At 70.2% G+C, this 192,299-nt stretch carries 172 protein-coding genes and 3 pseudogenes; 76 read left to right on the top strand and 99 right to left on the bottom strand.

Going from position 1 to position 192,299, the window contains the following annotated elements:
• Positions 1–126: 126 nt before the first annotated feature.
• Positions 127–588, bottom strand: coding sequence for a hypothetical protein (locus AB0F72_RS19665; protein WP_360432938.1), 462 nt, complete (start codon positions 586–588; stop codon positions 127–129).
• A gap of 369 nt (positions 589–957) precedes the next feature.
• Between AB0F72_RS19665 and AB0F72_RS19660 the strand changes: the two genes are divergently transcribed.
• Positions 958–1,425, top strand: a complete 468-nt coding sequence (locus tag AB0F72_RS19660) for a hypothetical protein (RefSeq protein WP_360432935.1) — start codon at positions 958–960, stop codon at positions 1,423–1,425.
• 414 nt (positions 1,426–1,839) lie between these two features.
• Here AB0F72_RS19660 and AB0F72_RS19655 read toward each other — a convergent pair whose 3' ends face one another.
• On the bottom strand, positions 1,840–2,298 hold the full coding sequence (locus AB0F72_RS19655) for an SUKH-3 domain-containing protein (protein ID WP_360432932.1): 459 nt from the start codon (positions 2,296–2,298) through the stop codon (positions 1,840–1,842).
• A 225-nt stretch (positions 2,299–2,523) separates the two neighbouring features.
• Between AB0F72_RS19655 and AB0F72_RS19650 the strand changes: the two genes are divergently transcribed.
• Positions 2,524–2,934, top strand: coding sequence for a DUF6226 family protein (locus AB0F72_RS19650; RefSeq protein ID WP_360432929.1), 411 nt, complete (start codon positions 2,524–2,526; stop codon positions 2,932–2,934).
• A gap of 82 nt (positions 2,935–3,016) precedes the next feature.
• Here AB0F72_RS19650 and AB0F72_RS19645 read toward each other — a convergent pair whose 3' ends face one another.
• A complete protein-coding gene (locus AB0F72_RS19645; protein WP_360432926.1) occupies positions 3,017–3,409 on the bottom strand; it encodes a DUF5713 family protein in 393 nt (130 codons plus the stop codon).
• 99 nt (positions 3,410–3,508) lie between these two features.
• Between AB0F72_RS19645 and AB0F72_RS19640 the strand changes: the two genes are divergently transcribed.
• Entirely contained in the window at positions 3,509–3,754 is a 246-nt protein-coding gene (locus AB0F72_RS19640) for an e9imm peptide (protein WP_360432923.1), read from the top strand.
• Positions 3,755–3,866: 112 nt separating this feature from the next.
• Here the strand turns inward: AB0F72_RS19640 and AB0F72_RS19635 are convergent, their stop codons facing one another.
• The 6 genes from AB0F72_RS19635 to AB0F72_RS19610 all read right to left on the bottom strand — a co-directional run bounded on the left by AB0F72_RS19635 (position 3,867) and on the right by AB0F72_RS19610 (position 7,970).
• Positions 3,867–4,133: a hypothetical protein gene (locus AB0F72_RS19635; RefSeq protein ID WP_360432920.1), complete on the bottom strand. Its 267-nt coding sequence runs from the start codon at positions 4,131–4,133 to the stop codon at positions 3,867–3,869.
• Positions 4,130–5,095, bottom strand: a complete 966-nt coding sequence (locus tag AB0F72_RS19630) for a hypothetical protein (RefSeq protein WP_360432917.1) — start codon at positions 5,093–5,095, stop codon at positions 4,130–4,132. The genes AB0F72_RS19635 and AB0F72_RS19630 overlap by 4 nt, the downstream gene beginning before the upstream one ends.
• Before the next feature lie 410 nt (positions 5,096–5,505).
• Positions 5,506–6,123: an SMI1/KNR4 family protein gene (locus tag AB0F72_RS19625; RefSeq protein ID WP_360432914.1), complete on the bottom strand. Its 618-nt coding sequence runs from the start codon at positions 6,121–6,123 to the stop codon at positions 5,506–5,508.
• A 220-nt stretch (positions 6,124–6,343) separates the two neighbouring features.
• Positions 6,344–7,318, bottom strand: a complete 975-nt coding sequence (locus tag AB0F72_RS19620) for an NAD(P)-dependent alcohol dehydrogenase (RefSeq protein WP_360432911.1) — start codon at positions 7,316–7,318, stop codon at positions 6,344–6,346.
• Positions 7,315–7,548 carry a helix-turn-helix transcriptional regulator gene (locus tag AB0F72_RS19615; protein WP_360432908.1) on the bottom strand — a complete coding sequence of 78 codons (234 nt, stop codon included), beginning with the start codon at positions 7,546–7,548 and terminating at the stop codon, positions 7,315–7,317. The genes AB0F72_RS19620 and AB0F72_RS19615 overlap by 4 nt, the downstream gene beginning before the upstream one ends.
• The gene (locus AB0F72_RS19610) at positions 7,542–7,970 is read right to left on the bottom strand and encodes a hypothetical protein (protein WP_360432905.1); all 429 of its coding nucleotides are present in this window, start codon (positions 7,968–7,970) and stop codon (positions 7,542–7,544) included. Before AB0F72_RS19610 ends, AB0F72_RS19615 begins: the two co-directional genes overlap by 7 nt.
• 222 nt (positions 7,971–8,192) lie before the next feature.
• Between AB0F72_RS19610 and AB0F72_RS19605 the strand changes: the two genes are divergently transcribed.
• A complete protein-coding gene (locus tag AB0F72_RS19605) occupies positions 8,193–9,758 on the top strand; it encodes a restriction endonuclease (protein ID WP_360432902.1) in 1,566 nt (521 codons plus the stop codon).
• 233 nt (positions 9,759–9,991) lie between these two features.
• Here AB0F72_RS19605 and AB0F72_RS19600 read toward each other — a convergent pair whose 3' ends face one another.
• The 3 genes from AB0F72_RS19600 to AB0F72_RS19590 are packed head-to-tail and all read right to left on the bottom strand — an operon-like array spanning position 9,992 to position 11,370.
• The gene (locus AB0F72_RS19600) at positions 9,992–10,387 is read right to left on the bottom strand and encodes a hypothetical protein (protein ID WP_360432899.1); all 396 of its coding nucleotides are present in this window, start codon (positions 10,385–10,387) and stop codon (positions 9,992–9,994) included.
• Positions 10,388–10,447: 60 nt separating this feature from the next.
• A complete protein-coding gene (locus tag AB0F72_RS19595) occupies positions 10,448–10,912 on the bottom strand; it encodes a GNAT family N-acetyltransferase (protein ID WP_360432897.1) in 465 nt (154 codons plus the stop codon).
• Positions 10,913–10,947: 35 nt separating this feature from the next.
• Positions 10,948–11,370, bottom strand: a complete 423-nt coding sequence (locus AB0F72_RS19590) for a MarR family transcriptional regulator (protein WP_360432894.1) — start codon at positions 11,368–11,370, stop codon at positions 10,948–10,950.
• A gap of 37 nt (positions 11,371–11,407) precedes the next feature.
• Here AB0F72_RS19590 and AB0F72_RS19585 point away from each other — a divergent pair, with 37 nt between their 5' ends.
• The 4 genes from AB0F72_RS19585 (at position 11,408) to AB0F72_RS19570 (ending at position 15,811) form a co-directional block, all read left to right on the top strand.
• Positions 11,408–12,034, top strand: a complete 627-nt coding sequence (locus AB0F72_RS19585; protein WP_360432891.1) for an MBL fold metallo-hydrolase — start codon at positions 11,408–11,410, stop codon at positions 12,032–12,034.
• A gap of 86 nt (positions 12,035–12,120) precedes the next feature.
• A complete protein-coding gene (locus AB0F72_RS19580; RefSeq protein ID WP_360432888.1) occupies positions 12,121–13,368 on the top strand; it encodes a histidine kinase in 1,248 nt (415 codons plus the stop codon).
• Positions 13,365–14,033 carry a response regulator transcription factor gene (locus AB0F72_RS19575; RefSeq protein ID WP_360432885.1) on the top strand — a complete coding sequence of 223 codons (669 nt, stop codon included), beginning with the start codon at positions 13,365–13,367 and terminating at the stop codon, positions 14,031–14,033. The genes AB0F72_RS19580 and AB0F72_RS19575 overlap by 4 nt, the downstream gene beginning before the upstream one ends.
• Positions 14,034–14,182: 149 nt before the next feature.
• Positions 14,183–15,811 carry a subtype B tannase gene (locus tag AB0F72_RS19570; RefSeq protein ID WP_360432882.1) on the top strand — a complete coding sequence of 543 codons (1,629 nt, stop codon included), beginning with the start codon at positions 14,183–14,185 and terminating at the stop codon, positions 15,809–15,811.
• 73 nt (positions 15,812–15,884) lie between these two features.
• Here the strand turns inward: AB0F72_RS19570 and AB0F72_RS19565 are convergent, their stop codons facing one another.
• Entirely contained in the window at positions 15,885–17,198 is a 1,314-nt protein-coding gene (locus AB0F72_RS19565; protein WP_360432880.1) for a radical SAM protein, read from the bottom strand.
• Between the two features lie 210 nt (positions 17,199–17,408).
• Here AB0F72_RS19565 and AB0F72_RS19560 point away from each other — a divergent pair, with 210 nt between their 5' ends.
• A complete protein-coding gene (locus AB0F72_RS19560; RefSeq protein WP_360432877.1) occupies positions 17,409–18,206 on the top strand; it encodes an RNA polymerase sigma factor SigF in 798 nt (265 codons plus the stop codon).
• 57 nt (positions 18,207–18,263) lie between these two features.
• Here the strand turns inward: AB0F72_RS19560 and AB0F72_RS19555 are convergent, their stop codons facing one another.
• Positions 18,264–18,695 (bottom strand): universal stress protein, encoded by a 432-nt coding sequence (locus tag AB0F72_RS19555; protein ID WP_360432874.1) that lies wholly within the window; start codon positions 18,693–18,695, stop codon positions 18,264–18,266.
• A gap of 148 nt (positions 18,696–18,843) precedes the next feature.
• Here AB0F72_RS19555 and AB0F72_RS19550 point away from each other — a divergent pair, with 148 nt between their 5' ends.
• Positions 18,844–20,712 carry an MFS transporter gene (locus AB0F72_RS19550; protein WP_360432871.1) on the top strand — a complete coding sequence of 623 codons (1,869 nt, stop codon included), beginning with the start codon at positions 18,844–18,846 and terminating at the stop codon, positions 20,710–20,712.
• A 269-nt stretch (positions 20,713–20,981) separates the two neighbouring features.
• Here AB0F72_RS19550 and AB0F72_RS19545 read toward each other — a convergent pair whose 3' ends face one another.
• Positions 20,982–21,206 carry a hypothetical protein gene (locus tag AB0F72_RS19545; RefSeq protein WP_360432868.1) on the bottom strand — a complete coding sequence of 75 codons (225 nt, stop codon included), beginning with the start codon at positions 21,204–21,206 and terminating at the stop codon, positions 20,982–20,984.
• 1,067 nt (positions 21,207–22,273) lie between these two features.
• Between AB0F72_RS19545 and AB0F72_RS19540 the strand changes: the two genes are divergently transcribed.
• Positions 22,274–23,155, top strand: a complete 882-nt coding sequence (locus AB0F72_RS19540) for a hypothetical protein (RefSeq protein WP_360432865.1) — start codon at positions 22,274–22,276, stop codon at positions 23,153–23,155.
• On the opposite strand, the gene AB0F72_RS19535 is transcribed toward AB0F72_RS19540, so the two are convergent.
• The gene (locus AB0F72_RS19535) at positions 23,136–23,795 is read right to left on the bottom strand and encodes an HAD family hydrolase (RefSeq protein ID WP_360432862.1); all 660 of its coding nucleotides are present in this window, start codon (positions 23,793–23,795) and stop codon (positions 23,136–23,138) included. The two genes, AB0F72_RS19540 and AB0F72_RS19535, sit on opposite strands and share 20 nt — an antisense overlap.
• On the opposite strand from AB0F72_RS19535, the gene AB0F72_RS19530 reads away from it, so the two are divergent.
• The 3 genes from AB0F72_RS19530 to AB0F72_RS19520 all read left to right on the top strand — a co-directional run bounded on the left by AB0F72_RS19530 (position 23,794) and on the right by AB0F72_RS19520 (position 27,875).
• On the top strand, positions 23,794–24,003 hold the full coding sequence (locus tag AB0F72_RS19530; protein ID WP_360432860.1) for a hypothetical protein: 210 nt from the start codon (positions 23,794–23,796) through the stop codon (positions 24,001–24,003). The genes AB0F72_RS19535 and AB0F72_RS19530 overlap by 2 nt on opposite strands.
• Positions 24,004–24,035: 32 nt before the next feature.
• On the top strand, positions 24,036–26,804 hold the full coding sequence (locus tag AB0F72_RS19525; RefSeq protein ID WP_360432857.1) for a S8 family serine peptidase: 2,769 nt from the start codon (positions 24,036–24,038) through the stop codon (positions 26,802–26,804).
• 177 nt (positions 26,805–26,981) lie between these two features.
• A complete protein-coding gene (locus AB0F72_RS19520; RefSeq protein ID WP_360432854.1) occupies positions 26,982–27,875 on the top strand; it encodes an IS982 family transposase in 894 nt (297 codons plus the stop codon).
• Between the two features lie 292 nt (positions 27,876–28,167).
• Here the strand turns inward: AB0F72_RS19520 and AB0F72_RS19515 are convergent.
• The 7 genes and pseudogenes from AB0F72_RS19515 to AB0F72_RS19485 form a co-directional block, all read right to left on the bottom strand.
• Positions 28,168–28,776 (bottom strand): annotated as a pseudogene (locus AB0F72_RS19515) (cation transporter); the annotation flags it as partial.
• On the bottom strand, positions 28,773–28,919 hold the full coding sequence (locus AB0F72_RS19510; RefSeq protein WP_360432851.1) for a hypothetical protein: 147 nt from the start codon (positions 28,917–28,919) through the stop codon (positions 28,773–28,775). The gene AB0F72_RS19510 and the pseudogene AB0F72_RS19515, both read right to left, overlap by 4 nt.
• Before the next feature lie 177 nt (positions 28,920–29,096).
• Positions 29,097–29,405, bottom strand: coding sequence for a hypothetical protein (locus AB0F72_RS19505; protein ID WP_360432848.1), 309 nt, complete (start codon positions 29,403–29,405; stop codon positions 29,097–29,099).
• A 182-nt stretch (positions 29,406–29,587) separates the two neighbouring features.
• Entirely contained in the window at positions 29,588–30,547 is a 960-nt protein-coding gene (locus tag AB0F72_RS19500) for a hypothetical protein (RefSeq protein ID WP_360432845.1), read from the bottom strand.
• A gap of 56 nt (positions 30,548–30,603) precedes the next feature.
• Positions 30,604–30,954 (bottom strand): helix-turn-helix transcriptional regulator, encoded by a 351-nt coding sequence (locus AB0F72_RS19495; protein WP_360432842.1) that lies wholly within the window; start codon positions 30,952–30,954, stop codon positions 30,604–30,606.
• Between the two features lie 457 nt (positions 30,955–31,411).
• Positions 31,412–31,531, bottom strand: a pseudogene (locus tag AB0F72_RS19490) (IS3 family transposase); the annotation flags it as partial.
• 42 nt (positions 31,532–31,573) lie between these two features.
• Positions 31,574–34,003, bottom strand: a complete 2,430-nt coding sequence (locus AB0F72_RS19485) for a GDSL-type esterase/lipase family protein (RefSeq protein ID WP_360432839.1) — start codon at positions 34,001–34,003, stop codon at positions 31,574–31,576.
• A 219-nt stretch (positions 34,004–34,222) separates the two neighbouring features.
• On the opposite strand from AB0F72_RS19485, the gene AB0F72_RS19480 reads away from it, so the two are divergent.
• Positions 34,223–34,513 carry an EAL domain-containing protein gene (locus tag AB0F72_RS19480; RefSeq protein ID WP_360432950.1) on the top strand — a complete coding sequence of 97 codons (291 nt, stop codon included), beginning with the start codon at positions 34,223–34,225 and terminating at the stop codon, positions 34,511–34,513.
• A 42-nt stretch (positions 34,514–34,555) separates the two neighbouring features.
• On the top strand, positions 34,556–35,845 hold the full coding sequence (locus AB0F72_RS19475) for a hypothetical protein (RefSeq protein ID WP_360432836.1): 1,290 nt from the start codon (positions 34,556–34,558) through the stop codon (positions 35,843–35,845).
• Between the two features lie 127 nt (positions 35,846–35,972).
• On the opposite strand, the gene AB0F72_RS19470 is transcribed toward AB0F72_RS19475, so the two are convergent.
• A complete protein-coding gene (locus tag AB0F72_RS19470; RefSeq protein WP_360432834.1) occupies positions 35,973–37,265 on the bottom strand; it encodes a sodium:proton antiporter in 1,293 nt (430 codons plus the stop codon).
• Between the two features lie 548 nt (positions 37,266–37,813).
• On the opposite strand from AB0F72_RS19470, the gene AB0F72_RS19465 reads away from it, so the two are divergent.
• The 3 genes from AB0F72_RS19465 (at position 37,814) to AB0F72_RS19455 (ending at position 43,572) form a co-directional block, all read left to right on the top strand.
• Positions 37,814–38,878: a ThuA domain-containing protein gene (locus AB0F72_RS19465; protein WP_360432831.1), complete on the top strand. Its 1,065-nt coding sequence runs from the start codon at positions 37,814–37,816 to the stop codon at positions 38,876–38,878.
• A gap of 19 nt (positions 38,879–38,897) precedes the next feature.
• On the top strand, positions 38,898–41,576 hold the full coding sequence (locus tag AB0F72_RS19460; protein WP_360432828.1) for a PQQ-binding-like beta-propeller repeat protein: 2,679 nt from the start codon (positions 38,898–38,900) through the stop codon (positions 41,574–41,576).
• A 91-nt stretch (positions 41,577–41,667) separates the two neighbouring features.
• Positions 41,668–43,572: a hypothetical protein gene (locus tag AB0F72_RS19455; RefSeq protein ID WP_360432825.1), complete on the top strand. Its 1,905-nt coding sequence runs from the start codon at positions 41,668–41,670 to the stop codon at positions 43,570–43,572.
• Between the two features lie 28 nt (positions 43,573–43,600).
• Here AB0F72_RS19455 and AB0F72_RS19450 read toward each other — a convergent pair whose 3' ends face one another.
• From AB0F72_RS19450 to AB0F72_RS19435, 4 genes are read right to left on the bottom strand one after another with little or no spacing between them, the layout of a single operon-like run.
• A complete protein-coding gene (locus AB0F72_RS19450) occupies positions 43,601–44,476 on the bottom strand; it encodes a shikimate dehydrogenase (RefSeq protein WP_360432822.1) in 876 nt (291 codons plus the stop codon).
• Between the two features lie 59 nt (positions 44,477–44,535).
• On the bottom strand, positions 44,536–45,570 hold the full coding sequence (gene dctP, locus AB0F72_RS19445; protein ID WP_360432819.1) for a TRAP transporter substrate-binding protein DctP: 1,035 nt from the start codon (positions 45,568–45,570) through the stop codon (positions 44,536–44,538).
• Positions 45,571–45,609: 39 nt separating this feature from the next.
• A complete protein-coding gene (locus AB0F72_RS19440; protein ID WP_360432816.1) occupies positions 45,610–46,890 on the bottom strand; it encodes a TRAP transporter large permease in 1,281 nt (426 codons plus the stop codon).
• Positions 46,887–47,447 (bottom strand): TRAP transporter small permease subunit, encoded by a 561-nt coding sequence (locus AB0F72_RS19435; RefSeq protein WP_360432813.1) that lies wholly within the window; start codon positions 47,445–47,447, stop codon positions 46,887–46,889. Before AB0F72_RS19435 ends, AB0F72_RS19440 begins: the two co-directional genes overlap by 4 nt.
• Positions 47,448–47,873: 426 nt before the next feature.
• Between AB0F72_RS19435 and AB0F72_RS19430 the strand changes: the two genes are divergently transcribed.
• Positions 47,874–48,683 (top strand): IclR family transcriptional regulator, encoded by an 810-nt coding sequence (locus AB0F72_RS19430; protein ID WP_360432810.1) that lies wholly within the window; start codon positions 47,874–47,876, stop codon positions 48,681–48,683.
• A 14-nt stretch (positions 48,684–48,697) separates the two neighbouring features.
• On the opposite strand, the gene AB0F72_RS19425 is transcribed toward AB0F72_RS19430, so the two are convergent.
• From AB0F72_RS19425 to AB0F72_RS19410, 4 genes are read right to left on the bottom strand one after another with little or no spacing between them, the layout of a single operon-like run.
• Entirely contained in the window at positions 48,698–49,747 is a 1,050-nt protein-coding gene (locus AB0F72_RS19425) for a Gfo/Idh/MocA family oxidoreductase (RefSeq protein ID WP_360432807.1), read from the bottom strand.
• Positions 49,738–50,247 (bottom strand): type II 3-dehydroquinate dehydratase, encoded by a 510-nt coding sequence (locus AB0F72_RS19420; RefSeq protein WP_360432804.1) that lies wholly within the window; start codon positions 50,245–50,247, stop codon positions 49,738–49,740. The genes AB0F72_RS19425 and AB0F72_RS19420 overlap by 10 nt, the downstream gene beginning before the upstream one ends.
• A complete protein-coding gene (locus tag AB0F72_RS19415) occupies positions 50,244–52,001 on the bottom strand; it encodes a thiamine pyrophosphate-binding protein (RefSeq protein ID WP_360432801.1) in 1,758 nt (585 codons plus the stop codon). The genes AB0F72_RS19420 and AB0F72_RS19415 overlap by 4 nt, the downstream gene beginning before the upstream one ends.
• Positions 51,998–53,488, bottom strand: coding sequence for an aldehyde dehydrogenase family protein (locus AB0F72_RS19410; protein ID WP_360432798.1), 1,491 nt, complete (start codon positions 53,486–53,488; stop codon positions 51,998–52,000). Before AB0F72_RS19410 ends, AB0F72_RS19415 begins: the two co-directional genes overlap by 4 nt.
• A 193-nt stretch (positions 53,489–53,681) precedes the next feature.
• Between AB0F72_RS19410 and AB0F72_RS19405 the strand changes: the two genes are divergently transcribed.
• Positions 53,682–54,860, top strand: a complete 1,179-nt coding sequence (locus AB0F72_RS19405) for a CoA transferase (protein ID WP_360432795.1) — start codon at positions 53,682–53,684, stop codon at positions 54,858–54,860.
• Entirely contained in the window at positions 54,857–55,669 is an 813-nt protein-coding gene (locus AB0F72_RS19400) for a citryl-CoA lyase (RefSeq protein ID WP_360432792.1), read from the top strand. The genes AB0F72_RS19405 and AB0F72_RS19400 overlap by 4 nt, the downstream gene beginning before the upstream one ends.
• 121 nt (positions 55,670–55,790) lie before the next feature.
• Here AB0F72_RS19400 and AB0F72_RS19395 read toward each other — a convergent pair whose 3' ends face one another.
• Complete coding sequence (locus AB0F72_RS19395) at positions 55,791–58,571, bottom strand: TIM barrel protein (protein WP_360432790.1); 2,781 nt, start codon at positions 58,569–58,571, stop codon at positions 55,791–55,793.
• Positions 58,572–58,790: 219 nt separating this feature from the next.
• Between AB0F72_RS19395 and AB0F72_RS19390 the strand changes: the two genes are divergently transcribed.
• Complete coding sequence (locus AB0F72_RS19390) at positions 58,791–59,450, top strand: TetR/AcrR family transcriptional regulator (RefSeq protein WP_360432787.1); 660 nt, start codon at positions 58,791–58,793, stop codon at positions 59,448–59,450.
• Between the two features lie 433 nt (positions 59,451–59,883).
• Here the strand turns inward: AB0F72_RS19390 and AB0F72_RS19385 are convergent, their stop codons facing one another.
• Positions 59,884–60,810 carry an NADP-dependent oxidoreductase gene (locus tag AB0F72_RS19385; RefSeq protein ID WP_360432784.1) on the bottom strand — a complete coding sequence of 309 codons (927 nt, stop codon included), beginning with the start codon at positions 60,808–60,810 and terminating at the stop codon, positions 59,884–59,886.
• A gap of 247 nt (positions 60,811–61,057) precedes the next feature.
• On the opposite strand from AB0F72_RS19385, the gene AB0F72_RS19380 reads away from it, so the two are divergent.
• The 7 genes from AB0F72_RS19380 to AB0F72_RS19350 all read left to right on the top strand — a co-directional run bounded on the left by AB0F72_RS19380 (position 61,058) and on the right by AB0F72_RS19350 (position 67,967).
• Positions 61,058–62,416 carry a hypothetical protein gene (locus AB0F72_RS19380; protein ID WP_360432781.1) on the top strand — a complete coding sequence of 453 codons (1,359 nt, stop codon included), beginning with the start codon at positions 61,058–61,060 and terminating at the stop codon, positions 62,414–62,416.
• 505 nt (positions 62,417–62,921) lie between these two features.
• The gene (locus AB0F72_RS19375) at positions 62,922–63,476 is read left to right on the top strand and encodes a hypothetical protein (RefSeq protein WP_360432778.1); all 555 of its coding nucleotides are present in this window, start codon (positions 62,922–62,924) and stop codon (positions 63,474–63,476) included.
• Positions 63,477–63,761: 285 nt separating this feature from the next.
• Positions 63,762–65,027, top strand: a complete 1,266-nt coding sequence (locus AB0F72_RS19370; protein WP_360432774.1) for a PP2C family protein-serine/threonine phosphatase — start codon at positions 63,762–63,764, stop codon at positions 65,025–65,027.
• Positions 65,024–65,410, top strand: coding sequence for an STAS domain-containing protein (locus AB0F72_RS19365; RefSeq protein WP_360432771.1), 387 nt, complete (start codon positions 65,024–65,026; stop codon positions 65,408–65,410). Before AB0F72_RS19370 ends, AB0F72_RS19365 begins: the two co-directional genes overlap by 4 nt.
• 63 nt (positions 65,411–65,473) lie before the next feature.
• Entirely contained in the window at positions 65,474–65,680 is a 207-nt protein-coding gene (locus tag AB0F72_RS19360; RefSeq protein ID WP_360432768.1) for a hypothetical protein, read from the top strand.
• A gap of 176 nt (positions 65,681–65,856) precedes the next feature.
• A complete protein-coding gene (locus AB0F72_RS19355) occupies positions 65,857–67,464 on the top strand; it encodes an ATP-binding protein (protein ID WP_360432765.1) in 1,608 nt (535 codons plus the stop codon).
• A gap of 284 nt (positions 67,465–67,748) precedes the next feature.
• Complete coding sequence (locus tag AB0F72_RS19350) at positions 67,749–67,967, top strand: hypothetical protein (RefSeq protein WP_360432762.1); 219 nt, start codon at positions 67,749–67,751, stop codon at positions 67,965–67,967.
• 126 nt (positions 67,968–68,093) lie between these two features.
• Here the strand turns inward: AB0F72_RS19350 and AB0F72_RS19345 are convergent, their stop codons facing one another.
• Together AB0F72_RS19345 and AB0F72_RS19340 are read right to left on the bottom strand one after the other, a co-directional pair.
• A complete protein-coding gene (locus AB0F72_RS19345) occupies positions 68,094–68,360 on the bottom strand; it encodes a SpoIIE family protein phosphatase (protein ID WP_360432759.1) in 267 nt (88 codons plus the stop codon).
• Between the two features lie 153 nt (positions 68,361–68,513).
• Positions 68,514–69,515, bottom strand: a complete 1,002-nt coding sequence (locus AB0F72_RS19340; RefSeq protein ID WP_360432756.1) for an ATP-binding protein — start codon at positions 69,513–69,515, stop codon at positions 68,514–68,516.
• Positions 69,516–69,960: 445 nt separating this feature from the next.
• Here AB0F72_RS19340 and corA point away from each other — a divergent pair, with 445 nt between their 5' ends.
• Positions 69,961–71,010: a magnesium/cobalt transporter CorA gene (gene corA / locus AB0F72_RS19335; RefSeq protein WP_360432753.1), complete on the top strand. Its 1,050-nt coding sequence runs from the start codon at positions 69,961–69,963 to the stop codon at positions 71,008–71,010.
• 181 nt (positions 71,011–71,191) lie between these two features.
• On the opposite strand, the pseudogene AB0F72_RS19330 reads toward corA, so the two are convergent.
• Positions 71,192–71,577, bottom strand: a pseudogene (locus tag AB0F72_RS19330) (sigma-70 family RNA polymerase sigma factor); the annotation flags it as partial.
• Positions 71,578–71,907: 330 nt separating this feature from the next.
• Between AB0F72_RS19330 and AB0F72_RS19325 the strand changes: the two are divergent.
• Positions 71,908–72,225 (top strand): hypothetical protein, encoded by a 318-nt coding sequence (locus AB0F72_RS19325; protein ID WP_360432947.1) that lies wholly within the window; start codon positions 71,908–71,910, stop codon positions 72,223–72,225.
• 243 nt (positions 72,226–72,468) lie between these two features.
• Here the strand turns inward: AB0F72_RS19325 and AB0F72_RS19320 are convergent, their stop codons facing one another.
• The 6 genes from AB0F72_RS19320 to AB0F72_RS19295 form a co-directional block, all read right to left on the bottom strand.
• Positions 72,469–72,888: a DNA-binding protein gene (locus AB0F72_RS19320; RefSeq protein ID WP_360432750.1), complete on the bottom strand. Its 420-nt coding sequence runs from the start codon at positions 72,886–72,888 to the stop codon at positions 72,469–72,471.
• 67 nt (positions 72,889–72,955) lie between these two features.
• On the bottom strand, positions 72,956–74,653 hold the full coding sequence (locus AB0F72_RS19315; RefSeq protein WP_360432747.1) for a carbohydrate-binding domain-containing protein: 1,698 nt from the start codon (positions 74,651–74,653) through the stop codon (positions 72,956–72,958).
• An 848-nt stretch (positions 74,654–75,501) separates the two neighbouring features.
• Positions 75,502–77,862 (bottom strand): trypsin-like serine protease, encoded by a 2,361-nt coding sequence (locus tag AB0F72_RS19310; protein ID WP_360432744.1) that lies wholly within the window; start codon positions 77,860–77,862, stop codon positions 75,502–75,504.
• Positions 77,863–77,898: 36 nt separating this feature from the next.
• Positions 77,899–78,444, bottom strand: a complete 546-nt coding sequence (locus AB0F72_RS19305) for a hypothetical protein (RefSeq protein ID WP_360432741.1) — start codon at positions 78,442–78,444, stop codon at positions 77,899–77,901.
• The gene (locus tag AB0F72_RS19300) at positions 78,444–82,397 is read right to left on the bottom strand and encodes an ALF repeat-containing protein (RefSeq protein ID WP_360432738.1); all 3,954 of its coding nucleotides are present in this window, start codon (positions 82,395–82,397) and stop codon (positions 78,444–78,446) included. Before AB0F72_RS19300 ends, AB0F72_RS19305 begins: the two co-directional genes overlap by 1 nt.
• A 374-nt stretch (positions 82,398–82,771) precedes the next feature.
• Positions 82,772–83,284: a hypothetical protein gene (locus AB0F72_RS19295; RefSeq protein ID WP_360432735.1), complete on the bottom strand. Its 513-nt coding sequence runs from the start codon at positions 83,282–83,284 to the stop codon at positions 82,772–82,774.
• A gap of 1,532 nt (positions 83,285–84,816) precedes the next feature.
• Here AB0F72_RS19295 and AB0F72_RS19290 point away from each other — a divergent pair.
• Positions 84,817–86,274 (top strand): PepSY-associated TM helix domain-containing protein, encoded by a 1,458-nt coding sequence (locus AB0F72_RS19290; protein ID WP_360432732.1) that lies wholly within the window; start codon positions 84,817–84,819, stop codon positions 86,272–86,274.
• A 164-nt stretch (positions 86,275–86,438) separates the two neighbouring features.
• Here the strand turns inward: AB0F72_RS19290 and AB0F72_RS19285 are convergent, their stop codons facing one another.
• Together AB0F72_RS19285 and AB0F72_RS19280 are read right to left on the bottom strand one after the other, a co-directional pair.
• The gene (locus AB0F72_RS19285; protein WP_360432729.1) at positions 86,439–88,631 is read right to left on the bottom strand and encodes an ATP-binding protein; all 2,193 of its coding nucleotides are present in this window, start codon (positions 88,629–88,631) and stop codon (positions 86,439–86,441) included.
• Between the two features lie 244 nt (positions 88,632–88,875).
• Positions 88,876–89,274 carry a response regulator transcription factor gene (locus AB0F72_RS19280; RefSeq protein WP_360432727.1) on the bottom strand — a complete coding sequence of 133 codons (399 nt, stop codon included), beginning with the start codon at positions 89,272–89,274 and terminating at the stop codon, positions 88,876–88,878.
• A gap of 246 nt (positions 89,275–89,520) precedes the next feature.
• Between AB0F72_RS19280 and AB0F72_RS19275 the strand changes: the two genes are divergently transcribed.
• Positions 89,521–89,727 (top strand): hypothetical protein, encoded by a 207-nt coding sequence (locus AB0F72_RS19275; protein ID WP_360432724.1) that lies wholly within the window; start codon positions 89,521–89,523, stop codon positions 89,725–89,727.
• A 251-nt stretch (positions 89,728–89,978) separates the two neighbouring features.
• On the opposite strand, the gene AB0F72_RS19270 is transcribed toward AB0F72_RS19275, so the two are convergent.
• From AB0F72_RS19270 to AB0F72_RS19250, 5 genes are all read right to left on the bottom strand, one after another.
• A complete protein-coding gene (locus AB0F72_RS19270) occupies positions 89,979–90,443 on the bottom strand; it encodes an ester cyclase (protein WP_360432721.1) in 465 nt (154 codons plus the stop codon).
• 122 nt (positions 90,444–90,565) lie between these two features.
• Entirely contained in the window at positions 90,566–91,039 is a 474-nt protein-coding gene (locus tag AB0F72_RS19265) for a MerR family transcriptional regulator (protein WP_360432718.1), read from the bottom strand.
• 412 nt (positions 91,040–91,451) lie between these two features.
• On the bottom strand, positions 91,452–92,000 hold the full coding sequence (locus AB0F72_RS19260) for a TetR/AcrR family transcriptional regulator (protein ID WP_360432715.1): 549 nt from the start codon (positions 91,998–92,000) through the stop codon (positions 91,452–91,454).
• 62 nt (positions 92,001–92,062) lie between these two features.
• Entirely contained in the window at positions 92,063–92,530 is a 468-nt protein-coding gene (locus AB0F72_RS19255; protein ID WP_360432712.1) for a nuclear transport factor 2 family protein, read from the bottom strand.
• 497 nt (positions 92,531–93,027) lie between these two features.
• Positions 93,028–93,666 (bottom strand): helix-turn-helix domain-containing protein, encoded by a 639-nt coding sequence (locus tag AB0F72_RS19250; RefSeq protein ID WP_360432709.1) that lies wholly within the window; start codon positions 93,664–93,666, stop codon positions 93,028–93,030.
• Between the two features lie 60 nt (positions 93,667–93,726).
• Between AB0F72_RS19250 and AB0F72_RS19245 the strand changes: the two genes are divergently transcribed.
• Complete coding sequence (locus AB0F72_RS19245; protein WP_360432706.1) at positions 93,727–94,278, top strand: ester cyclase; 552 nt, start codon at positions 93,727–93,729, stop codon at positions 94,276–94,278.
• Here the strand turns inward: AB0F72_RS19245 and AB0F72_RS19240 are convergent.
• Together AB0F72_RS19240 and AB0F72_RS19235 are read right to left on the bottom strand one after the other, a co-directional pair.
• The gene (locus AB0F72_RS19240; RefSeq protein WP_360432704.1) at positions 94,251–94,601 is read right to left on the bottom strand and encodes a hypothetical protein; all 351 of its coding nucleotides are present in this window, start codon (positions 94,599–94,601) and stop codon (positions 94,251–94,253) included. The two genes, AB0F72_RS19245 and AB0F72_RS19240, sit on opposite strands and share 28 nt — an antisense overlap.
• A 163-nt stretch (positions 94,602–94,764) precedes the next feature.
• The gene (locus tag AB0F72_RS19235) at positions 94,765–94,968 is read right to left on the bottom strand and encodes a hypothetical protein (RefSeq protein WP_360432701.1); all 204 of its coding nucleotides are present in this window, start codon (positions 94,966–94,968) and stop codon (positions 94,765–94,767) included.
• 6 nt (positions 94,969–94,974) lie between these two features.
• On the opposite strand from AB0F72_RS19235, the gene AB0F72_RS19230 reads away from it, so the two are divergent.
• Complete coding sequence (locus tag AB0F72_RS19230) at positions 94,975–95,376, top strand: hypothetical protein (RefSeq protein WP_360432697.1); 402 nt, start codon at positions 94,975–94,977, stop codon at positions 95,374–95,376.
• A 21-nt stretch (positions 95,377–95,397) separates the two neighbouring features.
• On the opposite strand, the gene AB0F72_RS19225 is transcribed toward AB0F72_RS19230, so the two are convergent.
• Entirely contained in the window at positions 95,398–95,529 is a 132-nt protein-coding gene (locus tag AB0F72_RS19225; RefSeq protein WP_360432694.1) for a hypothetical protein, read from the bottom strand.
• Between AB0F72_RS19225 and AB0F72_RS19220 the strand changes: the two genes are divergently transcribed.
• Together AB0F72_RS19220 and AB0F72_RS19215 are read left to right on the top strand one after the other, a co-directional pair.
• Positions 95,518–95,805, top strand: a complete 288-nt coding sequence (locus AB0F72_RS19220; protein ID WP_360432691.1) for a hypothetical protein — start codon at positions 95,518–95,520, stop codon at positions 95,803–95,805. The genes AB0F72_RS19225 and AB0F72_RS19220 overlap by 12 nt on opposite strands.
• A 38-nt stretch (positions 95,806–95,843) precedes the next feature.
• The gene (locus AB0F72_RS19215) at positions 95,844–96,746 is read left to right on the top strand and encodes a S41 family peptidase (protein ID WP_360432688.1); all 903 of its coding nucleotides are present in this window, start codon (positions 95,844–95,846) and stop codon (positions 96,744–96,746) included.
• Here AB0F72_RS19215 and AB0F72_RS19210 read toward each other — a convergent pair.
• From AB0F72_RS19210 to AB0F72_RS19200, 3 genes are all read right to left on the bottom strand, one after another.
• Positions 96,728–97,309 carry a dihydrofolate reductase family protein gene (locus AB0F72_RS19210; protein WP_360432685.1) on the bottom strand — a complete coding sequence of 194 codons (582 nt, stop codon included), beginning with the start codon at positions 97,307–97,309 and terminating at the stop codon, positions 96,728–96,730. The genes AB0F72_RS19215 and AB0F72_RS19210 overlap by 19 nt on opposite strands.
• A 67-nt stretch (positions 97,310–97,376) precedes the next feature.
• The gene (locus AB0F72_RS19205; RefSeq protein WP_360432682.1) at positions 97,377–98,219 is read right to left on the bottom strand and encodes a helix-turn-helix domain-containing protein; all 843 of its coding nucleotides are present in this window, start codon (positions 98,217–98,219) and stop codon (positions 97,377–97,379) included.
• 361 nt (positions 98,220–98,580) lie between these two features.
• A complete protein-coding gene (locus AB0F72_RS19200; protein ID WP_360432679.1) occupies positions 98,581–98,964 on the bottom strand; it encodes a hypothetical protein in 384 nt (127 codons plus the stop codon).
• A gap of 775 nt (positions 98,965–99,739) precedes the next feature.
• Here AB0F72_RS19200 and AB0F72_RS19195 point away from each other — a divergent pair.
• The gene (locus tag AB0F72_RS19195; RefSeq protein WP_360432676.1) at positions 99,740–100,723 is read left to right on the top strand and encodes a TerC family protein; all 984 of its coding nucleotides are present in this window, start codon (positions 99,740–99,742) and stop codon (positions 100,721–100,723) included.
• Positions 100,724–100,762: 39 nt separating this feature from the next.
• On the opposite strand, the gene AB0F72_RS19190 is transcribed toward AB0F72_RS19195, so the two are convergent.
• Positions 100,763–101,305 carry a helix-turn-helix domain-containing protein gene (locus AB0F72_RS19190; protein WP_360432673.1) on the bottom strand — a complete coding sequence of 181 codons (543 nt, stop codon included), beginning with the start codon at positions 101,303–101,305 and terminating at the stop codon, positions 100,763–100,765.
• A 91-nt stretch (positions 101,306–101,396) separates the two neighbouring features.
• On the opposite strand from AB0F72_RS19190, the gene AB0F72_RS19185 reads away from it, so the two are divergent.
• Entirely contained in the window at positions 101,397–102,599 is a 1,203-nt protein-coding gene (locus AB0F72_RS19185) for an FAD-dependent monooxygenase (RefSeq protein WP_360432670.1), read from the top strand.
• A 119-nt stretch (positions 102,600–102,718) separates the two neighbouring features.
• On the opposite strand, the gene AB0F72_RS19180 is transcribed toward AB0F72_RS19185, so the two are convergent.
• Positions 102,719–102,961: a hypothetical protein gene (locus tag AB0F72_RS19180; protein WP_360432667.1), complete on the bottom strand. Its 243-nt coding sequence runs from the start codon at positions 102,959–102,961 to the stop codon at positions 102,719–102,721.
• Positions 102,962–102,963: 2 nt separating this feature from the next.
• Positions 102,964–109,098 (bottom strand): polymorphic toxin-type HINT domain-containing protein, encoded by a 6,135-nt coding sequence (locus AB0F72_RS19175; RefSeq protein WP_360432664.1) that lies wholly within the window; start codon positions 109,096–109,098, stop codon positions 102,964–102,966.
• 232 nt (positions 109,099–109,330) lie between these two features.
• On the opposite strand from AB0F72_RS19175, the gene AB0F72_RS19170 reads away from it, so the two are divergent.
• Complete coding sequence (locus AB0F72_RS19170; RefSeq protein ID WP_360432662.1) at positions 109,331–110,236, top strand: thermonuclease family protein; 906 nt, start codon at positions 109,331–109,333, stop codon at positions 110,234–110,236.
• A gap of 10 nt (positions 110,237–110,246) precedes the next feature.
• Here AB0F72_RS19170 and AB0F72_RS19165 read toward each other — a convergent pair whose 3' ends face one another.
• Positions 110,247–111,290: an NAD(P)-dependent alcohol dehydrogenase gene (locus AB0F72_RS19165; RefSeq protein ID WP_360432944.1), complete on the bottom strand. Its 1,044-nt coding sequence runs from the start codon at positions 111,288–111,290 to the stop codon at positions 110,247–110,249.
• A gap of 119 nt (positions 111,291–111,409) precedes the next feature.
• On the opposite strand from AB0F72_RS19165, the gene AB0F72_RS19160 reads away from it, so the two are divergent.
• A complete protein-coding gene (locus AB0F72_RS19160; protein WP_360432659.1) occupies positions 111,410–112,273 on the top strand; it encodes a helix-turn-helix transcriptional regulator in 864 nt (287 codons plus the stop codon).
• Positions 112,274–112,361: 88 nt separating this feature from the next.
• On the opposite strand, the gene AB0F72_RS19155 is transcribed toward AB0F72_RS19160, so the two are convergent.
• The 5 genes from AB0F72_RS19155 to AB0F72_RS19135 all read right to left on the bottom strand — a co-directional run bounded on the left by AB0F72_RS19155 (position 112,362) and on the right by AB0F72_RS19135 (position 117,894).
• A complete protein-coding gene (locus AB0F72_RS19155; RefSeq protein ID WP_360432656.1) occupies positions 112,362–113,186 on the bottom strand; it encodes a cyclase family protein in 825 nt (274 codons plus the stop codon).
• A gap of 101 nt (positions 113,187–113,287) precedes the next feature.
• Positions 113,288–114,217: a pectate lyase gene (locus AB0F72_RS19150; protein ID WP_360432653.1), complete on the bottom strand. Its 930-nt coding sequence runs from the start codon at positions 114,215–114,217 to the stop codon at positions 113,288–113,290.
• A complete protein-coding gene (locus AB0F72_RS19145) occupies positions 114,217–115,191 on the bottom strand; it encodes a pectate lyase (RefSeq protein ID WP_360432650.1) in 975 nt (324 codons plus the stop codon). The genes AB0F72_RS19150 and AB0F72_RS19145 overlap by 1 nt, the downstream gene beginning before the upstream one ends.
• Positions 115,188–116,726 (bottom strand): family 16 glycoside hydrolase, encoded by a 1,539-nt coding sequence (locus AB0F72_RS19140; protein WP_360432647.1) that lies wholly within the window; start codon positions 116,724–116,726, stop codon positions 115,188–115,190. Before AB0F72_RS19140 ends, AB0F72_RS19145 begins: the two co-directional genes overlap by 4 nt.
• Positions 116,727–116,913: 187 nt before the next feature.
• A complete protein-coding gene (locus tag AB0F72_RS19135) occupies positions 116,914–117,894 on the bottom strand; it encodes a proline racemase family protein (protein WP_360432644.1) in 981 nt (326 codons plus the stop codon).
• 120 nt (positions 117,895–118,014) lie between these two features.
• On the opposite strand from AB0F72_RS19135, the gene AB0F72_RS19130 reads away from it, so the two are divergent.
• Together AB0F72_RS19130 and AB0F72_RS19125 are read left to right on the top strand one after the other, a co-directional pair.
• On the top strand, positions 118,015–118,644 hold the full coding sequence (locus AB0F72_RS19130) for a helix-turn-helix domain-containing protein (RefSeq protein WP_360432641.1): 630 nt from the start codon (positions 118,015–118,017) through the stop codon (positions 118,642–118,644).
• A 96-nt stretch (positions 118,645–118,740) separates the two neighbouring features.
• On the top strand, positions 118,741–120,549 hold the full coding sequence (locus AB0F72_RS19125; protein ID WP_360432638.1) for an NAD(P)/FAD-dependent oxidoreductase: 1,809 nt from the start codon (positions 118,741–118,743) through the stop codon (positions 120,547–120,549).
• Positions 120,550–120,552: 3 nt separating this feature from the next.
• Here AB0F72_RS19125 and AB0F72_RS19120 read toward each other — a convergent pair whose 3' ends face one another.
• Positions 120,553–121,002, bottom strand: coding sequence for a MarR family winged helix-turn-helix transcriptional regulator (locus AB0F72_RS19120; RefSeq protein ID WP_360432635.1), 450 nt, complete (start codon positions 121,000–121,002; stop codon positions 120,553–120,555).
• A gap of 211 nt (positions 121,003–121,213) precedes the next feature.
• On the opposite strand from AB0F72_RS19120, the gene AB0F72_RS19115 reads away from it, so the two are divergent.
• From AB0F72_RS19115 to AB0F72_RS19100, 4 genes are all read left to right on the top strand, one after another.
• A complete protein-coding gene (locus tag AB0F72_RS19115; protein ID WP_360432632.1) occupies positions 121,214–122,827 on the top strand; it encodes an FGGY-family carbohydrate kinase in 1,614 nt (537 codons plus the stop codon).
• A gap of 69 nt (positions 122,828–122,896) precedes the next feature.
• Positions 122,897–124,099: an MFS transporter gene (locus AB0F72_RS19110; RefSeq protein WP_360432629.1), complete on the top strand. Its 1,203-nt coding sequence runs from the start codon at positions 122,897–122,899 to the stop codon at positions 124,097–124,099.
• Positions 124,100–124,945: 846 nt separating this feature from the next.
• Complete coding sequence (locus AB0F72_RS19105; protein ID WP_360432626.1) at positions 124,946–125,134, top strand: hypothetical protein; 189 nt, start codon at positions 124,946–124,948, stop codon at positions 125,132–125,134.
• The gene (locus AB0F72_RS19100) at positions 125,131–126,060 is read left to right on the top strand and encodes an SDR family NAD(P)-dependent oxidoreductase (RefSeq protein WP_360432623.1); all 930 of its coding nucleotides are present in this window, start codon (positions 125,131–125,133) and stop codon (positions 126,058–126,060) included. The genes AB0F72_RS19105 and AB0F72_RS19100 overlap by 4 nt, the downstream gene beginning before the upstream one ends.
• A 110-nt stretch (positions 126,061–126,170) precedes the next feature.
• Here the strand turns inward: AB0F72_RS19100 and AB0F72_RS19095 are convergent, their stop codons facing one another.
• Complete coding sequence (locus AB0F72_RS19095) at positions 126,171–126,380, bottom strand: hypothetical protein (protein WP_360432620.1); 210 nt, start codon at positions 126,378–126,380, stop codon at positions 126,171–126,173.
• A gap of 132 nt (positions 126,381–126,512) precedes the next feature.
• Positions 126,513–126,854: an STAS domain-containing protein gene (locus AB0F72_RS19090; RefSeq protein ID WP_360432617.1), complete on the bottom strand. Its 342-nt coding sequence runs from the start codon at positions 126,852–126,854 to the stop codon at positions 126,513–126,515.
• Between the two features lie 175 nt (positions 126,855–127,029).
• Between AB0F72_RS19090 and AB0F72_RS19085 the strand changes: the two genes are divergently transcribed.
• From AB0F72_RS19085 to AB0F72_RS19070, 4 genes are all read left to right on the top strand, one after another.
• Positions 127,030–128,679, top strand: coding sequence for a methyl-accepting chemotaxis protein (locus AB0F72_RS19085; RefSeq protein WP_360432614.1), 1,650 nt, complete (start codon positions 127,030–127,032; stop codon positions 128,677–128,679).
• An 18-nt stretch (positions 128,680–128,697) separates the two neighbouring features.
• On the top strand, positions 128,698–129,648 hold the full coding sequence (locus tag AB0F72_RS19080) for a LacI family DNA-binding transcriptional regulator (RefSeq protein ID WP_360432611.1): 951 nt from the start codon (positions 128,698–128,700) through the stop codon (positions 129,646–129,648).
• Positions 129,600–130,610, top strand: coding sequence for a pyridoxal-phosphate dependent enzyme (locus tag AB0F72_RS19075; RefSeq protein ID WP_360432608.1), 1,011 nt, complete (start codon positions 129,600–129,602; stop codon positions 130,608–130,610). Before AB0F72_RS19080 ends, AB0F72_RS19075 begins: the two co-directional genes overlap by 49 nt.
• A gap of 74 nt (positions 130,611–130,684) precedes the next feature.
• A complete protein-coding gene (locus AB0F72_RS19070; protein ID WP_360432604.1) occupies positions 130,685–134,233 on the top strand; it encodes a trypsin-like peptidase domain-containing protein in 3,549 nt (1,182 codons plus the stop codon).
• Here the strand turns inward: AB0F72_RS19070 and AB0F72_RS19065 are convergent.
• Genes AB0F72_RS19065 through AB0F72_RS19055 form a run of 3 tightly spaced genes read right to left on the bottom strand, consistent with a single transcriptional unit; the run spans position 134,166 to position 135,607 of the window.
• A complete protein-coding gene (locus AB0F72_RS19065; protein WP_360432601.1) occupies positions 134,166–134,708 on the bottom strand; it encodes a hypothetical protein in 543 nt (180 codons plus the stop codon). The genes AB0F72_RS19070 and AB0F72_RS19065 overlap by 68 nt on opposite strands.
• A gap of 8 nt (positions 134,709–134,716) precedes the next feature.
• Positions 134,717–135,259, bottom strand: a complete 543-nt coding sequence (locus tag AB0F72_RS19060; RefSeq protein ID WP_360432598.1) for a hypothetical protein — start codon at positions 135,257–135,259, stop codon at positions 134,717–134,719.
• Between the two features lie 12 nt (positions 135,260–135,271).
• On the bottom strand, positions 135,272–135,607 hold the full coding sequence (locus AB0F72_RS19055) for a hypothetical protein (RefSeq protein ID WP_360432595.1): 336 nt from the start codon (positions 135,605–135,607) through the stop codon (positions 135,272–135,274).
• 243 nt (positions 135,608–135,850) lie between these two features.
• Here AB0F72_RS19055 and AB0F72_RS19050 point away from each other — a divergent pair, with 243 nt between their 5' ends.
• From AB0F72_RS19050 to AB0F72_RS19035, 4 genes are all read left to right on the top strand, one after another.
• Positions 135,851–136,429: a sigma-70 family RNA polymerase sigma factor gene (locus AB0F72_RS19050; RefSeq protein ID WP_360432592.1), complete on the top strand. Its 579-nt coding sequence runs from the start codon at positions 135,851–135,853 to the stop codon at positions 136,427–136,429.
• Complete coding sequence (locus AB0F72_RS19045) at positions 136,383–137,066, top strand: anti-sigma factor (protein ID WP_360432589.1); 684 nt, start codon at positions 136,383–136,385, stop codon at positions 137,064–137,066. Before AB0F72_RS19050 ends, AB0F72_RS19045 begins: the two co-directional genes overlap by 47 nt.
• 114 nt (positions 137,067–137,180) lie before the next feature.
• Positions 137,181–137,702 carry a SigE family RNA polymerase sigma factor gene (locus tag AB0F72_RS19040; RefSeq protein ID WP_360432586.1) on the top strand — a complete coding sequence of 174 codons (522 nt, stop codon included), beginning with the start codon at positions 137,181–137,183 and terminating at the stop codon, positions 137,700–137,702.
• On the top strand, positions 137,699–138,451 hold the full coding sequence (locus tag AB0F72_RS19035) for a hypothetical protein (protein ID WP_360432583.1): 753 nt from the start codon (positions 137,699–137,701) through the stop codon (positions 138,449–138,451). Before AB0F72_RS19040 ends, AB0F72_RS19035 begins: the two co-directional genes overlap by 4 nt.
• Positions 138,452–139,195: 744 nt before the next feature.
• On the opposite strand, the gene AB0F72_RS19030 is transcribed toward AB0F72_RS19035, so the two are convergent.
• The 10 genes from AB0F72_RS19030 to AB0F72_RS18985 all read right to left on the bottom strand — a co-directional run bounded on the left by AB0F72_RS19030 (position 139,196) and on the right by AB0F72_RS18985 (position 151,022).
• On the bottom strand, positions 139,196–139,672 hold the full coding sequence (locus AB0F72_RS19030) for a hypothetical protein (protein ID WP_360432580.1): 477 nt from the start codon (positions 139,670–139,672) through the stop codon (positions 139,196–139,198).
• A gap of 252 nt (positions 139,673–139,924) precedes the next feature.
• On the bottom strand, positions 139,925–140,794 hold the full coding sequence (locus tag AB0F72_RS19025) for a DUF5996 family protein (RefSeq protein WP_360432577.1): 870 nt from the start codon (positions 140,792–140,794) through the stop codon (positions 139,925–139,927).
• 348 nt (positions 140,795–141,142) lie between these two features.
• Positions 141,143–141,958: an SAM-dependent methyltransferase gene (locus tag AB0F72_RS19020; protein WP_360432574.1), complete on the bottom strand. Its 816-nt coding sequence runs from the start codon at positions 141,956–141,958 to the stop codon at positions 141,143–141,145.
• 59 nt (positions 141,959–142,017) lie between these two features.
• Positions 142,018–143,739, bottom strand: coding sequence for a family 43 glycosylhydrolase (locus tag AB0F72_RS19015; protein WP_360432571.1), 1,722 nt, complete (start codon positions 143,737–143,739; stop codon positions 142,018–142,020).
• Between the two features lie 2 nt (positions 143,740–143,741).
• The gene (locus AB0F72_RS19010) at positions 143,742–144,569 is read right to left on the bottom strand and encodes a carbohydrate ABC transporter permease (protein ID WP_360432568.1); all 828 of its coding nucleotides are present in this window, start codon (positions 144,567–144,569) and stop codon (positions 143,742–143,744) included.
• 4 nt (positions 144,570–144,573) lie between these two features.
• Positions 144,574–145,494, bottom strand: a complete 921-nt coding sequence (locus tag AB0F72_RS19005) for a sugar ABC transporter permease (protein ID WP_360432565.1) — start codon at positions 145,492–145,494, stop codon at positions 144,574–144,576.
• Position 145,495: 1 nt separating this feature from the next.
• A complete protein-coding gene (locus AB0F72_RS19000; protein ID WP_360432562.1) occupies positions 145,496–146,830 on the bottom strand; it encodes an ABC transporter substrate-binding protein in 1,335 nt (444 codons plus the stop codon).
• Entirely contained in the window at positions 146,827–148,314 is a 1,488-nt protein-coding gene (locus AB0F72_RS18995) for an alpha-N-arabinofuranosidase (RefSeq protein ID WP_360432559.1), read from the bottom strand. Before AB0F72_RS18995 ends, AB0F72_RS19000 begins: the two co-directional genes overlap by 4 nt.
• 60 nt (positions 148,315–148,374) lie before the next feature.
• Entirely contained in the window at positions 148,375–149,385 is a 1,011-nt protein-coding gene (locus AB0F72_RS18990; RefSeq protein ID WP_360432556.1) for a LacI family DNA-binding transcriptional regulator, read from the bottom strand.
• A 71-nt stretch (positions 149,386–149,456) separates the two neighbouring features.
• Positions 149,457–151,022: a lysyl oxidase family protein gene (locus AB0F72_RS18985; protein ID WP_360432553.1), complete on the bottom strand. Its 1,566-nt coding sequence runs from the start codon at positions 151,020–151,022 to the stop codon at positions 149,457–149,459.
• Positions 151,023–151,241: 219 nt separating this feature from the next.
• Here AB0F72_RS18985 and AB0F72_RS18980 point away from each other — a divergent pair, with 219 nt between their 5' ends.
• The 4 genes from AB0F72_RS18980 to AB0F72_RS18965 all read left to right on the top strand — a co-directional run bounded on the left by AB0F72_RS18980 (position 151,242) and on the right by AB0F72_RS18965 (position 158,793).
• Positions 151,242–157,250 carry a polymorphic toxin-type HINT domain-containing protein gene (locus AB0F72_RS18980; RefSeq protein ID WP_360432550.1) on the top strand — a complete coding sequence of 2,003 codons (6,009 nt, stop codon included), beginning with the start codon at positions 151,242–151,244 and terminating at the stop codon, positions 157,248–157,250.
• A 2-nt stretch (positions 157,251–157,252) separates the two neighbouring features.
• Complete coding sequence (locus tag AB0F72_RS18975; protein ID WP_360432547.1) at positions 157,253–157,561, top strand: hypothetical protein; 309 nt, start codon at positions 157,253–157,255, stop codon at positions 157,559–157,561.
• Between the two features lie 153 nt (positions 157,562–157,714).
• Positions 157,715–158,245: a hypothetical protein gene (locus tag AB0F72_RS18970; RefSeq protein WP_360432544.1), complete on the top strand. Its 531-nt coding sequence runs from the start codon at positions 157,715–157,717 to the stop codon at positions 158,243–158,245.
• A 134-nt stretch (positions 158,246–158,379) separates the two neighbouring features.
• Entirely contained in the window at positions 158,380–158,793 is a 414-nt protein-coding gene (locus AB0F72_RS18965) for a hypothetical protein (protein WP_360432541.1), read from the top strand.
• Positions 158,794–159,996: 1,203 nt separating this feature from the next.
• Here AB0F72_RS18965 and AB0F72_RS18960 read toward each other — a convergent pair.
• The 6 genes from AB0F72_RS18960 to AB0F72_RS18935 form a co-directional block, all read right to left on the bottom strand.
• Positions 159,997–161,661: a sodium:solute symporter gene (locus AB0F72_RS18960; RefSeq protein WP_360432538.1), complete on the bottom strand. Its 1,665-nt coding sequence runs from the start codon at positions 161,659–161,661 to the stop codon at positions 159,997–159,999.
• Entirely contained in the window at positions 161,654–161,863 is a 210-nt protein-coding gene (locus AB0F72_RS18955) for a DUF3311 domain-containing protein (protein WP_360432535.1), read from the bottom strand. The genes AB0F72_RS18960 and AB0F72_RS18955 overlap by 8 nt, the downstream gene beginning before the upstream one ends.
• A gap of 107 nt (positions 161,864–161,970) precedes the next feature.
• Entirely contained in the window at positions 161,971–162,519 is a 549-nt protein-coding gene (locus tag AB0F72_RS18950; protein WP_360432532.1) for a QsdR family transcriptional regulator, read from the bottom strand.
• Between the two features lie 73 nt (positions 162,520–162,592).
• A complete protein-coding gene (locus tag AB0F72_RS18945; RefSeq protein ID WP_360432529.1) occupies positions 162,593–163,828 on the bottom strand; it encodes a beta-ketoacyl-[acyl-carrier-protein] synthase family protein in 1,236 nt (411 codons plus the stop codon).
• A gap of 10 nt (positions 163,829–163,838) precedes the next feature.
• A complete protein-coding gene (locus tag AB0F72_RS18940) occupies positions 163,839–165,869 on the bottom strand; it encodes a hypothetical protein (RefSeq protein ID WP_360432526.1) in 2,031 nt (676 codons plus the stop codon).
• Entirely contained in the window at positions 165,866–166,195 is a 330-nt protein-coding gene (locus tag AB0F72_RS18935) for a PadR family transcriptional regulator (RefSeq protein WP_360432523.1), read from the bottom strand. The genes AB0F72_RS18940 and AB0F72_RS18935 overlap by 4 nt, the downstream gene beginning before the upstream one ends.
• 104 nt (positions 166,196–166,299) lie before the next feature.
• Between AB0F72_RS18935 and AB0F72_RS18930 the strand changes: the two genes are divergently transcribed.
• The 5 genes from AB0F72_RS18930 (at position 166,300) to AB0F72_RS18910 (ending at position 170,899) form a co-directional block, all read left to right on the top strand.
• Positions 166,300–167,190 carry a M56 family metallopeptidase gene (locus AB0F72_RS18930; RefSeq protein ID WP_360432520.1) on the top strand — a complete coding sequence of 297 codons (891 nt, stop codon included), beginning with the start codon at positions 166,300–166,302 and terminating at the stop codon, positions 167,188–167,190.
• 75 nt (positions 167,191–167,265) lie between these two features.
• The gene (efeU, locus tag AB0F72_RS18925; RefSeq protein ID WP_360432517.1) at positions 167,266–168,102 is read left to right on the top strand and encodes an iron uptake transporter permease EfeU; all 837 of its coding nucleotides are present in this window, start codon (positions 167,266–167,268) and stop codon (positions 168,100–168,102) included.
• A gap of 7 nt (positions 168,103–168,109) precedes the next feature.
• On the top strand, positions 168,110–169,234 hold the full coding sequence (efeO, locus tag AB0F72_RS18920) for an iron uptake system protein EfeO (RefSeq protein ID WP_360432514.1): 1,125 nt from the start codon (positions 168,110–168,112) through the stop codon (positions 169,232–169,234).
• A gap of 43 nt (positions 169,235–169,277) precedes the next feature.
• A complete protein-coding gene (efeB, locus tag AB0F72_RS18915) occupies positions 169,278–170,495 on the top strand; it encodes an iron uptake transporter deferrochelatase/peroxidase subunit (protein ID WP_360432511.1) in 1,218 nt (405 codons plus the stop codon).
• Positions 170,496–170,536: 41 nt separating this feature from the next.
• Positions 170,537–170,899 (top strand): BlaI/MecI/CopY family transcriptional regulator, encoded by a 363-nt coding sequence (locus tag AB0F72_RS18910; protein WP_360432508.1) that lies wholly within the window; start codon positions 170,537–170,539, stop codon positions 170,897–170,899.
• On the opposite strand, the gene AB0F72_RS18905 is transcribed toward AB0F72_RS18910, so the two are convergent.
• Positions 170,847–171,356 (bottom strand): helix-turn-helix domain-containing protein, encoded by a 510-nt coding sequence (locus tag AB0F72_RS18905; RefSeq protein ID WP_360432505.1) that lies wholly within the window; start codon positions 171,354–171,356, stop codon positions 170,847–170,849. The genes AB0F72_RS18910 and AB0F72_RS18905 overlap by 53 nt on opposite strands.
• A gap of 92 nt (positions 171,357–171,448) precedes the next feature.
• On the opposite strand from AB0F72_RS18905, the gene AB0F72_RS18900 reads away from it, so the two are divergent.
• From AB0F72_RS18900 to AB0F72_RS18890, 3 genes are all read left to right on the top strand, one after another.
• A complete protein-coding gene (locus tag AB0F72_RS18900) occupies positions 171,449–172,105 on the top strand; it encodes an SGNH/GDSL hydrolase family protein (protein ID WP_360432502.1) in 657 nt (218 codons plus the stop codon).
• Positions 172,106–172,186: 81 nt separating this feature from the next.
• Entirely contained in the window at positions 172,187–174,643 is a 2,457-nt protein-coding gene (gene fxsT, locus AB0F72_RS18895) for an FxSxx-COOH system tetratricopeptide repeat protein (RefSeq protein ID WP_360432498.1), read from the top strand.
• Positions 174,637–175,086: a hypothetical protein gene (locus tag AB0F72_RS18890; RefSeq protein ID WP_360432495.1), complete on the top strand. Its 450-nt coding sequence runs from the start codon at positions 174,637–174,639 to the stop codon at positions 175,084–175,086. The genes fxsT and AB0F72_RS18890 overlap by 7 nt, the downstream gene beginning before the upstream one ends.
• Here AB0F72_RS18890 and AB0F72_RS18885 read toward each other — a convergent pair whose 3' ends face one another.
• Both AB0F72_RS18885 and AB0F72_RS18880 read right to left on the bottom strand, forming a co-directional pair.
• Complete coding sequence (locus tag AB0F72_RS18885) at positions 175,087–175,953, bottom strand: SIMPL domain-containing protein (RefSeq protein ID WP_360432492.1); 867 nt, start codon at positions 175,951–175,953, stop codon at positions 175,087–175,089.
• A 120-nt stretch (positions 175,954–176,073) separates the two neighbouring features.
• A complete protein-coding gene (locus AB0F72_RS18880) occupies positions 176,074–176,439 on the bottom strand; it encodes a hypothetical protein (RefSeq protein WP_360432489.1) in 366 nt (121 codons plus the stop codon).
• 214 nt (positions 176,440–176,653) lie between these two features.
• Between AB0F72_RS18880 and AB0F72_RS18875 the strand changes: the two genes are divergently transcribed.
• Positions 176,654–178,000: an FUSC family protein gene (locus AB0F72_RS18875; RefSeq protein ID WP_360432486.1), complete on the top strand. Its 1,347-nt coding sequence runs from the start codon at positions 176,654–176,656 to the stop codon at positions 177,998–178,000.
• A 14-nt stretch (positions 178,001–178,014) separates the two neighbouring features.
• Here AB0F72_RS18875 and AB0F72_RS18870 read toward each other — a convergent pair whose 3' ends face one another.
• On the bottom strand, positions 178,015–178,632 hold the full coding sequence (locus AB0F72_RS18870; protein ID WP_360432483.1) for a DUF6518 family protein: 618 nt from the start codon (positions 178,630–178,632) through the stop codon (positions 178,015–178,017).
• A gap of 190 nt (positions 178,633–178,822) precedes the next feature.
• On the opposite strand from AB0F72_RS18870, the gene AB0F72_RS18865 reads away from it, so the two are divergent.
• Positions 178,823–180,424 (top strand): RICIN domain-containing protein, encoded by a 1,602-nt coding sequence (locus tag AB0F72_RS18865; RefSeq protein WP_360432480.1) that lies wholly within the window; start codon positions 178,823–178,825, stop codon positions 180,422–180,424.
• Here the strand turns inward: AB0F72_RS18865 and AB0F72_RS18860 are convergent.
• On the bottom strand, positions 180,411–181,430 hold the full coding sequence (locus tag AB0F72_RS18860) for a chemotaxis protein CheB (protein WP_360432477.1): 1,020 nt from the start codon (positions 181,428–181,430) through the stop codon (positions 180,411–180,413). The genes AB0F72_RS18865 and AB0F72_RS18860 overlap by 14 nt on opposite strands.
• A gap of 243 nt (positions 181,431–181,673) precedes the next feature.
• A complete protein-coding gene (locus AB0F72_RS18855) occupies positions 181,674–181,997 on the bottom strand; it encodes an ATP-binding protein (protein ID WP_360432953.1) in 324 nt (107 codons plus the stop codon).
• 238 nt (positions 181,998–182,235) lie between these two features.
• Between AB0F72_RS18855 and AB0F72_RS18850 the strand changes: the two genes are divergently transcribed.
• Complete coding sequence (locus tag AB0F72_RS18850) at positions 182,236–182,688, top strand: DUF4383 domain-containing protein (RefSeq protein WP_360432941.1); 453 nt, start codon at positions 182,236–182,238, stop codon at positions 182,686–182,688.
• Between the two features lie 230 nt (positions 182,689–182,918).
• On the opposite strand, the gene AB0F72_RS18845 is transcribed toward AB0F72_RS18850, so the two are convergent.
• Positions 182,919–183,740, bottom strand: coding sequence for an ATP-binding protein (locus AB0F72_RS18845; protein WP_360432474.1), 822 nt, complete (start codon positions 183,738–183,740; stop codon positions 182,919–182,921).
• A 151-nt stretch (positions 183,741–183,891) separates the two neighbouring features.
• Complete coding sequence (locus tag AB0F72_RS18840; RefSeq protein WP_360432471.1) at positions 183,892–185,649, bottom strand: FAD-dependent oxidoreductase; 1,758 nt, start codon at positions 185,647–185,649, stop codon at positions 183,892–183,894.
• A gap of 134 nt (positions 185,650–185,783) precedes the next feature.
• On the opposite strand from AB0F72_RS18840, the gene AB0F72_RS18835 reads away from it, so the two are divergent.
• The 3 genes from AB0F72_RS18835 to AB0F72_RS18825 all read left to right on the top strand — a co-directional run bounded on the left by AB0F72_RS18835 (position 185,784) and on the right by AB0F72_RS18825 (position 187,443).
• The gene (locus tag AB0F72_RS18835) at positions 185,784–186,158 is read left to right on the top strand and encodes a metalloregulator ArsR/SmtB family transcription factor (RefSeq protein ID WP_360432468.1); all 375 of its coding nucleotides are present in this window, start codon (positions 185,784–185,786) and stop codon (positions 186,156–186,158) included.
• 101 nt (positions 186,159–186,259) lie between these two features.
• Positions 186,260–186,985, top strand: a complete 726-nt coding sequence (locus tag AB0F72_RS18830; RefSeq protein ID WP_360432465.1) for an MIP/aquaporin family protein — start codon at positions 186,260–186,262, stop codon at positions 186,983–186,985.
• 47 nt (positions 186,986–187,032) lie between these two features.
• Positions 187,033–187,443 carry an arsenate reductase ArsC gene (locus AB0F72_RS18825; RefSeq protein ID WP_360432462.1) on the top strand — a complete coding sequence of 137 codons (411 nt, stop codon included), beginning with the start codon at positions 187,033–187,035 and terminating at the stop codon, positions 187,441–187,443.
• A gap of 53 nt (positions 187,444–187,496) precedes the next feature.
• Here AB0F72_RS18825 and AB0F72_RS18820 read toward each other — a convergent pair whose 3' ends face one another.
• The 3 genes from AB0F72_RS18820 to AB0F72_RS18810 form a co-directional block, all read right to left on the bottom strand.
• Positions 187,497–188,333 carry a DUF4253 domain-containing protein gene (locus AB0F72_RS18820; RefSeq protein ID WP_360432459.1) on the bottom strand — a complete coding sequence of 279 codons (837 nt, stop codon included), beginning with the start codon at positions 188,331–188,333 and terminating at the stop codon, positions 187,497–187,499.
• Positions 188,334–188,543: 210 nt separating this feature from the next.
• Positions 188,544–188,714 carry a hypothetical protein gene (locus AB0F72_RS18815; protein ID WP_360432457.1) on the bottom strand — a complete coding sequence of 57 codons (171 nt, stop codon included), beginning with the start codon at positions 188,712–188,714 and terminating at the stop codon, positions 188,544–188,546.
• Positions 188,711–189,490, bottom strand: coding sequence for a glucose 1-dehydrogenase (locus AB0F72_RS18810; RefSeq protein WP_360432454.1), 780 nt, complete (start codon positions 189,488–189,490; stop codon positions 188,711–188,713). Before AB0F72_RS18810 ends, AB0F72_RS18815 begins: the two co-directional genes overlap by 4 nt.
• Positions 189,491–189,596: 106 nt before the next feature.
• Between AB0F72_RS18810 and AB0F72_RS18805 the strand changes: the two genes are divergently transcribed.
• A complete protein-coding gene (locus tag AB0F72_RS18805) occupies positions 189,597–190,208 on the top strand; it encodes a TetR/AcrR family transcriptional regulator (protein WP_360432451.1) in 612 nt (203 codons plus the stop codon).
• Positions 190,209–190,224: 16 nt separating this feature from the next.
• Here the strand turns inward: AB0F72_RS18805 and AB0F72_RS18800 are convergent, their stop codons facing one another.
• Positions 190,225–191,184 (bottom strand): LysR substrate-binding domain-containing protein, encoded by a 960-nt coding sequence (locus AB0F72_RS18800; RefSeq protein WP_360432448.1) that lies wholly within the window; start codon positions 191,182–191,184, stop codon positions 190,225–190,227.
• A gap of 115 nt (positions 191,185–191,299) precedes the next feature.
• Between AB0F72_RS18800 and AB0F72_RS18795 the strand changes: the two genes are divergently transcribed.
• Positions 191,300–192,181: an NAD(P)H-binding protein gene (locus tag AB0F72_RS18795; RefSeq protein WP_360432445.1), complete on the top strand. Its 882-nt coding sequence runs from the start codon at positions 191,300–191,302 to the stop codon at positions 192,179–192,181.
• Positions 192,182–192,299: the final 118 nt, after the last annotated feature.

Below are 192,299 nucleotides of genomic sequence, written 5' to 3'. Positions count from 1 at the left end.
GTCTGAAGACACTGACCGGGAGCTACGTCTCGGGCATCAAACCCGACCTCCAATCGACGTACTCACTCACTTCGTGCGACCTCGTGTCGCACCTCAACTCGGCAGATGTGCGCATCAGACTGCGTGTTACTCGAAGCCGCGGAAGACGCCGTCGCCGTCTGCATTCTCGACGAAATCCTCCCAGTCCATGTTCGAGATCGTGAGGTTGTTCTGAACCGACCACATCTCTGACAGAACGACGCGGAACGTGGCACCGAACTGCGGCCCCTTGCCCTGGTCCTCCAGACCTTCCACGTAGTCGTACAGATTGACCGCAAGGATCGGGCGGTCCGGGTGAGTCAGCGCCTTCGCGTCGACGAGGAACGCGACGGCATGGTCCACGCCTGAAGGCACCATCTCCACCAGTTGTGACGGCGTGATCCTCTCGTACGCAGGGTTATCGACGAACGCAACTAACGCCGTGAACCCCTCCTCCGTCTGCGGTTCAGCGATCGCCGCCTGAATCTGTTCCCATTCCAGCGGGTGGGCAAAGTCAGTACGGATAACCAGGGAAACGTCGGAGTTCTGGTGCCACATGCGATCATCCATGCCCGCGAGGGTAAGCCAAACCCGACGGCGCGGAACGAACTCTTCTCGGCAAAGCTGCGCGTTTGTCATTCGTTCGTTGTCACGTACTGGAGGCCATGTAGGCGGAGAGACTGTAGTCGGGTGTCGGTCACGGCTCGTGCGAGCTCGGTCGTAGCGCATGGTGGTCAACACTCGGCGTGGCGGGCGGCGATCTGGACGTCGCGGACGACTGGCAGTAACGAACGGGTGGCGCAGCATCTGCGGGCGTATCACCGGCATCCGGATCCCGACGGTGGTGGCGAGGTGCTGGAGCCGGCGGGCCGCGGTGTGCCCGTCCGGACGGCCGCCGTGGCCACGTTGGGTGTCACCGGCCCGGATTAGAGTGCGATCATGACCGACGCATCCGTGCACCTCGCCGCCCAGCCTCGTCTCGACACGCTGGTGACGGAGTTCCGCTCCGACGCTCAGAGGCTGCGCACCGACTTCGCAGGGACGGCCTGGATCGGTGACATCCCGGACCCGGCATCCGGGATGATGGGACCGAACTATCAGCGGCGCGTTGTCGACTCGCAGTTGTTTCTGCCTGACACCCACTGGTACACCGTTCGCGAGCTCGACGACGCCGAGATCCAGATTGCCGTCGGCCTGCTCCAGGTGCCGGGCACCACGCAGGGCACACAAGGGCTGGTCGGCGCGATCGCGGACCCGCGTGCGGACTTCTTCGAGCACCCGGAGCACGAGGATCGGGTCGGCATCTGCCTCACGTTGCGGGGCCAGATCTGGTCCAACGTCGGCCTGTCATATCGAATCACCGTACTGTGCCGGACGGAGGCCTTCATCAGTAGCGCACGCGCGTGATGCGAGGTCCGCACTGATCTCGGCACCAGCGTGCGTGACGGCTCGCCGACTGGCCACCACGAGCGCTCGGCGGTATGAGAGTGAAACTCGCGGGCCGGAGCGCTGTGCCGGACTCGATGAAATAGGCTCGGCCGGCGCGCCGGGCGTCGTCGCGGAGCATCCGGGCACGATGCGGTGGGTGGCCACCGGGCTTGCACGGGGCCGCCCGGCGGGGGTGCGAAGGGCCGGCTCGGAATGGGTGACAGCGGGGCTCGTAAGGTCATCGGGTGAACGTCTACGACATCGCCGGTACCCGATCGCAACGGCGGTCAGCTAGCGCAGTCCGGGCTGAAGGAGCGGATGGTCCGTTCGCGCCGGCCCGGCGCGCCCGGATCGCGGCAGATCCGGATGTTCGGTGACGGCTCCGTGGAAGTGTCAGGTGATGTCGCGGGGCATGTGTCCGAGAACGAGCCGGTCCAGTGCTCTCGGCATGCAGCCGAAGGTAGCGAGCCTATCGATGACGAGGTAGACGTCCCCATGTTCGTCGATGCCAAGATTGGCCCAGGAGCAGGTTCCGCCTGCTAGTTCGCCGATCGGGGCGATGTTGCGGCCGATTTTCTTGCCCCAAGCGGCGAACCTGTCCGCTTCGCCGGAGCAGTCGGTGGGCACCAGCGTCAGCGACTCGCGAGCCCGAGTGACTCCAGCCCCGCCGTGGGGAACGACAAGGCCGCCGAACTCGGAGAGAAAGCGGATGTCCACCGGATGCAGTTGCGGGAAGCCGTCGGCCACCAATTCCGCCTCCCATCGCGCCGTATCGACGGCACGGTCGACGTGCCATCCGGCCGCCTCTAGTATTCGGCGGGTTTCTCCGTGCAAACGTGTCGGGCCGCCCATGGCAGCGACTGTAGGACACAGATCCCGTGAGATCACTGCCTTAAGCGCACCGTGCGATCCGCTACGGCGGCCGGCTTGATCTTGTGCCCTCAACTCGGCACGAGCGTGCACGCGATCATCACTCGGCAAGCACCGAGGGTCACGGCGCCGACGGCCAGCGCACTGACTGCGGCAGAAGAGGACGTTCGATCATGGAGTTGAGCGCACCGCTATAACGTCGACTGCATGCATGATGCGGATCCCGAACCTGAGGCGTACGGCCGGGTGACCAGCCCTGGGCGCTATCAAATTCTGCATGAAGTGGCGGAGCAGCTATTGGCTGACCTCGCGCGGGACTTCGCAGTGAGCCGGCGCGAGGGCGTGGTGAGCGATCCCAGCCGTTCCAGCGGTCCGGCTCGCATGGTGGAACTCGAGCCTGCACGTCCGGGAGTTGGCGTTCTCCGGATCACCTTCACCAGCTTTCCGGGTCTCGTGGTCAAGTTGGGCCAGGAGCGAGAGACAGCTTTACCGGCGTGCGGCTGTGATGCTTGCGATGAAGATCCTCAAGAGCTCATCGAAGAGCTTCACGACAAGATCGAGAGCCTTACCCGAGCAGCCTCGACCCAGTCGACCCGATGGCGTCAACGCCTCGAGTAACGCTGAAGAATCTCGCGACCTGCGGCATGACAGTGCAGCCGCTCAAAGGGCGGTAAGAGGGCGAAGTCGTGGTGACAACGGATCACCAGTCACGCCACTCGCCAGCGGCCTCCTCGACTCCACGTCGCTCAAGCAGCGCTTCGACGTCGATGTCAGCATCGGCAAGCACTTCCTCGATGTACTCGCTCAATTCCTCCCGGGTCATGGTCTCAATGTGATGCACGAAGGCAGCATCAACGTCATTGAGTGCAACAACGACTCGTTCGACCGCCGCCCATACCGCATTGTCCGTGGCGTGATCCAGGTTTGCGATCTCCTCTTCGTATGCCTGCAAGGCAGAATTAACAGCCGTGACAAATGACAGCGGGAAGAAGGTCAGGGCGTACGCATCATCCGCCGACAGCGTCCCGGCGGTGACCGCAGCCTCCTGCTCAGCCAACTTGAGCCGCCACCGCTGAGTCACACGTTCGATCATGGAGGCAGCGTAGACCGAGACCTGGAGCAGCATCGATGCGCAGCGCGGATCGCGGCATGTGAGGGTGCTTTCATCCTCACATGCCGATACCGTGCCGTAATGCCCACCAACCCGCGCGCGACAGCTCGCGCGCTTGACGACGTACAACGACAGCGCGCGCTCCAGCTCATCCGGCGTCTCAGGGACCCGAAATTGCCCGACGAAGCCGGTGCTGAGCTGCTGGACGAATTAGAGAAGGTGCTGGTGTATCCCAGGGTCAGCGATCTCATATTTTGGCGCACGCCTGAACTTGCCGCGGATGAAATCATTGACGTGGCGCTGCGGTACCAACCCTTCGTCGGCTAGCTGGCCGCTGTGTCATTGGGCACCGGAGGAACCTTCTCCGGGGCGACAGGACGTCTGCTGCCTGCTCGGCCTCCGGCACCAGCAACACTCGATCGGCGGCAGATCAGTACGATCAACCACCCCCATTCCGCTCTTTCCAGCCTTCAATCTGCTTGCGCAATTCATGAACAGCCAATTGTGCAGCCTGGATTCGGTCGACGGCATTCCGAGCCACCTCGGATATATCCTCATGACTGCCAGATCCCGAAAGCACCTGAAGGCCAGCGATTGCTGAATCTATGCTTACTTTGGCCTCTTCGAGTAATTCGGCTGGCAAAAGCTCAATCGCTTGGTCCAAAGTCGCAAATATGTCGCCCATGCTAGCCTGTGCCCCTGTCACGACCTTGGTCCTTTCTGCGCCATCTCGAGGTGTACTCTGAGGTACATTGCCAATGGAAGATCGGGAGCATGGGCATCGATTTGGTCACTCACTTCGACGGCAAGGCGTCCCCAAGCTTCCGATATTCCTGACCCGACATGTATGGCAATATCTCGGATATCTCCACCGAGCGTCAAGGAATCGCTGTAGAAGTCATGAGCCGCTCCCGGTCCTTGAAGTATGGAGATCAACACGGCGGCGCCGCTCAGGAACAGGCCGACGCGAGACCGTTTCGATTCTGGTGGTGGCACCGATGCGGCCTTGGCGGCACTGACACTACGTTCGCTCCAGTCTGCGAGGAGTGTCGTGGTTCTGTCGTCAATCAGCTGCAGGGCCGCCCGGAGCGGTGCATCGGGACGAAGGTCGCGTCGTAGCGATCCCAGCGCGGAAAGTCTATACAGGGAGAGTAAATCTCGCGTAACGGCAGGCGGAGGGTACAGGTACGGCGGCGGCCATTCCATTCCCGAATCGCTGACCGCCTCGTTGAGCAGGGTGCCTACTTTGTGGAGGAAATTTGTGGCCTGCGACTCGGCCACTGTGCTACCGCCATAAGACGGCAGCTGTGGATTTAGTTCCAGGATGCGACGAACCCCAACCCGCAGGGCCCTCAGAACAGTGCGGGCGGCCACCTCGTGCCGTTCTTCTGCACTGCTGTCAAGCAATACGGCACACTCCCTTTCCACGGTCGGTAGTTCCGACAATATCCAGGAAAGTAAGTTCGCGCTCGGAGGGTCTGATTGATCCTCCAATATGCCGCCGTTGTGCTCCGATGGATCGTCGACTGGTTCTGACTCGGGGACAATGCCCGGGTCGATGTAGCCGTCACGGGCAGAGTGAGTGCCGTAAAGCGATGGGTAAGACTGCAGATCTTCACCATCACATTCGGGATTCTGCTGGTCGCCCGACTCGTCGATGTGCGCCATCGCGAACCTCCGCTCGTCTGAAGTGACGATAACCGAGTAGAGCGATTGACGGAATCCATGTCGCGGATGGAGGTTAGGGCCTTTCATGAGACTGACCTGAAGGGACGCCGACCTGCGGCGGTCTTCCAGACGCGCTCAACTCGGCAAAAGAGCGAGCGAGCTGGCTGATGGCGGCGTCTTTCCATCTCGCGCTTACTCATCGTGACGGCGTTTCGTGATGACGAGAATCGGGAGCAAGGTTGCCGTGGGCGGCGCTCCGCTCTGTCGCGGGGTGGAACCGGCTGGGGTGGGACCGTCGACGAGCCGCTCGAGCAGTTGGTCGAGGAGGGCGGCCTGACCGTCGTCGACCACGGCGCGGTCGCCGTCGGTGAGCGCCGAGACGCGCGGATCGCGGCTGGATGAGGACGTTGCTATGACCCGTTGGGAGGCGCCGGCCGGAGCAGTTCGCCATTGACTTCTGTTTTCCCGGCCAGGTCCCACCAGAGCGTTTCATCGTCAGTGACGTAGGGATGCCACTCGCCGACGGCGCCGCCTTGCTCGAGAGCGTCCGCGACCGCAGTCAGGTAGGCGGTCAAGGACGGCCAGGCATCTGAGAAGTCGGCAGGATTGCTGGCCGGCGCCATGCCCACTCGCCCGCGCTGCGGTCCGGGCCGCAGGTCGATGACCTGCAGGCCGAAGCCCGCGTCGGCGAACGGTAGCCAGAGGTCGTGCCACCATGGCTCGGCGCCGGGCGCATGCACCGTGAAGCCGTCGACGTCGGGCGCGATGTCCATCCGGATCTCATACTGCTCGATGATGTGCTTGACGCCGAGCGGTGTTGCTTCCGGGAGGAGGTTGGCCCATTCGGTCAGGCCGTCATGGCGGAGTAAGGACTCGACAAGCTCTGCCGGGAAAGCAACGCCTGTTTGATCTTCTGCGGTTCTGATCAGATCAGACGTCGCCGGCCCGGCGAGGAGGGCGCCGCTTCGCGGGGTGTACTGGCGTAGCCAGCGCTCTATCCGGGTCCAGGCTTCGGTCACTGTCGCCACGCAGCGAGTCTATGGCTGGCACCGCGATCGTTGTCCGGTAGTCACAACGCAGGGGCACTGTCGCACGACACCCCTCCTGCCCTGAGCTCGCCCCCGCCGTGCGGCGTTCTGATGGGCGTCACCGTGACGGCCATACGAACGGCAGGGACGGAGCTCAGCCGACCAAAGTTGGCGCTAGCTGCGGAAACAGGTTGAGAGACGGCCGCTGACGAGCCTGGGGCTAGCGAACCGTGATGACGAGTTTGCCGGTGGCGTGGCCCTCCTCCAGGTGCCGGATCGCGTCCGGGGCCTGCGCCAGCGGATACGTCCGCCCCACCACCGGAGTGATCGCGCCGGACTCCAGCAGCGGCGTCAGCTCGTCCAGGTCGTCGTGGTGCTCGCGAGCGGTCACCCCCACCAGCCGCGCCTTGCCGAACGGGGAGATCAGCGGCGCCGCCAGCTGCCGGCCGAAGCCGCCCATCACGGGCCACCGCGCGTGCCCGCCGCCGACCAGGGCGATCGTGCCGTCCGCTGTGACCGCGCGGCGCAGCAGGGACAGCGGGCGGTTCCCGGCGGTGTCGATGATCGCGTCGTAGGCGCCGCCGGACGCGTCGATCTCGTGCCGGGTGTAGTCGATGACGTCCGCCGCGCCGAGGGACCGGACGAGGCTCACCTTGGACGGGCCGCACACCCCGATCGGGGTGGCGCCGCGTTGCTTGATCAGCTGTACGGCGAACGTACCCACTCCCCCGCCCGCGCCGATGACCAGCACGCGCCGGCCCGCCATGATCCGCGCGTCGCGGACGGCCTGCAGGGCCGTGACCGCGGAGATCGGCACCGCCGCCGCCTGCGCGAAGGTCAGGTTCCCCGGCATCCGGGCGAGCCGGCGCTCCCGGGCCACGGTGAATTCGGCGAACGATCCGCTCCGGGCGGTGCCGTAGACGGCGTCGCCCGGACGCAGCCGGGTGACCCGGGCGCCGACCGCGGTGACCACGCCGGCGTGTGAGCGGCCCGGCACCGGGACGCGCGGCCGGCGCAGCCCGCCCGCGAGCCGGGCCGCGAACGGGCGGCCCGTCATCATGATCCAGACGCCGGGGTCGGCGGCCGCGGCGTGCACCTCGACGAGGACCTCGTCGTCGCCGATCGACGGTGTCTCCACGTCCTGGAGGCGGAGCACGTCGGCTGATCCGTACCGGTCCGACACGATGGCTTTCATGACTGCTCCTCGGTGCTGTCGGGGTAGTGGAAGACGTCGTCGATCGGCACGCCGAGCGCCCGAGCGATCTTGAATGCGACCTCCAGGGACGGCGAGTACCGGCCCTGCTCGACGGCGATCAGGGTCTGCCGGGTGACGCCGACCCGGTCGGCGAGCTCGGCCTGGGTCATCTCGTCGCGGGCCGCGCGCAGCGCGCGGATCCGGTTGGTGACGCGGGTCGGCTTCACCACTGCGGCACGCCCGTGCGGTAGACGACCACCTTGGCGACGCCACCGGCGACCGCCGAGAGCACGAAGCCGAGATAGATGACGTTGGCGATCCAGAACTGATCCCATCCGGCCATCGCCATGAGCATCGCGGCGAGCGCACCGATCACCAGGAAGGCCTGCCCGACATGCTCGCCCAGCCGGCCGATCTCCCGGTCCCGCTCGTCGGTGGCCCGGCTCGCCGACGGCGTGATCGCGGCCAGCGCGGTCTCCCCCACCACCCCCGCGGCGATCGCCGCGCCGATCGAGATCAAGAGCATTGTCGCGTACGGGACCTCGGGCAGCGGCTGCCCGCCGGACCGGCCGAGGACGACTGCCAGGTAGGTCCCGTAGCCGAGCACAGCGACCACCAGCCGGACCCAGGCCCGCTTCTCTTCGTGCGTCACGTCCCACCCCGATGTGTAAAGAATCTTTGACACCATCACGGTAGCAGCCATGTACAACATTTTTGACATCACGCGGGATGAACAGCGCTTCGAGGAGTGGCCGCTGTGATGATCCACAAAGGGCGCCTCATGCGGTACCGTCTGCCGACCGCAGCGGCACGGCTGTGTGCAGCCACGCCGTCGCCATGCGCCCATGTGCACACACCCGGGGGAAAGCGATCGATGGCGGCGAAGCGTAATCAGGGCGTCCTCACCCTGCTGGTGGAGGGGCAGCGGCGGCGGCAGCGGGAGCAGCAGGCGCAGCAGCGCGCGTGGGAGCTCGCCGTCGAGGAGCAGCAGAAGGCGGCCCGGGCCGCGCAGCGTGCCGCCGCGCGGGGGCAAAAGGCCGCGTACGCCGCGTATCAGAGCGCCATGGAGGCCGAGGCGGCCCGGCACACCGCCGACCTCGACCAGCGGATCGGGTCTCTGGGCCGGATCCTCGCGGACGCGGCGGCGCTGCCGCCCAGGCACCCGGCGCACCTGAGGACCGTCGCGCCGGCGGTGCCGTTCCAGCCCGGGGCGCTGGCCCAGCCGCTGCCCATGCCGGATCCGGCGCGCTACCAGATCGCGCCGCTGCCCGCGTTGCAGTCACTCAACCCCACGGCGCGGCGGGAGCACGCCGAGCAGGTCGCCCGGGCGCGCGCCCACTTCGAGCACGACTGGCGCACGGCCCAGTCCGCGGAGGCCGATCGCCAGCGGGCGCTCGAGGAGGCGTACCGTCAGCATCAGGCCTGGCTGGCCGCCCAGCAGCAGCTTGCCGCCCAGCGCAACGCCTGGGTCGACGCCCTTCCGCAGCGGCTGCAGGCCGGCGAGCCGGAGGCGATCGAGGAGTACTGCACGGCGACGCTGTACGAGAGCGCCGGCTGGCCGGCCTGGTTCCCCCGCAACGCCACGGTCGCCTGGGACGGCGGCAGCCGGCAGCTGATCGTCGACTGGCAGCTGCCCGGCCAGGACGCCGTCCCCGACGCGGTCCGGATCCGGTACGTCAAGAGCAGCGACGAGCACAAGCGGATAGCGATGCCGGCCCGGCAGCGTGCCGACCTGTACCTGAGCGTGCTCTGCCAGAGTTCGCTGCGGGTGATCTCGGACCTGTTCCGCGCCGACCAGTACGGTCACCTGGCCTCGGTCGTCTTCAACGGATTCGTCACCGGCCGACACCCGGCCACCGGCGCGGACACCGAGCAGTGCCTGGTCAGCGCCATGGTCCGCCGGGAGGATCTCAGCGGCGTCCACCTCGCCGAGGTCGACGCGGCGGCGTGCCTGCGGCATCTGCGCGCCCAGATCTCGGCACGGCCGGAGCGGCTGGAGCCGGTGCGACCGGGACGACGGGCCCGCGATCTCGGCGACGCGCCGGCGGGAGCGCCGGACGACATCGGTGATCAGGATCTGCACCGGATGAGCCCGGAGCGGTTCGAGGAGCTGGTGGCGGAGCTGTTCCGGGTGCGCGGGCTCGAGGTGACGAACACCGCCCGCAGCGGTGACGGCGGCGTGGACGTCGAGGCCCGCGACCCCGACCCGATCACCGGTGGGTTGATCGTGATTCAGGTGAAGCGGTATCGGGCGACGGTCGCGCCCACCGTGGTCCGCGATCTCTACGGGGTGGTCCAGCATCGCGGCGCCACGAAGGGCATCCTCGTCACCACGTCGGGGTTCGGTCCCGGCTCGTACGAGTTCGCCCAGGGCAAGCCACTGACGTTGATCACCGGCGCCGAGCTGGCGGATCTGCTGGGCCGTCACGACCTGCCCTGACCGTCACGCTGGCGCCGACGACGCCAACACCAAGCCCGCCTCGGCCACTACAAACGCCGCGGCTATTCACTCAGGTCAAGTGCCGTTGCAGTACTAATTCTGGAACGGCGCGGCGATGCTGTCGACTGCCGGGCTCGGTGCGACCACCGTGGAACCGGCGACCGCAATGGTCACCGACTGCCTCCGCCGTCGCCCGGCGTCGCGCTGCGGCTCGACGTCTCAGGCTGAATTACTCAGCTCAGGCCCTCGTTGAAAAGCGCCCGGGTCAACTCATTCGCGCTACCTTCTGTGACTCTCACATGAAAGGGCGCGTACCCCCCTTCCGGCGCGGCGTGGAAGCCAGCGGAGACGAGGATCCGAATCGCAAGGTCGCACATCTCTCGTACCGTAACCTCATAGATCCTCCGGTTAGGATCCTGAGAGTCTCCTACAAGGTGCACGGCTAGCGCGGCATCCCGAAGTCCTTGCTCTGTTCGCCAATTGACGAGCACGCCGTCATCGTCGATGTCGACTTCGAAACCTGGCAGCTCTGCCAACGTTTCAGCGGAATGGGAGTCGAACCCTGCGAGGCGGAGAACGCCTTCCACATCTTTCGCGAGGCGCTCGTAGTCAGTGTTTGCTGTAGTCATCAGCGGGTCCCCGTGAGGTACTGAGCTCGTTTGATACCGATTCGGAGTGCCGTTGCAGTACTAGGCGTTCGGGGTTTTTTGCGGACCGGCCGCGGGCAGCCGCAGGATGAATCGGCGCCAGTGGTCGCGGGTGTCCTCGTACCCCCGGCTCTCGTAGAAATGGTGTGCGGGCGCTCGATGGCTGCTGCTCGTCACCTCGACGAACAGGCACCCTTCGGCCCGGGCCCGGTCCTCCACCGCGTCCATCAGCATCCGGCCCACGCCGCGCCCCCGGTGCGACTCGTCGACGACCAGCGCCGCGAGCCGGCCGAACTTGCCGGTCACCTCCAGGATCGGGGTGATGTGCAGGGCGGCCACGCCGACCAGCGAGCCGTCGTCGTCCGCGCCGAACAGGGCGCTCGCCCGGTCGCCGAGCCAGTAGTCCAGGCGCTGGCGCACGTCACGGTCGGTCGACGGATAACCGAGCTGGTCGAGCAGGAGCGCGAGGCGAGCCGCGTCGCCCTGGTGGATCGGCCGGATGTGCATGCCGATGACCCTATGACCCGGCGTCACCGGGTTGCTCACGGCCCGGCGGTCAGGCGGTCCAGCAGGTCGGGGACGGTCTGCAGGACGCGGCGCTCCTCGGCGGTGAGGCGGGCGTCGATCGCGCCGGCCACCCAGCGGCGCCGGGCCTCGCGGTCGGCGCCCAGTCGCGCCGCGCCCGCCTCGGTCAGCGTGATCAGCACGGCCCGGCGGTCGTCCGGGTTCGGCGTGCGGGTCACCAGCTGCGACGCTTCCAGCTCCGCGACGGTACGGCTCATGCTCTGGTGTTTCACGCCGCGCTCGGCCGCCAGGCGCGCGATGGTCTGCGGCCCGTCCCGATCCAGGGCGCCGAGCGCGGCAGCCTGCGGCGGCGGGAGCGTGTCGGCCTGCGCGCGGACCACCCGCACGAGGTTGCCGACCGACTGCCGGAGCCGCTCGGCGATGTCTGTGTCCGGCGTCATGCCTCCTTTTATACAGCATGGCTGTACTTTCTGGGGCATGGAACTGATCAAGCACGCGCACGCCTGCGTCACGTTCACCGACGGCGGCCGGCGGCTGCTCGTCGACCCCGGCACGTTCACCCCGGACACGGCGGAGCTGGTCGCCACCGCCGACGCCGTCCTGGTGACGCACGCGCATTTCGACCATTTCGACGCCGATACCCTCGCCGCTGAGCTGGACCGGCGTCCGGACCTGCGGGTCTACGGGCCGGCCGAGGTCGCCGGGAAGCTCGGCGGGCGGGCGACCACGGTCACGGCCGGGGACCGGATCGAGGCGGGCGGGTTCGCGGTGACGGTGCACGGGGAGTCGCACGCGCTGATCCACCCGGACATCCCGCCGGTGGACAACGTGGGTTATCTCGTGGCCGGGCGGGTGTTCCACCCCGGTGACTCGTACGCGGTGCCCGGCGTCGCGGTGGAGACCCTGCTGCTGCCGACCAGCGGTCCGTGGACCACGTTCGGCGAGGCGGCGGATTTCGTCCGCGCGGTGCGGCCGGCCCGGCTCGTCCAGGTCCACGAGCTGATGCTCAGCGAGCTCGGCCAGAACTCGGCGCGCACCCTGATCGGCGGCCTCACCGGCCTGCCCCTGGAGAACCTGCCGTGGGGTACGTCGACCACGCTCTGAGTACTACCGCAGTGGTATGCGGGCCGGCCCGGATTTACCACCGGTGCCGGATGCCAGCCCCTCCGCACGCCCGTAGCGTGATGGCAATGCGGGGCTGGCTGGCGGATGCGGGGGCTGGGCTGCTGGTCGCGGGGCTGTCGGCGCTCGGCGCGCTGACCGGGGCCGGCGAGCAGCACCATGTGCCGCTCAGCGCCGACCTGGTGACCGCGGCCATCGCCGGGCTGGCGGTCGCGCTGGCACGGCGGGCGCCGGTCGCGGTGCTGGTGGTCTCGGCGGCGATCGAGGTGGGCTATCTGATCGCCGGCTGGGCCATCCCGCCGCTGATCTTCGCGGTCGGCTGGGCGCTCTACCAGCTGGCGATCCGCTATGAGCGGCGCGTGTCGTGGAGCGTGGCGCTGGGCTGCGCCGTGCTGTTCTGGGCGGCGTCGGTGGCCGGCAACCGGTCCGCCGGGTGGTGGACGCCGCTCGCGCTGGTCTGCTTCACGCTGACCGGGATGGCGGTGGCCGCGGGCGAGGCGGTCCGCAGCCGCCGGGCCTACGTCGCCGAGGTGGAGGACCGGGCCCGCAGGGCGGAGCAGAGCCGGGAGGAGGAGGTGCGCCGGCGGGTCGCCGAGGAACGGGTCCGGATCGCGCGGGAGCTGCACGACGTGGTCGCCCACCACATCGCGGTGATCAACGTGCAGTCCGGCGCGGCGTCCTACGCGCTGACCCGGCAGCCGGAGGCAGCCGGTCCGCCGCTGAGCCACATCCGGCGGGCGTCCAGCATCGTCCTGCGGGAGCTGACGTCGATCGTCGGCCTGCTGCGGCAGCCGGGTGAGCCCGATCCGGCCCACCATCCGCAACCCGGGCTCGGGCAGCTGACGGAGCTGCTGGGCAGCTTCAGCGCGGCCGGGGTCCGGGTCGAGCACAGCGAGCACGGCACGTCCCGGCCGTTGCCGGCGAGCGCCGACCTGGCGGCCTACCGGATCGTTCAGGAGGCCCTGACCAACGCCCGCAAGCACGGCCACCCGGCCGAGCCCGTGCGGGTCGAGCTGCACTGGCAGCACGACGACCTGATCATCGAGGTCACCAACGCGACAGGGCCGGATCACCCGCCGCCCGCCGCCGGCCGCGCCGCTCAGGACCGCGCCGGACCCGCCCGGGATCGCCGCGGGCCGGCCCGAGCCGGCGCGGGGCCTGATCCGGACCGTGGCGGCACGGGGTTCGGGCTGATCGGGATGCGGGAGCGGGCGGCGGCCGCCGGTGGCATGATCCAGGTCGGCCCGGCGGACGGCGGGCGGTTCCGGGTGCGTGCCACCCTGCCGGCGCCCCGGGGGTATGGAGAACGACTGTGACGATCCGCGTGCTGCTCGCCGACGACCAGACGCTCATCCGCGCCGGGTTCCGGCTGATCATCGACCTGGCCGACGGCCTGGAGGTGGTCGGCGAGGCGTGCGACGGGCGAGAGGCGATCACCCTGGCCGACGGTGCGGACGTGGTGCTGATGGACATCCGGATGCCGGGGATGGACGGGCTGGAAGCCACCCGGCGGATCGCCGCCGACGACCGGCTCGCCGGGGTGCGCGTGATCATCCTGACCACGTTCGAGGCCGACGACAACGTGCTCGCCGCGCTGCGGGCCGGGGCCAGCGGCTTCCTCAGCAAGGACGTCGAGCCGGAAGAGCTGCTGCGGGCGATCCGGGTCGTGCACGCCGGCGAGGCGCTGCTGACGCCGCGGGCCACGCGCGGCTTGATCGACCGGTTCCTCGGCGACGCCGACGCGGCGCGCCCGGTGGTTCCGCCGTCGCTGGAAACGCTGACCGAGCGGGAACGGGAGGTGTTGCGGCTGGTGGCGCTCGGCCGGTCGAACGAGCAGATCGCGGAGCACTTCGTGCTGTCACCGCTGACGGCGAAAACCCATGTGCACCGGGCGATGACCAAGCTGGGGGTGCGCGACCGCGCCCAGCTCGTGGTGATCGGCTACCAGAGCGGGCTGGTCCGGCCCGGGGAGCAGGCCTGATACCACTGCGGTAGTAGTCACGGTTTCTACTCTGAGACGACGCCGGCGCGGGGTCCGGATCGGCACGCTTGTCCTCTTCCACCGGAGAGCTCCCGGGAATTTCACCGGAGGGCTCCCGGCAGTTGCACCGGAAAGGGCAGGCACAACGGATGAAGCGCAGGACACTGCTGGCGGCCGGCGCGGCGGGCATGGTTTCGATGGCGGCGGCGTGTTCGTCGACGGACTCCCCGGCCGCGTCCTCCTCGTCGTCGGCGGACGGCACGTATTCGCTGACGTTCGACAAGGACACGTTCACCGAGAAGACCGCGACGATCAGCACGGCGGCCGGGGACAAGGAGATCACCTACCGGCTGTACTCCACGATTCCCTATGTGGCCAAACCGGTCGACGTCGACTATCAGAGCCTGTCGGTGGCCGTTCCCGTGAGGATCGACGGGACGGAGGTGGACGCGAGCGGCGCGCCGATCCTGTTCGAGATCCCGGTCGGTGGCTACATGTCGGCCAAGACGGCGGAGGACCCGCTCGTGCGGACCGCCGGCTTCCCGGGCGGCGGCATGCCCGGCGGCGGCGCGCCGGGCGGTGCCGGCATGCCCAGCGGCACGCCGGGCGGCGCGGGCATGCCCAGCGGCGCGCCGGGCGGTGGCGCTCCCGGCGGGAACACCGGCAACGGCGGGGCGCTCGCCACCGGGATGGGCAGCACCGGGCAGAACACCCACGAGGCGATCGCGGCCGGCTGGGTCGTGGTCTCGGTGGGCGCCCGCGGAAGGGACAACGTCACCGCGGACGGCACGTACTACGGCAAGGCGCCCGCGGTGATCGTCGACCTGAAGGCGGCCGTGCGGTACCTGCGATCGAACAAGGACGTCTTCCCCGGCGACACCGACAGGATCGTCTCGGACGGCACGAGCGCGGGTGGCGCGGTCTCGACGCTGCTCGGCGCGTCCGGGGACAGCGACCTGTACAGCGCGTATCTGACCGAGCTCGGCGCGGCCGACGCCAGCGACGCGATCTTCGGGGTGGCCGCCTACTGCCCGATCACCGACCTGGAGAACGCCGACCCTGCCTACGAGTTCCTCTACGGCAGCCTGCCGGCGAACGGCCAGGCCGTCGACGCCGCCGTCTCCGCGGAGCTCGCCGCGACGTTCGAGGACTACCAGGACTCGCTCGGGCTGACCGGTCTCGACGGGGTGAAGCTGACCGGCGCGCGGTACCAGACCTACCTGCTGAACCAGTACCTGCAGCCGGCCGCGACGTCCTACCTGGCCGGGCTCTCCAGCTCCGAGCGCAGCACCTACCTGGCGGCCAACCCGTTCATCAAGTGGTCCGGCGGGAAGGCGACGTTCAGCTTCGCCGACTTCCTCACCCACCTGGCCGGCCGCAAGAAGGGCCTGCCGGCGTTCGACGCGTTCGACCTGAGCGCCGGGGAGAACGTGGAGTTCGGCACCGCGAGCACCGACGCGCGGCACTTCACCGAGTACAGCGCGGCGAAGGCGAACGCCACTGTCGACGCGGACATCGCCGGCCTGCTCACCCTGATGAACCCGATGCACTTCATCACGGCGAAGCACGAGGGGCGGGCGAGGAACTGGTTCTTCCGGCTCGGCACCAGTGACACCGACACGTCGCTGACCGTGTCGTCGAACCTGGCGGCCGGGTTCGCGACGCTCGGCGACACCGTCGACTCGATCATGTACTGGGACGCGGGCCACGGCGCCAACAACGACCCGGAGGCGTTCCTGGCCTGGGCCAACAAGATCACCGGTCACCCGACGAAGTAGGCGCGGCGGCGGGAATCCGTGTGTTGACTTCAGGTGCGCAGCGCGCCCGAAGTCAACACACGGATGCTGGCTGTCAGTCCTGCGGTGCCGGCGGGAGGCTGTCCATGAACGAGCTCACCGAGAACACCGCGTTACCGGCGCCCGACGGACCGTACCCGGGCGGGCTGCTCAGGCCGTAGTGCTCCATGGTCGCGCGGTAGGACTCCAGCAGCCGGATGTGGTACTCCAGCGGCGCGCCGTTCGGGTTGGTCTTGCCCAGCGGCGTCGTCGGCTCCGGGCACCACGTGGTGAACCGCGGGGTGATGCCCTTCGACATGAAGTAGTGCAGGCCCTCGGTGGTCGAGTCGATCGCCTCGTTCACCGTGGTGAAGCCGAACGGCTCGGCCATCTCGATGCCGGCCACGAAGTTCGGGATCACGTTGCGCGGCCCGAAGATCTCCGCGGAATCGAGGATGCGGCGGTGCCACTCCTCGCGGCCCACGTAGCGCTCCTTGCCGGGGCAGTAGAGCTCGAACAGCCGCTTGTCCCAGACCTCGTAGTTCGGGTGGTAGATCTGGATGCCGTAGTCCTTGAACCGCTGCACGTCGGCTTTCGGCAGCGCCTGGGCGACGACCTTGCCGATCCAGCGGCCGGGGAAGCGCTCCTCGATCGCCTGGGCGTACTGGCCGTAGAAGTCGGCTTCGGTCTTGCCGCCGACCTGTGAGGTGACGCTGCCGCCGGTCAGCGTGTACGCGGTCGACGTCTTGAGAGCGTCGTGCTTGTCGATGATCGCGAGCGCCTCGAGGACTTCGTCGATCGGCTTCACCCCGGTGTACGGCCGGCCGGCCGCCTTGTGCTGGCGCCAGTTGTGGTTGATGTCGCAGTACTGGCACTCCTCCTTGGCGCCGAAGTACTGGCACACCCGGAAGACCGTGAGATAGACGAGGTAACCCCACTGGATCGTCGGGGCGACCTCCATGACCTGCTTGCCGTTCTCCAGGGTGTGCCGGTAGTAGTCCGGCATCGGCGGCAGGCCCACGTCGGCGATCGCCGTGCCGTCGAGGAACAGCTGGAGGCGGCCGTCGGCGTCCGGCTTGACCCGGTACGGCGACGATGGGTTGATCCGGACGGACACGACCGTGCGCCGCAGGTCGTAGGGCCCGCCGGTCAGCACGATCTCCTCCGGCGGGCGGCGCAGCGCGGCCTCGCCCAGCTCCGGCAGGGTGCGGTGGTCGAACGAGAAGATGAAGTACGACTTCGGCTTGACGTCGCCCTTCTCGTTGTCGGTCAGTGCCGACTCGTCGAAGGCGAGCCCGCCCCGCAGCAGGTCCTCCTTGATCACCGCTTCTCGCGGCACGTGGGGAAAGCGGGCCATCAGATCTTCGACGAGATCCGTACGCGACGGCATGCGTCCTCCTTCAGCTGCTCCGGACCGTTCCGGCACCTCATATCCCATGCCATCACACCGGGGCGGTAACACGCTGGTCGGCAAATGGAGACGTTCGCGACAGCGTACGCGCGACGGGAATGTCTCCGTACGGAGGACGGGTGTTTGGAATCGGTTGCCGAGGGGCAACGAGTGGCGGAGCCGAGCCACGAAACACAGGAGTGTGCACGCATGACCGTCCTCGCTGACACCGCCGCCAGGATCGACACCTCGACGACGAGCACTGACGGAGCCAGTGAGCTGATTGCCATGATGGCGGCCCTGCCGGCGGGTCACCCCGACCGGCCCGCGCTGCGCGACCGTGCGATCGAGGCGTGGCTGCCGCTGGCCCGGCATCTCTCCAGCCGGTACGCGAACCGGGGCGAGCCGCGTGACGACCTCTACCAGGTCGCGGTGGTCGGCCTGATCAAGGCGATCGACCGGTTCGAGCCGGAGCGGGGCATCGACTTCGCCGGATTCGCGGTCCCGACCGTGGTCGGCGAGCTCAAGCGGCACTTCCGGGACCGTACCTGGTCGGTGCGGGTGCCCCGGCGGCTGCAGGAGCTGCGCCTGGCGATCACCGGCGCCAACAACACGCTCAGCCACACCCTCGGCCGCTCCCCCACGGTCGCCGACATCGCCGCGCACCTGGGCATCAGCGAGGACGAGGTGATCGAGGGCCTGGAGGGCGCGCGGGCGTACAACTCGACCAGCCTCTCCACCCCGATCGCCGACAACGGCACCGAGCTCGGCGAGACCCTCGGCGGCGAGGACGACGGCTTCGCGATCGCCGAGATGCGCATCGCGCTCGGCCCGGCGCTGGCCACCCTGGACGAGCGGGAGCAGAAGATCGTGAGCCTGCGCTTCTACGGCAACCTCACCCAGACGCAGATCGCCGAGCAGGTCGGCATCTCCCAGATGCACGTGTCGCGGCTGCTCACCAGGGCCCTCGCGAAGCTGCGCCTGCAGCTCGACGGCGCTTCCGCCTGACGATCAGAGGTTCCGGGCCGGCCGCGTGCGACGCGGCCGGCCCGTTGCCGTGGGCGATCAGCGGACCACGGCGACGGCACATTTCGCGTACGCGGCGACGTGCTGGCTGACCGAGCCGAGCACCAGCCCGGCGAACCCGCCGTGGCCGCGCTCGCCGACCACCAGCAGGTCCGCGCCGGCCGACTCCTCGATCAGCACCTTCGCCGGGCGGCCCTGCTTGACCACCGGCTGCACCAGCACCGATGGCTGCTCCCCCAGCTCCTCCTTGATGACCTGCAGCAGCTCGGCCGCCGTGCGCTGGCTCTGCTCCGGCACGTACCGCTCGGAGACGCTGACGCTGCCGGCCGGGGGTAGCAGGGTGTGCTCCCAGACGTTGAGCACGATCAGTTCGGTGCCGTGCGTCGCGGCTTCGGCGGCGGCCCAGGCCAGCGCCTTGCGGCTGCCGGGCGACCCGTCGACGCCGACCACGATGGTCCGCCATTGCTTCACCGTCGGCTCCTTCCCATCCCTCCAGCGTGGTCGAGATCTTGGCAGCACGCCATCCCCGCGGTTTTTCACGAATTCACGCTTGTCGTCACGACAAGTTGCGAGCGTGTTACAGCGGGTTTAGCTTCCGCTCAATCGAGAGGGGGCTCGCATGGCCACCACGACCAGTGCCTCGACCGTCGCCCCGGACGGCGGACAGATCGAACGCAAGCCGCTGATGACGGGCCCCGCCCTGCTGATGATGAACCTCGGCTTCTTCGGGGTGCAGTTCAGCTTCGGCCTGACCCAGTCCGCGGTGAACCCGCTGTTCCTGCTGATCGGCGCCACGCCCGAGCAGCTGCCGATCCTCAACCTGGCCGGCCCGGTCACCGGGCTGATCATCCAGCCGCTGATCGGAGCGATCAGCGACCGGACCTGGCACCCGCGCTGGGGCCGGCGACGGCCGTTCATCACCGCCGGCGCGCTGCTCTGCGCGGTCATCCTGTTCCTGTTCCCGTTCGTCGGCATCCTGTGGCTCGCGGTGGTCTGCTTCTGGCTGCTCGACGCCGGCAACAACACCTCGATGGAGCCGTACCGGGCGTTCATCTCCGACCGGCTGCCGAAATCCCAGCTGGCCCGGGGCTTCCTGACCCAGAGCATGTTCACCGGCGCCGGCGCGGTGCTGGCGAACCTGTCGCTGTTCGTGCTGGAGAAGGTGGAGCCGCTCCAGCAGACGGCCGGCAACGGCGTGCCGTACTGGATGTACGTGTGCTTCATGATCGGCACGTTCTGCATCCTGCTGACCGTGCTGACGGCGATGGCCCGTACCAAGGAACTCGTCCCCTCCGACGAGGACATCGCCGAGATCCGGTCCGCGCCGAAGGGCCTGCACCACGCGGTACGCGAGATCGCCGACGCGGTCCGGGTCATGCCGGTGGCGATGCACAAGATCGGCGTGGTCTTCCTGTTCCAGTGGTACGCGATGTTCATCTACTGGCAGTTCGTCGCGGTCAGCCTCGGCGAGACCGTCTTCGGGACCACGCCGCAGGAGGGCGGCCCGGCGTGGGAGGAGGCGATCGGCTGGAGCGGCCTGGAGAACGCCGCCTACAACTTCGTCACGATGGTGTCCGCGCTGTTCCTGGTCGGCTTCGCCCGGCGGATCGGCGCGAAGCGGGTGCACGCTGTCGCGCTCGGGCTGGCCGCGGTGTCGCTGGTCTGGCTCTCCAACATCACCAACCAGTACGTCGCGCTGATCCCGATGATCGGCCTGGGCATCTTCTGGGCCAGCGCGGTCGGCATCCCGTACCTGATGGTGGCCAGCATGGTCCCGGCCAAGCGCACCGGCGTCTACATGGGCATCCTGAACATGATGATCGTGGTGCCGATGCTGATCCAGACGATCACGTTCGGCTGGATCTTCGAGCACCTGCTGGACGGCAAGGGCAGCAACGCGATCATGCTGGCCGGGGTGCTCCTGGGCATCGGCGCGATCGCGATGCTCTGGGTGAACCCGCCGGACGAGGCCGACGAGTCGCCGATCGTGCCGCTCGGCGGCAAGCGCAGCATCACCGTCTACGACCGGGTCGTGGTCGGTTCCGACGGCACCCCCACCAGCCTGTACGCGGTGGATCGCGCCGCCGAGGTGGCGCAGGCCGCGCAGGCCCGCCTGGTGGTGGTGACCGCCTACCGCAGCGGCGCGGCGACCGAGCCCGCCGAGGGAGCGCACCGCGACCTGAACGGGATCGCCGCCGCCCGCGACGCGCTGCAGAAGTCGGTCACCGGCCTGACCCGCGAACGCGCCCGCTACATCGACCAGCGGCTGGTCGAGGGCGACCCGGCGCAGGCGCTGCTGGACGCGGTCGGCGCGGACCCGGCGAACCTGATCGTGGTGGGCAACCGGGGCCTGGGCGCCAGCCACGGCCAGCTGCTCGGCTCGGTGCCGGCCGCCGTGGTGAAGAACGCCGTCTGCGACGTCCTCGTGGTGCAGACGTCCGCCCTGGACGAGGACCGGCTGCTGTCCACGGAAGAGGAACCATCCTGATACGCACCCTCATGGGGAGGCCCGGACAGTCGTTGGAATGGGAAACCTGCCGGCCCGCTCCGGCTGAGCCAGATCCGGCCGGCAGGTTTCGATCCATTTCTCCACGTCTTCGGCCAACCAGACTCGGCCGGATTTGATGATGGCGATCGGGGCGGGAAAGTCAGGTCGCAGGGTCAACTGGTGCGTACGCTGGCGAGAGCGCTGGAATCGCGCGCAGATCTCGCTGACGCCCATGAGTTCGAGGGCTGCCGTCGTCGTTCCTTGAGTAATCATTCGTAACGGGCCCATCGCAGGAATCTCTGGAATAGTGCCGCCGGTGCTTGCTGGCTGAGGACGAGGACGGCTTCGTCGAGCTCGACCCACAATCGGATCGCGAGTTGCACCGGGTCCGGCGTGGACTCTTTCAAGTACTCGCGGGCCGTCTCACAGGGCCATTCTTGGTTGCAGCGCACGCAGTCGTAGGTGGCGCGATCCGGGAGATGCGACACGTCCATCACCGCGTCCCCGAGCGCAGGTCGGTGAAGCCGGCCCAGGCCGCTGTCACGGCGTAGGTGGCAGGAATGCCTCCGTTGAGCACGGTTTGCGGTGAGCTCGCCACGATCGTAACCCCCGCCAGTGCAGCCGGCCCCGTCGTGGAACGGGCCAGGACCTTCGGCCCAGGTGTCATGGGATCACACCGTCAGTGGTTGAGAGGCCACAACGGAATCCGACACCGGAAAATAGTTCACGCATGGCGGGATCCCCCTGAGGGATTGTCAGGCGATCAATTGTCCGTCCGAAGAATCAGGACATTGCAAAATTCCCCGAGCCGAACTGCTTCACGTATCCGATGGCGGTCTCCAGCAGCCTCGACGAGGCGGGGCCGGCCAAATCGTCATCGCGTTCGCGTGCCGCCAGCACCGCCAGGAGGAGCCACAACCAAGGCAGTGACCTAGCCCATCACGTTCGTCAGGTGCCGCCCCGGCTGCGCTTGGCAGCCCGACGACCAACCTGTAGTGCGCATTCCCGTCATTACGCATGGCCCGACTATGTCGCAACAGCGGCGTTACTAAAAGGCCCTGCAGAGGACGTTTCGAGGACTTATTTTTCCGCAAGATGCTATTTGATCTTATCGCACGACACTGATGAGTCCTTACGTTCTATGCTGTCGACCTCAGCCGTGATGGGAGAGGTCATGTCAACCCGCTCACGAGGAAACACCGCCCTTAAAGCCGCACGTCAACATGCAGGCTTTTCCTCACAGCAGGCGTTCGCGGATGCCTTGAGCCACGCCGCTCCCAGAATCGGGCTCGGCCAAATCGAGATCAGCGTTCGCCAGGTTCGGCGATGGGAGTCAGATACACCGCCGTGGCCCCGTTCCGAGCATCAGCGGCTCCTTGTTCACCTGCTCCAACTTCCCGTGGAGCAGCTCGGATTCACGCCGCCCTGGGCCCTTTCTGCCTCCGCCTCGGCCCCCGGTAATGCCGCCGTTCAGACAGGGCAAGCCGCTTCAGGGCTACCGATTCCTCAGGATTCGCGATCCACTCAACCGCCGACTGTAGGCGCCGACTACAGCGCGATCATGATCGCTCATCGTCGTATGTATTCGAGTGTGCAACCCGCGAACCTCCACCCCGCCGTCCTTGAGCACACTCGACTCGGCCTGCACCTGCTCACCGAGACAAGCGGGGTGACTCGCCGTGTGGTCGCCTCCGCGTTGGCCGAGTCGCTGCTGTTAGCCGGCCGAATCGAGTTCTTCGACCTGCGACAGCCCGATGACGCGGACGCGACCTACGTTCGCGCGTTGCAAGCGGCAGGAGAGGCAGATGACGCTCTGCTGGGATCGGCGATCCTCGCGCATGCAGCATTCATCCCAGGTTGGACCAACCACCGAGCAGAGGCAGCTGAAAGGCTCCGAGCTGCACGGACCTACGCTCGGCGAGGGCCAGCGTCCGGCGAGTTCGTGGCGTGGATCGATGCGGTCGAAGCCGAGTGTGACACGCTCTGCGGTCACCCTGGCGATGCTCTCAGCGTCATCGACAGGGCTGAGGCCGCGCTCGCGGCCGACAACGAGAACCGATCCCCAGAATGGTTCACGTGGTTCTCCGCTGCACGGCTGGCCGCATTCAAGGGCAACACCCAGCTCGTCGCGGGCCGCCACTCTCAGGCGCGAATTTCTCTCGGCACCGCGCTGAAGGATCTGGATGCCGGCGACAATAAGCAACGAGCAGTGGTGCTGGCCGACCTAGCCGCGGTAGAGGTCGCCAGCGACAAGCCCACAGAAGCCTGCAACCGCCTGCACGAGGCCCTCGACCAGCTCGCGATCACGTGGTATGCGACAGGTATGGAGCGCGTCCGGAAGGTCCGCGAGGACCTCCAGGCCTGGGCCGACACCGAGGAAGTCCAGGCAATCGACGATCGACTCTACGGTTGGCGCACGACGCTCAACGCGCTGCGGCGTTGAACGCGCCGACCTTCTCTGGTAGTTCCGCCAAGCTATCGATGCGCATAGTCGGCACCTGCTCAGCCTGAGGGTCGCGTTGCTGAATGATGCCCCACGGCCCCCGGCGGATCAGCGCGGTTTTGAAGCCCGCAACGTTGGCCGGAACGATGTCGTTGTCGAGGCGGTCGCCCACGTACAACGCCTCTTCCGGCTTGCACGGCATGGCACCTGCCACGGCGGTGAAGAAGGCGATGTCCGGCTTCGACACACCCCAGTCATCGGACGTCGCGATCATGTCGCTGGGTAGGTCGAGCGAACGCAAGATGCCACCTGCCCGAACGGTTTGGTTGCCGGCGATGCCTACCCACAGCCCGGAATTACGGAGGGCGGACAGCGTTGGCCGCACATCGAGGTAAAGGTCCTCTTCGCCGAACCACTCCGGCTTGCCGGCAGCCGCGCGCTTCTCACGCTCCGCCGTCAGATCAAAGCCAGGCCGGAAGACCTGGAAGGTTTCGCGATAGTCCAGGCCGTTAGCGATCACTGCCCCGAACGCGGCCGAGAAGGTGTGCCGAGGCACTCCAAGCCAGTCGGCCCAGGTCCCATATTCGCGCGCCTCGTTGACCAGACACTCACCAACATCGAAAACGACTGCCCGAATCATGCCGGGCAGTTTAACCCTGGGCCTGGCTCAGCGGGCCGGTCTGCATGACGCCGTCGAGGCACGGGTCCGGCTGCCCACCGGCACGGTTGTGGACCCGGCGGGCAAGGTCGCCGCGATCTTCGCCGGGGACGCTCGGCGGTTGTGTCCTGATCGGACTTCCCGATATCGATACGAGCCGATAGCGTCCACTGACATCGAGATTTATTGATGTCAGTGGGGGGCTCGGCATTGAACACATCCATGCTCCGGCACGCCGTCACGATCGTCGCGATCACCGCCACCACCGTGGCGCTCGGATCATCCGCCGCTTCGGCCCAAGCGCCGGATGATCCGGCGGATCGCGCGTACGCGCAGATCGCCGCACTCCAGCAGATCAAGAAATCCCTGACCCCGGCGGAACGCAAACTCGACAGCCGGCTCGTCGTCGAGCTGCGCGAACGGGCCGGTAAGGCCGCCGTCGGCGCGCGTACCGGCGTCGCTGTCACCGCGAAGAGCACCACCGAGGTGGAGATCCGCGCCGACCGGGTCGACGACCGCCTGCTCGACCGGCTGCGGGCGGCCGGCGCCGGCATCCGGCACCCCTCCGCGGCGACCGGCACGGTCCTGGCCGAAGCGCCGCTGGCCGCGCTCACCACGATCGCCGGCTGGTCCGACGTGACCGGCGTGAGCCTGAAACACGGCCTGACCACCGGGCGTCAGACCGATCCGGCCGCCCCGCCGGCGGCGGACACCAAGCAAGCGAAGGCCGAGCGGATCGCGACAGCGCTGCGCGCCCCGGCGATCGCGGCGGCCGGCCAGGGCTCGGTCGTCTCCGAAGGAGATCGGACACACGCGGCCGACACCGCGCGGACCCGGCACCGGGTGACCGGGACCGGCGTGAAGGTGTGCGCGCTCTCCGACGGGGTGGACTCGCTCGCCGCCTCCCAGGCCAGCGGCGACCTGCCGGCCGACCTCGACGTGCTGGCCGGCCAGGAGGGCTCCGGCGACGAGGGCACCGCGATGCTGGAGATCCTGCACGACCTCGTACCCAATGCGCGGCTGGGTTTCGCCACGGCGTTCACCAGCGAGGCCAGCTTCGCCGAGAACATCCGGGCACTGCGGTTCGACGCCGGCTGCGACATCATCGTGGACGACGTCGTCTACTACCACGAGAGCCCGTTCCAGGACGGGCTGCCCGCGCAGGCGGTCAACGCCGTCACCGCCGACGGCGCGTACTACTTCAGCTCGGCCGGCAACGAGGGCAACACCCTCGACGGCACCTCCGGCAACTGGGAGGGCGACTTCGCCGACTCCGGCCGGGGCATCGAGAAGTTCGCCGGCGACGCCCACGACTTCGACCCCGGCACGGGCGTGCAGGAGTTCAACCCGCTCTCGGCGGGCAGCCGCAACCGGGTGGTGACCCTCTGGTGGGCCGACGCCCTGGCCAGCTCCGCCAACGACTACGACCTGTACCTGCTCGACGCGGCCGGCAACGTCACCTCGTTCTCCCAGGACGTGCAGGACGGCGACGACGACCCGTACGAGATCCTCGCCACCGCGAACACCACCGGTCAGCGGCTCGCCGTCGTGAAATACGCCGGCGCGGACCGATACCTGCAGCTCACCGCGTTCCGCGGCCGGTTCGCCGACTCGGCCGACGGACTGACCGGCTTCGCCACGCCCGGCGTGCTGCGCGGGCACAGCGCCGCCGAGCAGGCGTTCGCCGTCGCCGCGACCCCGGCGCACGAACCGCTGCCGTTCGCCCTGGAAGCCGGCGACCCGCCGAACCCGGCCGGGCCCTACCCGGACGTGCACACCCGGCAGTCCCGGGCCGAGCCGTTCACCTCCGACGGTCCGCGCCGGATGTTCTACGCCGCCGACGGCACCCCGTACACCCCCGGGAACTTCACCGCGACCGGCGGTGTGGTCCGCGCGAAACCGCAGATCACCGCCGCCGACGGGGTGGCCACCACGCTCGCCGACTTCGCGCCGTTCTTCGGCACCTCGGCGGCCGCGCCGCACGCCGCCGCGATCGCGGCCCTCGCGCTCTCCGGCAACCCGGGCCTGAGCAACGCCGAGATCCGGGCCGCGCTCACCGAGACCGCGCTCGACCTCACCCCGGCCGGCTACGACAACCGCACCGGCCACGGCGTGATCCGCGCCGACCGGCTGCTGCGCTACACCGGCGCCACCCCGCAGCCCCTCGTCCAGGCGGGCACACCCGTCGTCGAGGACCCCGTTCTGGAGCCCGGCGAGCAGACCACCGTGACACTGCCCGTCACGAACATCGGCGACGGCACCGCGACAGGTGTCACCGTGGTGGTGGAGACCGACGACCCGCGGGCCACCGTGACGCCACGCAGCCGCTCCTACGGCACCCTCGCCGCGGGCGCGGCGAAGAGCCGCGACTACACCCTGCGGCTCGCCGCCGGCTATCCGCTGGGCCGGCCCGTGACCTTGCGGGTACGGGTCACCTTCGCCGGCGCCCTCTCCCCCACCACCAGCACCGTGGTCGTGCCGACCGGCCAGCCGTCGGCCACCGTGCGCGACTTCGCGTACACCGGCCCGCCCGTGCCGATCCCGGACAACGACCCCACCGGCGCGGTCGCCACCGTGGAGGTCAGCGGAGCAGGGTACGCGTCCGCGCTCACCTTCTCCATCGACGGCACCGACTGCACCACCACCGCCGGCGCCACGACGGTCGGCCTGGACCACACGTTCGCCGGCGACCTGATCGGCACACTGACCGCACCGGACGGCCGCAGCGCGACGCTGTTCTCCCGCTCCGGCGGCGGCGGCAACAACCTGTGCCAGGCGGTCTTCGACGACGCGGCGGCCACACCGTTCCGCACGGCGGTGACGGCGGACGCGCCGTACACCGGAAGCTGGCAGCCGGACCAGCCGCTGTCGTCCCTGCGGCTCTCCCCGGCCGACGGAACGTGGCGCTTCCAGGTCGCTGACCGAGCCGGCACCGACACCGGGTCGATCCGGGCGTTCTCGCTGCACATAGCGGGGTTCGAGGCACCCTGACCCAGGCCCATGGTCGCCGCCGGACCTCGCTCCGGCGGCGACCACGGCGCGTCCCTCACCTAGACGAGTAAGTCCTAACTCATCGATCAGGTGTGCTGCTTGGAGGGCTGTACGCGTGACAACTGCCGAGTTGGGTAGTTGGCCCGCGCAAAGGTGAAGGGTGTCGATGATCTGTTTGTGACGACAGACATCAACACCCTTCTCACCGCACTTTACGTGAAGATCGACGACTGGCTCGGGCAACCCCGCCGGGCCGGGCGTCCACCGAAATTCTCCGACGCCGAACTCCTCACCATGGCGGTCGCTCAGGCGCTGCTCGGCATCCGGTCGGAGGCCCGCTGGCTGCGATTCCTGCCCCGACACCTACCCGGGGCGTTCCCGTACCTACCCGGGCAGTCCGGCTACAACAAACGCCTGCGCGGCGCGTTGCCGCTACTCAAGCAGGCTATCCGGCTGATCGCCGCGGACACCGACCTGTGGTTCGACGACGTCTGGGTCACCGACTCCACTCCGGTCGAATGCGGCCGGTCGAGGCCCACGGCGAAGCGCTCCGACCTGGCCGGCTGGGCCGGCTATGGCTACTGCGCCTCACACTCACGGTTCTTCTGGGGCCTGCGACTGCATCTGATCTGCACCCCGTCCGGCCTGCCGATCGCCTGGTCCCTGGCCACCGCGAAGACCGACGACCGGCAGGTCCTGGCCGCAGCCCTGGAAGAAGACCCCAGTCTGCTCGCCACACGACCCGGCCAGCTGATCATCGCGGACAAGGGCTACGTCTCCGCCGAACTCGACCGCTGGCTGGCCGAACGCGGAGCCCGACTGCTACGACCGTCATACCGCAACCGGACCCCGCACCCCGGCGAGCACCTGCTCAAACCCGTACGCCAGCTCATAGAATCGGTCAACGACACGCTGAAAGGTCAACTCGACCTCGAACTCCATGGCGGCCGCAGCATCGAAGGCGTCGGCACCCGTATCGCCCAACGCCTACTCGCCATGACCGCCGCGATCTGGCACAACCGCGCCACCGGACAACCCGTGACCAGGTCATTGATCGCGTACGACCACTGACCTCAGTTAGGACTTACTCGTCTAGGGGGTGTGCCATTGCTGGGAAGGCTGGTCAGCATGAGACTTCTCGCCTGGATGTCAGTGGATTTCTCACTTCCTGCCAGTAGGTCTTCTCGTCTGATGTCAGCGCGTGCGGCATGTCGCACTGGTCGTGGGGAGCAGTGCGACGACTGCGCCCTGCCCACCGCTGGCAGCGAGGGTGAAGTCGACGGCTGCGGGTGCGGCCCGGGCTGCACCGACGCCTGCTGCGCCGGCGACGACCAGGCCCAGGCTACGAGTAGCGCCGCGCGGGCCACGCCTCGACGCCTTCGCGGACGGCGACGACGGCGATGACCAGCGCGGCGGCCGGGTCGGCCCACCACCAGCCGAGGGTGGTGTTGGCCAGGAGCCCGACCAGGACGATGGCCGACAGGTAGGTGCACAGCATGGTCTGCATGGAGTCGGCGACCACGGTGGCCGAGCCGAGTTCGCGGCCGGTGCGCCGCTTCGCCCAGACCAGCAGCGGCATCATCACCACCACCACCGAGACGGCGGCGATAACGATGCCGACCAGCGACGTCTCGGCCTGCTCGCCGCCCAGCAGGGAGCGCACCGCGTCGACGGTGACCCAGGCGGCCAGGGCGAAGAACGACACCGCGATCAGTCGCAGCGCGAGCCGCTCGCGGCGCTCCGGCAGCCGGGAGCGGAACTGCCGGATCACCACCAGCGCGCTGGACACCTCGACGAAGGAGTCCAGACCGAACCCGAGCAGCGCCGTCGACGACGCGGCCGCCCCGGCGGTGACCGCCACGACGCCCTCGACCAGGTTGTAGCCGGCGGTCGCATAGGCCAGATGGAGGCTGCGCCGGTTGAGTTCCGCCCGCCGCGCCGGGGTCGGCGCGGTGCCGGCCGGGGCGCTCACCGGGTCACCGCCGCGGTGTCGGGGCCGTAGGTCGGGCACAAGGCGACGGTGCCGCCGGTCGCGGCGAGCACGCCCTCGTCGAACGGCATTTGGCCGTCCGGCTCCCACCAACTGCGGAACACCGTGACCGAATCACGCTGCACCCGGACATCGCTTTCGCCCTACGGCTGACCGACCGACCCGCGTCAGCGGGGCCGCATAACGCCGAACTCTGCGGTGCCCTGCTCAACGGACAGGGTCGGTGAGCGGGGCCACCGGAAAGGCGTGCAGGCGCCGGCACGTCGGAGCCGGCGCCTGCATATCTTGCTGAAGCTGTTGCTCTACCGCCCCGTGGCCTGGTCGGTCTCAGTGACTCGGGCGGTGAAGGCGGCGAGTTCGGTGGTGACGTAGTCGATGTCGTGCTCGGGCACGGCGTAGTCGACGGAGAACCGACGAGGGTCGTCGGCGCGGATCTTGCCGGAGGCGGCGAGGTAGCCGGCCGGCTCCTGGTAGAGGGTGACGTCGGTGCCGTGCGGCCACTGGCGAACCCAGCGGACGTAACGCTTGGTGGCTTTCGTTCCCGGCGCCCGCGGCTCGGGCGGGTACGGGGTCCAGCCGTCCTTGATCAGCAGGTAGTACACCTCCAGCACCCGGCTGGACGCTTCATCCGGCGCCGCTCACGGGGCTGCTCCGAATCTGAGGGCCTGATGGGTACGGCGCGCGAACATGTCGGCTGAGACTTCGCCGCTGGATGTCAGTGGGTTTCTCGCTTCCTGTCAGTAGGTCTTCTCATCTGGTGTCAGCCCGGCTCGCCGGGTGACGCCGAAGCCGATCACGGACTGGTCGTAGCTGACGGCTGGCGCCGTGTGGCGATAGCGAGGACGAGAACGACGAGTGCTGGACCCCCTACGGCTACCAGTACGGATGCAAGGACCATGGAGGGCCATGTCGGGATGATGGGCTGGCCGAAGCCGGTGTCGTCGAGCAGCGCGCCAAGCGGGCTCAACGCGAGCATGCCGATCGGGGTGAGCAGGAGCAGCAAGGCCCAGACGCCGCGGTAGTCGCGCAGGGCGGCCCAGCCCAGGGCGAGGAGCATCACGCTGATCAGCAGTAGCCCTGCAGCGGAAGGCAGCGCTTCTGCGGCGACGGTGTAGTAGTCGCCGAAGAAGTCGGGAACGGTCGCGATGTCCACGGCAAGCGGCACGCTCGCCGCTCCGGCGGCGAGCGGCATCGCCCGGGCCCACCAGGATCGCCAGCCGCTGGCGCCAAACGCGACGACACCGAGCACGAGTTGAGGTAGCAGAACGGACAGCGGAGGGCGGGGCAGTCCGGTCAGCATCGCAGCCGGTACGACGCCCGCAGTTGTCAGCACGGCGACGCCGGTCGCCCAGCGGAAACCTCGGCCTGGTGCGGCGAGGTAGACCACGGCGGCCAGCAGCCACGCCGCCCACGCCGCGGCGCCGAGCGTCACGAAAGGCTGGAGAGGCGAGGGCCGGGGCGGTGTGGGTCGCAGCAGATCAAAGATGGTCCATCCGGCCGCGAACGCGGTCGCTGTCATCAGCGCAAGCAGGCCGGCGATGCCGAAGCCGGGGCGAAGGCCTTTCGTGATGCGCAGGTGCTGTTGTAGTCCGCCCGCGGCGAGATCCGCGACGTCGGCGGCCGACGGACGTTGTCGGCCGGGCGCGGCCAGAGCCAGGTAAGTGCCCACCAGTTCCGTTCCGCGTGCGTGCCGGTAGTGGGCTGGATAGAACAGGGTCGCCCAGCGGGTGTAGCGGCGTTCCAGCTTCGACATGACGTAGCCGTCCTCGGCGTGGTCTGCGGGGCGGGCATGCGGGTGTTCTGCCGGGTTCACGCGAGTCGTCCGTTCAGGCGGGGTGCTGGCTTGGCGGCCCGTAACCGGGCGGTCGCTGCCTCGACATTGCGACGCATTCGTTCGGTCTCGGCGGCGAGCTGCTCGCCGCCGGTCTCGGTGAGCCGGTAATAGCGGCGCAGCCGGCCGTCGACGGTCTCCTCACGCTCGACGGCCACCCAGCCGGCATCGACCAGCCGGTCGAGCGCGCCGTACAGGGTGCCGGGCCGCAGGGAGATGCGGCCTTCGGAGAGCCGGCCTACCTCAGCGATCAAGCCGTATCCATGCACCGGCTCACCGGCCAGGGCGGTCAGGAGCAGGAATGTGGGTTCACGTACCGGAGTTTCCACATGCCCAATATATCGGCTGCGAAGGCATGACAGAAGATCGGCAACTTGCGTACCGACCCGTCAGAGATGAGACCAGCACTGACATGGAGTTGAGAATCCAGCGCTGATATCAGGCCGAGAAGTCTCACCGAGTCTGGTGGGAGGTCGTCACTCTCACGTCGTTGTCAGCCGGTGATTTCACAGGACTGCCGCCGACCACTGACACAACCTGCCGCTCAACAGGTTTCGTGTTGAGCGACAGAAAGCGCTGACAGGTGGTCGTCCGGGTCCTGGTCGGGAGGGTTTCGGTGCGCTGGTGGGTGTGCCGGTCCGCGGGTGTAGGTGCCGAAATCCTCGCCGGACGCGGGCGGGGGTGAGCCGTTGCGGCGGCGTGGGGCGCTCTCGTAGGTGCGGCCCCAGCGTTCGTCGCGGGACACGCATACGCAGGGGGCGAAGTTCCAGGGGATGCCGGTGACAGGGAGTACACGTCGAGGACGAACGCGGTGTACACCCAGCCCACGCTGGTGCGCACGTAGGTCAGGTCCGCGACCCACAACTGGTTCGGGGCGGCCGCGGTGAAGTCACGTTTGACCAGGTCCTGAGGCCGACCGTCTCGGCGGCGGGCCGGGTCGTGGGCAGATTATGCCGGTGCGATCACATAGCCCTCCTGCGGCAACGGGTAAGACATCGACTGGAAGGAGTTGGCCCGCATAGTGAAGTAGGCGTCCCGCGCCGGATCCCACACCTGGTACTGCGGTCCCATTCCGTCCAGGTCGTCGTACTTGTATCCGGTGATCACCAGGTAGTGCGCAGCCACCAGGTCCAGGTACGACGGGTCCGAGGTAGACCAAGGCCGCAGGACGGCCTGCACCAGGATCACGACCGGTCCGGTGCGTGCGTCGATCGCGCTGACGACGGTGCCGAGCAAGCCTGTGTTGGTGACGTTCGCGGTGGCCCGGTATGGATGACCTGGCGTCCATCTCGCTGTGGCGTCCGGCATGTTGTTCGGAAGCGTGCCGAGCACTCCGGTGGACACCTCGAGCGCGATGTCGTCCTGCTGGATCCACGTGTTGTGGAAGGACATCACCGCCTGCATCGCTGTCGGCCCACAGTACGTGTCGGTCCGTTGCTGTTCGGTCCGGGGCAGGCTGATCGTCTTCCACGGCGCCTCCGGCCGGGCCGACGCCTGGTTCGAACACTCGGTCTTGACGTAGTCGAAGGGTACGCAGGGCGCCTCTTGCAGTCCGTTCACCGGTTGCAGCATGAAGTAATAGGTGTGCCCGTTGATCGCGGGCTGGTAGGTCAGCGAGGTGCCGGCGACCGGATATGGCAGACGATCCCACAGCTTGCCGCTCTGCGCATCGAACACCCAGACGTAGTAGCCGGTGGCGTTAGGGGTGGCCGACCAACGGAGGTCGACCTTGGACAGTCCCGCGGTGGCGCGCAGGTCCGTGGGTGGCCGCGGCACCGGGCCCAGTGGTGTCACCGGCGCGGTGGCTGACGCACCGCCCTCGATCAGGCCGTTGACCGACTGCACCTTGAACTCGTACCGCGCGCCGTTGACCAGCCCAGCCGCGGTCCACGGCGACTGCACCGGATAGGGCAGCCGGCGCAGCGACTCGCCGGCGGTGACGTTGCGCATCCACACGAACGCCCCGGTCGAGTTCGGTTTCGCCGTCCACCGCAGGGTCGCGTTGCCGTTGCCCGAGGCCACGGTCAGATCGGTCGGCGCGAGCGGAGCCGGCCCGGTAGGGCGAACCGACCGCACCGGTGACCGGGCGCCGTCCACCAAGCCGCTGACCGACTGCACCTGAAACTCGTAGGTGGCGCCGTTGACCAGCATCGACGCGGTCCACGGCGACTCTACCGGCCACGGCAGGCGGCGCAGCGTCTCGCCGGCGGTGACGTTGCGGGTCCACACGTAGGCCCCGGTTGCATTCGCCGGCGACGCCCAGGACAGCGTCGCCTCGCCGTTGCCGGCCGTCACGGTGAACCCTGATGGGGCGGCGGGCGCCGGGACGGTCGGCGTCACGCGCACCACGTTGGACCGTACGCCGGTGTTGTCGCCCTTCGTCGTCTCCAGTTGGAACTCGTAGGTGGCGCCGTTGACCAGCATCGACGCCGTCCACGGGCTGCTCGGCACCGGCCACGGCAGCCGGTGCATACTCTCCCCCGCCGTCACGTTACGGGTCCAGACGTAGTAGCCGGTCGCCCCCGGCGATGCGGTCCAGCTGAGGACGGCCTGGCCGTTGCCACCCGCGACGGACAGGACCGGTGCGGTGCGCGGCCCGAGCGGCACCGAAGGCAGGGGACGCGGGTAGGCCGCGCCGATGCCGTACGACGCGGCCAGCCGGTCGGCGAAGCCGGCGGCGATCTTCAGCTCGCCGGCCGCGTTGGCGTGTACGCCGTCCCACGTGTCGGCGGCAGGCTGGAAACCGGCGTCGGTGCTGGCCACCACGATCGGTGACGTGGCGGTGGACAGCGCAGCGGCGGTCGCGGTGAGCCGATTGTTGTAGTCGGCCAGCTTGGCCGCGAACGTGGTGTCGGCGGCGGGCAGTCGCTTGGGCAGGACACGGCCGAAGACGAACTTGACGTCGCCCTTGCCGATCCGGGCGTTGGCGATGAACCGGCGCAGGCTCGCCTCGGTGCCCTCCGGCGAAGTCAGGAACGTCAGATCGTTGATGCCGAGCAGGACCAGCATCACGTCAGGCGCAGCCGCGGCGGTGCGGCCGGCGATGGTGTCACCGGAAGCGTCCAGGGTGTTACCCCAGATCGCGTTGTGGTCACGGTCGAAGCTCGGATCCGCGTACGCCTGACTGCCGTGCACACCGGCGACGTTGTCGAACAGGTCGGTGCGCGGACCGACCAGATCGAGCCCCGCGACGCGCGGCTGCAGATGCTTGAAGAGCCGGTGACGCCACGTCCAGTCCCCGGCGCTGCCCTGCGTGATCGAGTCACCGACGATCATCAAGCGGGAGGCAGCGGCCGCGACGGCGGTCCCGGGATTACTCAGCGGCGCGACACCGGCGACCGCGACCAGGACGAGAAGAGCGAGCAGGCGACGAATCATGGCAGCCCCCGGATCTCCATGGATCAGCACGATCGGTGCCCGCACGCTAGGCGCTCACGAGGCGGAGGACGTACGGCAAGAGGTCGAGATGCCTGTCAACTCTCGCAGTAGCCCCCAGAACATCGATCCGTGTCACTGAGGATACGCCAGATCGCCGGCACGCCATACCAAGACTTGGACGGGAAGTGCCCTCGGGCTCGCACTCTCTGATGTCCGACGCTGCTCCACGAGCTCCCGGTCGACCAGGTCAAACTCGACCGTTCCTTCCTCGGGCACGGCCGGGGCCGGACCGGGACCGCGATGCCTGCCGCCGTGCTGGCGCTCGACCGCGCGCTGAACGTGGACATCGTCGCCGAGGGCGTGGAGACCGCCGAGCTGGCCTCCGAACTGGCGGCGTACGGCTATCAGTCTGCGCAGGGTTTCCACTTCGCCCGGCCGATGCCGGCGGGCGAGTTCGGGCGACGTCTGCCCCATACGCTTCCCGCCGAACCGGTGCTCACGTCGACCTGACGGGCCCTTCCACGGTTTGTTACCGCGTGGTAGGCATGGAAGATGGTCGATGGCTTAGCACGTCGCAGGATCATCCAAGCTGCCCTGGTTCCGGTGCTCACGGCCGGCGCGCTCGGCATCGCCGGCGCCTTACCGGCCGCGGCCACTACGGCGGTCCGCGGCGAACTGCTGCCCGCCCCAGCGGCCGGACCGGGCGAACAGATCTCCGTCACGGCAGTCGACGTCTCGCCACTGGGCGTGATCGCGGGCAATGCACAGGTGACCACCACCGCCGGCGACGGTTCCGTCTCCACCGCGGCGTTCCCGCAGCGCTGGGCCGGCATCCCGCGGGTGGGCTGGCTGCGCCAGCAGCTCACCCTGCCCGCCGGAGCGACGTCCGGGCGGATCACCGGTCTCACCGACCTGGGCGAGGCCGGCGGATCGGTGACGCTGGGCACCACCCGGGCGGCCCGCTGGTCGATCGACGGCCGGTCAGCCACGCTGCTCGGCGACGCGAACAGCTCGGTCACCACGGTCGGCGCGAACGGTCCGTGGGCGGTCCTGACCACCGACCCGGCCAATCCCCTGGCCGGCGCGTCAGAGCTGGTGAGTCGCGCGGGCGTGCGCACACCGGTGGGCGGGACACCCGACCTCGACAACGGCGACTACCGCTCGGTCAGCTCCCTGGGCCGCGACGGCACCGCGATGGTGTGGGTGGCCGGCGGCATCGGCCAGGGCCGGCAGTTCTGGCCGGTGCTGTGGAAGGGCGACGCCACCCTACGGCTGCCGATCTCCAGCTCCTCCATCTCGCGCCCGGCCTGCACCTCACAGGTCCAGGCGAACGGCAGCGTCGTCTACAACGGATTCGTGTGGGCCGCGAGCGGGACCGCGTTCGAGCTGGTCCGCCACACCGACGGGATACCCGGCACCGACGCCGTGCTGGCCCGGGCCACCACGCAGCAGCAGCCTCGCGGCGGACTGGAATGCGCGCCGGTGACATCGGTCGGCGCCCTCGCACCCGACGGCGGCGTCGCCGGGCACCTGATCGACAGCAACGGCAAGCAGGCGGCGTACTGGGACGCGGGGGGCACCCTGACCGTCGTTCCGCTGGCGGCCGGTGAGCTCTCCGCCACCGGCGTGGCCGTCGCCAGTGGCGGCCGGATGGCGATCCTCACCCGCCACGACGACGGCATCAGCCGCGTGTCGCTGTGGGACGACGGGGTACGGACCCCGCTGACCACCCCGGCCGGGTGGAAGGTGATCTCGGTGGTCGAGTTGACCGAGGCGGGCCTGCTGGTCGCGAACGCGAGCAACGCCGCCGGAGTGGTCCGGCCGATCGCCTGGAAGCCATAGGTCCCGATTCACGCGACCGGCACCGGGGCGGGGCGACCTTGCGGCCCGTCCGGACCGTACCCGGCGTTGATGTCGCGTGTGGTCAGGAGCGGTCCGCCGGATGTGCGGCCAGCAGGCGGCCGCCTCGTCAGCCGTCCGCCGGTAGGAAGAACAGGAATGTCGTGGCTGCCAGCACCGGCAGCATGATCAGCATCGCGATCATGGCGTAGGCGAAGAAGTGCGGCATCCGCACGCCCCGGTGTTCCGCGACCTCCTTGACCATCAGGTTCGGGCCGTTGCCGATGTAGGTCAGGGATCCCATCATCACCGCACCGCAGGCGATCGCGAACAGCAGATCGTTGCCGGCCGGGACGGTCACCAGGGAGGCGAGATAGGTCGGATCGTCGACGCTGATCCCCAGCTGGCCGGCGGCGACCGACGTGAAGGCGAGGTACGTCGGCGCGTTGTCCAGCATCGATGACAGGGCACCGGACGCCCAGAAGTACTGCCATGGTTCTTCCAGCCCGATCTGGGCCGCCCGGGTGTTCAGGATGAGCAGCGGCTGCGTCATGGTGACGAACACCCCGGCAAAGATCACCGCGACCGACGCGATCGGGCCGAACCCGAAGTGGTTGGCCTCGTGGATCGCGCCGGGCGTGATCCGGTAGGACACGTAGGCGAGCGCCAGCAGTGTCGACTCCGGCACACCGAACGGCAGCACGAGAGCGCCCTTCGCGAGCAGGACCAGGACGACTGCGGCAAGCAGCAGCATGTTTCGGCGGCCGACGATGCGCAAGGGCTGGTGGACGATGAGTTCATCCATCAGGCCGGTGTGGCGGTCGCGCCGTTCCTCGCGGTTGACGAGGAACTGGTCAACGAAGTTGAAGATGACGATGAGGGTGCCGTTGACGAACAGCCACGGCGCCCAGAGACGGAAGGTCCACTCGAACGGCACACCCTTGAGGAAGCCGAGATAGAGCGGGGGGTCACCGATCGGGGTGAGCAGTCCGCCGGCGTTGGCGACGATGAGGATGAAGAAGACGACGAGGTGGGCGCGTGAGCCGCGGCGGGCGTTGGCCCGCAGCAACGGGCGGATGAGCAGCATGGCTGCGCCGGTGGTCCCGACGACGTTGGCCAGCACGGCGCCGACCGCGAGCATGCCGGCGTTCGCGAGCGGTGTGCCGGCGAGCGAGCCGCGCACCTCGATGCCGCCGGAGATGACGAACAGGGCGGTGAGCAGCGCCATGAAAGACATGTACTCGGCAACGGAGTGTGTGAACGCTTCGGCGCTCCCGGAGACCAGCAGCTGAACCGCGGCGGGCACGGCGAGCATGCCGACGACCAGAGCCTTGCTGCCCAGACGGCTCCACCAGTCGGCGGCGAACACTTCGAGCAGAGCGACCGCGGCAAGCAGGATGGGGAACGGTGCGGCGGTCCACATCGGTAATCCGTCGCCGGGCGCTTCCATGCCGGGATCAGACGCCGTTTCGCGGCAGGGCCGGACCGGCCGGGAGACGACCGGCCGCAGAGTCGGGTTCACCGAGGAGCACGGCTCTTCGCCTTCCTGTACGACGTGGGTGACCGTCGATCATGTTGGCCCATCTGGCGGTCCGTTCGATCCGAAATAATGTACTGGATGGTTAGTTATAGCCGACGGAGGCGACACGGGAAAGGGCCGGCGCTGCCACCGCCCGCCGCCCGGCATCCCCGACCCGGCGACGCGGCAGCCGGAGACGGCACGACCTCCGATGGGCGCCGCCAAGGCTGACGCAGCGAATGACTTCGATGCCGAAGGGCTCCCCGCCATGCCTTGTGATACGAACCACTCGCCACTATGGTCTGTCCAGCGGTACATCGAAACCACTAGGCGGACCATCGGTCAGCCTGACGCGACACGACCGTCACCACGCGTATCGATCGGGGTGTGGCATCGATGAGGGGACGGGATCGCATGCAACTGGAATCCACCTCCAGACGGGAACTCCCAGCGTGAACAACAATTGGCTCAAGACGGTGGTGCCCCTAGCGGCGCTCGCGCTCCTCGCGCCCGCCTCGGCTCTCGCGATCGCGGGATCGACGAAAGGGGACCAAGGAAGGCCGGACCGCATCGACCCGGTGTACGGCGTGTGCCGCGGAGTTGACCCGGACTGCTACAGCGACTGGGGTACCGAGCGCGACAACAAGGTGCTGGTGTACTCCCGTACGGCGGGCCCGCGGCACGCGAACCTCGGCCGGGTCCTGGATCCCGACAACCCGAGCGTCCAAGGCGCGGCACTCCCCCGCCCGTACGTGATCACGCGCGACCACAGCAACCCGGCGGCCTGGCCGCGCCCCCTGGACAGCTCCAACGTGGCGCAGGCCGGGCTGGTCAGAATCCTCGAGGCCGACGGCATCGAGGTGCACGTCACCGAGGACGTCCAGGCGATGGAGCGGCTGAACTCCAGCTACAAGGCTGTCATCTTCATGAGCCCCACCCGGGACACCCTGTGGAACCACGCGCGCGGCGCGACCGGCGGCACCCGCCTCGACTGGGCCCGGGAGTCATTGCGCAAGTACATCCAGGGCGGTGGCGGCTTCGTCGGCGTCCACAACGCCTTCGGCACGGAGTACGGCTGGCAGTGGTACGAAGGCCTGCTCGGCAACGCCAACTACTACAACCACGGACGCAGCCAGCCGGGTGACGTCGTGGTCGTCAACAACCGGGACGCCTCGACCAAGGGCCTTCCGCGGCGTTGGGGGTTCTCCGACGAGTGGTACAACCTCGTCCCGTTCCCGACCGACGTGAACTTCCTCGCCACTGTCGACGAGCGGACCCTGGCCGACGGCGCCGGCGGAGAGGGCTCGCACCCCGGACACGGTGACTTCCATCCGGTCACCTGGTGTCAGTACTACGACGGCGGCCGGTCCTGGGTCACCACTCTCGGGCACGAGGGGGCGGCCTTCCAGGAGAACTCCACCTTCCCCGGCGCGGCCGAGTTCCAGGCGCACCTCGAGCACGGCATCAAGTCCGCCATGGGCCTCGAACCGTTCTGCACCCCGGCCAAGCGCAAGTAGCACCAGGGAAGGCACATCGATGAAGCCACGCATACTCGCACCGATCCTGTTCGCCGTCGCTGTCGCCGTCGGGCCGTCGGCCGCCGTCGCTCAGGGCCCCGGTGCCGGCGCCGGCGCCGGGCGAGGGGAACCGCCAGGCCTGGAGCCGACCGGCGCCGACATGCCGACCGTCGGCGGCAACCTCGCGAACCAGCACTACTCGGGGCTGAAGCAGATCTCCCAGCGCAACCTCGACAAGCTCGGCCCGGTCTGGCGCACACACCTCTCGTCGGTCGCGCCGGCCAGCGACGACGTCGGCCAGCAGACCACGCCCATCGTCGTCGACGGCGTCATCTACCTCGACACCCCCGGCGGTGAAGTGATCGCCGTCGACGGCAAGACCGGTGCGCCCAAGTGGAAGTGGGCGCCGGAGGGCTTCGCGACGGCGGACACCCGGCGCGGTGTCTCCATCGGCGAGGGCAAGGTCTACACCCTCGCCGACGGCGACCGCATCGTCGCCCTCGACCAGGAGACCGGTGAGCAGGCCTGGGTCGTGCAACCGGCGGTCCAGGCCGGCGTCGACCTGGGCAACCTCGACCGGGTCGCGACCGTCTACCACGACGGCGTGGTCTACGCCCACGCCGCCAACGGCAACCGCGCCGCGGTCGTCGCGGTCCGCGCCAGCGACGGCGGCTACCTGTGGCACGTCTTCGGCGGACCCGACCGTGGCACCGTCTACACCGACGTCAACGGCAACTCCGTCGACGCCGGCGCCACCTGGGGACCCGTGCTGCCCGACGGCACCGAGTGCAACCTCGAGGGCGGCGCGACACCGTGGATGCACGGCTCGGTCGATCCCGGCCTCGGCTACTACTACATGACCTTCGGCAACCCGCGCAGCTGCCGCAGCTCGCAGGACGGCTCCCTGCGCCCGGGCGACAACCTGTTCTCCACCACCATGGTGGCGGTCGACATGAAGACCGGCGCCTACAAGTGGCACTACCAGTCGATCCGGCACGACGTGTGGGACATGGACAACGTCCACCCGCCGACCCTGGCCGACATCAAGGTCAACGGCCAGAAGCGCAAGGTGGTGTTCTACGGCAGCAAGTCGGGGCACCAGTTCGTGCTCGACCGGACCAACGGCAAGCCGGTGCTCCCGGTCGCCGACAAGCCGATGATCGTGGACTCCCGGCAGCTCAACGCCGAGACCCAGCCCTTCCCGAAGGAACGCCTGCTGCCCGAATGCGTCGTCTGGCAGAAGCTGGACCCGCGCAACGTTCCGGGTGACCCGTGGCGGGCGGTGCCGAACTACAACGGCTACCAGGCCGATGCGGACGGCAACCTGGTCTTCAACCCGGACAGCTACGTCAAGGCGGACCAGCCGTTCCTGACGTACCCGCAGGGCTCCTCGGACCACCGGCGCGGCTGCATGTACGACCCGCAGTGGGACCTGCCGATCCTGTCGACCACCAGCCAGAACGGCGGTGGCGACTGGTCGAACAACTCCTACAGCCACAGCACGAACCTGGTCTACTTCCCCTACGGCGCCAACCCGGTGGCGCACTGGAACGGCGCCGCGGCCAACGGCCAGCGGGCGATCGGCCAGTACCAGACCGGCGGCATCCTCGCCTACGACGCCTCGACCGGCAAGGTGAGGTGGCGCAACCACCTCGGCACCGACATGTCGCACGGCCAGGGTCCGCTGACGACCGCGACCGACCTGCTGTTCGCCGGGCAGATCGACGGACGCCTGCTGGCGATGGACGCCCGCGACGGCGACGTCCTGTGGCAGTTCCAGACCGGGTCGGGCATCGCCGGCGCCCCGATCACCTACACGGTCGACGGCGAGCAGTACGTCGCCGTCCTCGCCGCCGGGTCCACGAACCCGTACGGCGGGTCGGTGACGCAGGGCGACTCGCTGTGGGCGTTCAAGCTTGGTGGCACCTACACCACCGAGTCGGGCAGCCAGGAGGGGCCGGACACCGCTCCGCTGACGATCCGCCGGCCCGTCCAGGGCGGCCCGGTCGAGGGAGCGACGGTGAACAACACCGTCTACCTGGGCCGTCAGGACCGCACGACGGACACCGCCGCGGCGCGGGACAGCACCTCGCAGGCCGGCATGAACCCGACGCATCTGCGAGTGCCGGTCGGTACCACCGTGACCTTCCTCAACCCCGGAGCGGAGACCTTCCCGAACTTCCCCAACCAGCGGCCGCACTGCGCGACCCAGTTCTTCGAGGGGCTCTTCAATCCCCGGCTGAACCCCGGGGAGCGCTCCGAGTTCACGTTCGACCGGGCCGGTGAGTACTACTTCAACGACTGCACCGACCCGCGGCCGACCGGCAAGATCGAGGTGTACGCGGTACCGCAGGAGCTGCCGGGTGCGTCGCGGTTCGTACCCTCGACCATCGACCTCGGCTCCCGGACCGGGATCTTCACCGCGGTCCGCGGCGTGGTCACGGCGACGCTGCGCCTGCCGGCCGGCTACCGGCTCGACGGCGACGTCCAGCTGCGGACGCCGCTGTCGCGGTCACCCGTCAAGGCCAGGCACGCGACGGCGATCGGCCGCACCTTGATCGTGACGTTCGACAAGGCCGACCTCGACAACAACGTGCCGGAAGGTGACGCGGTGCCGCTGACGCTGGTGGCGAACTTCTGGTCCGAGGGGGACCAGAAGCAGCTCACGTCGACGGCGACGGTGCGGGTCCGCAAGTAGGAACCGGCCACCGGGCCCGGCGCGGCAACGCCGCCGCGCCGGGCCCGGTCCCCAAGCCCCACACGCCATCACCGGCGAGAGGACCATCGTCATGAGTACGATCGATCGGCGCCGCCTGCTCCAGGGAACCGCCGCCATCGCGGTGACCGCGACTCTGGCGGGCCAGGCCACCGCCCGGCCGGCCGCCGCCGCGCGCCCGGCCGGGCGGATCCCGGATGAGCTCGGTGAACCGCAACCGCTGGACGGCCGTCCGTTCCCGGCGTACGACTACTCCCGCGCCAGCAAGCTACCTCGGGAGATGACCGGCTACTGGACGAAGTCCTTCGACGTCGCGGGCACGACCCGTACGGCGAAGGTGTACATCTCCCCCGAGACACCCATCCGCTCCTACTACACGGTGATCGCCGTTCCCGGCGGCGTCGAGACGGGCGAGTTCCTCCGGCGAGCAGCCTGGGCCGGCATCGCCGACCGGCGCGAGGAGGGCCTGTTCGTCCTGGAGCCCGGCCCGGGCGGCTGGGGCACCGCCGCGCAGGAGGCCGCCTACGTCGAAGCCGCGATGGCGTTCTTCCAGAACAACCGGTACTTCTCCATCTTCGGTCTGCACTACCTCGTCGGCTACGGGCTTGGCGCCGCGCCCTTGGAGGCCTGGGCGGTCGCGCACCCCTTGCGCGTCATCAGCCAGGTGTACGTGGACTCGCCCGGCCTCGACGAGGCGTACCTGAACTCGTACGCCGGCCGTGAGTTCGGCGGCGAGACCGAGGGCAGCTACACCCCGGTCGAGTTCCCCGACGGCTTCGACCTGATCAGGTACGACGAGACGGTCCTGCCCACCTGGTACATCCACCCCGACCGGACCTCGATCGACGCGAGCCTGTCCTACTGGAAACGGGCCAACGACACCGAACGCCGTGCCCGGCAGGACCGGACCCTCGGCACGGTGTACCCGCAACGCCACGGCTCCCGCCGGTGGATGACGTCCTACGCCGGACCCATCTCCCAGGTGGCCGTGCAGCACCGCCCGGCGGCCACGCACCGCATCGTGGACTTCCTGACCCGGTACACCCGGTACGAGAACTTCTTCGCGTACGGCAACCAGCTCTTCGAGCGCGCCGACTACGCGAAGCTGGGCGTCCAGGTACGCACCATGATGGTCGAGGGCTTCCTTCGCGAATACCTCGTCCACGTTCCCCGCTCCGCCCGCCGGCTGTGGCGTGACCGGGCGCCGGTCGTGTTCGTCTGGCCCGGCAACACCCAGACCGCCAAGGTGTTCTTCGACGCCGCCCAGTGGTGGAAGGTCGCCGAACGCGAGGGGTGCGTCCTGGTCGTCGTCGGCGAGCAGTACAGCGCCAGCTCCGTGTCGGTCAGCCACCGCGACTCGAACACCTTCTACCGGCAGCTGCGCGACCTGATCACCGACGAGTTCGGCGTCGACCCGACGAGGTTCTACTCCAGCGGGCAGTCCGCCGGGAGCGCGGTGACCCAGAACTTCGCGATCGCCTACCCGGAGTACTTCGCCGCGGTGGCCTCGACCTCGTTCACCACCGCCCCGGACGCCGCCGGCACGGTCGGCATCGACGGCGTCCAGGTCCCGGCCAGCGGCCGGCCGATCCCCAACTACCAGATCTACGGGTACGGCGACCTCGGCTTCCTCGCCGGTGACCTCTGGGACGACACGCAGAACTCGCTCGACAGCTGGGCGCGGTACCACCTGGTCACCCACGGGCTCACCCTCGCCGACGTGGACACCGTCGCCGGCAGACGCCACGGCTGGCAGGACCGCTTCCAGACCTGGACCTGGCACGACGACGACACCGCGATCCCCGTCCTGAAACTGACCAAGAACCTCTACCGCTCGCACAACACCATGCCCGAGGAGTCCCCCCTGTTGTGGAACTTCCTCAGGCACTACAGCAGCGAGGTCGACCGCGACGGCAACGTCGTCCGCTACTACAGCCGCTCCGCGTTCCGGCACCCCCGGGACGCGAAGCGGCTCTGATCCGAAACGCCGCACGACAGCGCCGGGGTCAGCGGCCGGACCGCAGCAACTCCTCGGAGTCCGCGAGCATCGCCTCCGCGTCCGCGGGAGCCCCGGTGAAGAGCTCGAACGCGGCAACCGCCTGGTAGACGCTCATCCCGGCGCCGTGCAAGGTCACGGCGCCGGTCGCGCGTGCCGCCTGGAGCAGGGCCGTGTCGGTGGGCCGGTAGACGATGTCGGCCACCCACATGTCCCTGCGCAGGTCACTGTGCGAGACGGGTAAGCCGGGATGGTGCGCCATGCCGACCGGAGTGGTGTTGATGAGTCCGTCGGCACCCGCGAGCAGCCTGGTCAGGTCCGCGTGGGCGCCGACCGCGATGCGGTCGGCGCCGAATTCCCCGGCGAGCAGGCCGGCCAGCCGGTGTGCTCTGGACGCGTCGACGTCAACGAGGGTGAGCCGGCGTGCGCCCAGCGTCAACATGGCATGCGCGACCGCGGATCCGGCTCCCCCGGCGCCCAGTTGCACCACCGCGTTCCTGGGCTCGGCCCGGAAGTTGCGTTCGAAGTTACGGGCGAAGCCCACCGCGTCGGTGTTGTAGCCGCAGGTGGCACCGTCGGCGAAGACCACGGTGTTGACCGCCCCGAGAATCCTCGCCTCCGCAGAGAGCTGGTCGAGATGCCGGACGATCTGCTGCTTGAACGGATAGGTGACGTTGAGTCCCCGGTAGCCCAGTGTGCGGGCCCAGCGGAGCAGACCGGGCAGATCGTCGGCGGTGAGCCGGGACGAGGCCGAGTCGATGATCGTGTAGAGGAGCCGGATTGCCTGTCGGTCCGCCTCCCGCTGGTGCAGCAGCGGCGCGTGCGAGGACCCGATGCCCGCCCCGAGCAGCCCGACCAGGACCTGCGCTTGTTGAGGGCTGGTCACCCGTACCTCTTCCCAGGTTCGGTTGTGGGGCCGGCGGATCGCCGGCCCCAGCCCTGCGGTCAGGCCGATGCCCGGATGCTCTTGTAGAGCTCCAGGTTCTCGCCGGTGAAGTGGGTGTTGAAGAAGGCTTCCGCCTTGCTGATGAACGCCTCCCGGTCGACCTGGTCGATCTCCACCACCGTGCGGGTGGAGTCGCCGCGCCAGCCGTCGAGGACCTTCTCGGTCTCGTCGTCGACGCACTTGCGGTTCTCGGCGCGGATGTCGTGGATGGCCTTGAACAGCGCGTCCTTCTGCGGCTGGCTCATCTTGTCGAGGGTCTTGTCCGACATCACGACGTAGTGGGTGCCGACCTGGTGGTTGGTGAGGCTGGCGACCTTGAGGATCTCGTCGAACTTCTGGGCGTGGGTGGCCACGACCGGGTTCTCCTGGCCCTGGGCGACGCCCTGCTGCAAGGCCAGGTAGAGCTCTTCGACGGCGATCGCCACGGCGTCGGCGCCGAGCGCCTTGGCGTTGGCGAGGAACTGCGGGGTGTTCGGGAAGCGGATCTTCTTGCCGGCGAGATCCGCCGGCTTGCGGATCGGCTCGGTGGCGGTGAACGTGCGCATGCCGAAGTACCACGCGTCGACGATGGTGGTGTCGGTCGCCGTGTTGAAGTCGGTGAAGAATTCCTTGCCGTTCTGGTCGACCCATTTGAAGAAGTGGTCGACGTCGTTGAACGCATAGGCCGCGTCGAGCACACCGATCTGCGGGAAGGCGGTGGACATCGCCGAGCCGCCCTGCAGATCGATGTCGATGTCACCGCTCTGCACCCCGGCGTAGCGTTCGGCGTCCGGGCCGAGCTGGCTGTTGGGGAACATGTCGATGGTCAGGCCGAGTTTCTGGGCCTCGACACGTTCCTTGAGCAGTTTCATGCCGCAGTAGAAGTTCGGCTGGCTCTCCGGCTGAGAGCTGCCGATCTTGATAGTCAGAGTGGGGTTCTCGCCTTCGGCGGCAGGGGGGTTGCCCGAGGTGGAGCACCCGGCGGCGAGAACGAGTGCGATCGGAAGGGTGAGCGCCGCGGTGATGCGGCGCCACCCTGCGGGACGTTGGTACATGGCGTTTCTCCTCCCGGTGTGGGATGGCAAGGCGGTGGATCAGAATCCGAGGAGGCCGGGTAGCCAGAGCACGAGGCCGGGGAGTGCGGTGACCAGGACCAGCACGGCGACCAGGGGGATGAGGAACGGGGCGATGCCGCGGAACACGACGTCGACCGGTTTGCCGATGACGGAGCTGGTGATGTAGAGGACGCTGCCCACGGGTGGGGTCAGCAGACCGATCATCAGGTTGATGATCATGACGACGCCGAAGTAGATGGGATCGACGCCGAGTTCCATGGCGATCGGCAACAGGACCGGCACCGTCACCAGGATGATCGCGGTGGCGTCGATCAGCGCGCCGAGGATCAGCAGGATGATGTTGACCAGGATCATGAAGACCCAGGGGCTCTCCGTGACGGCCGTGAGGTACTCGGCGATGTTGCGGGAGACGTGGGCTCGGGTGAGGAGCAGGCCCAGCAGCGCGGCGGCACCGAGGATCAGGGTGATGCCGGCGGTGATGACCGCGGTCTCACGCAGCGCCTGCAGCAGCAGCCGGGGCGTCGCGGATCGGTATATCAGGCCGAGGACGAGCATGTAGAGGACGGCGACGGCGGCCGCCTCGGTGGGGGTGAACGTGCCGGAGAGGATGCCGCCCAGCAGGATCACCGGGGTCAGCAGCGGGCCGACGGCGTTCACCGAGGCCCGGATGAACCGGCTGCGGTCGAACGGCACCGAGCCGAACTGCGGGCGGCGCATGGTCCACAGCAGGATGTAGACGCACAGCCCGGCTGCCATGGCGAACGCCGGTAGGACGGACGCGGCGAACAGGGCGCCGGTGGAGACGGTCGCGGTCGCCGCGTAGATGACGGCGGGGATGCTCGGCGGCATCACCGGGCTGATGAGCGAGGACGAAGCCGTGAGCCCGGCGGCGAATCCCGCGGGGTAGCCGGCCTTGACCATCGCCGGGATCTGCATCTTGCCGAGACCGGCCACGTCGGCGAGCGCGGAGCCGCTCATCCAGGAGAAGCCGACCGCGGAGCCGACGTTGACGTACGCCAGGTTTCCGCGCAGCCGGCCCAGCGCGGCCAGGCAGAACTCGTAGAGCCGGTCGGCGATGCCGAGCCGGTTGGCCAGCACACCGACCAGGATGAACAGCGGGACGGCGAGCAGCGGGAAGCTGTTGAGCCCGTCGAAGGTGGTCTTCAGGGCGAAGCCGACGGAGCGGCCGTCGGCGATCGCGTACCACAGGCTGGGGCCGATGAAGGCGAGGGCGACGGGGACCCGGATGAACAGCAGCAGGGCGATGATGGCGCCGACCATCCACAGTTCGAGGATCATCTCGCCTCCGCCGCGTCGAAGGGGACGTCCTCGCGGTTGGCGGTGAAGACCCGCACGAAGGCCCGTACGGTGCCGGAGATGAAGCCGATCATCGGGATGGCGTAGAGCGTCCAGATCGGAATGCCCAGTGCGGCGGTCGTCCGGGTCGGGTACGCCTGGATCAGCGCCCAGGCCTCCCAGACGAGCACCGCGCAGATCAGGCCGGTCACCGCGGCGGACACGGCTTTGACCACGACGAAGGCCCGCCCTTTGGCCAGGTAGTCGATGACCTGGATGGTGATGTGGCCGTTGTTGCCGATCAGGTAGCCGACCATGATGAAGGTCAGCACGATCAGCGAGTAGTTGGCGAGCTCGCTGACGCCCGGCCAGTTCAGCGCGGGCACGTAGCGGCTGATCACCTGCCAGAGGACGCTGATGAAGATCGTCGTCAGCGCGAGGCAGGCGATCCACAGCTCCCCCGCCGCCCAGGTGCGCAGGACTCTCGGCTCGCGCGGGTGCTGTTCCGGCTCGGGGCGAGACGGCGGGCCGTCGGGGGTGGCGACGGGTTCAGCTGTCATCGGCCATCGCTCCCGGCACATGGCCCGGCCGCCGGCAGCGCGGGCCGACGACGCGGGACGGGGTGGTCAACAATGCGCCCTCGCTCTCAGGTGTACGTCTGTCGCGACACGAGGTGCCGCGGTTGTGCCGTCACGGCGGTGACCGGAATTGAACTTCGGCCATCCGGCCAGGCCACCATCGGACGTGCGGTCTCGGGATGGCATGTCACAGGGCATTTCATGACGCTCCACCAGCGGACCGCTGCTCGGACCTCATGGACCACTGCGTGGACTACGTGTAAAGTACGGGCGACCCTCGTTCCTGGCAAGGGCTTGAGTCCGGACCGTTACGGATAGGTGAAAGGTGAGCCCCGGAAGCGAGAATGGTGGCGATGCAGGAAGGATGGTCAGTGGACCATTCCGGCGACACAAGGAGAGTGCACAACCGTGGACGCGCCCCCCACCCGCAATCCCGCGGCCAAGCCGTCCGCGGCGGAGTCCGCCGACCAGCAGGGCGTCCGAAGCGTCCAGCGCGCGCTGGGCATCCTCGGCCTGCTGACCGATGACCGGCCCACCGTCTCCGTCCGCACCATCGTGGAGGAGACCGGCCTGGCCAAGACCACCGTGCTGCGGCTGGTGTCGACTCTGGAGCAGAGCGGCCTGCTCTGGGCCACCGGCAGCGGATACATGGCGGGACCCGGACTCTGGCGGTGGGCGCATCTCGCCCGGCGCAGCTGGGAGCTGCCGCCCGAGACCCAACGCGAGATGCGCGAGCTCGCCGCGCGCCGGCGCGAGACCGTGAACATGTATGTGGTCCGTGACATCTACCGGGTGTGCGTCGCTCAGCAGGAGAGCCCGCAGCCGCTGCGGCATGTCGTCCAGGTCGGCGACGAGCTGCCGATGTGGGCGGGCGCCTCCTCGAAAGTGCTGTTGCGCGACGCTTCCGACGGGCTTCTGGAGCGGATCGCCAGGCAGTCGCCGCACGGCCCGCAGCACGCGGCGACGATGCGCGAGTGGATCGACGAGACGGCCACCAAGGGGTACGGCGAGAGTCACGGCGAGCGCGAGGCCGGCCTGTCGGCCGTGGCCGTTCCGATTCTCGGGCAGTCCGGCAGTGTCGTCGCCGCGCTGGCGCTCAGCGGGCCGACCGTCCGCTTCACCCCCGAGCAGGTCACCGCGTTCGCCGCCGACCTGCGGCAGATCGCCTCGCAGATGGCCGACCGGGGTTTCGATCGGCCCTTCGGCAGCGGAGGCTGACCGCTCCCCCGCTGTCACGACGGCAGTTCCACGGCCGAGCCGGTCCGTGACGACTCGTAGACCGCCTCGACGATCGCCAGCGATCGCAGCGCGTCGCGACCGGTCACGGCCGGCTCACGGTCCTCCCGCAGCGCCGCGACGAAGTCGGCGATCTGCTGGGCGTGGTACGGCGCGAGGTGGTCGTGGATCTCGGCCAGAGCGAGGTCGAACGGACGGCCGGCGGCGTACCCGGTGGCGAACGCCTCCTCACCGGGCAGGGTCCGCACGTCGGTGAAGCCGACGCCCTCGGGAAACTCCATCACGCTCGCCGTACGACCCCGGGCGTCGCTGACCCACACCTGCACGCCGAGCCCGGGCTGGAATGTGGTGCCGGCCTGCACCGTGGCGACGGCGCCGGAGGCGAACTCGATGAGCGCGGCGGCGGTGTCCTCGACCTCGATGACGTCCTGGTGAGCGAGGGTCGCGCACCGGCCGGTCACCCGCCTGGCGGGACCCATGAACCACTGGAGCAGGTCGATGTGGTGGATCACCTGGGTCATCAGGACCCCGCCGCCCTCCGTCGCCCGGCGACCGCGCCACGGCTCGGCCCGGTAGTAGTCCGCTCCCCGGTTGAGGCGGGCGACCACGGCGCCGCAGATCGGCAGGCCCATGCGCCCATCGCCGATCGCCGCACGGATGCGCGCTGCCGCCGGCCAGAACCGGCGCTGGAAGAGGACCCCGAACTTCACCCCGGCGGCCGCAGTGGCGGCGATCATCCGCTCACCCTGCTCAACCCGCAGGGCCATGGGTTTCTCGCAGAGCACGTGGGTGCCGTGGCGGGCGGCGGCAAGCACCCCGGCCTCGTGTTCCGCGTGCGGGGTGCAGATGGTGACCGCGTCGAGGCCGGCGGCAAGCATCTGCTCCAGATCGCCGAAGGATCGATCGATGCCGTGTTCCGCGGCGAACGCCCGGGCCCGCCCCGGGTCGATGTCGGCCACCGCGGCCACGTGGACGCCCTCGACACCGCGCAGGGCGTCCACGTGGTTGCGGGCGATCCGGCCGCAGCCGACGATGCCTATCCGCACGCCTCGCCGCCCCCCGACAAGTGGGCGGCGAGGCCGCGCATCGCCATCTCGTAGACTTCCGCGCCGAAACCCGCCAGGAATCCCCACGCGGTGGCCGCGGTCAGCAGGTCCCGGTAGAGCGGCTCCCGGCCGAGCACGTTGGTCAGGTGCACCTCGACGATCGGGCGGTCGAGCATCCGCAGCGCGTCATAGAGGGCGACGGAGCGGGTGGACAGGCCCGCCGGGTTGATGATGACCGGCGCCGCCTGATCGTATGCCTGGTGAACCCAGTCGATGAGCTGTCCTTCGGCGTTGGACTGAGCGAAGAACAGGTCGAAGCCGAGTTCCTCGGCGACCGCCCCGCATCTCTTCTCGATGGCGGGCAACGTCACCCGGCCGTACAGGTGCGGTTCGCGCCGGCCGAGCATGTTGAGATTGGGACCGTTGAGGATGAACAACCGCTCCGCCACTGACGGCCTCGCCTTCTGGTGCCGGCGGCCGGCGCCGACACCTCGGGTCACTCGAAGATGCCCTGGTAGATGTCCTTGATGTTCCAGTGCCCCGGAGTCGGCACCGGTTCATTGACCATCGGCACGTCGATGACCGCCGGTCGGCGAGCGGCCAGGGCGGCACGCAGCGCGTCGCCGAGGTCGCCGGCGCTGGCCAGTGCATAGCCGTCGGCGCCGCAGGCGCGGCCGAGCGCGGCGAAGTCCGGGCTGTACGGCTTGCCGTCCGGTCCGGTGAAATCGCAGCCGTAGCTCTGTCCGAAGTTGGCGGCCTGCAGGTCACTGATGGTGCCGTGGGACTGGTTGTTCATCACGACGAAGATGACCGGGGCGCCCTGTTCCACGGCCATCGGCAGGGCCGGGAGCTGGGCGCTCATGCCGCCGTCACCGATCAGGGCGACCACGGTGCGGTCGGGTTGGGCGATCTGGACGCCGACCGCCGCCGCGGGGCCGAAGCCCATCGTCGAAGCGCCACCCGGCGTGATGAACCGCCCTTCCGCCGGCAGTTCGTAGCACTGGGCGACCCCGTTCTTGTTCCAGCCGACATCGGTGACCAGGACCGCGTCGGCGGGCAGGATCGCCCGCAGGTCGGTGAGGATGCGTTCCGGACGCAGCGGGAAGTTGTCGCTGGTGCCGCGTTCACGGCTGTCGGTGAACAGGGTGCGCCGGGTCGCGGTGATGGTCTCTCGCAGCCCGTCGCGGCGCCGGGGTTGCGGATGGCGGGCGCGCACGGCGGTGTCGATCGCCTGCACGGCGTGGGTGACGTCGGCGACCGCACCGACGGCGACCGGGTAGTTGCGGCCGATCTCGGCGGGGTCGATGTCGATTTGGATCAGCTTGCCGGGCGGGAACTGCCAGGTGTAGCGGGAGTCCCAGGAGCTGGCGTCGGTCTCGGCGAAGCGGGTGGCCAGGGCCAGGACGACGTCGGCCGCCCGGGTGTACTCGTTGGTGATCTCAAGGCCCCAGAAGCCCGGCATGCCGAGCAGCAGCGGGTGGCTGTCGGGCAGGGTCCCCTTGGCCATCAGCGAGTGCACGACCGGGATGTCGAGGTGCTCGATCAGGGAGCGCAGCGCGTCCAGGCCGGGCCCGCGGCGCAGGCCCCCGCCGAGGTAGACGAGAGGTTTGTCGGCGGCGAGCAGCATGTCGGCGATGCGGTCCGCGACATCGGCGGGCAGGCCCGGGCGCTGCGCGACGGCGAGCGGGAAGGCGCCGGCAGTCTCGGCGGGGACGGGCCGGGAGAAGTGGTCCATCGGCACGCTGAGCAGCACCGCGCCCGGGCGTCCGGACGCCGCGGTCCAGAAGGCGCGTTCGGTGAACCGGCCCAGGTCGGCGGCCCGGTGCACCTGCCAGGCGCGCTTGACGAACGGCCGGTAGACGGCGGTCTGGTCAGCGTCGGCGTGCAGGTTCATCTCCTGGTGCGGGTGCCGGCCGTGGTAGTAGGACGGGATGTCACCGGCGATCGCGACCAGGGGCACCGAGTCGAGCGCGGCGGTGAGCACGCCGGTGACGCCGTTGGTCATACCGGGCCCGACGTGCATCAGCACGACGCCGGTGCGGCCGGTGGCCCGGGCGTAGCCGTCCGCGGCGTGCGCGGCGGCCTGCTCGTGGCGGGCGATGACGAACCGGATGCTGCTGCGCCCGATCGCGTCGAGCAGAGCGATGTTGGTGTGCCCGCAGGTGCCGAAGACGTGTTCCACACCGTACGACTCGAGCTGGGTGACCAGCGCCTCGGCGGCGGTCACGGTCTTCTCGTCCGATTCGATGATCATCGGGCGTCCTCCTGGTCGCCGAAGAGGGAGATGCCGCGCAGCATCAGGGTCTTGACGACGGTGTAGTCGTCGATCATCCAGCGCGGTGCCTCGCGGCCGAAGCCGGAGTCCTTGACCCCGCCGAACGGGATGTGATCGAGCCGGTAGTTCGAGGACCCGTTCACGATGAGTCCGCCGACCTCGAGCTCGCGCCACGCGGTGACGATGCGCCGCACGTCGTGGGTGAACAGTCCGGCCTGCAGGCCGTAGCGGCTGTCGTTGCAGGTCGCCAGCACGTCGTCGAAGTCGTCGAACGGCTGGACGGCCACGGCGGCGCCGAACACCTCCTCGCGGATGACGCGGGCATCCGGCGGCGGGGACGCGACGACTGTCGGGATCACCGTCGCTCCGTTTCGGCGGCCGCCGGTGGTGATGGTCGCGCCGGCGGCAGCCGCCTCGTGCGCCCACGAGACGACGCGTTCGGCCGCGTCGTCGTCGACCATCGAGCCGACGTCGGTGGCCGCGTCGAGAGGGTCGCCAACGGTAAGCTTCTCGACCGCGAGGGTGAACGCGTCGAGGAATTCGTCGTACCGGCTGCGGTGCACGTAGACACGCTGCACCGAGATGCAGCTCTGCCCGGAGTTGCTGTACCCGGTGGCCGCGCAGATCCGGGCGGCCGCGGCGATGTCGGCGTCCTCGCAGACGATGGTCGCGGCATTGCCGCCGAGTTCCATGACCAGGCGTTTGGCGCCGGCCGACCGGGCCACCGCGGCACCCGTCTCCGGGCTGCCGGTGAAGCTGATGACCCCGACCTCAGGCGCGGCGCTCAAGGTCGCGCCGACCGGCCCGCCGCCGTGCAGCACCTGGACCGCCTCGGGCGGCATCCCGGCGTCGAGCAACAGCCGCACCACCGCCGCGGACGACGCGGGGGCCTGCGGCGGCGGTTTCACGATCGTGGTGTTGCCGGCGGCGAACGAGGCGGCGAGCTTGTGGGCGAGCAGGTTGGCCGGCGCGTTGAACGGGGTGATCGCGAGGGCGACACCGACCGGGGCGCGGTGGGTCAGCGCAGTGTTGCCCACACCGCGGTCCCAGCCCGCCACCGGCAGGACCTCCCCGCCGATGCGGCGGGCTTCGGCGGCGGAGACGGCGAACGTGTCGGCCACCCGGTCGATCTCGCCGCGGCCGTCCTTGACCGGTTTGCCGAGTTCCCGGGCGAGCAGCGTGGCGATGTCCTCGCGCCGGGCCAGCGCCTCGGCGGCGGCCCGTTCCAGCACACCGGCGCGGGCAGCGGGCGACATCCGGGCGACCGCCTTGGCACCACGACGTGCATACCGAAGAGCGGCCTCGACGTCGTGATCGGTGGCCTGCCGGGTAGTGCTGACGACGGCGCGGGTCCAGGGACCGACGCGGTCCGCCTGCTGTCCGTCGCTCACCCACTCACCGGCGATCAGGCATCCGACCGTGGTCGGCGCGTCCTCCGGGACGGCACGGCCAGGGCTGTCAATCATCGGCACTCCTCCGAGCGAACCGCTTGGTAGTCCATATGGACCACCCTGTGGACTAGGTGTAACGTACGGGCCGCGGAGACCCCTGGCAATGGCTGGCTCCGCGGTTTGTTTCGGGGAAGTGAAAGCCGCACTGCTCCGCCGCCTGACCGCCATGCCGGGCGTCTCGCCCGATGACGACCGAGGGGCACGTCTCATGGATTACGACCGACCGTTGCACGGCGTCCGGGTTCTGGACCTGACGAATGTCCTGGCCGGCCCGTACTGCAGCTACCACCTGATGCTTCTCGGCGCAGAGGTCGTCAAGATCGAGAGGCCCGGCGACGGGGATCTGGCCCGCAAGCTGGGTCCGGAACCCGGGTTGAACCGGGCGGCGATCGGCGCGTCCTTCCTCGCGCAGAACGCGGGAAAGAAGTCCGTCGAACTCGACCTCAAGGACACCGCCGACCGGGCGACCTTCGAGACCCTGCTCACCGGCGCCGACGTCCTGCTGGAGAACTTCCGGGCCGGCGTCCTGAGCCGGATCGGGTACGGCTGGGAGGTGCTGCACCGGATCAACCCGCGCCTGGTGTACTGCGCCATCTCCGGGTTCGGGCAGACCGGGCCGATGCGCCAGGCGCCCGCGTACGACCAGATCATCCAGGGCCTGTCCGGCATGATGAGCGTCACCGGCACACCGGAGACCGCCCCGCTACGGGTCGGCTTCCCGGTCTCGGACACCATCGGTGGCCTCGTCGCCGCCATGACGATCGCCGCCTCGCTGGCCGGGCGGGCCAGAACCGGCAAAGGTGTGTGCCTGGACGTCTCCATGCTGGAGACCTCCCTGTCCGCGATGGGATGGGCCGCGTCGAACTTCCTGGTCAGCGGCATCCCCCCGGAGCCGATGGGCGACCAGAACGCCACCGCCGCGCCCTCGGGCACCTTCCACGCCGCGGACGGGCCGCTCAACATCGCCGCGAATCGGCAGGAGCAGTTCGAGACTCTCTGCCGGCTCATCGAGCGCCCCGACCTGCTCACCGACGAGCGATTCGCCGACCGCGAGGCGCGCAAACACCACCGGTCCGCGCTCAACGATGCGATCGACACAGCGCTGCGCGGACGCCCGGCCATCGAGTGGGAGCGCACGCTGTCGGCGGCCGGCGTGCCGGCGGCCCGCATCCTGACCGTCCCGCAGGCGATGGAACTCGACCAGCTGAAGGCCCGCGGCTTCTTCACCGACCTGGAGTTCCCCGGCGACCCGGACCGGACGTTGCGGGTCACCGGCAACGGGGTGCTCGTCAACGGCGAGGCCCTGCGTCCCCAGGCACCGCCGCCACTGCTCGGTGAGCACAACGACGAGTTCAAGACCACCACGGACGAGGTGACCGCACCATGAGCCGGGACCGGCCCGAACCGACCGTCCGAGACGTGTCCGACTGGTGGGCGACGAGCGTCTCGCGCATCGAACCCAACCGCATCGAACTGCGCGGTCACCCCGTCCAGGACCTGATCGGCTCGATCAGCTTCGCCGGGATCATCTGGCTCATGCTGCGCGGCGAGACCGCCACGCCGGGTCAGGAGCGACTGCTCGAGGCGGCGCTGGTCTCCTCGGTGGACCACGGCCCGCACGCGCCGTCCATCGCGGTGGCCCGGATGGCGGCGACCTGCGGAATCGGCCTCAACAACGCCGTGGCGACCGGCGTCAACCTGCTGGGCGACGTGCACGGCGGCGCCGGCGAACAGTGCATGACCCTGCTGGACGACGTACGGCGCCTGCACCAGGACGGCGCCGAGCTCGCCATCGCCGCCGAGACGACCGTCGGCGCCTGGCGGGCCCGCTCGAAGTACCTGCCGGGCTTCGGGCACAGGTTCCACACCGTCGACCCCCGCCGCGACCCACTGCTCGCTCAGGTGGAGCAGGCCGTCGCCGGTGGCGTCGTCGACGGCTCCTACCTGCGCGCCGCCCACGCCATCGAGCACGTCCTCGCCGAGGGCCGCAGCCGGCCCGTGCCGATCAACATCGACGGCTGCACCGCCGTCGTCTACGCCGAGCTGGGCTTCCCGCCGCCGCTGGCCCGGGGACTGTTCGTCCTGAGCCGCAGTGTCGGCATCCTCGCCCACGCCTGGGAGGAGACCGGCCAGGGCCGCCGCAACAAGGGCCCGATGCCGCCGTGGATCCTGCCGACCTTCACGCAGGACACCTGACAGGGGTGCGGTGCCGTCGAGACGGCCGGTCGCCGCGACGTTCCCACCGCCGCCCGCGGCCCACGACATGGCATCGGCCATCGGCCGCTCTCCCCTCTGGCGTTGACACCGGCCGGTGCGGCTATGCCGCGTCGGCCGGTGTCCGGTTCGCCGGCACGCTGTCGAGGCGGCGGCGCGCCGCGGCGACCGCCAGGCGGGCATGCTCCTTCGCCCCGATCTGCGCCACCAACTGCGCGCGGGGGATCTCCAGGGCGTACGGGATGCCGGACGGCAGAGCCGCCAGAATTCCGTCGACGTCGATGCCGCCCTCGCCGGGATAGAGCCGTTCGAACCGCGCGGTGTGGATGAGTTCCTCCCTGGTGGGCGGCACTCCCGGCGGCGCGTCACAGACGTGCGCGAAGTGGAACCACCCGGCCGGCAGCTCGCGCAGATCGGCCACGCTGGAGCCGGAGCGGGCGAAGTGCAGCAGGTCGATCAGGATGCCGGCGTTCGGCTGATCCGCCGACCGCAGCACCCGGGTCGCTTCGGTGAGATCCGGTGTCTCGGTCCACGAGGGGAACTCCAGATCCATGGTCAGGCCGAGCGGGCGGGCCATCTGGCACAACTGCGCGTACCGGTCGATCTTGCGGTTGCGGTCCGGATCGGGCAGTTGGACGATGACGTGGCGCGCACCGAGTTCCGCGCCGGCCTCCAGGAAGCGCTGGAAATCCCGCGGGTCCTCGTCGGGACCGATCCTGGCCAGTTCGATGTCGAGGACCTCGACCCCGGTGGCCGCGAGGCGCACCTTCGTCGTGCGCATCAGCGCGGGATCGGTGGCCAGCGGATAGTGCGGCTCGACCGGTGTCACCCGGGTCAGGCGCAGGCCCACATACCGGTATCCGGCGTCCGCGGCGGCCTCGACCAGTTCCGGTGGGGACAGGCTCAACGCCGTCAGGTGGGCCAGGGAATAGTCGTGCACACGACCGTACGTCTGCTGTGGTGTCTCCCGGAGTCGCCGCAGGCGACGTTGCCGGTGCGCGGCCATCCGCACCGGAGCGCTGCTCGCGGCGCCGTAGCCGGCGTAGTCACCGATGCGTTGCACTACCTCGAAGAACAGCCGCGAGCCCAGCATCTCGGTGTAGAAGTGCAGGTACTCCCCACCCTCGTCGCAGTCGTAGAGAATCGAGTGCTCGCGCAGAGTCGCGAGCAGCTCCGGCTCCGGGGCGAGGCGGGCGTCGAGGTCGTCGTAATAATTGTGCGGGATGCGCAGCACCGGCGCGCCGAGCTCGCGCATGGCCTTGGCCGCGGCGATCACGTCGTCGCTGGCGAACGCGATGTGCTGAGGGCTCGGCACGGCCGGCGCCCAGGAACCGCGGCGCAGCGGCGCCGTGTTGAGCGTGATCCGGACGGTGCGCCCGGCGTCGGTGGCCGACCGGCTGCGCAGCAGGCCGAAGGGTGCGGTGAGCTCGATCGTCTGGCCCGACTGCAGGCCCAGAACCGTGCAGTAGAAGAGGGTGACCTGGTCGAAGTCGTCCACCGGCTCGGTGAGAGCGATGTGATCGGTCGCGGTCACCAGGCCCCCGGTGCACGTCTCGGCGTCGGTGGCCTCGAAGTCGGCCAGCCAGCCGTTGCCGTCCACGCCCGGCCGGCAGAAGAAGACAGCAGTCCCGTCGGGAGCGGCCACCGAACTGAGGTCGGCCTCCTCCGGTTGACGCACGCGAGGCAGCACCGGAGCGAGCAGCCGGTCCGCACGCTCGGCCGAACCCGCGGGATCGCTGCTTTCCAGCCCGAGGGCGCAGATGGCCGCCGTGCCGGGCGCGACCGTCCGCTGCGACGCGAAGTTGAGCAGGATCCGGGCAGCGCCCTGCTGCCACAACTGCACCGGCTTGGAGCGGTGCGACCCGGTCCGGGCGAAACCCAGAGCGGTCAGGGTACGGGCGACGACCGGGCCGGACACCTCGTCGACGGCGAGTTCGGTGAACATGTGGCCGCCGAGACGCGGCGCGGGGGCCAGGCCGGGTGATCGCAGCCGGCGCCGCGCGACGGGTGGGCCGCCGACGCTGACCGACTCCTGCAGGGCGAGCAACGACCGCATCCCGTCGATGGCGGCGTGCCGGGGATCGGCTTGCCGGTAGACGTCGTTGAACACCTCGAGTGAGAGCGGGCCGTCGTAGCCGGTGGCCAGGACCTGGCTCAGGAACCCGGTCAGGTCGAACGAGCCGAGGCCGGGAAAGAGCCGGTGGTGCCGGCTCCACTCCACCGTGTCCATCTTCAACCGGGGTGCGTCGGCCAGTTGCAGGTGGAACACCTTCGAGCCGGGCACCACCCGGATTCCGGCCGGGTCGTCGCCCCGGGACAGCACGTGGAAGCTGTCCAGGCACAGGCCGAGGGCGGGGTGGTCGGCGCGCCGCACGATCCGCCACGCGTGGGCGTACGTGTTCACGAAACGGCCCCAGGCCAGCGGCTCGTACGCGATGCGCAGCCCGCGGGCCGCGGCCCGCTCGGCGAGCTCCCGCAGATGGTCGGCGGCCAGCTCGTCGTCGTCGACGGCGTCGGCCGACTCCGACGACGCGACCAGCATCGTGGTGGCGCCGAGTTGTTCCAGCACGCCGAGCTTGTGGTCCGCGCGGCGCAGGTTGGCCCGGAAGGTGTCGGGGGCGACCGCCTCGAAGTCACGGAAGGGCTGGTAGAGGTCGATGTTCAGGCCACGGCGGGCGCATTCCTGCCGGACTCTCGCCGGTGACCATGCCGACGCGATGAGGTCGCTCTCGAAGATCTCGATCCCGTGGAAGCCGGCTGCCGCGGCAGCCGCGAGCTTGTCCTCCAGGGTCCCGGACAGGCAGGCGGTGGCGATCGTCAGGCGTGGTTCGGCGCGCGGTGCGGCGGCCGCGCTTCGAGCAGCATCATGATCAGCGATGAGCATGGTGCACTGCCTTCCTCGATGGCTTCGCCCGGCGTCGAGGACGGGCTCAGCGATGCGCCGATGGGACGACAGAGGGTGCGCCGTCGACGGTTCCGGACCACAGGCGTTGCCGTCGATCACAATGTATGTACTAGTTAGTTAGTTATACGCGTCGCGTGGCGGAGGAGGAAGGGCCACGAACCCGTGGCTAAGGTGAATCTTCGATCGAAGGAGGGCCATGTGGCCACGCAGACGCCGGACTCGCCAGCGGCGGCCCCCGCCGGGCGTGACGCTGAGCGGACCCGATCCGAGATCCTCGCCGTCGCGATCCGCGAGTTCGCCGACAAGGGCTTCGCCGGCGCCCGGGTCGACGAGATCGCGGCGAAGACCCGCACCACCAAGCGGATGATCTATTACTACTTCGGCGGCAAGGAGGGGCTGTACATCTCGGCGCTCGAGCAGGCGTACACCGGGATTCGCGCCCTCGAACAGCAGGTCGACGTGGAGCACCTCGACCCGGCTGAGGCGATCCGGCGGCTCACCGCTCTCACGTTCGACCACCACGAGTCGCACCCGGACTTCATCCGGCTGGTGAGCATCGAGAACATTCACTACGCCCGGCACATCGCCCGATCCGAGATCCTGGCGGGCCTGGCCAATCCGGCGCTGGACGCGCTGACCCGGATCCTCGAGCGCGGTCGTGCGGCCCACCGGTTCCGCGACGACGTCGACCCCATCGACGTGCACATGATGATCAGTGCGTTCTGCGTCTTCCGGACCGCCAACCGGTACACCTTCAACGCGATCTTCAAGCGGGACATGCTCGACCCCGCCCGGCGGGACCACTACCGGGCCATGATCGGTGACCTCGTGCTGGAGTACCTGACCGCCGGCCGATGATGGATCGGACCGTCGCGCGTTCGTGGGCGATCAGCGCCGCCTCGTCCTCGGTGTCGACCTGCGCCCGCAGGACCGGCCGGTACTTGTCGAGCCCCGGACAACTCGTCGGCACACGACACCATCGCCCGCCGGGGGGCAAGCCGCATCTCGCGGCCGGCTGTGGCTGCGGGCCCCGGACGCCACGGAGACCCGGCTCGGCCCGGACGGCTGCCGCTACCGATACGACGGCCTGCGCCTGCTCCAGTACTCCGGTGGTCGATATTCCTCATCGGCGCGCATCCCGACGACCAGCATCCGCGCGTGCTGGTCGTCGCCGAGTCCCCGGAGCTGCGCTGGGAGTTCTCCCGCTGACCGACGGCCGCCCGCTACCCGGCCACCGGCGGCCGCGGCCAGGACGTCCGCCAACCTGGACGAAACGGCGCCACCGCTCCCGTCAGCCCACCGTCAGCACGAGCTTTCCGCGAAGCCCACCCGCCAGCACCCGCCGGTGGGCGTTGGCCGCTTCGGTCAACGGCATCGTGGCCGCCACGCGCGTACGCAGCTGCCCGGCCGCCACCTGCCCCACCACGTCGGCCAGCAGCTCGCGATCGAGCCGGATGAGTTGCAGCTCCTGGCGCACACCGCGTGCCGTAGCGATGGCCGGCGTGGGGCGGGTCACGACCACGACTCCACCGTCCGCAACGGCGGCGGCCGCCGCCTCTCCGACCGGGACCGCGTCGAACACCGCGCCCACCGGCCCCACGCCGGCCAGATCGACGGAACGGGAAATCACCTCGTGAGCGCCGAGACCGTGGACCCACTGCTCATCGCCATGGCTTGCCTGAGCCATGACACGGTAACCGCCGCGAAGGGCAAGCTGGGTGGCGAAGCCGCCGACACCGCCGCTGGCGCCGGTGACCAGAATGCTGCTGCCCGTCGGCGGCATGGCCGAGGACACCAATGACAGCCCCTGGTGTGCGGTCTGGGCGTTGAGCGGCACCGTGGCCGCGGACACGAAGTCGAGCTCGTCCGGCAGCCGCACCAGCCAGTCGGCGCCGGCGGCCACGAATTCGGCGTAGCCACCGGGTGCACCCCGGGTCAAGTACCACGGGATCATCCCGACGACACGATCCCCCACCGCGAAATCCGTCGTGCCGGGGCCGACCGAGGCGACCTCGCCGGTGATGTCCCACCCGGGCGAGAACGGCGGCGTCACCGGCCCGCCAGGAATATGCCCGGTGGTGGCGGCGACGTCAGCCGGGTGCACACCGACCGCGCGGACCCGGACCACCACCTGCCCTGGCTTCGCCTCCGGCTCGGGCAGTTCGGTCACCTGTAACACATCAGGACCGCCGAGCGCGGCCGCCACGACTCCCAGCATCTGTCCACTCTAGATGAACGAGCTCGAAATCCGGGCTGGTGGGCGGCGCGGTCGCTCTCCACATGGTTACCGGACATAGCGCGTCCTTCCGCGCTCAGTACGCATCCGCGGGCGGCCATGGAAGACGCTTCGCCGGTGCCACGTTCCGTAGCGGTGCGGGAACGGTCGGGTAGGCGACAGTGGCGAACCGCAGCGGGGCAGCGGTGGACGAACTAGTTGACCGTCCTACCAAGAAGCGGAGTTCCCCATGCATTCAGTAGCACCACAGACCCGCAGCCATGCCGCCACCGCCCATCTCACCGTCGCCCATCTCACCGTCGCCGTAGCGCTGTCCGGGGCGCTGGTCGCCACCGGAACGCCGCCCGCCTGGGCCGGCGCGACGGCCGACCGTCCGGCGCTCGTCTCCACCGACAAGTCCCCTCCGCAGGTGCGCGACGTCAAGTTCTCCCGTGCCTCCGTCGCGGTCCGCGGCCTCGCCGTCGTGCCCGTACGGGTGTCCATGCGGGTCACCGACCCGTCCGGGGTACGGGACCAGCCGCACGACATGAACCCGTCCCCGCAGCTCGTGCTCGGGCCGGTCCCAGGCCATCAGGCGAAGCTGCGGCCGGTGCTGACCCGGACCTCCGGGACCGCCACGGACGGCATCTGGAGCGGCACCGTCAACGTGCCGTCCACCTGGAACGGAACGGTCCGGATCGTCTCGGTCGGCGCGATGGACAAGGCCGGCAACGAACTGTCCACCGCACTCTCCGGCGCGCGATCACCGAAACTGCGGGTCCGGGGCACCCACCGGCCCGCGCTGACGTTCCAGTACTCGATGCTGGCCGGGGGCGGCTTCCGAATCCACGGCCGGGCCTTCTTCACCGACACCGGCCGGCCCCTCTCCCGCCAGAAGCTGGCCACCGCGCTCGACAGCGGCTGCGACTTCGACGGCGGCGCGAGGAACAACATCGTCACCGACGCCCGCGGCAACTATGAGAAGCGGTTCCGCACCGGCGGCGCGGGGGACGCGGGTTGTGTCGCGCTGATCGGGGCGGCCGCGCGCAACCAGCGACCGGCGATCCTCGCCTACCGCATCGCGTCCGCGCCGGCGTCCTCCGTCCCCGCGGCGGCGATGCTGCAGGCCGCGGACCTGAACGGGACCGCCACCACGACGGTCACCGACAACCACTGGGCGGCGCTGCGTCCGCCGCAGCCGTGCGGGCCGTACGCGTCGGCCACGCTGCGCCGCGCGGACCGGGCCGTCTGGGCCATGATCGGCGTGAACGACCGCCCGACGGTCATCGTGAACGACGTGGCCGTCTATGCCTCCGACGGGGCCCAGCGGTATCTGCGTGACGTGCGCCGGGCCGTAGCCACCTGTGGCCACGGCTGGTCCGTGCGCGCCAGTGGCGTGGCCGGCGACGAGTCCGTGCTGCTGCGGCATCGGGAGTACATCGACTACGCCGAGACGAACAAGGACACCTACATCGTGGTCGCCCGGACCGGGCGCGCCGTGGTGGTCGTGGCCGACACCGGCTGGGAGACCGCGGACGGGCACGAGGCCCTGGTCCGCAGCCTGGGCGTGGCGGCAGTGCGACGCGCCGCCGTGGTGAACGGGCGGTAGTGCTCAGGGCGCCGCGACACGTGACGCCTGAACGATCGATCGCGCGATGAGGTCCGTCCCTGATGGGCGGGCCGGTACCTCCGATGAACGTGGCCGCGGCGGTGATCCCTGTCGCGGTCACTGTCACGTCCGGCCCATCCGCCCCGCCCGGCCCGTCCGGCACCAGCCGGCTCGACGCGGAATCCCGCGGTGCTCGCCTGTGCCGCGCTGGGACGGCCCGGCCCAACGTTGACCTGGCGGGCGATGTCGTGCGCTTCGGCGGTGACCGCGTCACCGAGACGGTCCAGCCGTGCAGCGGTGGCGTCGTCCGGGGAGGCGTCGGCGCTGCGGTGCAGGGTCTGCTCGGCGCGTTCCAGCGCCTCGGCGGTGGCATGCATCGTCTCTGCGGTTCTACGGGCGTTACGCACCGATTCGGAGGCCATAAATTATCCCTTTATGTCCACTTCCGGGCGGTCACTGCCGATGGCCACGCCGTGGGCGCTGACCGCCCGGCTTCGGACAGATCGTGACCGGGCGCCGACCGCAGCGCGCTATTTATGATCAGTTAGTGGTTTCCGATGAGTACGGGCATAGCCGCGACCGGCACCCGGGTGACCGGCAACAGGATCCGACGGAACGTGAGCAGCTGCTCGACGCCTGGGAACAGCGGTTGTCGCGCCTGGACGCGGACCTCACGGCACGCCACGACCAGTTGGCCGAACGCGAACGACTGCTCGCCGAGCGGGAGACCGCGGCGGAACGCCGCGAGCAGGTAGCCGACGAGCGGGAGGCGATCGCGGACAGCCGGGAGCAACACGCCACCGCCCGCGAGCGAGTCCTCGATCAGCGAGCCGTCACGGACGATCCCGGCTCACCTGATCCGGTCGGCCGGATCGAGGAAGCGTTCGCCCGGGAGGTGTCGCGCCTGGATCGCAGTGACGCGTTCCTGCACCGCTCACGCGAAGCCGTCGAGCGCGCGCAAGCTCGCCTGGACAGCCTGCGCGCGGCCGCCCGCCGTCGGCGGCCTCACCCGGAAGCAGCCGGCGAAGACGATGACTCCGGGCCGCCGACGGCCAGCTGACAGCGCGGAGACCGTACCGCCGCGGTGGACGCCAAGGGGTGCGGCTCACTCAAGGGCACCCTCACCCCTGAGCAACGGCACCCCTACGCCAGGACAATAATGCCGTATCGCGGCCGCGGCTTCCCCGACACGTCCACTGCTCGTGTCCGGCCACATCGACCTTGCGGATCACGCAGCACAGCCCGTCAAGATCATCGGAAGGCGTCGTCCGTGACAGCGCGATTGCCGGTATGAACCAATCCGATAACGCAGCGGCTCCGGATTACGAGAACGTATGTTGCGGCAATGGATCAGCAGGTGGATCTGCGGCTGCTGCAGGTACTGGGCGAGATGACCGCGTCGTCGCATCTGATGCAGGCCGACCAGGTGGCGCCGAAGGTGGATCAGGCGCTGTCGCGGCTCGGCATGAATGCCATGATCTACCTGATCGATCACGAGCAGTTGCTGCTGAACGTGCTGCCGGTAGCGGGCCGGCAACCGCCGTCGCCGATCCCGGTCGACGACTCCGTGCCAGGCCGCTCGTACATGCTGGTCCGGCCGGAGCCGGACCCTGAGCACCCCGGCGAGTTGTGGGTACCGCTGCTCGACGGCACCGAACGCTTCGGCGTGATCCGGTTCGCTCTGCCCGACAACGCCGACCCACACGACCCCGGCTGGCAGCAGCGGTGCGAGCTGATCGCCGGGCTGACGGCGCACCTCGTGCAATCCAAGCTGTTCGCCGGCGACATCCTGCCCGGCACCCGGCGGACCCAGCCGATGACGGTCGCCGCCGAGCTGATGTGGCAGATGCTGCCACCGTTGACCTCCAGCCACGAACGGCTGGCCCTGACCGCGATCATCGAACCGTGTTACGACATCGGCGGCGACGGCTACGACTACGCCGTCAACGGCGACACCGCCTGGCTGGTCCTGCTCGACGCGATGGGTCGCGGCTTGACCGCCGCGGTCGCCTGCGCGGTGGCCCTGTCCGCGATCCGGGCCACCCGCCGAGCCGGCGGCGGCCTGATCGAGCAGGTACGCGCCGCCGACGAGAACCTCGTCGAGCAGTTCGGGCCCACCGGCCGGGCCCGGTTCGTCACCGGTCTGCTGGCCAAGTTCGACCTGGAAACCGGCCTCGTGCGCTACATCAACGCCGGCAACCCGCTCCCGGTGATCCTGCGCGACGCCGACCTGCTCGGCGTCGTGACCGGCGGCGCACGCGTCCCGTTGGGCCTGCGAACCCCCGCCGACATGTGCGTCGGCGAGCAGCAACTACAACGCGGTGACCGAATGTTGCTGCACACCGATGGCGTCATCGAGGCCCGCGCCACCGACGGCAGCCCGTTCGGCGCCGCACGGCTGACCCAGCTCGCCACTGATTGTGAGAAGGCCCGGCTGCCAGCACCGGAAACGCTGCGCCGACTGTCTCTCGCCGTGGCCGAGCACCGCGGCGGCCCGCCGAGCGACGACGCGGCGATGGTCCTGGTCGAATGGTCACCCACCGCCGCGAAACGCACCCTGGTAGGACCACCGGTCCCCGCAACACCCGGCGAAGGCGAGGACAGGTCATGAACCGGCCGGAACTGACCGTCACCAGCACCGACGCCACCAGCAACACCACCGTGATCAGCATGGTCGGGGAACTCGACCTGCGTACCGAACACCTCGTCCGCGACGAAGTCCGCGCCCTGCTGGACCGCGGCCGCACCCATCTCGTGTTCGACCTGGCCGGCCTGACGTTCTGCGACTCCACCGGCATGGGCACCTTTATCGACCTGGCCCGCGATGCACGCGCACACCACGGCTGGATCCGCCTGGCCGCCCTCGAGCCCTTCGTCCGCGAGTCCTTCCAGCTGCTCAACCTCGACCAGCTGCTCGACCTCTACGCCACCACCGACAACGCCCTCACCGATCACGGACCCAACACCGATGTGCCACTCGGATCAGCCCACTGACATTGACCGCGACGACCTGACGACGCCCGCCGCAGGACGGCCATGTGTAGTTTCCAGGCCAGAATGACTCCAGGCATCGCTAAGCAGCACACCATCGGCATCCTCCGCGCCCACCGCGGCGCGGCCGTCGCGATCAAGGAAGGCCGCGAAGCCTGGCGCGGAGACATCTGCTGCGCATCCCGCTCCGTCGCCGCCACCACAGCCGGCACCGTGCAGAACTGCGACGACGGCTGCTGCACCAACGAGCGGTCACGCCCCGCGGCGAAGTAGGGGTAAGTCGCGGACTTCTGCGGTCGATCGCGCGGCAGGCACTCCCCCGGCGAACCCGCGGCACAGTCCCGGCGACGGCCGAAGGGTCCGCACTGGTCCGCGACGTCTCCGCAGATGTGAATATCGCGGCGGATGCGGCACCGGGGCGAGATCTGTCGTTCCACTACGGTGCGCATGTGACATCGATTGATTCGCGGCGCGCACGGTGGAGCACGCAACGCTGGTTCGGCTCCGTCCTGATCGTGATGGTGGTCCTGGTTCTCGCCGCGACAGTCGTCGGGGCGCAGGCACTGACCCGGACGGGGGCCGTGTCGAACCGGCTCAACGACCGGATCTCGCCGGCCGGGACCGCCGTGGTGGAGCTGGACGCTGCGCTGCGCGAGCAGGAATCCGCAGTGCGCGGTCATCTGCTGAGCGGATCGTCGGACTTCCTCGCCGACTATCAGCGCAGCGTCACCGCCGAACAGAACGTCACGGGCCGGCTCCGAGGTCTCCTCGACGACGACCCCGCGTGGCTGGCCGACCTGACCGCGGTCGAGCGCAGCGCCGCGCAATGGCGCGACAGCGTCGCCGGTCCGCTGCTGGACCAGCGCCGGCAGGGCCGTGACTTCTCGCCGGCGCAGGCGGCCGGCCGCGCCCGCGCCACGTTCTCCACCGTTCGCGCCGGTATCGACGCGCTCGACAGCCGGTTGGTGGCGGCGCGGCAGGCCGGCCGTGCCGACCTCGACGCGTCCCGCCGGGTCCGCGACATCGTCTTCCTCGCCTTGGTGACAGCGTTACTGCTGTTCATCACCGCCATCGCGGTGCTGCTGCGGGTCACGGTGCTGCGCCCGCTCGGCCAGCTGCGCACCGCGGTACGGCAGGTCGCGGGCGGCGACTTCGATCACGAGTTGTCCCCGCGAGGGCCGGATGACGTGGCGGAACTCGGCCGCGACGTGGAGGCCATGCGGCGTCGTCTCGTCGACGCGCTCACCGCCAGCCAGCAGGCCCGCAACGAACTCGAGCAGCGTCAGATCGAGCTGAGCCGCTCCAATGCCGACCTGGAGCAGTTCGCCTATGTCGCCTCCCACGACCTGCAGGAACCGCTGCGCAAGGTCGCGTCGTTCTGCCAGATGTTGCAGCGCCGATACGGCGACTCCCTGGATGACCGGGCACGGCAGTACATCGGCTTCGCCGTCGACGGCGCCACCCGCATGCAGCGGCTGATCAACGACCTTCTCACGTTCTCCCGCATCGGCCGTGTTCACGACAGCAGGCAGCCCGTCGACCTGGCGGCGGTCCTCGACCAGGTCGAGCAGTCCCTCGCCATGACGATCGACGAGTCCGGTGCAGAGATCGTCCGGCCACGGATGCCCACCGTGACCGGCGACGTCACGCTGCTGACCATGCTCTGGCAGAACCTGATCGGCAACGCGATCAAGTTCCGCCACCCGCAGCGCCCGCCACGGGTGGAGATCACCGCCGAAGCGCGGGACGGCATGTGGACGTTCACGGTCGGCGACAACGGCATCGGCATCGATCCCGAATTCGCCGATAAGGTCTTCGTCATCTTCCAGCGCCTGCACACCCGCGACAGCTACACGGGTACGGGCATCGGCCTGGCCGTGTGCAAGAAGGTGGTCGAGCATCACGGCGGCAGCATCGCCGTCGACACCACCTACCGCGACGGCGCCCGGCTGGTCTTCACCCTGGCCGCGGCCACCGCGCCGGAGCCCGGCGGCCCGGCCGCCTCGGCTCCGGTTGCCTCCGCCGGGCATGAGCGGACGGCCGATCGGGTGCGGTGATCGCGCGCCGGTCGTTTCTGATCGCCGGCCGCGAGTAAGACACCCCGGCCCGAGGGCCGCTGGCGGGGGCATGCCGGTGGGTTCACGCACGCGAGACAGCGGCTCATCCCACGCGTGACCTTTCGGCCGACGATGAGTTAGTCGGACGGCCGACCCCGCATGATGGACACTGCCGATCTTCGTCGTCGCTCCATCACGCCCACATTCATGGACGCTCACCCTGCCGTCATGAGCGACGAAACGAGGAGACATCGGTGCCAGCAGGAACCACAATCGCTTGTCTGGTGGACGAGTTCGTCGCGACGATGTACCGCCACGGCGTGGTGGTCGATCGACAGACCGTGGAACAGGAGATCGGCGAGCGCATCGGGGATATCGCCGCCCGGCTTCGCATTCACCCGCAGGCGGTTCTGCAAGATCATGCGAGCGGCGGCTGGGGCCGGCAGATGGCCGCGTCCGTGTTGGAACAGGTGCGATACGAGCGGCTGCTCCATTCCGCATAGATGCGGAGAGCACCTCATCCGGTCTTCCGGTGTTCTCCGGCGCCACGGTCACCGCGCGTACCGCGATGTCTTTCCCTCCCCGCAGGGATCGGCGCGTGAGACGGGCCGTGAGTATCACCAAGGTCGTCAGTGGGTAGACCTTGACGGTAGGAGATCACCTGGTCTGGGATGCGCTCGGCCGGTTGTCGCGGCCCGATCGAAGCGCCGCCGCACGATGAGAAGCGCGACATCGTCATCCGGTTTCTCGACGTCGGCGGCCGTCATGACGGCCTGGCAGATGTGTTCGACGGAGTCCTGCTCCACCGCGGCCAGAATCCGGGTCACGCCGTCGTCGATCAGGTGGCCGCGTCGTTCCACCAGCCCGTCGGTGAAGCAGGGTTTCTCCGACGCCACTCGCTTCAGCCGCCGTTTCCGCAGCGAGTACGGCCTCAGCGCCCGCGAATGGCGCCACCTGCACCGGAAGTGACACGCGACTGCTGACCGTGTCCGCCGGGGCGTCCCCGGTCCCGCCGCGATCCTCGTGAAGGAGGCCGGCTTGCGATGCCGCTATGCCAGGTGGCGGTGCATGACCGCATGCGGGAAGAGCAGCCGCACCGAGGTGCGGCCGGGCACGGAGTCCACGTGGACGACGTCGGCGAGTTGCCGAGCCAGCCAGAGTCCACGGCCGCCGGGCAGCGCGGCGGTGATATCCGGGCGGTGATATCCGGCGGTGGGTGGCACCGGTATGCCGCCGGAGTCGTCGCACTGGACGATCAGGGTGCCCTCCTGGTGCCAGGTTCGGACGCGGACCGGGGTGGCGGCGTGGCGTAGCCCGTTGCTGGCGACCTCCACCACGGCGACCACGAGGTCGTCGGCGGGCTCGTCGGCGAAGTGGTGCGCGGCGGCCCAGGCGCCCAGGCTGCGCCGTAAGCCGCTGAGCTGACGGACCTCGGTCAGGCTCCAGTCGTGATCGACGTGATCGGGCGGCGGGAGCAGAGGCACCCGCCGGGCGAGATAGGTGCCGGGCGGGACGTACGTGGGGCTGGGCTGAAGTCCGGCCGCGGTGAGCAGATGCGAATGCGTGACGCGGACCCCGTCGAGCACACTGGCCGGATGGTGGCGGCTACCCCACACGCAGGTCACCGCAGAGCCGTAGGGCGCGTACGTGTCGTTGCAGGCCGCCTCATACGCCAGGTAGGCCGATGCCCGATCGACGCCGCGCCCGGCACCGAGGCTGTCAGCGAGATCCGGTTCGGCGACCACCAGGACCCGTCGTCCGGCGTCCGCCTGCGCGGCCAGATAGCGGCGGAACCCCTCGTAGGCGAAACCCAGCCGTTGATAGAACGCTGCCGGGTCGGCCCACCGCACCACCTCGTCCAGGTCCGACACCCGCTCGCCGAGCAGTGACCGGATGCGTTCACCGACGACGAGCAGCACTTCGTCGTACTCGGTGACCCCGCGACGAAGTTGCGGTTCCAGGGCGGCGACCATCTCCTCATCCGTCTCGGCGATCACCGCGCTGTGCACGAACGTCTCCGCCCGCCGGCGATCGAGGTGGTCGACGTTCATCGGACGACCATTGCAGATGGGCAGGTCATTACGCCAGTTTTCATGATCAACAGATTTCGTGGGTCTGGTGAGCGGGACGTTCACGACGGCAGGTTCCGGCAACCTGACAGCGAGCCGATACCCGTACCCGCACGCGTTATGCAGATTCGTGCCGTCTGATCGTCGTACCCCTTCCACGATGCCAGGCCGGTGATCGGCACCAGGTGAAGGATCTCCCCGCGATCCGAGAGCCGCCGCGCCGGTGCGCACCGGCTTTGGTGCCGACGTTGGTGGCGGCGTGGAGCACCTTCCTGTCGGTGCTGATCGCCGCGATGCCGCCCGTCGAGTAGATCGGCGCTGGACGGGGCACAGGACCATCCGGCGCGGCGGAGAACAGCTGCGGCCGATCGACAACGATGGACTGAGGAGCGTCATGATCCAACGGCCGGGCCCTGACCTTCCCGTGATGACTCGCGCCGCCGGAACCACTACTACGACCGAGGGACGAGGCAATCACGAGACGGTCGCCGGGTGCGCTCTCTACGTCGACGGGGTACCGGTACAGGCGCCCCTCGACCTGCGAACTCTCTTCACGCGGGCGCGGCAGACCTCCGGCGGATTCGTCTGGCTGGGTCTGCATGACCCCGACGAAGAGGAGCTCTCCCACGTCGCCGACGTCTTCGGCCTGCATCCGCTCGCCGTCGAGGATGTCCTGCACCAGGAGCAGCGCCCGAAGGTGGAACGCTACGAGAACACCGTCTTCGCCGTGCTGCGGGCCGCCCAGTACGTCGAACACGCGCAGCTCACCGAGACCAGCGAGATCGTCAACACCGGTTTCGTACGAATCTTCGTCGGTGAGCATTTCGTCATCACCGTCCGCCAGGGCGACGTCGGGGAACTCGGCACCGTCCGCGACGATCTGGAAGCCAACCCGAGCATGCTCGCCCAGGGCCCGTGGGCGGTCGTACACGCGATCTTCGACCGGGTCGTCGACGTGTACGTCGACATCACCGCGGCGCTGCAAACCGACCTGGACGCCGTCGAGGCCGCCGTGTTCAGCCCCGGCCGCAACGTCGGCATCGACCAGATCTACCAGCTCAAGCGGGAACTGATGGAGTTCAAAGCCGCTGTCGTGCCCCTGCAACGGCCGCTGGCCACCCTGCTCGACCGGCAGATGACCGCCGTGGTGCCCAAGGAGATCCGCCGCTACTTCCGCGACGTCGCCGACCACCACGCCCGCGCCGTCGACGCCGTCACCAGCTACGACGACCTGCTCAACACCATCCTGCAAGCCCGGCTGGCCCAGGTCACCGTCGACCAGAACAACGACATGCGCAAGATCGCCTCCTGGGCGGCGATCGCAGCGCTCCAGACCGCCATCGCCGGCATCTACGGCATGAACTTCGACTACATGCCCGAACTCGAATGGCGCTACGGCTACCCCGGCGTGCTCACCGTCATGCTGGTCAGCGCCGTCCTGCTGTACCGGCGCCTGCGTAAAGCCGAATGGCTCTGAAGGTCAGCGCTCCCTCAGCTGCCGGAAGCCTGGCGCCCCGCGATTGCTCCGGTGATGTTCTCCAGCCCGGTGCCGTCGACCGCCCGGCCGAGTCCGGCAGGCCCGTTTCCGGACGGCCCAGAGTGTCACGGCGATCTGGCAGCTGCACCGGATTCGGCGCGACCGGCAGACTGCTCTGTGGTCAGGCGTCGATGGTGTCGAGCTGCCGGCGCAGCTTGGTGAGGGCCTTGGTCAGCAGCCGGGACACGTGCATCTGGGAGATGCCGACCTGCTCGGCGATCTGCTGCTGGGTGAGGTTGCCGTAGAAGCGCAGGCTGACGATCTTCTGTTCCCGCTCGTCGAGGGTGGCCATCGCGGGACCGAGCGCATCGCCAGGCGCAGCTCCTGCAGGCGCCGCGGCACTCGTACCGACCAGGTCTTGTCCCGGAAGTGGCGCTTGAGCTCGCCGACGATGGTGGGGATCGCGAACCCGGCGAAGTCGACACCGCGGTCGGCCCCGAACCGGTCGGCGGCTTTGATCAGGCCGACGACGGCGACCTGGTAGAGGTCGTCGCGGGGTTGCGCGCGTTAGTGAAGCGGTTGATTTGCCGGTCCTACGAGGCGGCGCGGGAACTGCCTGCTCATGGCCGCCATGAGAGTTCTGATCCTCGAAGCGTGCCGCCATCCGCCCGCTGGAAGCGAACGTTCCTCGTGTCGGAGTGCCTGATGCAGGTGCGTTTCGCCTGCTGGTGGGCGGGGCACAGCACCGGCCATGGCAGCGAGGAGGTATGTGGGTGGCGCTAGGCGATTCATCGCGAACTGGATCGGATCCGGCCCGCCTCCGCTGATCAACAGCTCCCCACCTCCGGCCAGGACTCGAAACGCTCACAAACTTTTACGGAGATGCTCGTGGCACTGATGAAGCTGGTAGCCGGCGTTGCGGTGGGATACGTCCTCGGCAGCCGAGCGGGCCGTGAACGGTATGAGCAGATCGCGGCGACCGCGCGCAGGGTTGCCGCTCACCCCACCGCCGTGCAGGCACAGGAGAAAGCGAAGACGCTGCTCGGCACGGGCGCCGAAGCGGTGAACGCCAAATTCGACGTTGGAGCGCTCGAGGAAGCACCGACCACCACGACTGACAGCGCGGCGAATCCGAGCCCCGCGCGCCGCAAGCCCCGCAAGCCCGGCCCTCGCGGCACGACCGCATCTCCAACCGCCAGGGATTCCTCGCTGTAGAGGTCACATCCCAAGCCGGCGCGGGCAGCCTTCGACCGGACCGGATCGCCGGGGTGACCGATGCCAGGTCAACCGGGCAGGTGCCCACCGCAAGACCTCAACCGGTTCTGGCTGGTCGACGTCAGCGACGAACCCCATGACGGCGGCGCCATGGCACTCCGGCAAGAGCCTGCGCGGCACGCTGACGAACTGACAGGTGTACGGGGTGGCGGTGCCGCTGTCACCCCGTACACCTGGGTGCCGTCAGGCGGGATGGTCCTCGGCCCGCGCCGCCAGGCGCTCGTATCGCTGCTTGGCCGCCTGCGGCGTGTTGAGGCCCAGGCCGAATGCGATGTCCTGCCAGGTCATCCCTCGGCTCCGGGCACGTTTCAGCAGGCCGAGCTCGGTCGCGTCGAGATCGGCGCGGACGCCGGGCAGCAGGGTCAGGGCCGCGACGAGGTCGTTGTCGTCGACGTCCGGCTCGCCCGGTTCCGCGACGATCGAGCCGCCGGCGAGTCCGGCGACGAGCCACACCACCTCGTGCGGTGCTGGCATGGTGGGGTGCGCGTGCCGTGACCGGCGCCCGGGACTGCCGGCGTGCCGCTCGACGAGGTGCGTCAGGGATCGGTAGGTGCGCGAGGCGCGTTGCACCGCGGAGTCGGGGCGGGCGAAGAGATCGGACATGCCCTGAAGCATGTCCGATCAACGCTTCGTTTTCAACTATTTGTTTAACTCGTCGGACCGTTCGTGGTCAGTACGCCCCGGCGTCGATCGTCGCGTCGCGAGCGGTTCCGCCCAGGGACAGCGCGGCGCCGTACGCCGACACGCCCCGGTTGCGGGCCGGGGACCCAGCCTGGAGACGGTAGTCGCCGGGGCCGACGAACAGCGGGTCCGCCGTCACCGAGGTGGGGGCGATGCCCTGGCCGGGGTTGGCGTCGGACCAGATGTCATTGCCCCAGGCACCGGGCTGCCAGACGTTGTGCCCCTCGTCGATTTTTTGCGCACCGCTGTAGCCGGCGTACGCGGCCTGCACGATGTTGTTGTGCAGGAACGCGGTGGCGCCGGCGCCCACGACGACACCCTTGGAGCTGGGGCCGAGCAGCGCGACGGTGTTGTGGAACATCCGGGTGCCGAGCACCGGGCCGAAGGTGCCGGTGCCCTGGGCGTTGAAGCCGACCGCGTCGTCGATGCCGGCGTGCGCGGTGATCAGGTTGTCATGGAACGTCGTGTTCCGGGTCGCCGCGTTACCGAGTTCCGAGAAGGTGTGGTTGTCGACAGACCTGTTGTAGTGCACCACGGTGCCGACCGCCCCGTAGATCTCCACCGCCGAGCCGTCCTGGCCGAAGTCGGCCGAGGGCCCGATGTTGCCCCTCATCGTGTTGTGGTCGATCTCGACGCCGTGCGCCTTGAGCACCACCACGCCGCTCGCGCCGTAGTCGTCCGTCGACCCCTCCGCCTTACCCTTGCCGTCCGGGTTGATCACGGTCCGGTTGTCGACCAGGTTGCTCTCGGTCAGGCGCAGGCGATGCCCGCGGTCGCTCTCCGCCTGCACGCCGATCGCGTTGCCGGAGGCGGTGAGCCGCTGCACGAAGGCGTCCGCGCCGGACACCTGCAGGCCGATCTTGAACTCGCCACCGGCGTTCCGCACGTGCAGATCCTCCACCGCCACGAATGGGGCGTCGATGGTCATCGGGTACCGCAGCCCGGCGCCGTCCAGGATCGGCGGGGCACCCGTGCCGTAGGCGCCGTAGGTTACCCGCGCCGACGTGTCACCCGGCTGGTCGGCGGAGAGGGTGGCGCCGGTGAAGGTCTGCCCGCGGTTGAACAGCACCTTGTCGCCGGGCGCCAGGACGGCTCCGTTGACCTGTGCGATGCTCTCCCACGCCGCGTCGGGCGACGTACCCGGGTTGGCGTCGTCGCCGTCCACCGCGTCGACGTAGTAGGTCGTCCCGGCGACAGCCGTCGCGAAGGCGACGTGATCGACGAACAGCTCCCGGGCACCGCACGTGGAGGCGTCGTAGTAGGGGTGGCCGAACTCGATCTGCACGGTGTGCCGGCCGGCCGCCCAGTTGCCCCGGAACGGGATGGTCACCCAGGTCGTCGAGTCGACGTAGGTGTTCTGCGCGAAGACACCGTCCACCTTGATCCGCATGAAGGCGGACTCGGGGCCGCACAACTCCTGCCGGACGCGGGCCAGCACCGCCGACGCCGGGGCGGTGGTGGTGATGTCGACCTCGAGGCTGCCGCTGTCCCAGATCTCGGCGGAGCGGCCGCCACCGGCCGTGAGGTCATCGACGAAGGCACCGCTGGTGGCCGGGGTGATCCGGCCGGACTCGGCCTCGCCACGCGCTAGGGCGAGCGCCGCCGCAGGCGGGGTCAGGAACACCGCGCCCGCCGTGGCCAGCACGGCGGCGAGCACCGTGAGCCAACGGACCAGGGCGGCAGGCATGGACAACTCTGGTGACAAAGTAAACCCCCGTTGATCGGCCGCTGTGGATGCGGATGGCCGAGTTTCGCATACGGACGCGAATCTCCGGGAGACTCCGGGTAACTCTTCGGAGGGGCCCGCCAGGCCCCGGGCATACCCCTGCCGTCAGTCGGCCGCCAGTGCCGACACCGGGCTGCCCCGGGCCGCCCGGTGTCGGCAGGAGACCGGCCAGCACGGTGATCAGGCCGATCGCCGCCGCGACGGCGGCCAGCCGGCCTGCCGGCCGGGAAGGTCAACGGCAGGTCCAGGCAGAACGCGGACAGGGTGAGCCAGGCCGTCGGCACGCCCAGTGGACATGTGCGGGGGGCTGGGCATGGGCTCCCGGTGTTCTCCGGATGGGTCAGTCAGCCGGAAGATGTGCCCGGCGACGAGAGTGGATGACGAACCGGCGGTTCCTGTCATGCCCCAACCGGCGGTTCGGCGAGCGCGTCAACTGCGGACCTGGCCCGCCGCAGCTGCGCCTCACCGCCGTCCCTCAGACCCGCCAGGGCCTCCACACGGTCAACAGACATCGGCCATCTCCGCCTCGGCACCCCGCACCACTCCGGACTGTCTCAGTCCCGGATACACCGTGCATCCCCGGACGGTTCGAGCGGCCCTGCTGGCGGGCGCCTCGACGCTAGGCAGCCGGGGAGGCGCGGGCGTCCACCGCGATGATGAACCCACGAGTATGACTTGAGTCGTACATCAGCACTCGCGTTGATGACCCGTCGCTGGGCAGCGAACCCGATCTCGTCCGCGCCCAGCAGGTCAGCGCCCTCGCCACACCGGACGACGGGCAGGCTCGCCGATACCAGCTGACCGTGCAGTCATGCTGTCGCAGTCAGTCTCAGCAGCGTGGTCGGGGCGGCTTCCGGGTCGGTGCCGATGCCGACCTGTGTGCTGCCGTCCGGGTCGATCGCGACCGATGACTGCCGGCCCTGATCGTCGGTGAGCTTCGCGGTGACGGCGTGGCCGCTTCCGGTGCGCAGGCCGTCGCCGCGGATCTCGTAGACGTCCGGGACCTGGAGGGTGAGCTGGCCGGGTGCCGCGGACACCCGGAAGCAGACCCGGCCGGACCCGTCGGCGCCGATGTCACTGGTCGAGTACACCTTGAGCAGCCCGATGTCGCCCTGCACCGGCGTGGAGCACGGCACCTGCAGGATGCGCCCGTCACCGGAGATCACGGTGATGTGCTCGGTGGCGAGCACCCGGTCGGCGAACGGGTAGCGGAAGAGTTCGACGAGCGCGCCGCCGTTGCTGTGCGTCGGCGGGTTCTCGATCGGCGCGGTGGTTCCGGTGCCACCGGACGAGACGGCCGGAATCACCCGCTCCGGCGCGTACCAGCCTTGCAGGTCGGCCAGCAGGTGGACGGTGCCGGCGCTGGTGTTCCGGATGCGGATCTTGCCGTCGGCGCCGACTTTCACGACCGCGAGGCCGGGCCGCGCGGTGCTGCCCGGGTCCGGGTAGTTGTTCAGCGAGGTGGTGGTCTCCACGCCGTCGACCGGCCACGCCCGCAGGTAGCCGTCGGCGGTGTTGCCGACCACGGTCAGGTTGAGCACGGCGGCGGACCCGGCCGGATAGCCGGTGACCAGGTCGACCGTGCCGTTGGCCGCGATCGGCGCCTTGGTGCCGGCTTCCCGGGTGTCCAGTAGGCGAGTCGCGGTGACGGTACGCAGGACGGATCCGGTGGTGGCCGTGCCAGTGAAATAACCCTCGGCGGTCATCACCAGGTGCACCGGCGATCCGCTGTTGTTGGTGAAGGTGGCCCGGCCGTCGGAGCCGAGCCGGGCGCTGATGCCGTGCGAGGTGGTGCCGGGCACGTAGTCCATGACGCTGCGGTTGGCGCCGCCGGCGGGGTAGGTGCCGATCCAGCCCTGCGCGGTGGCGCCGGTGACGATCAGGTCGAGGAACACCGCGGAGGCGCCGGCCGGGACGACACCGCCGGTCAGTGTGAAGGTACGGCTGCCGCCGCTCGGGATGGTGCCGGTGGCGCCGCCGATGCCGCTGCGGGTGTCGACCAGCCGGGTGTGGTTCACCGGCACGAATCCGCTGCCGGCGCCGATCGTCGAGGTGTAGTAGCCCTGAATGTCGGCGAGCAGGTGCACGCCACCCTGCTGGGTGAAGATCGAGATGCGGCCGCTCTCCGGCACCGGCACCACGACCGAGTTGGAGATGATCTGGTTGGGGGCCAGGTTCAGCATCGAGATGCTCCCGCCGGTTCCGGCTCCCTCCGGGAAGACCGTCAGGTACGTGCTGGCCGTGCTGGTGATGGCGGTGACGTCCACCAGCACGGCGGTGACGCCGGCTGCCGGTACACTGCCCACCCCGGTGACCGGGAACGTGGTGGTGCTGCCCCCGGCGCGGACACCGGCGGACGCCCCGACGCCGCTACGGGTGTCGAGCGCCCCGGCGCTGGTCGCCAGCCGGAGGAACGTGCCCGTCCGGAGCGTCTGCCGGATCCAGCTCAGCGCGGTGTCGAGGCGTACCTCGGTGGTCTCGGTGCGGGTCTGCGACGACGCCTCCAGGCACCCCTTCTGCCAGGCCGCGCCGTGCAGGGCCACCAGTTCGGGTCCCGAACCGGTCAAGCGCAGAGTGGGACCGCCGGCGTCGCCGAGGCACAGCGCGGCATCCTCGCCGCCCGCCAGGTTGATCGTGGTGTTCCCGATCGCCTGCACGCCGAGGCTCGCGAGATGCAGCCGATCGGGCACCCAGTCGGTCGCGGTCCGGCCGAAGCCGGCGACCTGCAGGGTCTCGCCGGCGCTGGGCGCGGTCGCACTGATCGGTACGGGTGTGACGCCCCGGATCGGCGCGGAGAGCTTGGCCAGCACGAGCGTCTGCGCCGGGTCGGGCACGAGACGGGTGACGGTGCGCTGTTCGCGGCCGGCAGTCGTGGTGAACTCGGTGGAGCCGACGGTGACCGTGGCGGCGACCGGGGGCGGGCCGGCCGTTACCGGGGTGCCCGGTGCGGCGAAACAGGTTGGCGTGGTGATCACCCATTCGACGTCGACGAGGGCTCCGGAGCACCCCCGTCCGGCGTCACCGACCTGGATCGAGGCGACGAATCCGTAGCCGGGCGCCGGCGCCGGCGCGCCGCCGGTGACGGCGAGGGCCGGGGTGGCGAGGCAGGCGACCGTGGTGGTCGCGACGGCGCCGGCGACCAGCCGGCGCAGGACCCTACTGTCCGCCATGTGACGGCCTCCGTGTTCGTGTCGAGGGGGTACGGCTCAGGGCAGCGCCGGATACACGCGCTCCCAGTCCGTCAGGCGCCGTGCTGCCTCGGCGTCGAGCAGAGGCTTGACCGCGAGCAGCGGCTGGAGCAGGTTCTTCACGGCCCGCAGCCGCCGCATGTCGTTCACGGCGAGGGTGCCTGGGGCGTCGGCGAGCCGGTGCGCGTCAGCCGGCGACATCGCCACGGCGTCGAAGAAGATGTGCACCGACGCCGCCGGGTCCAGCAGTCCGACATGCTGGTCAGGCGCGACCGTGTGCAGCAGCGCACTGGTCAGGTTCAGCCGGCGTACGGCGCACTCGTGACGGTCCAAGGCCGCGGCCTGCTGGGCACGGTCGAGGAGCCGCGTGTAGGCATCCGACAGGCGGGGCCAGTCCGGCGGCGGCACCCGTGCGGCCTCCGCGGTCAACTCGGCGGTGAAGACCTCGGTGAGGCCACGCCACTGCTGTGCGTCCAGGGATCCCGGCTCGGCGTCGGCGCTGAGCAGCCAGCCGGCGAGCACCGGAAGCGGTACCCGGATCAGCTCGTCGAATCCAGCGGTCATCAGAACACGATCCCGGCGGCGGCGAAGGCGGCTTTGCCGAGGTCGAGGCTCTCGGCGGACGGCCGGAAGTGCCCACTGTGATTGTTGATGTCGAGGCCGAAGTAGCCGTCGGAGGCCGAGCCGGCGATATCCGCCTCGCCGGCCGCGCGAACCGGACCCCCTCGGCTGAGCACCGAGTGGGAGATCTCCACGCCGTCGACGAACTTCGGCACCACGACCAGGCTACCGTCCTGAAGGATCGCCCACTTCACGGTTCCCGAGCCGATGATCCGGTCGAACGCCGCCGTTCCCGGGCCGGTCACGCGGACGCCGAGCCGCTCGGCGGCGGCCAGCTCCGCGGCGAGGCGGTCCGGCAGCTGGTTGGGGAACGTCACGCAGTCGTTGCCGCCGGCCTGTGCGGCACGCTGGATCGGTACGGCGCCTTCCACCGGTGCGGCGCGCCGGAACGGTGCGGCAGCGGTGAGCGATGCGGCGCCGACGAGGCAGGCCGAGATCCGTAGTTGCCAGACGGACTTGTTGATCGCCTTGATGTCCGCCTCGGCCTGCCGGGTAGCCCGGCTGATCGCGTACAGATGCCTGGTCAGGTTGAAGCCGGCGCCGACGAGCTTGGCCAGACCGAGGAACGCCAGTGATTCCAGGGCGGTGACGCCCAGTTTCAGCAGCGTCTGGGCCAGCGACTGGTCGCCGTTGATCAGCTTGTAGATGTTGAGGCCGACGTCGCCGATGGTGAGCAGGGTGCCGGCGACCGCGCCGCACACGACCGTGACCACGCACCCGATCGCGAGCGCGGCCGCCACCGGGATCAGGATCGCGGTGATGCCTTTGACCAGTTCGGTGAGCAGCACCAGCGTCTGGGTGCCGGTGAAGTCGGGTGCCAGCACCGAGTTGATGCAGTTCTTGTAGAGGTCGCTGCCCTCGGCGTAGACGCCGCAGTGGGAAGCGTTCGTGTACGCCCGGTTGGCCAGCTCGTCGGGGTCCGCGATGACGTTGGCGACACAGTTGCGGAACCATTCGCCCTCGGTACCGGCCAGCAGCTTCTCGACGTCCGGGGCGGCGCCGGACGCGTACTCGTGGTGGCATGCGACGATCTCCCGGCTCCGGGCGATCTCGAACTGGTCGTAGGCCTCCTTCGCCGCCGCGACCGCCGCTTCGGCATCCTTGCCGGCCGCGACGGCGGAGTCGTATGCCCGCTGCGCTGAGTCGTGCGCCTCCTTCGCCGACTGCACCGCGTTGTGGTACGACGCGACCGCCCACGAGGCGGAGCGGATGGCGCTGCGGGCCGACGCGCTGGCCCGGGTCGCCGCCTCTTTCGCGGTCCGCACGGCCGCGGCCGCTTTCTGCACCGACTCGTTCGCCTGGTCGGCGTAACCGGCGGCCTGGGTGGCGTAGCCCGCGGCGGCCTGCGCCGACTGGGCGGCCTGGTTGGCGTACTGGGCGGCCTGCCCGGCGTCGTTGCGGGCCTGCGCCGCAGCGGCCTGGGCCCGCAGCGCGTTCTCCACGGCGGTCTGCGCGACCTGGTTGATGCGCTGTACCAGGCCGGCGACCACGGCCAGGTGGGCAGCGGCGTCGTGGTCGCGTTCAGCGGCGGCGTACTGGCCCTGGGTGAGGAACTCCGGCAGGGCCGGAGCGGGGCCGTCCAGGGCGATCTGCGCTGCCGCCTTCAGTTCGGGGCCGGAGTCGCTGCTGCCCAGGATCTGGTTGACCCGGACCCGCTGGCCGGTCGCCGCAGCCGTGTACTGCCCGGCGGACAGGAAGGCCCGCAGGGTCTGCCCGTCCTCTGCATCCAGGGCGGTCTGGGCGGCCTGGGCCAGCACGACGTCGCCGGCGGTCCGGGCAGCGGCGGCGATGCGGTTCACCGCGACCCGGTCCTGGGTGTAGCGGCCGGGGTAGTTCTGGGTGCGCAGGAACTGCGCGACCTCGGCGTCGCTGCCCTCGAGCGCGGCCAGTGCCGCGTCCCGGAGCTTGGTGTTGTCGCTGATCGCGACGTTGCGCACGGCCGCCCGGTCGTCCTGGCCGTTGGCCTCGGCGATGCCGGTTCGCACGAATGCGAGGACCTGGGCGTCGGTGCCACCGAGCGCCGCCTGCGCGGCCTGCCGGGTCCAGACGCCGGGGGCAGCGGTCAGGTTCATGGCGACCTGGCGGGCGTGCCGGGCCGCGGTCGCCGGGTCGGCGGCCGGGTTCTGCGCTTCGGCGATGAGCCGGGTGGTCTCGGCGTCACGCTGCTCGGCCTGGACCGCGTCCCAGCGGGCGACGCGCTGGGCGGCCTCGTACTGGGTGGTGGCCTGGCGGGCGGTTTCGATGCCCTGGTCCCGGACCACCGCGATGCGTTCCGCATCGGCGGTGCGGGCTGCGTTGTAGACGGCAACCGCCTGGGTGGCAGTTTCCACCGCCGCGTTGGCCGCCACGGTGGCCGCTGTCGCTGCCTCGGAGGAACGGCGGGCGGCCTCGGCCGCCTCCCCCGCGTGCTCGGCCGCGTCGATCGCCGCGTCGGCGGCCGCGTCCGCGTGCTGCGCGGCCCGGTTGGCCGCGTCGCGGGCCTTGAAGGCGGCGTCGGCCGCCACGTTCAGGTAGGCCTGCGCCGCGTTGGCCGCGCGGATCGCCCGGTCCGCGTCGGCCCGCGCCTGCCGGGCAGCCGCGACCGACGCGGCGGCGCTGGCACCGGCCTGGGAGGCGTATCCGGCGGCCTCGTCATTGGCCGCGGCCGCCTGCTTCGCGTTCTCGGCCGCTGACTTGGCCGCGTTCAGCGCGTTCTGGCCGGCCTGCACTGCCTTGCCGGCGAGGTCGACGGTGGTGGCGAAGTCGCGGGCCAGTTTGGCGCTGTCGCGTGCCTGCTGCGCGGCGACCCTGGCGTCGCTGGCTTTGCCGGCGTCGGCGGCGGCCGCTGCCGCCGCGTTGTACGCCTTGGTGGCGGCACGTTCGGCCTGGGTGGCGGCCGATGCGGCGCGCTGTGCGGCGGCCGCCGCCGCCCGCGCGGCGCGGTTGGCCGACGCCGCCGCCTGCACCGCGGCCTTGGCGCAGGCGGCCGCCTTCTGCGCCGCGTCGGCGGCACGTTTGGCCTGGGCGGCGGCTTGCGCGGTGTCGTTGCGGGCGGCCTCGGTGGCCTGCGCGGCGAGTTCGGCCGCGCGCCGGGCGGCCTCGGCTGCCGCGCGCGCCTTGGCGGCCTGGTCCAGCGCGGTCTGGGTCTCCTGCGCGGCGAGTTCGCCCTGTGTCTGCGCCTGGGCCAGCAGCCCGGTCAGGGTTTCGGTCTCCTGGTCCCGGGCCGCGGCCACCTGCCAGCCGGTGTCCAGGAAGTACTCCAGGGCCTCCGGTGTGCCGGTGTCCAGGGCTCTCTGACCGGCCGCTCGCACCTGCGGGCCGCCGGTGGACATCGCTTGGTTGACCCGGAGCCGCTGGTCGACGATCCACCGGGACTGCCAGCCGTCGTCGAGGAACGCGAGCAGCGCCTGCGGGTCCTCGGCGTCGAGCGCCTGCTGCGCGGCCGCCTTCACCTGAGCGCCACCGGCGGCCATCAGCTGGTTGACCGATACCCGGGCGTCGGTGTTGCGGGCCTGCTGCCATCCGGAGTTGAGGAACGTCGTCAGCGCTGCGGCGTTCCCGGCGTCCGCCGCGTTCAGGGCCTGCTGCGCGGCGGCGCGCACGGCCGGGCCGGCGTCGGCGATCACCGCGACCACCGCGTCCCGGGTGTCCGTCTGCTGCGCCGCGGCCCAGCCGGCGGTCAGAAACTGCCGGATCTGCTCGTCGGTGCCGACCAGCGCCTGGGCGGCGCCGAGCCGGACCTGAGCGCCGCCGTTGAGCCAGGCCTGCACCACCCGGGATCGGTCGGCGGGCGCGGGCGACTCCTCGGCGGCCTGCGCGGGCTGCACCCGCAGAAGCGTGGCCAGCAGGGCCAGCACCGTGACCGCGGCGACGGTGAGGCGCCGCCGGCTCGCGGACGTCGTGCCATCGATGATCATGTCGGCTCCCCCGTGACTCGGCCGCGCGATCAACGCATTCGCTCACATCTATACCAACACGACGTGACGCTACGCCCCGCCACTCCGGCGGCGACGCCCTTCGATACGTGGCTTGTGTCACACCGGCCTGCGGCCACCATCCCGCTACCGCCCCTTGGTAGCGTGCGAACCGATCCGGACATCGACGAATGAGCATCCGATTCGTCTGGCGCGCTATGCCGCCGTCGCCCTCCTCAGCGCTGGAACGATGACCGCCGTCGCGGCGGCGGTTCTGCACGGGCATGCTGATCTGGTGTTGGCGCGGTTGGCACATTGGTTCCGCATTTGACCGCCGGCCGGGCCGGGGACGTGGGTTTTCGCGCCTTTGACAGGGCTCAGCCGGGCAAGGACCAGACGTCGCCGCCGAGACCGGAACCGATCACCAGAAAGGTGTTGTCCGGCCACGCCGACCGGCCCTCGGCCTTCGTCGGCGGGCGGATGAAGACGATCTTCACCCGGCGCGGCCACCAGCGGGCCGGTTCGGTCCAAGTGCACCAGACACGCTGCCGATCCGAGTCGAGACAGTCACCGGCCTGCTTCCAGCCGTCGAGTTGGTCGGCCACCGCCGACCGGACCTGGTCCCATGACGTGTCGGGTGGCATCACGTAGGTGCTCACGCCGGCTGCGCCGCGATCGGTGCGCAGATCCTGATGGACCTCGGAGAAGCGCAGGTCCACGACGACCTCGTAGCCACCTTCGGGCAACTTCTCCGAGGCGCCAGCCGGCGCGGTGACGGCGAAACGCTCCCCAGCCGTGAACCAGCGGACGCCGGCGAAAGCCGCCAGACCCAGGATGATGGTCGCCACAGTTCCGGCTACCGCCACGCGTACCCGTCGATCGATCCACACAGCCGCAGTCTAGGAGAGCACCGCACGGGGTCAGCCACAGCGCGTCGCTGGATCAGCGGTAGCGATTGCCCAGGCCGTGGCCGGTGAGGTGCCCAGCGCCGCACTGATCTTTGGACGGTCCCGTCAGCGGCCAGCCGCCCGGCCACCTGATGAGCCAGGGACGGCGTCGGTAGTCATGCCGCTGATGTTCTCGCCGCGGGCGCCCGGTGCAGCCGTCGGCTCCAGGCGTGGTGCGTGATTGCCCCGTCAGCCGCTCATCTCCCTCAGCTCACCGACGCTGCGGTGCGGCGGCACGTCCTTGGCTACCCGCTCCAGCACGTCCCTCCCCCGCGACAACGCCCGAGGCGATCGCAGAGGCTCACATGACAGCGAAGCCGGCCGAGCCCCGATCGAATCGGCTGACCCGCGGGTGGTACTGCTCGACCTGGCCGATAACGAATCCTGTATGACTGGCTCAGCCCCGGAACGGCAGCCCTGAATGCGGGGACGCCCTCAACTCGGCAGTTCAGCACGACGGCCGGGCACGCGGGTCGGCCACTGAGCGTGACGGGCTGGGCCCTTACCAGATCACCGTACTGGCGACGGATTTCGTGAGCTTCGTCCAAGCGTTGCGGCCGGAGAGCGACTACGACTATGACTGAGCGGCCAGCCGGGGGCTGGGAGTGGCGCCCACGGTGCGTGGCGCGCTCCGCGCGACCTGTGCGCGGACTGTGGCAAATCGACTGCGGTCAATCGTCTGCTGTGGAAAGGAGCAGAGGAATCTCCATCTACGTAAGATTTGTGCCAGGATCGGTCTTCCTGGTTTCAGCTGGTCGATATCATGCGCTGGCGGTCATGACGGAACGACCGCCGTATATCGCCTTCTATCGCTGTCGCAGCGATTTCGATGTGGCTCACATCAAGGACCTTGAGGTGGATGAACCATTGTTCGTCATTGCCGTGATGCGGTCTGCCTACTCCGCGGGACGGTGGGGCCGCGCGCTGGACAGGCTCCCGGAGACGGCGATCCCAGCGGTACCTCCGGTTTTCAGGCAAGAGGTCGGGAGCGGGGCGTGCTCGATCATTAAGCCCGGCCAAAGTACTCGATTGCTGGTGCCGAGAGAAGAATGCATCGGCGTGGAACGGGATGCAGTGTGGTCTGCCCACCACATCGAGTCACGATTGTTGGACCACTATGAGGGCCGGACCAATGCATTCGCCGAGTCACTAAAGGTGAAGCTATAGGCCATCAGCCCGCCGGATCCGCGCGGACTCAGCCGACGCACGACTTCGAACTCCCTCTTGTCGGCTACTTATCTGCTGGTGGCCGGTCCGAGCGCGGCCAGCGGCAAGAGTGCGTCTGCCCGGTCGAGCGACGGGCGAGCGGACAAGTCGCTGGGAACTCGGCGGCGCCGGGCGACGACTACCGGACTGGACTCCGCGGTGTGGCGGGGTTCACTCGACGCCTGGGCTGGGAGGCCGGCGCGTCGACTGCCACCACCGGATGCCCGGCGCGAGCTCCGCGCGCCGCCGACACCCCACAAGGACAGCCGATGGCCATCACCCCCGACCTCACGCGACCCGCGACCGAGGCCAGACCCGCGCCACCGCGCCCCGCGACCGGTCGCAGCTTCGGTCCGCTGCTGCTGCGCCTGCACTTCTATGCCGGCATCCTGGTCGCGCCGTTCATTCTGATCGCGGCCACCACCGGCCTGATGTTCACGACGGCCCCGACCCTCGACAAGATCATCTACGGCGATGAGCTCGTCGTCACCGACCCGGGCGAGACCACCCGGCCGGTGGCCGAGCAGATCGCGGCGGCGCGCGCCGCGCACCCGGAGGGCGACCTGATCGGGGTACGCGTCGGCGAGGCCGACGCCACGACCCAGGTCGACTTCACCTCCCCCGCGCTGACCGTCGAGTCGGAGAAGGTGCACACCGTCTACGTCGACCCGTACACCGCCGAGGTGACCGGTCAGCTGACCACCTGGGCGAACGCCACGCCGCTGAACACCTGGCTGGACCAGTTCCACCGCGACCTGCATCTGGGTACGACCGGCGAGCTGTACTCCGAGTTCGCCGCCAGCTGGCTGTGGATCCTCGCCCTCGGCGGTGTCGTCCTGTGGTGGCGCCGGCAGCGCGGCAACCGCACGGCACGCCGGCTGCTCACCCCCGAACTCGCGGCGAAGAGGGGTGTCCGGCGCACCCGCAGCTGGCATGCCTCACTGGGTGTCTGGCTGCTGGCCGGCCTGCTGATCCTGTCCGCGACCGGCCTGACCTGGTCCGGTTACGCCGGCGCCAACTTCGGCGCGGCCGTCGACGCGCTCAAGGGCAGCCGCCCCAACGTCGCCACCGCGCTGAACGGTGAAGGCCCGGCGGCCTCCGGCGGGCACCACGAGAGCTCGTCGGGCCCGGCGCCGGCTGTCGACCCGGCCGCGATCGACACCGTCCTGTCCGGTGCCCGCGACGCCGGGCTGGACGGCCCGGTGCAGATCACCCCGCCCGAGGACGCCGCCACCGCCTGGAAGGTCACCCAGAACGACGTGGTGTGGCCGGTCCGCAACGACAGCATCGCCGTCGACTCCACCGGCACGGTGGTCGACCGGGTGAACTTCGCCGACTGGCCGTTGCCGGCCAAGCTCACGTCCTGGGGCATCAACGCCCACATGGGCCTGCTGTTCGGCCCGGCCAACCAGATCGTTCTGGCCGCGCTCGCGATCGGTCTGATCACCGTGATCGTCTGGGGCTACCGGATGTGGTGGCAGCGCCGCCCCACCCGCGCCGACCGGCGTGCTGCTGCCGGTGCCCCGCCGGCCCGGGGCGCCTGGCAGCAGCTGCCGGCCTGGGGCATCGTCCTCGGTGTCCCGGTCGTGGTCGCCCTCGGCTTCGCCCTGCCGCTGTTCGGTATCCCGTTGCTCGCGTTCCTCGTCTTCGACCTCATCGCCGGCGCGGTGCGTGGACGCCGCGAACAGCCCGAGGTACCCGTCTCGCCCGCTCCCGCCGGGAGTTGACGTTCGCGTGCTCCCGTCCGGGGATCCCGGGCGGGAGCAACGTACCGGTGACCTTGTGGATGATCGGCACCGCCTGCAGCGCGAACGACGTGGCCGCAGCCCGAGACCAAGGCTGAGCAGTGGATCTGAGCCTGCATCGGGGTGGACGGCCGGGTTGGTCACGGTCAGCGCGGTAGCCGGACCAGGATGCGGGTGCCGGGGTGCTGGGTGGGGTCGTGCGTGATGGTGCCGCCGTGGGCTTCGACGAGGGCGCGGACGAGGGCCAGGCCGAGTCCGGTGCCGGTGATGGCGGTGTGTCTGGCGTTGCCGGCGCGGTGGAATCGGGTGAACAGCCGGGCACGGTCGGGGGCGGGGATGCCGATACCGGTGTCGGTGACGGCGAGTTCGGTGACTCCGGTGGCGGTGCTGGTCAGGCGCAGGTGGATGTCGCCGCCGTGCGGGCTGTATTTGATGGCGTTGGACAGCAGGTGATCGATGATCTGCCGGAGCCGGTGGGGGTCGGCGTCGATGATCAGGCTCAGGGGTAGGTCGGTGTGCAGGTGGATGTCGTCGCCGTGCGGGGCGGCGGCGGTGGCCTCGGTGACGACGGTGACCAGGTCGGTGGGGTGTTTGTGCAGGGCGAGGTGTCCGGATTCCACGCCGGCGAGGTCGAGCAGGTCGTCGATGATGCGTTGCACGGCGCCGGTGTTGCGGACGACGACTGCGAGCATCTGCCGGGTGTCCTCGTCGAGGTTCGTGTCTTCGGCGAGCAGGCCGCTGTAGGTGATCACCGAGGTGAGCGGGGTGCGTAGCTCGTGGCCGATCAGGGTGAGAAAGTCGTCTTTGGCTTGTTGTAGTTGCCGGTCGAGTTCGGCGGCGTGCTGGCGGGCCAGGAAGCGGCCGAGCTGGTCGGCGATACCGGTGAGGAGTCCGGTCAGCAGGGGCTCGTCGCGTTCGCCGGTGGCGCTCATCCCGGCCAGTACCGCTGCCACGGAGTCGCTGTCGAGTACGGGTACGGGCACTGCCATCGCGGTGCGTACACCGCGGGCGGCCGCGGCGGCGGCGAGGTGGCGCAGCCGGGCGTCGGTCGGTGCGAAGCGGGTGAAGTCGGGAATCCAGACGGGTTGCCGGGTGGCCCAGGCGGGCCCGATCAGTCCGGCTTGGTCTCGGCTGATCTGGTCGGGGATGAGGTCGGCGAGGTCGGTGCCGGGTGCTTCCCAGTGGGCCGCGGGCCGGGCGACGGCGGCGACCTCGTCGACGAGCCACAGGGCGACGTGCTGCCAGTGCAGGGCGTTTCCGAGCGTCGCGAGCAGGGCGGGGGCGGCCTGTTCCACGGTGTCGCTGCCGTTGAGGATGTGGGCCACCCGCAGTTGACAGTCGCGGAAGCGGTCGGCGCGCCGTCGTGCCGTGATGTCCAGGACCGCGGACACCGCGCCGAGGTTGCGGTCGCCGGCGTCGCGGATCGGCTGGCTGTTGGCCAGCAGGTAGCGCACCGGCGCGCCCGGGGTATGCAGGGCCACCTCCGCGTCGCGGACCGTCGCGCCTCGCAGCGCCTTGGCGATCGCGAGTTCGTGTTCGGCCATGGGTGTGCCGTCGGGATGACGGACACACGCCAGCGCGGCTGCCAGCGCCTCGTCCTCGGAGACGCCTTCGGGAAGCCCGAACAGTTCCCGCATCATCCGGTTCACCAGCACGAGCCGTCCGCGAGGGTCGCAGGCCACCACGCCGACCTGCAGGCTGTCGAGCAGGGCGGTGATGAACGCCCGCTGTACCTGGGCTTGGGCCTGCGTCGAGGTAGCGGCACGGGTGTTCGGCCTGGTGGCCACGCGGTCGTCGGCGGGTTGGCTGAGGGTGGACATCGCGGTGACGGCGGCGTCGGCATCGGCGGGGATGGCGGCGAGCATGCCCGCGATGGACGTCAGCAGGTCGATGTCCCGTTCTGACCAGGTCCGCGGCGTGGTGTCGAGGACGGTGATCGCGCCGATCGGCCGGCCGTGCCCGTCGACACGCAACGGCACTCCGGCGAATGCCCGCACTCCCCACTCCTGCACGGTCTGATGGGTGCGGAGCTGTTCGTCAATGAGCATGTCGGGCACCGCGACCGGGCTATCGGCACTGACCACGTACGCACACACCGAATACTCCAGCGAGCCGCGCCGCTGGCTGGCGAACGGCTCCGGCACCCCGAACAGCCCGAGGAACTCCTCCTCGCCGGCGTAGATGAGGGTCACCACCGCCATCGGCGCGTCGAGCATCCGCGCGGCCATCCGGGCGAGGGCATCCAGCGGCACCGCGGCCAGCGGCAGTTCCCGGCGTGCCCAGGCCACCGCCCGCAGCCGTTCCTGTGAGGCGAGGACTGCTGGGTCGATCTCCGGCACGGCGATCACCCGCCGGACGAGCAGGGTGGCCGGTTCCGGCTGGGGAAGGCAGGTACCACCCGGCCACGTTCCGCGCGCAGGTCGAGGCCCGCGACGTAGGTAGAGGTCGCGCCCCTCGCGGTGTCCGCCGTTCGGATGTGCCGACTCGTGAACATGGGCACCGGCTACCAGGATCCCGACGCGCCTGGGCTGCCGCTGGCCGGCGGACGCAGTGGAGGATCGGTTGACGAACCCCCGGCGGGCGTTATGGGGCGCACGGTTGCCGGCGGGGGCGTTTGCTGGCGAGCACGTCTTGGAGTTCGGCCAGAAGGTGGCGCGGGGAGATCGGTTTGGTGAGGTATCGGTCGGCGCCGGCGTCCATGCCTGCCGTCACCTCGCTGCGCAGGGCGTTGGCAGTGAACATCAAGACTGCGGTGTCGCCGCCGGCGGTACGGCGTATCAGCCGGCACAGGTCGATGCCGTCGATCGCGGGCATGCGGACGTCGGTGATCACCGCTGCCGGGTGCCGGGCCGTCAGGACCTGCGCGGCGGCTTGTCCGTCGCACACAGTAACTGCCTGGTAGCCGGCGGCGCTCACGACGAAGTCCAGCAACTCGCGGACGTCAGCGTCGTCCTCGGCGATCAGGATCAAATCCTCAGCCATCGGGGTCCCCCTCGTCCGCGTGCCCATTGCTGTATCGGCCAGCAGCGGGCGCGGATGAGTGCGTTCGCGGTGCGGTCAGCAGGTGACGGTGGCGATGTCCAGCGGTTCACCCGTTCGGTCGCACGTCGCTGCGGCGCCCGCCCTCCTGGATCACCTCTTCGTCATCATGACCGTAGCTGACGGCCGCAGGGAGAAAGCAGGGAAGCCATGCCATGGCGCCTGCGGGTAGCCGCTTTCTTAGTCGCAGTGAATCTCGCCGGGATCGCGGCGCCCGCGCAGCCGGCGGGCGCGTCGCTGACTTTCGACGAGAAGACCGGTACCGGTTTCGTCGACAAGGCTGACGTGCAGCACGCCTTCGGCTGGACGGCCGCGATGATGCAGGAGAACGCCCGCCACGTGGCGGTCACCAGCATCCGGGAGGAGAGGTACGCGGCCACCTGCTCTTTTGTTTAACCCGTCGGACCGTTCGTGGTCGGTACGCCCCGGCGTCGATGGTCGCGTCGCGGGCGGTTCCGCCCAGGGACAGCGCGGCGCAGCCGTGCACCAGGCCGGGAACCACGTGGAGTTCGGCCTCCACCCCCGCTGTCGATAGCCTCTGCACGTAAGCGGCTGTTTCGCGGAGAGCATCCAAAGATCCAGCTTTGAGGTACGCGGTGGTCATGCTCACGTGAGCCTCCTGGTCGCTGCCGTACGAATGGTGGGCATCACGATCGGGGGGCGAGTTCGACGCCGAGCTGGCGCATGGTCTCGAGGTTGTCGTACTGCACCCACTCCTCGGCGAGCTTGCCGTCATCGTCGTAGCGGAACATGTTGATCAGCGTCAGCGTGAACTTGCCGCCGTGGGGCTGGATCGTGCCGAACGGCGAGGGCTCGAACGGCCCGTCGAAGATGCCGCCCATCTCGGTGCGGCATCCGACGAGGGAACCGGATGAGACGATCTCGTAGCGCTCGCAGTAGAAGCCGCTGAACGCCGCACGCATCTGCGCGAAGAAGACCTCGAGCCCCTGGAAGTCGAGTTCCACGCCGGGGCCGTGGAACCGGAAGTCCTCGCTGAAGTACTCCCGCAGAACGGCAGGATTCTCCTGAGCGATGGCGTCCCGGCCGACCTGCACAAGCGCACGGGAGCGCTCGTCGTAGCGAGTGTCATCGGGCTCGATGAACTGAGACATGTTCTTTCCTTACGTTTGCCGACGATGGCACTTCACCCGAGGCTCACCAGAGCGGCTCGGGGGCCAGGTCTGCAACGTTAGAACCTGGAGTTGACTCCAGGTCAAGCCCGGTTCCGGGCGCGTCAGGAAGCCGGGTCCGGCTTGTGCGCCCCGATCACGCCCCGGGCCGCGAAGTAGGCGTCGTCTTCGTCGTCCCTGACGAAGAGGTCACCTGCGGTCCCGAGTGACACAGCCTCGGAATATGCCGCCACCTTCGTGGAGATCAGGTCGAGCGCGTCTTGCAAGGCGGCCATCTGTGCCCGCACCGCCGCTTCGTGGCGCTGCAACAGCGTCAAGCGCTCACCCTCGTTGCCGGCACCGGCCCGGACCAGCTCGGCGTAACGGGCGATCTCCGGCAAGGGCATCCCGGAGGCGCGCAAGCGCTGACAGATGCCGATCCAGGCGAGGTCATCGGCCGAGAACCCACGGCGGCCACCCGCACTCCGGCGGGGAGGCGGAAACAGGCCCTGGCGCTCGTAGAAGCGAAGAGTATCGATGCTGAGGCCAGTGCGCGCACTGACTTCTCCGATGGAGAAAAGCTCTTGAACGACAGGCATGAGACCAGGCTACGTTCACGCGCGCCCGGCTCCCTCGTCTCAGGAGCCGACTGTTCGCTGGACACGAACCGCGCGCCCACCAGGGCAGGTCGGCTGAGACCACGATTCCGGCTCACCCAGGGCTGACGGCCGTGAGAAGCCCCCACGGCTCGCACTTCCAGGCCGGTGCACCGACCGGGTACGTCGGCTCTCGAACAGAGAGAACAGCACGCCGCCCACAGAGCGCTATCGGCCGACATCAGGCGGGTGGTCCTTGGGCTCTACCGGGACGACGCCCTCAACCATGGTCGCGCACGGTAACGATGCTCCGCCTCGGCCAGTGCTCGCAACGGCAGTGTCTCACGTTCTGAAGCCGGTCCCGCCGGTCAGTCGCGTTGCTGGCGAACGTCAGCCGCGGGTTCGTGTTCGCGGCTCAGCTGCCGTTGAGGATACGTGCCCATGGCTCGTCGATGTCAGCGAGGCCCAGGGCGAGCGTGACGTTCTCGAGCATGCCGGCGGCGAACCACTGCCGGACGGCTTCGTCGGATCCCAGGAGCTTGCTGACGAGCTCGACCTGCTTGGCGTAACACCACCGCACCGCGTCACCGACGAGTGGTTCGTCGGCCGCGCAGTTGGCATGCATGAGGAATCGCAGTACGTCACGGTCCTGAATGAGGGAGCCGTAGGCGGATCGGGCGGCGCGTAGAGCTACCTCGGGCGGCTGAGGCAGCGGGCCGGCCTCGGCGAGGTGGGCGGTCAAGGTGTTCGTCATCAACTCGGACACGTGGAAGACGGCGTTGGCGAACAGCGTCTGTTTGTTGGCGAACAGGCGGTAAAGGTACGGCTGTGAGATGCCGGCGCGTTCGGCGATCTCGGTGGTCGTCGTCCCGTAGAAACCCTTACGCGCGAAGCATGTGACAGCGGCCTCCAGGACGGCTTGGCGGCGCTGGTCGCTCTTCTCGCTGGAGCCGGGGGCGGGCATGACCGACAGTCAATCATGGCGGCGCGGCGCGGGGTCGTCACCCCACGCCGCGCCGGTCGCCGTCAGCTGCCGAACGCGACCTGGTCCGCGCCGGCCTCAGCGGTGCCGGGGTTCAGCGCCTCGATGGCCACGAGCGGGTTCCAGTAGTCGACGTAGCGGGTGATCCGGCCGGCCTCGTCGGTGTGGACCACCGAGATGCAGGTCTGCTCGTAGGGCTTACCCGTGGGCACCGCTCGCCCGGTCGACCGGAATTCGGCGATAGCCGTCGCCGGGTCGGCGGTCTCGTGGAACACCAGGTCCACGAACTGCACATCGAAGGTCTTCGGGAAGTTGTTCATGTGGGCGACCAGCGCGGCATGTCCTTGGACCTGGCTGGGGACGCCGGTCGGGGCGTAAGGGAACTCGAGGGTCGCGTCGGGGGCGAACAGGGCAACCCACTCGTCGATCCGCCCGGAGGACACCAGGCGCAGGTGCTCGGCGAGGGCGTGCTGTGCGGCGGGTCGCTGCTGGGAAACCAGGGTGTCGCTCACGCGAACTCCTTCATTAGTGGTTGACCTATAACGAACGTACTCGCAGGTGTCCTGACGTGGAAGCCCGGAACACCGTGGGGGTACTCACGACCCTTCACCCTTGGCACGTCAAGGATTGGCGGCTCTCCCGATCCGGCACCACGGCACCCGGCAAGCACCTCCCGCACCGGCCCATGAGTGCGCCAGCGGGGATTGCCCCAAGCCGAACAGGGTGACGACGAGGATGAGGGTGGCGCGCTGTTCCGGTGTCATCGCCGGCGCCCTCCGGTGGTGGTGTCCTGCGGTGGGCGGTACTCATGCCGGCGAGCTGACAGGGGAACGCTGATCACGGGAACGCACCCAGCCGGCGAACTGGCCGCCGAGGGGGCGTGAGGCGGCCGCCTCACGCCCCGGCAGTGGTTACCGGGTCGCGGTGGCAACAGTTGCGGCAACGGGCACGCCCGTCGGCCAAACGCTGCCGTGGGCGCGGCGCGGCCCGGCGCTCGTCGCCGCGGGCCTCAGGGCGTGACGAGGGCGTCGGCGAGCGAGCGCGCCAGCCATTGCTCGTATTCGTCGAGCGACCAGCGCCGATCGCCCACGAGCAGGTCGAAGACCTCGGGCGAGATGAGCGTCCAGACGATGTCGCACGCCCGTTCGGGGTCGAGGCCGTCGCGCAAGCCACCGGTGGCGGCGAGGTGGCGCACGATGCCGCCGGCGCCGTTCATCCGCTCCCGGTTGGTGGTCTCCCGGAACCCGATCAGGTCGGGATCGCCGCCGCGGGCGCCGGCGAGCAGTTTGGCGAGCAGCGGGCCCACCCGTTCGCCGACCCGGCGGGCCGCGAACGCGTACCGGGCCAGCTTTTCCCGAGGGTCGGTCGCGGTGAACACGGCCTGGATCTCCGGGCGGTCGATCATCGGGATCGGCTCGTCGTCGCCGGCGAGCGTGACGTCGTAGACGTCTTTGATCAGCTTCGCCTTGGTGCCGAACGTCTTGCGGATCGTCTCGACCGAGATGTCGGCGTGTGTCGCCACCGCGCGCATGGTGACCGCCGCGGGCCCGCGCTCGACGAGCAGCTCCCGGGCGGCGTCCAGGATCCGGCGGCGGGTGAGCCGGGCCTGTTCGGCGCGGCGGGTGTTGTCGTACACGCGACCAGACATTGATTACCGCTCCATGAGATTGAATACTTCGTCAGTGTACCCAATATTTCCGGAGGGATCATGTCCACCATCGATGCGGAGATCTGCGTCCGTTCCATGACCATCATGGGTTCCGGTGACCTCGCCGACCTGGACCGCGTGGTTCATCCGCAGGCCACCAACCGCGAGGCGAAGGATGAGCCGCCCGCCTGCCGCGGCCGGGGACCCGCCGCGTTCGCGGCCACCGCCCAGTGGCTGCGGTCGGCCTTCGCCGACCTCGCGTTCGACATCCACGACGCGGTGACCGACGGCGACCTCACCGTCGTGCACTGCACGATGTCCGGGCGTCAGGTCGGCGCTTTCGTGGCCTACGACGAGCACGGCGCGGTGGCCCAGGCGTTCCCGTCCAAGGGCCGCCCGTTCGCGGTCACCCAGACCCACTGGTTCCGGATGAAGGACGGCCAGGTCGTCGAGCACTGGGCCAACCGCGACGACATGGGCCTGGCCCGCCAGCTCGGCTGGGTTCCACCCACCCCGGCATTCCTGCTGCGGATGGCCCAGGCCACGCGGCAGGCCCGCCGTGCCGCGGCGAACGCGGAACCGGTTCAGACCGCGTCACCACTGACCCGGTAGCGCTCCCCCGAGGAATGGCCGCCCGGATGACCCTCGAACAGCGAGCAGTCCGACTCCTTCTTCGGTTGCTCCCGCCGCACCGGGCACCAGGTGTACGGGTTGATCTCGGATGCGCTGAGCGTCCACTGGGCCCACCACATCGTGGCGCCCACCTGCTGCGCGAGCGCGGCGTGCGATCCGTCGTGGCCCCGCTCGAGTTCGCAGCCCAGCTCCGACTGCACGGCCGGTGCCAGCGCCGGCAGGCCGTCGAGGAACGCCTGCTGCGCGGCGTCGAGCGTGATGCGGGCCGGACAGGTCATCAATTCGGCTTCATCAATCGACATGTATGAGTTATTGCCGGTCGAGCATCGACTTAACCGGTTTACCTCACGGTAACTACCGAGTGGTGCTGACCGTGGGGCCGGGAGACTCCGCCTTCCGCCTCCCCATCGGCACGGCCGCGACAACGAACGCTCCGAACCCCAGCAGCGCTACCCGGGCGCAGCATCACCGCCACTCAGGTCGAGGATCTGGGCGAACGGTGATGACGGCCAGGGTCAGGCCGCCGGCGGGTGCCCCGGCGACAGCGTCATGGACGATGGTCTGGCTGCTCAGCTTCTCGGCGGTCGCATGCGCGGCGCGCAGCAGCGGCCCGGCCGCGGCCGGATTGTACTTCCACTCCTTCGCCACCCAGCTCCTCAGCGGGCTCACAGACAGGTGATCCACTCCGCCGCCGCTGTCCTCGCCTCCGACGGCGTCCTCTTCTACGACACCGTCGCCCGCACCACCCTTGGCCGGATCGTCTACCTGGGCCTTTTCCAAGGGCTGCCGGCCACCCGCATCATGCCCTCCGGACGGTACGCGGCCAAGCGCCTGCGCCCGCCCGAAGAGGTGATCAGCGCGCTGAGCGGACAAGGGTTGACCAGCGAAGACATCCGGGGCTTCAAGCCACGCAACCCCGTCAACCTGGTGAAGGCGGTGTTCGCCCGGCGCAGTGGGCGGATCTCCGACGACGGCGTGGCCCCGATGGCTGACTTCGTGCTGGAAAAGCCCGGTGCCCCTCCGCTGGTGACGTACCTGGGCTGCGCCCGCCGGGCCCCACTCCAGCCCCGGTCATAAAAGCACCGCACCGTCGACCTACTACGCCACCACCCGCCCGGTGAGCACCCGGACGGTGAGCGACGGCGAGCTGACCGAGACGATCAAGCAGACCGTTGCCGTGAGTGTGGTGACGCCGAGGAGCAGTGCGGCTGGGACGAGATGCCCCAGCACTGGCGCGACGTTCTTGTTGCCCGGGACGGCCCGGCCCGCGTGCGCGCCGATCGGCAGAGCAGCCAGTCGGTGAAACTGCTGTTGCTCGCGGTCTTCCGGAGGCAAGGAGCCACGATCACGGAGGCCATCGCGGCATTCGAGGCGCTTGTCGACGACGGCATCGTCGGTTCACCGGCCGAGATGACGCTTCTTGCCGAGCGCCTGAAGAACGCCGGCGCGACCGTGTCGCTGACACCGGCGCGGTCAGCGGCGGCTCTGCCGACGGCAGAGCGCTGAACGGTGACGGTCGCTCAGCCACGCCCTACCGTTTGATCATGGCGATCGACGAGCTCACCGGGTTCACCCATCATCTGACCGGTTGGCTGCGCCGGCTCATGCCGCCCGGCCCGCGTCTCGACCGGCTCACTGCCGACCTCGAGGCCACCTTCGCCGGCCGGCCGGAACCGCTGACCGCGGCCGGCTGCCGTGCCGTCGAAGCCTGCGCGCGGGCGCACACCCGCCACCTCGAACTGCACTTCGACGCCGGCTCGGCAGCGGAGCCGGACACCCGATCGCACGGCTGGCCCCCGGTCGATCCGGAGCAGGTGCGGGCCCGGGCGGCCGGGGTCCGCGAGGTGCGGCGCCTGGCGGACGGGACTTTCGCGCTTGCCCTCGACACCCTCGATCCGGTGGAGCACTCCGGCCCGTACCTGGAAGCTGCCTTTGCTCTGGCCCGCGGCGCCGGCCGGCTGGTGCTGGACCTGCGTGGCAACGGCGGCGGCGACCCGGGGACGCTCGCGCTGGTCGCCGAGCATCTGCTCGGTGACGGCGCGCAGCAACTGTCCGAGGTGATCTACCGGGACCGGCGACGCCAGTGGTGGACTCGCGCCCGCCCGGCCGGCTCGGCGCTGACCCAGGATCTGGCGGTGCTGGTGAGCTCGCGGACCTATTCGTCGGCGGAGGCGCTGGCCTATCACCTGCAGGCGCGCGGCCGGGCCGTGATCATCGGCGAGACGACCCGGGGCGCCGCCGACCATGTCACCCCGATCCGGCTGACCGGCCAGGTGGTGGGCCTGCTCCCGGAGGGCACCGTGATCGACGCCGTCACCGGCTCGAATTGGGAAGGCGCTGGCGTACGCCCCGACGTCGCGTGCCCGGCGGACGAGGCATGGGAGGCGGCTCTGGCCCGGCCGGTGCGTGATCACGCTCCGGGGACCGGTCAACGGCGTACCCGATAGCGCAGGTGAAGCACCCGGTTGCCCTGGATCACCACGTCCGGATCCGCCAGTAGGTGCTGGGCGTGGACCGACCCGAAGTAGCGTTTGCCGGACCCGAACACCACGGGTACGACGTCCATCCGTACCTCGTCGATCAGGCCCGCGGCAAGCACCTGGCCACCGACGTCGCCGGCGGCGACCTCGACAATGCGGTCACCCGCGAGCTCCTGCGCCGTGGCCACGGCCGCCTCGACGCCGTCGACGAAGTGAAACGGCGCCTCGGGGTCCCAGCCCTCGGGCGCCGGGCGGTGCGTCACGACGACCACGTGGTCGATTCCGCTCGGCGGCTTCCCGTCCCAGCCGTCCGTCATGTCGAAGACGTGGCGGCCGGCGATCGTCACCCCGATCTGATCCCAGTACGGCCGGGTGTAGTCGTAGGACGGCTGCGACACCGTCAGCACTCCACTGTCGTCCAACGGGACGTCACCGCTGGACAACCAGTCGAACAGCGGTCCGGGCTGGTCGTTCTCGTCGGCGATGAAGCCGTCCACCGACACCGAGCTGTACATGACCACCTTGCCCACAGGGCTCTCCTCTGCTTCGGGTGCCGCCCCAAATTAGCGTGTCGTGGACTGTCGCTCTTGTAAGAAATCAATCGGCCGGGAGCGGCCAGCTGTCCAGCACGTGGCCGGGATGGTCGCGCAGGAACCGCCGCCGGACCTCGGCGTACCGGGTCGGCGTGAGCCCGGTGAAGGCCCGGAACTCGTGGCTGAAGTGGGCCTGGTCGAAGTAGCCCGCGCCGCCGGCGACGGCGCCCCAGTCGATCGGCGCGGCGAAGTCGATCGCGAGCACGGTGGTGGCGAAGCGATGGGTACGGGCCAGCCGCTTCGGCGTGACGCCGACGAGCTCCTTGAACCGCTGTGCCAGATGGGTGCTGCTGACACCGGCTGCCGCGCTCAGGTCGCCGATCGCCACCGCCCCGCTGGTCGCCGCGATGACGCCGCTCGCATGGCGGACCAGCCCCAGGCCTGCGGTCGTCTCGCACAGCCGTCGCATCAGCTCCTCCTCGAGCAGCGTCAGCATCGCGCACGGCTCCCCCGCCGTGTTCAGCCGGTCTCGCAGCTCAGCAACGTCCGCCCGGCCCCAGACCTGCTCCAGCGTCACCGGCCGGTCGGACAGCTCGGCCGCGGGCATCGGCAGGAAGGGCGCCAACCCCCACGGCTTGACATGTACGCCGACGGACCGGGTCCGGGGCGGGTAGCCGAACTCGAACGCGCGGGTGGGCGTGGTGACCACGCAGCCGTCGGCGTACTCGGCCGGCACGGTGCCGGTGCCGGCGCGGATGCGGAACGGCGCCCCGAGGTTGACGATGAGCAACGCCGCCGGGCTTGCGGGCAGCGTCAGCCGGGCGTACGGCGGCGCACCCTCCAGGTAGTAAAGGTCGTCGATCAGCCCGTCCAGCGGTGGTCGCGGCACTCGGGACGTGTACTCCACGCCCACAGCATCGCCGACGCTCCACCGGCATCGCGCGCCGGGCTGGTCCAGCGATCGATCCGACCAGTGTGGACCTCCTCATCGATCCGAGCCGCTTCCATCCGCATCACCGACCAAGCGGAACAGCACCTGGCGCAGAAAAACGTGCTCGGCAGGGATCGATGCGGCGAGGTGGCCTCGGTGCGGGTTCCGAGCCGAAGCATGCGGCTTCGTTCGGCCCTGACGGCGCCGGATCCGCTTGGCATGAACCGTTCACGGCTGCCTTACGAGCGGCATTCACGGCCGGGTGTGCTTGACGACTCCGTCAGCAGCGGCCTCTCGGCGGCAGTTGGGTGCGCGCAGGCCGGCCCCATCCCGCCAGTCAGGACTCGCCGTCATCGAACTCGTCAGGGAACGCGGACAGCCGCGCAAGGATGGCGACTTCGAGCTCCTCGTCCTCGGGGAAGAGCTCGAAATATTCATTCTCCCTGGAATTGATGTAGTCCTGATCGTCGCGGTTCGCAAGCAGATCCGTGAAGAAGGGGTCGAGATCCGGGAAGCCGAAGTATTTAAGCCCTTCGGCAGCTCGCCGGAACGTAACCTCCTCAAACGTCTCGACCGCCCACGCCAATCCTTCCGGAACTACATTGTTGTGGAGGTGCTGAACTCCCGCCAACATCCTGGTGCCCTGCGAGGCGGTTTCAAAGGCGTCGTCAAGCCAAACGTCAATGGAATGGTTCCAGACTGCATGCAAGGTCGGGTCCATTGTTCAACTCCGGTATCGACGCCGCCGAGGGGTCGCCAACCTATCGCACGATCCCGTCAGGCGCACTGATCTTGGCACGACAAGACGCCGGTCCGTCACCCGGTGTGCCGGCATCCGGGGTAAAGCCGGCGCTTTCCGGAAAGCCGCGGACGTGGGAGGCCCCACAGAATGCCGCACACCCCGTAACGCTCCCCGTGGACAGTCACCCATCGTGACGTGGGCTGGGCTCGATGAGCCGCCCGGACGCAGACCCGGCGATCCCCCTTCACCCGGCGGGCGAAATGGCGGGCGACCTGGCGACCTGCGCTATCAGCAGCCCCTGCCAACGTCTTCGAGAGTTCCTTAACCTCAGCGACGGCGCGCAGCGGGTACCTTGACGCGGCAGAACAATGAACGCCGTGCGGGTTCCACGATTGCTTATCCTGTTTCGGGATTCTCCCGGACCGCGGATGGTGGCGATCATAACGAGAGCTCATGTGAGGTATTAGTGATTTCTGCTGACCGGTTCCCGGTGGGGCGGCGACAATGGGTTCATGGCGCAGCTCTCTTTATTCCCCGTGAGGCATCTGCGGGCCCCTGCTGCGCGCCGCAATTATTCGCCGGAGGGGGAGCGGTCCCGGCGTGAGCACGAGCGGCATCGCGCGACGACCTCGGTGACACCCGTGATCAGCCAAGTCTACTTACCGGAAGGTAAGCGTTGACGATCACGACCTCGCACCGTTTACTTATCGGTAGGTAAACGATGCGAGGTCGGAGGAAAGCTGTGCCCCCACCCATGTCCGTGCCCGTCTGGCTCTGGGCGGCAACCATCGCAGCGCTGATCGCACTCGTCCTGGTCGACCTGCTCGTGGTCGACCGCCGGCCCCACCGGGTCGGCGCGGCGGAGGCGGCACGGTGGGTGGTGTTCTACGTCGGTTGTGCCACCGCGTTCGGCATCGGCGTCTGGATCTTCGGCGGTGGCGCCCAGGCCGCCGGTTTCGCCACCGGTTACCTGACCGAGTACTCGCTGAGCGTCGACAACCTATTCATTTTCATGATTATCATGGCGAACTTCGCCGTCCCCGCCGTGCACCAGCATCGGGTGCTTCTCATCGGCATCGTGATGGCGCTGGTGATGCGCGGATTCTTCATCGCCGTCGGCGCGCAGGCCGTCCAGCGGTTCAGCTGGGTCTTCTGGCTGTTCGGCGGCATCCTGATCTATACCGCTGTCAAGTTCGCGGTCAGCGGCCAGAACGAACCGGACTACGACGCCAACGGCGGGGTGGTCCGGCTCGTCCGCCGGGTCTTCCCGGTGACCGATGACTACCACGGCGCACGGCTGACGGTCCGGCAGAACGGCCGCCGCCTGCTGACCCCGATGTTCATCGTCGTCATCGCGATCGGCGGGGCCGACCTGGTCTTCGCCGTCGACTCCATTCCGGCGATCTTCGGCATCACCCAGGACGCGTACCTGGTGTTCGCCGCCAACGCGTTCGCCCTGATGGGCCTCCGGCAGCTCTACTTCCTGCTCGGCGGACTCACCGAGAAACTGGTCTACCTTCCGTACGGGCTGGCGGTCATCCTCGGCTTCATCGGCGTGAAGCTGATGCTGCACGCGTTGCACGAGAACGAGCTGCCGTTCATCAACGGTGGCCGGCACGTCACCGCCGTCCCGGAGATCAACAACTGGGTCTCGCTCGGCGTCCTCGTCGCGGTGCTCGCCATCACGACGGCGGCGAGCTTGCTGACGACGCGCCAGGCGGCCGGGCGGCCGAACTGACCCGGACCCGCCGGACCGCGCCACGGGTCACCGGCCGGGTCAGGACCGGGACAGCCCCAAGGTGTCACCGGCCGCGTCCAGCGCGGCCTCGCGCAGCTCCCGTGCCGGAACGTCGGGCATGACGATCGTGCAGTCACCCAGCCCGCCGATCGCCATCTGCGCCCGGGTCAGCTGAGCCAGTGACGGCGCCGGTCCGACCAGCGCCGTCACCAGCCGCTGCCGCCAGCCGGCCACCGCCGTGGCCAGGTCGACCATGGCGAGGACGCTCGGATCGCCCATGATCATGGCAGTGACGTCCCGGTGCCGGTAGATCGCGTCGAAGTACGACCCGAGCAGCTCGCGCGGATCGGAACCCGGCCCGGCATCGGCCAGCGTCGCCTCCACCTCGTCGATGAGCGGCTGGACCAGGCTGCGAACCAGGTCCTCCCGGGACGCGAAGTGGTAGTACAACGCGGGCTTCGTGATGCCGACCCGCTCGGCGATCTCCCGGAGGCTGACCTGGTGGACGCCCTTCAGCGCGATCAATTCCAGGGCCGCCGTACGGATCCGGGCGGCGGTCTCGCTGGTCTTCGGTCTCGGCACCTCGCCCACTCTACTTACCGGCAGGTCAGGCGTTGACGGCCGACGCCCCAGCGCGTTTACTTACCGGTAGGTAAACGATCGGAGGTGAGCCGTGCACGCATTGATCTCAGGCGCGAGCATCGCGGGTCCGGTGCTGGCCTACTGGCTGCGCCGGTACGGCTGGCGGGTCACCGTCGTGGAACGGTCCCCGGCCCTGCGGGCGGGCGACGGCGGGCATGCCGTCGACCTCTTCGGCCCGGCCGTCGAGGTGATCGAACGGATGGGCCTGCGGGATCGCGTCCACGCCGCCCGCACCCGCAACGACACCATCACGCTGTTCCGGCGGCACGGGCGGGCGCCGGTCACCGTCGCCACCGCGGACCTGAGCACCGGCATCTCCGCCCGGCACGTGGAGATCCCCCGCGGCGCCCTCGCCGGCCTCCTGCATGACGCCACCCGCGATGACGTCGACTACCGCTTCGACACCGTGATCGAACGACTCGACGGCACCCACGCCCTGCTCTCGGACGGCAGTAGCGTCACCGCCGACCTGGTCGTCGGCGCCGACGGCCTGCACTCCGGAGTCCGGCGCCTGAGTTTCGGCCCCGAGTCTCGCTACCGCCGGTTCCTCGGCGCCTACCTGGCGGTCTACAGCCTGCCGGACGTGCTCGGCACGGGCCCCACCGTCGCGACGTTCACCGCCCCGCGCCGGGTCGTCGCCGTGTACCCCACCGCATCGCCCGGCCGATCCCGGGCCCTCCTGCTCGTGCGCTCGCCACAGGTGATCTCCTGCGACCACCGCGATCCCCGGACACAAAAATCCCTGGCCCGCGAGCTGGTCGAGGACGCCTTCGACCCCCGGCTCACCCCCGTGCTCGCCCATCTCGACACCGCCGACGACTTCTACTTCGACGAGATCGCACAGATCCGGATGGACCACTGGTCCCACGGTCACGTGACGCTCGTGGGTGACGCCGGATACGGCCCGGGCCCGGCAGTCGGCGGCGGCACCAGCCTCGCGGTCGCCGGAGCCTACGTGCTGGCCGCCGAACTCGGCGCCGGATCATCCACCGGCGTTCCGGCCGCCCTGGCTCGCTACCAGGCCGCACTGAGCGAGCCGGTCCGGCGCGCCCACCGGTTCGGCCGAGCCGTGCTGGGCTCGATTGTTCCCCGCAGCCACGCACACGTCTGGCTGACCGCACAGACCATGCGGGCGCTACCGCACCTGCCGGCCACCATGCGGAGCCGGCTGACCTCCTTCGGCAGCGGCCCGGCCGGGATGCTCGGCGACCTGACCCTGCCTCCGGCGCCATGAGCAGCCCGCACCGCACTGCCTGCCGCCCGGCGAACGCAAAGCCCGGCGACGATCCGGGCAGCCGCAACACATCGGTACGGGCGGGGAAGGAGCACTCCCCCGCCCGTACCGGTGCGCGTTCAGTCGCTGACGTTGATCCGGGCGCCGGCCGCGACGCCCAGCCGTTCCAGGATCTCGGTGACCTGACGGACGGCATCGTCGGCCGCCAGGTCGGAGGAGACCTCGAGGTCGAGGTTGGAACCGGACTCACCGGTGCCCGCGCCGACGACCTCGAATCCGTCGAGTTCGCTCAGCTCGTCCTCGATCTCGTCCCGGTCGACGGGCAGACCGGGCGGGAAGTACACGTCCACGAAGTAAGGCATCGTCACCCCAGCAACTCGGTGAAGAAGGCGTCCATGTATCCCACTGACTTCTTGCCGCGCGCGGTCTTGCTGAAGCCCACCGCGGGATCACTGTTGGTGAGGCTAGCACCGCGCTGGAGGTAACCCTGGATGAAGAACTCCTCCGCTCCGCGGTTGGACCCGTAGTTGCCCTGCACCGCGATCACCTCGGGGGTCAGCCCCTCGGTGAAGTGATCGTGTCCCCGGCTCAACCGGCCCGCGAGGACCTGTGCGGGATTTCCGCGACCCGACGCCCGGCCGACATAGGTGACCTCGTCCGCCTCGTTGCGGAACGCGTAGGTGATGTAGCTGCGGTTGCCGGCGGACGGCACCGTGGGATCGAATCCCTCGCCGGGGGTGACGTCGAACTCGTCGAAGAGGTCCGAGGTCTCGCAGAGGATCTCGTCGTTGTTGTGGACGAGGACCGCTGGGCCGCCGGCGTTTGCGCCGCCGGCGTTGACGAAGTAGGTGTGCAGGTCGTCGACGGTGAGGTCATAGGTCCGTCCACCGTGCTCGTACGACCGGACCGCGGACAGCTGGACGTAGGTCCCGGCCGAGGTGCGCAGCAGGTCGCCCTTGTTCAGGTCGCCTGCCTTCACCCACTCGCCACGAGTCACCGACCAGAACGGGTGCGTGTCGGTGGTGGTGATGGTGTGCTGCTCGCCGTCCGTACCGGCCACGGTGACGTCGACGAAGTGCTTGTCGTCGTCGGTGCGGATGGTGTGGGTGACCTGCCGGGCCCCGGACTCGCCGGTTTCCGGATCGGCCGCCTGGACGGTGTCGCCCGGCTCCAGCTCCTCGATCGGTTTGCTGGACCCGTCGGCCAGCAGCACAGTGGTTCCGGCCACGAAGCTGTGCCGCCGGATCGGGCAGGAGGGCGCGTCGCCCCCGTTGTCCGCCGCCGACTTCCGGGTTTTCGCCTTGGCCTTCGCGGCGAGGGCCTTGGCCTTCGCCGCGGCTTCGGCGGCGGCCCGCTTGGCTGCCGCTTCCGCCGCCTGCTTGGCCGCCGCGGCCTTCTCCGCCGCGGCCTTGGCTGCCGCGGCGGCCGCCTTCTTGGCTGCCTCGGCCGCGTCCGCGGCGCCCTTGACGATGGCCCGGGCCCACTTCAGCTCTTGGAAGAAGGTGACCACGGCCTTGCCGGCCCGGAAGATCGCCTCGCCGATCTTCTTGGCCTTGAAGATCTTGCCCCAGGGCAGGGCGCCGACGACCATCGAGACGCAGGCGACCAGGTCGCCCTTGAGGCAGTTGAGGATGTCGTTGATCCCGAGGAACTCCATCAGGATCTGGCCGCCGGCCTCCAGGATCACGTCCAGCGTGCTCTTGGACTGGATCTGGTTGGCCCGGGCCAGGTCCTCCGGGGACGGTCCTTGGACGGCCGGGGCCGCACCGGTGGTGTCGCCGGCCTCCGGCACCATGCCGGTCGGGTCGGTGTACGCCACCGGGTTGTTCGAGGCGTACGTGTAGGCCGACGTGGCGCCCTGGCCGGTGGGCAGCGGGTCGCGGCTGCTGAACCGGCCGGTGCCCGGGTCGTAGTTGCGGGCCCGCAGGTAGTAGTTGCCGTCACCGGAGGTGGAGTCCTGGTACTGCCCGGTGAACTGCATCGGGTTCTCGATGCTCTGGCCCGGCAGGTTCTGCCCGGCCAGGGTCGGCCCCTCGCGCGGGTTGCCGAACGGGTCGTAGTCGTAGCCCTCCTCGACCGTGCCGGCCGGCGTCAGCAGGTTCGCCACGCCACCGAGCCAGTCATGGGTGTAGGAGTGCACCCCGCTCGCCGGGTCCAGCAGGGCGAGAGGCTCGTCGTCCGGACCGTAGGTGAAACCGCGCTTCTCCACGACCGTGCCGGCGCTGTTCTCGACCGTGTCGATGGCGATCTGCGGCAGCGTCCCCGCCACGTCCCACGACCAGCGCTGCGTCGAGGTCTCGTTCTGGAACGCCGAGGTGGAGCTGACCCGCAGCCCGACGGCGTCGTAGTTGAACGTCGTGCTCTGCCCGGAGGCGAGGGTCGCCTTGGCGAGGCTGTTGTCGAGGTTGTACTCGAGACGGTCGCCGCCGGCCTTGATCTGGTTGCCGCGGGCGTCGTACTTGTATTCCGTCTCGCGCTCGTGGCCGGGGCCCTCGACCTCCTCCTCGATCAGCTGGTCGGCGTCGTCGTACTCGTAGTCGGTGACGTCGTTGCCGGCCACACCGGTGCGGACCTGCTTGGTCCGGTTGCCGTTCAGGTCGTACCGGTAGTCGATCCGCCCGGCCGGTTTGGCGTTCTTGTCCGTGCAGGACGCGACGGCGTAGCAGGCCGAGGTGATCCGGTCCGCCTTGTCGTAGCTGTACGCCACCGACTCGGCGACCCCGCCACGGGTGGTGACCACCCGGTTCGGGTTGCCGACCGCGTCGAGGGTCAGCTCGTACTTGGAGATCGGGTCCTGCACCCCGGGAACGGCCTCGCCGGTGCGCTCGGTGCCGATCGAGGTGAGCCGGCCCCCGTCGTCGTAGGCCCGCTGTTCGGTCAGCCCGGTCGGGCCGGGCAGGGTGGTGCTGGTGCGCCGGCCGGCCACGTCGTACCCGAAGCTCCACGCGGCGCCCTGTGCGCTCAGCGAGGTGATCCGGCTGGCCGCGTCATAGCCGTAGGAGACGGTGGTGCCGTCCGGGTACTGCCGGTTGGTGACGTTGCCGCGCTCGTCGTAGTCGTAGTTGAAGACCTCGTCGGGGCGGTCAGCCGTCTTGCGGGTGACCGTCTGGACCTGGTCCTCGTCGTCGTAGGCCACGTCACGCCGGCCGGCCGGGTCGCCGTACGAGGTGATCCGGTCCTTGGCGTCGTAACCCCAGCTGTAGGCGGGGCCCTCCGAGCCGAGCGCGCGCTGCACCCGCCGGCCGACGATGTCGTACGTGTCGACGATGGTCCGCTTGGCGCGTTCCTTCGCGCTGAGGTCCTCGATCTCCTCGTCGTCGCCGAGGGTGATCGCCTGGATGCGGTTGCCCTCCGCGTCGTACTTCGCGTAGGTGCTGCGCTCCAGCGGATCGGTGCTGCGCACCAGGCGGCCGGCCTCGTCGTAGTACAGCGTGGACCGGTTGCCCCGCGGATCGGTCATCGCGGAGAGCGACCCGTCCTCGCTGTACTCGTAGCGGGTCGACTCCTCCTCGGGGTCGTCCGCGTCGTACTCGGCGTCCGGCGCCGTGACCGTCCGGGGCTGGTTGTCGTCGGTGTAGGTGTACCGGGTGGTGTGGTTGTTGGCGTCGGTGGCCGACACCGTCCGGTTCAGCGGGTCGTACTTGCGCGTGGTGACGTTGTCCAGCGCGTCGACGCCGCGGATCTGGTTGCCGGCCAGGTCGTACTCGAAGTGCGCGGTGAAGCGCTCCTTGTCGGCCCCCGCGACGTTGCCGCGCGGCTCGGTCACCGCGGACACGAAGCCGTCGTCGGTGTACTCGTAGGTCGTGATGCCGCCGGTCGCCGAGATCTGCTTGATCTTGTTGCCGGCCGCGTCGTACTCGGTCCGGGTCTGCCCGCCCTTCGGGTCGGTGATCCCGTTCTGGCGTCCGTTCTTGTCGTACGACATCGAGGTGCTGCGGCCGAGGGCGTCGGTGGTGGAGCGCACCTGCCCGCTGTTGGACCGGTCGAACTTGGCGGACTTGCCGAACTCGTCGACGGTCTCGACGCTGCGGTCCAGGTCGTCGACCTTGTAGTCCCGGGTCACCACCTGACCGTTCGGGTACGGCCGGCGCAGCTGGATGATGTTGTCGTTGTTGTCGTAGACGTACGTGGTGGTGAAGTCCGCCTTGTTCGCCCCCGGCAGGTTGCCGCGCGGCGAGGTCGTCGACTGCACCAGGCCCTTGGCGTTGTACGCCCAGCTGGTGACCAGATCGGCCTCGTGCTTCATATCGATCGCCGAGGTGAGCCGGCGACCGGCGGGCGTGTAGGTGTTGAGCATCGTCCGGCGCGCCTCGTAGGTCGCCTTGGGCAGACCGTTGTCGAAGTACGTGTACGAGGTGCTCACGCCACCGGCGGTGGTGGTCTTCCGGAGCCGGCCGACAGTGTCGAAGTCGGCGACGTCCGGGTTCCTCTTGCCCGGCGCGTACATGGCGACGGTCCGGTCCAGGGCGTCGTAGACGGTGCGGGTGGTGTAGGTCTCCCGCTTCGCCCCGGCCACCGTGCCCCGGGGGTCGGTCACCGTGACCTGCCGGCCGACCTTGTCGTAGCCGAACTCGGTGCGGCGCCCTTCCGGCGAGATCTGCGCGTTCAGCAGGCCCGCGTTCGGCTGGCCGTCCGCGATGTTCTCGGTCCGGGTGACCTTGCCGCGCTGGTCGGTGATCGTCAGCAGCAGGCCGCGGCCGTCGTAGGTGTAGGTGATCGAGTGGTTCTCCGGGTCGGTGCTCTTGACCAACTCGTCGAACTGGTTGTACTCGTCCTTCCACGTCTGCCCCTCGGCGTCGACGTGGCTGGTCGGGTTGTTGCGCGCGTCGTAGCTGGTCTTCTCGCTGAACCGGCGCTGCGGTGCGAACTGCTCGACCAGGTTGCCGGCCGGGTCGTACGCCGACTCGTGCTGGTTCTGGTTGGCGTTGACCACCAGGCTGCGGTTGAGCGAGCCGTCGTAGCGGTGGTTGTTCGTGTCACCGTTGCCGCGCTGCGAGTAGAGCAGCACGTTGCCCTTGTAGCCGTCCCAGACCACCACGTTGTCCGCGTCGGTGGTCTTGGACTCCTGCTTGCCCGGGTCCCAGGCGAAGGTGGTGGCGGCGCCGAGCGCGTCCAGCTGCCGGGCGACCCGGCCGTCCGCGCCGTACTCGTTGGTCAGCGCGACGATCTTGTCCGGCTGGGTCACCTGGACGAGCCGGCCGGCCGCGTCGTACTTGTACTGCCAGAACTCCCCCGCCGCGTCGCGGACCTTGGTGAGCAGGCCGCCGGTGTAGAAGTACTGGGTCTTGCGGCCGTCCGGCAGCGTGATCGACTCGATCAGCCCGGCGACCAGTTTCGCCACGGCCTTGCGCCCGGACCCGTCGGTGACCGTGATGCTCGTGTCGGTGTGCGCGAACCGCAGGCCCACCTGACGCGGGTTGAGGATCGAGGACAGCCGGCCCTGCGCGTCGAACGCGAACACGATGTTGTTGCGGGTGACCAGCTCCCAGCCGGCGCCGGCCCGGCGCAGCGTGGACCGCACACCCGGCGGCCGCACGTAGGCGTCGCCGTTCGCGGCGAACACCGTGTCGGAGCCGTCCTCGGCCCGCACGACAGCGCCGCCCTCGGTGGCGGTGACCTTCATGTCGTAGACCCAGGCCCAGCCCGAGCCGAGCGCCGACGGGCCGATGTTGCCAGAGGAATAGGCGCGGGTCGAGGAGAACGGAACACCGAACGAGGCCATGCCCTGGTCCTGCTCGGTCCGGGTGAAGGCGCCGGTGCCGGTGTTCACGCCGATGCCGCGGGTCGCCTGGCTCGCGCCGGTCATGCCGAGCGCGCCGCTGCACCCGCAGCCGGCGGCCTGCCGGGCCGGAATGGCGGGCGGGTCGATCGTGGTGCGCGGCTGGGCGTTGTCGGAGTTCGCCGACGGCACCTCACCGTCCGGATAGAGCGCGGTGATCGTGACGAAGTAGTTCTTCGTCGCGTCCAGCTGCCAGCCCTCGGCCGCGCCCAGCGACTTGCAGTAGGCGCGCAGGGTGCCGCAGCCGGTGTTCTTCAGCTGGTCCTTGCCCAGCTCGACGGACTCCTGCCGGGTCTGCGACACGGTCTCGAACAGATCCACCCGCCAGCGCTCGAAGCCCTGGTCCTTCAGGTTGAAATAGGTCACCAGCGAGGTGTCGCCGACCACGAATCCGGGCCGCAACAGCACATCGGTGAACGCCTCGCCCGGGGCCGCCTCGGCCGCACGAGCGACGGCGGCCCGGCCGACCTCGCGCGCCTCGCCGCCGGCTTCCACCGCCGGGGGCACGATCGGGGGCCGCTGGTCCTCGGGCACCGCGGCATCCGGGGCCGCGTTGGCCGGGATGCCGCGTTGTTGCGGGTCAGCGCCCGCGGTGACGGTCGGGACTTCGCCGGGTTCGGCGCGGGCCGGCACGTCGGCCGGCGGTGCCAGAGTGGCTATCAGCAGGAACGCGCAGAACGCCGCCAGCCAGCGAGCGCGCGCCCATTTATCGGCATGCATGGATGGTTCACTCCCCCCGTGAGTTGACCGCGAGAGTGAATCATGGAGATGCATCAATATTATTTATCCGTTGCGATCTATCACTATCTGCAATCAAAAACGGCCGCTCGAGTTGCGCTTCGGCTCAGCCTTCGGCCGCGGTCGCCGGTCGGCAACTGTCCCTCACGCGATCAGAAGTCGGCTTTCCGGCAGGTCAGGTGGCCTCGCGGGACACCTGTGGTGCACTCGGAGGATGGCCGATCCTGTGCAAGTCTTCTGGGCGCCCGCCGGGGCGAGCATGCCGACGCTCGGCGCCCGCGCGCTCGTCGACGTGACCGATGGTGACACGCCGAATCTGCGGATGCCGGTGCGGATGCTGTCCGTCGACACCCCGGAGGTGACCGCGCGCAACGAACAGCGGGCGGCCGCGACCGACACCGAGTTCCTGCAGCTCGCCGAGTGGATCCGGAAAGGACTCGCGCCGATCTCCGCCGCGCTGGGCGAGTTCCTGCTGCCCCGGCTGGAGACCGGGCGGGCGGGCACGCTGCACTTCGAGCAGGGGCAGGCCGCGTCCGCTTTCGGCAAGCAGAACATCGCCGCCCGGCTGGCCCGGCCGACCGGGCGGCCGCGGGACATCTTCATCCGGGTCGCGGACAGCCCGTTCGACAGCGCGCACCGGCTGCTGGCCTACGTCGCGCCGGACTACACCGAGCGGGAGCGGCGAGAGATCCCGAAACGGCTGCGGCCGACGTTCAACCTGGACCTCGTGGTCGCCGGGCAGGCCGCGACGTTCATCATCTATCCGTCGGTGCCGGGCGCCGAGGACCTTGCCCTGCTGGTCGACGCCGCGGCCTCGGCGCGCAGCCGCGGGCTGGGCATCTGGTCCAGCCCGGAGACCCTCCTCGCGTACGAGTACCGGGCCATGGAGGATCTGTACAAGATCACCAAGAAGAAGGTGGAGAACGAGCCGCTCGACGCCGACGAGCGGTCCTGGCGGGAGCGGTACTGCGCGGACATGCGCAACCGGGTGCTGCACGGCCCGGAGGACTACTCCGGCATCGACCCGGAGTACCGGCTGTGGATCTGGCCGGTCGACCTGCGCGACGCGGTGTCGCGGCTGAACCTCACGCCGGCCCCGGAACTGGCGGCCGGCGCGTGATCCCGTCCGGTCAGCGCAGGGTGTTGATGTCGATCACGAAGCGGTAGCGGACGTCCGAGCTCAGCACCCGCTCGTAGGCGTCGTTCACCTGGTCGGCGCCGATCACCTCGACCTCGGCGGCGATGCCGCGCTCGGCGCAGAAGTCCAGCATCTCCTGGGTCTCGGCGATGCCGCCGATGCTCGAGCCGGCGAACGAGCGGCGGGCGCCGAACAGGGAGAACACCTGCACCGGCAGCGGCTCCGGCGGGGCGCCGACGCTGACCAGCGTGCCGTCGAGGCGCAGCAGGCTCAGGTACTGGTTGATGTCGATCGGCGCGCTGACCGTGTTGACGATCAGGTCGAAGCCGTTGCGCAGGGCCTCGAAGGTGGCCGGGTCGCTCGTCGCGTAGTAGTGCTGCGCCCCGAACGCCAGACCGTCGTCCTTCTTGCCCAGGGTCTGCGACAGCACGGTGACCTCGGCGCCCATCGCGGCGGCCAGCTTGACGGCCATGTGGCCGAGACCGCCCATGCCGACGACGGCGACCTTCTTGCCCGGTCCGGCGTTCCAGTGGGCGAGCGGCGAGTACGTGGTGATGCCCGCGCACAGCAGCGGGGCCGCCGCCTCGATCGGGATCTCGGTCGGCACCCGCAGCACGAAGTCCTGGTCGACGACGATGTGGGTGGAGTACCCGCCCTGCGTGACGGTGCCGTCGCGGTCGACCGCCGCGTACGTCCCGGTGTTGCCGTTCTCGCAGTACTGCTCCTGACCGGCCCGGCAGTTGGCGCACTCCCGGCAGGAGTTGACCATGCAGCCGACGCCGACCCGGTCGCCGACCGCGTGCCGGGTCACCTCGGCGCCGACCGCTGTGACGTGCCCGACGATCTCGTGCCCGACGGTGAGCGGGTAGGCCACCGGGCCCCAGTCGCCGCGGACCGTGTGGATGTCGGAGTGGCAGATGCCGGCATAGCTGATCTCGATCAGGATGTCGTGCGCCCCCAGGTCGCGGCGCTCGACGGTGGTGCGCACCAGCGGTTCGGTCGCCGAGGGCGCGGCGATCGCGTTGACGGTGAGAATGGTGTTCCTCCTTCGGTTGGTGAACATTCAACCGCCTCCCCGCCCGGGAAGGGAGTTCTTACCGATAGGTGTACTGACAGTGCATCCCTGGGCGGAACGCGGGGTCGTACCGTCGTGACATGGACAACCGAGCTGAGGTGCGGGACTTCCTCACCACCCGCCGCGCCAAGATCACCCCCGAGCGGGCGGGGCTGCCCGTCACCGGGACCCGCCGGGTCTCCGGGCTGCGTCGCAGCGAGGTCGCCGCGCTGGCCGGGGTGAGCGTGGAGTACTACGCGAAGCTCGAACGCGGCTCGCTGGCCGGGGTGTCCGCCGGGGTGCTCGACGCGATCGCGCGGGCCCTGCAGCTCGACGACGCCGAGCGGGCGCACCTGGTCCGGCTCGCACAGGCGGCGAACGGCAGCAACGCGGTGCTGCGGCCGAGCCGCCGGCCCAAGCCGTGGAGCGTGCGGCCCGGCCTGCAGTGGGCGCTCGACGCGGTCACCAGCCCGGCCATCGTGGTGAACGGCCGGCAGGACCTGCTCGCCGCGAACACGCTGGCCCGGGCGATGTACACCGACGTGTTCGCCGTCCCAGAACCGAACTTCGGGCGGTTCACGTTCCTGGACGCCGCGGCCCACCGGTTCTACCCGGACTGGAACCTGGCCGCCGACATGACAGTGGCGAACCTGCGGACCGCGGCCGGCAAGGACCCGCACGACAAGGGCCTGCACGACCTGGTCGGCGAGCTGAGCACCCGCAGTGACGAGTTCCGGCGGCGGTGGGGCGCGCACAACGTGCGGATCCACGGCGCCGGGGTGAAGACGTTCCGGCATCACGTGGTCGGTGAGCTGATCCTGGCGTACGAGACGATGGACCTGCAGGCCGAGGCGGACCTGGCGATGACCGTCTACGCCGCCGAGCCGGGGTCGGCGACGGCGGACGCGCTGGCGCTGCTGGCATCCTGGGCCGCCACCGACGCGGGAACCCCGGCGGCGCGGTGACGGTCAGCAAGCGGTGACGGCCAGCAAGCGGTGACGGCCAGCAAGCAGTGACGACCAGCAAGCAGTGACGACCAGCAAGCAGTGACGGTCAGCGGGTGGCGAGCACCCGGGCCTGGCCGCCGGACCCGCCCTCGTACGGGATGAGCCCCACGATGATCGTCGCCCCGGTGGCCGGCAGCCGGTCCAGGTTCGCGAGGTTCTCCAGCCCGTAGCGGTCGGCGCCGGTGAGCACCAGGTGCGTGTCGAAGTCCGTGGAGTCACCGGGGTCGATGCTGAGCGTGTCCACGCCGAGGCTGCGGATCCGGCGGTGCCGCAGCAGCCACTCGCAGGCGTCCGCGCCGAACCCGGGAAAGTGCATGCCGCCGTCCGCGCCGGTGCCCCGGTACGCGTCCGCGTCGTGCACCTTGCGCGCCCACCCGGAGTGCATCAGCACGGCCGCGCCCTCCGGGATCCGGCCGTGCCGCCGCTCGAACGCGCGCAGGTCGTCCACCGTCACGATGGTGTCCGCGTCCCGGGCCGCCCGCGCCGCGATGTCGATCACCACCGCGGGCAGGATCAGCTCGGACGGCTGCAGCTCGGTGGCGACCCGCCCGCCCTTGGTGAAGTGGGCGGGCGCGTCGACGTGCGTGCCGATGTGTTCGAGGATCTTCCATTCCTGGAGGAAGTAGCCGTCCTTCTCGATCGTGGCGACGGTGTGGCGGACGGCCTCCTCGCCGGGCTCGAAGGCGGGGAATCCGGTCGTGAGGGGATGGGTCAGATCGAGCGGGCCGCGCGCTCGCGAGCCGGCCGCCCGCGCCGGCCCACCCAGTGCCGGCCCGCCCAGTGCCGGCCCACCCAGTGCGATGGCAGCGGCGGCGGCCACGCCGCCGGCCAGAGCTCCACGGCGGGTCGTGCTGTGATTACTGATGCACATGGCCTCCATCGTGCACAGGACGGGCGGTCCCGTGCTGACGCCTCGCCGACGCCCGGGCCGGCGCCGGCGAGGTGTCCACCGGGATGGTGACGGCGGACCGGTCAGATCTTGCCGGCGCCCGCGCCTGCGGTGACCAGTGACGGCACCGCCGACGCCGGATCCAGCGTGTAGGAGTAGTAGGTGGACGGCTCCCGCACGGTCCCGCCCGCCTCACACGGTCCCGAGCCGGTGAACACGTTGGCGCGCTGCACCAGCCGCCCCGGACCACTGTCGGCGTACCCGCTGGTGGAGTAGCACGGGTGCGGCACCCCGGCGAAGTAGTTGCCCTCCACGACCACGCCGCCGTTCATCGTGGACGCCACGCCGTAGAGCTCGTTGCCGTCGAAGTAGTTGTTGTAGACGTGCACCGGCTCGCCGAACCGCACCCGGGGATGCCGCTGCCGGGAGCCGTCGAACCAGTTGTGATGGATGCTGACCTTGAGATGGCCGACGTCGCTGGAGGACGCGCCGTCGGAGTGGCCGATCAGCATGCTCTTGTCGGTGCCGGCGAAGTGGTTCCACGACACCGTCACGTAGTCCGCGCCGCGCACCACGTCGATCGAGCCGTCCACCGGGTCGACGAACGTGTTGTGGTCGATCCAGATGTGGTGCGACTGCTGGCCGACGTTTATCGCGTCGTCCTCGGCGCCCACGAACGTCAGGTTCCGCACGATCACGTGCGACGACCGGTAGAAGTCGAAGCCGCCGCCGGTGATGGCGGCGTTCGTGCCGAGCCCGACGATCGTCTTGTTCGGCCGGACCCCCTGTTTGCTGGTGATGGCGATGCTGCCGGACACTTGGATGATCAGCGGCCCGACCGTGTCGATCGCGTCGAGCAGCTCGTCGGTGGTGTCCACCGTGACGGTGGCGCCGCCGGCCCCGCCGATGGTCCCGGTGGCGAAACCGTCCGCGGCGGCGGGGGCCGCAGTGGCGATCGGCGGGATCGGGATCGGCGCGGCGATCGTGAGCAGAGCGGCGAGCAGGACGTGCATCAGATCCTCCCCACCCCGGCGCCCGCGGTGACCAGGGACGGCACCGACGACGCCGGATCGAGCGTGTAGGAGTAGAAACCGGACGGCTCGGCCACCGTGCCGCCGGCCTCGCAGACGCCGGAGTTCACGAACGCGTTGAGCCGCTGCACGAGCCGGCCGGGGGCGCTCTCCGCGTACCCGCCGGTGGAGTGACAGGGGTGGGCCACGTTCTCGAAGTAGTTGCCCTCGGCGACCACTCCGGCGTTCTCGGTGGACGCGATGCCGTACAGGCCGATGTTGCGGTAGTAGTTGTTGTAGACGTGCACCGGCTCGCCGAAACGCACCCGGGGATGGCGCTGGTTGGATCCGTCGAAATAGTTGTGGTGATAGGTGACGCGCAGATACCCGATGTCGGCGGTGTAGTTGTCGGAGTGCCCGAGCAGCATCGACTTGTCGGTGCCGAGGAATCGGTTCCACGAGACGGTCACGTTCGTCGACTGCCGTTTGATGTCGAGCGAGCCGTCATATCCGGGCAGGAACTCGTTGTGATCGATCCACACGTGATGCGCCTTGTTGGTGACGCTTATCGAGTCGTCCGAGGCGTTGCTGAACCGGATGTTGCGGATGATCACATTGTTGCCCGGCCGGGTGGTCGTACCCAGTTGGAGGCCGCCGCCGGTGATCTCCGCTGTCGTGCCGACACCGAGGATGCTCTTGTTAGCGACCACCGTGACCATGCCGCCCACGCTGATCCGGCCGGCGACCATGATCGTGTACGGAGTGTTCGCGCCGGCGTATCGAGCCAGGTCGGCGCCGGTGGTGACGGTGACCGTCGGGCCGGCCACGCCACCGGTGGTCCCGGTGGCGAACCCGTCCGCCGTGGCCGCTACGGCCGGGACCGCTGCCGCCGGGACCGGCAGGGCTCCCGTGGCCGGCAGAGCCGCCGGGACCGGCAGGACGGCCGCGAGCGCCGCGGCCAGAAGTGTGCTGATCACAGCTTCCCCACCCCCGCGCCCGCGGTGACCAGCGACTTCACCGTGTTCGGATCGTCCAGCGTGTAGCTGTAGTACGCCGACGGCTCCTGCACGGTCCCGCTGCAGTCCGGCGCGCCGGACTCCCCCACGAAGACGTTGTTGCGGGCCACGCAGCGCCCGGCCGGACCCGCGTACGTGTTGGTGACCGGCTCCTCGACGTTCTCGAAGTAGTTGCCCTCGACCATGCAGCCGGCGGTGTTCTGGCAGGCCACGCCGGTGTCGGTGTTGTAGAAGTAGTAGTTGTTGTAGACGTGCACCGGCTCACCGAAGCGGACCCGCGGGTTGCGCTGCGGCGTCGCGTCGAACCAGTTGTGGTGATAGGTCACCTTGAGCCGGCCGGTGTCCTGCGCGCCGTTGCTGTCGTCGTGGCCGAGCAGCATGTTCTTGGTGTGGTGATGGGTGTGGTTCCACGACACCGTGACATACGACGAGCCGCGCTTGATGTCGATCAGCCCGTCGTAACCCTGTGCCAGGTCATTGTGGTCGATCCAGACGTGGTGCGAGAACATCTGCACGTTGATCGAGTCGTCGCTGGCGCCCCGGAACGACAGGTTCTGGATGATCACATTGTGCACCGCGTCGGCCGGCGGCGCCGTCACCGCCGACACCGGCAGGCCGATGTTGAAGCCGCCACCGGTGATCCCGGCGGTCGCGCCGATCCCGACGATCGACTTGTCGCTCGTCACGTCGTACATGCCGGCCGGCAGCGTGATCACGCCGGCGACGCAGATGGTCAGCGGGCCCGGCGTGGCGATCGAGGAGAGCAGCTCGGCGGCCGTGTCCACCTGCACGGTCGGCCCGCCCGCACCTCCGGTCGTGCCGTTCTGGCCCCAGGCGTTCACGGTTGCGAAGCCGGCGGGCGTGCCGGTCACCGCGCATCCGCCGGGCGGCGGCGGGGTGGTCTGCGTCGGTGAGGTCGCCGACGGACCCGGGCCCGGTCCCGTCGTGTTCACCGCGACATCGTCGAAAACCCCGCTGGCGTACGAGGTGACGAGGCCGATCCGCCCGCTCGGGTAGGCGCTGTCCGTCGCCGTGACGACCTGGGTCCCGTCGGCAAAACCGGTCAGCGTGCTGCCCCGCACGGTCAGCGCGAGCGTGCGCCACCCGCCGGTCGCGCCGCCGGGCGTCCCGGTCGCGAGGACCGTGGCGGTGCCGCCGGAGACCCGCTGGAGCTGCACGGCGCCGCCGGCGGTGAGCACGAGCGCGTAGTACTGGCTGGTGGAGCGGGCACGGGCCACCACCCCGGCGGTCCCCGTCGTCTTCACCCGGGCCTGCACGGTGTAGTCGGCCCACGACGTGGAGCCGGCCAGCGCACGGGCCACGGTGCCGGCGTTGGACTGCTGATAGGCGGGCGTGCCGTCGGTGATCACCGACCAGGTGCCGCCGTTACGCGACCACCCGTCGGCGTTGCCGTCGTCGAAGGTGTCACCGAACAGGGTTTCGGCACGCGCCGGACCGCTGACGACCGCGCTGAGCAGCACGGCCGAAGCGGTCACGGCGAGACCGGTAGTGAGCCATCGGACTTTTCTCATCGCAACCTCGAATGGCGAGCGAAAAAGCTGTCAGGGATGGCGGCCGCCGTACCGTGAAATCTGCGCGAAACTTTGACATCAGTCAATGATTTTCGTTTGCAGGCTTGTTGCAGAATTGCTCGGCCTTTGAACAGAATCGGTCCCGCGGAGATCAGCGGAGCACGAACCCGGGCGTCATCGGGTCGTCCGGGTCCACCACGAACGTGTGCTCCCCGGTCGGATACGCCATCCCGGTGATCACCGGCACCACCTCCGGGCCGGAGGCGTAGCGGGCCACGAACCGGGAGCCGACGATCGAGTCGTGCAGCAGCCGCTGGCCCGGCGCGAGCCGGCCGGTCGCGGCGAGCGTGGCGACCCGGGCCGCGGTGCCGGAGCCGCACGGCGACCGGTCCACCTCGCCGTCCGCGAAGACCGTGACATTGCGCTGGTGCGCGAGGCCGGGCAGCACGTCGAAGAAGATGGTGCCGTAGATGCCGTCCAGGCGCGGGTCGCTGGGATGCCGCGCCGCCGGGTGCCCGGCGAGCGCGGCCTTGATCTGCCGGCCCAGCACGATCAGCTCCGGCAGGTGCTCCGGGGCCACCGCGAGCCCCAGCGACGCCGCCTCCACCTGGGCGTAGAGCGCGCCGCCGTAGCTGACCGTCACGGTCGCCGGCCCGCGCGGCGTGGGCACGACGATGTTGTCGTCGACCAGGTAGGACGGCACGCTGACGTAGTCCACCGCGGTGACCCGCCGGCCGGCGGTGTGCACCCGCGCGGTGACCCGCCCGGACGGCACGTCGATCGGCACGTCCACGATCCCGTCGGCGGGCGCGTCGACCAGGCCGGAACGCACCGCCCAGACGCCCAGCGCGATCGTGCCGTGCCCGCACGCGGTGGAGAACCCGTCCTTGTGGAAGAAGAGCACCCCGAGCCGGGCGCCGTCGTCGTCCGGCGGCACGAGCATCCCGCCGTACATGTCGGCGTGCCCGCGCGGCTCGTGGCAGAGGATGCGGCGCAGCCGGTCCACGTCGGTGTCGCCGGCGGCGAGGACCCGGCGCTCCGCGACGGAGTCGCCGGGGATCCCGACCGGCGGCGCGGGGACGATCCGGAACGGCTCTCCCCCGGTGTGGTAGTCGACAGTGCTGACGTTCACGCGTGCACCCTCTCACGCCCGGCGGCCGCTCTCCGGGAATCACGCCCGGCGGCCGGGCTCCGGGAATCACGCCCGGCGGCCGAGCTCCGGGGATCCGGCGCCCGTCGTATGCTGGCGGCCGTGAGGAGCCCTCGCCGGACACGCGACGTGCAGGTGGCGGCGACCCGGGCGACCATCCTGGACACGGCCGAGCGGCTCTTCGCCGAGCACGGCGTGGCCACCGTCTCCAACCGGCAGATCAGTGAGGCCGCCGGGCAGGGCAACAACGCCGCCGTCGGCTATCACTTCGGCACCAAGACCGAACTGATCCGGGCGATCATCCGGCGGCACGCGGCGCCGATGGAGGAGATCCGGCGTGGGCTGTTCGAGCGGCATCGCGACAGCGCCGAGCTGCGCGACGTCGTCACGTGCGTGGTGTGCCCGTACACCGAGCATCTGGCCGCCCTCGGCGCGCCCAGCTGGTATGCGCGGTTCGCCGCGCAGGTGATCACCGAGCCCGGGCTGCGGCAGCTCGCCGGTGACGTGCTGCGGGACGCGCCGGTGCTGTTCGCGGTGAGCGAGACGCTGCACCGGCTGCTGCCGCACCTGACGCCCGAGGCGTGCCGGGAGCGCGAGGAGATGGCGCACATGCTGATCGTGCACTTCTGCGCGCAGCGTGAGCGCAGCGCGCAGCCGGGGTGGGCGGCGGCCGCGACGAGCCTGCTCGACGCGGTGGAGGGTTTGTTGCGCGCCCCGATGAACTCCCGGTGACAAACCGGACTCGCGGGCACGGGGATTCACATTTCGTCATGCACGTGCTTTAAATTGTTGCCCTGGCTCGCACGATCCCCGGCGAAAGGGCCGCCCATGTCCGCGAACGTCACCCCGCAACCCTCCGGTCAGCGCCGCCTCAGCCCGGCCGAGGTCGACGCGCTGCGCGCGAAGTACCAGGCCGAACGGGACCGCCGGGTCCGGCCCGAGGGCGCCGCGCAGTACCGGCGGGCGGCCGGCGAGTGGGGGTACTACGCCACCGACCCGTACACCGAGCGGGCCGAGCGGGAGCCGGTGACCGACCGGGTCGAGGCGGTCGTGGTCGGCGGCGGGTTCGGCGGCCTGCTCGCCGGGGCCCGGCTGCGGCAGGCCGGGGTACGCGACCTGCGGATGATCGACGAGGCCGGCGACTTCGGCGGCACCTGGTACTGGAACCGGTACCCCGGCATCCACTGCGACATCGAGTCCACCGTCTACATGCCGCTGCTGGAGGAGGTCGGGTACGTCCCGCAGTGGCGGTACGCCCCCGGCGAGGAGATCCGGCAGCACGCCGTCGCGATCGCCAAGCGGTTCGAGCTCTACGACGACACGCTGTTCCACACCCGCGTCGTCGAGCTGCGCTGGGACGACGACGCCTGCGAGTGGACCGTCACCACCGACCGCGGCGACGTGTTCCAGAGCCGCTACGTCGCGCTCTCCTCCGGCACGCTGTCGCAGCCGAAACTGCCCGGCATCCCCGGCATCGAGGACTTCCAGGGCCACACCTTCCACACCAGCCGCTGGGACTACGGCTACACCGGCGGCGACCAGACCGGCGGCCTGCACAAACTCGCCGGCAAGAAGGTCGGCGTGGTCGGCACCGGCGCCACCGGCATCCAGGTCGTCCCGCACCTGGCCCGCGACGCCGAGCACCTGTACGTCTTCCAGCGCACCCCGTCGTCGGTGGACGTCCGCGACAACCGCCCGATCGACGACGCGTTCAAGGCCTCCCTGCGCCCCGGCTGGCAGCAGGAGCGGATGGACAACTTCCTGACCATCGTCACCGGCGGCCACGCCGAGGCCGACCTGATCGCCGACGGCTGGACGGCGACCGCCCGGCTGCAGCGCCAGATGCTCACCGGTTCGGTCGACAGCAACCTGCCGGCCGAGGAACGCGAGTACCTCGACGAGCTCGCCGACTTCCGCAAGATGAACGAGATCCGCGCCCGGGTCGACGCGATCGTCGAGGACCCGGCCACCGCCGAGCTGCTCAAGCCCTGGTACCGGTACATGTGCAAGCGGCCCACGTTCAGCGACCACTACCTGCAGACCTTCAACCGGCCGGACGTCACGCTCGTCGACACCGCGGACACCGGCGGGATCACCCGGATGACGGCTACCTCGGTGGTCGTCGGCGAGACGTCGTACGAGGTGGACTGCGTCATCTTCGCCACCGGCTTCGAGGTGGGCATCTCCGGCGTCGTCTCCGGGACCCTCCCGGTGTACGGCCGTGGCGGTCTGCCTCTTCTCGGCCACTGGCGCAACGGGCCCCGTACCCTCCATGGTTTTTATTCGCACGGCTTCCCGAACCTGTTCCACCTCGGGGCGCTGCAGAACGCGGCGGCGGTGAACTTCGTGCACGTGCTGCAGGAGCAGGCCACCCACATCGGCGCGCTGGTCGCCGAGGCCGCCAAGCGCGGCGCGCCCCGGATCGAGCCGAGCGCGGAGGCCGAGGAGGGATGGATCCAGGTGATCCGCGAGACGGCGCCGGACACCTTCAACTTCCAGGCCGAATGCACGCCCGGCTACTACAACGGCGAGGGTAAGCCCCGGCCGGTCAACAACGCGTACGGTCCCGGCCCGGTCGCCTTCCACGACCTGCTGCGCACCTGGCGAGCCGAGGGCGGCTTCGACGAGGTCATGTGACGCTCACCGGACCAGGTGGGCCTTGAGGGCGGCCGCGATCTCGCCGGCCGCCGCCAGCTGCTCCGGGGTGAGGGCGTCGACGAAGAGCTCGCGGACGGCTCGCAGGTGCGGCACGGTGGCCGCGCCGAACGCGTCGGCGCCGGGCGGGGCCAGCACCACCTCCGCGCCCCGGCTGTCGGTGGCGCACTCCTCGCGGCGGATCAGCTCGCGGCGCTCCATCCGGGCCAGGTGGTGCGAGAGACGGCTGCGCTCCCAGCCGATCCGGGCGGCCAGGTCCGACGACCGCATCCGGTGGTCCGGGGCCTCGCTCAGGGCGAGCAGCACCGCGTAGTCCCCGGGTGAGAGGCCGGTGTCGTGCTGCAACCGGGTGGTGAGCGCGCTGCGCAGGGCCTCGGTGGTCTCGATGAACTCGCGCCAGGTCCGCAGGTCGTCACGGGTGGGTAGCGTGCGCATGGTCGCCTCCTTGACTGACGCGTCAACAACCAGCATGCCACAGGGTCGCCGGAACGGACATCCATTGACAGTCCCGACTTGTTTGCGTTCACATCACGGCCCGCCGTGGATCGGACATACCGCAGCACCAGGAACAGCTGTGTTAGGCGCACGTTAACAAAGTGTGCCGGGGCCCCTCCCGCTCTCCGGACCGGTGCGGTAGAACATGACGATGAGCGACACAGAGGCACGGCCGGCGGCCGGCATTCGTACCATGATCGACGACGGCCGCACGGCGATCGGCATCGAGCTGGGCTCGACCCGGATCAAGGCCGTGCTGACCGGCCCGGACCACGCGGCCATCGCGGTGGGCACCCACGACTGGGAGAACCAGTTCGTGGACCGGACCTGGACCTACTCCCTCGACGCGGTCTGGGCCGGGCTGCGGGACTGTTTCGCCTCCCTGGCCGAGGACGTCCGCCGCAAGTACGGCACCGAGCTGCGCACCACCGGCGCGCTCGGCGTCTCCGCGATGATGCACGGCTACCTCGCGTTCGACGCCGAGGGCGAGCTGCTCACCCCGTTCCGGACCTGGCGCAACACCAACACCGGCGACGCGTCCGAGCAGCTCAGCGAGCTCTTCGGGTACAACATCCCGCACCGGTGGAGCATCGCGCACCTCTACCAGGCGGTCCTGAACGGCGAGGAGCACGTCGCCCGGCTCGCGCATCTGACCACCCTTGCCGGGTACGTGCACTGGCAGCTCACCGGCCGGCAGGTGCTCGGCGTCGGCGACGCCAGCGGCATGTTCCCGATCGACGTGGCCACCGGCGGGTACGACACCCGGATGCTGAGCCAGTTCGACGAGCTGGCCGCGGGCCGGGTGCCGCGCAAACTGGCCGAGCTGCTGCCCGCCGTGCTGCCCGCCGGCGAGCCGGCCGGCACGCTCACCGAGGCCGGCGCCCGGCTGCTCGACCCGAGCGGCGCCCTGCGGCCCGGCATCCCGCTCTGCCCGCCCGAGGGCGACGCCGGCACCGGCATGGTCGCCACCAACTCGGTGGCCCGCCGCACCGGCAACGTCAGCGCCGGCACCAGCATCTTCGCGATGATCGTGCTGGAGAACGAGCTGTCCCGGATGCACCCGGAGATCGACCTGGTCACCACCCCGGCCGGCGACCTGGTCGCGATGGTGCACTGCAACAACGGCGCCAGCGAGCTGAACTCGTGGGCCGGGCTGTTCGCCGAGTTCACCACGGCGCTCGGCGTCGACGTGGACACCAACAAGATCTTCGAGACGCTGTTCCGCGCGGCGCTGAGCGGCGCGCCGGACGGCGGCGGCCTGATGGCGTTCAACAACCTGTCCGGCGAGCCGATCACCAAGCTGCACGAGGGCCGGCCGCTCTTCTTCCGCGTGCCGGGCAGCTCGCTCGACCTGGCCACCTTCATGCGGACCCAGCTCTACGCCGCCCTGGCGACGCTGCGCATCGGCATGGACGTGCTGCAGAAGGAGGAGTCCGTCCGGCTGGACCGGATGTTCGCGCACGGCGGCCTGTTCAAGACCGCGGGCGTGGCGCAGAACCTGCTCGCGGCCGCCATCGACACCCCCGTCTCGGTCGGTGACGTGGCCGCCGAGGGCGGCGCCTGGGGCATCGCGGTGCTCGCCGGGTTCGTCCGCGACAGGCAGCCGGGGCAGAGCCTCGACGACTTCCTGACCAGCGCGGTCTTCGCGGACGCGCGGCTCGACACGGCCGAGCCGGACCCGGCGGACGTGGCCGGGTTCACCGCGTTCATGCGGCGCTACGTGGCGGCGCTGCCGGTCCAGCAGGCAGCCGTCGACAACAGCTGACAAACAACTGACGACGGTACGGGTGGGACGGGTCACCGTTCCACCCGGACCTTATGTACGGTCGTACACATGCAGGACTCCCTCACCACCGCGCCGGTCGTCCGCGCCGCCACCGCCGCGACCTACACCGCGTTCATCGGCTCCGGGTTCGCGTTCGCCAGCTGGGCCTCCCGGATCCCCCAGGTCCGTGACCAGCTCGGCCTCGACTCCGCCGCCCTCGGCCTGGTGCTGCTCGCCATCGCCGCCGGCTCGCTGCTGGCGCTCCCGCTCTCCGGGCCGGTCGTCACCCGGATCGGATCGTCCCGGACCGTGATGGCGATGGCGGTCCTGCTCGGCGCCGGCCTCACCACAGCGGCGCTCGGCTCCCTGTCCGGCGTGATCCCGGTGGTGATCGGCCTGTTCCTGCTCGGCTTCGCCAACGGCGCCTGGGACGTGGCGATGAACGTGCAGGGCACCGTCGTGGAACGGCTCCTCGGCAAATCGATCATGTCCCGCTTCCACGCCGGGTTCAGCCTCGGAACCGTCGCCGGCGCGCTCGGCGGCGCCGCCATGATCGCTTTGGACGTCCCGGTCGCCACCCACCTGACCGTCGTCGCCGTCCTCGTCGTGATCGCCGTCGTCTGGCAGGCACGCCGGTTCGTCCCGGACCGCGACGACGCCGAACCGGCCACGGACGGATCGGTCCCGGCCACGGGCGGCGCGCTCACCGCCTGGCGGGAGCCGCGCACCCTGCTCATCGGCGTGTTCGTGCTCGCCTTCGCGTTCGCCGAAGGGGTCGGCAACGACTGGATCAGCGTCGCCGCGATCGACGGCCACCACGTCTCCGCCACCGTCGGCACCCTCGCGTTCGCCGGGTTCCTCACCGCCATGACGGCCGGGCGCTGGTTCGGTCCGTCGCTGCTGGACCGCTACGGCCGTACCCTCGTGGTCCGGGTCCTCGCCCTGGTCGGCATCGCCGGCGCCACACTGTTCGTCTTCGCGCCGTCACCGGCCCTCGCGTTCGCCGGCACGCTGCTCTGGGGGCTCGGCGCCTCGCTCGGCTTCCCGGTCGGCATGAGCGCGGCCGGCGACGACCCGCGCCGGGCCGCCGCCAGGGTCAGCGTGGTCGCCTCGATCGGCTATTGCGCGTTCCTCGCCGGTCCGCCCACCATCGGGCTGCTCGGCCACCACATCACCGTGCTGAAGGCGCTGGTCGTCGTCTCGGCGCTGCTCGCGGTGGCAGTGGCGATCGCCGGGAGCGTGCGGCCGCTGCCGGGCACGCAGCAGCACTGACCTTGCTGGCTGATCGAGGAGCCGTCGCCCGGTAGGGACGCGAGGTGGCGCCGCCCGGTTGTCGATCGTGGAGCGGTGCGGGCGGGCTGGCGCGCAGTGCTCTCGAAGCAGGCATCCGGCAGCACTGGTGACCAGCTCGTGTTGCCCGGCTGGCTGTCGGTGTTCTCGCCGGCCGGGCGGGACAGCACTGAACGCCAGCCGGACCGCGCGCTTCCACGATCCACCAGCCGAGGACAGCGCTGACGACCAGCTGGTCCAGCTGGACCAGCCGGTCGTCAGCGCGCCCGGCCGCGGCGATGGTCCCGAGGTGCGTCATCACCACTGCGGGGCCAGCCGAAAACCAGGGCCGGACCGCCCGTCAGCACGAACCGTTGTCACCCAGCGTGCCGACAACCACGGTAAACCCCGCGCTGCGCGGAAACCCGCGGACGCCCCAGGCCCCACAGAATGACGAAAACCCCCGGCGCTCCACGGTCGGCGGCGACCGACCGTGACGCGCGGCCGGATCGGCGCACTACCGGGCGGCGGATATCAGCCAACAGGGTCAGCATTGAGCACCAGCCGGCCCACGCCCTTCCACGATCCACCAGCCGAGGACCAGGGCCGGGCCGGCCGGGGCGGTCGTGCCTGGGCTGCTGGACCAGGGCGGCCGGGGTTGCCGTGCCCCAGGGCTGCCCGGGCGGGGTGCCGGGCGGGGTGCCGGGCGGGGTGCCGGGCGGGGTGCCGGGCGGGGTGCCGGCGCGCGGCAGGCGGGGCGCGGCAGGCGGGGCGGGGCGGCGGGATCACGCTTCACGCGGCGCTGATCGGGTATGCACCGGGGACCCGACGGCCACAGGAGGCACGGCAATGCCCGACGACCGCGACCAGTCCCCCGATCTCGGCAGCAGCACCGACCAGCACGTCACCGGGACCCCGGAGGACGGCACCTTCATCACCGACGAGGAGCCGCGCGAACCGGCGCCGGCCCACGGCAGCAGCAACGCCGGCATCAACGCCACGGGCGCCAACCGGGCGCAGCAGGACGCCGACGATTGACCGGGCCGGATCCGCGTCACTCGGTCGTCGTGATCACCGGGGCGTCGAGCGGGATCGGCCGGGCGACCGCGCTGGCGTACGCCCGCGAGGGTGCCCGGCTGGTCCTCGCCTCCCGCCGCCGGGAGGCGCTCGCCGACGTGGAACGCGACTGCCGGGCGCGCGGCGGGGAGGTGCTGGTCGTGCCGACGGACATCGGGGAGCCGGCGGCGGTCGACGAGCTCACCCGGGCGGCGCTGCAGCGGTTCGGGCGGATCGACGTCTGGGTCGAGGCGGCCGCCGTCGGCATCGCCGGGCCGCTCGGCTCGGAACCGGTGGACGAGCTCCGCCGGCTGGTGGACACCAACGTTCTCGGCGCCACGCTGTGCGCCCGTGCCGCCCTGACCACTTTCCGGACGCAGGGGCACGGTGTCCTCGTACTGGTCGGGTCGTTGTTGTCGGTGTTCCCGAATTCGGTGATCCCGCTCTATTCGATGAGCAAGTTCGCCGTCCGAGGGCTGGCGCTGAGCCTGCAGCAGGAGGTCGCCCGGCATCCGCGGATCCGGGTCTGCCTGGTGCTGCCCGGCACCGTCGACACCCCGTTCTTCCAGCGGGCCGCCAATCACACCGGGCGCCGGCTCCGGGCCATCCCACCCGCGTACGCGCCGGAACGCCTCGCCGCCCGCATCCTCACCGTCGCCCGCCACCCGCGCCGGCAGACCACCGTGGGGGTGGTCTCGCACCTGATGCTGGCCGCCCACCGGGTCGCGCCCCGTGCCGCCGAGTCGGTCATCGGCCGGTGGGGCGCGGCGTTCGTGACCGGGCCGTCCGCCGTCGCTCCCGGGCCGGGCGCGATCTTCGATCCTCCGGCCACCGGTGCGGTACACGGTGGCTATCGGCGTGGCCGGGTCCGCCGGCGGCTCGGCACGTGGCTCGGCGCGCGAAGCTGACAGCGGGACGGCTCGCGGCCTGGCGAGGGGGAAGCGCCGGCCGGATGCCCGGCGGCACCGGGCACCCGGCCGGCGTGTCGTCAGTCGGGTCGGTATCAGTCGGGCCGGTATCAGTCGGGCCGGTAGACGCCGGTGTCGCCGGACACCGCGTCCACGTCGTAGCCGTTGCGGCCGGGCGAACCGCTCTCCTCGGTGCTCTCCGGTTCGTCGTCACCGGCGCCCACTGATGCGCCCGGCTCGCGCAGGGACGCCTGGTACGCCGGTGTGCCGTCCGGCTCGTCGGTCGGGTGCCGGTCGGCACGCTGCTGGTCATCGGTCATCGATCGCGACTTCCCCGGCGTCGTGCCGATAAACGACGGCCGGGGAAAGTACTGATAAACGACGGCCGGGGAAAGTACTGATAAACGACGGCCGGGGAAAAGCCGATGAACGACGGCCGGGGGGAAAGACCGTCAGGGCGTGGTGGCGGCCGGCTCGCAGGTGACAGCGAGTCTCTGGTGGACACCGCTGATCCGCAGCACCTGATAGACCAGGCCGATCGCATTGACCACCCGGAACGCGCACCCCGCCCCGATGGCGGCGTCACGGCCGTACAGCAGGGCGCGAACGCCGGCCGCGGACAGGAACGTGACCCGCCGCAGGTCCACGACGAGCTCCCACACGTCGCTCTGCGTGGCGGCGTTGGCGATCAGGCCGGCCATGCCCTCACCGGTGTCCTCATCGAGCTCACCCGAGATCAGCAGGCGCGACACGCCCCCGCCGTCGTCCCGCTTGATCACGGCGAATGGTGTCACGTCGATCTCCGTCCAGCGATTCGTTGCTGCACCGCAAGTGAATCGAGAGTTACCACTGCGGACAGGAACAAACGTCGATCTCGCAGCCCGGGGCCGGTCAGCGCAAGTAGTCCCCGGCGGGACACCGGGCGCCGGAATCGCTCAGTTTGCGCCGCCATGCGCCGATCATGGTGGTGTGAAGAGCGGGCGAAGCCCGAAGGTGGAAGTCACCGCGCCGCGTAATCCCCTGACCGGGGCGCTGGCCGACTTCCGCGTGGGCACGAAGATCTATGCGGCGGTCCTCTGCTGCGCGCTTGTCGCGGCCATCGTCGGCGTGCTGGGCATCGTCCGGCTCGCCAGCCTCAACGACAACATCAAGGCGATGAAGGCCGAGCACGTCGACAGCAGTCTCGCGCTGAGCACGCTGCGCGGAGCCGTCGGCGACGGCTTCTCGGTGCTCTTCACCTACTCGGTGGTGACCGGCACGGACGCGAAGGCCGACCAGCGGGAGAAGGTGAACGACACCGACGCGGCGACCACCGACGCGATCACGAAGTACCAGGCTCTCGCGGTCGGCTCGCCGACCCGGGAGGCCGCCGCGGCCGAGGTGGCGGACACGTTCACCTACTTCCAGCAGCTGCGTAACTACGCGCTGTTCCGGGAGACGCCGGCCGCGGACTTCGACCCGCCCGCCACCGACCAGATCGGTACCGTCTGGAACCAGGTGCAGGCCGACCTCAAGGCCTCCGTCGTGGAACTGCAGGAGACCGAGGACGCCGAGTCGGCGGCCATGGCCGCGGAAGCCGAGTCCAGCTACAACTCCGCCCGTACCCAAATGATCATCTTTTTGGTCGTCGGGCTGGTGCTCGCGCTCGCGCTGGCCACGTTCATCTCCCGGCTGATCGCCAAGCAGCTCGGCAGCGTCTCCCGCTCGCTCGCCGCCGTCGCCGACGGCGATCTGACCGTCGGCGCCGAGGTGCACGCCCGCGACGAGCTCGGCGGCATGGCGGTCGCCGTCAACACCGCCCGCGAGGGCCTGCGGTTCATGGTCGGGCAGCTCACCGCGAGTTCGCAGACCCTCGGCACCAGCACCGAGCGGCTCGGCCGGGTCGCCGGGCGGATCGGGCAGTCCGCGCAGGACGCCGCCGACCAGGCGAACATCGCCGCCACCGCCGCCGGCGACGTGTCGACGAACGTGCAGACCGTCGCCGCCGGCAGCGAGGAGATGGGCGTCTCGATCCGGGAGATCGCCTCCAACGCGTCCGAGGCCGCCCGCGTCGCCAGCGAGGCCGTCGGCGTGGCCGACAGCGCCAACGCGACGGTCTCCCAGCTCGGCACGTCCAGCGCCGAGATCGGCAACGTCATCAAGACGATCACCGCGATCGCCGAGCAGACCAACCTGCTGGCCCTCAACGCCACCATCGAAGCGGCGCGGGCCGGCGAGATGGGCAAGGGCTTCGCCGTGGTCGCCAGCGAGGTCAAGGATCTCGCCCAGGAGACCGCGCGGGCCACCGAGGACATCGCCCGCCGCGTCGAGGCGATCCAGGCGGACAGCTCCAACGCGGTCGCCGCGATCGGCGAGATCTCGTCGATCATCGCGCGGATCAGCGACTACCAGACGACCATCGCGTCCGCGGTGGAGGAACAGACCGCCACGACCGGCGAGATGGCCCGCAGTGTCGGCGACGCGGCGCAGGGCACGTCGGCGATCGCCGGGAACATCGACGGGGTGGCCACCGCGACCCAGACGACCACGGCCGCCCTGGACGAGGCGAACGCGACGGCGACCGAGCTGGCCGGGATCGCGGCGGAACTGCAGACGGTGGTGTCCCGCTTCCGCGTCTGAGGAACGTTAGGGTGGGTCGTGGAGAATCGACGGCCCACCCTCGCGGACGTCGCGCGCGCCGCCGGGGTGTCCCGGGCGACCGCGTCCCGGGCGATCAACGGGATGTACGGCACCTCGGAGACCATGCGCGATCACGTCCGCGCGGTCGCGGCCCGGCTCGGGTTCGAGCCGCACCCGGTGGCGCGGGCCCTCGCGACCGGCCGGAGTCAGAGCCGCGCCGGCGGGCGGGAGCACATCGAGGTCCTGATCGCCGACCCGGACCCGGACGCGCTGAGCGCCAAGCCGTTCTACGGGCGGGTGCTGACCGGCGCGGCGCGGGCCGGCCTCCCGCTGGAGGTCCGCCGCATCCCGTCGCCGAGAGTGGACGACTCCGGCGACCCGCCGTTCGGGCGGCTGCTGATCAACATGCCGGGCCCGGTGGCGGCGGCGTACGCCCGGCAGACCCGGACCGTCTCGCTGGGCAGGTCCGCGCCAGGCGTCGTGTTCGTCGCGCCGGACAACGACAGCGGCGGCTACCAGGCCGCCGCTCACCTGGTCCTGACCGGACGCCAGCGGATCGGGGCGGTGTTCGGCCCGCCGACGCCGTGCGCCGACGAACGCAAAGCCGGATTCCTGCGGGTGGCCGCCTCCCCCGTGATCGCCGCGGACGGCGACTTCACCCGGGCCACCGCCTATGCGGCGGCCCAGCGGCTGCTGATCCGCGAGCCCCGGCTCGACGCGATCTTCGCGGCCTGCGACGTCACCGCGATGGGCGTGCTGCAGGCGCTGCGCGAGGCGGGCCGGCGGGTGCCGGACGACGTCGCGGTGATCGGTTTCGACGGCAGCGTGCTGGCCGAGGCCGCCGACCTGTCGTCGGTCTACATGCCGGTCGAGGAGGAGGCCGCGTCGGCGGTCCGGCACCTGCTCGACCCGTCGCTGCCGTGGCCGGAGCGGTTGCCGACCCGGCTGGTCGTGCGGAGTTCCGGCTGATGGCCGGCGTCGCCCTCGCGGACGTGCTGGACGCCGCGCGCCGCCTCGAGGGCGTCGCGCACCGGACGCCGGTGATCCGCTCCCGCACGCTCGACGCGCTGGCCGACGCCGAGGTCTTCCTCAAAGCCGAGAACCTGCAACGCGTCGGCGCCTTCAAGTTCCGCGGCGCCTACAACGCCATCTCCCGCCTGCCGGCCGCGCAGCTCGCCCGCGGCATCGTCACCTACTCCTCCGGCAACCATGCCCAGGCGGTCGCGCTCTCCGCCCGCGAGCTGGGCAGCCACGCGGTGATCGTGATGCCCTCGGACACCCCGAAGTCCAAGATGGACGCGGTCAGAGGCTATCGAGCCGAGATCATCGAGTACGACCGATACACCGGTGACCGGGAGTCGATCGGCCGGCAGCTTGCCGAGGAGCGCGGGCTCGCGCTGATCCCGCCCTACGATCATCCGCACGTCATCGCCGGGCAGGGCACCGCCGCGCTGGAGTTGCTGACCGAGGCCGACGACCTGGACGCCCTCGTGGTGCCGGTCGGCGGGGGCGGGCTGATCGCCGGCAGCGCGATCGCCGCCAAGGGTGTCCGGCCGGGGATCCGGGTGATCGGGGTGGAGCCGGAGGCCGGTGACGACACCCGGCGCTCCCTCGCCGCCGGGAAACGGGTCCGGATCGCGGTGCCGCGAACCATCGCCGACGGGCAGGCCGCGCCCATCCCCGGCGAGCTGACGTTCGCCGTCAACAAGCGGCTCGTCGACGAGATCGTGCTGGTCAGCGACGCGGAGCTGCGGGAGGCGCTGCGGTTCGCCGTCGACCGGCTCAAGCTGGTGCTGGAGCCGAGCGGGGCGTGCGGGGTCGCGGCGCTGCTGTGCGGGCGGGTGCGGCCGGCGCCACCCCGGATCGGCGTGATCCTCTCCGGCGGCAACGTGGGCGCGGCCCGGCTCGCGGAGCTGATCGCCGGCCGGTGAGTTCGGGGAAACCCGGCGGATCGTCGATACGATGAGGACGGACGGTCAACGCGGGTGACGTCAGGAGGGGGCTCATGTCCTATCCGGCGACCACGGCCCTCAACCGGGTGAGTCAGGCGACCGTGCACATCACCTCGGGCCGGCAGACCGGAACCGGCTTCTTCATCGACCGGAACATCATCCTGACCTGCGCGCACGTGGTCGCGGGCGGCAAACGGCGCCGGCGCGACGCCACGCGCCGGATCGAGGTCGGCATCCGGGTCGGGGACCAGGACGTCTCCGGGGTGGTGCTGGACCGCTATCCGGCGGACAACGCCACCGACGGCGCCTACCCGTTCCCCGATCTGGCGTTCATCGGCCTGGACGCCAACGTCGACCACCCGATCGCCGAAACCCGGTCACTGCTGCTCAAGCACAAACAGAACCAGGACGCCGAGCTCATCGCGTACGGCTTCAATCACAGCGGGCCGGTCGGCAGCGCCGCCGTGGACGTCGTCCGGATGGCGGTCCAGGGTCCGAGCGGGCCCTTCGTGAAGGTCGGCGTCGAGACGGGTGTCGTGGCCGGCATGAGCGGGGCGCCGGTGGTGGACCGGTCCACCGGCCTGGTCTGCGCGATGCTCAAGTTCTACGACTTCGAGCAGGAGGCCGCCTGGCTCATCGACGCGCTCGACTTCGAGAAGCGCCTGGACCACATCCGCGGCGTCATCGGGCGGTTCACGCCGCGCAAGCCGATGCTCTACCTCCCGGAGCCGGGCAGCCCGCTGCATCGGATGCTTGCCGCTCAGCGCCGGGTCGCCGAGGAATTGCCGTACCAGGTCGTCGAGGGCGAGGTGCCGCTCTCCACCGTGTACGTCGAGCAGCGAGCCGAGGCCTGGCGTGCGGAGCGCAGCCGCGCCGTCGTCCAGGGCGCCGCGTCGCCGCTGGAGCCGTCCGTCATCCCGGCCACCGAGATGCTCAACCGGCATCGCAACGCGCTCGTGGTCAGCGGCCCGGGCGGCGGCAAGTCGACGTTGCTCCAGCATCTGGTGGCCGAATCGGCGGCCTGGTGGTTGCAGCCGGACCAGCCGGGCGAGGGCGCGGAACCGCCGATCGGTCCCGTGGTGGCGGTCCGCTGCTCGGCCACCCGCCTGCTCACCGGCGTGGGCTGGTTCGACGCGGTGGCCCAGGCGGTCAACGCGGACCTGCACGGCTTCCTGGCGTCGTCGGTCACCGGGGCGCTGTTCGAGAAGCCCCCCGTTCCGGGCGTCGACTGGCTGATCCTGATCGACGGCCTCGACGAGGTCTTCAACCCGAGGAAGCGGGCCGGCCTGATCAAGATTCTCGCCGAGCACATCGCCGCCTACGGCACGCAGGCCCGTTTCGTGGTGTCCAGCCGGGTGCTGAGCGCGAAGGAATTCCTCAACCTGCGGTCACTGGCCGCCGGCATGGATCGGGCCCACCGGCTCGGCGAGTACAACCTCAGGCCGTTCAACCGCCCGGCCGTGGAGCAGTTCGCGCACCGCTGGTACCAGCTCCGTGACCCGGACGTCGCGGAAGAACGCCGGGACAGCTTCCTGCGGCAGGTCGACTCCCACCGCATGATGCCGATCGTGCGGATCCCGCTGCTCTGCACGATCGCTGCCGACGTGCATCAGCACTACCCCGACGAGGAGCTGCCCAAGGGGCGTACCGGTCTCTACCGGCGTTTCGTCGACACCCTGCTCAAGGGACGGCAGACCTTCCCGGACGTACGGACCAAGGTGCGCCAGCAGCTGAGCGAGCTCGGCGCCGAGGCGGAGGCCTTCGGCGAGACCCTGTTCTCGCTCCGGCGGCAGTGCGTCACGCATCTCGCCGCCGAACGGCTCAAGTACGACCGGCATCCCAGCATCCCGGCGGTGCGGTCGTGGCTCGCCGGACGGAACATCCCGATCCCCGAGGACGTCACCGACCAGCACATCACCGATGCCATCGTCAGCACCGGCCTGATCGTGCACCGCGCCGACGGGCTGGAGTTCACGCACCAGAGCATCGCCGAGTACCTGCTGGGGCTGGAACAGGCGAGGGATCTCGACGGGGAGTGGTGGCTGGAGCAGGTCAGCGCGCACGGCGCGTCGAGCACCGCGCTGTTCGCGCTGGGCGCCTACGCCGACGCCGGGCACGACCCGGTGCCGGTGGTCCGCGCCCTGGCACAGCCGGGCCCGGACCGGCAGTACCCGCAACTGGCGGAGCTCGCCGCCGTGGTCGCGGACGGGTCGGCCGAGGCGCCGGGCGGCCGGGCGCTGGCCGATCTCACCATGGAGGCGGTGGAGCAGGCCGCGGTGGCGCCGCCGCGGACGCTGCGGGCGATCGGTCAGGCCGCGCGGGCGGTGCTGCACCGGTCACCCGACGCCACCCGGCTGGTCGAGCTGATCAACAATCCGGAGACGCCGGAGCCGAAGCGCATCGAGATCGCCACGGTGCTGCTCGCCGACGGGGACATCGCGACTCGCCGGCACGGGCAGCGGGTGCTGTCGCAGCTCGCGTACGGTGGGCGGCGCTCGGCGGAGGAGCGGCTGCCGGCCCTGCGTGCCCTGGCCGACGCCGGTGACGACCGCGACCGGCGCAGCGCCCTGCAACACATCGCCGCCATCGCCCGCAGCGGGTCAGCGCCGCACGTCCGGGTCGCCACCCTGGCCACCCTCGTGGACCTGGACGAGCCCGGGGACGCGCTGCGCGCGATGGCCGGCCGGCTTGTCGATCCGCGCCTGTCGGGCAGCCGGCTCCTGACGATGAGCAGCGAGGTTCACGCCCTCCAGGATCTGACCGCCCAGTGGCTGAACACCAATGCGGGCCAGCCGAACTCGGAGCCGGTCCGCAGCCGGCGCCCGGCGATCGCCCGGGTCTGGTCCGCACGGCGGGCGCTCACGCGAGAGGAGCGACGGGAGAAGGACGAGGCGATGATCACCCTCGGCGGCACCGCCGCCGAGCTGACCGGGCTGGTCCGGCCGGACCGGATCGAGGCGTCGATGTCCGCGGTCATGCACGACCGGTCGATCAGCTGGTACGTACGGCAGATCACCGCCCGCTCCCTGGACGAGGCCGGGCTCAGCCATGTGGGATCCGACCAGCTGCTCGACGACGCCGAGCGGCACCCCACCCTGCGCCTGATGGCGTGGTACGTGAAGCGGCGGGTGCACGATCCGGCGGGAGCGGACGCCCTGCTGCGGTCGCTCGTGCACCATCACCGGGCCGAACCGGCCGCCCGCTCCTGCGCCCTGGGCGTGCTGGCCACCCGGGGCGCCTCCGGCCGGGCGTTCCTGGTCGCCGTCGCGAGGGACCCGTCGGTGGAGCCGAGGTTCCGGGTCGAGGCCGCCGCGGCTCTGGGCCGCCGGCCCGATCAGCGCGAGCCGGCGATGGCGATCCTCCGGGAGCTGGCCCGGGACGATGCGGTCGGCGCTCGCGGGCGGCGGGCGGCCACGGCGGCACGGGCCGGCCTGGTCCTGGCGCCGATCACCCATCACCTCACCCACGGGGCGCTGCTGACCCACACGATCGGGGATTACGTCTGGGACCCGCTGTACCACCTGTGGAGCAGGTTCATGACGACGATCGGCCGAGAACCCGATTCGTTCCGGCTTCCCAAAGGTCGTCGCCGACCATGGTGACCGCGCTCAACGGGCGGGTGCACCACAGCGACGCGGGATCCCGGTCGCAGGTGACCTCGTGCGCCGCCCAGAGGACACTGGCGAGCAGCGCCCAGATCAGCAGCCGGGGGGTGTGCCGCAGCGCGGCGGGTCCGGCGGCGCGCGGGCCGACTCTGCGCCACGTCCCGCGCCCGGCGGAGGCGGCCACATCGCCGAGCCCGAAGAGCAGACCGGGCGGCCGGATGCCGATCGGCCGGAACGGCAGTGCCAGGACCCCCTGCACGAGGATGAGCAGCCAGCACACGGCGACCACCAGTCCGGCGGCCACGGGGACGAGGACCCGGCCGATCAGCCACGGCAGGAACCGGCGGACGATCAACCGGAGCGTGCGGTAGAGGACCAGCAGCACCACCGCGAACCACGCATAGCGGCGCCAGTCCTCGGCGGTGCGGCTGATCACCCAGTCGATGAACCACGCGGCAGCGTCCTCAACCATCGCCGTCCTCAACCGTCGCCGCCCGCAATCGCCGGCGCGTCATCGCCGAGCGACACGACCGCCGCCCGGATCGTGAAGATCTCGATGCCGTCGGCGCGTACCCACTCCGGCAGGGCGCCGGACTTCAGCGCCGCGTTGAGCTCGGCCCCATCCGACCAGGACAATCCGTCCACCGCGGCGTCGATGGCGGCGCCCAGGTGGTGCGGGAGGACGGCCATCACGTCGACCAGGTGGGACTCGACCACGAACCGCGGATCCACGACCTGCCAGGAGAACGTGACGACCAGGCTCACCGGGGCGGCGCCGGACACGTTCGTCACGTCGTACGAGATCTGCCCGTCATGGATCGACACGTCCACGACGTACAACCGGCTCGGCCGGATCAGCCACAGCTCGCCGAGCGTGAAGCCGCCCGCCGGCGCGAAGAACCGGTCCCCCCGGCTCAGGTAGACGTGCATCGCGCCCGGCACGCGCGGCGGCCGGTGCCAGGAGAAGCGCGGCAGCTCCTCGATGTGCAGGATCGGGTTGTTCTCGTCACTCGGGAGCAGCACGGCCGACTCCGATCAGAACCGGCCCGCCAGATAGTCGGTGACCGACCGCGTGCCGCGGGCCACATCGCGCCCGGGGCGGCCCCCGGCCGGCGGTTTGGCGCCGGCCACCGCGGCCGAGAAGAGCAACGGGAACGCGGCGCCCGTCACCGCCACCTGCAGGGCCGACTGCTCCTGATCCCATCCGAACAGCACCGCGCCACCGCCCAGAGCGACCTGGATCAGCGACGCGACCAGCTCCCAGCCGCGGGGCGGTTTGCCCTTGCGGATCGCCGGGAGGGTCCGGATCACCTCGGCCAGGAGCGCCCCGACGATGCCGACCATCAGCGTGGGGAAGAATCCCTGGATCATCCGGCCTCCAGTCTCCGCGCTCCCGGTGGCAAGCAGCATACGGCCTGAGCGGGCCACCGGAGGACGTCCACAGAGGAATGCGTCGATACGGATACGCCGGCCCCGGCGGGTCGCGGGCATAATCGCTGTGCCCCCTCCCGTGCCGGCCGCCGCGATCACCCGTACCTCGGGGCCGAAGGTGCATCCGAGCGCCACCCGCCGAGCGAACACTCGGGGAGAACCTATGCGCGGGAAGGGAGGTCGATGAGCTCCGACGACGAGCTCGCCGAGCGGTTACGCGCCGGCGACGAGAAAGCCCTGCGGACGGTGTATGACCGGCACGGCGCGGCCGTGCTGTACCTGGCCCAGCGGCTGCTGGGCAACCGTGCGGACGCCGAGGACGTCACCCAGGTGACGTTCGTGGCGGCGTGGACGGGACGCGACACGTTCGACCCGCGGCGCGGCACGCTGCTCGGCTGGCTGCTGGGCATCGCGCGGCGCAAGGCCGTCGACCGGTTGCGCTCCGCGGAACGCCAGAACCGGGTGGCCGAGACGGTACGCGTCCAGCCGGCCCCACCGGGTGATCCGGAGTCGCCGGAGCGGATCGTGGACCGGCTGGTCGTCGCCGACGAGCTGGGCCGGCTCCCCGCCGAGCAGCGGCGCACCCTGGAGCTGGCATTCTTCGACGACCTGACCCATCCACAGATAGCGGCCGTCACCGGGCTGCCGCTCGGCACGGTCAAGAGCCATATCCGGCGTGGAATGGCGAACCTGCGACGTCGATGGGAGGTGGACGGTGCAGCATCTGGATCCCGATCGGCTGGTCCTTCTCGCGCTCTCTGAGGAGGATGAGCTCGCCGACGAGTCGGCGCATCTGGCCCAGTGCCCCGGATGCCGGCACGACTTCGACGCGTTTCGTTCGGTCGCCGATCTCGGCGTGCAATCTCAGGAACTGCAGGATCTGCCGGCTCCGCCGGAGCGGATCTGGCGGGCGATCGAGGCGGAGCTCCCGCGCGGCACCGTGGTGCCGCTGCGCCGGAGGAAGTCGCGCCGGCTGCTGATCCCGGCGATCGCGGCGGCAGCGGCGGCGGTCCTCGCGGTCGCCGGCACGGTGGTGGTGAACCAGTTCACCGGGCGGCCCTCGGGGACCGTCACGGCACGGGCCACCCTCACGCCGCTGGAGAAGGTTCCGGCGGACGCGGGCGGCGCCGTCCTGGTCCGGTCCGACGGCGAGATGGAGATCGACGTCCGGAACCTGCCGCTCACCACCGGTTTCCACGAGGTGTGGCTGATCGACCCGGACGACGTGACGAAGATGGTCGCGCTCGGCAACCTGACCGGTGATCGGCAGGTGGTGCTGCCGGTGCCGCCGGGCACCGACCTGAACCGGTTCCGGCTGGTGGACGTCAGCGACGAGCCGCACGACGGCGACGCCACGCATTCCGGGCGGAGCCTGCTGCGCGGAACTCTCACCTATTAGTCCGGCCGCAGCGATGTACTCCGGTGGTGGCACCGATGCCACCACCGGGGTATCCGTGCAACCAAACCTGACGCTCACTCGTCTTGGTGCTCATGAAACATAGAGAGGCCTTCCATGGCCCGCGGTGACGACGATTTCATCGCGTTCGCCCAGGCCAGTTCCTCGCGGCTGCAACGTGCGGCGTACCTGCTCACCGGCGACCAGCACCAGGCCGAGGAGGCGGCTCAGGCCACCCTGGTCCGGGTGTACGCCGCCTGGGGCCGGGTCCGTCGCAAGGATCCCTACGCGTACGCCCGCACGGTGCTCACCAACCTGGTCACCGACCAGTGGCGCCGCCCGATGCGGGAGTACGCGACCGAGACCATGCCCGAGCGGCAGGCGCCCCAGGACGTGGCCGACGTCGTGTCGAAACGGCGCTGGCTGATCGCCGCGCTGCAGGCGTTGTCGCCGCGGGAACGGGCGGTCATCGTGCTGCGGCACTTCTTCGACGCCAGCGAGGCGGAGGTGGCCCGCGAGCTCGACCTGTCGGCGGGCACGGTGAAGAGCCTCAACTCGCGGGCCCTGGCGAAGCTGCGCATCACGGCCGGCCTCGTGCCGCCGCTAGGTACCGAGACGAAAGCAGAGGCAGGACTATGACGCAGCTGGACGATCTGAAGGACGCCATGCACTCGCCGCCCGACTTCCACCCCGCCCCCTTGGACATGCAGCACGTGATGGCAGCAGGGGGCCGGATGCGCCGCCGCCGCAGGCTCGCCGTCGGCGGAGCGTCCGCGCTGACAGTGGCGGCTCTAATGGTCGGCGGCAGCCAGCTGATCAATCCCGGCGGCCCGGTGAGCTCGATCCCGGTGGCCGCCGGCCCATCGACGGTGTCGTTGGCGCCGACCGCTGCGTCGGCGCCGGTGCCGTCAGCCGGCAACTCCTCGGCACCCGGCATTCTGGGTACGATCGTCGAGACCGGCAAAAAGGTGGGCGGCCGGCAGTGGGTCCTCTACGTCGAGACCATCGACCCGGACAATCTGGATGAAACCTTCACCCTGGTTCTCGGGCGTACCAGGACCGGCACCATCGACGACTTCACCGTCGACATCGCTAGCAGCGACCCGGGCGCCGGCCGGATGGCGCCGGGCTTCCACGCGGTGCAGGCCGGCCGTTCGCTCGACGGCCGTACCACCCCGACCTTCGGCTACTACGTCGGGGACGCCGCCCGGATCACCGCCCGCGACGGTGCCACCGGTAAGACCGTCGAGGCGAAGCGGACGGCCTGGAGCGGCCGCGGCGAAGCGGACAAGGCGCAGATCTTCTGGTTCGACTTCACCGAGGGACGGCCTCCGGCCACCTTGACCGACCTCACCGCGTACGACGACAAGGGCGCCCGGCTGAACTAGTCGCCGCGCCTCAGGGACAGTCGATCACACAAATGCCGTTCGGTCCGGCGTCACGGTGCCGCCGGACCGAACGGCATTGTCGATCAACATGAGTTCCGAAATCTCACTACCTGCGGAAATACTGACGGCATCGCGTATTGAAGTGTCGCGAGTTCGGCTGGCCGTGACCGCCCCGCTGGCCCTGAGGAGCGCGATCCGTCCCCGCTGTTGGCTCGCGGTTGCTGCCGGAGCGAGGCCGAGGGCACACGATCCGGTCGCGGAACGCGGACAGGAGCGCACCGAAGCCCGCACCAGCGTGGATGAGAACAAACCGAAGCCGTCCGTGTGCCTGCGTCTCGGCTATGGCGTAGACGCAGGCACACGATGGCGTTGTGTGCGACCCCATCCACGTCGACCCCTCGATCTTTGACGCTTCGCGGGCCCCGAACGGCGTTGTTGATCAGCCAGCGTCGGGACATCGCGGTGACAGCCCCATGATCACAGCGATTTCCGGCTGCTGGACGATCAACATCTCGTGAGCGCTCATCTGCCGCAGAGAACGCGCGGTCTTGATGCGTCGCCACCCCACCAGCTCGATCTTCGGCACTCACCGTAGCCGCGGCTGATGACGCAGCGGACTGGTCCGCGCGACGCCGGACTGCGGCTGGAGGTTGAACGGCAAGCTCATCGTGGTCCACGCAAGGCGGCGCTGCCGATGACAGTGCACGCGCTCAGGCCGTCGGTGATACGCCATAACCAGGCCCGTCACACCGGGTAGACGCGGTACTGCAGCTTTTCGTCGTACCGGAGACCGGTGACTGCCGTGATGATCGACCAGAGGAAGTCCTCGTCCGGGCCCCAGGACGGCAGGGCGATCTCGGCCTCGACCGGCAGTGGCGTTCCTTCGTCCTCGACGGCCACCCCATCGGCGTAGACGTAATGCCGGGTTCGTTCGCCATTCGTGAACAGCGTGAAGCCGTATGTGCTCGAAACGCTGCTGAAGAAGACCACCAAAGCGTCGGCCGGGTCGGTCGGCTCCCAGCCCATGACCACATCCATCATCGGGTTCCAGACCTGCACCCAGCCACCCGACTCGGCGGCATAGAGGGCGTCGGGCTTGAGGGCGCTGGTAGCCTGGTCGGCTCCGACCAGTTCGCCGCTGAAATCTGTGATGGCGAGGTCGTCCACAGCCTCGTCCGCCGTCACGTCCTGACGGAAAAGCACCGAGGTGTTCCAACCCATGATCAAACCTTTCCCTGTACGGCGGGGCCGCCGCCCATTGTCCAGGGCGGCACCGTCAGGACAACGCGGGAGGGTCCCTCATCTGCCGCAGACAACGCGGGAGGGCCCCTCATCTGCCGCAGACAACGCGCGCTGCGTCCCGTCGCCGCCCGCGCCCAGCGCGCTGGCCGACACGCACCGTAGTCGCCTTTGATGACGCACCGACCTCGCCCGCAGCGACGTCGCGGTGGAGCGGGAGGTTGACCGGCAAGCTCAGCGCGCGGTCCAGTCCCCCGCCGCGGCGAAAGCCGACCGCAGGAACGCGGCGAGGGTCTCGTCCGGGTCATCCGCTGCGGCCACCGCCTCGTACGGCAGGATGAACTCCCTCATCCCGCGGTCGTATCGCGCTACTCCCGGCAGCTCCCGCTCGGCGTAGCCCGGCGGCTCCGGATACGCGTACGCGTAGAACGCGCCCTCCTCTCCCCCACCCGGCCAGAAACCGCAGCTCGCCAATTCCCGCGAATACGCCTCGCGCATCACCGACGGCGGGCAGTTCGGCGCACCGCCGGGATGCGGCGGAGCGACCCGCCCGGAGAATCGGGTGTAGGCCAGATCCATCGAACCCCAGAAGAAATGCACCGGGCTGGCCTTGCCGTAGAAGTCCGACCGCACCCGGCTCATCACCCGATCGGCCTGCAACAATTGCCGCCAGAACAGCCGGGCCGCGTCCCCGTCGTAGGACTTGTGCACGTCGTCCTCGGCGAACGGAACAGCCGGATCCACCTCGTTCGGCACGGCATGAATGCTGGTCGGCACCCCGAGCGCGGCCAGCGCCTCGATCACCTCGGCATAGAAGTCCGCCACCGTCTTCGGCTCCAGCGCGATCCGCCGCGCGCCCCCGTCACTGGTCCGCGCGTGCAGCACCTGCTCGAGAAAATCGAATTCCAGCTCGAACACGCCACCCGCATGCGGAACCGCCGACGTGGTGAGTCCCCGCGCGCTCGGATACAGCGTCACATGCCACCAGTGATTGGCCGCCGGGGCATGCGCCATCCGCACCTTCCCCACGATCTGCGTCCACAGATGCAGCGTGTCCCGCGTCCCCGCCCAATCCGCCACCCGCAACCGCGGCCACTCAACCACAGGATCAACCCCTTTTCCCGGTACGCGTGATCACCGTCCCCGAAAAGCATTACCCGTCCCGGCTGCCACGCGGCCGTGTGCCCCGTCACCGCCGCAGCGCGGCCGTGTGCCCCGTCACCGCCGGCAGCAGTCGACATCACGATGAGTAACCGGATAAGCGCTGCGCTGGTGGCTCTGAGTCATTCTGAAGGGCCCAGGGCGTCCACGGCTTTCCGAACAGCGTCACGTTTCCAGCGTTGAGGACGCCCAGCGTGACGATCACGGTTGGCGGGCGCCGTGCCACCGACACGAGCACACGGTGACCCCGCCCGAAGTCAACACACGGCGATCACGGCCGGGACGACCGGCTCAGGGCTTGCGGCCCACCGCTGTCCACACGTTGATGTCAGAGCGCTCCGGAATCTCCGCTCCCGGCTCGGGCCGCCACTCGCTGGCCGGCACCACGCCCGGCGACACCAGCTCGAGGCCCTCGAAGAGCCCGGCGAACTCGGCCTTCGGGCGGGTCCACACGTCCGAGCGGCCCTGGGCGATCAGCTGCTGGTACAGCGCCTGCTGCTCCGGCGTGCCGAAGTCCGAGGTGGCGTGGGTGGCGACCAGGTAACTGCCGGACGGCAGCGCGTCGAGCAGCCGCCGCACGATCGGGGTGGCCGCGCCGTCGCCGTGGATGAAGTGCAGGACGGCGACCAGCATGAGCCCGACCGGCTGGGTGAGGTCGAGCGTCTCGTGCAGCACCGGGTGGCGCAGGATCGCGTCCGGGTCGTTCAGGTCCGCCTCGATGTACGCGGTGCGGCCCTCGGGGCTGCTGTTGAGCAGCGCGCGGGCGTGCACCATCACCAGCGGGTCGTTGTCCACATAGACGACCCGGCTCGCCGGGGCGTGCCGCTGCGCGACCTCGTGGGTGTTGTCCGCGGTCGGCAGGCCGGTGCCGATGTCCAGGAACTGCCGGATGCCGGCTTCCGCGGTCAGGAACCGTGTCGCTCGCTGGAGCAGCGCACGATTGGCAAGCGCTCCCAGCCGTACCTTGGGGAAGTGTTTCTGCAGTTCGTCGCCGGAGGCCCGGTCGGCGGCGAAGTTGTCCTTGCCGCCGAGCCAGTAGTTGTACCGCCGCGCGGGGTGCGGCTGAGTGGGGTCGATGCCGGGGGCGGCTGCGCTCGTGTCGTCCACGCCGAGCACGATAGCGGCAGCCGCCCACCGATGATCAGCCCCCGGTGGTCAAGCCCCGTCTATCCGAGACGGTGGAACCGCAGATAGTCGAAGGCGGCGGTGACCGCCGGCTCCGCTCCCCCGTGCGCGACCAGGCCGATCCGCGGATCGGTGTCCGCCGGCAGCGTCCACACGCCACCCCACGTCCAGGTCCGCCCGTCCCGGCTGACACCGGCCCGGTACTCGTGCTCGCCGTTCGCCCTGTCGATCCGGTGCGCGAGCCGCAGCCACGTGGTGGTCCGGCCGGGAGTGCCGGCGATGGTGCCGCCGTACGAGGTCCGCCCGGCGAACGGCATCTCCTTGCCGAACTCTGCCTGCCGGGTGTTCCAGATGGCGACAGTGGAGAGCCGGGCGAAATGATCGTCGTCGAGGTAGGCGATCAGGCCGGCCTGCTGGAAGTTGCGGACGGTGTCCTCGCCCAGGTCCAGGCGCACCCGGGTCTCGGCGATCCAGTTGCCGGCCGGAGCGTCACGCAGCAGCACTCCGGCGTCGTCCGCGTCGCCGGTCAGGTCGGCGCCCTGCACCGGCCAGCGCAGCTGCCCGCCGGCGACGCTGACCGCCGGGTCGGGCCGGACGAAGTCCCAGGCCGGGCCGAGGCCGGCGCCGCCGAACTCGTCGGAGTAGGCCGGCAGCGGCCGGCCGGGGTGCGGCGCCGGGGCCGGCCGGACCGGTCCGGCGCGGCGGCCGGGGGCCGGCTGCGGCGTCTCCGACGCCCAGGCGCCCCCGTTCACGGTCGGCCAGCCGCCGATCCAGTCCAGGCGGTCCAGCAGCATCGGCCGCTCGTTGACGCCGAACGGCTCGTCCAGGTACGGGTCGGCGCGGTCGATGGCGTGGTAGACCAGCCAGTCCTGCCCGCGGCGGTCGGTGACCAGCCCGTTGTGGCCGGTGCCGACCCAGCGGTTGCCGTTCGGCGCGATCACCGGTGTGCCGCCGGCCCGGGACACGTTGAGCGACTGCCCGTCGCGGTCCACGAACGGGCCGAGCGGGCTGCGGGAGCGGCCGACCGACACCGAGTACCCGGTGGTCGGCCCGGCGCAGCAGTTCGCGGACGAGGCGAACAGGTAGTACCAGCCGGAGCGGCGTACCACGTAGGCGCCCTCGAACTTGTTGTCGATCGCCACCCGGGTGGGTTCGCCGGTGACGCGCAGGCCGTCAGCGGTGAGCCGGCTGACCCAGATGCCGCCGAAGTAGCTGCCGTAGTAGAGGTAGCGGGCGCCGTCCGGGGTGGTGACCTGTGCCGGGTCGAACGTCCACCACCAGCCGCCGTCCGGTGCGGCGCGCGGCGGCACGGCCGGTTCGGCGGCGAAGGTCCACGGGCCGGTCGGGGTGGGCGCGGTGGCGACGCCGATCGCCGAGGCGCCGTCGGGTTCGGTCTCGGTGACCGTCACGTACATGACCCAGCGGTCGCCGATCCGGCGGACGTCGGGCGCCCACAGGGCCGCTGTCGGCCGCGCGTACGCCGGCAGCTGGGCAGCCCCGAACGCGTCGCCGACGTAGGACCAGTTCACCAGGTCGGTGGATCGGGCCATCGGGATCCGGTGCGGGGTGCCCTCCCCTTCACGGAGTGGATCGCTCGTGCCGTACGCGTACCAATGATTGTCTTCTCCGGCGACGACCACCGGGTCGGCGAAGGTGTCCGCGAAGCTCGCCGAGACGGGGTTGGTGTAAACGCGTGCGTCAGCACGCGCGGCGGACGGGGTGAGCAGGATGCCCACCGCCAGCAGGACCACAGCGAAGCGCATGATCAGCCCTTCAGGCCGGAGCGGGAGACGCCTTCGATGATGTAGCGCTGCGCGAGGACGAAGAGCAGCAGCGCCGGGATGCTCGCGATGGCCGCGCCGGCCATCACCACCGGATAGTTGATCGTGTACGCGCCCTGCAGGATGCCGAGGCCCGGCGGCAGGGTGAAGCTGGTCGGGCTGAACAGCACGTAGATCGGCCAGATGAAGTCGTTCCAGTTGGTCAGGAAGCTGATCAGCCCGAGCGTGGCCAGCGCCGGCCTGGACAGCGGCAGGATCACCTTGGTGAAGACCTGCCAGGAGTTGGCGCCCTCGAGGACGGCGGCCTCCTCCAGCTCGCGCGGCAGGCTCTCGAAGAACTGGCGCAGGAAGAACACGCCGAAGGCGCTGGCGGCGCCGGGCACGATCAGCGCCCACAGGGTGTCCAGCCAGCCGAGCCGGTCGACGATCAGGAAATTCGGGATGATCAGCGTGAAGATCGGCACGAACAGGGTCGCCAGGATCATGCCGAAGAGCACGTTCTTGCCGCGGAACTGCATCCGGGCCAGGGGGTAGGCGGCCATCGACGCCACGATCAGCACCAGGACGGCCTGGCCGGTGGCGGCGAGCATGCTGTTGAGGAACCAGCGCAGCACCGGGGTCTGCGAGCCGGCTTCGAACAGGGTGTCGTACGCCTCGGTGGTGATCCGCTGCGGGAACAGCGTCGGCGGTACCTGCGTCGCCTCCCCCGGCGTCTTGATCGAGGTGAGCAGCATCCACACCAGCGGGGCGATGAAGATCAGGCTGAGGCCGAGCAGCATGGTGTACCAGGCGATACCTCGGACACGGCTCATGACGTCAATCCTTGGTCCGGAAGAGGCGGAAGATGATCATGCTGATCAGCAGCAGCGCGAGGGTGAGCAGATAGCTCATCGCCGCGGCGCTGCCCATCTTGAAGTCACGCAGGCCGGTCTGGGCGATGTACATGATCGCCGTGCGGGTCTCCACACCGGGCGCGCCCTGGGTGATCAGATAGGCCTGGCCGAACATGTTGGCCGAGTTGAGCACCGTGTTGATCACGACGAAGAGCAGGACCGGCCGCAGGCCGGGCAGCGTCACGTGGCGGAACTCGGCCCACTTGCCGCCGCCGTCGATGCGGGCCGCCTCGTACAGCTCGCGCGGGATGTCCTGCAGCCCGGCCAGGTAGATCACCGCGTTGAAGCCGAGCGTCCACCACACCGTCACGCCGACCAGGGAGATCCACGCCCAGGGCAGGTCGGTGGTCCACGGCGTGGTGGTGCCGAGCAGCGCGTTGACAGCGCCGAGGTTCGGGTCCAGCAGGAACCGCCACAGCACGCCGATGACCGCCACACCGAGCACGTAGGGCGCGAAGTAGACGGCCCGGAAGAACGTGCGGCCGGGGAACTTCCGGTTGATCAGCAGCGCGACCGCGAGCGGCGCCGCCAGCAGCAGCGGCACGCTGGCCACCGTGAAGATGCCGGTGGCCTGCATCGACTGCCAGAAGAAGTCGAAGACCGCGGACGCCGGGTCGAACAGCGCCTGGTAGTTGTCGAGCCCGACGAACGGCTTGCCGGGCAGCAGGTAGTCCCAGTCGTGCAGGCTGATCCACAACCCGTAGATCGCCGGCAGCAGCATGAAACCGGCGAAGAGCACGAAATACGGCAACAAGAAGAGGTACGGGGTGACGGAGGCGTTGCGCCGCATCCTCGGGCGTGCCGTCTCGTCCGGCGCCTGCGTGCGCTCCTGCACGATCGTCATGTCAGCCGCCGTACTTCTTGCGGTTCTGCTCGAGGATCTGGTCGGCCTTGGCCGCCGCGTCGGACAGCGCCTTGGCCGGCTCCTTGCGCAGCAGCACCGACTCGTTGACGGCGGTGACCACGGTGTTCAGCGCGTCGCCGATCCCGGCCACCGACGGCGGGTAGCGCACGTAGTCGATCTGCTGGGCGAGCGCCGCCTGTGCCGGCAGGGCCATGAACTCGGCGCTCTCCCGGACGTCCTTGCGCGCCGGGACCTGGCCGCCCTTCGCCCATTCCAGGGACTTCTGGCTGATCCAGTTGATGAACACCTTGCCGGCGGTCAGCTTGTTGTCGTCGCGGGCCCGCTGCTTGAACTGCACGAACTGGTGGGAGCCGGCCCACACCGCTTTCTGGCTGCCGATCTGCGGCACCGGCGCGGCGCCCCACTGCAGGCTCGTGTCCTGCGCCAGCGTGTTGATCGTCCAGATGCCGTTCCAGTTCAGCGCGTTCTTGCCGTTGCGCAGCGCCACCAGGTCGGCGTCCTGTGCCACGTTGCGCGGGCTGTACCCCTTGCGGACCAGGTCGGTGTACCAGGTGAGCGCCTGCACGCCGGGGTCCTGGGCGAACGTGGCCTTCTGGGCGCCGGCGTCGAACAGGTCGCCGCCGAACTGCCAGAGCAGCGACTGGAACCACAGGCTCCCGGTGAACTGGAACGGGGTGGCCCAGCTGCCCTCGACGCCGGCCGACTTGAGCTTGTCGAGCGCCGCCAGGTACTCGTCGTTGGTGGCCGGCGGCTTCTCCGGGTCGAGCCCCGCCTTCTCGAAGACGGCCTTGTTGTAGAACAGGCCGAGCGGGTGCACGTCGAGCGGGATCCCGTAGCGCTTGTTGTTGTAGACGCCGGCCTGCCAGACCGGCGGCGAGAAGTCGTCCTCGGTCAGGCTCAGGGACGCGGCGAGGTCGTCCAGCGGCAGGATCACGCCGCGCGCGGCGTTGGTGGCGACGCTGTCGACGTGCATGATGCCCAGGTCGGGGCCGTTGCCGCTGGAGACCGCGGCGGGCACCTTCTGGTAGTAGTCGGCCCACTGGTAGACGTTCATCGACACCTTGATGTTCGCGTGCTCGGTGTTGAACTGGTCGATGAGCGTCTTCATGAACGCGCCGTCACCGCCGGTGAAGCCGTTCCAGAAGGCGAGGGAGACCTCCGGGCCGGTGTAGGCGGTCGCGGCCGGCGCGGCGTCCGGCCCGCCGCCGGTGACCTTCTCGTTGGGGCCGCTGTCGCCGCAGGCGCTGAGCAGAATGGCGGTCCCGGCGCCGGCGCCCAGCCCCAGCGCGCCGCGTCGGGTCAGATAGGGGTTCACTGTCTCTCCTCGATGGTGAAACTGAGCGCGTGCCAGGAGACCGGGGCGAGCAGGACTTCCGTGGTGCTGCGGGAAGACCCGAGCGTGACCCGCTCCGGGTGCTCAGCGGTGTTGGACAGGTGGGGGTTGTCGCTCGCCAGCACGAGATGCTCGCCGGGCCGGTGCCCGCCGAACGCGCGCAGGTCGAGGTGCAGGGTGATCGGTGTGGTGCCGCGGTTGACCGCGAAGACGGTGAGCGTGCGGCCGTCGAGGGTGGCGACCGCGTCGACGGCCGGCACCTCGCCGTACCGGCCGGTCGGCATGGCCGGCGCGCTCAGCGCGGGCCGCAGGACGGTGCCGCGCGCGAGCCGCGCGGTCTGCGCGAACGGGTGGAAGATGGTCTGCCGCCAGGCCGGGCCGCCGGGCGCGGTCCGGATCGGCGCGATGATGTTGACCAGTTGCGCCTGGCAGCCGACGGTGAGCCGGTCGGCGTGCCGCAGCATGCTGATCAGCAGGTTGCCGACCACCATGGCGTCGGTCACGGTGAAGTCGTCCTCGATCAGCGCCGGGGTGTCCTCGATGCCGCGGTCCTCGGGCTCGACGAGCCGGGACTTGTACCAGACGTTCCACTCGTCGAGGGCGAGCCGGATCCGCTTGGTGCGGCGCAACCGGGCGCGGACGTGGTCGGCGGTGGCGAGCACGGCGTCCACGTAGCCGTCCAGGTGCACCGCGGAGGCGCGGAAGCTGGCCTCGTCGTCGCGTTCCGGGTCGTAGTAGGTGTGCAGGGACAGGTAGTCGACCTGGTCGTAGGCCTGCTCCAGGACTGTCGCCTCCCACGCGGCGAAGGTCGGCATGTTCGCGTCGGAGCTGCCGCAGGCGACCAGCTCGATGGTCGGGTCGACGCGTTTCATGGCGTGCCCCGCCTGGGCGGCGAGCCGCCCGTACTCCGCGGCGGAGCGGGCGCCGATCTGCCACGGGCCGTCCATCTCGTTGCCGAGGCACCACAGCCGGATGTCGTGCGGCCGGGCGACGCCGTGCTTGCGGCGCAGGTCGGCCGCGGCGGTGCCGTCGGGGAGATTGCAGTACTCCACCAGCTCGGCGGCCTCGGCGGCGCCGCGGGTGCCGAGGTTGACGGCCATCATCGGTTCCACGCCGGCCAGGGCGGCCCAGCGCATGAACTCGTTGAGCCCGAACGCGTTGCTCTCGATCGACCGCCAGGCCAGGTCGAGCCGGCGCGGCCGGTCACCCACCGGGCCGACGCCGTCCTCCCAGCGGTACGCCGAGACGAAGTTGCCGCCCGGATAGCGCACGGTGGTCACGCCCAGCTCGCGGACCAGATCGAGCACGTCGGTGCGCAGTCCGTCGGCGTCGGCCCGGGGGTGCCCGGGCTCGAAGATGCCGGTGTAGACACAACGGCCCATGTGCTCCACGAAGGAGCCGAAGAGCCGCCGGTCCACCGGGCCGACGACGAAGGACGGGTCAAGTGTGAGCCGCGCCACTGTCATGGCTCCTGTTTACAACGTTGGAACCAACGTTGTAAAGATGCTGTTACATGGCTCGATGTGTCAGCCGGCGGTGCTCTCCCGGACCACCAGGCGGTGCGCGACCCGAACCTCCCGGGGCGGGTTCAGCGCGGCCGGGCCGTCGCCGAGCCGCTCGGCGAGCAGGTCGACGGCGAGCCGCGCGATCCGTGCCGTGTCCGGCGCGACGGTGCTCAGCGTCGGGGTGCTGAACCGCCCGTCCTCGATGTCGTCGAAGCCGATCACGGCCACGTCCTCGGGCACCCGGACCCCCTGTTCGAGCAGGGTCCGGATCGCGCCGAGCGCCAGCAGGTCATTGAAGCAGAACACCGCGTCCGGCCGCCGGGGCCGCTGCAGCAGCGCGGCCATCGCGGCCGCCCCGTCGGCCCGGTGGAACCGCTCCACCCGGGCGACCAGCCGCGGATCCCAGGTCAGGCCGGCCTCCTCGATCGCCGCCCGGTAACCGGCCAGCCGCTGGTGCGCGGTCACCGCCGACGCGAAGTCCTGCGCGCCGATCGCCGCGACGCTGCGCCGGCCGAGCCCGCACAGGTGCCGGGTCGCGTCCGCGGCGGCCTCGGTGTTGTCGATCGCCACATGATCGGCCGGGCCGTGCCACACCCGCTCGCCGAGCAGCACCATCGGCGTGTCGCCGCCACGGGCCAGCTCCTCACCGGCCAGCGCCAGCGGGCTGAAGATCAGGCCGTCGATGGCGTGCCGGCGCAGACCGGCCACCAGGTTGCGCTCGCGCTCGGCCTGCCCGTCGGTCTGGTCGATCAGCACGGTCCAGGAGCGGCGCTCGGCGGCCTGCACGATCAGCCCGGCCATCTCGGCGAAGTAGGGCGACTGCAGTTCCGGCACCGCCAGGGCGATCACGCCGGAACGCCGGGTGCGCAGCTGCCGGGCCGCCGCGTTCGGGATGTAACCGAGCGCGTCGATGGCCGCCTGCACGCGCGCTCGAGTGCCGGCCGACACGTGCGTGTAGCCGTTGACCACGTTGGAGACGGTCTTGATCGACACACCGGCACGCGCGGCGACGTCCTTCAGCCCAGGCGGCACAGCTGAGGACTATACAACGTTGTCAATCCGGAAAGGGGCGCTGCGCACGGCAGTGGCAGCGCCCCGGTGGATCAGCCCGTGATGCCGTAGACCTTCGGCACGGTCAGGGTCCGCTTCTTCGCGGTGCCGCCGAGGATGACCTGGCGCAGCGCCGTGTTGTTGGCGGTGCTCAGCTCGGCCAGCTTCTTCGACGGGTTCGCCAGGACCTGGATGTAGTAGGTCCCGTTCTTCAGTCCGGTGATGTCGAACGACTGGCCGGGCCGGTCCTGGCTGTACGTGTCACCGTTGCCGATGTCGAGCACCTCACGCACGGCGACCACGGTGTTCGCGCCGCAGGACGTCGCCAGGTCGGTGTTCTCCGGCCGCCACTTCGCACCGGCGATCGTGTAGTCGACAGCGTCCGTGTTGGCCAGGCAGAACGCCTCCTTGCCGCTGCGCACCGCCAGTTTCTTGTCGGCGGCGAGCAGGTTGTACTGCGCGAAGTCGGTGAAGTGCCAGTGCAGGTGACCCTCGCGCGCGTCCCACTCCATGGTTCCGGCCGGGCGGGAGCCGACCTGCTTGCCCTTGGCGTCGAAGAAGTACTGGTACGCGTCCATCAGCTCGGTGCCGGTGCGGCGGAACCCGTCGACGAGCAGCGGGGACGTGCCGGCGTTCCACACCGTCGCGCCGAAGTTGACGTACCACCTGCCGTTCGGCTTGCCGGTCTTCTCGTTGACGCCCTCGGCGAGCGAGATGCCCCAGGCCGGCAGCGACTTGAGGTCCGGCTTCGGCCCGGTCGCGGGTACCGCCTTCAGCTGCGCGGGGCGGCGGGCGGCGGCCCGGAACTCGGCCAGCCGGGACGACACCTGGCGGCTGGCGTCCCCCTCGCCGTGGTGCCGGCCGTGCTCACCCGATGCGTTCTCCGGTGCCGCGGCGGCGGAGGCTCGCATCTCCTCGTCCTTGACGTCGACCACCGTCACCGTCACCTTCGCGGTGGCCTTGTTCGCCGGGATCGCGAACAGCTTCTGGTACTTGGCGTCCACCGTGGCCGTCACGGTGTACTTGCCGGCCGTCAGCTTGGACAGCCCGGCGCCGTTCGCCGGCTGGTCGGCCACCGTCGCGTCCCAGCCGGCCTGGACACCCCAGATCGCGCCGAGGGTGAACGGGTTCTCCCCGCCGCACCGCGTCGGGTACGGATTGGTCGCCGGAGCGTCCCGCCGGGTCCGTCCCGAGGAGTACGAGTTGCCGCAGAACGGGGTCTTGTACTGGGTGACCACCTTCCCGGCCTTGTCCTTGACGACGATCGTGGTGAAGTCCTTGAGGCCGGAGAAGTCCGTGACCGTCCCGGCCGGGAGCGCGACGGACGTCTTCTTGCCGCCCGCGACCACCGTCCGGTGGGCGGTGATCGGCTTGTCGTACCCGGCGCGCTTGGCCCGGATCTCGAACGGGTCCTTGCCGGCGATCACGTGCAGCCCCAGGTCGAGGGCGAGGTAGACGCCGTCGCCGTCGCTGTACCGCTCGGCCGTGACGTTCGGCGTGGCGGCCAGGAACGTGAACGCGGGCGGCGCGGCCGCCGCTTCGGCGACGCCCACGCCGGCGAGCGTGAGCGCTACCGCGCCGGCCGCCGCGGTGACCGCTCGCCACCGAAATTCGATCATGGAGTCCTCCCCCGTCGGGCGGCCGGCGCGATTATCCGGCCGCTCTGCCGAGTCATCTCACGCCACACGCTGTGAAGGCCCTGTGAAGCGGCTGAGGGTTGGCACGTACCGGGGAGATATGCAATAGACCAATGTCTATCTTTATTAAGACTCACAGCCATCGATGAACGTGATTCCCTCGGGGGCGGTCGAATCCTACGGGGGAAGGTATGTCCGTCCATGTCTAGACACAGGTTTCCGCGTGCCCGCCAGGTTGCGGGCTTCTGCGCGGCCTTACTCGTCCTCACTCTTGCCCCGCCGGTCTCCGGGCCGGCGCGGGCCGAACCCGGGGCGGTCCCCGGAGTCACCGGCGGCGCCGAGCCGCAGCAGCGCGGGCTGCCGGCGAACGCCGCGTCCACCGAAGCCGTCGGCGACGACGAGCGCCCTCCGGTCGTACCGCCGCAGGTGAATGCCGGCGGCGAGCCGGAGAAGGCCGCCGCGGATCTGCGGGCGGCGAAGGCCTTCGCGCCCGGCGAGACGTTCCGTGACCTGCTGCTACGGCCCGGTTTCGTGGTCGGCGACACGTCGCTGGTCGTCTACTTCAACCTCGCCGACGCGGGCTTCGAGACGTGGCGGGTCGACCTGTTCGACGTCGCGTCCGGCACCAAGCAGGAGTCCGTCACGCTCGGCAAGGACGCCCTGGAGACCAGCAAGTGCGGGCAGCCGCGCACCTACTGCAAGTCGCTGGGCAGCGCCGAGGGCTGGCAGCTCGACGCGACCAAGCAGTACTTCGCCACGATCACCGGCCTCTACCCGGACGGTGAGGTCCCGTCGGCGGCGTCCGACCAGGCCACGCCGCGGACCACCATCGACCCGCCGGCGGTTCCGGACCGGCAGGCGGCCGGCTGCGGATGCAGCGTGGCGCTCGGGATGACCGACGCGAGTCAGGCGATCCGGGCCAACGGCGTGAACACCGGCACCGGCGCGTTCACCCGGGCGGAGCAGGACCTGGCGCTCACCTCGTTCGGGGTCGGCTTCGCCTCCACCCGGGCGTACTCCTCGCTGAACACCGGCCCGTCCGCGTTCGGACCGGGCTGGGCCTGGGCGTACGACCTGAAGGTGAGCGCCGCCGAGGGTGGCGTGGTGGTCCGCGCCGAGGACGGCTCGGACACGCTGTTCTCGGCCGACGGCGACGGGTACCGCCGCCCGCCGGGCGTCCGGTCCACGCTGCGCCGCGCCGGCGACGGCTGGGAACTGGTCACCCGCAACAACATCGTCTACGCGTTCGACGCGCAGGGCCGGCTCACCTCGATCCTCAACCCGCGCCAGCAGGGCCTGCGCTTCGCCCACGGCACGGACAGCATCACCGTCACCGACGCGTCCGGGCACAAGGCGCTGGTCAAGCTGGAGGCCGGCCGGATCGAGTCGATCCTGCTGGAGGACCTGCGCAAGGTCCAGTTCTGGTACACCGACGGGCTGCTCACCAAGGCCCGCGACGCCCGCGGCGAGTTCTGGCAGTACAAGTACGACGCCGGCGCCCGGCTCACCAAGGTGATCGACCCGTACCACGTCACGACCGTCACCAACGAGTACGCCGAGAACGGCCGGGTCACCCGCCAGCTCGACGCGCTCGGCGCGGCCACCGCGTTCACCTGGGACGCGAGCAAGCAGGAGGCCAAGACCACCGACGCGGACAACGTGGTGGTCTGGGACGGCTACAAGGGCAACGTGCTGCTCTACACCCAGCGTGGCAACGGCGACACCAGCCACCACCGGTACGACGGCACGCTCAACCGCAACCTGGTCGTCAACGGCAACGCCAACCAGCACGAGACCGCCTACGACGCGGCCGGCAACCCGGTCGAGCGGTTCGCGCCGCAGCGCCGGTTCAGCGAGAAGGTCTCCTACGACGCCCGCAACAACCCGACCAGCCACGTCGACGCCAACGGCGAGAAGTGGATCGACGAGTACAACGCGTTCGACGAACTGGTCAAGAGCACCGACCCCGAGGGCCACTCCATCACGTACGCCTACGACTCCCGCGGCCGGCCGGTCAGCCAGACCGACCAGCGGGGCAAGGTCACCACGTACCAGACGATCGCCCCCGGCGAGCGCAACTCCGGCCTGGTCGAGGCGGTGGTCAGCCCGGAGGGCCGGCGCTCGTCCTCGGTGTACGACAAGACCGGCCGCACCGTCGTGTCGATCGACCCGAGGAAGAACGCGACAACTGTCACCTACGACGACCAGGACCGTGTCGTCGCGACCCTGAGGCCGGAACGCCTCACCCCGTCGGTGTCGGTGTACGACCCGACCGGCCGCCTGGCGCGCACGGTGAGCCCGGCCGGCGTGAGCACCTCCTACGCGTACTACCCGACCGGCCAGGTCAAGACGGTCACCGGGGAGCGGACCACGACCCGGATGACGTACACGCCGGCGGGCCGGCGGCTCACCTCGGCCGTGGACATGAAGGACGAGCCGGACCTGGTCACGAGCTGGACGTACAACCCGAAGGGCCTGGCCGAGACGGTCACCTCGCCGCGCGGCAACGTGCCCGGCGCGAACAAGGCCGACTTCACCACCACGTACGTCTACGACCGCAACGACAACCCGATCCAGATCCGGCGCCCGTACCCGGATGGCAAGGTCGTCGTGAAGGACATCGCCGTCGACGACCTGGACCGGACCACCTCGACCACCAACGGGCTCGGCAAGACGTCGACGTTCGAGCGGGCCAACACCGGCGAGGTGACGTCCTCGACCGACGCGCTCGGCCGCAAGACGTCGATGGCCTACGACAGGTCCGGCCGGCAGACGTCGATCAGCGACGCCGGCGGCAGCCAGACCAAGACCGAGTACGACGCGGCCGGCCACAAGATCAAGGAGATCTCCCCGGTCGGCGGCGTGACGACGTTCGAGTACGACGGCGACGGTCTCCTGATCGCCAGGACCGAGCCGCGCGGCAACGTCGAGGGCGCCGACAAGGAGAAGTACACCACCCACTACGAGTACGACGCGGCCGGCAACCAGGTCCGGGTGATCGACCCGCTCGACCACGAGACCAAGTACAAGTACGACGACGCGAACCGGCTGATCGCGACGACCGACGCGAACAGCAACACGACGCGGTACACGTACACCGCCGACGACCAGACCCGGACGGTGACCGAGCCGGACTCGGTCCTGGGCGCCTCGACGGTCTACGACTACGGCAGGGACGGCGCCGTCGACGCGGTGATCGACCCGCGCGGCAACCGCAGCCGCATCGAGTACGACGAGGCGGGCCGCCCGGTCCGCAGCTTCGACGCGCTGGGCCGCTCCACCAACGTCACCTACGACGCGGAGAGCAACGCCGTCGGCATCCTGTCGCTGAACACCCTCGAGGTCCCGTGGCTGCTGAGCGCCAAGGAGAAGGCCAAGCGGACGGTCGTCGACCAGTACGACATCGTCGGCCGCCGCACCGAACGCAAGCTCGGCACCGCCGGCCCGGTCTACCGCTGGGGCTACGACGCCGAGGACCGCACCACCTCCTACGGTGACCCGCTCGGCGTCCGCGAGGTCGCCTACGACGACGAGGACCAGATCACGTCGGTCGTCCGCAAGGAGGCCGGCCGCCCGGACGAGACGTTCACCTACGGCTACGACGCGCGGGGCAACGTCACCTCCCGGCAGTACCCGGACGGCACCACCGTCGGCTACGACTACGACGCCGACAGCCAGGTCACCGCGCTGCGGACACCGAGCGCGAACTGGGCGTTCGGCTACGACATCGCCGGCCAGCGGACCAGCACCACGCTGCCGCCGGCCACCGGGCTGGTGGAGAACCGCTCCTACGACCAGGCCGGCCGGCTCACCGCGGTCGGCACCGAACGTGCCGGCGACCCGGTGCCGGGCGTGCAGGACCCGGTGTCCCGGTACGACATCAGCCTCGACCCGGTCGGCAACCCGACCCGGGTGATCACCACGCGCGGCGGCGTCGCCGAGTCGGTGGCGTACGACTACGACGACAACGACCGGGTCACCTCGGCCTGTTACGCCGTCGCGAGCTGCGGCGGCAAGGACGTGAAACCGGCCGGCCGGATCGACTACACCTACGACCTGGTGGGCAACCGCACGTCGCAGAAGCGCACCGGCACCGCCGGCGAGGATCTGACCACCTACAAGTACGACGCGGCCGACCAGCTGCAGTCCGAGCACCTCGTCGGGCGGGCGCACCTGCGCACCACCACGTACGACTACGACGAGCGCGGCAACCAGGTCAAGGCGGGCGGCGACAAGCTCACCTACCACCTGGACAACAGCGTCGCCACCGCCGAGGTCGGCGGCGTCGCCACGGCGTACTCCTACGGCGCCGACGGGATGCGGCTCGCCGCGACCTCCGGCGACACCGCTCAGCGTTTCTCCTGGGACATGGCCGGGACGCTGCCGCAGATCGCCGTGGACACCGTGGAACGCGGCGGGGCGATCCTGGAGAAGCGCGACTTCGCGTACGGTCCGGACGACGAGCCGCTCGGCCTGATCGACGAAGCGGGCAACACGCACTCGTACACCCACGACTGGCTCGGCGGCATCGCGAACATGCTGTCGCCGGCCGGGACGGTCGAGGCCGGCTACGACTACGACCCGTTCGGCAATCCGCGGGTCGGCGAGTCACTGGCCGGCCAGCAGATCCCGGAGGCGGCGAGCCCGCAGAACCCGATGCGGTTCCACGGCGCCTACCAGGACTCCAGCACCGGTGAGGGCAACTACTTCCTGCGGGCCCGCAACTACGACCCGGGCACCGGCCGGTTCGCCACCCGCGACCCGATGCCGGTCACCAAGGAAGCGACCTCGTCGTACACCTACGCCTCCAACAACCCGCTCGCGTTCTCCGACCCGACCGGCATGGTCACCGACGCCGGAGGCACCGGCGCCGACCCGGCCGCGGCCGAGGGCACCACTGTCGACACCGGGCCGTCGCCGGAGGACATCGCCAAGGCCAACCAGCTGCAGTCGAAGAGCACCCTGGACGTCATCCTCGAAGCCGGCGGCCAGGTCCTGATGGAGTTCCTCGGGATCAACGACCTGATGAACTGCCTCAAGGGCGACCTCGGCGGATGCGCCATGATGATCGTCGGCGCGCTGCCCTGGGGCAAGATCTTCAAGGCCAAGAAGATCGCCGAGGCGATCTACCGGGCCGGCAAGGCCGTCCTCACCTTCTTCCAGGAACTGAAGTGGGCCAGGATGGTCCTGGCCGGGGCCGAGAAGGCGGCCGAGGCTGCCAAGGCCGCGGCTGCGGCAGCTGCCAAGGCAGCGGCGGAGAAGGCGGCCAAGGCGAAAGCCGCGGCCGAGGCAGCGGCGAAGAAGGCCGCCGCCGAGGCGCAAGCCCGAGCCAAGGCGCAAGCCGCGAAGCTGAAGGCGAAGACGAAGAAGGGCGCCGGCGACGCCAAGTCCGGGCCGCAGCGCTGCAAGGACACCATGCAGCCGGCGCACAGCTTCACCGCCGCGACACGGGTGCTGCTCGCCGACGGCTCGTCCGAGTCGATCGCCGAGCTCAAGCCGGGCGACACGGTGACGGCCACCGATCCGGTGACCGGCGAGACCGGCGCACGGCAGGTCGAGCACACCATCCGCACCGACACCGACAAGGAGTTCGTCGACGTCACGATCGCCGGCGGCGGCGAGCTGACCACCACCGCGACACACCCGTTCTGGTCGATGACCAGGAAGGCGTGGGTGCACGCCGGCGACCTGCGCGAGGGCGAGCAACTGCGCACCGACGACGGCGAGAAGATCAGGATCAACGGCCTCCGGGAGTACGGGGACTCGCAGCGCACGTACGACCTGACCGTCAACGACCTGCACACGTATTACGTGTTCGCCGGTGATCAGGCAGTCCTCGTCCACAACTGTGACATCCCGTGGAGCAGCTCCCGGGTCAACAGTGCCAGCAGGGCCCTGGACCGGGGCGAGACGGCGATCCATGTCGGCAGTCGATCCGAGGCCGAGGAGCTGTTCCTGCGGCGTTTCCAGGGCGACGGATATGTGAACACGACGGACCCGTTCAAGTGGGAGTCCTCCGAGCACTGGAAGAACTTCTGGGGCGGAACGAAAGAGGGGACCTATCACTGGGACGACGCTGTCGACGCCGATGGCAGAATGCTGGGTCACGGCGCGAACAATCCCCACGGTGGGGCGCCCCATCTGCAGGTTCACACCTTCGGGGATTCCGCGTTCGGCGGGAACATCATCAGGATCTTCTGGGGGACGTGATCGTGAAGACCGAGGTCAGGAACCGTCTGACGATGACCAAGGGGGTGATCTCGGCGCGACTCGCCCCCAAGGTGGACGATCGGTATGCGTGGGTGTGGATCGCTCCGCTGCGGAACGGGACCTTCAGGGTGTCGACCGTGGAGATTCCCCGGAATCTGATCGACGATGACATCTCGTTCTACGAGCCGGATATCGATCGCACCGTCGTCGCCACCGTCGGCACGGTGCAGGAGGCGGAGGAGATCGTGATCAGCCTCGGAGTGGATGCGGATGATCTGGCGCCGCCGTGGCATAACGCTTTCCCGCTGTAGGTCATCAAGGATCGAGTTGTAGGTCATCTGGGATCGCGTTGTGATCCCGCAGTGGTGCTGCGTCGATCGCCGGGAGTGGGTCGTGGTTCGGCCCTCCCCTGGCGATCGGCGCGGCTCACCGCATCGATGAGGACGTCCGGACCGAGGGGCATCATGGCGAGGCTGAGCCTTCCCTTCCACGCCTCCCGTGACGAGATCGCGCAGCTCGTCGCCGGCTGGGTCACCGATCGGGGGCTGTGGATGGCGTTCGAGACATGGACGCCCGCTTACCGAGCCGAGCTGGTCGCCGAGGGCGGTCTGGAGGGTCCCCTCCAGCTGCCCCCGGAGGTCCGGCGGATCGTGCTCGGCATCCGTCCGCTCACGATGGAGCGGCGCCCGCCGTACGCTCTGGGCGCCACCAATCCGGACAGCCTGTCGATCGATCTCGGCCCGGAGACGCCCGGTCGTCTCGGCATCTCCGAGTTGTCGGCTTCCACCGACGACCAGGAGGCGCTCCAGACCTGGCGCAAGATCCGTAAGCAGCTGGTCGCCGGCATGATCAGGGGAGCGATGGTGACGAACACCGCGACCGACGCGTCAGGGGTGTACTCCGATCACTACTTCTCCCCCGGCGCCCGCGAGCTGTCCGCCCGCGGCACCGAGCTGGGTGGACCGACCGACCTGCTGGTCTACCAGCCGGCCTGACGGACGGGAGCCCGTGGCCGGCGGCTGCGGGCTCCCGTCCGTTCACGCGCCACCCGTGGCCGGTCCCCCTGTGCGGGCCGGTCCCCCTGTGCGGGCCGGCCCACCTGTGCCGGCGGAACGGTAGGGTGATCGTCGTGGTAGCTGAGCATTCCGCAGAGGACGACGGCTTCGTCGGATCCTTCCGCGTCTTCGCCCAGCACGGACTGCTGATCTTCCGGGACGTGCAGTCCGTGGACACCCATGAGGGCTACCACGGCCGCGTTCCCGTGCACGCGCGGCCCGATTCCGTCTACCTGAAGGTCCGGACCTCCGTGGACGGACCGGTGTCGGTGGAGGTGTTCGAGGACGAGTCGGAGGATCTGGCCCTCGACGGCGCGGTCCTGTTCGACGGCACCATCTCATCGGGGTACGGCGAGTTCGTCCTGCACGACCCGGACAACTGGATCTCGATGAAGGTGATCACCGACAGTCCCGGCGAAGCGCGGTTCCGGGTGTCGGCCGACGACGAGCGCCTCCCCTCCGAGCTTCGCCTGCAGATCTGGTACTGAGGCGCGGGCTTCCGGGCCGGTGCCGCTGATCCCGGCCGGCCATCCCGGCCGGTCATCCCGGCAACTCCCGGCCGGCGCTCCGACGGCCCGTGGAGGAGTTGACCCAATGCGTCGCGGTCAACTGCTCCAGCGTCACGGTTTCGGCCGCAGGGGTGAGTCCTCACCGCCGACCAGCACAAACTCGTCGGACCAGAGATCCTCGGCCGGATGCCAGTCACGCTGACAACCAGCCGGACCAGCCGGTCCAGCCGGCGCGCAGTGCAGCCGCGCTGGCGACCGGCTGGACCAGCGGCGCGCAGCGCTGACCTTGCTGGCTCATTGAAAACTCCGCTACCAGCAGAGATACTCGACCTACACGGCTGTCGCGAGGTGGCCTCCCCCGATCTTGGAACGCGCCGTCCCGGCCGTAGCTCACACATGTGATCAAGCCCGGATAACCGCTCTGGCCTACGGCTGGCGTCGCCCGGCCGTAGCTCAGGCATGTGATCAAGCCCGGATAACCGCTCAGGCCTACGGCTGGCGTCGCCCGGCCGTAGCTCAGGCATGTGATCAAGCCCGGATAGCCGCTCAGGCCTACGGCTGGCGTCGCCCGGCCGTAGCCCAGGCATGTGATCAAGCCCGGATAGCCGCTCTGGCCTACGCTCCGCCGGCCCAGCGGGTGGCTTGGCGACTGGTCAGCGGCGGCCACGCCACGTTTCCGCAGGCAGAGTGTTCCTCAACCAACCAGCACTGTCAGCGCTGCCGGAGCAGCACTGACCCTGCTGGCTGATACCCGCCGCCCGGTGGCGCTCCGCCGCCCGGTGGCGCTCCGATGCCGCCGCGCGTCACGGTCAGTCGCCGGTGACCGTGGAGCGGTGGGGGTTTGCGTCATTCTGTGGGGCGTGGGGCGTCCGCGGGTTTCCGTAGAGCGCGGCGTTGACCGCGGATGTCGGCACGCCGGGTAACGACGGTTCGCGCTGATGGGTGGCCCGGCCCTGGTCGTCGGCCCGGCACCCGCAGCGGCGATGACCCCGCCCTGGCAACGTTGACGCGTCCGGGAGCACTGACAACCAGCCGGACCAGCTAGTCGTGAGCGCTGTCCTCGGCTGGCGTGGATCGTGGAATGGCGTGGCCCGGCATTCCGCGATCCACCACCGGTGACCGGGCGGCGAGCGCACGTGAAAGCCGATCGCGTGCGCGGCCGCCCGTCCAGCGGATCGCCGGTCAGTCGAGGGAGGAGCGGACCGGCGGCCGGTGGGCGTGGCTCGGCGTGTGCTCGCCGCGCCCGTCGACCGTCACCGCCCCGCGCCGGGGCAGCCCGTCGATCAGGCCGTCCAGGCGCTTCAGCTTCGCGTCCCCCGCGTCGGCCAGATAGTCGTCCGGGTGGGTCGCGTCGACGCCGCCCGGGTTGCCCGTCGCCCGCAGGATCAGCGTCCCGGCCACCGTGACGATCAGGTTCGCGATCAGGGCGAGGATCCCGACGTACACGCTGCTGCCGTTGCTCAGCTCCCAGCTCGACCCGCCGAAGTGGCCGGTGCCGTCCTGCTCGGGGATGTCGTAGAGCATCCACAACCCCACCGCCAGGCCGGTGAACAGCCCCGCGAGCAGCGCCGCCCGGTGGAACCACCCGGTCAGCAGGCCCACGAAGACGGCCGGGATGGTCTGCAGGATGATCACGCCGCCGATCAGTTGCAGGTCGACCGAGAACGTCGGGTCGACGGCGAGGATCAGCGCCGCAGCACCGAACTTGACGAGCAGGGACACCCAGCGGCTGACCCGCGCCTCGACGGCCGGGGACGCGTCCGGGCGCAGGTAGGGGCGGAACAGGCTGCGGGTGAACGCGTTCGCGGCGGCGATCGACATGACGGCGGCCGGGATGAGGGCGGCGACGCTGAGGCCGGCGTACGCGATCCCCGCGGACCAGCTGGGGAAGTACTCGTGGATGAGGCGGGGCACGACGGTGTTCAGGTCACCGTCGACCGGCGTGACTCCCCGGGACAGGGCGAAGAATCCGAGCAGCGCCATCAGCGCCAGAGCCATGCAGTAGATCGGAAGGGCGGCGGCGTTACGCCGTACCGTGGCCCGGTCCTTCGCCGCGAGCATCCCCACGAGCGCGTGCGGATAGGCGAAGATCGCCAGGGCCGAGCCGATCACCAGGGTGAGGAAGCCGAGGTGGCCGGTGGGCGGCAGCAGCAGGCCGTCGCCCGGGTTCGGGGTGGCGGCGAAGTGCTCGGCGGACTGCTGGAAGGCGTGGTCCCAGCCGCCGTACATGGCGACCATCAGCACGGCGGTCAGCAGCAACCAGGCCATCAGCACGTCCTTGACGACCGACAGCAGGGCGGGCGCGCGCAGCCCGGAGCGGAACGTGCAGATCGACACGACCGTCACGGCGGCCAGCAGCGGCCACTCGCCGCCGAACCCGACCGTCCGCAGGACCGCTTGCAGGGCCAGGAGCTGCACGGCGACGTACGGCATGGTGGCGACGATGCCGGTGACAGCGACCGCGGCGCCCAGACCGCGCGAGCCGAACCTCGCGTGCACGAACTCGCTGAGCGTGACGAACCCGTGCCGGCGTGACACCGACCAGGCGCGCGTGGTGAAGAGGAACGTCATCGGCGTCGTGATGATCGCGAACGGCACCGCGAAGTACCCGATCGCGCCGACGCCGTAGGTGAGCGCCGGCACCGCGATGAACGTGTACGCGCTGTACATGCTCCCGCCGATCAGGAACCACGTCACCCAGTTGCCGAACGACCGCCCGCCGACGCCCCACTCCTCCAGGCTGTGCGGGTCGGCCGGGGCGCGCCAGCGGGCCGCGCCGAAGCCCAGCACCAGCACCAGGCCGATCAGCACGAGGAAGACGCCGACCTCGATCTGCCGGTCACTCATGGTGATCCTCACGCGTCTTCAGGTAGACCGCGGTGATGACGACGATCGCGAGTCCCGCGCAGGCGAACTGGTACCAGAAGAAGAACGGCACGCCCAGCAGCGTCGGCTCGATCCGGTTCGCCAGCGGTGTGATCAGCGGCGCGGTGGCGGGCAGGATCAGCAGCCACTGCCAGTGACGCGAGCGTGAGGCGGGTGTCGGCATCGGTCTCCTCGTCGAGATCGCGTCAGCCAGCAATCTTGGCAATGCCGCACCATAAGCAATCGTCGATCAATTACGCCACGGGTACCGCGCAAGCTGCGACGGCTGTCTCAGCACGCTGCCAGCAGCAGGGTCCGGGCGGCCTGCTCGGCCACGCCCAGGTCGGCACTGCGGCCCGCGACCAGCTCGGCGTAGAGGGCCGACTCGATGATCCGCACGTAGAGGTAGGCGGTGTCGGCGCTCGCCGAGTCCAGGCCGACCTCCTGGAAGATCTCCTGCTGGGTGACCACCACCCGTTCGGTGAGCCGGCCGGTGTGGGTCAGCAGGATCCGGGCGGCGGCGTCCGGCTCGGCGGCGAGGAACCGGCGGAACGGCTCGGAGGCCAGCAGCTGCTCGGCGAACCGGTGGGTCACCTCGATCGCGCCATCGACCCCGCTTCGGGTACGCCGTCGCCGCGCCTCGCCGAGCATCCGGTCACCCAGGCGCCAGAGCACGTCGCTGAGCAGCCGGTCCCGGCCGTGCGTCACCCGGTAGAGGGTGGCCCGGCTGATGCACATCGTCGCGGCGAGACCGTCCATGTCGATCGTGCCGTGCCGCAGGAAGAAGTGACACGCCGCGCGGATCACCTCGTCGTCGCTCACCACTCGACGCCCGTTCACGCTCAGCACCGTACCGTTCACCCGCGGACTTCGATGCCCCCCGTTCTGCTCAGGTCACCGCGCACACCGCCGGTCATGCCGCCGTGAACAGCAGCGACACGTTCTGCCCGCCGAATCCGAACGAGTTGCAGACGGCCGCGCGCACCTGCTGGCGGCGCGGTTTCTCGGTCACCACGTCCAGCTTCACCTCGGGCGCCTTGTTCTCCAGGTTCAGCGTGGCCGGGATGAGGCCGTCGCGGATGGTGAGCAGCGTGATGATGCTTTCCACCGCGCCGGCCGCGCCGACCAGATGACCGAGCGCGGACTTCGGGGCGGTCAGCACCACGTGGTCACCGAGCGCGGCCTGGATCGCGGTGGCCTCGCCGATGTCGCCGACGACAGTGGACGTGGCGTGACAGTTCACATGGTCCACATCGGCCGCGGTCAGCCCGGCGGTGGCGACCGCCGCCCGGATGGACCGGATCTGGCCGCTCCCGGCGGGGTCCGGCCCGGTGATGTGGTGCGCGTCGGAGGTGACCCCGAACCCGGCGAGACGGCCCAGCACCCGGGCGCCGCGCGCGGCCGCGAACTCGGCCCGCTCCAGGACGACCACGCCGGCGCCCTCGCCGAGCACGAACCCGTCCCGGTCCACGTCGAACGGCCGGGAGGCGCGCTCCGGCTCGTCGTCGCGCTTGGACAGCGTCCGGGCCTGGGCGAACCCGGCGATCGTGAGCGGCGTGATGCACGCCTCCGCGCCGCCCGCCACCACCACGTCGGCCTCCCCCGAGCGGATCAGGCGGGCGGCGAGCGTCAGCGCCTCGGCGCCGGACGCGCACGCCGACACCGTCGTATAGGTGCCGGCCTTCGCGCCGAGCTCGATGCTCACCCAGGCCGCCGGCCCGTTCGGCATCATCATCGGGATGATGAGCGGGGAGACCTTCTGCGGACCCTTCTCCTCGATCAGGTCGTCCTGCCCGAGCAGCGTGGTGACCCCGCCGATGCCGGTGCCGATCACCACGGCGATCCGTTCCGGCTCGGCCGCCGGGGCGCCCGCGTCCGCCCACGCCTGCTGCGCGGCGACCAGGGCGGCCTGCTCGCAGCGGTCGAGGCGGCGGGCCTGCACGCGAGGCAGCACGGTGTCCGGGGACACCGCCATCGGGGCGGCCATCCGTGGGGACAGCTGCTCCCAGAACGCGTACCCCCGCAGTTGCTCGTCGACCCGGCGCACCCCCGACCGGCCGTCCAGCAGGCCCTGCCAGAGGGTCTCCACATCGGGGCCCAGTGGGCTGGTGGCACCCAGCCCGGTGATCACGACGTCTGGGGCACTCATCCGGCTCTCCCTACACGGTTGCGATGGGCTTGCCCTCCACCGTAGAGCCACCGGCCGGATCCGCTGTCGCCACGCGCGGGTCGAGCCGGGCCGCGGCGAGCACCGCGAGCGGCACGACCAGCAGCGCGGCGCCGGGGACGACGGAGACGCCATCGGCCGGATACCCGGTTCCCTCGATCGAGAACAGCAGGCTGGGCACGATCGACAGGACGAAGACGGCGGCCAGCCAGAGCACCAGCGTCCCGGGGATTCCCGCCACGACCATGGCGAGGGTACGGGGTACCGAACGCTCCCGATGCCACCCGAGAAGGGCGACGGTGAGCACCGCGAGCGGCATCCCGACGAATGCCCCGGCCAGCGCGTTCCCGCTCTCCTCGGAGTTCACCGGCACCGGCGCGAGCCCGCTGACCGTCACCGCGGCGACCGGCAGCGCGAGCAGCGCGGAGGCCGCCCACCACGGCAGGCGGAGCCGGCTCAGCGTCACGGCGGCGATCACGGCCAGCAGCACGCCGAGGACCGCCAGACCGGTGGTGGTCAGCTGCAGCCCGCGCGGCAGGAACGGATGGTTCACGCCCGGGGTCCCCTGGGCCAGCAGCAGCGGCGCACAGCAGGCCGCGATCACGGCCGCCATGGTCACCCGCCGCCGCATCAGCCCGCCGACCAGCGCGGCACCGCCCGTCCCGGCGGCCGCCTCCCGGGTGGCGGGTGCCGGGCCGCCGGCGGTGAGCCAGGTCGCCGCTGCGGCGAGGGCGCCGATCAGCAGGGTGAGGCGCAGGCCGCCCGCGCCGGTGACGCCGGCGCGCAGCAGCACGCCGTCCGCGGCGACCAGCAGCCCGGCGAGGATCAGCGCGGCGGGGCCGGCCCGGCGGCGGTCCGCGGCGGCGACCAGCATGCCCGTCGCGGCGAGCAGGATCGCGCCCCAGCGCAGCTCGGCCACCCACAGGTAGATCTCACCGTCACCGCCGGGCATCGGCGCGGCCTCGGACACCAGCGGCATCGCCGGGTCCAGGATGGCGAGGGTGTAGGCCCAGCCGGTCACGGCGAGCGCGACACACACGGCGCCCACCGCGGTGAGCAGCGTGACCGGCACCGGGCGCACGTCGCCGGGCGGCGGCGCCGGCACGGTCTCCGGCAGGGCCCGCGAGCGGCGCGCGGCCATCCCGTAGGCGAGGGCCAGGATCGCGAACACGGTCAGCGTGACCGCCCACGGGCCGAGGTAGTGGAACGTCCGGCTGGTCAGCGCCCCCTCCCCGATCGTGGTGAACTCGACGGGCGGTTCACCGCCGGTCAGCGACGCCGCGGCCGCGCGCAGGCCGCCGGCCCAGCCCTCCTGGCTGGACAGCGCGAGCGGCAGTGTGGCGGCGACCGCCGCGACCGCGCTGACCAGCGGCGCGACGACCAGCAGCGTCCCGGCGCGGCGGCGGCCGCGGGCGACCGCGACACCGGCCAGCGCGATGCCGGGAACCCAGACCAGCAGCCCGGCCAGATGCGCGAGGATCTGGATCGGATCCTGCCCGGCCAGCGCCGGGGCGAGCAGGGCGGGCACGAGCAGCAGCGGGGCGAACCCGGCCGCGGTGGCCGGTCCGAGGCGGGCGCCGGGTTCGATCGGGGCGCGGCGGCCCAGCCACCAGCCGGCGAGCAGGCACCAGCCGGCGACGAACGCGCCTTCGGCCACGGTGGCGAGCCAGGCGCCGAAGCTGTGATCCTCGATGCCGAGCAGCGGGAACAGCACCGCGACCAGGGAGCGCGCGACCTGCGCGGCCCCGAGCGTCAGCAGCCCGGCGCAGAGCAGCGCGCCGGCCGGCATCAGCGTCCCGGTGGTCTCGGCCCAGCCGCGTGGAGCGCCACTGCCGTCCCGCACGGGTGGGGCGGCGAGCAGGCTCATCGCGTACCCGATGGCCTGTCGTGTGCCGTGCGGTTCGGCGATGATCGCGGCGAGCTCGGCGTGCCACTCGCGGGCCATCTCGTCGCGGATCTCGGCCGGCCAGCGGCGTGCGGCGAGGTCGAGGGCGCGGTGGGCGAGGCGGTCGACGACGGTCATGCGGTCCTCGGTTTCGGGGCGCCGCCGAGCGCCCGGTCGAGCTGCTGGCGCAGGGCGGCGAGCTCGGTGCGGGCCGCGACCAGGCCGTCCGGGGTCAGTTTGTAGTAGCGCCGGGCGGGCCGGCCGGCGGCGACCGGGTCGACGTCCTCCCACTCGGCCTGCACCCAGCCGGCGCGTTGCAGTCGCAGCAGGATCGGATAGAGCGTGCCGCTGGGGTGGCCGCTGGCGCGCATGAGGTCGAGGCCGTAACGCTCGGCCTCCGGGTCCTCGAGCAGCGCGGCGAGCACCTTCGACACGGCGGTGGTCACTCGGACGGGCGTGGTCATGCGGGCCACCGTAGCGGACCCTCGCACGGTTTTCTACATAGGGTCTCGCGGGCGTGGACGCGCTACGTTGGCGTCGAGCACCGGGCACCGTGAGAGGAAAGACGATGTTCGACCACTTCCTGGTATCCGTCGTCATCATCCCGCCACTGTTGGTGATCGCGGTGCGCCTGGTCGCCGAGCACCTGCCGCCGCGGATCGCCGCCTCCGCGGTCGCCTGGTCGGCGGCCGGCGCCGCGCTCGCCAGCCTGGCGAACCTGGCGGTCTTCGCCCTCAAGGCGGTCGCCGAGATCCCCCCGGTCGGTCGCGGTCTCGGCTGGTCCGCGCGGGTCGTCGCGGACGACACGGCCCGCGAGCCGTGGGTGTCGTGGCTGAGCGTGCTGCTGCTGGCCGCCGCCACCGTGTCGATCGGATGGACCTGGCGGCGGCAGCGGCGTCTTCTGCTCATCGCCGGGCAGTCCGCCGAGCCGGTGGTGGTGGTCCCGGACCCGGCGGCGCACGCCTACGCGGTGCCCGGCAAGCCGGGTCACGTCGTGGTCACCACCGGCATGCGCGACGCGCTCTCCGCCGAGCAGTTCGCGGCGCTGCTCGCCCACGAGCAGGATCATCTCGATTCCCGGCACCACCGTCTGGTGCGGATCAGCGAGCTCGCGTCGGCCGCGCATCCGGCACTGTGGTGGGTGACCCGGCAGGTGGACTACCTGGTGGAGCGGGCCGCCGACGAGCGGGCGGCGACGGTGGTGGGCTCGCGGCGCACGGTGGCCGAGGCGATCGGGATCGCCGCCCTGGCCGCCACGGCACGGCGGAAACCGGGGCTGCACGCGGCCGGCGGCGTCGTCCCGCGCCGGGTCAGCAACCTGCTGCGGCCGCCGGGCCGCCGGGCCGCCGCGATCCTCTGCGCGCTGCCGGTCGCGCTTGCCGTGTTCTCTCTGATCTGGACCGGCGAGGCCGCGTACGACCTGGGCGAACTGCTGCACGCCGCGATGGCCCGGTCCTGAGATTTGACTTCTACAACCGAATAGAAGAAGGTTGGCCTCACCAGCACTTAGGTATGCCTTACCTCAGGAGCCGCGTTGAGCGCCATCTACCTGATCGGTCTCCGGGAAGGTCTGGAGATCACCCTGGTGGTGTCCATCCTGGTCGCCTTCCTGGTCAAGACCGGCCGCCGGCCCCTGTTGCGTCATGTCGCGGCCGGGGTGGCCGCCGCCGCCGCGCTCTCCATCGCGGTGGCGGTCCTGCTGCAGGCCGGGATCGCCCGGCTGTCCTTCACCCAGCAGGAGCTGTTCGAGGCGATCGCGTCGTTCGTAGCCGTCGCGTTCGTCACCTGGATGATCTTCTGGATGCGCCGGATGGCCCGCAGCATCGGCAGTGAGCTGCGCGGACGCATGGAAGAAGCAGTCCGGGTCGGACCGTTCGCGATCGCCTCGGTGGCGTTCCTCGCGGTGGTCCGGGAGGGACTGGAGACCTCGATCCTGTTCTACGCCGCCGCGCAGGGCGCCGGGGACAACTCGCGGCCGCTGCTCGGCGTCACGCTCGGGCTGCTCACCGCGGTCGTGCTCGGCTGGCTGCTCTACGTCAGCGCGGTCCGGATCAACCTGTCCCGCTTCTTCACCTGGACCGGCGCGCTGCTGGTCCTGGTGGCGGCCGGCATCACCAAGTACGGGGTGCACGACCTGCAGGAGGCCGGCGTGCTGCCCGGCCTGGACACCCTGGCGTTCGACGTGAGCGGCGCGTTCCCGCCCGACACGTGGTACGCCGAACTGCTGCGCGGCATGGTCAACTTCACGCCCGCGCCGACGGTCCTGGAGACGGTCGCCTGGCTCGCGTACGGCGTCCCGGTCCTCGTGCTCTTCCTCTGGCCCGCCCGACAGAGGCCGGCCCGAAAACCCACCCTGCAGAAAGTTCCTTAGGAGAACCATGCGCCGCCTGACCGCCGCTTCCGCGGCAACGCTCCTGCTGCTCGCCGGCTGCGGGTCGTCCACCGACGACGCCGGCGGCGCGGCCGGCGACGGCCCGATCGCCGTGGCCGCCTCGGACACCGCCTGCGAGGTCGCCACGTCCGAGTCCGCCGCCGGGACCGTCACCTTCGCGATCGCCAACAAGGGCAACAAGGTCACCGAGTTCTACGTCTACGCACCCGGCGACCGGGTGATGGGCGAGGTCGAGAACATCGCCCCCGGCCTCTCCCGCGAGCTGCACGTCGAGCTGACCGCCGGCACCTACGAGACGGCCTGCAAGCCCGGGATGGTCGGCAAGGGCATCCGCAACGGCTTCACCGTGACCGGGTCCAGCGCGCCGCTCACCGAGGACGCCAAGCTGGCCCAGGCCACCAAGGACTACCAGCGGTACGTGAAGAGCCAGACCGCCGCCCTGATCGACAAGACCACCGAGTTCGTGGCCGCGGTCAAGGCCGGCGACGCGGCAGAAGCGAAGGCGCTGTTCCCGGTGTCGCGCACCTACTGGGAGCGGATCGAGCCGGTCGCGGAGATCTTCGGCGACCTGGACCCGGCGATCGACGGCCGCGAGGACGGAGTGGAACCGGGCCAGGACTTCACCGGGTACCACCGGATCGAGAAGGATCTCTGGCAGACCGGGGACATCAGCAAGTCCGGGCCGATCGCCGACAAGCTGCTGGCCGACGTGCAGAAGATCGTCGACCTGGCGAACAGCACCGCGCTGTCCCCGCTCCAGCTCGCCAACGGCGCGAAGGAACTCCTCGACGAGGTCGCCACCGGCAAGATCACCGGTGAGGAGGACCGCTACTCGCACACCGACCTGTGGGACTTCGCCGCCAACGTGGAGGGCTCCCAGGCCGCGATCGCGGCGCTGCGCCCGGCCCTGGAGGAGAAGGACCCGGCGCTGGTGAAGACGCTCGACGAGCGGTTCGCGGTGGTCGAGGCGTCGCTGGAGACGCACCGGGCCGGTGACGGCTGGAAGCTGCACAACCAGCTGACCGAGGCCGAGCTCAAGGTGCTCAGCGACGACATCAACGCCCTGGCGGAGCCGATCAGCAAGGTCGCGGCCCTGGTCGCCGGGAAATGACTACGGCCGTGGTCCGCCCGTACCCACGAAAGGTCTGAGAAGAGTGAAGCGCCGCAGGATGATCGGGCTGGCCGGGGCCGGCGTCGCCGGCATCGCCGCCACCGGCGGCGTGCTCGCTCTCACCGAGCAGGAGCGACAGGCGTCGGCCGGGAACGCCGGCGCGATCCCCTTCTACGGGGTACGGCAGGCCGGCATCATCACCCCGGCCCAGGATCGGCTGCATTTCGTGGCGTTCGACGTCACCGCCCGCACACGCGCGGAGCTCGTGGCGATGCTGGAGAACTGGACCGCCGCCGCCGCGCGGATGACCGCCGGCCTCGACGCCGGCACGATCGGCGCGGTCGGCGGCATCCCGGAGGCCCCGCCGGACGACACCGGTGAGGCGATCGGGCTGCCCGCCTCCGGGCTCACGCTGACGATCGGATTCGGACCCAGCCTGTTCCGCAAGTTCGGGCTGAGCGGGCAGCGCCCGGAGGCCCTGGAGGACCTGCCGCACTTCCCCGGCGACGCGATCGACCCGAAGATCTCCGGCGGCGACCTCTGCGTCCAGGCCTGCGCCCATGATCCGCAGGTCGCGGTGCACGCGGTGCGGAACCTCGCGCGGATCGGCATGGGTGTGGTGAGCGTGCGGTGGTCGCAGCTCGGATTCGGACGCACGTCGTCCACGTCGACGTCGCAGGCGACGCCGCGCAACCTGTTCGGGTTCAAGGACGGCACGGCGAACCTGAAGGCCGAGGAGACGGCGCTTCTCGACGAGCATCTGTGGGTCCGCGACGGGGACGGGCCGGCGTGGCTGACCGGAGGGTCGTACCTGGTCAGCCGCAAGATTCGGATGATCGTGGAAACCTGGGACCGGACCTCGCTGGGCGAGCAGGAGACGATCGTCGGGCGGACCAAGGGCACCGGGGCGCCGCTCACCGGCGGTCAGGAGTTCGACGAGCCCGACCTTTCCGACACTGCTGTCATCCCGGTGGACGCGCACGTCCGTCTCGCCCACCCGACCCAGAACCAGGGGGCGCGGCTGCTGCGGCGCGGATACAACTTCGTCGACGGCTCCGACGGGCTCGGCCGGCTCGACGCGGGGCTGTTCTTCCTCGCCTATCAGCGGGACCCGCGGCGCGGCTTCATCCCCGTGCAGACCTCCCTGGCCAGGAGGGACTCCATGAACGAGTACATCCGGCACGTCTCCAGCGGGATCTTCGCCTGCCCGCCGGGACTGCAGGCGGCCGACGACTTCTGGGGCCGGTCACTGCTGGCTTGAGCTTTCAACACGTACACAGGATTGATCGATACGATCCGCCGGTGAGCACACGCCGCCGGCCCGGCCAGCTGGAGACCGAGATCGTCACAGTCCTCGGCGGTGTCACCGATCCGCTGACGCCCGGCGAGGTGCGGGATCTGCTCGATCCGAGCGGGCAGCTGTCGTACAGCACCGTCGTCACCACGCTGACCAGGCTGTATGAGAAGGGCGCGGTGGCGCGGCACCGAGACGGACGAGCCTTCCGGTACGGGGCGCTGGCCGACCCGGCCGGCCTGGTCGCCGACCGGATGACCCGGTTGATGGCCGTCGAGCCGGATCGCGCGTCGGTGCTGCGGCGGTTCGTCAGCACGCTCAGCGAGCAGGACGAGCAACTGCTTCGTGACCTACTCCGCGAGCCGGACTGACGCCGCCCCGCTCCCCGCCGGCAGGTTGCGGGGTCAGGTCTCCGACGCCGAGCGCGTCACCGCACGCCGTGCAGTGCACCTCGGCCACGAACTCGTGCCCGCAGGTGTGGTCGAACCGGACCGGGTCCGCGCCCTTCCGGACGTGCTCGTGCCCCCATCGCTTCAGCGTGAGCAGCACCGGCGCGAGCGCCCGTCCCGCCTCGGTGAGCCGGTACTCGTATCGGGGCGGCCGCTCGCTGTACCGCTCGCGGGTGATCACGCCGTGGCCGGCCAGCTTCCGCAGCCTCGTCGCGAGGATGTCCCGCGGCGCGCCGGTGTTGCGCGCGATCTCGGTGAACCGCCGCTCCGCGTAGAAGAGCTCACGCACCACGAGCAGACTCCAGCGATCACCGACGACCTCCAGCGCGTCCGCGATCGTGCAGTCCCGGGTGGTCTTCTCCGCGCGTGCTGCCGTCATCCTCGAATTCTCACCCGAGTGGGTTGTGATTTCCAACTGACTGGGGTTGCTTTGCAGTTGGTTTGATAAACCAACTCACTGAGGAGGCAGCCATGACCATGCGATTCCCGACCGAGGCCACGGATCCCGACGTCCTCTCCCCCGCCGATGGCGCGCTGATCCTCGCCGACGCCCCCTGGCGGCGATTCGGTGTCTTCGGCGACAGCCTCTCCCTCGGCACGGGGGACGCCACCCCGGGGTACGACGCGCTGGGCTGGCCCGACCGGGTGGCGGGTGTGCTGCGGCGCGTCCAGCCCGGCCTCGCCTACCTCAACACCGCCCGGATCGGCGCGACCACCGCGCAGGCCCTCCGGGAGCAGGCGGCACGGATCGCGGAGTTCGGCCCCGATCTCCTCCACCTCAACAGCGGCGCGAACGACATCATGCGCCGCACGCCCGACTGGAGCCGGATCGAGGACGACCTGCGGACCATGTACGCCTGGGCGGCCTCGACCGGCGCCCGGCTGAGCGTCTTCACCCTCGGCCGGGCCTTCGTGATCCCCGGCTTCCCCGACTTCCGGGATCGCGTCGCCCGCCTCAACGCCGTCACGCGGTCGCTCGCCGCGGACCATGACGCGATCGTCGCGGAGTGCTGGGACCATCCGCTGAACGATCGACCCGACCTGCTCAGTGCGGACGGGATCCACTTCGCCGGTACGGGTCAGGCGGTCATCGCGAGTGTGCTGATCAAGGCACTCGGGCGGGCGTGACTTAAGTTGATCTTCGTGAATGCCGGGGCGGGCGTGGCATCGGTAGGATGACGGCCTGATCCGGTTTCCGGGAGGTCTGAGGTGGCGGGCCGGGACTTCTTCATCAGCTACGCGAGCGAGAATCGCGGCTGGGCCGAGTGGATCGCGGCGCAGCTGGAGGGCGCCGGATATTCCACCATTTATCAGGCAGCGGACTTCCGGCCGGGGCGGGACTTCGTGCACGAGATGCATGCGGCCGTCTCGTCGGCGGAGCGGACCATCGCGGTGCTGACGCCGGCGTATCTGCGGTCCGAGTTCGGCGAGGCGGAATGGCGGGCGGTGTTCGCCAGGGACCCGAGCGGGAAGCAGCGGCTGCTCATCCCGGTGCGGGTGCAGCCGTGTGACCCGTCGGGGCTGCTGACCACCCGGGTCTACGTGGACCTGGTGGACGTCGATGAGCAGGTGGCTCGCAAGAAACTGCTGGCCGCGGCGGAGAACGACCGGCCACGGCCGGCGGCCGGAGCGTTCCCGGGCGGTCGGGTCCCCGGCGCCACGCGGTTCCCCGGCGCGGGGCCGGCGGTGTCGAACCTGCCGGGGCGCAACCGGGTGTTCACCGGGCGGGCCGAGCTGATCGACGCGATGTACGCGGGGTTGCGATCCGACGGCCAGGGCTCGGCGGCGGTGGTGTCGGAGGCGGTGCACGGGCTCGGCGGGGTGGGAAAGACCACCCTCGCCATCGAGTACGCGTCGCGGTTCCGCAGTGACTACGAGCTGGCCTGGTGGATCGACGCGGAACAGCCGGCCACCGTACCCACGCAGCTTGCCGCTCTCGGGCGGCGGCTGGGGTTGCCGGAGGCGGCGGACGAGCGGGACGCGGTGGCGGCGGTGTTCGCCGAGTTGCGGGGCCGGTCGCGGTGGTTGCTGATCTATGACAACGCCGAGCAGCCGGCGTCGGTGACCCCGTTGATCCCGACCGGCGGCAACGGGCATGTCCTGGTGACGTCGCGCTGGCCGGCGTGGCGCCGGCACGCGCATGCGGTGGCCGTCAGCGTGTGGCCGCGGGCGGAGTCGGTGGCGTTCCTGCGGGCGCGGACGCCGCACACCGACGACAAGTTGCTCGGTGAGCTGGCGAAGCTGGTCGGGGACCTGCCGCTGGCGGTGGAGGAGGCCGCCGCCTACCTCGAACAGACCGGCGAGGACCTCGCCACCTACGTGGAGCTGGTCCGCGAGCGTGGGCGGGAGATCTTCGCGGCTCAAGCCGCACCGCCCGGTGTGGATCAGCGGCGGGTGGCGTCGGTGTGGACGCTGTCGCTGGATCGGGTGCATGCCGAAGAGCCCCTGGCCGAGCAGTTGCTGACCCTGCTCGCGTTCCTGGCGCCGGAGGTGCCACGGGATCTGCCTCTGGCGCAGCAGGATCTGCTACCGGAACCGCTGAAAGCGGCCGCCGCGGATCGCCTGGTCTACAACCGGGTGCTGGAAGCGGCGGGCCGATACGCGTTGATCAGCCTGAAGCCGGCCGAGATCGGGATGCACCGGCTGGTGCAAGCCGTCGTGCAGGCCCGGCTCGACTACGAAGCGGAAGCCCGCTGGGTGACCGCCGGCGTGGCCCTGGTCCACGAATTGTTCCCGGACGACAGCTGGGAGCCGGCGCGCTGGCCGGAATGCCAGCGGTTGCTGGCCCAGGCACTGGCCGTGGCCGACCACGCCGAGCGGCTGCGGGTCAGCGAGGAACAGGCCGGGCGGCTGCTGTACCGCGCCTCGACCTATCTGCGGGAGAGCGGGCAGTATCAGCAGGCGGAACCGCTTGCCCGGCGCGCTCTGACGCTGACCGAAATCGCGCTCGGCCCCGATCATGTCGAGACGGCCGCACGGCATGAGGAAGTCGGCCGGGTGATGCGGGAACTGAACCGGCTGGCCGAGGCACGAACCGAGTTCGAGCAGGCTCTTGCCATCAATCTGGCCGCGCTCGGCCCCGATCACAAAGACGTCAGCGTATGGCGCGGCAATCTCGGCACCGTCCTGCATGATCTGGGCCTGCTGGACGAGGCCCGCACCGAGCTCGAGCAGACCCTCGCGCTGGCGCTGGAGACGCTCGGCCCGGACCACCCGATCATCGCCGTCCGGCGCAACACGCTCGGCCTCGTACTGCAAGATCTAGGTCTGCTGGACGAGGCCCGCGCCGAGCTGGAGCAGGCCCTCGCCATCAGTCTCGAGGCGCTCGGCCCCGACCACCCGACGATCGGCATCCGGCGCAACAATCTTGGCAGCGTGCTCAAAGATCTAGGTCTGCTGGACGAGGCCCGCATCGAGCTGGAGCAGGCCCTCGCCATCAGTGTGCCGACGCTCGGCCCCGACCACCCGGACGTCGGCCTCCGGCACGGCAACCTCGGCAGCATTCTGTACGCGCTGGGCCGCACGGACGAGGCTCGCACCCAATTCGAGCAGGCCTTCAGGATCAGCTTGGCAGCGGTCGGGCCCGACCATCCCAACACCGAGACGATTCAGCTATGGCTCGACTTCCTGCCGGAACGCCGGCCGGGGAACGGAGACGAATGGTGACTGAGGCGTCCGATGTGGTTCTGGCCTACTGGAACGAGCACCGCCAGCAACTGCGCCAGTCCGAGAACCAGCGAGCCACCATGACCAACTTCGTCCTGGTGATCACCGCTGCCCTGAGCGGCCTCATCGTGCAGCAGAAGTTCGCCGCGGCCACCGTCCCGCTCGGACTGCTGATCACCCTGATCGGCCTCTTCGGAGCGATCATCTCCGCGAAGTACCACGAACGCGCGACCTACCACCTCGGCCAGGCCCGCGCCCTGACCGCCACTCTGAAGGACCTCGGCGTCCTCACCGACGACACGAACATCGGCGGCTTCCGGCAGCGCCACTACGACGCCTATCCCCGCCTGCACCGTCTCCGGCTGCACACCCTGTGGACCGGCCTCAACCTGGCCGTCGCCGCGTACGGCATCGCCCTGGCCGCGATCGCCGCCTTCTCGTGATCAGGCCTTCGCGAAGGCCCACTCCACCGTGACAGTGACCGACACCTGCTGCTGGCCGGGCTCGATCGGCACCGCCGAGTCCGCCGCCGCCTTCAGCGCGCTCGCCATGTCCTGCCCGTACGGCCGTCCGTAGCTGGGCGTCTCCTCGCTCACCTTGACCACCCGGCCGAGCGACCGGCCCGCCTCCCGGGCGTACAGCTCGGCCTTGACCCGCGCGTCGGCGAACGCCTTCTTCCGCGCCGCGGCGAGCAGCGCCGCGTCGTCCTCGATCAGGAACGTCGCACCGCTGAGCCGGGCCGCGTCACCACCGGCCGCGATCGCGGCGGAGATCGTCGCCCCGGCCTTCGGCAGGTTCCGGATCTTCGCGGTGAGACCCTGGTTGACGGTGTAGCCGGTGACGTCGCCCTTGTCGTCGCGCTGCGGATTGATCCCGGCGTCCGACGTCTGCAGGTCGGCCTTCTCCACCCCGGCCCGCACGAGCGCGTCCCGCATCCGGGTGGCCGCCGCGCTGGCCCGGTTCATGGCGTCGCCGACCGACGCGGCGCTGACCTCCACCCCGAAGTTCACCGAGAGCGTGTCGGGCTTCCCGGACACCTGCCCGGCACCGGTGACGAGGACGCCCTCCCGGGACCGGTCAGCGGATGACCTCGCGGCCGCGCCGGCTTCCCCACGCGAACCCGGGGCGGCGGGCGAACTCGCGCCCGGACCCGGGGCGGCGGGCGAACCCGTGGCGGCGGGCGAACCCGGGGCGGTGCTCGGCGAAGCCGACGCCGGGCGGGTGCCGAGGGGCCCGGTCGAGGGCACGACGAGGGTGGCCAGGGCGACGAGGGCCGGCAGGGCCATGCGTGGCTTGTTCACAGGACTCATCCTTAAGGAGTGTTTGTCCCGATTGAACCAGCCACGCCTGCCTGACCGGCGCGACCGCGCACAACTCAGCCGCCAGGGCGACCTGTCAGCGATGCGCGATCATTCCCGCCGTCATCCGTGCTATTGGGTTTCCGGTGCGGCATTCGCGTCGTCGAGGAATTCGAGCAGTTCGAATGCCGCTCGCATCACGTCCCGGTGCCGCCACTCGGCCGCGCGGTACAGACACGCGACGAGCCCGCTGCGGTGCACCCGGCGGTAATCGCCGAAGACGAACGCGTGCCGGGCCTTGGTCTCCTCATTGGCTCCTTCGGTGAGACCGAGGTGCCATTCCCCGTACTCCTGCCAGGTGTGGTTCTTGAGATAGGCGGTGCCCGCCGCCGCGTCCGGCTGCACCTGCCCCCAGTCGCTGTCCAGAACGTATTGCCGAGCCTCGATCAGCCGCCGGGCCCGGGCGACAGCGGCCGGATTCACTGCGTAGGACGCCATGGCCGAGCAGATACCCGGCGCTGTCGTTTCTATCCAGGACTCCGCTCCCCCGCTCGGAGCCCCGCAGCGTCGCATGAGGTGACTACCAGTGACAGTGTGTGGTCATACTCCCGGGCGCGACGCCCGTCACAATCGCCCTATTCACCCCTTTCGTAAACGCGTGCGGAGATAGCTTTGCGACCGTATACCAGTCGAAACACAGAAAGTCGCCTCGTTGCTCCGCCTGCTGCTCAGCTCCGCCAGTCCGATCACCATCGTCGCCGTCAGCCTCACCCTCTGTGCTGTCATCGCAGCGCTACTGCGACGCACGGTCCGGCCCGTGCTCGCCGCCGCCTACCGGAGGGCGCTGGCCCGGCTGCGGCCGTACCTGCCCGCCCCGCTGCGGCGTGCGGCGCGCTGGTGCCGGAACCAGGTCGATCCGACGACCGCACGGTCCATGCTGGTCACCGGCGCGGCCGCCGCGATCGCCTGGACGGCGGCGGACACGCTGCATCTGGCCGGCGCGGTCAACGCGGCGATCTCGGCGACGCTGTCGGTGCAGATGAGCTCGTTCGCCTCGATGCGGGAGGGCGCCCAGCGCCTGGTCGGCACCCTCGCCGGGATCGCCGTGACGGTCGGGGTGTGGCACGCGTTCGGCCTCAGCCCGTGGTCGATCGCGATGATCGCCGGATGCGGGCTGGCGGCCGGCCGGCTGCTGCGCCTCGGTGACGCCGCGCTGACCGTCCCGCTGACCTCGCTCGGCATCCTGGTCGGCGGCAGCACCGTCACCGAGGACTTCGTGTGGGAGCGGGTCGCCGCGACAGCTCTCGGCATCGTCGTCGGCGTGATCCTCTCCCCGCTGGTCAGCGGCATGACGGCGATGGAGCGCTCGCGGCACGAGCTGGCCCACCTATCCGCCGAGATCGCCCGGCTGCTCGGCCAGCTCGGCGCCGGCGTACGCCGCGGCTACGACCGGGAGCAGGCCGAACAGTGGCTGGCGAAGTCCCGCGAGCTCAACGCGGACCTCGACGACGCGGTCGCCGCCGTCGACGAGCTGTCCCGGCAGGCCCGCTGGTCGCTGTCCACACCGGTCACCCGGGTGGCGCCGCTGCACCAGACGCAGCGTGCCCTGGAACACGGCGTGCACCAGGTCAACTCGGTGGCCCGCTCGATGTTCGACGCCGCCGCGACACCGCAGGCCGCGCACGTCCCGGAGCAGATCGGCGAGGTCCTCACCGCTGCCGCCGACGCGTTCGCCGCGCACGCCACCCTGGTCGAGGATTCGAAGACCGACGCCACCGCGGGCGCCGGGGAGCTGAACGAGCTGCTCGACGACCTGCGCGAGGCCCGCCGGCAGACGCTGCGGAAGGTCCGCACCGAGGTCGACGACACCGGCGTCCTGGTCCTGACCGGCTCGATCATCACCGACATCGACCGGATGGCGGGCTCACTGGAGAAGTCCGCGCCGGCGCTCACCGTGGGCCTGCGCGAACCGGGCCCGGCGATCCCGGCGGTCTCCGAGATCATGCCCGCGGTCCGCCTGGCGTGGGAGAAGGCCCTGACCACCACCGCCCGCCGCTGACCGGGCCATCACCCTCAGCGGAAGCCGCTGACGGTCAGCAGCACCCAGCCTCCGGCGGCCAGGGGCAGTGACCAGGCCAGGGTGAGCAGGCGGTCACGACCGGTCCGGGCCAGCAGGAGAATCGCGGCCAGCCCCAGGGCCACGACCAGGGCGGCGTACGCGAGCAGGTCGCCGGTGGCGTAGGCGGGGTCGCCGAGGCGCCGCAACCCGATCGCGCCCTCGGCGAACAGCACGGCGGCGGGCACCGCGAGGGCCGGCAGCCGCAACCGGCCGGGCGTGCGGGCCAGGACGCCGCTCGCGCCGAAGACCAGCCCGGCCACGACGCCGAAACCCATCCAGGTGACCGCTGTGGCGTTGGCGAGGTTGGCCCACGCGTCGCCCTGGATCACCGTGGCGGCGAGGTAGTAGCTGGGGACGGCCAGGACCAGGCAGGATACGGCGCCGAGGACGGCGGCCGGCAGTCGCCAGCGGCTCCGGTGAGTCAGCAGGAAGGCGGCCACCGCCCACGTCGCCAGAGAGTTGCCCAGCCCGGCGAACGGGTACGGCACGTACTTGATCCACACGAAGTCGAGGACGCCGAGCAGGAAGCCCGCGACGGGCGCGACCACGGCCACGCGCCGCTTGATCATCATGAGGGACGATCCTAGGAAGGGATCCCGGTCCGGGGATCCGTCCCGGGACAGAGCCGTGCGGCTGCGGATCGGCCGAAAGGCAGAGTCACCCACGGGATCCAGATTCGTCTATATTGAGCCACTGGGCGCGCTCCCATCCCCCAGGAGACCGGCCCCCGTTGTTAACGCTCACAAGACCGAAGGATCCCCCATGTCCCACCATCATCCCCGCCGATGGCGCGCCGCCCTGGTCGGCGTCGTCGTCACACTCCTCGCCGGCGCGGGCGCCGCGATCGGCATCCAGCAGGCCAGCGCCGCCACCGTCAACACCGCCGCCTGGTACGTCTTCGCGAACCGGCACAGCGGCAAGGCCATGGACGTCCACAACCGGGCCACCACCGCCGGCGCCGGGATCGCCCAGTTCACCCGCAACGACGGCAACTGGCAGCAGTGGCAGTTCGTCGACGCCGGCAGCGGATGGTACAAGATCCGCAGCCGGCACAGCGGCCTGGTCCTGGAGATGCCGAACGCGACCGACGGCACCCAGCTCATCCAGAACACCGACAACGGCACCACCCGGCAGCAGTTCACGCTGAAGGACTCGGCCGGCGGCGACGTGCGGTTCATCAACCGGCACACCGGCAAGGCCCTCGACCTCTGGGAGTGGTCCACCGCCGACGGCGGGATCATCTCCCAGTTCGCCGACGCGGACGGCGCCAATCAACGGTGGTCCATCGCCCAGGTCAGCACGACGGCGGGCTGCGGCAGCGGCACCTTCCAGTCCGAGGTCACCGTCAGCGGCAGCACCTGGACCGCCCGCAACGCGTCCGGCGCCGCCGTCTACACCGGCACCGACTTCCGCGCCGCCGTGCAGGCCGGCATCGGCAGCCTCACCGCCGGACGCACGAGCATGCAGCGCGTCGTGGTCCGCGGCAACGGCACGATGACCGCCGGCAGCCGGATCTCCCTGGCCAGCTGGACCTCGCTGTCGGTCTGCGGAACGATCAACGTCACGGGTACGGGCAGCGGCGACTACGCCCCGATCTACGCCCGCGGGGTCAGCAACATCGAGGTGCCGTACCTGAACCTGACCGGCGCCCCGATCTACGGCATCTTCCTGCGCAACGTTTCCAACGTCTGGCTCGGCCAGCTCGACATGCGACTCAGCGCGGGCCTCGGCGTGCGGATCGACAACCGTGGCAACACCGCCGAATGGACCAGAAACGTCAGAATCGACAATGTGTACGTGTCCGGGGCCGGCTCGCACGCGGTGGAGACCTACGGCGTCGACGGCATCACGATCGGCACCGTGACGGCGCGCAGCGTCGGCGAGTCGGGTCTGCTGCTCAACCAGACGATCAACGCCACGGTCGGCACCGTCGACGCGGAGAACGCCGGGACGGGTACGGGCTACGCCGCCTTCCGGATGGCGAATCGCAACGGCCGGGTCGGCGACGCGTACCCGAACAATGTCAGAATCGGACTGGTGAAGGCGCGTGGCGGCGGGCGCGGTGTGTTCTGCGTGTCGGAGAGCGGCGGCTTCACCATCGACCGGGTCGACATCGCCAACACCGGCAACAACGCGATCCTGCTGGAGAACTGCTACAACGGCGTGATCGCCGGGGTGTCCGGCACGGTCAGCGGCGGCGGTGAGATCCGGATCGCGGCGCGCACCGATTTCGCCCCGTCGTCGGGCATCAGCCTGCGCAACCTGACGGTCGCGAACACCAACATCACCTGGAGCCCGTGTACGGGCAGCAACAACACGATCAGCAACGTGACACGGACCAACTCGACGCTCACCTGGTGCTGACGGAACCTGGCTGACCATCGCGCGTCCGGCCGCCGGCTGACCGGTTCACATGTTCCCGCAGAACCGCTGCCGCGCGGCCGGCCCGCTCGGCCTCCGCCCGGTGCGCCCGGGCCGCGAGGGCATCGCCCGCCGCCTTCGCCTGTCCCACCAGCTCTTCGAGGATCATGACCTTTTCCTCGAGCGCGCTGACCGCCGTCCAGACCGCCTCCTCGATGCTGTCGTCACGGACCGCGAGCAACGACTCCGGCGAGTACGAATGGCCGACGTGACAGACGTAGTGGGCGGCGCGACCGGTGCGCACGACGTACATTCCGCCCGTGCACTCCGGGCAGCCGAGCGCGATCGGCTGCCCGCGATCGGCAGTGTCCGATGCGCCGTAAGCGATCATGTCCGTCTCCCAGATCAGGGGTTCCGGCGGCCGGCCCTCGGCGATGATCGGCTCGCCGGCGATCTTCGCGATGGTGTCCCCGAGGTCGGTCGCCGGCACCGTCATCGCGTCCGGCACGACGCGGAGCGCGGCCGTCGGCATGCCCGGGAACCGGGCATCGGCGGGGTCCTGCACCAGACCGATGCCACCGTCGGCGGTGATCGCGGCCAAGCCCGCCGCTCCGTCGTCCAGGCTGCCCGACAGCACCACCCCGAGAACCCGCGGACCGCACCAGCGGGCCGCCGACCGGAACAGCGCGTCCACCGCCGGGCGCACCCGATTCTGCCGCGGGCCGTCGCTGAGCCGCAGCACGTCGCCCTCGTCGACGATCAGATGCCGGTCCGGCACCGCCACGTGCACACGACCCGGCTCGAGCCGGGCTCCGTCGGCGGCGGAGAGCACCGGCAGCGCGCACGACGCGGCCAGCGAGTCGGCCAGCGTGGCCCGCGACCCGGGTCCCACATGCAAGGCCACCAGCACGACGGCCGGCAGATCGGGTGGCAGCCGCGCCAACGCTTGCGCCAGCGGTTTGTGCGAGCCCGCCGACCCGCCGATCACGATCACATCGCGATGCATCATGGCGCGCCGCCTCTCCTTGATCCGGCCGGCTGCTCTACCGTTCCGGGGCCCGGGTTGCTTTCCCCGTTCCGGGGCCCGGGTTGCTTTCCCCGTTCCGGGGCCCGGGTTGCTTTCCCGTTCTGGAGCCCGGCAAACGGGCGGATGCCTTGCTGGGCAGGGGGCCATGACCTCCGGGTCGGCGGTGCCGGTCAGCGTCGTGTGAACGCCAGTGAATCCTGAGCACAACGCCGAGCCACCGGCGGGTCAGCCCGGACGGCTCCCACGGGACAGCGTCGCCCACACGACCTTCCCGCCGTAGGCCGGCAGCGTTCCCCAGCGGTGAGCCATAGTCGTCACCAGCAGCAGACCGCGCAGGTCGGCCGGATCGCCCGACGACGGCGGCTGCTGCACCGGCACGGCGTCGCTGCCGTCGCGGACCGCCACGATCAGGTACCGGCGGCCCAGGGTCAGCCGGAAATCGATCATGGTCTGGGCGTGCACAACCGCGTTGGTCACCAGTTCGCCCGCCACGACACAGGCCGGGCCGACCAGGTCCGGCAGCTCCCAGCGCAGGCAACCCTCCACCATTGTTGCTCGTACCGCCACCCGGAAACAGGGAAGCGCGGATCCGGCAGCGTCACGCTCCCCGCACCGTCACGCTCCCCTGCTACCGGGATGGGCCCGGCTCAGCGCGGCGACGCGTCGACCACATGCAGCGCCAGGTTCGCTGCCGCTGACCTCCTTCCAAGGCGGACCGGAAGGTGAATCCCAGCGGTTTACTCCCGATCGGAGCGGGAAGCCTGGCGGTCCCTCCGGAAAGGACACCATCGTGACCACTCACGGCAACACCGTCGCGACGACACGCAGCCCGGTCCGTACCGCCGCTCTGGTCGTCTCCATCGCTTTCCTGCTCGTCGGGATCGCCGGGTTCATCCCGGGCGTCACCACCGGCTACGGCGACATGACGTTCGCCGGCCACCACTCCGACGCTCACCTGCTCGGCATCTTCCAGGTGTCGATTCTGCACAACGTCGTGCACCTGCTGTTCGGGGTGGCCGGTCTGGCCCTGGCCCGGACCGTTTCCGGCGCCCGCGCCTACCTGGTCGGCGGCGGCGCGGTCTACCTGCTGCTCTGGTTGTACGGCCTGGTCGTCGGGCAGAACACCGCCGCCAACTTCGTGCCCCTCAACGGCGCGGACGACTGGCTCCACCTCGGACTCGGACTCGGGATGCTCGCACTCGGCCTGCTCCTGACGCGCCGGTCCGCCACCCGGCGCTGACCGGGCAGAGGACACCGGGACGGGCGGCGGCGCCGCGGTGACGGACTCGAAACGCGAGCCCGCGGCGTCACCGTGACCGCCACCGGTTTGAACCCCACCATCCGCAAGATCGCCGCAGCCACCGGGCTCGCGCCGATGCTCGCGCCGTAGCCGTTCTGCCGTCCGTCGGATCACCGCGGCAGGAGAAACCCACCAGCGGCAACGCAGGCACCGGGGCTCCGGGCAGCGGCTCAACCAGCGCGGTCTCGCCGTGCTTGCACGCCGGGACGGACGGTGGCCCAGACGATTTTGCCGCCGGCGACGGACCGGGCGCCCCACGCGCTGGAGGCGTTGTGGACCAGGCGCAGGCCCATGCCCCGATCGTCCAGCAAGCCGCCCTGGTGCGGCGCCAGCTCCCGCAGGTACGGCATTCGTGGATCGTCATCGCGGACCGCGAGGTACAGGCCGGTGCCGCGCCGCGCCACCGTGACGGTGATGTCGGTACCAGCGTTCTCGATGGCGTTGGTGACCAACTCCGACAACACGGCGCGGGCCGGCATCAGCAGCGTGGTCAGGTGCCACGCCGCGCAGGCCTCCCCCACCAGATCACGGGCGATGCTCGCGGAGGTCAGCACCGGCGGCAGGGTCAGCGTCAACCGGCCGGTCAACGGCGTGTTCGTGGCGAGCGCTGCCCGGGCTTCCGCCATGCCGGGAAAGACCGGCAGGTACTGCGGAGCGCCGACCTTGCGCAGCCGGTCGGCCAGGACCGACTGCGGCGGAGCGCACAACCCCAGCCGCACCGGTGGCAGCGGCATGCCGGCGGCCCGGTGCGCGGCCAGCCACATCGGTACGCTGGCGCCCTCGGGGTCGCGCATGTCCAGAACGTTGATCACCATGGCGGCCGGATGCTCCGCCAGACACTTGTGGACGCCGGCCCGGATCTCGATGGCCAGCGAGCGTGTCCACAGGCCACGGACCGCCAGTTCGATCGAATCACTGGCGATGTCGCTGGTGGCCGTCACCGACGCCCGGAGTGAACCATGACTGAAGAGGTACGGGGGTTCCATGCTCATGACCGCCTTCCGGACCCGATCGCCCCCGCGGCAGAGCCGCGACACCGGCATGCGTTCCTACCCTACGGCACTCAGGTCATCTTCGATGACGTCGCTCGACGAGTGCCGGGGTGGGTGGGCGACCTGGGTCCGGCCATCCGGATCGTGCGGCTCAGGCGCAGCAGTTGCCCCCGCCGGACGAGGTGAGGCTGATCAGTCCGGCGACGCTGGGCAGGGCGCCGGGTTGCTCGGTCAGCGCCGCGATCTGCAACGCGGTCTCGGTGTCGAGGCCGATCTGGCCGGCGGCGGCGCGGACCGCGTCGCTGGTGCTGGCCGACGCCGGGCTCAGGGCCATGGTGGCGGTGGCGAGGGCGATCGGGACGTCGGGGGTCAGCCCGAAGCGGGCGGCGATCTCCCGGGCGGCGTTCTCGGCGACGAGGTTGGTGCTGCACACACCGGTTTCGGGTAGGTCGAGCCGCACGTCGTCGGCGGCTTCGAAGTCGCCGGCGAGGGCGGCGGCGATGGAGCGGACCTGCTCGTAGCCGGTGGCCATCAGGAACGTCGGTGCCCGGCCGTAGGATTTCATGCCGACGGCGTAGTAGTTGGGTTCGGGCTGGCCGAGTTCGCGGTAGCCGTGCGGGGTGACGGTGCCGCACGAGTGCTCGTTCGGGTCGATCAGGTCGGCCAGCGTGCGGGTGCAGCCGAGAATCGGGTCGAGGTCCAGGCGCAGCTCGCCGGCGATGCTGTGGTCGGGGCGGAAGCCGGTGGCGGACACGACCCGGTCGGCGGTCAGCGTGCGGCCGTCGGTGGCGACCAGGTCGATGCCGCCGGCGTTGCGGCGGACGGTGTGGACGCCGAAGCCGGTGACGAGGGTGACCTGGCCGGTCTCCACCAGCATGCGCAGGCCGCTGCCCAGGGCGCCGCGGGCGGGGAGCTCGTCGGCGTCCGCACCGCCGAACGCGCGGCTGGCCGAGCCGCCGCGCACCGCCCAGGTGATCCGGGTGCCGGGGGCGGTCTCGGCGAGGCGGGCCAGGTCGAGCAGGGTGTTCGCGGCGGAGTGCCCGGAGCCGACGACGACGGTGTGCTTGCCGGCGTGGGCATCGCGGGCGGCGCCGAGGACGTCGGGCAGCGCGTGGTCGATCAGGTCGGCGATGCCGGGTTCGCCGTGGGCGGGGAGGCCGTTGACGCCGAGCGGGTTCGGGGTGCGCCAGGTGCCGGACGCGTCGATGATCGCGCTGGCGGTGATCTCGGTGCCGTCGGCGAGCCGGATCACGAAGGGCAGGTCGGCGCGGCCGGCGGTGCGGACCCGGTCGGCGCCGGCCCGGCTGATCGCTGTCACTGTTGCGTTGAAGCGCAGGTGCGCGGCGATCGCGGGGAGTTCGGCCAACGGCTGAAGGTAGTCCTCGACGAGCTGTCCGCCGGTGGGCAGGGCTTCGTCGTCGGGGGCGGCCCAGCCGGCGGCGTCGAGCAGCCGGCGGGCGGCGGTGTCGATGTCGTAGCGCCACGGGCTGAACAGGCCGACGTGCGCCCACTGCCGCACCGACGCGCCGACCTGGTCACCGGCTTCCAGGACCAGGAACGGCAGGCCCTGTTCGTGCAGGTGGGCGGCGGCGGCCAGGCCCACCGGACCGGCGCCGATCACTACGACCGGCGCCTGCTCCGGCCGGCCGCCGGCGACCGGTACGGGCCGGGCTGCGGGCGTGGGCGGCAACTCCACGGCACGTGTCGTGGCGGCCGGGCCGCAGCAACCGGCCTCCTGCGTCTCGGCCTGCGCGGTCGCCGCGGCTGGCGCGCAACAGCTCGCGCCGTCGGCGATCGCTTCGGTCCTGGACTCGGGCGCGCAGCAGGCGTCAGCCTGGGCCGCGGCCTCGGCGGTGCCGCAGCACGGGTCCTGACCGGCGGTGGCCGTGGTGGAAGCATCGCTACTCATGGTGGGCTCCTCGGTGAGTTCAGTACGAGAGAGCGGATCGGCGGGATCCACCCTACCTTGATTCGATTCTTATCGAATCCGAAGTCTGTCGAAGTCACCTTGCACTCCGGTTCGACATCTGTCAACCTCGACGCATGTCGAAACCAGCCGTGTCGTCACCGCCGATCGACCTCGACGCGGTGCCGTGCTGCACGCCGATGGCCCAGGAGCGCGTCCCGGCCCAGGCCGCCGGCGTCCTCGCGCAGGCCTTCAAGGCACTCGGGGATCCGATCCGGTTGCAGCTGATGTCGATGATCGCGTCGGCGCCCGACGGGGAGATCTGCGTCTGTGACCTGACGCCGGCGTTCACGCTCTCCGGGACCACCATCTCGCATCACCTGAAGGTGTTGCGCGAAGCCGGCCTCGTGGACGCCGAACGCCGGGCCAGCTGGGTCTACTACCGGGCCCGGCCGGGCCTGATGCGGCAGCTCGCCACGCTGCTCGCCGTCGAGGAGCCGGCGGTCGCCTGACCGATCGGGTACGGCCGCAGGCGCGGCCCCCTCGCCGTCCCACCAAGTGACCGGCCGCCCACCGGCGCCGCTGTCACCGACCGACCCGGAGTCACCTCTTCATGCAGATCACCCTTTGGCGGCGGCTGCTCGCCGAGTTCCTCGGCACCGCGCTGCTGGTCACCGCTGTCGTCGGCTCCGGCATCATGGCCACCACACTGTCCCCGAACGATGTCGGCCTGCAGCTGCTGGAGAACTCGGTCGCGACAGCGTTCGCGCTGGGTGCGCTGATCCTGACGTTCGGTCCGGTCTCCGGCGCCCACTTCAACCCGGTCGTCTCGGCCGCGGACTGGTTCCTCGGCCGCCGCACCGGCACCGGCCTCACGATCAAAGACCTCGGCGGCTACAGCGTCGCGCAGACCGGCGGAGCGATCGCCGGCTCGGTGCTGGCCAATCTGATGTTCGACCTCGCCCCGGTCACGTTCTCGACGAAGGAACGCGCCGCCGGCAACCTCTGGCTCGGCGAGATCGTCGCTGTCGTCGGCCTGCTTCTGCTGATCTTCGCCCTCGGCCGGTCCGGGCGTGCCTCTGTCGCCCCCGCCGCGGTCGGCGCGTACATCGGCGCCGCCTACTGGTTCACCTCTTCCACGAGCTTCGCGAACCCGGCCGCCACCATCGGCCGCGCTTTCACCGACACCTTCGCCGGCATCGCCCCGGCCTCCGTGCCCGGCTTCGTCATCGCCCAGATCGCCGGCCTGATCGTCGGCATCGGTGTCCTGCTCGCGCTCTACCCGACTGCGGGCAAGACGGCCGACCGGGTCGTCATCGAGCCCAGTCCCACCGTGTGACCCTCGACCGCCCGTAATGCCATCAACCCCCGAGGAAGACCACGCACATGAGTGACACCAAGCCCACCGTCCTGTTCGTCTGCGTCCACAACGCCGGCCGCTCGCAGATGGCCGCCGGCTGGCTGCGCCACCTGGCCGGCGACACGGTCGAGGTCCGCTCCGCCGGCTCGGAGCCCGCGAACCAGATCAACCCGGCCGCGGTCGAGGCGATGAAGGAGGTCGGCATCGACATCACCGACCAGACCCCCACCAAGCTCACCTGGGACGCCGCCCAGGAATCCGACGTCATCATCACCATGGGCTGCGGCGACGCCTGCCCGGTCTTCCCCGGCAAGCGTTACGAGGACTGGAAACTCGAGGACCCGGCCGGCAAGGGCGTCGACTCCGTCCGGCCGATCCGCGACGCGATCAGGGCACGCATCGACGTGCTGCTCGCCGACCTCCTCCCGGCCGCCTGATGGAGTGATGCGCCATCTGATCACGATGAGCGGACCTCGACGGGAAAGCGCGGTCAGGGACGGCAGTGCACGAACCAGGCCTCGCCACGCGGCAGCGCCAGCGCCAACTCCCACTGCTCATGTTGCAGGCTTGTGCCAACGGCCATCAGCTGCCCGGCGAGCTGCCACGCATCCTCCGGATCGACCGGCGGACGAGAGGCGAGAAATTGCAGCATGGTGCCCCAGGACGCCACCAGCTGCGCACCCCATCGCTGCTCCCACTGCAGGATCGCAGCGCCCAACGACTCGTGGCCCTTGTCGCGAGCTGCCCCGTAGTAGCTCAGCCACCGCGGGGCGAGCCACTGCGCCGGCGTCGGCAACAGCACGAGCTGCGCGTCGGATTCGGGAAACCAGTTCTTCGTGCTGCTCAAATGCGCTCCGCGTGCCAGGCCCCGGGCGGCCAGGGCCGGGTCGGCGAGCATCTGCTCGTAGACCCAGCGATCGAGTCCTGCCTGGGTGATTCCCGCCAGCCTGGGATCGTCGCGGCGACCGGCACCCTGGCCCAGGCACGCGTCGAGGTAGCTGCTGATCTGCCAGGCCTCGTAATCGGCACGCCCACGCCCGTCGAAGACCACCCAAGGGTCCAGGGCCTGCGCAGCGGCAGCGAACGCTGCGACGTCCTCCGGCCCGGGCTCCTGGACCTCCAGGTAATCGAAGCAGGTCATGACCGGCCAGCGGCCCGTCACGGGCACCGCCTCCCGGGCCGCGCGCCAGAGCGGCAGCATCGCGGAGCTGTCGAGTCCCTCGACGAGGAGGGTGCCACCCGGCCCTTCCTCCACCGCGTGGCCGTCGAACGCCGTGCCGCGTAGCGCGTCCATGATTTCCTGCGGGCCGTTCATCACCGTGGTCATAGCCGCGAACCGTAGCGGCGACCACCGACAGTTTGAGGCCGGCGATGCGCAGGGCGCCGCGTCGCCCGGGTGTACCGAGTGAGGGAGGGCGCGCGGACGACGTCTCGTGGTCTACGTCCTCAGTCGAAATGGATGCGCATCAGTCTGCTGTCAGCCCAGTCCGCCAATCTTGTCGGCCGGATGGTGCCGGGGTCGTGGGGCTGGTTGAGGTCAGAGGTAGGTGGCGCCGTGGGCACGGTAGAAGAAGATCTCGATCCGGCGGGGTCGTCCGGTGCGCCGCCCGGTGGTGGTGATGTCCACGATCCGCTCGCGGGTGCCGGCGGCCGGTGTGATCTCGATGGCTCGCCTGATCTCCGGTGGCAGGTGCGCGAGCGACGTCATGCGGCAGCGTTCTTCAGGGCGGGTCCGAGGAGTAGGCCGCCGTCGACGATGTGTTCGGCGCCGGTGATGAAGGCCGCGTGGGGCGAGGCGAGGAACAGCAGCGTCGCGGTGATGTCGGCGGGTTCTCCGAGCCGGGGTACGGCGAACGGCTCGGGAGAGTAGAAGTCGGCGATCGGGGCGTCGGCGCCGGCCGCGGGTTCGGTGATGAACGCGGTGGCGACGACGCCGGGGTGGATGGTGTTGACGCGGATGTTGTCGCGGCCCAGTTCGAGGGCGGCGGTCTGGGTGAGCCCGCGGACGGCCCACTTGCTGGCGACGTAGGGCGCGTAGAAGGCGGTGCCGCCGGTGCCCATGGTGGAGGCGATGTTGACGATGGCCCCGCCGCCCGCTCGCCGCAGCGCGGGTGCGGCCGCCTTGATGCCGAGGAACGTACCGGTGAGGTTGATGTCGAGGATGCGGGTCCAGGTGTCCAGGTCGGTGGATTCGATGAGGGCCGGCGGGTTCTGCACTCCGGCGTTGTTGACCAGGATGGTGAGCGCGCCGAACGCTTCTTCGGCGGCCGCGACGGCGGCGGCCCACGACGTCTCGTCGGCGACGTCGAGGCGTACGAAAAGCGCTCTGTCCCCCAGTTCGGCGGCGAGGGCGGCGCCGCGCTCGGCGTTGATGTCGGCGATGACGACGTTGGCGCCCTCGGCGTGGAAGGCGCGTACGTGACTGGCGCCTTGCCCACCGGTGCCGCCGGTGACGAGAACGGTGTGATCGGTGAAGCGGGACATGCGGTCCTCCGGAAGCGAAGCGAATGGTGAGTCAAGCGACTCACCATGAGGACGGTACGTCACCGCACATGGTGAGTCAACCCACTCACCTCGCTATGATGGCCGCATGACGACCTATCACCAGCGGGTGGCTCAGCAGAAGCGCGCGCTGATCGTGCGGGCCGCCACGCAGCTCTTCCTCGAGCTGGGCTATGACCGGGCGTCGCTGGCGCGCATCGCCGAGGAGGCCGGGGTGTCGAAGGCGACGCTGTTCAAGCAGTTCCCGACGAAGGCGGCCTTGTTCGATGCCATCGTCGTCGACTCCTGGGCCGGTGGTGATGACGCCGAGGTGCCGGTCGTGGGCGACCTGGCAGCCGGCCTGACCGCGCTCGGGCGGCATTACGCGGCGCTGCTGGGCCGGCCGGGGATGGTGGATCTGTTCCGGATCGTCATCGCCGAGTTGCCCCGCTTCCCGGAGCTGGCCAAGGCGCACTTCGCCGAGGGCAAGCTGCCGTACTTCGAGACGGTGCGGGCCTACCTCGTGGCGGAGCGCGACGCGGGGACGGCGGAGATCGCGGACCCGCAGATGGCCGCCACGCAATTCCTGGGGATGATCTCCAACTACCTGTTCTGGCCGAGCCTGGTGGTCCCGGGATGGACGGTGACCCCGGAGCGGGTGATCGAGGTGGTCGACGACGCCGCCCGCACCATGGTCGCGCGATACGGCCGGCCCGCATGAGGTAGGTGGGGCCGGCTCACCAGTTCGGGCCTGTGGCGACACCGGCCGGGGAGACCTGCGGACGGGCGGTGGCCGCGACGCTCGAGGCAGCGCGGACGAAGGCGGCGACGGCCGGCGAGCGCGCGTCCTGCGGCCAGGCGACGGCCAGGGTGGAGTCCGGGAGGTCGCTGACGGGGCGGTAGGCGATTCCGGGCCGCGGGTAGCGCCGGGCCACCGAGGCGGGCGCGAAGAAGACCACGCTGCCGGCTTCGACCAGGCTGAAGATCTCGGCGAGGTTCGCGGCCGGCCGCGCTACGCCGGGCGGGGGCTCCTGTCCGCCGGGCAGGTCCGGCCGGGGCGGCGACTCGGCGTGGCGAGGTTCGGCGGTCCGGCCGTGGGCGGCGGGAGGCCCACCGATGAGCCGGCGGCCGGTCAGGTCGGCCAGGCACAGCCGCGTCCGGGCGGCGAGGGGGTCGGCGGCGGCCAGGGCCGCCAGCAGCGGTTCGGTCAGCAGCGGTTCGCTGTCCAGGCCACGGTCGTCGAAGGGGCGCAGCAGGAGCGCCACGTCGGCGCGGCCGTCGCGCAGCGCCTGCGGCTGTTCGCCCAATCCGCCGAGTACCAGCTGTGCTGGCAGGGCCGCTTCGCCGGCGCTGTAGGCGTCGAGGATCTGTGGCAGCAGGCCGCCGTCGACGTCGGCCTTGAGCGCGATGCGCAGCTGCGGCGACGGGCTGCCGGCCTGCCGGGCGCGGTGCGCGGCGGCGGTCACCGCTTCCAGTACGGTCCGGGCGTCGCGTACCAGCACCTGCCCGGCCGAGGTGAGCCTGACCTGACGGGTGGTCCGTTCCAGCAGTGTCACACCGAGTTGCCGCTCGAGATGCCGGATGGCGCGGGACAACGCGGGCTGAGCCATGTTCAGCCGGTCGGCGGCTCGCCCGAAGTGCAGTTCCTCCGCGACCGCGAGGAAGAACCGCAGCTGCCGCACCTCCAGATCATTCATAACCCCGAAGGTATCAAAGGCGACGGAATCGGTCCTTCACCTGCGCTTTCGCAAACGGGAGGCTGAACGTGCCGGCGACGCCCCCGTCGTCGGAAATTCTCTCCCGGAGGCAGTCATGATCGTCATCACCACGCCCACCGGCGACATCGGCCGGCAGGTCCTGGACCAGATCCTGGACAGCGACGAGGCGGTCCGCGTGATCGCCCGCGACCCCGCCCGGCTGCCAGAGCGCGTGCACGCCCGCGCCGAGGTGGTCCACGGCTCGCACGGCGACGCCGACGTGATCGCCAAGGCGCTCGTCGGCGCCGACCGGCTGTTCTGGCTGGTACCCCCACCGGCATTCGGCAGTGCCGTCGGTGCCACGCAGTACTACCTGGACTTCACCCGCCCGGCCGCCGAGGCGGCCGCGAGCCGGGGCGTCGGGATGGTCGGCGTCACCAGCCTCGGTCACGGCTACCGGAAGGAGGCCGGGCTGCTGTCGGCCGCGCTGGCCATGGACGCGCTGATCGAGAGCACCGGCGCCGGCTACCGGGCGCTGGCCCTTCCGTTCTTCATGGAGAATTTGCTCCGCCACGCCGAGTCCATCACGGAGCAGGGAACGTTCTCGATGGCGAACGCCGCCGACCGGCCGCTCCCGGCGGTCGCCACCCGCGACGCCGCCGCCGCGGCCACGGCACTGCTGCTCGACCGGACATGGAGCGGCCAGGCCCGGGTGCCCGTGGTCAGCCCGGACAACCTGACACCGGACGAGATGGCGCGGGTCATCTCCGAGACCCTCGGTCGCCCGGTCTCCTACCGGCAGGTCCCGGTCGCGGACTTCGGGGCCACGATGCGGCGGTACGGCGCGAGCGAGGCGATGGCACAGGGCATGACCGGCATGCTCGAGGCGCAGAACAACGGCATCTACGACGTCGAACAGCACGTCACGCACTCCGCGGGCGCGACCAGTTTCCGGCAGTGGTGCCTGGACATCTTCCAGCCGGCTGTCCAGGCCTGACCGGACGGACACCGTCACCGGCCCGGTGGGGTCAGGCAGCGTCCGCGTGCCGTCGGGGCTGATAGTTCTGATGGTGCCGCAGAGCGTCTTCGAGCTGGTCCTCAAGGATGATGATCCG

The organism is Actinoplanes sp. NPDC023936 (assembly GCF_040639325.1).
In the GTDB taxonomy this organism is placed as follows: Bacteria; Actinomycetota; Actinomycetes; order Mycobacteriales; family Micromonosporaceae; genus Actinoplanes.
This window is presented reverse-complemented; position numbering and strand designations above follow the sequence as displayed.

Excerpts from the sequence above, each read along its gene's own strand:
- AB0F72_RS18845 (WP_360432474.1), bottom strand. The coding sequence starts at position 183,740 with ATGAGCATGGAACCCCCGTACCTCTTCAGTCATGGTTCACTCCGGGCG.
- AB0F72_RS18905 (WP_360432505.1), bottom strand. The coding sequence starts at position 171,356 with ATGACGGCAGCACGCGCGGAGAAGACCACCCGGGACTGCACGATCGCG.
- AB0F72_RS19655 (WP_360432932.1), bottom strand. The coding sequence starts at position 2,298 with ATGGGCGGCCCGACACGTTTGCACGGAGAAACCCGCCGAATACTAGAG.
- AB0F72_RS18815 (WP_360432457.1), bottom strand. The coding sequence starts at position 188,714 with ATGACGTCGCTCGCGCACCTGCCACCGGAGATCAGGCGAGCCATCGAG.
- AB0F72_RS18805 (WP_360432451.1), top strand. The coding sequence starts at position 189,597 with ATGACGACCTATCACCAGCGGGTGGCTCAGCAGAAGCGCGCGCTGATC.
- AB0F72_RS19015 (WP_360432571.1), bottom strand. The coding sequence starts at position 143,739 with ATGCGCTTCGCTGTGGTCCTGCTGGCGGTGGGCATCCTGCTCACCCCG.
- AB0F72_RS19115 (WP_360432632.1), top strand. The coding sequence starts at position 121,214 with ATGAGCGACACAGAGGCACGGCCGGCGGCCGGCATTCGTACCATGATC.
- AB0F72_RS18985 (WP_360432553.1), bottom strand. The coding sequence starts at position 151,022 with ATGATCGAATTTCGGTGGCGAGCGGTCACCGCGGCGGCCGGCGCGGTA.
- AB0F72_RS19265 (WP_360432718.1), bottom strand. The coding sequence starts at position 91,039 with ATGCCTGTCGTTCAAGAGCTTTTCTCCATCGGAGAAGTCAGTGCGCGC.
- AB0F72_RS19050 (WP_360432592.1), top strand. The coding sequence starts at position 135,851 with ATGAGCTCCGACGACGAGCTCGCCGAGCGGTTACGCGCCGGCGACGAG.
- AB0F72_RS19605 (WP_360432902.1), top strand. The coding sequence starts at position 8,193 with ATGGCGGCGAAGCGTAATCAGGGCGTCCTCACCCTGCTGGTGGAGGGG.
- AB0F72_RS19385 (WP_360432784.1), bottom strand. The coding sequence starts at position 60,810 with ATGCTGGGAGTCGTGGCGGCCGCGCTCGGCGGTCCTGATGTGTTACAG.
- AB0F72_RS19150 (WP_360432653.1), bottom strand. The coding sequence starts at position 114,217 with ATGCACGTCCTGCTCGCCGCTCTGCTCACGATCGCCGCGCCGATCCCG.
- AB0F72_RS19120 (WP_360432635.1), bottom strand. The coding sequence starts at position 121,002 with ATGCGCACGCTACCCACCCGTGACGACCTGCGGACCTGGCGCGAGTTC.
- AB0F72_RS18820 (WP_360432459.1), bottom strand. The coding sequence starts at position 188,333 with ATGACCACGGTGATGAACGGCCCGCAGGAAATCATGGACGCGCTACGC.
- AB0F72_RS19095 (WP_360432620.1), bottom strand. The coding sequence starts at position 126,380 with ATGACCGATGACCAGCAGCGTGCCGACCGGCACCCGACCGACGAGCCG.
- corA (WP_360432753.1), top strand. The coding sequence starts at position 69,961 with ATGACTCGCGCCGCCGGAACCACTACTACGACCGAGGGACGAGGCAAT.
- AB0F72_RS18935 (WP_360432523.1), bottom strand. The coding sequence starts at position 166,195 with ATGACCACGCCCGTCCGAGTGACCACCGCCGTGTCGAAGGTGCTCGCC.
- AB0F72_RS18955 (WP_360432535.1), bottom strand. The coding sequence starts at position 161,863 with ATGCCGACACCCGCCTCACGCTCGCGTCACTGGCAGTGGCTGCTGATC.
- AB0F72_RS18980 (WP_360432550.1), top strand. The coding sequence starts at position 151,242 with ATGTCTAGACACAGGTTTCCGCGTGCCCGCCAGGTTGCGGGCTTCTGC.
- AB0F72_RS18930 (WP_360432520.1), top strand. The coding sequence starts at position 166,300 with ATGTTCGACCACTTCCTGGTATCCGTCGTCATCATCCCGCCACTGTTG.
- AB0F72_RS19400 (WP_360432792.1), top strand. The coding sequence starts at position 54,857 with ATGAGCCGGGACCGGCCCGAACCGACCGTCCGAGACGTGTCCGACTGG.
- AB0F72_RS19180 (WP_360432667.1), bottom strand. The coding sequence starts at position 102,961 with ATGCCTTACTTCGTGGACGTGTACTTCCCGCCCGGTCTGCCCGTCGAC.
- AB0F72_RS18800 (WP_360432448.1), bottom strand. The coding sequence starts at position 191,184 with ATGAATGATCTGGAGGTGCGGCAGCTGCGGTTCTTCCTCGCGGTCGCG.
- AB0F72_RS19175 (WP_360432664.1), bottom strand. The coding sequence starts at position 109,098 with ATGCATGCCGATAAATGGGCGCGCGCTCGCTGGCTGGCGGCGTTCTGC.
- AB0F72_RS19365 (WP_360432771.1), top strand. The coding sequence starts at position 65,024 with ATGAACCGGCCGGAACTGACCGTCACCAGCACCGACGCCACCAGCAAC.
- AB0F72_RS19550 (WP_360432871.1), top strand. The coding sequence starts at position 18,844 with ATGGCCACCACGACCAGTGCCTCGACCGTCGCCCCGGACGGCGGACAG.
- AB0F72_RS18890 (WP_360432495.1), top strand. The coding sequence starts at position 174,637 with ATGGTGACTGAGGCGTCCGATGTGGTTCTGGCCTACTGGAACGAGCAC.
- AB0F72_RS19585 (WP_360432891.1), top strand. The coding sequence starts at position 11,408 with ATGGAACTGATCAAGCACGCGCACGCCTGCGTCACGTTCACCGACGGC.
- AB0F72_RS19055 (WP_360432595.1), bottom strand. The coding sequence starts at position 135,607 with ATGATCCAGGGATTCTTCCCCACGCTGATGGTCGGCATCGTCGGGGCG.
- AB0F72_RS19395 (WP_360432790.1), bottom strand. The coding sequence starts at position 58,571 with ATGCTCATCGCTGATCATGATGCTGCTCGAAGCGCGGCCGCCGCACCG.
- AB0F72_RS19530 (WP_360432860.1), top strand. The coding sequence starts at position 23,794 with ATGCCGGGCAGTTTAACCCTGGGCCTGGCTCAGCGGGCCGGTCTGCAT.
- AB0F72_RS19270 (WP_360432721.1), bottom strand. The coding sequence starts at position 90,443 with ATGTCTCAGTTCATCGAGCCCGATGACACTCGCTACGACGAGCGCTCC.
- AB0F72_RS19380 (WP_360432781.1), top strand. The coding sequence starts at position 61,058 with ATGCATTCAGTAGCACCACAGACCCGCAGCCATGCCGCCACCGCCCAT.
- AB0F72_RS19260 (WP_360432715.1), bottom strand. The coding sequence starts at position 92,000 with ATGCCCGCCCCCGGCTCCAGCGAGAAGAGCGACCAGCGCCGCCAAGCC.
- AB0F72_RS19370 (WP_360432774.1), top strand. The coding sequence starts at position 63,762 with ATGGATCAGCAGGTGGATCTGCGGCTGCTGCAGGTACTGGGCGAGATG.
- AB0F72_RS19630 (WP_360432917.1), bottom strand. The coding sequence starts at position 5,095 with ATGGCGCACATCGACGAGTCGGGCGACCAGCAGAATCCCGAATGTGAT.
- AB0F72_RS19155 (WP_360432656.1), bottom strand. The coding sequence starts at position 113,186 with ATGTGCATCAGTAATCACAGCACGACCCGCCGTGGAGCTCTGGCCGGC.
- AB0F72_RS19035 (WP_360432583.1), top strand. The coding sequence starts at position 137,699 with ATGACGCAGCTGGACGATCTGAAGGACGCCATGCACTCGCCGCCCGAC.
- AB0F72_RS19460 (WP_360432828.1), top strand. The coding sequence starts at position 38,898 with ATGAAGCCACGCATACTCGCACCGATCCTGTTCGCCGTCGCTGTCGCC.
- AB0F72_RS19580 (WP_360432888.1), top strand. The coding sequence starts at position 12,121 with ATGCGGGGCTGGCTGGCGGATGCGGGGGCTGGGCTGCTGGTCGCGGGG.
- AB0F72_RS18940 (WP_360432526.1), bottom strand. The coding sequence starts at position 165,869 with ATGACCGTCGTCGACCGCCTCGCCCACCGCGCCCTCGACCTCGCCGCA.
- AB0F72_RS19010 (WP_360432568.1), bottom strand. The coding sequence starts at position 144,569 with ATGAGCCGTGTCCGAGGTATCGCCTGGTACACCATGCTGCTCGGCCTC.
- AB0F72_RS19305 (WP_360432741.1), bottom strand. The coding sequence starts at position 78,444 with ATGACCGCTGGATTCGACGAGCTGATCCGGGTACCGCTTCCGGTGCTC.
- AB0F72_RS19500 (WP_360432845.1), bottom strand. The coding sequence starts at position 30,547 with ATGTCGAAGCTGGAACGCCGCTACACCCGCTGGGCGACCCTGTTCTAT.
- AB0F72_RS19410 (WP_360432798.1), bottom strand. The coding sequence starts at position 53,488 with ATGATTGACAGCCCTGGCCGTGCCGTCCCGGAGGACGCGCCGACCACG.
- AB0F72_RS19030 (WP_360432580.1), bottom strand. The coding sequence starts at position 139,672 with ATGGGTTGGAACACCTCGGTGCTTTTCCGTCAGGACGTGACGGCGGAC.
- AB0F72_RS19320 (WP_360432750.1), bottom strand. The coding sequence starts at position 72,888 with ATGTCCGATCTCTTCGCCCGCCCCGACTCCGCGGTGCAACGCGCCTCG.
- AB0F72_RS19065 (WP_360432601.1), bottom strand. The coding sequence starts at position 134,708 with ATGGTTGAGGACGCTGCCGCGTGGTTCATCGACTGGGTGATCAGCCGC.
- AB0F72_RS19600 (WP_360432899.1), bottom strand. The coding sequence starts at position 10,387 with ATGACTACAGCAAACACTGACTACGAGCGCCTCGCGAAAGATGTGGAA.
- AB0F72_RS19110 (WP_360432629.1), top strand. The coding sequence starts at position 122,897 with ATGCAGGACTCCCTCACCACCGCGCCGGTCGTCCGCGCCGCCACCGCC.
- AB0F72_RS19170 (WP_360432662.1), top strand. The coding sequence starts at position 109,331 with ATGGCCGATCCTGTGCAAGTCTTCTGGGCGCCCGCCGGGGCGAGCATG.
- AB0F72_RS19215 (WP_360432688.1), top strand. The coding sequence starts at position 95,844 with ATGGCGATCGACGAGCTCACCGGGTTCACCCATCATCTGACCGGTTGG.
- AB0F72_RS19200 (WP_360432679.1), bottom strand. The coding sequence starts at position 98,964 with ATGGACCCGACCTTGCATGCAGTCTGGAACCATTCCATTGACGTTTGG.
- AB0F72_RS19525 (WP_360432857.1), top strand. The coding sequence starts at position 24,036 with ATGCTCCGGCACGCCGTCACGATCGTCGCGATCACCGCCACCACCGTG.
- AB0F72_RS19340 (WP_360432756.1), bottom strand. The coding sequence starts at position 69,515 with ATGAACGTCGACCACCTCGATCGCCGGCGGGCGGAGACGTTCGTGCAC.
- AB0F72_RS19405 (WP_360432795.1), top strand. The coding sequence starts at position 53,682 with ATGGATTACGACCGACCGTTGCACGGCGTCCGGGTTCTGGACCTGACG.
- AB0F72_RS19160 (WP_360432659.1), top strand. The coding sequence starts at position 111,410 with ATGGACAACCGAGCTGAGGTGCGGGACTTCCTCACCACCCGCCGCGCC.
- AB0F72_RS18840 (WP_360432471.1), bottom strand. The coding sequence starts at position 185,649 with ATGAGTAGCGATGCTTCCACCACGGCCACCGCCGGTCAGGACCCGTGC.
- AB0F72_RS18885 (WP_360432492.1), bottom strand. The coding sequence starts at position 175,953 with ATGAGTCCTGTGAACAAGCCACGCATGGCCCTGCCGGCCCTCGTCGCC.
- dctP (WP_360432819.1), bottom strand. The coding sequence starts at position 45,570 with ATGTACCAACGTCCCGCAGGGTGGCGCCGCATCACCGCGGCGCTCACC.
- AB0F72_RS18860 (WP_360432477.1), bottom strand. The coding sequence starts at position 181,430 with ATGATGCATCGCGATGTGATCGTGATCGGCGGGTCGGCGGGCTCGCAC.
- AB0F72_RS19645 (WP_360432926.1), bottom strand. The coding sequence starts at position 3,409 with ATGATCGAACGTGTGACTCAGCGGTGGCGGCTCAAGTTGGCTGAGCAG.
- AB0F72_RS19070 (WP_360432604.1), top strand. The coding sequence starts at position 130,685 with ATGTCCTATCCGGCGACCACGGCCCTCAACCGGGTGAGTCAGGCGACC.
- AB0F72_RS19005 (WP_360432565.1), bottom strand. The coding sequence starts at position 145,494 with ATGACGATCGTGCAGGAGCGCACGCAGGCGCCGGACGAGACGGCACGC.
- AB0F72_RS18880 (WP_360432489.1), bottom strand. The coding sequence starts at position 176,439 with ATGGCGTCCTACGCAGTGAATCCGGCCGCTGTCGCCCGGGCCCGGCGG.
- AB0F72_RS18900 (WP_360432502.1), top strand. The coding sequence starts at position 171,449 with ATGACCATGCGATTCCCGACCGAGGCCACGGATCCCGACGTCCTCTCC.
- AB0F72_RS19105 (WP_360432626.1), top strand. The coding sequence starts at position 124,946 with ATGCCCGACGACCGCGACCAGTCCCCCGATCTCGGCAGCAGCACCGAC.
- AB0F72_RS19245 (WP_360432706.1), top strand. The coding sequence starts at position 93,727 with ATGTCCACCATCGATGCGGAGATCTGCGTCCGTTCCATGACCATCATG.
- AB0F72_RS18795 (WP_360432445.1), top strand. The coding sequence starts at position 191,300 with ATGATCGTCATCACCACGCCCACCGGCGACATCGGCCGGCAGGTCCTG.
- AB0F72_RS18995 (WP_360432559.1), bottom strand. The coding sequence starts at position 148,314 with ATGACAGTGGCGCGGCTCACACTTGACCCGTCCTTCGTCGTCGGCCCG.
- AB0F72_RS19485 (WP_360432839.1), bottom strand. The coding sequence starts at position 34,003 with ATGATTCGTCGCCTGCTCGCTCTTCTCGTCCTGGTCGCGGTCGCCGGT.
- AB0F72_RS18960 (WP_360432538.1), bottom strand. The coding sequence starts at position 161,661 with ATGAGTGACCGGCAGATCGAGGTCGGCGTCTTCCTCGTGCTGATCGGC.
- AB0F72_RS18825 (WP_360432462.1), top strand. The coding sequence starts at position 187,033 with ATGAGTGACACCAAGCCCACCGTCCTGTTCGTCTGCGTCCACAACGCC.
- AB0F72_RS18810 (WP_360432454.1), bottom strand. The coding sequence starts at position 189,490 with ATGTCCCGCTTCACCGATCACACCGTTCTCGTCACCGGCGGCACCGGT.
- AB0F72_RS18870 (WP_360432483.1), bottom strand. The coding sequence starts at position 178,632 with ATGATGATCAAGCGGCGCGTGGCCGTGGTCGCGCCCGTCGCGGGCTTC.
- AB0F72_RS19640 (WP_360432923.1), top strand. The coding sequence starts at position 3,509 with ATGCCCACCAACCCGCGCGCGACAGCTCGCGCGCTTGACGACGTACAA.
- AB0F72_RS19310 (WP_360432744.1), bottom strand. The coding sequence starts at position 77,862 with ATGGCGGACAGTAGGGTCCTGCGCCGGCTGGTCGCCGGCGCCGTCGCG.
- efeO (WP_360432514.1), top strand. The coding sequence starts at position 168,110 with ATGCGCCGCCTGACCGCCGCTTCCGCGGCAACGCTCCTGCTGCTCGCC.
- AB0F72_RS19650 (WP_360432929.1), top strand. The coding sequence starts at position 2,524 with ATGCATGATGCGGATCCCGAACCTGAGGCGTACGGCCGGGTGACCAGC.
- AB0F72_RS19195 (WP_360432676.1), top strand. The coding sequence starts at position 99,740 with ATGTCCGTGCCCGTCTGGCTCTGGGCGGCAACCATCGCAGCGCTGATC.
- AB0F72_RS19220 (WP_360432691.1), top strand. The coding sequence starts at position 95,518 with ATGCCCCAGCACTGGCGCGACGTTCTTGTTGCCCGGGACGGCCCGGCC.
- AB0F72_RS18830 (WP_360432465.1), top strand. The coding sequence starts at position 186,260 with ATGCAGATCACCCTTTGGCGGCGGCTGCTCGCCGAGTTCCTCGGCACC.
- AB0F72_RS19665 (WP_360432938.1), bottom strand. The coding sequence starts at position 588 with ATGGATGATCGCATGTGGCACCAGAACTCCGACGTTTCCCTGGTTATC.
- AB0F72_RS19290 (WP_360432732.1), top strand. The coding sequence starts at position 84,817 with ATGGCCATCACCCCCGACCTCACGCGACCCGCGACCGAGGCCAGACCC.
- AB0F72_RS19240 (WP_360432704.1), bottom strand. The coding sequence starts at position 94,601 with ATGTCGATTGATGAAGCCGAATTGATGACCTGTCCGGCCCGCATCACG.
- AB0F72_RS19415 (WP_360432801.1), bottom strand. The coding sequence starts at position 52,001 with ATGATCATCGAATCGGACGAGAAGACCGTGACCGCCGCCGAGGCGCTG.
- AB0F72_RS19455 (WP_360432825.1), top strand. The coding sequence starts at position 41,668 with ATGAGTACGATCGATCGGCGCCGCCTGCTCCAGGGAACCGCCGCCATC.
- AB0F72_RS19040 (WP_360432586.1), top strand. The coding sequence starts at position 137,181 with ATGGCCCGCGGTGACGACGATTTCATCGCGTTCGCCCAGGCCAGTTCC.
- AB0F72_RS19565 (WP_360432880.1), bottom strand. The coding sequence starts at position 17,198 with ATGCCGTCGCGTACGGATCTCGTCGAAGATCTGATGGCCCGCTTTCCC.
- AB0F72_RS19125 (WP_360432638.1), top strand. The coding sequence starts at position 118,741 with ATGTCCGCGAACGTCACCCCGCAACCCTCCGGTCAGCGCCGCCTCAGC.
- AB0F72_RS18835 (WP_360432468.1), top strand. The coding sequence starts at position 185,784 with ATGTCGAAACCAGCCGTGTCGTCACCGCCGATCGACCTCGACGCGGTG.
- AB0F72_RS18855 (WP_360432953.1), bottom strand. The coding sequence starts at position 181,997 with ATGGTGGAGGGTTGCCTGCGCTGGGAGCTGCCGGACCTGGTCGGCCCG.
- AB0F72_RS19280 (WP_360432727.1), bottom strand. The coding sequence starts at position 89,274 with ATGGCTGAGGATTTGATCCTGATCGCCGAGGACGACGCTGACGTCCGC.
- AB0F72_RS19535 (WP_360432862.1), bottom strand. The coding sequence starts at position 23,795 with ATGATTCGGGCAGTCGTTTTCGATGTTGGTGAGTGTCTGGTCAACGAG.
- AB0F72_RS19325 (WP_360432947.1), top strand. The coding sequence starts at position 71,908 with ATGAAGCTGGTAGCCGGCGTTGCGGTGGGATACGTCCTCGGCAGCCGA.
- AB0F72_RS19620 (WP_360432911.1), bottom strand. The coding sequence starts at position 7,318 with ATGAAAGCCATCGTGTCGGACCGGTACGGATCAGCCGACGTGCTCCGC.
- AB0F72_RS18970 (WP_360432544.1), top strand. The coding sequence starts at position 157,715 with ATGGCGAGGCTGAGCCTTCCCTTCCACGCCTCCCGTGACGAGATCGCG.
- AB0F72_RS19440 (WP_360432816.1), bottom strand. The coding sequence starts at position 46,890 with ATGATCCTCGAACTGTGGATGGTCGGCGCCATCATCGCCCTGCTGCTG.
- AB0F72_RS19560 (WP_360432877.1), top strand. The coding sequence starts at position 17,409 with ATGACCGTCCTCGCTGACACCGCCGCCAGGATCGACACCTCGACGACG.
- AB0F72_RS19590 (WP_360432894.1), bottom strand. The coding sequence starts at position 11,370 with ATGACGCCGGACACAGACATCGCCGAGCGGCTCCGGCAGTCGGTCGGC.
- AB0F72_RS19470 (WP_360432834.1), bottom strand. The coding sequence starts at position 37,265 with ATGTGGACCGCCGCACCGTTCCCCATCCTGCTTGCCGCGGTCGCTCTG.
- AB0F72_RS19540 (WP_360432865.1), top strand. The coding sequence starts at position 22,274 with ATGATCGCTCATCGTCGTATGTATTCGAGTGTGCAACCCGCGAACCTC.
- AB0F72_RS19300 (WP_360432738.1), bottom strand. The coding sequence starts at position 82,397 with ATGATCATCGATGGCACGACGTCCGCGAGCCGGCGGCGCCTCACCGTC.
- AB0F72_RS19570 (WP_360432882.1), top strand. The coding sequence starts at position 14,183 with ATGAAGCGCAGGACACTGCTGGCGGCCGGCGCGGCGGGCATGGTTTCG.
- AB0F72_RS19475 (WP_360432836.1), top strand. The coding sequence starts at position 34,556 with ATGGTCGATGGCTTAGCACGTCGCAGGATCATCCAAGCTGCCCTGGTT.
- AB0F72_RS19250 (WP_360432709.1), bottom strand. The coding sequence starts at position 93,666 with ATGTCTGGTCGCGTGTACGACAACACCCGCCGCGCCGAACAGGCCCGG.
- AB0F72_RS19660 (WP_360432935.1), top strand. The coding sequence starts at position 958 with ATGACCGACGCATCCGTGCACCTCGCCGCCCAGCCTCGTCTCGACACG.
- AB0F72_RS19315 (WP_360432747.1), bottom strand. The coding sequence starts at position 74,653 with ATGCCTGCCGCCCTGGTCCGTTGGCTCACGGTGCTCGCCGCCGTGCTG.
- AB0F72_RS19545 (WP_360432868.1), bottom strand. The coding sequence starts at position 21,206 with ATGGACGTGTCGCATCTCCCGGATCGCGCCACCTACGACTGCGTGCGC.
- AB0F72_RS19435 (WP_360432813.1), bottom strand. The coding sequence starts at position 47,447 with ATGACAGCTGAACCCGTCGCCACCCCCGACGGCCCGCCGTCTCGCCCC.
- AB0F72_RS18865 (WP_360432480.1), top strand. The coding sequence starts at position 178,823 with ATGTCCCACCATCATCCCCGCCGATGGCGCGCCGCCCTGGTCGGCGTC.
- AB0F72_RS19360 (WP_360432768.1), top strand. The coding sequence starts at position 65,474 with ATGACTCCAGGCATCGCTAAGCAGCACACCATCGGCATCCTCCGCGCC.
- AB0F72_RS18945 (WP_360432529.1), bottom strand. The coding sequence starts at position 163,828 with ATGAGTGCCCCAGACGTCGTGATCACCGGGCTGGGTGCCACCAGCCCA.
- AB0F72_RS19595 (WP_360432897.1), bottom strand. The coding sequence starts at position 10,912 with ATGCACATCCGGCCGATCCACCAGGGCGACGCGGCTCGCCTCGCGCTC.